At 34.6% G+C, this 230,686-nt stretch carries 165 protein-coding genes, 4 tRNA genes, 1 pseudogene and 1 riboswitch (2 of these 171 only partly in view); of the genes and pseudogenes, 86 read left to right on the top strand and 84 right to left on the bottom strand.

Annotation, left to right across the window (positions count from 1 at the left end; genetic code table 11):
- From QYS49_RS14480 to QYS49_RS14495, 4 genes are all read right to left on the bottom strand, one after another.
- Positions 1 to 51 carry the 5' end (the start) of a substrate-binding periplasmic protein gene (locus QYS49_RS14480; protein ID WP_308348269.1) on the bottom strand. 789 nt of this gene lie to the left of the window's left edge, so 51 of the gene's 840 nt are visible here — the first part of the coding sequence; it begins with the start codon at positions 49 to 51; its stop codon lies beyond the left edge, outside the window.
- 61 nt (positions 52 to 112) lie between these two features.
- A complete protein-coding gene (locus QYS49_RS14485) occupies positions 113 to 514 on the bottom strand; it encodes a hypothetical protein (protein ID WP_308348271.1) in 402 nt (133 codons plus the stop codon).
- The gene (gene lipB, locus QYS49_RS14490; RefSeq protein WP_308348273.1) at positions 511 to 1,239 is read right to left on the bottom strand and encodes a lipoyl(octanoyl) transferase LipB; all 729 of its coding nucleotides are present in this window, start codon (positions 1,237 to 1,239) and stop codon (positions 511 to 513) included. Before lipB ends, QYS49_RS14485 begins: the two co-directional genes overlap by 4 nt.
- Entirely contained in the window at positions 1,239 to 2,237 is a 999-nt protein-coding gene (locus QYS49_RS14495) for a bifunctional phosphoglucose/phosphomannose isomerase (protein WP_308348274.1), read from the bottom strand. The genes lipB and QYS49_RS14495 overlap by 1 nt, the downstream gene beginning before the upstream one ends.
- Before the next feature lie 60 nt (positions 2,238 to 2,297).
- On the opposite strand from QYS49_RS14495, the gene QYS49_RS14500 reads away from it, so the two are divergent.
- Entirely contained in the window at positions 2,298 to 2,645 is a 348-nt protein-coding gene (locus QYS49_RS14500) for a YraN family protein (RefSeq protein WP_308348276.1), read from the top strand.
- A gap of 169 nt (positions 2,646 to 2,814) precedes the next feature.
- Here the strand turns inward: QYS49_RS14500 and QYS49_RS14505 are convergent, their stop codons facing one another.
- Positions 2,815 to 3,834: a glycosyltransferase family 9 protein gene (locus QYS49_RS14505; RefSeq protein ID WP_308348277.1), complete on the bottom strand. Its 1,020-nt coding sequence runs from the start codon at positions 3,832 to 3,834 to the stop codon at positions 2,815 to 2,817.
- 2 nt (positions 3,835 to 3,836) lie between these two features.
- Complete coding sequence (polX, locus tag QYS49_RS14510; protein ID WP_308348278.1) at positions 3,837 to 5,549, bottom strand: DNA polymerase/3'-5' exonuclease PolX; 1,713 nt, start codon at positions 5,547 to 5,549, stop codon at positions 3,837 to 3,839.
- A 137-nt stretch (positions 5,550 to 5,686) separates the two neighbouring features.
- Between polX and QYS49_RS14515 the strand changes: the two genes are divergently transcribed.
- Genes QYS49_RS14515 through QYS49_RS14525 form a run of 3 tightly spaced genes read left to right on the top strand, consistent with a single transcriptional unit; the run spans position 5,687 to position 8,713 of the window.
- Complete coding sequence (locus tag QYS49_RS14515; protein WP_308348280.1) at positions 5,687 to 7,207, top strand: hypothetical protein; 1,521 nt, start codon at positions 5,687 to 5,689, stop codon at positions 7,205 to 7,207.
- Positions 7,208 to 7,238: 31 nt separating this feature from the next.
- Positions 7,239 to 7,784, top strand: coding sequence for a bifunctional pyr operon transcriptional regulator/uracil phosphoribosyltransferase PyrR (gene pyrR / locus QYS49_RS14520; RefSeq protein ID WP_308348281.1), 546 nt, complete (start codon positions 7,239 to 7,241; stop codon positions 7,782 to 7,784).
- On the top strand, positions 7,784 to 8,713 hold the full coding sequence (locus tag QYS49_RS14525; protein WP_308348283.1) for an aspartate carbamoyltransferase catalytic subunit: 930 nt from the start codon (positions 7,784 to 7,786) through the stop codon (positions 8,711 to 8,713). Before pyrR ends, QYS49_RS14525 begins: the two co-directional genes overlap by 1 nt.
- Here QYS49_RS14525 and QYS49_RS14530 read toward each other — a convergent pair.
- Both QYS49_RS14530 and QYS49_RS14535 read right to left on the bottom strand, forming a co-directional pair.
- The gene (locus QYS49_RS14530; RefSeq protein WP_308348285.1) at positions 8,710 to 9,000 is read right to left on the bottom strand and encodes a phosphoribosylpyrophosphate synthetase; all 291 of its coding nucleotides are present in this window, start codon (positions 8,998 to 9,000) and stop codon (positions 8,710 to 8,712) included. The two genes, QYS49_RS14525 and QYS49_RS14530, sit on opposite strands and share 4 nt — an antisense overlap.
- 202 nt (positions 9,001 to 9,202) lie before the next feature.
- Positions 9,203 to 9,505, bottom strand: coding sequence for a hypothetical protein (locus QYS49_RS14535; protein WP_308348286.1), 303 nt, complete (start codon positions 9,503 to 9,505; stop codon positions 9,203 to 9,205).
- A 139-nt stretch (positions 9,506 to 9,644) separates the two neighbouring features.
- On the opposite strand from QYS49_RS14535, the gene QYS49_RS14540 reads away from it, so the two are divergent.
- Positions 9,645 to 11,015, top strand: coding sequence for a cystathionine beta-synthase (locus QYS49_RS14540; protein WP_308348288.1), 1,371 nt, complete (start codon positions 9,645 to 9,647; stop codon positions 11,013 to 11,015).
- A 61-nt stretch (positions 11,016 to 11,076) separates the two neighbouring features.
- Here the strand turns inward: QYS49_RS14540 and QYS49_RS14545 are convergent.
- The 3 genes from QYS49_RS14545 to QYS49_RS14555 all read right to left on the bottom strand — a co-directional run bounded on the left by QYS49_RS14545 (position 11,077) and on the right by QYS49_RS14555 (position 11,782).
- Positions 11,077 to 11,160, bottom strand: a tRNA-Leu gene (locus tag QYS49_RS14545).
- Between the two features lie 283 nt (positions 11,161 to 11,443).
- Positions 11,444 to 11,516, bottom strand: a tRNA-Lys gene (locus QYS49_RS14550).
- Between the two features lie 193 nt (positions 11,517 to 11,709).
- Positions 11,710 to 11,782 (bottom strand) — tRNA-Lys (locus QYS49_RS14555).
- Positions 11,783 to 12,020: 238 nt separating this feature from the next.
- On the opposite strand from QYS49_RS14555, the gene QYS49_RS14560 reads away from it, so the two are divergent.
- On the top strand, positions 12,021 to 12,740 hold the full coding sequence (locus QYS49_RS14560; protein WP_308348289.1) for a tetratricopeptide repeat protein: 720 nt from the start codon (positions 12,021 to 12,023) through the stop codon (positions 12,738 to 12,740).
- A 403-nt stretch (positions 12,741 to 13,143) separates the two neighbouring features.
- Positions 13,144 to 14,544 (top strand): 23S rRNA (uracil(1939)-C(5))-methyltransferase RlmD, encoded by a 1,401-nt coding sequence (rlmD, locus tag QYS49_RS14565; protein ID WP_308348291.1) that lies wholly within the window; start codon positions 13,144 to 13,146, stop codon positions 14,542 to 14,544.
- A 63-nt stretch (positions 14,545 to 14,607) separates the two neighbouring features.
- Here rlmD and QYS49_RS14570 read toward each other — a convergent pair whose 3' ends face one another.
- Positions 14,608 to 15,288: a hypothetical protein gene (locus QYS49_RS14570; RefSeq protein WP_308348293.1), complete on the bottom strand. Its 681-nt coding sequence runs from the start codon at positions 15,286 to 15,288 to the stop codon at positions 14,608 to 14,610.
- A 334-nt stretch (positions 15,289 to 15,622) separates the two neighbouring features.
- The gene (locus tag QYS49_RS14575) at positions 15,623 to 17,494 is read right to left on the bottom strand and encodes an OmpA family protein (RefSeq protein ID WP_308348295.1); all 1,872 of its coding nucleotides are present in this window, start codon (positions 17,492 to 17,494) and stop codon (positions 15,623 to 15,625) included.
- A gap of 278 nt (positions 17,495 to 17,772) precedes the next feature.
- Here QYS49_RS14575 and lon point away from each other — a divergent pair, with 278 nt between their 5' ends.
- From lon to QYS49_RS14610, 7 genes are all read left to right on the top strand, one after another.
- Positions 17,773 to 20,268: an endopeptidase La gene (gene lon, locus QYS49_RS14580; protein ID WP_308348296.1), complete on the top strand. Its 2,496-nt coding sequence runs from the start codon at positions 17,773 to 17,775 to the stop codon at positions 20,266 to 20,268.
- Positions 20,265 to 21,314: a type IX secretion system protein PorQ gene (gene porQ, locus QYS49_RS14585; RefSeq protein ID WP_308348298.1), complete on the top strand. Its 1,050-nt coding sequence runs from the start codon at positions 20,265 to 20,267 to the stop codon at positions 21,312 to 21,314. The genes lon and porQ overlap by 4 nt, the downstream gene beginning before the upstream one ends.
- Entirely contained in the window at positions 21,311 to 22,699 is a 1,389-nt protein-coding gene (gene hslU / locus QYS49_RS14590) for an ATP-dependent protease ATPase subunit HslU (protein ID WP_308348299.1), read from the top strand. The genes porQ and hslU overlap by 4 nt, the downstream gene beginning before the upstream one ends.
- Positions 22,700 to 22,824: 125 nt before the next feature.
- Complete coding sequence (locus QYS49_RS14595; RefSeq protein WP_308348301.1) at positions 22,825 to 23,553, top strand: SDR family NAD(P)-dependent oxidoreductase; 729 nt, start codon at positions 22,825 to 22,827, stop codon at positions 23,551 to 23,553.
- 130 nt (positions 23,554 to 23,683) lie between these two features.
- Positions 23,684 to 27,781, top strand: coding sequence for a hypothetical protein (locus tag QYS49_RS14600; RefSeq protein WP_308348302.1), 4,098 nt, complete (start codon positions 23,684 to 23,686; stop codon positions 27,779 to 27,781).
- Positions 27,782 to 28,057: 276 nt separating this feature from the next.
- A complete protein-coding gene (locus QYS49_RS14605) occupies positions 28,058 to 29,821 on the top strand; it encodes a UvrD-helicase domain-containing protein (RefSeq protein ID WP_308348304.1) in 1,764 nt (587 codons plus the stop codon).
- A gap of 100 nt (positions 29,822 to 29,921) precedes the next feature.
- Positions 29,922 to 31,961, top strand: coding sequence for an OmpA family protein (locus QYS49_RS14610; RefSeq protein WP_308348306.1), 2,040 nt, complete (start codon positions 29,922 to 29,924; stop codon positions 31,959 to 31,961).
- A 97-nt stretch (positions 31,962 to 32,058) separates the two neighbouring features.
- On the opposite strand, the gene dapA is transcribed toward QYS49_RS14610, so the two are convergent.
- Genes dapA through ligA form a run of 3 tightly spaced genes read right to left on the bottom strand, consistent with a single transcriptional unit; the run spans position 32,059 to position 35,482 of the window.
- Positions 32,059 to 32,961, bottom strand: coding sequence for a 4-hydroxy-tetrahydrodipicolinate synthase (gene dapA, locus QYS49_RS14615; protein WP_308348308.1), 903 nt, complete (start codon positions 32,959 to 32,961; stop codon positions 32,059 to 32,061).
- The gene (locus QYS49_RS14620; protein WP_308348309.1) at positions 32,933 to 33,463 is read right to left on the bottom strand and encodes a DUF6913 domain-containing protein; all 531 of its coding nucleotides are present in this window, start codon (positions 33,461 to 33,463) and stop codon (positions 32,933 to 32,935) included. Before QYS49_RS14620 ends, dapA begins: the two co-directional genes overlap by 29 nt.
- Before the next feature lie 3 nt (positions 33,464 to 33,466).
- A complete protein-coding gene (gene ligA / locus QYS49_RS14625) occupies positions 33,467 to 35,482 on the bottom strand; it encodes an NAD-dependent DNA ligase LigA (protein ID WP_308348310.1) in 2,016 nt (671 codons plus the stop codon).
- Positions 35,483 to 35,990: 508 nt separating this feature from the next.
- Here ligA and QYS49_RS14630 point away from each other — a divergent pair.
- From QYS49_RS14630 to QYS49_RS14665, 8 genes are all read left to right on the top strand, one after another.
- A complete protein-coding gene (locus tag QYS49_RS14630; RefSeq protein WP_308348312.1) occupies positions 35,991 to 38,153 on the top strand; it encodes a S9 family peptidase in 2,163 nt (720 codons plus the stop codon).
- Between the two features lie 261 nt (positions 38,154 to 38,414).
- On the top strand, positions 38,415 to 39,689 hold the full coding sequence (fahA, locus tag QYS49_RS14635) for a fumarylacetoacetase (protein ID WP_308348313.1): 1,275 nt from the start codon (positions 38,415 to 38,417) through the stop codon (positions 39,687 to 39,689).
- 105 nt (positions 39,690 to 39,794) lie between these two features.
- The gene (locus QYS49_RS14640) at positions 39,795 to 40,094 is read left to right on the top strand and encodes a DUF6922 domain-containing protein (RefSeq protein ID WP_308348314.1); all 300 of its coding nucleotides are present in this window, start codon (positions 39,795 to 39,797) and stop codon (positions 40,092 to 40,094) included.
- Positions 40,049 to 40,669 (top strand): nucleotidyl transferase AbiEii/AbiGii toxin family protein, encoded by a 621-nt coding sequence (locus QYS49_RS14645; RefSeq protein WP_308348315.1) that lies wholly within the window; start codon positions 40,049 to 40,051, stop codon positions 40,667 to 40,669. The genes QYS49_RS14640 and QYS49_RS14645 overlap by 46 nt, the downstream gene beginning before the upstream one ends.
- Positions 40,670 to 40,754: 85 nt before the next feature.
- Positions 40,755 to 43,382 carry a valine--tRNA ligase gene (locus QYS49_RS14650; RefSeq protein WP_308348317.1) on the top strand — a complete coding sequence of 876 codons (2,628 nt, stop codon included), beginning with the start codon at positions 40,755 to 40,757 and terminating at the stop codon, positions 43,380 to 43,382.
- Positions 43,383 to 43,947: 565 nt separating this feature from the next.
- Positions 43,948 to 44,349, top strand: coding sequence for a hypothetical protein (locus QYS49_RS14655; RefSeq protein ID WP_308348319.1), 402 nt, complete (start codon positions 43,948 to 43,950; stop codon positions 44,347 to 44,349).
- 45 nt (positions 44,350 to 44,394) lie between these two features.
- Complete coding sequence (locus QYS49_RS14660; protein WP_308348321.1) at positions 44,395 to 48,714, top strand: CusA/CzcA family heavy metal efflux RND transporter; 4,320 nt, start codon at positions 44,395 to 44,397, stop codon at positions 48,712 to 48,714.
- Between the two features lie 121 nt (positions 48,715 to 48,835).
- Positions 48,836 to 49,933: an efflux RND transporter periplasmic adaptor subunit gene (locus QYS49_RS14665; protein WP_308348322.1), complete on the top strand. Its 1,098-nt coding sequence runs from the start codon at positions 48,836 to 48,838 to the stop codon at positions 49,931 to 49,933.
- A gap of 478 nt (positions 49,934 to 50,411) precedes the next feature.
- Here QYS49_RS14665 and rlmF read toward each other — a convergent pair whose 3' ends face one another.
- Both rlmF and QYS49_RS14675 read right to left on the bottom strand, forming a co-directional pair.
- Positions 50,412 to 51,326, bottom strand: a complete 915-nt coding sequence (rlmF, locus tag QYS49_RS14670; RefSeq protein ID WP_308348323.1) for a 23S rRNA (adenine(1618)-N(6))-methyltransferase RlmF — start codon at positions 51,324 to 51,326, stop codon at positions 50,412 to 50,414.
- Positions 51,327 to 51,633: 307 nt separating this feature from the next.
- Complete coding sequence (locus QYS49_RS14675) at positions 51,634 to 55,023, bottom strand: methylmalonyl-CoA mutase family protein (protein ID WP_308348325.1); 3,390 nt, start codon at positions 55,021 to 55,023, stop codon at positions 51,634 to 51,636.
- A gap of 627 nt (positions 55,024 to 55,650) precedes the next feature.
- Between QYS49_RS14675 and QYS49_RS14680 the strand changes: the two genes are divergently transcribed.
- Positions 55,651 to 57,879: a helix-turn-helix domain-containing protein gene (locus QYS49_RS14680; protein WP_308348327.1), complete on the top strand. Its 2,229-nt coding sequence runs from the start codon at positions 55,651 to 55,653 to the stop codon at positions 57,877 to 57,879.
- Positions 57,880 to 58,085: 206 nt separating this feature from the next.
- On the opposite strand, the gene miaA is transcribed toward QYS49_RS14680, so the two are convergent.
- Complete coding sequence (gene miaA, locus QYS49_RS14685) at positions 58,086 to 59,000, bottom strand: tRNA (adenosine(37)-N6)-dimethylallyltransferase MiaA (protein ID WP_308348329.1); 915 nt, start codon at positions 58,998 to 59,000, stop codon at positions 58,086 to 58,088.
- A gap of 54 nt (positions 59,001 to 59,054) precedes the next feature.
- Here miaA and QYS49_RS14690 point away from each other — a divergent pair, with 54 nt between their 5' ends.
- The 5 genes from QYS49_RS14690 (at position 59,055) to QYS49_RS14710 (ending at position 65,415) form a co-directional block, all read left to right on the top strand.
- The gene (locus QYS49_RS14690; protein WP_308348330.1) at positions 59,055 to 62,333 is read left to right on the top strand and encodes a PAS domain S-box protein; all 3,279 of its coding nucleotides are present in this window, start codon (positions 59,055 to 59,057) and stop codon (positions 62,331 to 62,333) included.
- Position 62,334: 1 nt separating this feature from the next.
- Complete coding sequence (locus QYS49_RS14695) at positions 62,335 to 62,712, top strand: response regulator (RefSeq protein ID WP_308348331.1); 378 nt, start codon at positions 62,335 to 62,337, stop codon at positions 62,710 to 62,712.
- A gap of 99 nt (positions 62,713 to 62,811) precedes the next feature.
- Positions 62,812 to 63,087 (top strand): hypothetical protein, encoded by a 276-nt coding sequence (locus QYS49_RS14700; RefSeq protein ID WP_308348333.1) that lies wholly within the window; start codon positions 62,812 to 62,814, stop codon positions 63,085 to 63,087.
- Positions 63,084 to 63,845 (top strand): MBL fold metallo-hydrolase, encoded by a 762-nt coding sequence (locus QYS49_RS14705; RefSeq protein WP_308348335.1) that lies wholly within the window; start codon positions 63,084 to 63,086, stop codon positions 63,843 to 63,845. The genes QYS49_RS14700 and QYS49_RS14705 overlap by 4 nt, the downstream gene beginning before the upstream one ends.
- 1 nt (position 63,846) lies before the next feature.
- On the top strand, positions 63,847 to 65,415 hold the full coding sequence (locus QYS49_RS14710; protein WP_308348336.1) for an NFACT RNA binding domain-containing protein: 1,569 nt from the start codon (positions 63,847 to 63,849) through the stop codon (positions 65,413 to 65,415).
- 167 nt (positions 65,416 to 65,582) lie between these two features.
- On the opposite strand, the gene QYS49_RS14715 is transcribed toward QYS49_RS14710, so the two are convergent.
- The 4 genes from QYS49_RS14715 to QYS49_RS14730 form a co-directional block, all read right to left on the bottom strand.
- A complete protein-coding gene (locus QYS49_RS14715) occupies positions 65,583 to 66,083 on the bottom strand; it encodes a hypothetical protein (RefSeq protein ID WP_308348337.1) in 501 nt (166 codons plus the stop codon).
- A gap of 236 nt (positions 66,084 to 66,319) precedes the next feature.
- On the bottom strand, positions 66,320 to 66,826 hold the full coding sequence (locus tag QYS49_RS14720) for a hypothetical protein (protein ID WP_308348338.1): 507 nt from the start codon (positions 66,824 to 66,826) through the stop codon (positions 66,320 to 66,322).
- A gap of 217 nt (positions 66,827 to 67,043) precedes the next feature.
- Complete coding sequence (locus QYS49_RS14725; protein WP_308348340.1) at positions 67,044 to 67,979, bottom strand: hypothetical protein; 936 nt, start codon at positions 67,977 to 67,979, stop codon at positions 67,044 to 67,046.
- 97 nt (positions 67,980 to 68,076) lie between these two features.
- Positions 68,077 to 68,628, bottom strand: coding sequence for a helix-turn-helix domain-containing protein (locus QYS49_RS14730; RefSeq protein ID WP_308348341.1), 552 nt, complete (start codon positions 68,626 to 68,628; stop codon positions 68,077 to 68,079).
- Positions 68,629 to 68,711: 83 nt separating this feature from the next.
- Between QYS49_RS14730 and QYS49_RS14735 the strand changes: the two genes are divergently transcribed.
- Positions 68,712 to 68,870, top strand: a complete 159-nt coding sequence (locus QYS49_RS14735) for a hypothetical protein (protein WP_308348343.1) — start codon at positions 68,712 to 68,714, stop codon at positions 68,868 to 68,870.
- A gap of 97 nt (positions 68,871 to 68,967) precedes the next feature.
- Here QYS49_RS14735 and QYS49_RS14740 read toward each other — a convergent pair whose 3' ends face one another.
- The 5 genes from QYS49_RS14740 to QYS49_RS14760 form a co-directional block, all read right to left on the bottom strand.
- Entirely contained in the window at positions 68,968 to 71,238 is a 2,271-nt protein-coding gene (locus tag QYS49_RS14740) for an ATP-dependent helicase (protein ID WP_308348344.1), read from the bottom strand.
- 197 nt (positions 71,239 to 71,435) lie between these two features.
- Entirely contained in the window at positions 71,436 to 72,509 is a 1,074-nt protein-coding gene (locus QYS49_RS14745) for an oxygenase MpaB family protein (RefSeq protein WP_308348346.1), read from the bottom strand.
- Between the two features lie 118 nt (positions 72,510 to 72,627).
- Positions 72,628 to 73,017: a DUF2721 domain-containing protein gene (locus QYS49_RS14750; protein WP_308348348.1), complete on the bottom strand. Its 390-nt coding sequence runs from the start codon at positions 73,015 to 73,017 to the stop codon at positions 72,628 to 72,630.
- 6 nt (positions 73,018 to 73,023) lie between these two features.
- Positions 73,024 to 74,712, bottom strand: coding sequence for a GMC oxidoreductase (locus QYS49_RS14755; RefSeq protein WP_308348349.1), 1,689 nt, complete (start codon positions 74,710 to 74,712; stop codon positions 73,024 to 73,026).
- A gap of 1 nt (position 74,713) precedes the next feature.
- A complete protein-coding gene (locus tag QYS49_RS14760) occupies positions 74,714 to 75,298 on the bottom strand; it encodes a gluconate 2-dehydrogenase subunit 3 family protein (RefSeq protein ID WP_308348351.1) in 585 nt (194 codons plus the stop codon).
- Positions 75,299 to 75,550: 252 nt separating this feature from the next.
- Between QYS49_RS14760 and QYS49_RS14765 the strand changes: the two genes are divergently transcribed.
- The 3 genes from QYS49_RS14765 (at position 75,551) to msrA (ending at position 78,036) form a co-directional block, all read left to right on the top strand.
- Entirely contained in the window at positions 75,551 to 76,675 is a 1,125-nt protein-coding gene (locus QYS49_RS14765) for a Gfo/Idh/MocA family protein (protein WP_308348352.1), read from the top strand.
- Positions 76,676 to 76,872: 197 nt separating this feature from the next.
- The gene (locus QYS49_RS14770) at positions 76,873 to 77,319 is read left to right on the top strand and encodes an acyl-CoA thioesterase (RefSeq protein WP_308348353.1); all 447 of its coding nucleotides are present in this window, start codon (positions 76,873 to 76,875) and stop codon (positions 77,317 to 77,319) included.
- Between the two features lie 78 nt (positions 77,320 to 77,397).
- Positions 77,398 to 78,036 (top strand): peptide-methionine (S)-S-oxide reductase MsrA, encoded by a 639-nt coding sequence (gene msrA, locus QYS49_RS14775; protein ID WP_308348355.1) that lies wholly within the window; start codon positions 77,398 to 77,400, stop codon positions 78,034 to 78,036.
- Between the two features lie 387 nt (positions 78,037 to 78,423).
- On the opposite strand, the gene arsC is transcribed toward msrA, so the two are convergent.
- Positions 78,424 to 78,762 (bottom strand): arsenate reductase (glutaredoxin), encoded by a 339-nt coding sequence (gene arsC, locus QYS49_RS14780; protein WP_308348356.1) that lies wholly within the window; start codon positions 78,760 to 78,762, stop codon positions 78,424 to 78,426.
- A gap of 91 nt (positions 78,763 to 78,853) precedes the next feature.
- A complete protein-coding gene (gene xerD / locus QYS49_RS14785; protein WP_308348358.1) occupies positions 78,854 to 79,753 on the bottom strand; it encodes a site-specific tyrosine recombinase XerD in 900 nt (299 codons plus the stop codon).
- A gap of 11 nt (positions 79,754 to 79,764) precedes the next feature.
- Here xerD and aroQ point away from each other — a divergent pair, with 11 nt between their 5' ends.
- The 3 genes from aroQ to QYS49_RS14800 all read left to right on the top strand — a co-directional run bounded on the left by aroQ (position 79,765) and on the right by QYS49_RS14800 (position 82,498).
- Positions 79,765 to 80,187, top strand: a complete 423-nt coding sequence (aroQ, locus tag QYS49_RS14790; protein WP_308348360.1) for a type II 3-dehydroquinate dehydratase — start codon at positions 79,765 to 79,767, stop codon at positions 80,185 to 80,187.
- A 109-nt stretch (positions 80,188 to 80,296) separates the two neighbouring features.
- Complete coding sequence (locus QYS49_RS14795) at positions 80,297 to 80,671, top strand: methylglyoxal synthase (protein WP_308348361.1); 375 nt, start codon at positions 80,297 to 80,299, stop codon at positions 80,669 to 80,671.
- Positions 80,672 to 80,779: 108 nt separating this feature from the next.
- A complete protein-coding gene (locus QYS49_RS14800; RefSeq protein WP_308348364.1) occupies positions 80,780 to 82,498 on the top strand; it encodes an FMN-binding glutamate synthase family protein in 1,719 nt (572 codons plus the stop codon).
- Positions 82,499 to 82,662: 164 nt separating this feature from the next.
- On the opposite strand, the gene QYS49_RS14805 is transcribed toward QYS49_RS14800, so the two are convergent.
- From QYS49_RS14805 to QYS49_RS14850, 10 genes are all read right to left on the bottom strand, one after another.
- Positions 82,663 to 83,274: an REP-associated tyrosine transposase gene (locus tag QYS49_RS14805; RefSeq protein ID WP_308348365.1), complete on the bottom strand. Its 612-nt coding sequence runs from the start codon at positions 83,272 to 83,274 to the stop codon at positions 82,663 to 82,665.
- A gap of 252 nt (positions 83,275 to 83,526) precedes the next feature.
- Positions 83,527 to 84,309 (bottom strand): peptidase associated/transthyretin-like domain-containing protein, encoded by a 783-nt coding sequence (locus tag QYS49_RS14810; RefSeq protein ID WP_308348367.1) that lies wholly within the window; start codon positions 84,307 to 84,309, stop codon positions 83,527 to 83,529.
- A gap of 289 nt (positions 84,310 to 84,598) precedes the next feature.
- Entirely contained in the window at positions 84,599 to 85,987 is a 1,389-nt protein-coding gene (locus QYS49_RS14815; protein WP_308348369.1) for a TlpA family protein disulfide reductase, read from the bottom strand.
- 423 nt (positions 85,988 to 86,410) lie between these two features.
- Positions 86,411 to 86,481: transfer RNA gene (locus QYS49_RS14820), tRNA-Cys, on the bottom strand.
- A gap of 479 nt (positions 86,482 to 86,960) precedes the next feature.
- Positions 86,961 to 88,946, bottom strand: a complete 1,986-nt coding sequence (gene rpsA, locus QYS49_RS14825; protein WP_308348370.1) for a 30S ribosomal protein S1 — start codon at positions 88,944 to 88,946, stop codon at positions 86,961 to 86,963.
- Positions 88,947 to 89,371: 425 nt separating this feature from the next.
- A complete protein-coding gene (locus QYS49_RS14830) occupies positions 89,372 to 90,367 on the bottom strand; it encodes an ABC transporter ATP-binding protein (RefSeq protein WP_308348372.1) in 996 nt (331 codons plus the stop codon).
- Between the two features lie 97 nt (positions 90,368 to 90,464).
- The gene (locus QYS49_RS14835; protein WP_308348374.1) at positions 90,465 to 90,842 is read right to left on the bottom strand and encodes a hypothetical protein; all 378 of its coding nucleotides are present in this window, start codon (positions 90,840 to 90,842) and stop codon (positions 90,465 to 90,467) included.
- Between the two features lie 17 nt (positions 90,843 to 90,859).
- Positions 90,860 to 91,408 (bottom strand): hypothetical protein, encoded by a 549-nt coding sequence (locus QYS49_RS14840; protein WP_308348376.1) that lies wholly within the window; start codon positions 91,406 to 91,408, stop codon positions 90,860 to 90,862.
- 136 nt (positions 91,409 to 91,544) lie between these two features.
- A complete protein-coding gene (locus tag QYS49_RS14845; RefSeq protein WP_308348378.1) occupies positions 91,545 to 93,995 on the bottom strand; it encodes a S9 family peptidase in 2,451 nt (816 codons plus the stop codon).
- Between the two features lie 219 nt (positions 93,996 to 94,214).
- Complete coding sequence (locus tag QYS49_RS14850; protein ID WP_308348379.1) at positions 94,215 to 94,934, bottom strand: hypothetical protein; 720 nt, start codon at positions 94,932 to 94,934, stop codon at positions 94,215 to 94,217.
- A 197-nt stretch (positions 94,935 to 95,131) separates the two neighbouring features.
- Between QYS49_RS14850 and QYS49_RS14855 the strand changes: the two genes are divergently transcribed.
- The 3 genes from QYS49_RS14855 (at position 95,132) to QYS49_RS14865 (ending at position 97,579) form a co-directional block, all read left to right on the top strand.
- Positions 95,132 to 95,410, top strand: coding sequence for a co-chaperone GroES (locus tag QYS49_RS14855; protein ID WP_308348381.1), 279 nt, complete (start codon positions 95,132 to 95,134; stop codon positions 95,408 to 95,410).
- A 27-nt stretch (positions 95,411 to 95,437) separates the two neighbouring features.
- Positions 95,438 to 97,084, top strand: coding sequence for a chaperonin GroEL (groL, locus tag QYS49_RS14860; RefSeq protein WP_308348382.1), 1,647 nt, complete (start codon positions 95,438 to 95,440; stop codon positions 97,082 to 97,084).
- 105 nt (positions 97,085 to 97,189) lie between these two features.
- On the top strand, positions 97,190 to 97,579 hold the full coding sequence (locus QYS49_RS14865) for a tellurite resistance TerB family protein (protein ID WP_308348383.1): 390 nt from the start codon (positions 97,190 to 97,192) through the stop codon (positions 97,577 to 97,579).
- A 1-nt stretch (position 97,580) separates the two neighbouring features.
- On the opposite strand, the gene trhA is transcribed toward QYS49_RS14865, so the two are convergent.
- Positions 97,581 to 98,210, bottom strand: coding sequence for a PAQR family membrane homeostasis protein TrhA (gene trhA / locus QYS49_RS14870; protein ID WP_308348385.1), 630 nt, complete (start codon positions 98,208 to 98,210; stop codon positions 97,581 to 97,583).
- A gap of 257 nt (positions 98,211 to 98,467) precedes the next feature.
- Between trhA and QYS49_RS14875 the strand changes: the two genes are divergently transcribed.
- The 3 genes from QYS49_RS14875 to QYS49_RS14885 all read left to right on the top strand — a co-directional run bounded on the left by QYS49_RS14875 (position 98,468) and on the right by QYS49_RS14885 (position 101,414).
- On the top strand, positions 98,468 to 98,704 hold the full coding sequence (locus QYS49_RS14875) for a cold-shock protein (protein ID WP_308348387.1): 237 nt from the start codon (positions 98,468 to 98,470) through the stop codon (positions 98,702 to 98,704).
- Positions 98,705 to 99,156: 452 nt separating this feature from the next.
- The gene (locus QYS49_RS14880) at positions 99,157 to 99,975 is read left to right on the top strand and encodes a PhzF family phenazine biosynthesis protein (RefSeq protein WP_308348388.1); all 819 of its coding nucleotides are present in this window, start codon (positions 99,157 to 99,159) and stop codon (positions 99,973 to 99,975) included.
- 41 nt (positions 99,976 to 100,016) lie between these two features.
- Entirely contained in the window at positions 100,017 to 101,414 is a 1,398-nt protein-coding gene (locus QYS49_RS14885; protein ID WP_308348390.1) for a S41 family peptidase, read from the top strand.
- 68 nt (positions 101,415 to 101,482) lie between these two features.
- Here QYS49_RS14885 and QYS49_RS14890 read toward each other — a convergent pair whose 3' ends face one another.
- Entirely contained in the window at positions 101,483 to 101,872 is a 390-nt protein-coding gene (locus tag QYS49_RS14890; RefSeq protein ID WP_308348391.1) for a DUF1987 domain-containing protein, read from the bottom strand.
- A 159-nt stretch (positions 101,873 to 102,031) separates the two neighbouring features.
- Here QYS49_RS14890 and QYS49_RS14895 point away from each other — a divergent pair, with 159 nt between their 5' ends.
- From QYS49_RS14895 to QYS49_RS14925, 7 genes are all read left to right on the top strand, one after another.
- The gene (locus QYS49_RS14895) at positions 102,032 to 104,560 is read left to right on the top strand and encodes a hypothetical protein (RefSeq protein ID WP_308348392.1); all 2,529 of its coding nucleotides are present in this window, start codon (positions 102,032 to 102,034) and stop codon (positions 104,558 to 104,560) included.
- The gene (locus QYS49_RS14900) at positions 104,557 to 107,763 is read left to right on the top strand and encodes a SpoIIE family protein phosphatase (protein WP_308348393.1); all 3,207 of its coding nucleotides are present in this window, start codon (positions 104,557 to 104,559) and stop codon (positions 107,761 to 107,763) included. The genes QYS49_RS14895 and QYS49_RS14900 overlap by 4 nt, the downstream gene beginning before the upstream one ends.
- A complete protein-coding gene (locus QYS49_RS14905) occupies positions 107,760 to 109,130 on the top strand; it encodes a hypothetical protein (protein WP_308348395.1) in 1,371 nt (456 codons plus the stop codon). The genes QYS49_RS14900 and QYS49_RS14905 overlap by 4 nt, the downstream gene beginning before the upstream one ends.
- Complete coding sequence (locus tag QYS49_RS14910) at positions 109,131 to 112,232, top strand: nSTAND1 domain-containing NTPase (protein WP_308348396.1); 3,102 nt, start codon at positions 109,131 to 109,133, stop codon at positions 112,230 to 112,232.
- The gene (locus tag QYS49_RS14915) at positions 112,229 to 113,302 is read left to right on the top strand and encodes a porin family protein (protein WP_308348398.1); all 1,074 of its coding nucleotides are present in this window, start codon (positions 112,229 to 112,231) and stop codon (positions 113,300 to 113,302) included. The genes QYS49_RS14910 and QYS49_RS14915 overlap by 4 nt, the downstream gene beginning before the upstream one ends.
- Positions 113,299 to 114,615: a hypothetical protein gene (locus QYS49_RS14920; RefSeq protein WP_308348399.1), complete on the top strand. Its 1,317-nt coding sequence runs from the start codon at positions 113,299 to 113,301 to the stop codon at positions 114,613 to 114,615. The genes QYS49_RS14915 and QYS49_RS14920 overlap by 4 nt, the downstream gene beginning before the upstream one ends.
- Positions 114,616 to 114,907: 292 nt before the next feature.
- The gene (locus QYS49_RS14925; protein WP_308348401.1) at positions 114,908 to 132,160 is read left to right on the top strand and encodes a beta strand repeat-containing protein; all 17,253 of its coding nucleotides are present in this window, start codon (positions 114,908 to 114,910) and stop codon (positions 132,158 to 132,160) included.
- 21 nt (positions 132,161 to 132,181) lie between these two features.
- Here QYS49_RS14925 and QYS49_RS14930 read toward each other — a convergent pair whose 3' ends face one another.
- On the bottom strand, positions 132,182 to 132,451 hold the full coding sequence (locus QYS49_RS14930; RefSeq protein WP_308348403.1) for a hypothetical protein: 270 nt from the start codon (positions 132,449 to 132,451) through the stop codon (positions 132,182 to 132,184).
- Positions 132,452 to 132,491: 40 nt separating this feature from the next.
- On the opposite strand from QYS49_RS14930, the gene QYS49_RS14935 reads away from it, so the two are divergent.
- The 7 genes from QYS49_RS14935 (at position 132,492) to QYS49_RS14965 (ending at position 140,814) form a co-directional block, all read left to right on the top strand.
- Entirely contained in the window at positions 132,492 to 135,308 is a 2,817-nt protein-coding gene (locus tag QYS49_RS14935; RefSeq protein ID WP_308348405.1) for a T9SS type A sorting domain-containing protein, read from the top strand.
- Positions 135,309 to 135,497: 189 nt separating this feature from the next.
- Positions 135,498 to 136,784, top strand: coding sequence for a citrate synthase (locus tag QYS49_RS14940; protein WP_308348406.1), 1,287 nt, complete (start codon positions 135,498 to 135,500; stop codon positions 136,782 to 136,784).
- Positions 136,785 to 136,881: 97 nt separating this feature from the next.
- Positions 136,882 to 137,142: an acyl-CoA-binding protein gene (locus tag QYS49_RS14945; RefSeq protein ID WP_308348408.1), complete on the top strand. Its 261-nt coding sequence runs from the start codon at positions 136,882 to 136,884 to the stop codon at positions 137,140 to 137,142.
- Positions 137,143 to 137,152: 10 nt separating this feature from the next.
- A complete protein-coding gene (locus QYS49_RS14950; RefSeq protein WP_308348409.1) occupies positions 137,153 to 138,346 on the top strand; it encodes an aspartate aminotransferase family protein in 1,194 nt (397 codons plus the stop codon).
- Between the two features lie 44 nt (positions 138,347 to 138,390).
- On the top strand, positions 138,391 to 139,062 hold the full coding sequence (locus QYS49_RS14955; protein ID WP_308348410.1) for a VLRF1 family release factor: 672 nt from the start codon (positions 138,391 to 138,393) through the stop codon (positions 139,060 to 139,062).
- Positions 139,055 to 139,633 (top strand): TlpA family protein disulfide reductase, encoded by a 579-nt coding sequence (locus tag QYS49_RS14960; protein WP_308348411.1) that lies wholly within the window; start codon positions 139,055 to 139,057, stop codon positions 139,631 to 139,633. Before QYS49_RS14955 ends, QYS49_RS14960 begins: the two co-directional genes overlap by 8 nt.
- A gap of 101 nt (positions 139,634 to 139,734) precedes the next feature.
- On the top strand, positions 139,735 to 140,814 hold the full coding sequence (locus QYS49_RS14965) for an alkane 1-monooxygenase (RefSeq protein ID WP_308348413.1): 1,080 nt from the start codon (positions 139,735 to 139,737) through the stop codon (positions 140,812 to 140,814).
- A gap of 11 nt (positions 140,815 to 140,825) precedes the next feature.
- On the opposite strand, the gene QYS49_RS14970 is transcribed toward QYS49_RS14965, so the two are convergent.
- Positions 140,826 to 141,983: an MFS transporter gene (locus QYS49_RS14970; RefSeq protein ID WP_308348414.1), complete on the bottom strand. Its 1,158-nt coding sequence runs from the start codon at positions 141,981 to 141,983 to the stop codon at positions 140,826 to 140,828.
- A 45-nt stretch (positions 141,984 to 142,028) separates the two neighbouring features.
- Positions 142,029 to 142,244, bottom strand: a complete 216-nt coding sequence (locus QYS49_RS14975) for a PspC domain-containing protein (RefSeq protein WP_308348415.1) — start codon at positions 142,242 to 142,244, stop codon at positions 142,029 to 142,031.
- A 154-nt stretch (positions 142,245 to 142,398) separates the two neighbouring features.
- On the opposite strand from QYS49_RS14975, the gene QYS49_RS14980 reads away from it, so the two are divergent.
- The 5 genes from QYS49_RS14980 to QYS49_RS15000 all read left to right on the top strand — a co-directional run bounded on the left by QYS49_RS14980 (position 142,399) and on the right by QYS49_RS15000 (position 147,717).
- Entirely contained in the window at positions 142,399 to 144,195 is a 1,797-nt protein-coding gene (locus QYS49_RS14980; protein ID WP_308348417.1) for a tetratricopeptide repeat protein, read from the top strand.
- 177 nt (positions 144,196 to 144,372) lie between these two features.
- On the top strand, positions 144,373 to 145,353 hold the full coding sequence (locus QYS49_RS14985; RefSeq protein ID WP_308348419.1) for a pyruvate dehydrogenase complex E1 component subunit beta: 981 nt from the start codon (positions 144,373 to 144,375) through the stop codon (positions 145,351 to 145,353).
- Between the two features lie 229 nt (positions 145,354 to 145,582).
- Positions 145,583 to 146,164, top strand: coding sequence for an RNA polymerase sigma factor (locus tag QYS49_RS14990; protein ID WP_308348420.1), 582 nt, complete (start codon positions 145,583 to 145,585; stop codon positions 146,162 to 146,164).
- On the top strand, positions 146,121 to 146,672 hold the full coding sequence (locus QYS49_RS14995; RefSeq protein WP_308348422.1) for a hypothetical protein: 552 nt from the start codon (positions 146,121 to 146,123) through the stop codon (positions 146,670 to 146,672). Before QYS49_RS14990 ends, QYS49_RS14995 begins: the two co-directional genes overlap by 44 nt.
- Before the next feature lie 67 nt (positions 146,673 to 146,739).
- Positions 146,740 to 147,717, top strand: coding sequence for a hypothetical protein (locus tag QYS49_RS15000; RefSeq protein ID WP_308348424.1), 978 nt, complete (start codon positions 146,740 to 146,742; stop codon positions 147,715 to 147,717).
- A 62-nt stretch (positions 147,718 to 147,779) separates the two neighbouring features.
- Here QYS49_RS15000 and QYS49_RS15005 read toward each other — a convergent pair whose 3' ends face one another.
- The 3 genes from QYS49_RS15005 to QYS49_RS15015 all read right to left on the bottom strand — a co-directional run bounded on the left by QYS49_RS15005 (position 147,780) and on the right by QYS49_RS15015 (position 150,149).
- Entirely contained in the window at positions 147,780 to 148,178 is a 399-nt protein-coding gene (locus QYS49_RS15005; RefSeq protein ID WP_308348425.1) for a DUF1573 domain-containing protein, read from the bottom strand.
- Between the two features lie 113 nt (positions 148,179 to 148,291).
- Positions 148,292 to 149,695, bottom strand: a complete 1,404-nt coding sequence (locus QYS49_RS15010; RefSeq protein WP_308348427.1) for an ATP-dependent DNA helicase — start codon at positions 149,693 to 149,695, stop codon at positions 148,292 to 148,294.
- Entirely contained in the window at positions 149,688 to 150,149 is a 462-nt protein-coding gene (locus QYS49_RS15015) for a PaaI family thioesterase (RefSeq protein WP_308348429.1), read from the bottom strand. The genes QYS49_RS15010 and QYS49_RS15015 overlap by 8 nt, the downstream gene beginning before the upstream one ends.
- A 40-nt stretch (positions 150,150 to 150,189) precedes the next feature.
- Between QYS49_RS15015 and QYS49_RS15020 the strand changes: the two genes are divergently transcribed.
- The 5 genes from QYS49_RS15020 to QYS49_RS15040 all read left to right on the top strand — a co-directional run bounded on the left by QYS49_RS15020 (position 150,190) and on the right by QYS49_RS15040 (position 153,122).
- Positions 150,190 to 150,696 carry an NUDIX domain-containing protein gene (locus QYS49_RS15020; RefSeq protein ID WP_308348431.1) on the top strand — a complete coding sequence of 169 codons (507 nt, stop codon included), beginning with the start codon at positions 150,190 to 150,192 and terminating at the stop codon, positions 150,694 to 150,696.
- Between the two features lie 40 nt (positions 150,697 to 150,736).
- Positions 150,737 to 151,309 (top strand): hypothetical protein, encoded by a 573-nt coding sequence (locus QYS49_RS15025; protein ID WP_308348433.1) that lies wholly within the window; start codon positions 150,737 to 150,739, stop codon positions 151,307 to 151,309.
- A gap of 4 nt (positions 151,310 to 151,313) precedes the next feature.
- Positions 151,314 to 152,201, top strand: a complete 888-nt coding sequence (locus QYS49_RS15030) for a DUF3822 family protein (RefSeq protein ID WP_308348435.1) — start codon at positions 151,314 to 151,316, stop codon at positions 152,199 to 152,201.
- A gap of 2 nt (positions 152,202 to 152,203) precedes the next feature.
- On the top strand, positions 152,204 to 152,668 hold the full coding sequence (gene coaD / locus QYS49_RS15035; RefSeq protein WP_308348437.1) for a pantetheine-phosphate adenylyltransferase: 465 nt from the start codon (positions 152,204 to 152,206) through the stop codon (positions 152,666 to 152,668).
- A 217-nt stretch (positions 152,669 to 152,885) separates the two neighbouring features.
- Entirely contained in the window at positions 152,886 to 153,122 is a 237-nt protein-coding gene (locus tag QYS49_RS15040) for a hypothetical protein (protein ID WP_308348439.1), read from the top strand.
- Between the two features lie 108 nt (positions 153,123 to 153,230).
- Here QYS49_RS15040 and QYS49_RS15045 read toward each other — a convergent pair whose 3' ends face one another.
- From QYS49_RS15045 to QYS49_RS15075, 7 genes are all read right to left on the bottom strand, one after another.
- The gene (locus QYS49_RS15045) at positions 153,231 to 153,986 is read right to left on the bottom strand and encodes a LytR/AlgR family response regulator transcription factor (RefSeq protein ID WP_308348440.1); all 756 of its coding nucleotides are present in this window, start codon (positions 153,984 to 153,986) and stop codon (positions 153,231 to 153,233) included.
- A complete protein-coding gene (locus tag QYS49_RS15050) occupies positions 153,983 to 154,915 on the bottom strand; it encodes a sensor histidine kinase (RefSeq protein WP_308351590.1) in 933 nt (310 codons plus the stop codon). Before QYS49_RS15050 ends, QYS49_RS15045 begins: the two co-directional genes overlap by 4 nt.
- 270 nt (positions 154,916 to 155,185) lie before the next feature.
- Positions 155,186 to 155,836, bottom strand: coding sequence for a hypothetical protein (locus QYS49_RS15055; RefSeq protein ID WP_308348441.1), 651 nt, complete (start codon positions 155,834 to 155,836; stop codon positions 155,186 to 155,188).
- A 102-nt stretch (positions 155,837 to 155,938) separates the two neighbouring features.
- Positions 155,939 to 158,089, bottom strand: coding sequence for a TonB-dependent receptor (locus QYS49_RS15060; RefSeq protein WP_308348442.1), 2,151 nt, complete (start codon positions 158,087 to 158,089; stop codon positions 155,939 to 155,941).
- A gap of 240 nt (positions 158,090 to 158,329) precedes the next feature.
- Positions 158,330 to 159,868, bottom strand: coding sequence for a S8 family peptidase (locus QYS49_RS15065; RefSeq protein ID WP_308348444.1), 1,539 nt, complete (start codon positions 159,866 to 159,868; stop codon positions 158,330 to 158,332).
- Positions 159,869 to 160,285: 417 nt separating this feature from the next.
- Positions 160,286 to 161,062 carry a hypothetical protein gene (locus QYS49_RS15070; RefSeq protein WP_308348445.1) on the bottom strand — a complete coding sequence of 259 codons (777 nt, stop codon included), beginning with the start codon at positions 161,060 to 161,062 and terminating at the stop codon, positions 160,286 to 160,288.
- Positions 161,063 to 161,080: 18 nt separating this feature from the next.
- Positions 161,081 to 162,319 (bottom strand): ABC transporter permease, encoded by a 1,239-nt coding sequence (locus QYS49_RS15075; protein ID WP_308348446.1) that lies wholly within the window; start codon positions 162,317 to 162,319, stop codon positions 161,081 to 161,083.
- 235 nt (positions 162,320 to 162,554) lie between these two features.
- Between QYS49_RS15075 and QYS49_RS15080 the strand changes: the two are divergent.
- The 3 genes and pseudogenes from QYS49_RS15080 (at position 162,555) to QYS49_RS15090 (ending at position 168,289) form a co-directional block, all read left to right on the top strand.
- A pseudogene (locus QYS49_RS15080) lies at positions 162,555 to 163,824 on the top strand (asparagine synthetase B).
- Between the two features lie 444 nt (positions 163,825 to 164,268).
- Positions 164,269 to 164,775 (top strand): UCP032817 domain-containing protein, encoded by a 507-nt coding sequence (locus QYS49_RS15085; RefSeq protein WP_308348447.1) that lies wholly within the window; start codon positions 164,269 to 164,271, stop codon positions 164,773 to 164,775.
- Between the two features lie 307 nt (positions 164,776 to 165,082).
- Positions 165,083 to 168,289 (top strand): sensor histidine kinase, encoded by a 3,207-nt coding sequence (locus tag QYS49_RS15090; protein WP_308348448.1) that lies wholly within the window; start codon positions 165,083 to 165,085, stop codon positions 168,287 to 168,289.
- A 341-nt stretch (positions 168,290 to 168,630) separates the two neighbouring features.
- Here QYS49_RS15090 and QYS49_RS15095 read toward each other — a convergent pair whose 3' ends face one another.
- The 4 genes from QYS49_RS15095 to QYS49_RS15110 all read right to left on the bottom strand — a co-directional run bounded on the left by QYS49_RS15095 (position 168,631) and on the right by QYS49_RS15110 (position 171,810).
- Positions 168,631 to 169,074, bottom strand: a complete 444-nt coding sequence (locus QYS49_RS15095) for an RrF2 family transcriptional regulator (protein ID WP_308348451.1) — start codon at positions 169,072 to 169,074, stop codon at positions 168,631 to 168,633.
- A gap of 65 nt (positions 169,075 to 169,139) precedes the next feature.
- The gene (locus QYS49_RS15100) at positions 169,140 to 170,162 is read right to left on the bottom strand and encodes a c-type cytochrome (protein WP_308348453.1); all 1,023 of its coding nucleotides are present in this window, start codon (positions 170,160 to 170,162) and stop codon (positions 169,140 to 169,142) included.
- 9 nt (positions 170,163 to 170,171) lie between these two features.
- Positions 170,172 to 171,002 (bottom strand): DUF5777 family beta-barrel protein, encoded by an 831-nt coding sequence (locus tag QYS49_RS15105; protein WP_308348454.1) that lies wholly within the window; start codon positions 171,000 to 171,002, stop codon positions 170,172 to 170,174.
- Between the two features lie 4 nt (positions 171,003 to 171,006).
- Positions 171,007 to 171,810 carry a cytochrome c gene (locus tag QYS49_RS15110; RefSeq protein ID WP_308348456.1) on the bottom strand — a complete coding sequence of 268 codons (804 nt, stop codon included), beginning with the start codon at positions 171,808 to 171,810 and terminating at the stop codon, positions 171,007 to 171,009.
- A 430-nt stretch (positions 171,811 to 172,240) separates the two neighbouring features.
- On the opposite strand from QYS49_RS15110, the gene QYS49_RS15115 reads away from it, so the two are divergent.
- Positions 172,241 to 175,078 (top strand): cupredoxin domain-containing protein, encoded by a 2,838-nt coding sequence (locus tag QYS49_RS15115; RefSeq protein WP_308348458.1) that lies wholly within the window; start codon positions 172,241 to 172,243, stop codon positions 175,076 to 175,078.
- 142 nt (positions 175,079 to 175,220) lie between these two features.
- Here QYS49_RS15115 and QYS49_RS15120 read toward each other — a convergent pair whose 3' ends face one another.
- Together QYS49_RS15120 and QYS49_RS15125 are read right to left on the bottom strand one after the other, a co-directional pair.
- The gene (locus tag QYS49_RS15120; protein WP_308348460.1) at positions 175,221 to 175,379 is read right to left on the bottom strand and encodes a DUF2892 domain-containing protein; all 159 of its coding nucleotides are present in this window, start codon (positions 175,377 to 175,379) and stop codon (positions 175,221 to 175,223) included.
- 91 nt (positions 175,380 to 175,470) lie between these two features.
- Positions 175,471 to 176,958 carry a helix-turn-helix domain-containing protein gene (locus QYS49_RS15125; protein ID WP_308348462.1) on the bottom strand — a complete coding sequence of 496 codons (1,488 nt, stop codon included), beginning with the start codon at positions 176,956 to 176,958 and terminating at the stop codon, positions 175,471 to 175,473.
- A gap of 207 nt (positions 176,959 to 177,165) precedes the next feature.
- On the opposite strand from QYS49_RS15125, the gene aceB reads away from it, so the two are divergent.
- The 4 genes from aceB (at position 177,166) to QYS49_RS15145 (ending at position 183,398) form a co-directional block, all read left to right on the top strand.
- Positions 177,166 to 178,758 carry a malate synthase A gene (gene aceB / locus QYS49_RS15130; protein WP_308348464.1) on the top strand — a complete coding sequence of 531 codons (1,593 nt, stop codon included), beginning with the start codon at positions 177,166 to 177,168 and terminating at the stop codon, positions 178,756 to 178,758.
- Positions 178,759 to 178,793: 35 nt separating this feature from the next.
- Entirely contained in the window at positions 178,794 to 180,068 is a 1,275-nt protein-coding gene (aceA, locus tag QYS49_RS15135; protein WP_308348466.1) for an isocitrate lyase, read from the top strand.
- A gap of 400 nt (positions 180,069 to 180,468) precedes the next feature.
- A complete protein-coding gene (locus QYS49_RS15140) occupies positions 180,469 to 181,422 on the top strand; it encodes an aldo/keto reductase (protein ID WP_308348468.1) in 954 nt (317 codons plus the stop codon).
- 413 nt (positions 181,423 to 181,835) lie between these two features.
- On the top strand, positions 181,836 to 183,398 hold the full coding sequence (locus QYS49_RS15145) for a S1C family serine protease (RefSeq protein ID WP_308348470.1): 1,563 nt from the start codon (positions 181,836 to 181,838) through the stop codon (positions 183,396 to 183,398).
- A gap of 117 nt (positions 183,399 to 183,515) precedes the next feature.
- Here QYS49_RS15145 and QYS49_RS15150 read toward each other — a convergent pair whose 3' ends face one another.
- From QYS49_RS15150 to QYS49_RS15160, 3 genes are all read right to left on the bottom strand, one after another.
- Entirely contained in the window at positions 183,516 to 184,457 is a 942-nt protein-coding gene (locus QYS49_RS15150; protein WP_308348472.1) for a nucleoside hydrolase, read from the bottom strand.
- A gap of 676 nt (positions 184,458 to 185,133) precedes the next feature.
- Positions 185,134 to 185,706 (bottom strand): hypothetical protein, encoded by a 573-nt coding sequence (locus tag QYS49_RS15155; RefSeq protein ID WP_308348473.1) that lies wholly within the window; start codon positions 185,704 to 185,706, stop codon positions 185,134 to 185,136.
- Between the two features lie 64 nt (positions 185,707 to 185,770).
- On the bottom strand, positions 185,771 to 187,261 hold the full coding sequence (locus tag QYS49_RS15160) for a nitrilase-related carbon-nitrogen hydrolase (protein WP_308348474.1): 1,491 nt from the start codon (positions 187,259 to 187,261) through the stop codon (positions 185,771 to 185,773).
- Between the two features lie 511 nt (positions 187,262 to 187,772).
- Between QYS49_RS15160 and QYS49_RS15165 the strand changes: the two genes are divergently transcribed.
- The gene (locus QYS49_RS15165) at positions 187,773 to 188,027 is read left to right on the top strand and encodes a hypothetical protein (protein ID WP_308348475.1); all 255 of its coding nucleotides are present in this window, start codon (positions 187,773 to 187,775) and stop codon (positions 188,025 to 188,027) included.
- 18 nt (positions 188,028 to 188,045) lie between these two features.
- Entirely contained in the window at positions 188,046 to 188,531 is a 486-nt protein-coding gene (locus QYS49_RS15170) for a helix-turn-helix transcriptional regulator (protein WP_308348477.1), read from the top strand.
- 309 nt (positions 188,532 to 188,840) lie between these two features.
- Here QYS49_RS15170 and QYS49_RS15175 read toward each other — a convergent pair whose 3' ends face one another.
- The 8 genes from QYS49_RS15175 to QYS49_RS15210 form a co-directional block, all read right to left on the bottom strand.
- Positions 188,841 to 189,593, bottom strand: a complete 753-nt coding sequence (locus QYS49_RS15175; protein WP_308348479.1) for a hypothetical protein — start codon at positions 189,591 to 189,593, stop codon at positions 188,841 to 188,843.
- A gap of 134 nt (positions 189,594 to 189,727) precedes the next feature.
- The gene (locus tag QYS49_RS15180; protein ID WP_308348481.1) at positions 189,728 to 191,269 is read right to left on the bottom strand and encodes a Helicase associated domain protein; all 1,542 of its coding nucleotides are present in this window, start codon (positions 191,267 to 191,269) and stop codon (positions 189,728 to 189,730) included.
- A 145-nt stretch (positions 191,270 to 191,414) separates the two neighbouring features.
- On the bottom strand, positions 191,415 to 193,289 hold the full coding sequence (locus QYS49_RS15185) for a P-loop NTPase fold protein (RefSeq protein WP_308348483.1): 1,875 nt from the start codon (positions 193,287 to 193,289) through the stop codon (positions 191,415 to 191,417).
- A gap of 280 nt (positions 193,290 to 193,569) precedes the next feature.
- Positions 193,570 to 193,758 (bottom strand): GNAT family N-acetyltransferase, encoded by a 189-nt coding sequence (locus QYS49_RS15190; RefSeq protein ID WP_308348484.1) that lies wholly within the window; start codon positions 193,756 to 193,758, stop codon positions 193,570 to 193,572.
- A gap of 196 nt (positions 193,759 to 193,954) precedes the next feature.
- The gene (locus QYS49_RS15195) at positions 193,955 to 194,632 is read right to left on the bottom strand and encodes a response regulator transcription factor (protein WP_308348486.1); all 678 of its coding nucleotides are present in this window, start codon (positions 194,630 to 194,632) and stop codon (positions 193,955 to 193,957) included.
- Positions 194,629 to 195,405, bottom strand: a complete 777-nt coding sequence (locus tag QYS49_RS15200) for a sensor histidine kinase (RefSeq protein WP_308348488.1) — start codon at positions 195,403 to 195,405, stop codon at positions 194,629 to 194,631. Before QYS49_RS15200 ends, QYS49_RS15195 begins: the two co-directional genes overlap by 4 nt.
- Positions 195,378 to 196,022 (bottom strand): hypothetical protein, encoded by a 645-nt coding sequence (locus tag QYS49_RS15205; protein WP_308348489.1) that lies wholly within the window; start codon positions 196,020 to 196,022, stop codon positions 195,378 to 195,380. The genes QYS49_RS15200 and QYS49_RS15205 overlap by 28 nt, the downstream gene beginning before the upstream one ends.
- A complete protein-coding gene (locus QYS49_RS15210; RefSeq protein ID WP_308348490.1) occupies positions 196,019 to 196,723 on the bottom strand; it encodes a hypothetical protein in 705 nt (234 codons plus the stop codon). The genes QYS49_RS15205 and QYS49_RS15210 overlap by 4 nt, the downstream gene beginning before the upstream one ends.
- Before the next feature lie 495 nt (positions 196,724 to 197,218).
- Here QYS49_RS15210 and QYS49_RS15215 point away from each other — a divergent pair, with 495 nt between their 5' ends.
- A complete protein-coding gene (locus QYS49_RS15215; protein ID WP_308348492.1) occupies positions 197,219 to 197,578 on the top strand; it encodes a hypothetical protein in 360 nt (119 codons plus the stop codon).
- A gap of 353 nt (positions 197,579 to 197,931) precedes the next feature.
- Here the strand turns inward: QYS49_RS15215 and QYS49_RS15220 are convergent, their stop codons facing one another.
- Positions 197,932 to 199,638: a YdbT family protein gene (locus QYS49_RS15220; RefSeq protein WP_308348493.1), complete on the bottom strand. Its 1,707-nt coding sequence runs from the start codon at positions 199,636 to 199,638 to the stop codon at positions 197,932 to 197,934.
- 263 nt (positions 199,639 to 199,901) lie between these two features.
- Here QYS49_RS15220 and QYS49_RS15225 point away from each other — a divergent pair, with 263 nt between their 5' ends.
- The 3 genes from QYS49_RS15225 (at position 199,902) to QYS49_RS15235 (ending at position 200,605) form a co-directional block, all read left to right on the top strand.
- Complete coding sequence (locus QYS49_RS15225) at positions 199,902 to 200,066, top strand: hypothetical protein (RefSeq protein WP_308348495.1); 165 nt, start codon at positions 199,902 to 199,904, stop codon at positions 200,064 to 200,066.
- Between the two features lie 63 nt (positions 200,067 to 200,129).
- On the top strand, positions 200,130 to 200,366 hold the full coding sequence (locus tag QYS49_RS15230) for a hypothetical protein (protein WP_308348497.1): 237 nt from the start codon (positions 200,130 to 200,132) through the stop codon (positions 200,364 to 200,366).
- A gap of 2 nt (positions 200,367 to 200,368) precedes the next feature.
- Positions 200,369 to 200,605, top strand: a complete 237-nt coding sequence (locus QYS49_RS15235; protein WP_308348498.1) for a F0F1 ATP synthase subunit delta — start codon at positions 200,369 to 200,371, stop codon at positions 200,603 to 200,605.
- Positions 200,606 to 200,896: 291 nt separating this feature from the next.
- Here the strand turns inward: QYS49_RS15235 and QYS49_RS15240 are convergent, their stop codons facing one another.
- The 6 genes from QYS49_RS15240 to QYS49_RS15265 all read right to left on the bottom strand — a co-directional run bounded on the left by QYS49_RS15240 (position 200,897) and on the right by QYS49_RS15265 (position 209,242).
- Positions 200,897 to 201,784, bottom strand: a complete 888-nt coding sequence (locus tag QYS49_RS15240; RefSeq protein ID WP_308348500.1) for a DUF4249 family protein — start codon at positions 201,782 to 201,784, stop codon at positions 200,897 to 200,899.
- Positions 201,781 to 204,114, bottom strand: coding sequence for a TonB-dependent receptor (locus QYS49_RS15245; RefSeq protein ID WP_308348502.1), 2,334 nt, complete (start codon positions 204,112 to 204,114; stop codon positions 201,781 to 201,783). Before QYS49_RS15245 ends, QYS49_RS15240 begins: the two co-directional genes overlap by 4 nt.
- A 113-nt stretch (positions 204,115 to 204,227) precedes the next feature.
- Positions 204,228 to 204,746 (bottom strand): hypothetical protein, encoded by a 519-nt coding sequence (locus tag QYS49_RS15250; RefSeq protein WP_308348503.1) that lies wholly within the window; start codon positions 204,744 to 204,746, stop codon positions 204,228 to 204,230.
- A 295-nt stretch (positions 204,747 to 205,041) separates the two neighbouring features.
- Complete coding sequence (locus QYS49_RS15255) at positions 205,042 to 205,617, bottom strand: PAS domain-containing protein (protein ID WP_308348504.1); 576 nt, start codon at positions 205,615 to 205,617, stop codon at positions 205,042 to 205,044.
- 252 nt (positions 205,618 to 205,869) lie between these two features.
- Positions 205,870 to 206,060, bottom strand: a riboswitch (cobalamin riboswitch).
- 286 nt (positions 206,061 to 206,346) lie between these two features.
- The gene (gene typA / locus QYS49_RS15260; protein ID WP_308348506.1) at positions 206,347 to 208,143 is read right to left on the bottom strand and encodes a translational GTPase TypA; all 1,797 of its coding nucleotides are present in this window, start codon (positions 208,141 to 208,143) and stop codon (positions 206,347 to 206,349) included.
- 226 nt (positions 208,144 to 208,369) lie between these two features.
- Complete coding sequence (locus tag QYS49_RS15265; RefSeq protein WP_308348508.1) at positions 208,370 to 209,242, bottom strand: hydroxymethylglutaryl-CoA lyase; 873 nt, start codon at positions 209,240 to 209,242, stop codon at positions 208,370 to 208,372.
- 140 nt (positions 209,243 to 209,382) lie between these two features.
- Here QYS49_RS15265 and QYS49_RS15270 point away from each other — a divergent pair, with 140 nt between their 5' ends.
- Positions 209,383 to 210,867 carry a lipopolysaccharide biosynthesis protein gene (locus QYS49_RS15270; protein WP_308348509.1) on the top strand — a complete coding sequence of 495 codons (1,485 nt, stop codon included), beginning with the start codon at positions 209,383 to 209,385 and terminating at the stop codon, positions 210,865 to 210,867.
- Here QYS49_RS15270 and QYS49_RS15275 read toward each other — a convergent pair.
- Positions 210,857 to 211,942: a DegT/DnrJ/EryC1/StrS family aminotransferase gene (locus tag QYS49_RS15275; protein ID WP_308348511.1), complete on the bottom strand. Its 1,086-nt coding sequence runs from the start codon at positions 211,940 to 211,942 to the stop codon at positions 210,857 to 210,859. The two genes, QYS49_RS15270 and QYS49_RS15275, sit on opposite strands and share 11 nt — an antisense overlap.
- A 178-nt stretch (positions 211,943 to 212,120) precedes the next feature.
- On the opposite strand from QYS49_RS15275, the gene pfkA reads away from it, so the two are divergent.
- From pfkA to priA, 4 genes are all read left to right on the top strand, one after another.
- On the top strand, positions 212,121 to 213,092 hold the full coding sequence (pfkA, locus tag QYS49_RS15280; RefSeq protein WP_308348513.1) for a 6-phosphofructokinase: 972 nt from the start codon (positions 212,121 to 212,123) through the stop codon (positions 213,090 to 213,092).
- A gap of 111 nt (positions 213,093 to 213,203) precedes the next feature.
- Positions 213,204 to 214,193 carry a GSCFA domain-containing protein gene (locus tag QYS49_RS15285; protein WP_308348515.1) on the top strand — a complete coding sequence of 330 codons (990 nt, stop codon included), beginning with the start codon at positions 213,204 to 213,206 and terminating at the stop codon, positions 214,191 to 214,193.
- Positions 214,177 to 216,204, top strand: coding sequence for a thioredoxin domain-containing protein (locus QYS49_RS15290; RefSeq protein ID WP_308348517.1), 2,028 nt, complete (start codon positions 214,177 to 214,179; stop codon positions 216,202 to 216,204). Before QYS49_RS15285 ends, QYS49_RS15290 begins: the two co-directional genes overlap by 17 nt.
- Positions 216,201 to 218,723, top strand: coding sequence for a replication restart helicase PriA (gene priA / locus QYS49_RS15295; protein ID WP_308348518.1), 2,523 nt, complete (start codon positions 216,201 to 216,203; stop codon positions 218,721 to 218,723). The genes QYS49_RS15290 and priA overlap by 4 nt, the downstream gene beginning before the upstream one ends.
- Before the next feature lie 92 nt (positions 218,724 to 218,815).
- Here priA and QYS49_RS15300 read toward each other — a convergent pair whose 3' ends face one another.
- The 4 genes from QYS49_RS15300 to QYS49_RS15315 form a co-directional block, all read right to left on the bottom strand.
- Positions 218,816 to 219,007: an Fjoh_0651 family PID-CTERM protein gene (locus QYS49_RS15300; RefSeq protein WP_308348519.1), complete on the bottom strand. Its 192-nt coding sequence runs from the start codon at positions 219,005 to 219,007 to the stop codon at positions 218,816 to 218,818.
- 839 nt (positions 219,008 to 219,846) lie between these two features.
- On the bottom strand, positions 219,847 to 220,005 hold the full coding sequence (locus QYS49_RS15305; protein WP_308348521.1) for a hypothetical protein: 159 nt from the start codon (positions 220,003 to 220,005) through the stop codon (positions 219,847 to 219,849).
- 88 nt (positions 220,006 to 220,093) lie between these two features.
- Positions 220,094 to 226,159, bottom strand: coding sequence for a T9SS type A sorting domain-containing protein (locus tag QYS49_RS15310; RefSeq protein WP_308348523.1), 6,066 nt, complete (start codon positions 226,157 to 226,159; stop codon positions 220,094 to 220,096).
- Between the two features lie 497 nt (positions 226,160 to 226,656).
- The gene (locus tag QYS49_RS15315) at positions 226,657 to 228,327 is read right to left on the bottom strand and encodes an AMP-binding protein (protein ID WP_308348525.1); all 1,671 of its coding nucleotides are present in this window, start codon (positions 228,325 to 228,327) and stop codon (positions 226,657 to 226,659) included.
- A gap of 635 nt (positions 228,328 to 228,962) precedes the next feature.
- Here QYS49_RS15315 and sufB point away from each other — a divergent pair.
- Positions 228,963 to 230,408 carry a Fe-S cluster assembly protein SufB gene (sufB, locus tag QYS49_RS15320; protein ID WP_308348527.1) on the top strand — a complete coding sequence of 482 codons (1,446 nt, stop codon included), beginning with the start codon at positions 228,963 to 228,965 and terminating at the stop codon, positions 230,406 to 230,408.
- Between the two features lie 50 nt (positions 230,409 to 230,458).
- Positions 230,459 to 230,686: the 5' end (the start) of a Fe-S cluster assembly ATPase SufC gene (gene sufC, locus QYS49_RS15325; protein WP_308348528.1), read on the top strand. It continues 528 nt past the right edge of the window; only the first 228 of its 756 coding nucleotides appear in the window; it begins with the start codon at positions 230,459 to 230,461; its stop codon lies off the right edge, out of view.

Raw genomic sequence — 230,686 nt, forward strand, 5'->3', positions numbered from 1 at the left:
TGAAACACTAAAAAAGGTGATTACCGAGAGAATTACATTAAAAAATTTCATGACACTATGATTTTAAAAAGATTAAATATAATGAAATGATATTTATATTCAACATTTTTTTTCAAGCATGCCTCACTCCCATCAAATCAAGCTCTGGAATGTATTGTAGATTTTCTTTTTGAATCGATTCTGGAACAAAGACAAATTTTTTATCAAAAACTTGGTCAACAATAAAATAGCTCACCCAGTATTCATTGTTTAATCGAAATAATTCCGGCTGAATAGGTTCTATTCTTGCAAAACTCTGTTCCTCTACCCTTCCAATATTGTGGCGCAAAACAGAAGTTTCTTTATCTTGACCTTGAATTCTACCGTAACCTTTGGAGGTAATTAAAACGGTTTCCAACTCAATTAAATTTTTATTGATGAGATAAACATCCCATAGTACTTCTCCTTCAATTTCTGAACGAGTAATTACTAACTCTACACCAGTAACAGGTGAAAAATCAATATCTTTTTTCATGCCCCTTCTATCAATTTCATTTCAAACAATTCTGCAATATGTATCTTTAATTTATTACTAACTTCCTGCATATCCTGCTTTTCTCCAAGTTCAGCTTCCATTGAAGTCACTGCTTTATCATCAATACCACATGGAATAATATTCTTAAAATAATTAAGATTTGTATTCACATTAAAAGCAAATCCATGCATAGTCACCCATCGACTCGATTTCACACCTAATGCACAAATTTTTCGTGGGTTTTCAGCATCTTCTTCATAATCTATCCAAACACCCGTCAATCCTTTTATTCTTCCTGATTCTATCCCGTATTCTTTTAAAGTCAGGATTACAGCTTCTTCCAATAACCTTAAATATTTATGAATATCGGTGAAAAAATTATCTAAATCAATGATAGGGTAGCCCACAATTTGGCCTGGCCCATGATAAGTGATATCACCACCTCTGTTAATTTTGTAATAAGTTGCTTCTTTTTCCTTTAAGCCAGTTTCGTCTAACAATAAGTTATCTTCTGAACCACTTTTGCCTAAAGTATAAACATGCGGATGTTCTAAAAAGATAAGATAATTAGGGGTGATTTGATGATCCTTCTCCTCAATCTTCCTATTTGTTGTTTTAATTTCAATGGTTTTTAAGAATAATTCTTCCTGATAATCCCAGGCTTCTTTATAATCCATCATTCCCAAAGAAAGGAACTGAGTATCTTTATTAAGCTTAAAATTCACTATAATTCTACTAATTTATTTTTCAAAAAATCTATATTCTCAACTGGAAATGGGTCAATTTGGTTTTCCTCTGCAAGATAAAAACTAATCCAGTCAATTAAATGAATGAAATAATATAATTGTTGAGTAAAGCTTTTGCCTTTGCCTTCAAGCTCAAGAACTTCTGCTTTCTCTGAAATAATTGATTTACTAATATCCATCCTTTTTTGATTTTTATCATGATCAAAATCAGACCTTAATAAAATAGCTTTGGATTTTTTAATATGTTCCTCAGGAAACCTCCAGCCAACCAATTCATTATAATTCAATTCTGGAAAAACATGAGCATGAGACAGTTGTTTACTGTTTTCTGCTAACTGTTGTTGAAATCTTAAAACAGCAGGAAAGAATTTTTGATCTGCATATAATAAGGTGAAATAACCATAAATATCCTTAGCAATAGATCTTCCTTCTATTTGTATGTCTTCTTGTTGCTCTTCTAATAGATTAATACTAGCCTTCAATTCCGCTTCAATATCTAATCCAGGACAGAAATCTAATTTATGAAGCAACATCAAAATTGCTACCGAAGGGTAAGCTAGACCTGCACGAGGACATTTCGCTTCGCCTGAAAAATTATATTGAGGATATTTCTTTCCATCTGATATTTCCTTCAGCTTTCCACCAGTTGTCACAGAAAATATATGATTGGTCTTTTCTTCTGCCAATCTTAATAAGCTTAGCGTTTCCTCAGTATTACCGCTATAAGAGCAAGCAATAAATAAAGTTTGCTTATTGACCCAATTTGGTAATACATATCCCTGAATTAAAGTAATAGGTAGATTACAGTTATTTTCAACTATGCTTTTTACAAGATGAGCACCAATTCCTGAACCCCCCATTCCACTAATTGCAATATGTTGGATTTCTTCCTTTGAAATATCAGAAGCGTTAATTTGTTTTGTTAATTCCAGTGCTTCTTTTAGTTGTTCTGGAAAAGTTTTTATTAGATTTATCACAATGAGGTTTAAGTTCGTTTTTTAATTTTACAAATATAATATCAGATTGATACCATTAGCGTGAATACAAAAAAAATAGGTGACAAGGGCGAAAATTTTGCCGTAAATATTTTAGAAAATAAAGGCTACGAAATATTAGAACGAAATTATAGGTTCAAAAGATGCGAAATTGATATTATTGCTTTGCATCAAAACTTATTAATTTTCATAGAAGTTAAAGCTTTACATTCTTTTCATCATGGTTACCCTGAAGAAAGAGTAAATCAATCGAAAATCAATAACTTAATGGAGGCTGCGGAAAACTACATATATGCTATTAATTGGCAGAAAGACATACGCTTCGACATTCTCAGCATCAACTTAAATGAGCCGGATAAATATCTTCATATTGAAGATGCATTTTATTAATTAAATATTAGACGATAGATAATTTCAAAACTTAAACATTTATCTCACACTTTATTCCCCTCTGGATGCCAATGGTGATTCCTAAATCTACACCTGCTTTTCACATCTGTAATTACTTGAAAAATTGGCTACCCAAACACCTATTTATCTCAACACTTAAATACTTAAATTAAGGCAACCAAAAGTCAAAAATTATTTTATTCATACAATTAAAATGACCTTTAGGACATTTCTGAAAACCAATTTTTGAACAAGGCCTACAATTCACTTTTGTATTCTCTAAAATTGTAAATTTTGTTTTATAAGGATACATACCAAACATAGGAATTGTATTACCCCATATACAAAAAATATTCTTTTTGAATGCCGCTGCAATATGCATTAAGCCTGTGTCATGCGTAAAAACATAAGTTGCATTTTTCACCAATGAAGCCGATTGATTCAGATTAAATTTCCCACAAGCATTGAAGATTCTTGCCTTCTTACCCATTTCGGTTAGCTTTTCCTCATAAGGCTCAGAATTTTCAGTTTGTTCAAAAAATTGCGCTACCTTCTCTCCCATTTCCACATCATCAGGTCCACCTACTAAAATTATAGGCTTGTTTATCTTATCACATAATTCAACCATCCTTTTAAAAGGAAGCTTTTTAGTATTATGTTGAGCACCTATAACGTAAGCCACATATTCCTTTTGATGAGTCTCGGGCAACCACTCATTCTCCACCTCATCCTTTTCAGGAATAAAATAATCCAGCCCAAATTGATCTTTTTTTACTCCCAATTCTGAAGCTGCCTCCATATAGCGATCTACAATATGCTGATTAGGCAATTTGTTGACTTTCATGTTCACCATCAACCATTTCTCCCAATTCAATTTATCGAAAGAATTTGACGCCACATTCAATCTTAATTTGATGATTTTAGTCCTAAGGTTATTATGAAGATCAACTATATAATCAAACTTCTCAGCTTTCAAATCGGCTATTAAATCATTTAAATTATCTTCTAATTTATGTACTTTATCCACATACGGATTATTGTCAAGTATATTTGCAAAACCTTTTTTGGTAGCATAATGCACTTCCACATCATTTAATTGTAATTTAATAGCTCTTATTACAGGAGTGGTCAAAACAATATCTCCAATAGAAGAAAATCTTAAAATGAGGACTTTTTTAACTTTTTTCAAATCTATATTTTTGAAAGTGCTGACTTTTTACGGTCTTTAAAATATTGAGATATTTCATCTAAACTCTTAGCATTGAAGGTTTCTTTAGCTGTTAAACCAGCTTTCCTACCAACACAGAGTCCATAATACATATCGTGATATCCATTTGTTTCATGCGCATCAGGGTTTATGGAAATTTGAACTCCTTTATCCAAGGCATATCGCACATAACGCCAATCCAAATCCAATCGCCAAGGATGCGCATTAATTTCAATAACCACTCCATATTCCGCACAAGCATCAATTACAGCTTTATGATTGATAGGATAACCCTTTCTTTGTAATAATAATCTTCCTGTTGGATGTCCTAAAATAGTGGTAAAAGGATTTGCAATGGCATTAATCAATCTATTAGTGGCTGTCTTTTCATCCATACTTAATGGAGAATGAATAGAAGCGACCACAAAATCAAAGCTTTCTAGCACATCATTAGCATAATCTAATGAGCCATCATTCAAAATATCAGATTCAATTCCTTTGAAGATCTTAAATGGTGCTAATTTTTCATTCAAAACATCAATTTCTTCATGCTGCTTTTTAACTCTAAATTCCTGTAAGCCGTTTGCGTAGGATGCCGTTTTACTGTGATCGCTAATTCCCAAATAATCATAGCCCAAATCCTTACAATATTGAGCCATTTCTTCCAAAGAATTTTTACCATCACTATAAGTACTGTGATTATGTAAAATCCCTTTTAAATCGTTCATTTCTACTAAATCAGGAATTGCATTTTCCTTGGCCCAATTTAATTCCCACAATCCTTCTCTTAACTCAGGGACTATAAAAGGAAATCCAGATGCTTTATATATTTCCTCTTCAGAGCTGAATTGTTTTTCCTTAAGAATATGACTAAAAGATTCACCTTTTTCCAATTCAGCATTTAAATGTTTAGGATGAGCAGTTGTTTTGAATAAATCATTCACAAACTGCTCCTTAGTAGTAAAAATGAGATGAATTTCAGCTTTTAAAGGCTTATAGATGAATTTTAGACTCAACGGCCCTGAATTTTTCTTATCAAGATCAAATTCATCATTTTTAGCTACATATTGAATGATTTTCGCCTTATTTTCAGATGCCACTAAAATTTCCAAAGGTTTTATTACCTCCATTTTTCTTCTTGTATCAGAAGTAATTGAAACTTCTTTTACTCCTTCTAGTGATTTTAGCTCCTTAATAATTTTTTCAGCTAATTGCTCTGCTTCCCTGTAGTGAATATATCCTCTCCAACTCAATTTATACTCAACTGCTTCCTGAAGTTTCACCTGAGTTTTATCACCAAATCCTTTTAGAGCAGCTATTTTATTTTCTTTGCAAGCAATTAATAAATCTTCCAGATTTTCAATTCCCAGTTTCTCCCAAATGAGTTTGATTTTCTTAGGACCAAAGCCACTTAATTGCATCATCTCAACAATTCCTTCAGGAGTTTTGGCACTTAAATCATCAAAAAGCTCAAAAGATCCCTGCTCATTGATTTGATAAATCGATTGTGCCAGGCTTTTGCCTACCCCTTCAATATTCTGAAGTTCATCTATATCCATTATAGCTAAACTTGTAGGGTGCCGTTCAAGACTACTAACAGCAGATTGGTAGCTTTTTACTTTAAAATCATTTTCGCCATGAAGCTCCATAAGCTTAGCTGTATTCTTTAAAATTTTTATTATTTGTTTATTTTCCAAAGCTTCTTGATTTTTTGTAAAATTAAAGGATATATTGAGAAGGATAATGGATAGTTTCTCTATTTTTTTGTGTTTAACAAAAGAGTTAATCTAATGTTATCATTACTGATTTTATTATCATGACTTTTTCTATGAATTTGAAAATTATATTTTGCTTTTTTTTATTGCCCGTATCCTTCAATTTAAGTGCTCAAATTTCACAACCATTAAGATTTGAAATTGAAATTGAGAATTTAGATAATGATTATTATGTAGTAAGTGCTAAAGAAGATGGGTTATTCCTATTCAAGGAATTAGATGAAAAAACCGATAACAATGAGTTTGTATGGGAAATCATTAGACTAGATACCAGCTTACTCGAAATCAACAGAAGAGAAGTAGTTATTGATCAAAAATTTTCTTTTCGGGGATACAGTTACGATAATGGCAATTTTGTAATGCTCTTTCAAGAAGGTCTTGATTATGCAAAAGATTTATTATTTCTCACTTTTTCTTTAAATGGGGACACCTTCCAATCTTACTTATATGAAAATCTAGTTCCTATAAAATTAACAGAATTCGAAATTAAAAATGATGCTGTGGTATTTGGTGGGAATGTGAATATGAGAACTGTTGTGATGATGTACAACTTCACGGCAAAAAAAGGGGTTGTTTTACCAGGCTTTTATAATGATAGAAGCAGTTTACTACAAATAGTTACTGATACAGATGATAAGTGGGTCAGGATTATTACCTCAGACCGAATGCCAAATAAGCGATATGGAATAACTGTCAGAGCTTTTAGCACTATGGGAGAACAGGTTTTTACCAATGAGCTTTTGGCTAAAGAAGATCTTAGCCTTACAGATGGCCGAATTGTCAATAGTAGTGAAGGAGGAAACTTATTAGCTGGCACCTACTCAGTAAGGAGAAGAACTGAAACTTCAAGAGGAATTTACGTGGCTGATTTTGATAAATCTGAAAAAGACCAAATCAACTATTATAATTATGGAGACTTAGAAAACTTCTTTAATTACATGCGGGAAAAAAGAAAGGAAAGAATTTTAAAAAGGATCGCTAGAAAGAAAGTTAAAGGAAGGAAATTGAGGTTTAGTTACCGACTATTTGTACAAGATATTATTAAGCAAAACAAGGAAAATATCCTAATTGGAGAGGCTTATTACCCTACCTATTCAAATCGCTCATATGGATATGGCTTTTCTCCTTACAGCTATGACCCTTTTACAAGTGGAAGATCTACCCAAGTTTTTGACGGCTATAAGTATACTCATGCTGTCATCATTGCTTTTGATGATGAAGGAAAACTTTTATGGGATAATAGTTTTGAAATCAATGATTTGAAAAGCTTTCAACTTGAGGAACATGTACAATTAGCTTTCTTGAAAAATGAAATCGTAATGCTATACCTCTATGATCAACAGTTAAAAATAAAGGTCATTAAAAACAATGAAATTGTGGAAGGCAAATACACAGAAGATTTGAAATTAATGTATGATAGTGATGAAATGAAAAGTAATGATGAAGAATTAGAAGGTTTAGAGCACTGGTATGGAAATAATTTTTATGCCTATGGAGTAAATAAAGTGAAAAATCTTAGGGATGAAAATATAAAACTGAATAGAAAAGTCTTTTTTATCAATAAAATCGTGGTCGAATAAATCATCAGTTTACTATCTTTGCCACAGCGCTATGGAAAAACGTCTGATTTTAGATACCGACCTATTACAAATCACCATTAACAGGTTAGTGGAAGAGTTGATTGAGAACCACAAAGATTTTCAAGATACGGTATTAATCGGTCTTCAACCAAGAGGAGTATTCTTAGCACAGAGAATACAAAAAAGATTAAATCAGCGATTAAATAAAGAACTTCCATTAGGATTACTCGACACTACATTCTACCGAGATGATTTTAGACGGAGAGATATTCCTATAAAAGCAAATGCTACTGATATCCCTTTCCTAATTGAAGATAAAAAGGTGATCTTAATAGATGATGTGCTCTTCACAGGAAGAACAGTTAGAGCTGCATTAGATGCAATGATCGCTTTCGGAAGACCTCGACTAGTAGAACTTTTGGCTTTTATTGATAGAAAATATACTAGAGATTTACCTATTCAACCGGACTATGTGGGGCAAAGGGTGAATACTATTAAAACTCAGCGAGTACTAGTGGAATGGACGGACCAAGGTGCTGAAAATGATAAAATCTGGTTAGTGACAAAAGAAGAATAATGACAAATTTAAGTGTAAATCATTTATTGGGTATCAAAGACTTAACAGAAGAAGATATTCAATTGATTTTTCAAACTGCCGATCATTTCAAAGAAGTTATCAATAGACCTATTAAAAAAGTCCCCTCTCTTCGAGATATTACCATTGCCAATATATTTTTTGAAAATTCCACTAGAACAAAATTGTCATTTGAATTAGCAGAAAAAAGACTTTCTGCTGATGTGGTTAACTTTTCATCATCTAATAGTTCGGTTAAAAAAGGAGAAACACTCTTAGATACGGTCAATAACATCCTTTCTATGAAGGTGGATATGGTAGTGATGAGACACTCAAGTGCAGGAGCTGCTCATTTTCTCTCCAGACACATAAATGCCAATATAGTGAATGCAGGAGATGGAACTCATGAACATCCAACTCAAGCATTATTGGATACTTATTCAATAAGGGAACAAGTTCAAGATCTTAAAGGAAAGAAAGTCGCGATCATCGGTGACATCTTACACTCAAGAGTAGCATTATCAAACATTTACGCCTTAAAAAAACTAGGTGCAGAGGTTATGGTTTGTGGTCCTGCCACACTTTTACCAAAATATATTGGAGATTTAGGAGTGAAAATAAGTTGGGATGTAAAAGAAGCTTTAGAATGGTGCGATATTGCCAATATTCTAAGAATCCAGCTAGAGCGACAACAACTGAAATATTTCCCTTCTTTAAGAGAATATTCACTTTATTATGGTGTAAATAAGAAGTTATTAGACAGCATCGGGAAAGAAATCATTGTGATGCATCCTGGACCAATTAATAGAGGTGTGGAAATAAGCAGCGATGTAGCCGACTCAAAACAATCTATAATACTGAATCAAGTAGAAAATGGAGTAGCTATTAGAATGGCTGTTCTATACTTATTAGCACAAAAAAGGCAGAATTAAGATTCTGCCTGGAGTATAAATTCTGTTAATTCTTGATTGGCACTGGGCCCGTAGCCATCAGCTATAGTTCCTTTTTTGCCAGATGAAGTTGATATTCGATATAATATTGATAAATCATCAGGATTTGATTTCCCTTCAAATCTATATTCTTCTATTTCAGTAATATCCTTTCTTTCAAAAGAGTCTTCTTCAGTTTTCAACTTTCCATCTTCAAAGAAAAAGTCTTCAGTATAACCTTGCTTTTTTAATTCCTCTATCTTTTCACCCACTGTGTTCATTGAATCCATAAACTTTGTTTTTGTTTATGGCTACTAACGGAATCAATTAAAGATTGTTAGCCAAACTGAACCCTAAAAATTCGATTGAATTTTCCGCCCGAAGGACAGACATCCCGGGATGTCGGAGTTAACCCTATTGTAATTATTTGAAAATCAGTTACTATTAATTGATTATTATCATTATCCAAATGCAGGTTATGAATAATCAGGGTTAATCTTCTAAAGCTTCAAAATAATTGATTATTGGAAATTCACCAGAAGCATCCATTGTATCGATTGCATAACCTAATTCACCATCATTTGTCATAAAAGTGATTACTGCAGAACCTTTATCTTCATACAAATATTCAGCTTCTACAGATACTTGCTCTGCCACATAATGTTTTTCTATTTGGATATCATCTTCTTCTTTTCTCAATACCAACTCTCCATTTTCAAAAAGAAAATTATTGCTATATCCATAATCAGATAACTCATTGATTTTGAATGCGATTTGTGGAATAAGGTTTTGCATAACGTTCTTTATTTAATACTATACAAAGAACGCCACTCTATTACTTACTGTTCTTCTTAAAAGAATATGAATATTACGTACGTCACATTTCAATGATGATTATAAATAACTAACTTTGCGGAAAGCAAATTGATAAAAAATGTACTACAACTCTATTATAGAGACCATTGGAAATACTCCATTGGTGAAATTAAACAAAGTCAACAAAGGAATACCAGGTACAATACTGGTAAAAGTTGAATATTTCAATCCTGGCAACTCCATGAAAGATCGAATGGCGATCAAAATGGTTGAGGATGCTGAAAAAGAAGGTAAACTTAAGCCTGGAGGAACCATCATTGAAGGGACATCCGGAAACACTGGTATGGGGCTGGCTTTAGCTGCCATTTCAAAAGGTTATAAGTGTGTATTCACCTTGGCTGATAAACAATCAAAAGAGAAAATGGACATTCTTCGTGCCATGGGTGCGGAAGTAATCGTTTGTCCTACTAATGTTAGCCCAGATGACCCTCGCTCCTATTATTCTGTAGCTAAAAAAATACATGAAGAAACTCCTAATTCTATTTATCCTAATCAGTATGATAATATGTCTAACTCAAGGGCACATTATGAAACCACAGGACCTGAGATTTGGGAACAAACAGAAGGAAAAATAACACATTGGGCTGCTGGTGTAGGAACAGGTGGATCTATGTGCGGTACTTCAAGATATTTAAAAGATCAAAATCCAGAGATCAGAAGCATCGGAATTGATTCTTATGGTTCTGTATTCAAGAAATATAAAGAGACTGGTAAATTTGATGAGAAAGAAATCTATCCTTATTTAACGGAAGGAATTGGTGAAGACATTTTACCTAAGAATGTTGATTTCGCAATGATTGACCACTTTGTAAAGGTAACCGATAAAGATGGCGCCATCATGACTAGAAGATTAGCCAGAGAAGAAGGTTTATTCTGTGGATGGTCTTGTGGTTCTGCTGTTCACGGTGCTCTTGAATATGCTGAGGAAAATATGAAAGAAGATGATGTGATGGTAATTATTCTACCAGATCATGGAACACGTTATCTAGGTAAAATTTACAATGATGATTGGATGAAAGATCATGGCTTCATTGAAAATAATGATTATGCAACTGCGAAAAATATTATAAAGAAAAGAAGTAGCAGTTACAAATTAATAAGCATTGAAAGCGATCAGAAAATTGGTGAGGTAGTAAAATTATTAGATGAGTTATCTATTTCACAATTACCGATAACCAAATCGGGTGAATTTGTTGGAAGTATTTCAGATACTCAGCTTTTAAATAAATTAGTAGAGAATCCGGAATTAAAGGCTAAGCCTATTTCGGAGATAATGGACAATCCATTCAAATTTATTGCTTTGAATACCACGGTTGATACTATTTCTTCCATGATGAATCATGGTGACAAGGCCTTGATGGTGTTAGATGATAAGAATGATGCACATATCATCACAAAACAAGATTTATTGATGGCGTTTGCAGACTAATAGCAGCACTCCATAAACCAAAAAAGGCTGTGAAAATAGATTTCACAGCCCTTTTTATTTGTGCGCACGAGAAGATTCGAACTTCCACACCAGTTAAGGCACCACCCCCTCAAGGTGGCGTGTCTACCAATTTCACCACGTGCGCTTGATTAGATAGCAAATATACATTCTAAAACTAAAAAACCTATCCATTTTTCACCAGATAGGTTTATGAAAGTGACCCGCTTGGGGTTCGAACTTAAGACTCTCCCGACTTTAAAAGTCGGAATGCTCTATCAGCTAAGCTATCGAGTTAAATTATGAGTATTAAGTAAATGCTTTTTAGTTTAGATTCGGAATCCAAAACTCTCTCAATTTTTTCCGGAATAACCAGTAAAACCCCAAAGAAAAAAAGCTCTGATTCGTTTAACCAGAGCTTTTGAAACAAGTGACCCGCTTGGGGTTCGAACCCAAGACCCCATCCTTAAAAGGGATGTGCTCTACCAGCTGAGCTAGCGAGTCATACTATTAATATTAAATATTCTTTTTTAACTTGGGTTCGGAACCCAAGTCGATCCCGATTCATTTAATCGGAATACTCTACCAGCTAAGCTAGTGAGTCCAAATCTTAAAGAAAAAAAATGCTCTGATTCTTTTTATCAGAGCTTTTAAAATAGTTTGTATCATAAAATTGTTTTCACAATTTTAAAAAAAGTGACCCGCTTGGGGTTCGAACCCAAGACCCCATCCTTAAAAGGGATGTGCTCTACCAGCTGAGCTAGCGAGTCATAATAATTGTATAAGTAATGTTATGTACCTTGGGTTTGAACCCAAGACCCTCCCGATCCATTTAATCGGGATACTCTACCAGCTGAGCTAGCGAGTCATTTACTATAAAATTTTACTCTATCTAATTCGTTTAATTAGCCAACTCAATATGATTGAGTTCCGAGTGTTTTTATTGCTTTTAAGTAGTCGTTTTCCTTAATTGCGTTGCAAAGGTAAGTACAAATAAATAAAATGCAAATGCTAAAGTTCAAATTTCTGTTTTCTTCTCTTATTCTTCTCATTGTTACTACTGCTGTTGGGTTCACGCAGTCCCTTGAAAAGGAATTAGTTAAGGCTGATTCTCTATATGAAAAAAAGCAGTATATCAGTGCAATAAAAATTTATGAGAAAATATATAATGCAGGAAATTCAAGTCCAGCTATGCTCTTAAAGTTAGCAAGAATTGAAGAAGGAATGGAAAATCCTGGTAAATCCATGTATTTTTTAGAAAAATATTATCAATCTACAAAAGATGAAAAAGTCATTGATTATTTAAAAGAAACTGCTAAGACTAAAAAAGCTATTGGTTTTGATTACGGATTAACTTATCAAGCTAATTTATTATATAAAGAGTGGAAACTCTACTTCCAATTATTCTTTTCAATTATCATCTTTTTAGGGCTTGGGTTAATGATAAAGAATAGAAATAAAATTCATAAAAAAAGAAATTATTTTGCACTTGCTTTTATACCTCTACTTTTTGTAGCCTTCCTGAATAACTATGATGGAAAATCAGAAGCCGTAATTACAAGCACTCCAAGTTATTTTTTAGAAGGACCTTCATCAGGAGCTAATTTAGTTGCGAAAGTAAATACGCCAGCAAAAATACAAGTTAAAGATCAAGTTGATGTTTGGAGTAAAGTGATTATTGAGGAGAAGGAAGCATATATTAAAACTTCTCAAATTAAAAAGCTTTGATTTTTAATAGCAAAGACTCTCGATCGGTTAAAACCATTGAATACCCTGAAAATTGTCAGTTTTCTTCCATGCAATTTAGAACCATTTGACCACACAAAACGGTCAGACGGAGTTAGAGCATGATTTAAAGAGAATTGCTTTACGGGAAATTCACCATTCTTAAAAGTTATTTCAGAACCCGTCAGACCGTGTGAACGCAAACCGTTTGCCCAGTGTCTGACGGTTCCAGCCGTCTGGCACATACCCGAAACGCATTATCTTAGTGTCTGAAATTAGCATTTAGCAAAAATAATAATCGATATTAGATAAATGTCATACATTTTCAATATCTAACATGAGTGTCTAAGATAAATTCAATGCACTAGCTTTTCCCTTCAAAAATATTAGCCTAATTTTGCAGGCTATGGGAAGAAAACCACATCCAATTATAGAGGAATTAGAGATTGAAAAGATAGCTTCAGAAGGTAAAGCTTTGGGCTATTATAAAGATAAAGTAGTATTTGTTGCAGGAACTGCTCCTGGTGACATTATTGACGTTAGAGTTCATAAGAAAAAGAAAAGTTTCCTTGAAGGAAGCGCTATCAAATTCCATAAAAAATCCGAGTTACGAATTGAACCGTTTTGTAGCCACTATGGTGTTTGTGGTGGTTGCAAATGGCAACATTTAAGCTATGATGATCAATTAGGATTCAAAAGCGAGCAAGTAAAAGATGCTTTAGAACGAATTGCTAAAGTTGAATTACCTGAAATCAACGCCATTCTAGGTTCAAAAAACACTACTTTCTATCGAAATAAAATGGAGTATACTTTCTCCAATAATAGATGGCTGACTACTGAAGAAATAGCATCAGGAGAAGAATTTGAATCAGATGCACTTGGTTTTCACATTCCTAAAAGATTTGATAAGATTGTTCAAATTGAGAAATGCTATTTGCAAGCTGATCCTTCTAATGCAATTCGTAATTCCGTTGACCGATTTGCAAAGGAAAATAACATTACCTATTTCAATTTGATTAAGCAAGTTGGCTTCTTAAGAAATTTAATTATCCGAACATCAACTACTGGTCAAACCATGGTCATTCTGCAGGTTGCAGAAGAAAATGAAGAATGGTTAAGCATGATGCTAAATCATATAAAAGAAAGCTTTCCAGAGTTAACTTCCTTGCTTTACATTCTAAATCAAAAAGGAAATGAAACTTTTCATGATTTGGATGTGAAGGTGTTTTACGGAAAAGACCATATTATAGAAGAAATGGAAGGTTTGCAATTTAAGATTGGCCCTAAATCTTTTTATCAAACCAATTCAGATCAAGCGTATGAGTTATATAAAGTAGCCAGAAACTTTGCCGATCTGAAAGGAGATGAAATCGTTTATGACCTTTATACAGGTACTGGAACAATTGCCAATTTCATTGCTAAAAGTGCTAAAAAAGTGATTGGAGTGGAGTATGTACCTGAAGCAATTGAAGATGCAAAAATAAATTCCCAACTCAATAATATTGAGAATACTGACTTCTTTGCAGGTGATATGAAAGATGTTTTCAATGATGAGTTTATAGCTCACCATGGCAAGGCAGATGTAATCATTACTGACCCTCCTAGAGCAGGAATGCATCCTGATGTGATCAATACACTTTTGAGTCTTGGTGCTAGTAAAATAGTTTATGTCAGTTGTAATCCTGCTACACAAGCCCGGGATTTAGCTTTATTAGATGAGAAATACAAAGTAACTAAAGTTCAGCCCGTGGATATGTTCCCACAAACGCATCATGTTGAAAATGTAATCTTGTTAGAACTAAAGTAGTTAAATAAAAAGGGCGATGACTAATAAGCCATCGCCCTTTTACTTTAACTTTTATTAATTGGATTACATTTCAAATTCAACATCTGTAGCAAGATCTAATCCATCTGCTGCTACTTCAAAGATATCTGAATTTATTGATTCACTTATCACAATAACACCAGCTTCATTTCTATCGGCAGCAGCAAGTTGCTCTGCAGATACGTTTGCAAACCAAACATGAGGATCAAGGGTAATCTGAGCAAGAGCATTAGTACCATCAGTTAAAACAACTGCACCTTCCATTTCTACCTCAAAAGTTTCTCCTGAATTAAATTCGAAACGAACCGGAGTTTCAACACCATCATGAGTAAATGTTCCGTTCAACACTACTCCTGGTTCATCACCTTCGTCAAAAAGCTCAATTTCTATTTCTACTTCTTCGTAAGTACCTGAAGGAATAGAAACTCCGCTAATATCAGGATTTGTAGATCCTGTTGCAAAATCAATCACAGTTTGCTGTTCTAGTTCAAATTCAATCTCTAAAGAATCTACATCTGCTTCAGCTTCAAATCTCACTTCACTTAAGGTGATAAAACCATCTGTAAACTCAAGTCCATTGGTTAAAGCCCTTTGGCTTGTGTTATCCGCAGTTGTGACCGTATTGAAGTCAAGATTTAATCTTGCTCCATTTGTTTCATCTTCGCTACAAGCAAACATTCCGAATGCTCCGAGAGCTACTATCAATAAAGATTTAATTTTAATCATTTTCATATTTATTTTTTCTATGGACTTGTATAAACTCAAAACGGTTGGAAGGTATTACAAAGATATTCGTATAAGCAATTATAAAATGATGTATGAAAATCACTTATATACAAAGAACAAAATAATGGATAAACAGAAACAGCAGTAGAATTGATGACCTTTAAAAACGGAAAAGTACCTTTTTCAAGTTAAAGATATTTTATGTCTATAATATTTTATGAACTAATTGGCAAAAGAATAATGTAATATTGAATTAATTGTTTCAGTATTTCTTATATCTTTCATTTAAAAGAAATAATCATTTCATTCCTGTATAAACTTATTATTAAAAAAATTATTCATCCTTAGGACGGTAGATTTCAAACTCTACCCTCCTATTCAATCTTCTATCATCATCAGTTTCTTCATCTTCAACCACTGGCTGACTATTCCCATATCCTTCTGCCACTACTCTATCTTTTTCAATTGGATGGAGTATTATAATATAATCTCGAATAGCATCTGCTCTTTCCTGAGATAGCGACTTATTCCTTAGCTCATCCCCAGATGAGTCTGTATGGCCTGATATTTTTAATTTAAATTCCGGATAATCAAGTAAAAAATTTACCACCTTATCCAAATCACTGTACATGTCAGGCCTTAGTTTGGCGGAATTTTCCTCAAATTCAATTGATTTGAATCTGATTTTACTTGTCAATGGATCAACATTTTTATTAATGACAGTGTCCCCATTAAGGAAAAACATCTCCTCAATTCTAAAGAGTTCGTCTGACTGAACCACCATCACATAATTGGCATTATTAATCAAATTAAATTCAAAGCTACCGTCTTCCCTTGTGAATTTTGGTGCTATCTCAATTCCATTTTCAATATCCACAATAGAAACTATTCCTCTAAACGGCTTACCTTTAACAGTATCCGTTACAACCCCAGAAACTTTGGTATTCGCCCCTGGTTGAGCTTCCATAGGCAATGGAAATGAAAATAAATCTAGATTATGACTTCTCATTGAAGAAGAGCCGGCATAGAATAAATCCTCAGATTCGGAATCTATCGTGAAATAATACTCATCTCCTTCAGTATTAATTAATGGCCCAATATTTTGTGGCTCATCCCATAAAAAAGATTTTGCATTGGCTTTATAAATATCAAATCCTCCGAAATTCAAAAGATGACCGTTGGAACTAAAATATAAGATCTTATATCGTGGGTGAATAAAAGGGCTTACTTCATTGCCTCTAGTATTTACAACGGGCCCAAGGTTTCTTGCCCTTGTCCAATTACCATCTTCATCTTTAACTGAAAAATAGATATCAGATAAACCAAATCCACCAATTCTATCAGAAGCAAAAAAGAGAGAATCTCCAGTAACTGATATTGTAGGGTGAGAATCCCAAGCTTTGGAATTTAAATTAGCCCCTAAGTTAACTACCTTGCTCCATGTACTATCTTCTTCTAGATGTGTCTCATATAAATCACAATTTCCAAATCCATCTGGAGAACCACACCTAGCAAAGATAATTTGATTCCCCTCTGAATTTAAGGTAGCAGAACCTTCATTATATCTGCTATTGATATCTCTCAGTTGAACTGCATCCTGCCACATTCCATCCTCTTGAACGGCAATATATAGGTCTTCATTGGAATTATTTGATAGAATACTGCCACTTAAACTTCGCTTTGAAGTAAAAATCATAGTTTTATTATCCAAAGTTAATGCAGGGGCATAATCAGCCATATTGGAATTGATTTGTTTCCCCATGCTCAATAATATACCTCGTGGAGGCACCAATGTATCAATTGATTTGCGGAAATCGACCAATTCATAATAATAATCAATGGGAACGTAATCATCTGTTTGTTCTAGCTGAACGGAATCCATGAAAATCTCCATTTGTCGCAAATCTATTTTGCTTTGATGGTGCTTCAGTGCCAATCTATATAAGCTTTTGGCCTTTTCAAAATCACCGTAGAGCTCTTCCATTTTAGCTAATTGCCAAATAAATCGAGTGTCTTTGTAAAAATTTTCAGTGGCAAACTTTTTTACATAGCCTTCTAATAATTCTTTAAATTTTTCCCAATTTTTATTTACCTGTGCTTTGTTAATTTTATTCAACTCATCTTCATCCTCGTAATAATTTATTTGGTTAACATTAGGGAAGTAAAATGGAAACAATTCATCAGTTTCTTTCTTAGATAAATCCACTTGAGGATTATATTGCCCTAAAAGATTAAAAGAAAAGCTAAGGAACAATATTAAAAAGCAATATTTAAAAGGGTGCTTCAAGACAATTTGATAGTTTTACGGTAAATATGTCAGTATATTAAACTTTAATATCCGAAAAATGTCGGAATTACATCGAAATTAAATATAAAATTAGACAATATTTTATTGGCATAACAATTGAATTAGGCAAGCACCCAATAATAGGGGACAAAAAAGAGGTTTCAAATGCCAAAATGGCTGAAATATTAAATATAAATATGGATTCAATATTAAAGCATCAACAAGTTTTTTCAGATATAAATGATGATGAGACAGGTGAGTTGATTCAACTCATATCTACTGATGAAGAAAATAGTATGCGAGAGGAAGAACTACCTGATGAACTTCCAATCTTACCCATTAGAAATACTGTACTTTTCCCAGGGGTTGTCATTCCCATAACGGTAGGTCGTCAAAAATCAATTAAACTTGTAAAAAAAGCTTACAAAGGCGATAGAATAATTGGCGTTGTAGCGCAATCTAACAGTAAAGTTGAGGATCCTGGAAAGGATGATATCTACAATATTGGTACAGTAGCTCGTATCTTGAAAATGATTGTTTTACCTGATGGTAATACCACTATCATCATTCAAGGAAAACAAAAATTTGAAGTAAAAGAGATAGTTCAAGAAGACCCATTCTTAGTTTCTACCTTTCAAGAATTGGATGATGAAGAGCTTGACCCCAAATTAAAATCAAATAAAGCAGTAATTCAATCACTAAAAGATGCTGCAAGCAAAATATTAAAGCTTAACCCTGAAATTCCTCAAGAAGCTCAGGTTGCTTTAGATAACATAGAGAACCCGAATTTCTTAACGCATTTCCTTTCTTCCAACATTAATTCGGAAGTAGCCGATAAACAAAAGTTATTAGAAAAAACTAATGCTAAAGAACGCGCTACTTTGCTTTTGGAATTTATGTTGAAGGATATCCAAATGCTGGAATTGAAAAATGAAATCCATAAAAAGGTTCATACGGATATTGATCAACAACAAAGAGATTATTTCCTAAGACAGCAGATTAGAGTTTTGCAAGATGAATTGGGACAAGACAGCCCCGACCAAGAATTGGATAATTTACGATTGAAAGCCAAAGATAAAAACTGGTCAGAAACTGTTCAAAAACATTTTGACAAAGAAATTGATAAACTTTCCCGTATCAATCCACAAGCAGCAGAATATCCTGTTGCGATGAATTATGTAGAATTGCTATTGGAATTGCCTTGGGGAGAACTCACTAAGGATAATTTCGATCTGAAAAGAGCCAAGAAAATATTAGATCGTGATCATTACGGGCTTGAGAAAGTTAAAGAAAGAATTATAGAATATCTTGCGGTATTGAAGCTCAAACAGGATATGAAAGCGCCAATTCTTTGCCTTTACGGACCTCCAGGAGTTGGTAAAACCTCATTGGGTAAATCCATATCAGATGCTTTAGGTAGAAAATATGTACGCATGTCATTAGGTGGTGTTCATGATGAGGCCGAGATTCGTGGTCACAGAAAAACCTATGTAGGTGCAATGCCTGGTAAAATCGTTCAAAACATGAAAAAAGCGGGAAAATCAAATCCTGTCTATATTTTGGATGAGATCGATAAAGTAAATTCTGATTTCCGAGGAGATCCTTCATCAGCTTTGCTTGAAGTATTAGACCCAGAACAAAATGAAGCTTTTCAGGACAATTACCTGGAAGTGGATTATGATCTGTCAAACGTTTTATTTATTGCGACTGCCAATTCTTTAGATACTATTCATCCAGCTCTAAGAGATAGAATGGAAATTATTGAGGTAACAGGTTACACTTTAGAAGAAAAAGTAGAAATCGCTAAAAAACACCTTATTCCTAAGCAGAAAAAGGAGCATGGCTTAAAAGCGAAAGATGTCACCATCAGCAAAAAAGCAGTTGCTAAAATCATTGAAGACTATACAAGAGAATCAGGTGTAAGAGGATTGGAAAGAACGATTGGAAAAGTCGTAAGAAATATTGCCAAATCCATTGCAATGGAAGAAGAGTTCAATAGTAAAATTGAAACGGAAGATGTTATCAGAATTTTAGGTGCTGAAGCTTATGAAAAAGAAATTTATCAAGATAATGAAACCGCTGGTTTGGTTACCGGACTTGCATGGACTTCAGTTGGAGGTGAAATCTTATTCATAGAATCGAGCCTAAGCAGAGGAAAAGGGAAATTGACACTTTCTGGTCAGTTGGGCGATGTAATGAAGGAATCTGCCATGACGGCCCTCTCCTATTTGCGTTCTCATGCCGATGAATTAGGAATACATCATAAAATATTTGATCATTACGATCTTCATATTCATGTTCCAGCTGGGGCGGTACCAAAAGACGGACCATCAGCTGGTATAGCAATGATTACCTCCTTAGCTTCTATATTCACTCAAAGAAAAGTAAAATCTAGATTAGCCATGACAGGTGAGATTACTTTGAGAGGAAAAGTATTGCCAATTGGTGGCTTGAAAGAGAAAATTCTAGCTGCAAGAAGAGCAGGAATTAAAGATGTGATTCTATGTCAGCGAAATAAAAAAGACATAGATGAAATTGATTCAAGATATATCAAAGGCTTAAATATTCATTTTGTGGATCAAGTAAGTGAGGTATTAGAAATCGCTTTACTGAATGAAAAGATCAAGAATCCGATTGATTTTGTAATTCCAGAAGATGACAACAAAAAAACTGTCTCGGCCAGTATAATATGATTTGGCAAAAGGTCATAGCAAGCCTTTTCACCATCTGTTTGACCTTTACAACAGCTTATGGTCAAATAGGTGGATTGCGTGCCTTTTCATTTATGGAAACACCTAATCATGCAAGATTAGCTGGTATGGGAACTGTAAATGTAAGTTCAAATGCAGGAGATGTCAATATGGTTTGGCAAAACCCTGCATTATTGAATTCTGATATGGCAGGACAAATTTCCTTTAGTGTAAACCCGTATTTTGCAGACATTTACAATAGTCAAATAACTTATGCCGAAGATTTTGAAAAGGTAGGCATTTTCAGTTTGGGTATAAGTTATTTTCATTACGGACAGTTTGAAGGATTTGACAATACAGGAGGAACAACTGAAAATTTCAATGCTTCAGATTATGCTATTCAAGTTAGTCACTCAAGAGAAGATGGCGTTTTTAAATATGGAGCAAGTTTAAAATTTGTTGCAAATCAAATCAGTGGTTTTAATCAATCGGCTTTATTGGCTGATTTAGGTGGTGCATTTGTACATCCAGAGGAAGAACTAAGTTTAGGATTAGTGATCAAGAATTTAGGGTTTTTCACCTCAAAATATGCAGCAGAAGAAAGAAATTTACCTTTTGATGTACAATTAGGCGGAACTTATAAACCCGAGTTTATGCCTTTCCGTTTCTCCTTAACATTGAATCGGCTCTATCAATATGATTTAAGCTACTTTGATGAAAGTTTACTTAGTGATGATGATAATGTGGTTTTTACGGATGTAAACAATAATTCACCATCTACTTTTGATAAAATTTTTCAGCATGTAACTATTGGTACTGAGATAATTTTAGGAAAAAATGTAAATCTACGAGCAGGTTATAATCATCTTATCCGTCAATCATTAAGAGCTGAACAAGTAGGCGGTGCAGGAGGGTTTACATTTGGAGTATATTTTCAAACCAAAAAATTTAATATGGCCTATTCAAGTGCCATTTACCAAGCGGGTGGTTTTGCCCATTTTATAACGCTAGGAAGTAATTTAAAAGAATTTGTAAAGAAGAAATCATGAACAATAATTTATTTTTGACACCGAAAGAAATCGTTGTAGAACTCGATAAATATATAATAGGACAGAATGACGCTAAGCGTAATGTAGCCATTGCATTGCGTAACAGATGGAGGCGTATGAATACCCCTATCGAAATCCAAGGTGAGATTGTTCCTAATAACATTTTAATGATTGGACCGACTGGTGTAGGTAAAACCGAAATTGCCCGAAGATTGGCTAAGATTGCTGATGCCCCATTTACGAAAGTGGAAGCTTCCAAATTTACGGAAGTGGGATATGTAGGGCGAGATGTAGAAAGCATGGTGCGTGATTTGGTTGAGCAATCTGTAAACCTAGTCAAAGCTTCCAAAAAAGAGGAAGTGAAAGAAAAGGCCTCACAAGCAGTGGAAGATATCATTCTGGATGCTTTAATCCCACCTATGAAGTCAACAAACCAACGCCCTGTTAGCACCACGGCAGATAATCAGGTGCCTGACAATGATTATGAGTTGAACCAAAAGACCCGTGAGCGTTTCAGAGAAAAATTACGTAATGGAGAATTGGAGGATCGTAAGATTGATATCAATGTACAAACTGCTTCCAGTAATGGCATGGGCATGGTAGGTGGAGGAATGATGGACGAAGCTTCCATGATAAATCTACAAGACATGCTCAGTAACATGATGCCAAAAAAGAACAAGAAGCGTAAAGTCACTATAGAAGAAGCTAGAAAAATCTTAATAGATGAAGAGGTTTCCAAGCTTATTGATATGGATGAAGTGAAAGAAGAAGCCATCAAAAAGGCAGAAAATACCGGAATGATCTTCATTGATGAGATTGATAAAATCGCAAAAGGCAGTGGCAATTCAAGCGGTGGCGATGTAAGCCGTGAAGGCGTACAAAGAGATTTATTACCAATAGTAGAAGGAAGTGCTGTAAACACCAAGTATGGTATTATTCATACTGATCATATTTTATTTGTAGCAGCTGGAGCTTTCCATGTGAGCAAACCTTCAGATTTAATTCCTGAATTACAAGGACGTTTTCCAATCAGAGTGGAATTAGACAGCTTGACTAAAGCAGATTTCTTAAGAATTTTGAAAGAGCCTAAAAATGCTCTTACAAAGCAGTATACTGCATTGCTGAAAGCAGAAGAAGTGGATTTACAATTTGATGATGATGCGCTTGAAGAGTTGGCTGAAATAGCTTTCCAAGTAAACTCTGAAGTTGAAAACATAGGAGCAAGAAGATTGCAGACCGTCATGAGTAAGTTGCTGAATGAATTATTATTCGATATCCCAGATAAAATTGGAGCCAATGCCAAAGTGGTGATCACTAAACAAATGGTAGGCGAAAAACTAGATGGCTTAGTGAAGGATAAAGACTTGAGTCAGTATATATTGTAAACTATAATAAAGAATAAATTTAAGCCCGCAATTCTTTTAGGATTTCGGGCTTTTGTATTTGTAACAAGTACTGAAAACCTTAAACCATCTCATTCGATTATATAAAAAACATTCAAATTTAGATCATGAAAAAATCATTATTCATCATTACAGGAGCAAGCAAGGGCATAGGAAAAGGATTGGCTGAAAAAGCCTTGGAGACAGGTGCTGATGTCTGGGGAATTAACAGAACTCATTCCATCGAGCATAAAAATTATAAGGCTTTGACTTTTGACTTAGCAGATATACACGATCTTCTAAAAGAGCTTCCTCAATTTTTCTCCGAAGCCAAAGACTATGAAAGAATTGTCCTGATTAATAATGCAGGGACTTTGGGTGATATTGGACATTTAGGAAATATTGAAAATGAGAGTATTCCGCATTTATTTGATTTAAATGTGAGTGCCCCTATCCTATTGATGAATCAGTTTATGAAGGATTTTAAGAATTTTAAAGGAAAAAAAATCATCATCAATATAAGTTCAGGAGCTGGTAAAAATGCTGTAGATGGTTGGTCAGGTTACTGTGCTTCAAAAGCGGCTTTGGATATGGCTTCAAAAGTAGCAGCTAAAGAAGCTGAAATGGATGGAAATGGCTTTATCATAAAAGCTATTGCTCCGGGCGTGGTGGATACTGAAATGCAAACACAAATCCGCAGTACAGATAAAAAATCATTCAGCGGAGTAGAGAAATTTAAAAACTTAAAGGAAGAAAATCAGCTGAGTAGTGAAGAAGAAGTGGCAGAAAAATATTTCCATTTTATTGATAATTTGGAGAAGTATCCTGATGTGATTTTAGATGTGAGGGATGTTTGAATCCTCTTACCGTTAGTTCTAAATTAATAAATCACCTGATTTATTAGTAGTTTATATTTCTTATTGAAGTTTTAATTTAAAACCTCTACTAATTCAGTCAAAAAGCTTATCTTAAGCTTTTAGATTTAAAATGAACCGAAACAGAAAAAGATTATACCGTACTATCGGCTTTGCCATTCTCATTATATCCGTTGGTTACATAGTAAATGACCAATTAAAGAAAATGGGGAATAGAATTTCGGGTGAATATTTACAAGAGTTAATCACCAAAGAAAGTAAGGGGCTTTATCAATTTAATTATGAGGAAATTGACCTAAATATTCTTAGGAAATCAATAGAAATAAGAAATATAAAATTAATTGCCACTCCCAAAAATCGTGAAGATTCCATTAACTCAAAAAACATTTATGAAGCTCAGGTCGGTGAAGTGAAAATCTCATTAGAATCTGTTTTAAGAATTTATACTGATAAAGAATTGGTGGTAGATGGAATAGAGGTTATAGACCCATTATTGTTTATGACTAAAATCAATCCTGAAAAAAAGCCGCTGAAATTCGGTCGAGAAACAGGAGAGCTTTATGATGTTATTTCTCAATATTTGGAATTACTTCAAATCAACTATCTGAAGGTCAGAAGTGGAACAGTTGATCACTCACCAAGTAATTTCAGATTAAAAGCCATTGATTTCAATATTGAAAACTTTGAAGTATCTCAGAAAACAAAAAGGAAAAAAATCTTTTACTCGGAAGCCATAAATCTTGGTGTCAACCAGCAATCCATTTTATTACCTGACAGCATACATGAATTGAGTTTTGATGGTTTTGAATTATCCACTAAAGATTCCATTCTTAATTTCAATAATTTTAAGATCAATGCAAGAGATGACATCGACCCAGAAAAAGTATTCCAAAAGGAAAACCAAAATGTATACGATATTGATATCCCAACTTTGGAATTAAAAGGGATAAACTATCTTAAAGCTTATGAAGATAACTTCTTGGTGGTGAAAGAGGTGAATATCCCCAAACCAAAAATCAAAATACAATCGGTTTTAAAATCGAAAGAAAAAAATACGGGACAGGCAGAAAACAGCATTGGCGCATCACTTTTAGCACTTTTTGATTTAATTAAAATTAATGAATTTAAAATTGAGGAAGGTGGCTTAAATCTGACTTTAAAAGGCGATAACCAACAAAGATTTTTATCAGACAATATCAGTATAGAATTGTTTAATATTGAATTAGATTCTACTCAAAGAGATATTCAAAATATCATCCATTATTTTGAGCACGCTACAGTAGAGATCAATGATTACGATTACCTATTGCCTGACAATTTACATAACATTAAATTCAAAAAACTGAACTTCAATACTATAGACTCTACTTTATTAGTCCAAAACCTCGAAATAAAACCATCAAGAAGTCTTGATGACAGTACGTTAACACAATTCAATCTTAATTTACCATTGTTAGAGATGGAAGGCATTGCCCACCGAGACATTTATGATAATGACCGAATCAATTTGAAGAACCTAGCTTTAAGTAATTCAAAAATCACTATTACTCCCCCTTATTTAAAAAATTCTGAAGACCAAAATGGTATGATTACACCTGAAAGATTATTTAAAATCTTAGGTAAATATTTTAAGGAAGTAAAACTTAAAAAGTTTTCTGTTCTTAATACTGATGTAAGTGTTGGGGAATTTCTCGTTGGTAATTCTCTAAACATACAATCGCATTCTCTCAAAATTGATTCAGGCTTTCATTCATGGCATAAAATAGCGGATAGCACTTTAATAAATGGACAGGAATTGCTTTATAAACTGGAAAATGGTCAATTTCGTGTCAGTACTTTTCAATCTGAGAATAATCTGCACTCCTTAGATTTAACCAATTTAAACTTCACTTATGAAGATATTAAAGATAAAGTTAAGGTAGATTATCTGAGTTTTAAAGGCATACAATTGGATAGCATTCTCCATAGAAGTAAAATCAGTATAGACAGTCTGACTCTTTTTAAGCCAACTATTAACTTGAGCTATAAAGATTTAAAACAAAAAACTAATGCCCGTAATGAATGGGGATTTCCAGATAAACCAATTAATGTATTATTGAGAAAAGGTGGTTTAAAATACCAGATAGATGAATATAGAAATTTATCTATAGCTGATTTTGATGTAGAATTGAATTATCAAAATGAAGTAAAACTCTTTCAAGTTTTAGCAAAAGAATTTTTGCTAAAAGATGATAAACTCAAACATCAATTTCGATTATCGAAATTGACGCTTCCAAAAAATCCGTCCAACTTATCACTTTATGATTTTCAGATTAGTCCATATCAGTTAAATGATAGCCTATCGATTTCCATTAAAATCCCTAAAATAAGCTTTATAAATTTCAATAAAAATGCTCTGATTAGTAATAAAAGCTTTGAAGCAGACAGCATGTTGAGCCTAATTACTCAATTAAATTATACTGGTTTGAGTGATTTGAAAAAGAATTTCACTTTTTCAAATGACCATAAAAGTGAGTATAGCTTTGCTGTTAAAAATAGTAAAATAGAACTAACAGGCTCAAGCATTCTTTTACTTAATGATGAAAAAAAGAAAAGTCAGATCGTGAGTTCAGATGCTAAATTAACACTCCGTAACCTAAATTTTCCTGAGAATGAAAATCAAAATTTCTTCTTTGCTGATGATTTCATCTTATCCAATGAAAGCTTTAAATTTTACTCTCCGTCAAATGACACTATTTCCGTTCGGAATCTAAACTACAACAGCCAAAGTCAAGCGGGTGAAATTAAAGAATTTATTTTTAATAGGTCTGACAATAGCACATCATTGACAATAGGTGGAATAAAAATGAAAAATGCTAATATCAATGAATATGTGCAAAAGAAGCAAATCAATATTCAAAAATTCAGCAGTACTAAGACCACACTTAATCTGAGAATAAATCAAGATAGCGAGAAGATTCCACAAAAGGTTGCGCTTCCATTCAATTCTCTAAAGATTCAAGAATTATTCTCAAGTGATATAAATATAAAAATATATCATGAAGAAAATGAAAGAGATTATTATGTAAGAAAAGCAGATTTATTGATCAATACAATCGCTTTTGATTCTACCCTTAATCCAAAAGAAATTCATCATCATATTAATTCAATGGTATTTAGTGGAAAAAATTATAGAGAAAATTTTGGCAAACATTATACGATTACCGCCAACGACTATACTTTCCGATATCCTTCATCAAATTTTGCCGCACACAACATTAAAATGCGCTCAAAATACGACCGATTTGAATATAGTGATCACATTGAATTTCAAAATGATTGGTTTAAGCTTGATGTCTCAGCTTTAAAAGTTAAGAAACTCGATATTGACAGCCTGCTAATCAGCCAAAAATTCATCGTTAATAAATTGGAATTAGAAAATGGAGACTTTACCGTTTTTCGTGATTTGAATGTGCCTCATAACGAAGATAAAAAAGTACCTATGCCCCAGAAATTGCTTTCAGAAATGGATTTTGCTTTTAGTGTAGATACTATTTTTGTTAATTCTGATATTCACATTCATATTATGCCTAAAGAAACTTCAGGAATTGGGACTATGACCCTCAATATTGATAATGGTTATCTGTATAATATGCGAACGCACCATTTCAGAAATACTAAACCTATGATCCTTCAAGCCACAGGAAAACTAAACGAAAAAGCTGATTTCTCAACTAAAGTGAATTTCCCAATGCCATCCGAGAAAAGTGAATTTCATTTTATGGGTACGGTAGGAGAATTAGATTTGACAGCTTTAAATGAAATGCTGATTCCACTGGGCGCAATTGAAGTACGATCTGGCTTTAATGAGGAAGTGAACATTAACTTTAAGGGTAGTGATGAATATGCTGAAGGTTTAATAGAATTTCGTTACAATAACTTAAAAGTTGACATTCTAGATAGAGAAACATATCAATCCAAAGGCTTTGGCAACAACCTAAAAACCATTTTTGCCAATAGTTTTGTTGTCAGCTCTAAAAATCCTAGATGGTTCAGTCTGCAAGAAGGCAATATTTTCTTTGAACGTATTAAAAGTCGTTCTATTTTTAATTTTTGGGCTAAAGCACTTTTAAGTGGAGCGGTAAGCAGCATCGGAATCAATAAAAGTAAAGAAGAAGCCAAAGCTTATTATAAAGAAAATAAGGAATCGATTGAGGAAATTGATGAGTGATATTTTTATAAACTCATTATCTTCTACCTTCATTTTGGTATTTAAAGCTAAATTAAGATGCATTTAAATAGAAAAGTGAAAACATCTGTAAAAGGTATGGAACTAAGTCGAATTCAGCCTAATGCAGCAAGATGACATATTGGTCATATTGAATTTACAGCACTCATCAGGTTTTTAGATTAGCAAATTTTTAATAATTTTAAAGTCAATACTTTATCAGAAAAAAAATCTGATAGCGCTATTTTAAAAATCAGATTAGCTTAAAACTTTCAACCAATGCAATTAACCGAAGAACAATCCGCCATTATCTTATCAGATGGCAACATCAAAATAAATGCAGTAGCAGGTTCAGGAAAAACCACCACTTTGATTGCTTATGCTGAAAGCAGACCCAAAAACAGCAGAATACTTTATCTGGCATTTAATAAATCTGTAAAATTAGAAGCTAGCAAAAAATTTAAATCTAAGAAGCTTTTCAATGTTGATGTGCAAACTGCTCATTCCTTGGCTTTTAAGCATGTGGTAATCGGAAATAACCTGGAAATCAACAGCAACGGATACAAAAATCATGAATTAGCTGATATATTAGGTATTAAAATTACTGGTGAGCCTATGGCAGAAATGATTATCGCCAATCACATTAATAAATTCACTGCCTACTTTTGCAATAGCAGTGCTTCTAAGGTGGAAGAATTGAATTATGAAGACACTATTTCAGACAAAAAAGCTTTGGCTTTTGTAAAGGGCAATTATTCCTATATCAAAAAGAAAACCCGTGAGTTTTTGGCGAAAATGAATAAAGGAGAAATTGCTATCACCCACGACTTTTACTTGAAAAAATTCCAACTTGAAAATCCTCAGCTTAATTACGATTACATCCTGTTTGATGAGGGACAAGATGCCTCCCCTGCTATGTTGGAAGTTTTTCTCAATCAAAAAGCTACTAAAGTGATTGTAGGAGATACTCACCAACAGATTTATTCTTGGAGGTATGCCGTTAATTCATTAGAAATGGTGGATTTCAAAGGATTAGAATTGTCAAGTAGTTTCAGATTTAATGACAAAATTGCATATCTGGCTCAAGCCATAGTAGAAAGAAAAAAATATCTTCAACCGATTGTGAAATTCCAAATCACAGGAAAAGGTGAACCTTCAAAAGGAGAACAAAAAGCAGTTTTAGCACGCACCAATTTAGGGCTTTTGACAAAGGCGATCGATTACATTTCTGAAAGAGAGAATTTGGATGGTATTTACTTCGAAGGCAATATTAATTCCTACACTTATGCTGATGATGGAACATCGCTTTATGATGTTTTAAACCTTTACAATGGCAAAAGAAAATTCATCAAAGACCCATTGATTAAAAAAATGAATTCTTTGGAGGACTTAGAGGAGTATATCGACAAAACCGAAGACATGCAATTGGGAATGATGGTGGAATTAGTCAGAGAATATGGAAATGAAATCCCAAAATACATCAAGCAATTAAAGGGGAAACATGTTGAAAATGAAGATAGAGAAAAAGCACACATCATTTTTTCCACCGTGCACCGATGCAAAGGAATGGAATATGACTCTGTTCAGTTGGTAAACGATTTCCTTACAGAAGAGAAATTAAAGAAATTAACACAACAAAAAGACCTCCCTGATTTGATCAAACAAAAGCTTAATGAAGAAATCAATTTATTATATGTAGCCGTAACCCGAACCCAAAACAAGCTTTTTATAGAAGAAGAATTACTTCCTGAAAATTGGGCTAAAAATGGGCAAATTGTTTTATTGAAGCATAAAGAAGAAGAAAATAATCAATCCATAAAAGACTTAAAAGTGCCTAGCTTTGAGGAGAAGGCTTATGACCTTGCGGAAGTTAGAAAGAAACACAAATCAGCTTATGCGCCATGGAATGATGAATTGGACAAAGAATTAAAATTTATGTTCGAAGAAGGTTTGAGCACCAAAGATTTAGCTAATCATTTTGGTAGAACTAAAGGAGCCATCAGGGCAAGGATTCAAAAATTGTTTTCATTTGAAGATTTGTAAAATGTAATCTCCACTCAAATATTACAGACGAATTGATATTATTTATCGGTAAATAGCTATTTTTCTTCTTTTTATTAATCTTTATGGGAAATTTGTAAAGATGAAAAAACTTTTAACACTTCTTTTCTTTATTCCTTTTTTTGCATTAAGTCAAAATGAACAGGTATTATATCAGCTAGTAAAACTGAATGATGAGGTAAATTCACGCTATCATGAGAGTGCTCCTTTAGTAACTCCAGATAATCAAAGGTTATACTTTACGATTACAAATCATCCTGAAAATAATGAAGGAAGAGATAACTCACAGGACATCTGGTATTCTGACAAACAAGCAGATGGCACTTGGGGGCCAGCAATTCATATGGAATCTCCTTTTAATAAGCGCCAGTTTAATCAGGTATTTACTATACTTGATGATGGAAATTCACTTTTCATTAGAGGGGGTAGTAATAATAGAAAAAAAGGTTTTTCAATAGTTACTAAAGATGAAAAAGGCTGGAATAGACCTGAGGAATTAGAAATTGAAGATTATGAAGATATGAGCAAAGGGATATTCTCTGGAGCTACGATCAGTCAAGATCGAAGTGCTATTATTATCTACATGAATGAAAGAGAGAAAAAGCCATATAGCGATCTCTATTTAAGCAAAAGAAAAAGTGATGGCTCTTACAGCAAACCTATAATGATTGAACCATTAAGTACTTATAAAGACGAATTTGGGCCCTATTTAGCAGAAGATGATCAAGTAATGTATTATGCTAGTAATCGTGAAGGAACAATTGGTGGTGTAGATATTTGGAAAGTAAGAAGGTTAGATGATAGCTGGTTAAAATGGAGTGAGCCAGAAAATATTGGCCCACCCATAAATACTGATGGTTTTGATTCCTACTTTTCTGTGGATGCATCGGGAAATAATGCATTCACAACCAGAACCTATGTAAGTGCAGATGGCAGTAATATGAATATTTATGGCTTGATTCCAAAAGCGAAAATCACCATTAAAGGGAATGTATTGGATGCAAACAGTAAAAAACCACTATCTCTTTTCTTAACTGCAGAGCCTAAGGAGGATAAACCCATAAATTATGAAGTAGATTCAGATGGAAATTATCAATTCATAACCTATAAAAATAAACCATTCAATTTTATAGCTGCTAAAATTGGATATGAGCAATTGAATGAATCCTTAGACTTAAGTTCCATAATAGAAGATACTATTATTTATAAAGATTTACTTTTAAGCCCAATCAAAACAAAAGTAAACTTATATGGCTTAATCACAGACTCGAAAAGTATGCAGGCTGTTAATGCAGCAGTTTATGTATCAAAAAATAACTTCAAAGATTCGACTAGAACTAGATTTCAAGATGGTGGATATGAATTGACATTAGAAGGTGGTGGAGAATATCAAATAAAAATCCTATCTCAAGATTATCAAAATATTCAAGAAACATTCATTGTAGAAATTCCTGAAGGAACTTATGAACATGAAATCAGAAAAGATTATGAAATGAAAAAGGCTTTTAAGCCTTATATAATTTCAGGAATAGTATTGGACGAAAAAACGCAAGAACCTTTAGAAGCGGAATTAACTTTTGAAATCCAAGATACAACTCTGACAAAAACAAAAAGTAATAAAGACGGTACCTTTGAAGTGTCAATACCCAAAGCAGGTGAACTTATCATAAGGGGTAAAAAAATTAACTATCTCAACCTTGAAGATGAAGTTCTTATAGCAGACAATCAGGATTTTACTCAATACAATAAGCAATTATTAATGTCCCCAATAGAAGTCGGCAAAACTGTCATTATTGATAATATCTATTTTAATTTTGACAAAACATCTCTAAAAGAAGCATCATTCCCAGAATTGGATAGATTAACTGATTTGATGACACAAAATCCTGGTATCAAAATTGAAATAATAGGTCATACAGACAGCAAAGGGAGTGATGATTATAATCTAACCTTAAGTGAAGGTAGAGCTCAAGCCGTTATGCAATATCTTTTAGACAAAGGAATTTCAGCAGAAAGAATGAAGGCAAAAGGATTAGGAGAAACCTCCCCTATCAGCAGCAATGATACCGAAGCAGGAAGAGCAGAAAACAGACGGGTAGAATTTACAATTGTGGAGAAATAATTACTGATGATTTTAACTTTATTCGTTTTGATACCAGTCAGGTCAACAAGATAGTAAATTGTAGATACAAGGGATGCTTGTATCTACAATTTATAATCTATTTCAATCCAGATTCCTTAATTTTCTCTGCTATTCTTTTAGATAAACCTTCCGTTGCTTGCATTAAAGGCATTCTTACATAATTACCGCATACACCTTGCTGGCGTAATGCTTCTTTTGCTCCTACCGGATTGCTTTCCTCATACATTAGAGAATTAACTCTCAATAATTTGAAAAGGCTTTCATTTGATTTGGCAAAATCTCCTTTCAAAGCATTCTGCACCATTTCCGCAAACACTTCAGGAAATGGATTTGCTAAAACTGAAATCACCCCTACTGCTCCTAATGTAATCATAGCATTAGTCAATAAATCATCACCGGATATCAATAAGAATTCCTTAGGCTTTCCAGCCATGATTTCCATGCACTGTCCTAAATCACCAGAAGCTTCTTTTATGCCAATAATATTTTCATGCTGTGCCAATCTCAAAGTGGTTTCAGCTTTTATATTGGAAGCAGTTCTTCCAGGAACATTATATAAAATTACAGGAACTGGTGAAGCTTCTGCGATTTTTACAAAATGCTGATAAATCCCCTCCTGAGAAGGTTTATTATAATGAGGAGATGCTGATAAGATAGCATCTACTCCAGATAAATCAATCTGACCTATAAAATCAATGACAGCTTGTGTATTATTTCCACCCGCTCCAAAAACTATAGGTAAGTTTTTAGGATTATGCGTTTTTACAAGAGCTAAAATCTCTTGCTTTTCTTTTAAAGTTGTAGTGGCTGATTCACCTGTAGTTCCTTGCACCACAAAGTAATCTGCTCCTTTGGCAGTGTGTATCAATAGCTTTTCTAAAGCTTCCCTATCTACTGTTAAATCTTCTTTAAATGGGGTGATTAACGCAGGTCCCACCCCCTTAAATTTCTTAGTTGTTTCCTGAAATTTTTCTGACATAATGAATAATCTCTTCTGTTAAAATATTGGTGTCTCCACTTTCTCTTGGCTTTATCATCAATTCAAAAAATGAGGCTTCTGTTTCAGTGGGCTGATAGGCTCCGATTCTTGCATCGGTTTTTGAATGCACTAACAAATATTGCATATACAAGTTTAGCGAATCATCTAAGCAAAATAAATATTCCAACTTTTGGTTCAAAAAGCTTTGGAAATAAGGATTGTCAATTTTCCCAAAGAAACCGAAATCACTATCTTCAAAAAAATCAAAATAGAATTCAAAATTTTGCGTGTCTTTGGGTTTGTATGCTAGAGTAATTACCTCTATCCCATCAGCTTTTAGTGTTTTGATGAATTTCTTGACTGCCTCATGCTTTTTTAAATCATCGAAGGAAAAAATAACTCCTACTTTTTTGAGCTTACTATATGGATAAGCCTGATGTAAAAATTTACTTTTCTTCTGCCCTCTTCTTACTTTATATAATAGAATTTTGTGTTTAATCACTGTTTAATTTTCTTTTATCAGGCTACGAAATTCATTTTCATCGATGATTTTCACTCCTAGTTTTTCTGCTTTTTGCCTTTTGGCAGGGCCCATATTTTCTCCAGCCACTAATATATCTACTTTTCCTGAAATAGCCGAAACTACTTTTCCACCATATTGCTTAATTACTTGCTTAATTTCATCTCTTCCGTAATGCTCAAATACTCCTGAAACCACCAAAGACTTGCCTTCCAGCGCATTACCTTTTTGCTCAACTACAGTTTCTTTGATCTCAAATTGAAGGCCCGCTGATTTCAAACGCTCAATCAATTCAATAGTATCTTTATCCTGAAAATATTCCACTACGCTTTGGGCAATTCGTTCGCCAATTTCAGGAACTTCTATCAATTCTTCAAAGGAAGCTTTCGACAAATTATCAATATTTTTAAAATGAGCTGCTAATTTCTCGGCTACCGTTTTTCCAACAAAGCGGATACCCAATCCGAATAAGATGTTTTCAAATGGGATTTGCTTTGAGTCTTCAATTCCTTTTAAAAGATTTTTACTACTTAACTCTTTAAAGCCTTCTAGCTCAAAAACCTCCTCATAAGTCAAATCATAAAGATCCGCTACATTATTTACCAATCCTTTTTCATACAACATATGAATGGTGCGCTCGCCCATGGAATCAATATCAGCGGCTTTTCGCTGAATATAATGTTCTATGGATCCTTTAATTTGTGGAGGGCATCCCTTTTTATTGGGGCAATAATGAACAGCTTCTCCTTCAGCCCTTACTAATTCTGTTCCGCATTCGGGACAGTTTTTGAGATATTCCACCTCAGAACTTCCCAAATCTCTTTTGGTCAAATCTACTCCAGTAATTTTCGGAATAATTTCGCCTCCTTTTTCCACATGAACTGTATCACCTACCCTTAAGTCCAGTCGAGCAATTTCATTGGCATTATGCAATGAAGCTCGTTTCACGGTCGTTCCAGCCAAAGAAACAGGTTCTAAATTGGCGACTGGGGTAACTGCGCCTGTTCTTCCAACCTGATAGGTAATCTCTTTTAAAACAGTAGTGGAGCTTTCTGCTTTGTATTTATAAGCAATCGCCCATCTCGGACTTTTTGCTGTAAAACCTAATTGTTCTTGCTGAGCTAGGCTATTGACTTTTATCACAATACCATCTGTATCAACCGGCAAGGAATGTCTTTTTTCCTCCCACTCATTGATGAAATCAAATACCTCATTGATGTTTTGACACTTTTTGTAATTTTGAGAAACATTAAAACCAAATTTCTCCAATTGTTTTATTCCTTCTTCATGGGAATCTATAGGCAAATCTTCACCAGCATAGGAATATAAATAGCAGTCCAATTTCCTTTTGGCAACAACTCCTGAATCCTGCATTTTCAATGTTCCAGAGGCTGCATTTCTAGGGTTTGCCAAAAGGGCTTCACCATTTTCTTCTCGCTCTCTATTAATTTCATTAAAAGCTTCTCTTGGCAAAAAGACCTCACCTCTAGCTTCAAAATATTCAGGGAATTCTGTGCCTCTCACTTTCAGAGGAATAGTACGGATGGTTTTAGCATTATTGGTAATATCATCTCCTTTAGTCCCATCTCCCCGAGTTACTCCTCTTATTAATTTACCGTTTTCATAATGCAAACTGATGGCTACACCATCAAATTTAAGCTCACAGAAATATTCATACTCTTCATCCCCCAATCCTCTTTTTACTCTACCATCAAAATCATCCAACTCTTCTTTGGAATAAGTATTGCCCAAAGAAAGCATGGGGATTTTATGCTCAACCGTTTCGAAATTTTTAGTGATATCGCCACCCACTCGCTGACTAGGGGAATCGGAAGTTTTCAAGTCAGGAAATTGCTCTTCCAACTCAATGAGCTCTTTTAGCATCATATCAAACTCATAATCAGAAATTTCAGAAACACTTTCCTGATAGTATTTATAATTATAATAATGAAGCTTTTCACTTAACTCCTGAATTTTTTGTTCGGCTGCTTTTTTATCCATTTTACTTCTGAAGGCTTAAATCACAAATCTAATGAATTGCCTATTTGTTTGGCTAAAAAGTGACTAAAATTTGATATTGGGAAGAAAGGTTCTCAGACTTGGCTCGGTGCGTCATTCCCACGAAGGTGGGAATCTATTGATTTTAACCAAAGGTTAAAATATTAACTTCGCTGGATATCAGTTTACTTATTTGAGTATTTTATATCCATTATTTCTTGGCTAAAATAATTAAAACTTCGTTTTAATAAGACAAGATTCCCACCTTCGTGGGAATGACGCACGGAACAGCTGGTATCAAAACGATTACTAAATTATAAATCAATTATCAGCATATCGAAAAATCAGTATATCAAAAAATTAGCACATCTACAACTTGTCAACAAGCCAACTTGAAAACCTGCCAACCTAATTACTACCACTCAACCTCTTCTCTTTCCTTTAAATCCATTTCAAGCTTTCACTTTAAGAAAACCTTCCTATTTTAGAGATTGAATTAATTTTATAGAATATGAAAAACCTATTATTTATACTTTGTTTTATTAGTACGAGCTTAGTTTTCGCTCAAAAAGAAATTACCGTTTCCGATATATATGAAAAAGGTACCTTCCGGCAAGAGTCCGTTTACAATGTCAATTGGATGAATGACGGAAAGTACTATTCTGCATTGGATGACAATAAAGTCCAGAAAATTGATGTGGAGAATGGAGAAGTCGTGGAAACTTTAGTTGATGGAAACGAACTGGATCCTGAACTAAATATCAATAGCTATTCCTTCAGTAAAGATGAGCAGAAATTATTGCTTGCGACTGATGTGAATTATATCTACAGACGATCATTCACAGCTCAGTATTATGTATATAATTTGGAAGATAAGAGTTTAAAGCCTTTATCTGAAAACCCTCAAATGTTTGCTACTTTCTCGCCTGATGCTAAAAAAGTGGCGTATGTATATGAAAACAATATTTACATCTTCGATTTAGCATCTGGAAATACCACTCAGGTAACCTCTGATGGTAAAATCAATGAAATCATCAATGGTGGTTCTGATTGGGTTTATGAAGAAGAATTTTACATTACTAAAACTTTTTATTGGTCACCTGACAGCAAAAAACTGGCTTTCTATACAATGGACGAAAGTCATGTGAAAGAATACACCTTACAGAAATGGAATGACGGAGAGTTGTATCCTGAAAACTATGTCTACAAATACCCAAAAGCTGGAGAGGAAAATTCTTACGTATGGATTTCAGTTTATGATTTAGCTTCTGAAGAAACTGTGAAAATGGACATTGGTGAAGAGAAAGACCAATATATCCCTAGAGTTCAGTGGACAAAAGATTCCAATCTATTGAGCATTATCAGAATGAATAGAAGACAGAACATTTTGGAAATTTTACATGCTGATGCTTCTACAGGTGAAAGCAAATTGGTTTTAAAAGAAGAATCAGACACTTATGTAGCACTGAATTATTGCGATGATTTAACTTATACCAATGATGGCAAATATTTCATTCAATCAAGTGAGCAGGACGGTTTTAAACATCTTTACCTTTATACCCTAGATGGCAAATTGGTAAGACAAATCACTAAAGGAGATTGGGAAGTAGTAAGCATAGTAGGCATTGACCAAAAAGATAGCAAAATCTATTATATCAGTACAGAGAATTCTCCTTTAGACCGCACTTTCTATTCCATAGGAAGGAATGGAAAGAAAAAGCAATTGATCGGTGAGGAAATGGGGATCACTCGTATAAATATGAGTAATGATTATCAGTATTATTTAAAATACTATAGCAACCCAACTACTCCTAATCAAGTGAGTTTGCACCAAACCAAAGGGAATGAAAAATTAAGCACTTTAAAAGACAATGCGAGTTATAAATCCATCACTGAAGAATTCGGATTTGTGAATAAAGAATATTTTCAATTTAAGACTTCAGAAGATGTAAGCCTAAACGGTTATTTCTTGAAACCTGCTGATTTTGATAAGTCAAAAGAATATCCTGTGATTGTATATCAATATAGTGGACCTGGAAGTCAACAAGTGCAAAATGGCTGGGGTGGAAGTCAATTCAACTGGCATCAAATGATGACCCAAAAAGGCTATATAGTCGCAGTAGTTGATCCAAGAGGAACTGGCGGAAGAGGAGAAGCTTTCAAGAAAATGACTTACAGACAATTAGGTAAATATGAAACCTTAGATATGATTGAAACAGGAAAGTATTTAGGCAATCTGGATTATGTGGATGCTGAAAGAATCGGTATTTGGGGATGGTCTTATGGCGGATATATGGCTGGGAATGCTATTTTAGATGGTGCAGATGTTTTCAATGCTGCAGTTTCTGTAGCAATGGTTTCCAATTGGAGATATTATGACACCATATATACGGAGCGATATATGGACTTACCACAAGATAACGCAGACGGCTATGATGATAATTCTCCATTGAGTAAAATTGATAAATTAGAGGATCCTTATTTGATTATTCATGGAACAGGAGATGACAATGTTCATGTTCAACATACCATCGTTTACTCTGATGCTTTATTAGAAGCAGGAAAACAATTTGATTTATTCTACTACCCTGACCGAACTCACGGCATAGGTGAACAAGGTGCAAGACCTCACCTATTCAGAATGATGACAAAGTGGTGGTTAGAGAATTTATAAAACATTAAAAAGCCCAGTGAGAATTGGGCTTTTTTCTTTTCTTCAAGACTAGACAGCCTATTCAAAATTTCAAATAAATCTGTTCAGCAACATATTTAAGTTGTATTTCCAGTTACTTTATTCCGGTCTGACCTGCGGTACTGACCTTAGTGTTATCTGACAATACTTCGAGCTTCCTACTCCCTCCCCCTTTTCCCTTTTCAACAAATTTTCAGATATTAGCACTTCCTAAATTTTTTAGACAAAAAAACGTAATACAAGATGTCATATAAAGCCAACAATCCAGCCCTTAAAAGCTGGGTAGAAGTAGCAAAAGATTCAGATTTCCCTATTCAAAACCTTCCTTACGGGATATTTTCAACCCAAGGAAAATCACCAAGAGCCGGAGTAGCCATAGGTGATTACATTTTAGATTTAACTGAAATACAATCAGCTCAATTGTTTAAAGAACTCAATCTACCTGAGAGAATTTTTGACCACCCAATCTTGAATGATTTCATGGAATTGGGAAAAGAAGTTACTGTACCAGTTAGAGAAAGAATTTCAGAACTCCTACAACATGACAATCAGGAGCTTCAGGGCAATGACCAATTAAAAGAACATGCTTTAATTCCACAGAAGGATGCTACTATGCATTTGCCCATACGAGTAGGCGATTACACAGACTTTTATTCATCAGAATCACATGCAACTAATGTCGGTACAATGTTCCGTGATCCTGACAATGCTTTATTACCCAACTGGAAACACATACCTGTAGGCTATCACGGAAGAGCTTCTTCCATTGTAATTTCAGGAACACCTTTACATCGACCAAAAGGACAAACCATAGCTCCAGATGCTAAAAATCCTGATTTTGGTCCAGCCAAATTGGTTGATTTTGAATTGGAAATGGCTTTTATAACTTGTGGTGGCAATGCTTTAGGAGACGCCATTCCAACTAAAGAAGCAGAAAACTATATTTTTGGATTTACACTGTTCAATGACTGGTCGGCTAGAGATATTCAGAAATGGGAATATGTTCCATTAGGTCCGTTTTTAGCTAAAAATTTTGGTTCTTCTATGTCGCCTTGGATTGTGACCATGGAAGCTTTAGAACCTTTCAGAATTCCTGGACCAAAGCAAGAACCTGAAGTATTACCATATTTAAAATTTGCGGGAGATTACCATTTTGATATTGATTTGCAAGTAGGAATCCAACCAAAGGATTCAGAGGAAAAGGTGGTGACCAATTCTAATTTCAAACATATGTACTGGAACGTGGTACAACAATTGGCACATCACACTGTAAACGGCTGTAACATCAATACAGGAGATGTTTATGCTTCAGGAACTATCAGTGGAAATGATCCTTCTGCTTATGGCTCCATGTTGGAATTAAGTTGGAAAGGCACAAAACCTATCCAAATGCCAGATGGAACCGAAAGAAAATTCATTAATGATCATGACACGGTCATAATGCGTGGGCATGGTGAAAAAGATGGGGTTAGAATTGGCTTCGGTGAAGTTAGAACTGAGCTTTTACCTACCAAGTAATTACTAATTAGTAAATTATAGCTTTTCCAAAGTTTTAGACTTTGGAAAAGCTATGATATTTAATTTACTTAAAACTCTTAATTATTTAACCTGTATATTTATTAAATGAAATCATTGGTATCAAAATTTTCAGGTCACCTATTTTGGGATGTAGAAATTGAAAAAATTAATTCCGATAAGCATGCCCCGTTCCTTATTGAAAGAGTTTTGAAAAAAGGAAATCTTGAAGATTTAAACCTATTGAGTCAAATTTTTGAAACTAAAAAAATTGTTTCCATTGTAAAGGAATTGAAAAACCTTGATCCAAAAAGTGCCAATTTCGCCCACATTTATTTTGATATTCCAAAGAATGAAATGATATGTTATACAAAGAATCCATCACAAACGAAACACTGGATTTATTAAAATCATTAACATCAGAGAATTTACTTACGGACTTCTTTTTGGTAGGAGGAACTGCATTGGCTCTTCAAATAGGCCATAGAAAATCAATTGATTTAGATTTTTTTAGTTCAACAGCTTTTGACTCGAATCAAATTCAAAATCTATTGATAAATAAATATCAATTTCAAATTGACTATCAAGCAGAAAATACAATTTTAGGTTATATTAATGATGTAAAGATTGATTTCATTTCACATCAATATCCTCAATTGGCCAAAATAGAAAATATTGAAGGCTTAAGATTAGCCAACATCAAAGATATCGGTGCAATGAAACTAAATGCGATTTGCAATCGTGGCAGCAAAAAAGATTTTGTGGATATTTTTTTACTAATGGATACTTTCAGTTTGGGGGAATTAATCCTATTCTATCAAAAAAAATATAATCAAACCAATTCTATTATGGTCTTGAAGAGTATACTTTTTTTTGATGATGCAGAACTTGAACCTGAACCAATTTATTTAAGTAAGCAGATAGTTTGGGAGGATATCAAAGAAAAAATAACTACAGAAGCAAAAAAGTTATTTAAAAATTAATTCTCTTCCATAATCAATAAGAATAAAAACATAAATACTTAATTTTGCGAGCAAATATCATTTTGAATAAATTTTAATCACATATATGTCACTGGCAACTAAATACAATCCTTCGGATATTGAAGATAAATGGTACAAACATTGGATGGAACAGAAGTTCTTCGCTTCCAAGCCTGATCCAAAAAAAGAGCCTTATACCATCGTAATTCCACCTCCCAATGTAACCGGAGTATTGCACATGGGGCATATGATGAATAATACCATTCAGGATGTATTAATACGCAGAGCCAGAATGCAAGGAAAAGAAGCTTGTTGGGTTCCGGGAATGGATCATGCCTCTATTGCTACTGAAGCCAAAGTGGTAAATATGCTGAAGGAAAAAGGCATCAATAAAAATGACTTGAGTCGTGATGAATTCATGAAGCATGCCTGGGAATGGAAAGAAAAATACGGTGGCATCATTTTACAGCAGCTTAAAAAACTAGGAGCTTCTTGCGACTGGGACAGAGAGCGCTTCACCATGGAAGAAGATATGTCCGCAGCGGTGATTGAGGTTTTTGTAGATCTATACAAAAAGGGCTATATCTACAGAGGAACCCGCATGGTGAACTGGGATCCTGAAGGAAAAACCGCCTTGGCTGATGATGAAGTGAATTTCAAAGAAGTTCAGGGGAAGATGTATCACATCAGATACAAAATTGAAGGCAGTAACGAGCATCTAGTCATTGCCACAACCCGACCGGAAACTATCATGGCGGATGCGGCTATCTGTATCAACCCTAATGATGAGCGTTTCCAGCACCTGAAAGGTAAAAAAGCCATTATTCCGTTGATTGATAAAGCCATTCCGATTATTGAGGATGATTATGTTGATATGGAATTTGGAACGGGATGCTTGAAAGTAACTCCTGCCCATGACATTAATGATCACGAAATTGGATTACGTCATAATCTGGAAGTTATTGATATCATTGACGACAATGGTAAACTGAATGATAAAGCCCAAATCTTAGTAGGCGAAGATCGATTTGTAGCCAGAAAGAAAATTGCTAAACTTCTCAAAGAAAAAGACCAATTAGAAAAGGAAGAAGATTATACCAATAAGGTTGGGCATTCCGAAAGAACAGATGCGGTAATTGAGCCAAAGCTTTCTACACAATGGTTTGTGAAAATGGAAGATTTGGTGAAGCCAGCTTATGAAAACGTGATGAACGACAACATCAAGCTGATTCCACCAAAATTCAAGAATACGTACAAACATTGGATGGAAAATGTGCGGGATTGGTGTATTTCCCGTCAGTTGTGGTGGGGACAAAGAATTCCTGCTTATTTCCTTCCAAATGGAGAATTTGTAGTGGCTCAAAATACTGAAGAGGCATTAAAATTAGCCAAAGAAAAAACTGGTAATCAAGACCTAAAAGCGGAAGATTTAAAGCAGGATGAAGATGTTTTAGACACTTGGTTTAGCTCTTGGTTGTGGCCAATTTCTGTTTTTGATGGCTTTAAAGATCCGGAAAATGAAGATTTTAATTACTACTACCCTACCAATGATTTGGTAACGGGTCCAGATATTTTATTCTTCTGGGTAGCCAGAATGATCATTGCTGGTTATGAATTTAAAGGAGAATTACCTTTCAAAAATGTATATCTGACTGGAATAGTTAGAGATGATAAGGGAAGAAAAATGTCCAAGCAATTGGGCAATTCACCTGATGCTTTAGGCTTAATTGATAAACATGGTGCCGATGGAGTGAGAGTTGGATTATTACTTTCAGCTGCTGCCGGCAATGATTTATTATTCGAAGAAAAGCTTTGCGAGCAAGGTTGGAATTTCGGTAATAAAATCTGGAATGCATACCGATTGGTAGAAGGATTGGAAGTGAAAGAAAAGGATACTCCAATTGAGGCTATGAAAGCCCGCGATTGGTTTGAAGCACGCTTTCAAGATGCTTTGAGAGAAATCAACGACCATTTCAGCAAATTCAGAATTTCTGATGCTTTGATGGCTACTTACAAATTGATATGGGATGATTTCTGTTCGTATTATCTTGAATTGGTAAAGCCTCCTTATGGAGAAGCTATTGACAAAGAAACCTATGAGGCAACTATCACTTTCTTTGAGGATATTTTAACGATTTTACATCCATTTATGCCATTCTTAACAGAAGAAATCTGGCATCAAATTACAGAAAGAGAAGAGAAAGATTGCGTAATCGTGAACCATTGGCCAATAGAAAAAGATTACGATAAAGCTATTTTACATGATGCTAAAACTGCTTTTGAACTGGTTTCACAAATCAGAAACATTAGAGCCGCTAAAGGAATTTCGCCTAAAGAATCTCTAAAACTCTATGTAAAAACCAATAGCGAAATGATTTATCAGGAATATATTTCTGTGATAGATAAATTAGCTAATATAGATGAATTAGCATTTACCAATGATAAAATAGATCAAGCAGTTAGCTTTTTCATAGGTTCAGACGAATGTTTTATTCCGATGGAAGGTGCAATAGATGTTGAGAAGGAGAAAGAAGAAATTCAGAAGGAATTGGATTATACGAAAGGCTTTCTGAAGAGCGTGAAAAAGAAATTAGAGAATGAACGCTTCGTAAGCAATGCTCCTGCTCAAGTAGTAGAAATGGAAAAGAAAAAGCAGGCGGATGCTGAAGCTAAGATTAAGACTTTAGAAGAAAGTTTGAAGAATCTTGGTTGAGATATTTTAGATTTAAGATAATAGACTTTAGATAAAATCTTGGTCTATTATCTTATTTCTAATTTTTTTATACTATTATTCGTCATAGGAAGAGATAACTTTCTTTATATTTTCATAGCTCTCTTAACTTTCTTTTTCCTTGATGAAAAAGAAACAAAAAATCAAGACAAAATAATGCTTCATTCCTCATGCCAACACTGGCCCGCTATTTTGTCCTCCTTCCCGCTCCCTTCGAGCAAAACTTATCTAGTTTAAAAATTTCAAACTAATTACCAAAATTATCTCGTAAAATGTGTCCGAGGCACAAGTAAACATATTTCAGCCCTTCGGGCCTATAATTAGTTACAAATTGTAAGGAGTTAACTTGTTACATTTAACTGGAAAAGATATTAATCTTCCATAATTTTAATCCGCAATTTATTTTCCGCTTATTTAGGTATTATTTCCTAACCTACCGACATTGTCCGCTAGCTTCTCGCTAGTGGAAATTACTTTCGTCTCAGACTAATTTCAGATGTAACACTTATCACTTTTACAATCACTTTTTCTTCCTATCTTTGTCAAAATGAAAAGGATTTTCGGCATAGCACTTATTAGTTTGTCAGTAAGTATTTTACTGCTGCATAACTTTGTGCCTCACCATCACAGTACTAATGGATTTAATTTAAAGGAAATCCTTCAAAAAGAGCCTGTTAAATCTCCCATAGACATACTCAAAGTCGGTTTTCATCTTAATTTAGGAGCAAATCACCTTGAAAATTTTCAGAAAAGTAAATCTGTAATTACAGAGAAAAAAGCTGTAGATAAAGATATAATTAAACCACTGGATTTAATCCATAGTAGTTTAAAACTTAATTTAACTTTAACTACAGCAAAACAAGACATTACTCCACCAAGAACCATTGGTTCAATTCAAATTCAATTCAATAATTCCTTTACTTACAGAGGACCTCCCCTTTTTGCTTAAGAAATCGATTAATCTATTTCAAAATCTTAAGTAAATAACATTTTCATGTTTCAAAAAATTATTTCTTTCTCCATAAAGAACAAGCTAATTGTGTTCTTTGGAGTAATCGCCTTAATTGGGGGCGGTATTTATTCAATGGGACAGCTATCCATCAATGCTGTTCCTGATATAACCAATAATCAAGTACAAGTAGTGACGGTTAGTCTATCTTTATCCGCACAGGAAGTAGAACAATTTATCACCTATCCTATAGAAATTTCCATGGCAAACATTCCCATGGTGGAAGAAATACGCTCGATTTCAAAATATGGTCTTTCGGTAGTCACCATTGTTTTTAAAGAAAGCGTTCCTGTTCTGGATACTCGGCAATATGTGCAAGAGCAAATCACTATTGTGAGTGATGAAATTCCTTCCAAATTGGGAGCTCCTGAACTAATGCCCATCACCACAGGGTTGGGTGAAATCTATCAATACACTTTAGAAGTCGATGAAGAACATCAAGGAGAATATTCTGCTATGGAACTTCGTACCATTCAGGATTGGATAGTGAAAAGGCAACTTTCAGGGATAAAAGGGATAGTGGAAGTGAGTTCGTTTGGTGGCTACCTAAAGCAATATGAGGTTGCAGTGAATCCAGCACTAATGGCTCAACATAAAGTAAGTTTTCAAGAAATTATTGGAGCCCTAAATGCCAATAATGAAAATTCCGGAGGTAGTTATATTGAAAAGAATCAGAATGCCTATTACGTAAGAACTGAAGGCATGATGGTGGATTTAGACGACATCCGAAACACATTATTAAAGTATGACGAAAAAGCGCCTGTTTTAATAAAGGATATTGGTACGGTACAATTTGGAAATGCCAAAAGATTTGGCGCTATGACCAAGGATGGAAAAGGCGAAGCTGTTGGCGGTATCACCTTAATGTTAAAAGGAGCTAATTCATCGGAAACTCTGGAATTAGTCAACGAAAGAGTGGCTGAAGTACAGAAATCCTTGCCTCAAGGCGTGAAAATTAAGCCCTATCTGGACAGATCTGATCTGGTGGGTAGAGCAATCAATACCGTAAAAACTAATTTATTGGAAGGTGGGGTAATTGTAATTTTAGTACTTATTCTCCTTTTAGGAAATTTTAGAGCAGGATTAATTGTGGCTTCTATTATTCCACTTTCATTGCTATTTGCTTTTATCATGATGAACATTTTTGATGTGTCTGCTAACCTAATGTCGCTGGGAGCCATCGATTTCGGAATAGTAGTAGATGGAGCTGTGATTATAGTAGAAAGCATTCTGCATATTCTCTTCACTGTCCATATTGGCAAGCAATTGAGTCAATCGGAAATGGATGATATAGTGATTAACGCCTCTCAAAAGATTTATAAATCCGCAGCCTTTGGGGTACTGATTATTTTGGTCGTATTTCTACCCATTTTATCACTTACTGGAATAGAAGGTAAAACTTTTAGACCTATGGCACAGACCGTCAGCTTTGCCATTTTAGGTGCTATGATTCTTTCTATGACTTATGTGCCTATGATGACGGCTCTTTTTCTCAAGAAAAACATAAAAAGCAGAGTCACTTTTGCTGATAAAGTGATGAAAAAATTAAAAGCAGCTTATAAACCCGTTTTAAATTCTTCACTACAGAATCCTAAGCTTACTATTTCATTATCAGTGATTCTGCTGGCGATTTCACTCTTTATTTTCAGTAGAATGGGATCTGAATTTATTCCACAGCTGGAAGAAGGAGATTTAGCCATGCAGATGACTTTACCTCCAGGCTCTTCATTGGAACAAAGTATAGCGACTAGTACCAAAGCCGAACGCATATTGATGGAAAATTTTCCTGAAGTTGAATCAGTGGTTTCAAAAATTGGTACTGCTGAAGTACCTACCGACCCTATGTCTATTGAATTGGCTGATATTATGATCATTCTAAAACCAAAAGACGAATGGACGACTGCAGAGGATCGTTTTGATTTAATAGAAAAAATGGAGGAGAAATTGGCTGTTATCCCAACGGCAATATTTGAATTTACTCAGCCTATTCAATTAAGATTTAATGAATTGATTACGGGAGCTAAATCCGATATAGCGGTTAAAATATATGGTGAAGATTTAGCTAAACTGGCAGATTATGGAAATCAGGCAGCAGAAATTATAAAAGAAGTGCCTGGTGCTGCTGATGTGAAGGTAGAACAGACGGAAGGTTTAGCCCAATGGGTTATTAGCTATAATAGAAAAAAAGCAGCTCAATATGGCGTATCCACAGAGGAATTAAACAGCATTGTTCGAGCAGCTTATGCCGGTGAAAATGCAGGATTCATATTTGAGGGTGAGCGTAAATTTGAACTGGTGGTCAGATTAAAAGAATCCTATAGAAATTCTATTGATTTGGATAAGCTCACCATCAAAAGTCAAGGTGGTCAAATTATTCCTTTATCAGAAGTAGCCAAATGGGAATATCAAGAAGGTCCTTTGCAGATTTCGAGAGATGACACTCGCAGAAGAGTAGTTGTCGGAACCAATGTGAGAGATAGAGATATTGCTGGACTTGTAGCAGAAATAGAATCTAATTTGGATAATAAACTAAAAATGGAGCCTGGCTATTCTATTAAATATGGTGGACAATTTGAAACCTTGGAAAAAGCAAGGAATAGACTCGCAATTGCTGTTCCTGTAGCCTTATTATTGATTTTCATCTTGCTCTATTTTGCTTTCGGAAAAGTGAAATATGCCTTATTAATCTATTCCGCTGTACCGCTTTCCGCCATTGGTGGAGTGTTGGCATTGTGGATTAGAGATATGCCATTTAGTATTTCTGCAGGAGTTGGATTTATTGCACTTTTTGGTGTGGCCGTATTGAATGGAATTGTACTTATTAGCCATTTAAATGATTTAAAGAATGAAAAAGAAATGGATTTAATTCAATTAATCAAAACAGGAAGTACCGATAGATTAAGACCTGTTGTCATGACTGCTATGGTAGCTTCTTTAGGTTTTCTTCCTATGGCACTGTCCACTTCAAGTGGTGCTGAAGTACAGAAACCTTTGGCTTCCGTAGTGATTGGTGGTTTGATCACCGCTACTTTCTTAACATTGGTTGTATTGCCTTCTTTGTATTATCTCATGAATAAAAATAAGGGTAAATCATCTTCTAAACTGATTCCAATTGTGTTGCTGATGCTTTTCAGTTTCTTAGGATTTAATCAAAATGTACATGCTCAAGAACTAAACAAAGAGCCTGATGCATTGAGTGTGATGATACAAAATGCAATGGAGCAAAATCCTCAAATCCAGAATGCTAAATTGAGAATAGAACAAGCTGAAAGTTTTAAAACGCAGTCTTTTGAAATTCCTTCTACCAATATCAATTACCAAAGAGGTCAGCTAGATGGACCTGAGATTGATTATAGCTGGAATGTGCAACAGTCATTTGGAAACATTCCTGCTAATTTCAGAAGGCAAAAAATGGCAAGTGCTCAGATTGAATTAGCTCAACAGGAATTTCATTTAGCCAAAAAGGAAATTTCAAGCGAGATTAGAAAAGCCTGGAATGAATGGACCTTCAGTTTGAAGCAAGTTGATTTCTTACAAGAACAAGCTAAACTTTTAAAGAAAAGCATGGAGCAAGCAGAGGAAATGGTTGAAAAAGGCGAAAGCGGAAAACTGGAAACCTTAAGTTTATCCGGACAATTAATGAGCATTGAAAATGAATTAATTAAAGGCCGTAAAATGCTCAATGATAACATTCAAGCACTAAAGCAATTATGCTTTTGCGATCAATTGCCTGATTCTGTTTTGGACTACAGTCGTTACGCATGGACTAATTCATTGGATTCTTTGACTTTGGACCCTGCTTTTATGCAAAGAAACGAGCAACAACTATTAACAGCAGAAACTCAAATCAAAGTAGGCAAAGCTCAGTATTTTCCAAATGCTTATATAGGCTATGTGAACCAAAGTTTACAAAATGTAACAGGTTATCAGAGCGTACAAGTAGGCATTAGCATACCTATAGTTTACAATGGAGTAAAAGGAAAGATTGAGGAATTGAAAATCGAAAAGGAGATTCAAGAATCCACTTTAGATTGGGAAAATAATGAAAGAAACCAAAGGCTGATAAGCGCTAAGAATGATTTTGAAAATTATAATGCACTCATTGACAAAAGCACTTCCATGATGGAAGAACTGGATGATTTGCAATCATCATCGGCTGAAGCACTCCAAATAGGAGAACTGAACTTTTATGAATTTGTGCAAAATTTAACAGCGCTTTACAACATTCAAAAAACCAATTTAGAGCTCCAAAAAGAGATCGCCAATATTTCAATTGAATTACAATATTTAACAGAAAGAAAATGAAATCGACATTAAAAATTCAAATTCGAATTTTATATCAACCGAAGATGAATTTTTAATCAAAGATTCCATCCCGTCCTCTGGTACGGGACAAGTAATGACTCTAAAAAACAATAATATACATATGAAACTTATAAATATAATTATCCTAACATCCGTACTAGCTTTTATGGCTTGTAGTGGAAAAGAAGAAACAGTTGTTGAAGAACAGCAAGAGAAAAAAAATGAAATATCCTTATCGGAAGATCAGGTGGAAAACACCAATTTGAAAGTAGGGAAATTAAAAAAGGCACCCTTAGATAAAAAGCTAACAACGATAGGTGAACTAGCCGTTGCTCCTAAAGATATAGCGGAATTACATCTTGTTCATCATGCTTTTATAGAAGGAACTGAGATTTTGCCTGGTGAAACGGTAAAGAAAGGGCAAGTTTTGGCCACTTTCTCCCATCCCGACATCCTTACTTTGCAAAGTAATTATCTCGCATCAATCAATAACCTAAAGAAATTGGAAGCAGATTATAATAGGAAGAAAAGCCTAGTAGAGAATCAATCTATATCATTAAAAAGCTTTCAGGAAGCTGAGGCTCAAAATTTTGAAGCTAAAGTGAATACAGACAGCAAAAAAAGCATGCTTCAAAAATTAGGGATAAATGCTGCAAGCTTGCAAAAAGGAAATTTACAAAATGTTCTAAGCCTAAGAGCACCATTCAGCGGTGTAATCACAGAAGTGAATATCAGTAAAGGCATGCTGATTGAGACTAGTCAAAGCCTTTTTGAATTAGTGAATTTGGATGAAATGCATTTGGAATTCAATGTTTTTCCAAAAGATGTAGATCAATTAAAAGAAGGCCAAAGCGTAAGCTTTAAACTTCCTGAAGGGAAAAATTGGCATGAAAGCACACTTCATTTCATCAATAAAAAAGTGAGTGATAATAGCGTCTTAGCGCATGCAGATTTACCCAAAACAGTCAATCTTCCTTTAGGCGCACAATTGGAAGTTCAGGTGCATATAAAAACCGACAGTTTATTGCTGATGCCAAAAAAGGGAATCCTGAAGCAAGGAGATCAAATTTATATTTTTGAAGAAATCTCTAAAGGCAACTATAAAAAAATGGAAGTAAAAGCTTTAGATGAAAATGAGGATTATATCGGAATTAATCCTGAAGATTTGGATCAAAGTAAAAATTATGTGACAGCAGGTGCTTATTATTTGAATGAATGATAAGCGGTCTATCAGATATATAGAATTGAGATTCAAGATTGTAATATCAATCTTGAATCTCATGTCTTTTTATAGAAAGTGCTAGTACAAATTCCTGATTAAGTCGGTACAAATGAGAACAAAAATCAATGTTTTCTGCACTGAAACATCAATTATTCTCAATATTTTTTTTTTCCGTGCGTCATCCCTTTGAAGAAAGGGATCTTGTCCTATTGAAACGAAGTTTCAATAAAGTATCAATTGGCAATTTCTTCCTAAATATGTACTCTCTACACTACCAATCTCATTCTTAATATTTTAACCTTTGGTTAAAATCAATAGATTCCTGCCTTCGCAGGAATGACGTTCTAATCTAATTTGGTGCTTTACAAAAGAAATTCATGGGCTTGAAAGAAATGCATTTAAGCTTACACCAAAATAATCGATGGCGTAAGAGCAATAATGTAAGATTTAAGACTTTGAATACCCAGTCTTGAGCCTAGGCAGTTAAAAACGTCCAAGCCACTATCCTACTAGTCTTATTGCCATGACTCATTTCAATGGTTTCAATCTCCTTTGCTCCTGCTTGTTTGATGGCATCATATATTCGTTTTAGATTGGAGGATTTCGAAACCAATGTGGTAAACCAGCGCACAGAATGAGAATGGTATTTACTCTGGACCGCCATATTGGTGATGAATTTCAATTCCCCTCCTTCAGTCCATAATTCGTTGCTTTTTCCTCCGAAGTTTAGGGTCGGCTTTTCTCCTTTTCTAAATTTTTTGAGGTTCTTTAGCTTTCTAGTCGTACCTTTTTCCGCTTCTTCAGCTGAACTGTGAAATGGCGGATTGCAAATACTCACATCATAGTATTCATGCTTTTTGACAATGCCTTTGAATATATCAGTGGATTTGTATTGTTTCCTGATTTCGATTTTATCCTGAAGTGACGGATTTTCAGAAATAATTTTTTCTGCTGCAGCAAAGGCTTTTGGGTCAATTTCTGAACCTACAAAATTCCAACCGAATTGCTGTGAACCTAAAATAGGGTAAATACAACTGGCACCAGTTCCAATATCCAGGCATCTTATTAAGTCACCTTTTACCTCCACTCCTTTTCTCTTTTTAGTCAGGAATTCATCTATATGAAATAAATAATCTGCTCTACCCGGAATTGGCGGACATAAATAACCATCCGGAATATCCCAATATTTTAAATCGTAATGTTGTAATAAAAGTGCTTTATTCAATGCCTTAACCGCTTTTGGATCAGCAAAATCAATCGTCTGACTATCATATTGATTGGTAAAAATAAAGGCTTCTAATTCAGGAAGCGTTTTTGCTAAACTTTCCAGATCATATCTTTTATTAAATGGATTATTGGGATGCAGGCTTGACTTTTGTGGAGTGGGCATTTTTAATGATTTAAAATAGTAAGGCAAAGATAGGCTTAATTATGAGGGGATTTAAATATTATGATTTAAGAAATTGATTTTAGAATTCAGTTTAAACATTTAATAAATTCTATGTTGCAAACTAATGTAGTTTAATAGATGCATCTACAATATAAAATCTTTGCTACTCAATTTATAGTCTAATGATTTTGTTCCATTTGTACCCGCATAAATGTACGGGGCAGGTTTTATTGAGACTTTGTTATTTGATATAAAAAAAAGCACGGCTCAAACCGTGCTTTTCTATTATCATATACTGGGTTATTAATTACATATTTCTTCTGTATTGGCCTCCGACCTCAAACATCGCATTCGTAATCTGACCTAAAGAACAGAACTTAGTAGCTTCCATCAATTCAGCAAAAAGGTTTTCATTTTTAATGGCTGCCTTTTGCAATCTGTCTAAACTTTCTTTTGCCTCTTTCTCAAATCGATCGTTCAGTAAATTAAGCGTTTCAATTTGATATTCTTTCTCCTCTTTAGTAGCTCTAATTACCTCACCTGGCGTTACCGTTGGCGAACCTTTAGAATTCAAGAAGGTATTTACACCAATAATCGGGAATTCACCTGTATGCTTTAAAGTTTCATAATACAAGCTTTCTTCTTGTATTTTTCCACGCTGATACATGGTTTCCATAGCACCTAAAACGCCTCCACGTTCTGTAATTCTATCGAATTCTTTTAATACTGCTTCTTCTACTAAGTCCGTCAATTCTTCAATGATGAAAGAACCTTGGATTGGGTTTTCATTTTTCGTTAAGCCTAATTCTTTATTGATGATCAACTGAATTGCCATGGCTCTTCTTACTGAATTCTCAGTAGGCGTAGTAATCGCCTCATCATAAGCATTAGTGTGCAGCGAGTTACAGTTATCATAAATCGCATACAAAGCCTGCAAGGTTGTTCTAATATCATTAAAATCAATCTCTTGAGCGTGCAATGAACGTCCTGAAGTTTGGATGTGGTATTTCAACATCTGTGCTCTGGAGTTTGCTCCGTATTTCTGCTTTAAAGCTTTCGACCATATTCTTCTGGCTACTCTTCCTATCACCGCATATTCAGGATCAACTCCATTCGAGAAGAAGAAAGATAGGTTTGGACCAAATTTATTGATGTCCATTCCTCTACTTAGGTAATATTCCACATAAGTGAAACCATTCGCTAAAGTAAATGCCAATTGTGTAATCGGATTAGCACCAGCTTCTGCAATATGATATCCTGAAATAGAAACAGAATAGAAGTTACGAACTTGATTTTTGATGAAATACTCTTGCACATCTCCCATCAATCGTAAAGCAAATTCAGTAGAGAAAATACAAGTGTTCTGTGCCTGATCTTCTTTTAGGATATCCGCTTGAACCGTACCACGAACAACCGCCATAGTCTCAAATTTTATTTTCTCGTAAACATCTTTCGGTAAAACCTGATCTCCAGTCACACCCAAAAGCATCAAACCTAAACCGTTATGATTTGCTGGTAATTCACCTCTATATTGTGGTCTATCCGAGCCTCTTTCCTTGAAAATTTTATCAATTTTCTTATTTACTTCAGCTTCTAAGCCATTCTCTTTGATGTATTTCTCACATTGCTGATCAACCGCTGCATTCATGAAAAATCCTAAAAGCATTGGAGCCGGACCATTAATAGTCATGGAAACGGAAGTCATTGCATCAGCTAGATCAAAGCCTGAATATAACTTCTTCGCGTCATCCAAACAGCAGATACTTACTCCTGAATTACCAATTTTACCGTAAATATCAGGTCTGTAATCCGGGTCGTTTCCGTAAAGCGTTACAGAATCAAATGCAGTAGACAAACGCTTAGCAGGCATATCCATACTTACATAATGGAATCGCTTATTGGTTCTTTCTGGTCCGCCTTCACCGGCAAACATACGAGTTGGGTCTTCCCCTTCTCTTTTAAAAGGATAAATCCCGGCTGTATAAGGAAATTCACCTGGGACATTTTCTCTCAAATTCCATCTCAATAAATCTCCCCAGCTTTTGTATTTTGGTAAAGAAACTTTTGGAATTTGACTGTGAGATAATGATTCCGTATGTGTCTTAATCTTGATTTCTTTATCCCTAACCTTAAATGAATAGATAGGGTCTTTATATTTCTGAACTTTATCGCCCCATTCTTCTATTATTAATTTATTTTTAGGGTCGAAATTCAGCTCTTCTTTGGCATAGGCTTCCTCCAATCCTTTGATTAATCGGTCTTTATCCTCTAATTCAGAATCTTTTAAAGTCTCTATTGATTTTCTGTAGCCATAAAGCTTATCTGCAACTTCTGCTTGTTGCTCCACCCATTCATCATAACCTCTATTGTTTTCAGAAATTTCTGACAAATAACGGGTTCTGTTTGGCGGAATAATGAATACTTTCTCCGACATTTCATCGGTAATTTCAAAAGTAGAGTTCAGATCAGCACCTGATTTTTCTACTACCTTATCCATTAAAGTTTTGTATAAAGCGTTGGTTCCAGGATCATTGAATTGAGAAGCAATGGTACCATAAACTGGCATATCGTCCACTTTAGCTTCCCATAATCCATGGTTACGCTGATATTGCTTTTTCACATCACGCAAAGCATCCAAAGCACCACGTTTGTCAAATTTATTTAGGGCAATAATGTCGGCAAAATCCAACATGTCGATTTTTTCCAACTGAGTTGCCGCTCCATATTCAGGAGTCATCACATAAAGCGAGGCATCAGAATAATCTAAAATCTGCGTATCAGACTGCCCAATACCAGAGGTTTCTAATATAATGAGATCAAATTTTGCCGCTTTTAAGATAGAAACAGCATCTTTCACATATTTGGAAATGGATAAATTACTTTGACGAGTAGCCAATGAACGCATATAAACACGTTCGTGGTTGATGGCATTCATTCGGATTCTATCCCCTAAAAGTGCTCCACCCGTTTTTCTTTTGGATGGATCAACAGATATAATTCCAATGTTTTTGTCTTTGAAGTCAAGTAAAAATCTGCGAACTAATTCATCCACTAAAGATGATTTTCCAGCTCCACCAGTACCTGTAATTCCCAAAACCGGAACAGAAAGTTCTTTTGCCTTTTCCCTGATTTTATCTAATTCCGCATTACTTTCTTCCGGGAAATTTTCAGCTGCTGAAATTAGTCGTGCAATGGCTTTTACGTCTTGCTTGTCAACACGCCCAACTTCGCCATTCAAATTCTGACCGGTTGGATAATCACTTTGCTGTACCAAATCATTGATCATACCTTGCAAGCCCATTTCCCTTCCATCATCTGGAGAATAGATTCTAGAAATGCCGTAATCATGCAATTCTTTGATTTCTTCCGGAAGGATTACTCCTCCTCCACCGCCAAAAATCTTGATATGACCAGCACCTTTTTCTTTAAGCAGGTCGTGCATGTATTTGAAGTATTCCGTATGACCACCTTGATAGGAAGTCATGGCAATGGCTTGTGCATCTTCCTGAATAGCAGTGTTTACCACTTCTTCCACGGAACGATCATGCCCAAGGTGAATTACTTCACAGCCAGTGGATTGAATGATTCTTCGCATCACATTGATAGCCGCATCATGCCCATCGAAAAGGGAAGCAGCGGTTACTATGCGGACGTTATTTTTAGGTTTATAAGGAGCTACAGTTTGATGTGCAGACATATTTTTTAGTCGTTTAATTCCAATTACGAAATTACAACAATAAAGCTAAAGAATAAAGTCATTGCCAAACATTCGTTAGGAAGGGATATTGTAAAAATTATATTTTATGATGCGGGGATTTGGGTTGTGGATTTGGATTGATTTGGATAATATTATGGTGTTTTGTTTTGTGGTGGGATTGATATAAGGTAGCAGGGAATTTTATAATACATTAGTGATAATGCTCTGAATCGTGTTATCATGTCTAACAATCTTCTTTCCGGGCGTCATCCCTGCGAAGGCAGGGATCTTGTCTTATTGAAACGAAGTTTCAATACTCTTAAACAAGAGCGATCTATGTAGATTAATTCAGGTGAATAGCTTTGATGTTTCATTCTTAATATTTTAACCTTTGGTTAAAATCAATAGATCCCTGTCTGCGCAGGGATGACGCACAAATTTTGATTAGTGCTTTAGGAAGCTATTTTTCCTGAAAATAGTTGATTTAGACCTCAAAATTATCAGTAGTAGATCGAAAATATTTCACCAAAAACAATCCTCTTTCAAAATTTCCACCCTTCCCATTTTTCTTAAAAACGCATTTTCCCTACATTTACAGTTAAACTAAAACCTTTTGAATACAAGATTATGTCACAGCACAAACTGACCGAAATCGCCAAAATTGCCGTTCGATATGTGAACACCACCAACCGATTGATATTTCTTACTGGTAAAGCAGGAAGTGGAAAAACCACGCTTTTACGCTATATCATTAACAATACTTATAAAAATGTAGCCGTTGCAGCCCCCACTGGAATTGCAGCTATAAACGCCAAAGGTGTTACTTTACACTCTTTACTTCAGCTTCCTTTTGGTACCTTCATTCCGGAAGATAATGCAGTAGATTTCTCCAGAACCAGCGAGCAAATTAACACCCCAAAAACCTTCCTTCAGCAGTTTAAAATGTATGGCAATAAGCGCCAGATTATCCGAAATTTGGAACTGTTGATTATTGATGAAGTCAGTATGCTTCGTGCAGATATTCTGGACTGCATGGATTTAATTCTACGAATGGTTCGTAAAAACCCTCAACCTTTTGGTGGCTTGCAAATCATGTTCATTGGAGATTTAAACCAGCTCCCACCAGTAATTCGTCAGCATGAGTGGCAATACTTAAATAAATATTATAAAACCGGCTATTTCTTTGAGGCATTAGCTTTACAGAAAACAGAGATGGTTTATATCGAGTTGGATAAAATATTCCGTCAATCTGATCCTGAATTTACATCCATTCTTAATCGCCTCAGAGATAATCACCTTAGTGATGCTGATATTGAAAAGCTAAATCAGCATTATGAAGAAGGCGTGGAAGAATCAAAAAAGGATGGTTATATCCACATCACGACACATAATCGAAAAGCCGATTTACTCAATGAAAAATCTTTAAAATTACTTAATACAGAAGAGCAAAGTTATAAAGCTGAAATTGAAGGTGATTTTCCAGAAAATATGTTCCCTTTGCCTGAAAAACTCAATTTTAAGATTGGTGCACAGGTGATGTTTATCAAAAATGATAGCAGCGGAGAGGCGAGATATTTTAATGGTAAAATCGGAGAAATTTCCGAGATGAATGAAGACACCATCAAAGTGAAGCTAAAAAATCCGAAAGATGAAGTTACCGTAGAAAGATATGAATGGATGAACCAGCGATACAGTCTGGATAAATCCACCAATGTGCTTCAAGAAAAATGGCTGGGGACTTTCAAGCAATTTCCTTTAAAACTAGCTTGGGCTATTACAGTTCATAAATCACAAGGCTTAACTTTTGAAAAAGCCATTTTGGATTTATCGGATAGTTTCGCCCCTGGTCAAATGTATGTAGCACTTTCAAGGCTTACCGGCTTAGAAGGATTGATTCTTTCAAAACCCATTAGCAATATTCCTTTCGAATTGGATAAAAGTCTTAGACAATTTGAGGATAACAAAAAAGCGCCTGAGCAGCTAAATCAAAAGCTTGAATCCGATAGGAAAGCATTTGTTTTTAATACAATTAGAGAAACTTTCGATTTCCAAGGCTTAGTGAAAGAATTAAATATTCATTTAGGCAGCTTTAATAAGGGAGAAAATAGATCACTTAAGCAGCAATATGCTGATTGGACTAGAGAGAAAAAGGAGCTATTAGAAGAAATCAATAAAGTTGGGCTTAAGTTTCAAAGTTCATTAGCCCATTACGAAGCTAAAGAAGAATATTTGTCTGAATTAGCTGAAAGGGTCAATAGCGCTGAAGATTTTTTCAAACCAAAAGTAAAGGATTTATATGATGCATTTAAAGCACATTTAATCGATACATCCAATCAAAGTAAAGTAAAAACCTATCTCAAAGAACTAGAGAGCATTACAGAGCAATTAAAGTCAAAGCTTTTGCTAATCAGTAAAACTGCAATGTTAGTGACAGCAGCTTCAGAAAACAGGATATTATCTAAAAAAGATTTACATAAATCCTCCACTTTTGAAGAAGCCAAAAAAGATTCTAAAGAAAAGAAAAAGAAATCCAAAAAGGACAAAACTCCTACTGCTGAAATATCCTACAATTTCTTTAAAGAGGGTTTAAGCATAGAAGAAATTGCCGCTAAAAGGGAATTTGTCCCTGGTACTATTTTAGGACACTTATCCAAATACATTGAAACTGGTGAAATTGAAGCTTCTCAACTGATGGATGCCCAAAAATTAGAGCAAATTTGCACTGTAATGGCTTTGGAAGAAGTAAAAGGAAGTGCGGATGTGAAAGCCAGGCTAGGAGATGAATTTACTTATGATGAAATCAAGATTGCTTGGGGACATTTTAGGAGAAATCATCAGAAAGAAGAAGCATCCTGAATCCCTCAAAAGGGGACTTTTGGAGTGTGCGGTATTTATAAATAGAATTGATGGATGACGGATGTAGGATGATGAATGGGCATCTTGCGTAAAGCCATGTCAGTACCGAAGGTCAGACATTGGAGCGTTAAAAAGAAATAAGTTATTGAGTAAAATATTGGCAGCTGAAATAACTTGAAAACCCGTCAACTTGAAAACCTGTAAACCTAACTATGTCTACTTTCTAAATAATCAATAACCTTATCTTTGTCCTCAGCCTTAAACCAAACAAATTCTGAATCTCTCTTGAACCAAGTCATTTGCCTTTTAGCATATCTTCGACTGTTTCTTTTTAATAATCTGACAGCCTCTTCCCTATCATATTCGCCATCCAAAAAGCCAAATATTTCTGAGTAGCCCAATGTCTGCAAAGCATTCAAATTTTTATAATGGTATAACTTTTCAGCCTCATCGAATAATCCTTCTGCAATCATCTGATCCATTCTCAAATTTATGCGATCATACAATTCTTCTCTAGGGCGCTCTAGTCCTATTTTAATGATATTAAATGGTCTTTCAATTTGCTTTTCTTGAGCCCTATAATAGCTCATGTTTTTTCCAGTGGCACGATAAAGCTCCAAAGCCCTTATCAGCCTTTGAGGATTTTGCTGATCTACTATTTCAAAATATTCTGGGTCAGATTCCATTACTTGTTTTTGCAGACATTCAATTCCATTTTGTTCAAACTCCGCATTTAAATTCTGTCTTATTTCTACTGGAATAGAAGGCATGTCATCAATGCCTTCACATAGTGCTTTTACATAAAGTCCTGAGCCGCCTACTACAAATATAATATCATGTTTTCTGAATAAATCACCGAGTAGGTTTAAAGCATCCTTCTCAAACTGGCCTACATTATAATCCTCCTGAATGCTATGGGAATTTATAAAATGATGGGGAACTCCATCCATTTCTTTTGATGTTGGCTTAGCAGTTCCTATCACCATTTCTTTATAGAACTGACGGGAATCGGCTGAAATTATTTCAGTTTTAAACCGTTTAGCCAATTGAATGGATAAGGAAGTTTTACCAACAGCAGTCGGCCCAGCCAAAATCACTATGGTTTTAGATTTTTTAGTCAAATTTGATATTTATTCAATCTTAAAAGCTTAAATTGAGCTGTAAATTTAAATATTTTGGAGTTACAAAATTACAATAAAGACCAACTTATAAAAGAGGTAGAGAAATTGAGGCTAGCACTCTACCAAAACAAATACTTGCTTAAAAATTCCAAGCATCTTGAAAATACCATGTTCCCAGAAGAGGGCATTGATTTAAGTATGGAATTTACAAAAGACGGCAGTATAATAAAAACCAATAAAAACTGGCGCCAAACCTTAGGCTACACAGTTCAAGATTTAAAACATATTTACATTAGGGACATTGTTAATCCTAACGATTGGCATAAATTCCAAGAAGTGACTGAGCTAGTGATTAAAAATAATTCCCAAGAATTATTAGAAGTTCGGTTAAGCTCAAAAAACAATGATAAAATTCATGTAACTGGAGTTTTATTCATCAGCATGAACAATAAAAATATTGTTGCAAATTTTCAGGATATAACTCACCAAATTCATGCTCAAAAAGCTCAGAATCTTTTTTATGAAATAACCAACTTGACCCTTAAAAGTACTGATTTAGATAGTTTATTTAGAGGGATCCACGAGAAATTAAAAGAAGCAATGGAAGCCAAAAACTTCTTTATTGCTCAATTCAAATTTGAAGCTCAAGAACTTTTCTTTCCTTATATTCATGATGAGTTTGTAGCAGACTCACCCAAATCCTTAACATTGGAATATAAAAGAGGATTGTGCGAATACATTTATCACCAAAGGAAATCCATGTTATTAAAAGAATCAGATATTATGGATTTAATATTGGAAGGAAAAATCAATCAATACGGCACCATTCCAAAAGCTTTTTTAGGCGTCCCATTCCAAACGGAGAAAGGAACGCCTGGCGTAATTGGGGTACAGAGCTATAAGGATGAAAACGCTTTCCAAAACAGGGATTTAAAATTGCTGAATTTTATTTCAAATCAAGTATTACTATCGGTTGAAAGAAAATTTATTGAAGAAAAAATCAGTACGCAAGCTGGTCGATTGCAGTCCATATTTAACAGCAGTAACCATATTATTTGGTCTATTGATAAAGATTTTAAGCTTACCTCATTTAATCCAAATTTTGAATATGAGTTTTTAAAATATTTTAATTTTAAACCAAAAGTAAATACAGATTTAAGGGGAAAAGTAATAACATCAATCTTTAGTTCAGGTAGTTATAAATTTTGGGGCGATAAATTTGAAAGCTGTTTAAATGGTGAGACAATAGATTTTGAGGTAGAATTTCAGAACCCTATCGACAATTCCATAGTCTGGAAAGAGATTTTTTTGAACCCAATATATACAGAAAGTGGAGAAATAACTGGGCTTTCGGGTATTGCTCATGATATTACGGAAAGGAAGATTAACGCACTAAATATTCAAAAAAGTGAGTTAAAGTTTAGGAATATATTTGAGTCATTTCAAGACATCTATTTTAATTGCCGATTTAATGGGGAAATTATCCTTATTAGTCCTTCCATTAAAGAGAACATTGGCTATGAACAAGATGAGGTGACAGGGAATAATATCACCAACTATTACCTCTATACCAAAAAAACAAAAGATCTGTTAAAAAAATTGGTTTCTAGAAGAAGGGTTCAAAACTTTGAAGCAACCCTTATAACCAGAGACGGCAGGTTGGTGAACTGTATATGTAACGTTCGTTTAGTAAGAGATAAAGATAGCCGTGAAGTTACTATAGAAGGGGTAGCCCGTGATATCACTAAATTAAAGCAAGCCAATAGGGAATTATTGCATGCAAAAAACATGGCTGAAAATTCCTTGAAAGTAAAGGAGCAGTTTTTAGCTAATATGAGCCATGAAATTCGGACTCCAATGAACGGGGTTATCGGGATGGTGGATTTACTGGCTCAAACTCAGCTCAATCCTGAGCAAATGAATTTTGTACAAACTATCAAGCGTTCATCTGAAACTTTACTGACAATACTGAATGATATTTTGGATTTAAGCAAAATAGAAGCTGGTAAGATGAAAATTCAGCCTCATGTAACAGAAGTAAAGTCAATATTTGACAAAGTATTAAATTTATTTAGTCAACAAGCCAATCAGAAATCCATTAACCTGAATTTTAAAATTGATAATGACATTCCTAAATATCTAAAGATTGATGAAACTCGCATTATTCAAATAGTTTCTAATCTCACTTCAAATGCCTTGAAGTTTACAGAGAAAAACGGCAAGGTTTTATTACATATCTCTAAAGAAATTAAAGACGACTTATACAGAATTGCAGTTGAAGACTCCGGTATTGGTATATCTGAAAATGATCAACAGCAATTATTTAAATTGTTTACACAACTTGATAATTCAAGTACCAAAGCTTTTAGCGGTACAGGGTTAGGACTTGCTATTTCAAAACAATTAAGTAGCCTAATGGGTGGGCAGATTGGTGTTAGTTCGGAGCCTGATGAAGGAAGCGTTTTTTGGTTTACACTAATTGGAGAAAAAGCTTCTGAAGCGGAAATTGAAACATATGAAAATCAAAATCAAAAGGTAACGAAAAGCCAAAAGCTGAATTTTAAAAGTGAAAATGCACCTTTCATTTTAATTGTAGATGATAACACCATTAATAGACAAGTAGCTAGTCAGATTTTAATGAAATCAGGTTTTAAAACAGATTTAGCTTTTAGTGGACCAGCAGCAATTGAAAAAGTGAAAAATATAGATTATGATTTAATTCTGATGGATATCCAAATGCCGGTTATGGATGGAGTAACTGCTACAAGAGAAATCAAAAAGCTGTCAAAGAAAATTCCTCCTATTGTAGCCATGACGGCTTACTCCATGAAAGAGGATCGTCAACGATTTTTGGATTTAGGAATGGACGATTATTTAGCTAAACCAATAGTATCTAGCATTTTATTAGAAGTTATTCAACAAAACCTACCCGATTTTGAAGCGGAAAGTCTTAACTTAGAAGAAATAATCCCAGATAAAAGCAATGGAAATGAAACCGAATTAATTGATGAGTCCACACTTCAGCAATTAAGTAAATATGCAGACAAGCCTACAATCAAATCATTCTTTGAAGAATTTGAAATAGAAGCAAAAAGTTTGATATTAGAAAGTATAAATGCTGAAAAGACTTCGGACATCGACAAAATATTAAGTAATTTGCATACTCTTAAAGGAAACGCAGGTACTCTTGGAATTCGTTCATTAGAGGAACAGGCAAAAAAAATAGAAGGCGATTTAAAAAAAGATAATACCGAAAAGCTTGTAAATGACTTAAACCATTTATTAGATAATTTTAATAAATTTACAGACAATTATCAGTCAATTTTAAAATAAGATGGCAAACACAAAAAAAGTACTTATAGCAGAAGATAGTTCGGTTATCCAAAACCTTACCAAGAAAATTTTAATGATGCAAAATTACAGCATCCATTCTGCAAAAAACGGAGAGCAAGTTTTAAAAGCTTTAGAATCCGAATCATTTGATATCATTTTAATGGATATTAATATGCCTAAAATGGATGGGATGGAATGCACTAGAGCTATCAGGGCTTTGGATGATAAAGAAAAATCAGCTATTCCAATTATTGCAATAACAGGAAATGCAAAAAATTACAGCATAGAAGATTTCAAAGAAGCTGGTATCAATGAATATTTACAAAAACCGCTCAATTTTGACCAATTGGTGGAAACTGTTAAGAAATTAACAAATTGATCAAATTCTTTTTAGCATTTAATCGAACGTAAAACCATAACTATCCGAAAATAAGTAACAATTAGAAAGTTTGTGTAGTTAATTTATAAATTCCTTAATATGCAGATAAAGTACACAAAATCATTCCTCAATAAATTAGAAGATGTATTCGCTGAATCTGATTACGTCCTTCGTTATGAAAAAGGAAATTTCAAATCAGGTTATTGTGTATTGAAAGAACAAAGTATTGTGATCATTAATAAATTCTTTGATACGGAAGGAAAAATTAATTGCTTAGTGGATATCCTCAAAAACATTGAGTTGGACAGCAAAACACTAAGTGACAAAAACAAAAATTTCTATTTAGAATTACAACAAACTGAACTCGCACTTTGAAGGTAACATTTCTAGGAACAGGAACATCGCAGGGAGTTCCCGTAATTGCATGCGATTGTGAAGTATGTCAATCACTCGATTACCGGGATAAAAGAACCAGAACCAGTATCCATATAGAAGTAGGTGGAAAAAGCATTGTGTTTGATACAGGTCCTGATTTCAGAGAACAGATGCTCAGGGAAAGAATCAATCATCTTGATGCTGTGATTTATACCCACGAACATAAAGACCATACTGCCGGATTGGATGATGTACGCTCCTACAATTTTAAACAGGAAATGGATATGCCAGTTTATGGCAGAAAGCAAGTCTTAGAACAAATACAAAGAGAATTTGCCTATATTTTCGCAGTCAATAAATATCCTGGTATCCCAAAAGTTAAGCTCCACGAAATTGAGAATAAAGCATTTCAGGTAGAAGGCATTCACATCCAGCCAATAAATGTTATGCATTACAAACTGCCTGTATTTGGCTATCGAATTAATGATTTTACCTATATCACCGATGTAAATCACATTCCAGATGAAGAGAAAGAGAAAATAAGAGGTAGTAAAGTACTGGTATTAAGTGCCTTGCAAAAGAATTCACACCTCTCTCATTTTAATCTAGAACAAGCTATTGCTATGGTGAGAGAATTGGAAATTCCGCAAGCTTATTTTATCCATATGGGACACAGAATAGGATTGCACAGAGATATAGAAGAAGAATTGCCAGAAGGCATGGAATTAGCCTATGATGGACTTCAAATAGAACTTTAAGATGCATAATAACTATTATGTATTCCGACAATTATCATCTGAATTAGAAGCAAAAATCCGCGGAAGTGAATTATTAGCTTGTTTTAGCCAAAGCCGTGATGAACTGATTTTAGGATTCAGTCAAGGACAAGAGGAATTTTACATAAAAGCTTCCTTATTACCAGAATTTTCATGCTTAAGTTTTCCTAATCAATTCGCTAGAACCAAAAGCAACAGTATAGATTTATTCACTGATTTTATTGGTAAAAGAGTAAACCGGATTCAACAATTCGAGAATGAAAGGTGCTTTGCCTTACATTTTGAAGGAGAATGGAGCTTACTTTTTAAAATGCATGGAAACCGCTCAAATATAATTAGCTACCAAGCTAATAAAGCCTATGAGTTGTTCAGGAATAGTTTCCCACAGGATATGGAGCTAGATTTGAAGGATTTAAACAGACCCATTGACCAAAGCAAAGAAGCCTTCTTTGAATATGACGGCAATTACCAGAAGCTTTTCCCTACTTTCGGCAAATTAATCAAGCAATATTTAAGTAGCATAAAATTGCAGGAAAAACCATTGGAAGAGCAATGGGAAATCATTTCACTTTTAGAATCAGATATTAAAAATCCAGATGGTTTTTACACCATTCTATGGAATGATGAGGTTCATTTTTCGCTATTGAAAATAGGTGAGATTATAAAAGAAGAGAAAAGCTGTCTTGAAGGCATTACCCAATTCTATTATACCTATTCCAAAGAGAATTTTATTCGGAAAGAGAAAAAACGACTTTCTAAGCAATTGGAAAAACAGCGAAATCAGGCTGTAAATTATATAAAGAAATCAAATCAAAAGCTACAGGATGTTTTGGATAAACCAGGCTATAATCAATTAGCCGATATTTTGATGGCGAATATGCATCAAATCCCAGCTCATGCCAAGGAAGTGGAATTGTTCAATTTTTACACGAATGAGAATATTAAAATTGCATTGAAATCTCATTTAAGTCCGCAAAAAAATGCAGAAAACCTTTACAGAAAATCTAAGAACCAGAAAATTGAATTAGAACAATTGGAAGCTTCTATCAAACAAAAAGAACAAGAATTGAAGGAAGCAGAAAGTAAACTGGCTGAAATTGAATCAGCAGAAGACATCAAATCAATTAAAAAACTGATTAAACAAAACCCAGTTAAAGAAAGAGCACAAGTAGAATTAAAAGTCCCCTATAAAAAATTTGAATATGGCGGGTTTACCATTTTAGTAGGAAAAGGCGCAAGAGAAAATGATGAGTTGACCTTAAAGTATGCCAAGAAAAATGATTTATGGTTGCATGCAAAGGATGTTACGGGTTCTCATGTGGTGTTGAAACAGCAAAGTAGCAAACCTTTTCCTCAGGAAGTTGTAGAAAAAGCAGCACAAGCCGCAGCCTTTTATTCTAAAAGAAAATCAGATAGCTTAAGTCCCGTTATTGTAACACCTAAGAAATATGTGCGAAAACCAAAAGGCTTGCCTCCAGGTATGGTGCATGTTGATAAAGAAGATACTATTCTGGTTAAGCCTGAAGCTTGGTGGATTGAAACAAAAATTTGAACACAAAGAAGATCTAAGGCTTCACAACTTGTCCCGTATTCATCCGAAAAAAACACAGAGGGAATTATCTATATAACAATGAAGTTTTTCAGAAGAATTAAAAAAGGCAATGCTTTGAGAAGCATTGCCTAAAACGACTTAAAAAAACTATCACTTTAAAACTATTCTTAATCTATATTTATCGCCATTTGACTATCCTTTGGGTCAAATCCAAAATCTCTGTATATATTTTTGATATGATGATTATAATCTAACAATGCATTAGTGTCATTACCTCCTGCTATTAATATCAAGCTTTCTGTGCTAGGCTCCTGAATGGCTAAATTCATATCAATTAGTTCGAAAACTTCTCTTATATTTTGCATTTCCCATTCAGCTCCCATATAAAAATAATAACCAGCAGCTCCATCAGTTACATAAACCATTTGGTTAAATGTAGCATCAGTCAAAGCATTTAAGTCATCGCTACTCACTTTTGGTATCATGATATCGAAATCATAATTCGATAGTTGAACTACCATTGAATTATTGATCTTATCTACATCATTTCCTAATAATGCACTTTGAGCATTTGCTTTCAAAGTTAAACCGAATAAGGTGATCAAAACGATTAGCCCTATTAGAACATATTGCTTAACTGGCTTCAGAATGTTTGGATACGTTTTCATAACTTTTGTTTATATTTATATTCAAAGGTCATAATAATGAAGCTTGTAAACATTAGGGCATTGCTGAAATTTCAAATAGGTGATTTACGTAAGCAACACCTATGCCCATTTTCTGTCAGAGGCTAATCAGCCTTTAGCTTGCAAAAGAAATTTAAATCAGAAAATATCATAATAGAAAAAGGCAATGCTTTTTAAAACATTGCCTTTTACAAACTATTGTCCTATCATTCAAAAAACTATTCTTTCTTAATATTGATTGCCATTGCCTCGTCATTTTTATCAAATCCAAAGTCTTGGTAGATATTTTTAACATGATGATTATAGTCAAGTAATGCAGTAGAATTTTCTTCACCTGCAATTATTATAAAACTTTCATTAACAGGCTTTTGAATAGCTATATTCATATCTATCAATTCGAAAACTTCTCTTACATTTTGCATTTCCCATTCAGCTCCCATATAGAAATAATAGCCTGAAGCACCATCAGTAACATAAACCATTTGGTTAAAAGCTGCATCCTCAAAAGTTTCCAACTCTTCATTGGTCACTTTAGGTATCATGATATCAAAATCATAATCTGCAAGTTGAACTACCATTGAATTATTGATCTTATCTACATCATTTTCTAATAATGTACTTTGAGCATTTGCATCAAGGATAAAACCAAATAAGGTAATCAAAACGATTAGCCCTACTAAAACATATTTCTTAACTGGCTTCAAAATGTTTGGATACGTTTTCATAACAATTGGCTTTTTATTTCTAATTATATTCAAATGTCATGATAATACTGTCTGTATACATTAGTGCAATGCGGAAATTGTGATTAGGTGATTTACTTAGAAGTCCTCTTGTTCAGCAAGAAGCTATGATCAATTAACCGCAGTGATTCACTAAGGAAATAGAGAAATAAACAGTTAAAGCTTATTATTATTGATTATTCTCAACTTTAATACAAGGTTAAAAAACAGCAAATTTCTGGTTTCTAGCATCTAAGACAAGGGTTTTATCTATAAATAGTTTGTTACCTATCATACCGCCCATTCCACTAAAATACATTAAAAGATTTTGAACAACTGAAGTCCCTTCAATGTATGTTACTTTATTTAGTGAAATTTCTTCCTTACCAAATTTGATTATAGCATTACTACTGATATTGTGTACTTCTAAGGGTTTTCCCCATGAATTGGCTTGATATGTTTGTTCCACTGCTCCCTCCAGCGATAAATTTTCCCATTGTTTTTTATCAGTAATCAATTCAAATGCACTACTCCCTGAATCGTAATAGAATTGAGTATCATCATCATTAATCTTCCCATTTAGCATCACCTTCCGTTTTTTAAATTCAAAATCCTGAATGGTTTCCTCTGCAATGTCTTTAGGAAAAGAATTACAAAACCGAATAATATGTTGTTTAAAGTCAAACACTACTACTTTATGCTCCAAAATATCAGAACCAAGTGTTCCAATTATGTTGGTTGCTGAAGGTGTCCAATTTATTGGCTTTCCATAGTTTATTCTTTTAACTTTTGGAATAAAAACCGGAATTTCACCCAATTTAAATTTAAAAGGATCATTTTCATTTTCTATCCTTGAGTTTAGAAAAGGATGCTTTTGAATAATAGATTGAAGTGCTTCTTCATGAAAAAGAGTGCTGTGTGCCCCCAAATCAAATTGCAAATAGAAAGTATCCGTAATTCCATCTAGCTTTACTGGTAAAAGTAATGCCGCATACTTACTATCTTGACTTGAAACCCATTTTATAGGAATAGTATCTTGATGATCGGATACATTCAATTGATTTTGTGGTGGGGTAAATTTTTTATCAAAATAAAAGTATCCTATTAGCCCACTTATTAGCAATACAGCAAATAAAATAAATACGAATTTCCTCATAATTAACAGATTTATATTTCCATATAAAGCTGAGAAAATCTAAACTGAAACTATGCGTCAAGTGTATGACAATAATGTGACAATAGTAGAACAGCAGTTATAAGAGCTGATAAGTTATTTTTAACCGATCTAACATTCCATTTCTGATCCATCTGGAGAATTTAAATATCATCAGAGTATTAAAGCAATATCCTAGAATTAAAACCACTATTATTAATGAAAATGATAACTGAAGTGAATTTTGAATAAAAGGACTTATTATGAGCAAAAGTGATAGCACTAAAGTCCAAATGATCTGAAAATTCAGAATACTTTTACCAGCATTATTAACTATCTGATCTTTATGGTGCTTACGCCAAAGAATAAAAGGGAAGATAATATTCCCGAAAGGAATCACAATTAAAGCTAAGGCAGAAAGATTGATAAGCCTTATTTGATCATTCTGCTCATTTGTAACTTGAGAAGAATGACTTTTAAAATCTATACGGCTAAACCCAATTACATCTGAAAGTACTTTTAAAGTATGTCCTTTGGGAATGGTTTGTCCAGATTCAATTCGTTGAATAGTTCTTAAAGACAAACCTGTTTTATCAGCTAAATCTGATTGAGTTAATCCTTTTTGCTCGCGAAAATCTTTTATCCTTTGCACTTTTCAGGAAAATCATTCTAAAAAAAAACCTAACAATCTACTTATTTGTAGTTTGACTTTTTTTAGATGCTAAAAATAAGCTAATGACAGCACCAAAAAGAAATACAAATAAACTTGAAGCAAGGCTAATAGTTATGGAAATATTATCAAACAAAGGTTCTTCTTTGTTAATTCCTAAAATTATGAATACAATAGAAGTTAATAAAAATAAAAAAAGCATACCTCCTGCTATTCCAAAATAAGTCTGTTTAGTTAAATTCATATACTATGTTTTTTTAAAAAAATTTATTTAAGCAATTATCATTACTATCTTCGTCATTAAAATGGAAGGCTGATAAATCAATCCTCCATTATCCTCAACTTAGCAAAAGTCAGTAAAAGTGTCTTCTCACCGAAATTCTCGAATTCAATAGTCGCTTTTCTATTGGCTCCTTGTACATCCATTTTCTTTACCTCTCCAAAGCCAAATTTTGGATGTTCTACTTTCATTCCTGTATCTAAAGTGCGAGTATCGCTAGGTGCAAAATCAGGAGAGGGTGTATGTAGTTTTTTGCCAGGAGGCACTGCTTTTCTTTCAGTCTTCCTTTGAGCTACCAAGTTCTTGGCATACACACTACTCCCACTTCCATTATTCAAATTGCCCATTGGTTCAGAGCGATTAAACTTTCTATCTACTTTTATATAAGCTGGATCAATCTCTTCTATAAATCGGCTAGGCTCACAGTTTTTCAATCTACCAAAACGGTAGCGGGTTAAAGCATAGCTTAAAGTGACTTTTTCCATTGCACGAGTTAAAGCTACATAAAACAACCTTCGTTCTTCTTCCAAGTCAGCTCGGCTGTTGAGCATCATCTGAGAAGGGAATAAATCCTCCTCCATCCCCACAATGAAAACATGTTTAAATTCTAATCCCTTTGCAGAGTGAATAGTCATCAAATTCACATGATCATTATTATCTTGATCTTCATTATCCGCATCGGTCAGTAAAGCCACATCAGCTATAAAAGCTTCCAGTGATTTATCTTCCTGCTGCTCGTCATCCACAAACTCCTTAATGGCATTGAGCAATTCCTGAACGTTCTCGTAGCGGTTTAATCCCTCTATGGTTTTATCGTCATATAATTCCTTAAGCAAGCCACTTTGCTTAGCGATAAAGGCTGCAGTATCATAAGCATCCGCTCGCTCTATTCTGATTTTGAAAGATTTAATCAGCGTGACAAAATTATCCACTGCATTGGCAGCTCGGTTTGGGAGCACTCTCTGGCTCTTTTGCAACACATCCCAAATTCCCAAATCATTTTCAAAAGCGGAAACCACTATTTTATCAACCGAAGAAGCCCCAATTCCTCTTTTGGGTAAATTGATGATCCTTCTGAAAGATTGCTCATCGTTATGGTTGATGGTAAATCGGAGGTAGGCCAATAAATCCTTGATTTCTTTTCTTTGGTAGAAAGATAAGCCACCGTAAATTCTATAAGGAATGCTACTTTTTCTTAAGGCCTCCTCCATAGCCCTGGACTGACTGTTAGTTCTATAAAGGATAGCAAAATCTTTATTCTCTAGCTTTTTGTTGTTTTTATCCTCAAAAATTGAAGAAGCCACTAGCCTACCCTCTTCATTATCGGAAGTGGATTTTATCAAATGGACCAACTCGCCATCATCATTTTGCGTCCAGACATTTTTTTTAAGCTGAGCTGCATTTTTTAGGATGACTGAATTAGCCGCGTTTACAATATTCTGTGTACTTCTATAATTCTGCTCTAATTTGATTACCCTCAAATCAGGATAATCTTTTTCAAAATTCAGGATGTTTTGAATGTTAGCTCCGCGGAAGGCGTAAATACTTTGCGCATCATCCCCTACTACGCAGATATTTTGATGGACAGATGAAAGTCTTTTCGTAATCAGGTACTGGGAAATATTAGTATCCTGAAACTCATCTATCATCACATATTTAAATCGTTGCTGATATTTGTTCAGTACATCGAGATGATCGCGGAATAAAACATTGGTATTAAACAATAAATCATCAAAATCCATAGCGCCAGATCGGAAACAACGTTGTACGTATTCTTTGTAGATGGCACCCATTTTAGGTTTTTGAGCTTGCTCATCCTCAGAAACATAAACTGAATTGTTCATGTAATTCTGCCAGGAAACCAGATTGTTCTTAGCTCCAGAGATTCTACTATAAACTACATTTTGCTTATAGACTTTATCATCCAATCCCATTTCCCTTACGATTGCTCTAATCAGAGATTTGGAATCTTCGGTATCATAAATGGTGAAATTGCTAGGATAGCCTAATTTATCGGCTTCTGCTCTCAAAATTCTAGCAAAGACAGAGTGGAAAGTTCCCATCCATAAATTACGGGCATCAGTTCCCACTATCTTTTCAATTCTTTCCCGCATTTCTTTAGCTGCCTTATTGGTAAAAGTTAAAGCCAAAATGCTAAAGGGATCCACATTTTTAACGGTAATCAGATGAGCAATACGGTAGGTTAACACCCGTGTTTTCCCAGAACCAGCACCAGCAATAATCATGGTGGGGCCTTCCAAATTCTCAACTCCTTCTCTCTGCGGGGGATTCAAATGACTTAAATAATCCATAAGACAAATTTATAATCTAAATGCCAAGGAGCATCGAAAAGAGAGGGGAAATATTGAAAATATTTTGGAGGGATAAGATTAAAGTTTGAAAATAGAAGTAAAAATTTAGCAAATTGGGATAATTAAGAAAACTATAAACAGCTTCAAAGTTTTGAAAATATTACCGATTTAGCTTGGCTTGAAAAGGCAATAAAATATTAGACATCCAAGCTAGTCAAAAACCTAAAAGGAACATTCTGTGAATTTCGATCACCAAACTGCTTTTTCAAATTTCTAAATTCTTTTTGATGGTTTGTTGGAAATACATTTCTGAGGGCATTAAGGTTTTTAATATTGCTTATCAAGTCCACTTTCAGGTTATCATATGGCAATCCAATCATTTCGCAAATATCCTCTCCAAGTAGATAGGCCATCATTGTTTCTGAAGGAAAGCTAAAAGGCAAAGGCTGCTTTTTAATATAGCCTTGCAAATTAATGGCTAACATCTCCCCTTCTTCTGAATTATGAAAATTGCGGTTTTTGATTTTTTGTTCTAGTATAAAAGCATCTTGATTGCTTTCTGGCAACCATTCTTTATTTACACCCAACATCTCTCCTATCATATTCCAATAGCAGATATAGTTTTGAGATTGTTCTGCTGAAATAGTATAGCCCAATTTTCTTAATCCACGAATAGCAATCAATGAAAATGAAAGGTTTGTTCCTGCCATATCTTCCTGATTAATGGGAGTCCCTAATTCATCACTCCATTTATCGCTATTGAGTAAATGATAGCGAATGGCAGCATGCATCAAACGTACTTTAGCAACACTGATATATCCTTTTCCTTGAGGAGTAAAAGCTTCAGGACTGCAAACATCAAATACGAATTCAGCCGTTTCGGTTAAGCGCTTTTCAGGTTGCTCATAAATCCTTTTGGAAAAACTCAAGACCTTGGCGCCTTCTGCAGCGGCATAGCAATAAGGCAAAGACAACATTCCCAAGCAAAGCATAATGGCAGAGGCATGTTCTACATAAAATTCAGACCCCTTTTCTGCTAGCTTTTCATCTATTTGAAAGCTTTTAATCTCTTTGAAATATTCTTTTAAGTTTTCAGGAAATTCTTCAGGAATAGGCTGATGATTAAAAATCAATTCATTGTAAGCCTCATTAGACAATGGATTAAATCCACTTTCAAATAAAACCTTGACGGTTTTATCTGCTATAGCATCTCCTGTTTTACGGGCTGAATCGAGCGTTTTATTAGAATATTTTATTTCTTGAGTTTGCACATAATGCTTAACTGAGATTTGGGTAAATTGATTTGATAATTAACAGAAACTTATACTGGAATATATTCTTTTTATAATGTCTTAGTGAAACGCTTAGAATAGGTTATCCTATAAATTCCTATTTTTCAATATCCCCCATTTGAATATTTAGGGCTTTTACGCTGATTTGAATTTCAACTATGGAAAGTAATAGAGATATCATCAATAGCACCAAAGAAAAACCGAAAATGATGCTTCCAGCCATTTGATACTCTTGATAAATGGTGAACATGCTCACTACACAGAAGAACAAAGAGGAAATCCCCAATAATTGCATATTGCGAATAAGAATCACACGCTTTTTCAAATTAGAAATCTGAGCTTTAATTTTCACATCCTTTTCAGTCATGAAGCGAGCATGCAGATTTCTAATCAAGTTTGCCAAAGCCAAAAAACGATTAGTATAAGCCAACAACAATAATGATATAGCTGGAAAAAGTAAAGCCGGTGTCGTTAAGGAGATTTCCATAAGAACTTACAAATTCATTTTCTTGAGTTCCGAAACCGCAAAATCTACTGCCCTTGCGGTTAATGCCATATAAGTTAAACTTGGATTCTGACAAGCAGAAGAAGTCATGGCAGAACCGTCTGTTACAAAAACATTAGGTACTTCATGCAATTGATTATGCTTATTCAACATGGAGGTTTTAGGATCTCTTCCCATTCTGGCAGTTCCCATTTCATGGATTCCAAAACCAGGAACAGCTGGCAAATTCACTGCTTCTATATTTTTACCACCAGCAACTTCTAACATTTCTTTACCTGTTTTCATCATGTCTTTTCGCATTTGATGTTCATTTTCTTTAAACTCACAATCAATATGCAAAGTGGGTAATCCCCACTTATCTCTCACATTTTCATTGAGGGTAACTTGATTATCCTCATATGGCAAAGTTTCGCCAAAAGGCATAAAAGACATTTCCCAAGGACCGGGTTTCATAAGAGCATCTTTAAATTCAGCTCCAAAACCAGCTAATCTGTTGCCGTAGCCCCAGCCTACCCTGTTGCCTCCACCTTGAAAACCATACCCTCTAATAAAATCAGGATGCTGTGATTTTATATTTTGAAAACGCGGGACATAAATTCCATTTGGTCTATAGCCAGTATGATATTTATCTTTAAAATCATCAAATTCTGCCTTCACATAAACCTCAAAATGATGATCCATTAAATTTCTACCCAATGATCCACTTGTATTTCCTAGTCCATCCGGAAAACGGTCACTTTTGGAATTCAACATAATCCAGGTTGAACCTAAAGTTGAAGCACAAAGGAAAATGACCTTTGCATAATATTCATGGTATTCATTGGTTTCAGCATCGATAATTCGAACCCCTTTAGCTTTATTGGTATTCTCATCTAAAATAACCGACTCTACAATTGAATTGGGTCTTAAAGTCATATTGCCTGTTGCAGATGCAGCTGGTAAAGTAGAAGCTTGACTGCTAAAATATGCTCCAAAAGGGCAACCACGGTTGCATAAATTCCTATACTGACATTTCGTTCGATTATGTTTGTTTTGGGTCAAATTTGCCGTTCTACCAATGGTCATAAATCGGTCATCCCAATTTTTTTCAATTGCCCCTTTCACTTTTTCTTCCACACAATACATATCCATGGGCGGCTGAAAATTTCCATCGGGTAATTGCGTATAGCCTTCATTTCTACCGGAAACACCTATAAATTCCTCCACTTTATCGTACCAAGGTGCTAAATCCTCATAGCGAATAGGCCAATCTACTGCAATACCATCTTTAGCATTTGCTTCAAAGTCCATTGGTGCTAATCTATAGCTTTGTCTTCCCCAGGTTAAAGAGCGGCCACCTACTTGATTCCCTCTTAACCAGCGGAATTCTTTATTTTCAGGATGAGTATAGGGGTTTTCTTTATCATTTACCCAAAAATGTTTAGACCCTTCATCAAAAGCATAAGTTTTGCTTTGGACATAATATTCTTCCTGCACTTCTTGAGATTCTTTTCCTCTATGATCAAATTCCCAAGGGGCTTTATTCATGGTAGGATAATCTTTTATATGCTCTACATTTCTGCCCTTCTCTAGTACTAAAGTTTTCAAGCCTTTTTCGCACAATTCTTTTGCTGCCCATCCGCCCGAAATTCCTGACCCTACTACGATGGCATCAAATTGGTTTTTTTCTTTACTCATTCTAAAAATAATTTCCTACTCTTAATTTTTGATTTGCTTTCATGGGTTCGCAGCCCAGAAGTTGTCCGGGCACGGGTTGATAATCTAAATGCTTGGTCATAATTTCCTCTGATGTGAAATAGCCTAAAAGTACTAGCTCTTTAAGCATTAAAAAGAAAGGTTTCTCTTTTGGATCAGAATCAAAAGACAAATGCTTTACTTCATTTTCCAAGCCATATAAAAAATCATATTGAACCTTACTTTCGAGGTCAGTAAAAATTTTACCATTTTTTGATTCACTGTTTTTTTCGATTTCTTCAAGTCCTTTTAAAAATTGCTTTTGTTCTTTTTCACTATAGACTTCTGCTACCATTTTATCAACAAAAACATCGACTCCCACATCCAAGGCTCCAGGAGTATCTGTTTTTGGTAATATTTGATTGGCTAATGCAGCTACCAACAGCGCTTGTTTCTCATCAAAAAACTGAGGTTTCCATCCTAGTGGTTTCTTACTTTCACATGATTGAATCAAATGCATCAATAGAGGTGAAGTAGCAGCAAAACCTAATGCTAATCCCGTTTTTTTAATCGCTTCTCTTCTGTTCATTCTCTAAATTTCCTTATTCAAATTTAATAATAAGTAAGTTATTGTTTAGTTTCAAGAAATAAGAAATGAATTCAATAAATGTTTATATAAAAGGAGAATGAATGCTTTCGATAATTCATAATGGTCGGTGAGCCACCGACCATGGGAAAGATTGCAATACAACACTATCCTGGTCGGTGACTCACCAACCAACCTGTTTCAAGGCATTTATTTGACAAACAACAATAAGATAAAAAAGTAAACCATTAAAATATGAGCAAAACATTAAAAATGGGAATGATAGGAGGCGGGCCTGGCTCCATGATTGGTGATATTCATAGAATAACTGCAACCGCTTCAGGAAATGCTGAATTAGTTTGTGGTGCTTTTAGCTCTTCAAAAGAGAAATCATTAGAAAAAGGAAAGGAACTAGGGCTCGATGAAAGCAGAATATATGGCAGTTACACTGAAATGATTGAGAAAGAAGCTCAATTCGATGAGGATCAAAAAATGGATTTTGTTGCCATAGTCACCCCTAATTATTTACATTTTGAACCCGTTAAATTAGCCTTAGAAGCAGGTTTTCACGTGATATGCGACAAACCGCTTGCTTTTGATTATGCTGAAGCTTTAGAATTTCAAAAAGCAGTGAGAAATGCCAAAGGACATTTCGCTATGACCTATACTTACAGAGGCTATCCACTATTGGAAAAGGCCAAGGAAATTATTGATTCAGGTCATTTAGGGAGAATTAGAAAAGTGAAAGTTGATTATTCTCAAGGTTGGTTATCTCAGTTAATTGAAGCAGAAGGTCACAAACAAGCTAGCTGGCGTACAGATCCCGAAAAATCAGGGAAAGGCGGTACTATAGCCGATATTGGTACTCATGCTTTTAATCTGCTTGAATCTGTAAGCGGATTAAAAGTGAAATCGCTGATGGCTGATGTTTCCATCTTAGTTGAAGGACGAAAGATTGATGATGACTCGAATGTTTTATTAGAGATGGAAAGCGGTGCCAAAGGTTATTTATCTGCCAGTCAGATTTGCACAGGCGAAGATCAGGATTTAAGCTTACATATTTACGGCAGTAAAGCTGGAATGGTATGGAATCACAATGAGCCAAATTTACTCACCATAAAATATCCTGATTTTAGAGAAGAATCCATTAAAGGATTAGATCATGAAATGTGGGAAAGCAGTGAAGTCAATATCCCGGGGCATTCTCCTTATTTCACTGAAGCTTTTCAAAGGATATATGAAGGCTTTTTCGACACTATTCTAAATGAAAATAGTAAAAAGGAATTTGTAAAAGCTGGAATTGAAGATGGTGTGAGGGGAATGTTGTTTATTGAGAAGGCTATACAGTCTTCTGATGAGAAGAAGTGGGTGAGTATGTGATCTTATGTAGATAACAAAGATTCCTCCGCATTCTATAATAAAAATCAAGCTTATATCATAGAATGTGATAGGGTTTCTTTTATTACACAACAGCTAATTTCTCGACCTACCTCTTAACTATAATTCCAATTTCCCATTTAATTTCAACCTCCTCTAAATTTTAAATCGTAATTTCGCTTTTAAATTAAATCATAATAATGAAACCAACTACAGACCCCAATAATTTTAAGTTTTCAGAAGATATACAAGTGCGTTGGACGGATTTAGATCCTTTAGCACATGTCAATAATTCCATTTACATCCAATATTTTGAAATTGCTCGAGGAAGATATATGCTCGAAGCATCTCCAAGCTGGGATTGGCATAAAAATATGTTTTTGTTAGCAAATATTAACTGTAGCTATCTTCAAGAACTAAAAATTGGAATGCACAATACAAAATGCTGGGTTCGCACTAAGGAAATGGGCAAAAAAAGCTTTGTATTGGAATATATGATAACCACTGATGATAAAACTGTGCATACTGTCGGGACCTCCATTCAAGTGATGTTTGATACTAAGAATAAAACTACAATTGAAATTCCTGATTGGTTAAGAAAAGAGTTGATGGCTTATGAAAAAGAAGGCAGTATTGAAATTAAATAGCATAATAGCTGACAAATCGGTTTTTAATTAAAACTAAAAAGCCTAGCTAGTCGTTCTTTCTGCAAACTTGATAATACCATGATAAGAAATACAGCAATTGTAATCCTAAGCATTCTATTTTTTGCTTGTGCAGCAGAAAATAATAAATCTGAAAATACAACAACCGAATCTCAACCCGTACAAACTACTGAAGCTATAGATACAGCCTATTTTGCGGGAGGATGTTTTTGGTGTGTAGAAGCTTCTTTCGATCAAATAAAAGGAGTTAAAGAAGCAGTTTCAGGATATTCCGGTGGGGAAGAGAAAAACCCTTCATACAAGGAAGTGAGTTATGGAAGAACTAATCATGCGGAAGCCGTAATGGTTCTATATGATTCATCTGTTTTAAATTACGAAACACTTTTGGATATATTCTTTGTAGCGCATGATCCTACTCAATTGAACAGACAAGGCCCTGATGTAGGGAAACAATATCGATCTGCCATTTTCTACCGCAATTCAACTGAAAAGAATTTAGCCTTGAAGAAAATGAATGAACTGGCTTCAAAATTTGATGATGAAATCGTAACTGAACTGACAGCTTTTACCAAATTCTGGGAAGCAGAGGATTATCATCAGGATTATGAAAAGAAAAATCCTAATGACCGCTATATAGTGAATGTATCTAAACCAAAAATAGATAAAGTAGCTAAGGAATTTAAGGATTTATTGAAGTGATTTAATATAGAGTCTAGAATCCTGATTCTAGACTCTTATACTAGGGTTCTCTTGAATAATAAAAAAGATTCTTATATTTAGCTTTAAAGAAGATTAAAGAATCTTCTTTGAAATTTAATTGCGTTAAAATCCCAAAAAGTAGTGTTTATTACGGAATATGAAATTTTGGATATTAACGATAGATTTATGTTTCATACTATAATTCTGCAGTTTCTCCCTTTCCTTTTTGCTTGATCAAAAAGAAAGAAAAAATCAAGACAAAAAGATGCTTCCACGCTTCAATGCAGCGCCCTCCCCGCCTTTTTGTCCTCCATCCCGCTCTCTTCGATCAAATATTTTTAGGTCTAGAAATTTCGAAGTATTAATAAAGAGCACCCTATAATAGACCTAAATCAATTCCAAAACTTTTTCAGGTGGTCGTCCAACAACAGCCTTGTCGCCATTCACAAAAATAGGCCTTTCAATCAGCTTAGGTTCTGCTATCATGGCTTCAATCCACTCAGAGTCTGATAGATCTTTACCTTTGTATAATTCTTTGAAAACCTTTTCATTTTTGCGCAATAAATCTTCAGCTTTCATGTCCAATTTCTGAAGTACATCTTCTAATTCAGCATGAGTGGGTATATTCTTCAAATATTCAATAATTTCAGACTCAATGCCTTTTTCTTGCAATAGTTTCAATGCCTCTCTGCTTTTCCCGCATCTTGGATTATGGTAAAATTTCATAGTATTCATTTTTAAATAAAGTTTCTCTTTCTCTTTCGGAAATTAATAACGAATGTTTTATTAAACATAAAATTATGTTGTTTTATTAGAATTAGGCCCTAGGATGAAATTCCTTTAAAGTCTGGCTTAAGTAATCTCTATCCAAATGAGTGTATATTTCAGTAGTGGTGATGGATTCATGCCCTAACATCTCTTGCACCGCTCTTAAATCAGCTCCACCTTCAATCAAATGAGTAGCAAAGGAATGACGGAATGTATGTGGACTTACGTTTTTTCGTATTCCTGCCATAACACATTGTTTCTTAATCATGGTAAATACAGAAATCCGACTGATTGCCCCTCCAAATCGATTTAAAAACACTATATCTCTAGCCTCGGGTTTTGGCTTTTGGTGAACCCGCACATCATTTATATAAATTTTCAATTGCTTGGCAGCAGATTTCCCCATCGGAACCAATCTTTCTTTACTCCCTTTTCCTATAATTCTCAAGAAGCCTAAATCAAAATAAGTATTGGAAATTTTTAGGCTAGTTAATTCGGTAACTCTGAGGCCAGAAGAATATAATACTTCCAGCATAGTCATATCTCGCTGGCCATTAGCAGTACTTCTATCGATGGAAGAAATAATTTGCTCGATTTCCTCAAAACTCAAAACATCTGGTAATTTTCTTCCCAGTTTTGGTGCTTCCAGCAGTTCGGCTGGATTATCTTTAATGATATCCTCAAAAATCAAATACTTATAAAAGCCTTTTATTCCTGAAACAACTCTAGCTTGAGTATGGACTGTCATGCCCAATTCATTTACATATTCCAGGAAATCATGCAAATCAGTAGAAGAAACTTCCAATGGCCCAACATTTCGATTGGAGATATCCAAAAACTGTTTTAGCTTTATCACATCATGAACATAAGCAGCTACGGTGTTTTCCGCTAATGAACGTTCTAATTGTAAATAATTTTTATATTCAGTTAAAAATACATCCCAAGCCATAATCGAAAGTAATGCAAAAAACGAAAATCATCATCATAAACGGACCTAATTTAAACCTTTTGGGCAAAAGAGAACCTGAAATATATGGTGGGGATTCTTTTGAGGAATTTTTCAAGAAGTTGCAAATCAAAAATTCAGAGCTGGAATTGGAATATTATCAATCCAATATTGAAGGAAAATTAGTAAGCAAAATACAACAAACGGAAGGAGAATTTGATGGAATTTTATTGAATGCGGCTGCTTATACGCACACTTCTGTAGCCATTCATGATGCAATTGGCGCCATAACAGTTCCTGTGGTGGAAATCCATATTTCTAATATTTATAAAAGAGAAGAATTCAGGCACAAAAGCATCATCTCCTCCAAATGTGTTGGCATGATTTCAGGATTGGGGTTAAAAGGATATCAGTTAGGTTTAAATTATTTTAAATAGAGCCTATTTGGCAATTACACGAGATAATTTTGTGCCTATCTGATAATCATTACCAAACAATGAATATTTGTAAAACTAATTTTCATATTCAATATATAATAACAAAAAAATGAAAATAGCAATAATAGCCCATGATGGGAAAAAACCGGAGATGGTTTCCTTTCTTAATAAAAATAAGGATAAGCTCAAGGAAATTTCTTTAGTGGCAACCGGTACAACTGGTAAATATGTAGAAAATACAGGTTTGAAAGTTGAGAAATTATTATCCGGTCCAATTGGAGGTGATGCGCAAATAGCGGCTTTATCAGCCGAAAAGAAATTGGAGATGGTACTTTTCTTCCGAGATCCATTAGGCAAACATCCACACGAACCGGATGTGCAAATGTTGATGCGGATTTGTGATGTACATAACATTCCAATTGCTACAAATCCTGCAACTGCTCAATTACTAATTGATGCTTTTTGGAGAAAACAAATGGAGTAGAATATTATTAACTGGTTTTCAGACATATAAATAAAAATATTCGACCAATGCTATTGCTAAAGCTTATAGATTGTACTATATTACCAATAACTATAAACTTTTCATGCTATGGCAGAACGCGAATTTATTCAATCAGGTACAACCGGTCCCCGTTTAAAGTACGTTTTCAAAATTTTCAATAGCTACACTAGTGCTTGGGTAATTTCTGCCCTTCTCTTAACGGCTGTGTACGGATACTTTTTTCAGTACGAATTTTTACAAGAATCCGGCCCAATACAATTAGCGCTTACTTTAGGAAGTGAATTTATCCTAGCGCTGCTAATTACTGGGCTGATTACTTTATACATTTATGATAAAAGACAAACCGATACTCCTATTCAGCGTGTTTTTCCTGTTGTCATTTGGGGTAGGAAATTCTTAGTAAAAGTTGGGCCATTGTTGCGTCAATATTTATTCTCAAACGATCAAGAAGAAACGCCTTACAATAGAATTACGAGAAATTGGATTTATGCTACTTCTGCTGGAGTGAGTAATACTATTGGTTTTGGGAGTCAAATAGATATGGATAAAGTGGGCACTACCCTGATTATGCCCGCTACCTTCACCAATACTAAAACCAAAACCGGGGACGAAACCGGACATTTTTATAAAAAAGTGATTGGCGAACATACGGGAGTTCAAACATACACTTTAAATCATTTTGTACATATAAGCGCCATGTCCTACGGAGCACTATCTTACAATGCTCATGCAGCCCTTAACAAAGGAGCGAAAATGGCAGGAATTTTACATAATACTGGTGAAGGTTCACTTGCGCCATGTCATGAATACGGTGGAGCAGATTTGGTTTTTCAAATTGGGACAGCCAAATACGGAATCAGAAATGAAGACGGTGATTTGGATGATGATTTATTAAAGGATATGGCGAATCATCCTCAAGTGAAAATGTTTGAAATCAAATTGGCTCAAGGAGCCAAACCAGGCAAAGGGGGTATGTTGCTCAAAGAAAAAATTACAGCCGAAATAGCCCAGATAAGAAAAATCCCAATGGGAAAAGATGCCTATGCACCTGCCAGGCATAAAGAATTTTCTGATGTGGCAGGTTTATTTGATTTCATTGATAAAGTAAGAAAAATCACCAATAAGCCAGTGGGTATTAAAATGGTAATTGGTCATACTGTTGAGATTGAAGACATCGCCAAGATGATGAAAGACCAGCCAGGAAGAGGCCCTGATTACATTGTGATAGATGGCGGTGATGGTGGAACTGGAGCTTCTCCACACGTCTTAAGTTCGTATGCCGGTTTACCCATGAAACAAGCATTAGCTGTAGCAGATTGGGCTTTAAGAAATAATGGTGTAAGAGATAAAGTAGTGCTTTTTGCAAGCGGAAAAATAGCTACAACTATTGACATAGCGGTTGCCATGGCTTTAGGTGCTGATGCCGTATACATTGCCAGAGGTTTTATGCTTTCATTAGGCTGTATTCAAGCTTTAGAATGCCATACCAATGCCTGTCCTACTGGCATTGCTACTCAAAACAAAAGATTGCAAAAAGCACTAGACATTGAAGCCGCAGCCAAAAGAATTGCCACATATGCAGATGCGCTTTATAAAGAAACTCAAATGCTAGCAGAATCCTGCGGTTACAATAGTCCTAATCAGATCACAGCTGATGACATCATGGTCGTTACCTCTCCTGGTCATTTAGATTATTTATCCGAATTACAAGGCATATCAGCCTTTGAAGCCAGCCAAGAAAGAAGATTGGCTAAAGAAAGAAATATGAGTGTTGGGGAAATGAAAATGAGACGGGAGCAGGTTTGATTTAAGTCTTTTTTGTAAGCCTTCTTTTTTATAAAATTTATGATCTACTATACCGTTGGCTTACTTAGACTGTCCATATGCAACCACTAACCAATAAAATCAATATCCAAAACATGCGCTGGCACACGCTTTTTCGCGTGTGTCCATCTTAAAACCTATATCAGCTATTTTACAAAATCAATCTCCAAAACACCCTTCCCTCCGCTATAATCAATTGCACTGCTATATCTCCAATGATGAGCTTCATTCACAAATCCTGCAACTACGGGATTTTGATGAATATAATTAACTTTTTGATCGATTACTGCATTACTGTACAATTCTATAGGTTTATTATTATGTTGCCACAATTGACTTCCTGTAACATTACTACTCTTAGAGCCTGCTCTCTTGAACATCCAAAGCATCCATTCCTTTCTGCTTTCTTGTATATTTTCTTTTATGGATGCTTGCAATTGCTTGGAAGTAAATTCTTTAAACCTACCTAAAACTTTTTCTGGATTATTTTCTTTAGCTCTGAAAATTAAATGTAAATGACTTGGCATTATGCAATAACAATAAATTTCCATTCCTTTATTTTTTCGACAGTAATCTAAACTTTCAATAAGGATTGAAAAATACTGTTCTCTTACCATCAAATCAATCCAATATACAGTGGCGAAGCTGACAAAATACAGGCCTTCTTTATTGTGGAATTTATACTTTCTACTCATATACAAGCTAGGATAAGGTTGATAATAAACAATCTCTATTAATGGCTGACTTTGCTTAGACACATAGACGCGCTAGCTTTATCTATCAGTTCTACATTTACTATAAATACTAAAGTAATTATACAGTAGGGGTTAGCAAATTACTTTAACTAAAAGTTTATTGAAAGAATTAAGAAAATTTTAATAATCTGTAGAATTCCCGAACTACTGGCAGAAGCTGCTGCGCTGGCGCACGCGTTTTCGCATGTGTCCATATGCAAAATCTCTTTAGGTAGTCATTATCTAACACACCTCACCCGAGCTAATTACAGCCAATCACTCCCCAAAACGCATAAATTCGTTATACTTATCTTTAATAAAAACCATGATTTCATAATCAGTAGATGATTTAATGAATTCCTCCTCAACATCCATAAAGCTTATAAAATCAGTGAGTAAATTCCCTTCTAAACCGACTATTCCTTTGACAATATTTCGGTTAAATCTCTTATTATAAATAATACGATCATCTTTTTCAGCTTTAAGCGCATAGTATTTCATTTTAGCTTTATACTTACGACTGAACATTTTAGGAATTACATATATATCAATGGTAGCGGGAGGAAGAATTCTACCATTTTCCCAAAATCTCAGACTGTTATCTTCCTGAAATAAAGGTGGAATCTCAGCCATTGGTTTAGCCTGTGGAACACCATAGATTCTAAATCCCTTATCATCTTGATTTTCCATATTTTTCAACTTCTCACTAAAAACACTTGAATTTTTAGGCCTATTGCTGACCTCCACCTCATCCAACTGAATGATTAAGGGAGTCATATAAATCACGACTGGATTGATCTCTTTTAAAATGAATTCTTTGCGATGATAATTAATATTGGAGATCAGTAAGGTATCAAAAGATTGGGCTTGAATGCTAAATTGTCCATTTTGGTTACTTATAGCAATAGTTTTTTTGCTAAGGTTTATAATATGACTTCCTTCTATGGGATCATTTGTATCCTCGTCAATTAAAAGTCCTTTTAGTTGCTTTTGAGCTTTCAAATGAGAAAAGCTTAATACCGAAAAGGCAATAATTAATATTATTTTGAGGCGGTTCATCAAGCTTGAATATTAATTTACTAAAATTAACGTAACAACTACCTTTTAAGTATATTATAAGTCATGAAGCGAATTGGACACTCTCGTGTAATAAAGGCCCAGCGAACGCTTTATCCAGTGCTATATGTATAATAATCACATAGCGCAAACATCCGCTTGTGCTAATTTATCGAAATAGCCTCAAAAGCATGCGACTCAAAAGTCGCATGCGTCCATTTGTAAAATCTACGCTAACGCATGCACGCAGCTTGCGCCTACAATCAGCAATACAAATCTCAACACCTATGCATTACAATTGCACGCCTTTAGAGAGTAAATCATCAATATCTTCAGCAATATCACCAGACGGTCTTGCAGCATTTGCATCTGCTATATTACCTTCCTGATCGATTAAAATAAAGCGAGGAATTCCGCTGATGGCATATTTTTGCATAATAGTAGCACCCCAGGCACCCTCAGCATATAAATGAATCCCTCCTAACTCTTTCTTCTTAACCATCTTTTTCCAAGGCTCAGGTGATGAATCAACACTTATCGCAATAAATGCAACATTTTCATTTTCATATTGCTTCTGTAATTCCTCCATATGAGGATGTTCTGCAATGCATGGGGCACACCAAGTTGCCCAAACATCTATATAAACTACTTTACCTTTAAAATCGGCCATAGTCATACTATCTCCTTCCAAATTAACATATTTAAAACCTGGAGCCGGATTTCCTTTTGCCAATGACGCTAAAACCTCAAGCTTATCTTCTACATTCTTTAAACGTTTCTTTGAGGAATTCAATGCTTTCCATTCCACAATCAAAGAATCTCTATCTTCCTTGTTTAATCTATTTAAATGTACATTGATTACTTGATATAATAATTCTCCCTTAATAGGATCACTTGGAATAGAATTCACTTCTTCAACTGATGCCATCACATACTCACTTACATCTTGTGGGCCTTTATCTTTAAACTTTTCACCTACTTTAAATGTAATCTGTCTTTGTAAATAAGGTATAAAAAACTCATAATCTAAATTGCTTGAATCGTAAAGATCTAATGAATCCTGAAAAGCATAAAAGTTCTCAGAAGGTTCGAATTCTTCTTTTGTCAATCTGGATTTATATCCTGAATAATTCAATAGATTAAAATAAAACTCCCAATCATTATTTTTAAGATACCAGTCTTTAAATTCTTGATCCTTAACTCCTGACTTTTCTAAAGCATTTTCTTTCAATACATAGTTTTTACGAAATGCGACTAGAAAACTATCTTCTGAAAGAGCCGCTAATTGTGCTATTCCTTTTAAAGTATCTTCCATTAAAACCGTGGACGCCAAAAAGTTATTAATGGCTGCTCCTTTACCTTCATACTTTATAGATTCATCAAATTCTCTTGGATCAATTGTAAGGCTTAATTGATCCCCTGGCCTTAGATATAGGGTAGTTATTTCATTTCCATGAGCAAAGACTACCTTCTCCGCTTTATTAATAGGTATATTAGTTTGGAAATTGCCAACTGAATCTAATGCAGCTGTTATAGTTGTATCTTGAAGTCTTAATGAAATATTGTCACCTTTTGGATTTATGACTTCTCCCTTTAAAGAAGTTACCATATTTTCTTTCTCTGGAGAACATGAAGCTAATAGTCCTAAAACGAGTAATGTAATTAGTTTGATAGTTTTCATTTGAGTTTAATTGATGGTTTGTCAAAAACTAAATTATAAGTTATATTTCAAATTTAAAAGGTTTAATTGAAATTTTAATTGGAAACATGTTTGTGTTACTTAATTAAAGAATTTCTGTAATGTGTGTATGAGCTTCGAGGGTACATTATAATCTTTTTCTCATTTTCAATGAATTAGTTTTTACCCTTCGGTTCACATCCGCTGGAAAGTTTGCGCATAAAAAAACCTCCAACAGAAAAAATAAACTGCTGGAGGTAAAAAAAGAGGTCACGAGCGGATTACTCATACGCACGGGCATGCCGCACACCCCCTCGTGAATCTTCGCCTGCGGCTTGATTTCGAACCTGCGCTTCTCATCCGCTGGAAAGTTTGCGCATAAAAAAACCTCCAACAGAAAAAATAAACTGCTGGAGGTAAAAAAAGAGGTCACGAGCGGATTCGAACCGCTGTGGATGGTTTTGCAGACCACTGCCTAGCCACTCGGCCACGTGACCTTATTCGCTTTTGAGATTGCAAAAATAGACATATTATTGCGCTTGTCAAATAGAGAACAAGAATAATTATTAAATAATTTAACTTATTCTATAACTAGATTTTTTTTATTTGACGATATCTCTTTATTACTTTAATACTACAACCACGAAATCCCCTCAATACTATTAAAGTTAAGAAGGTATTCTAAAGAGTTTTTCGCTAAAGCGAAAAACCTTTTGTTTCTTTTGTGGTTAGAAAAATGTTTGTTAATCTGTACCAACATTAGCAATTTCCCACCACAAAAGAGACAATAGAACACAAAGGGAGATAACCAAGGTTATTTTTAGGATTGCTTTGAAGCCTGATGTTTCTAAGGTTAACTTAATAACATTAAAGTCTTCTCAAGGACAGTCGCTCAAATTTAAATCCGTGAAAAACAAAAAAAAGCCATCTACTTTTCAGCAAATGGCTTTCACATATATTTAATAAGATTTAGAGATTACTCTTTATCTTCTTTTTTATCGTCAGCTTTTTTCTCTTCAGCTTTTTCCTCTTTCTCTTCTGCTTTAGCTTCTTCCTTTTTGGCTTCTGCTTTCACTTCGTCAGCTTTTGGCTCTTCTTTCTTCGCTGCTTTCTTTGCTTCCGCTTTTGGCTCTTCCTCTTTCTTAGGAGCAGCTTTTTTCTTGCTTCCGCCTTTAGCATCATCTTCCATTTGTGTTTTCAATGCAGATAATGCATCCAAATCACCTAATGTAGATGAAGAAGCTTGTTGCTTAGGAGCTGATTTCTTCTTACCACTTCCAGTAGCAGTTGGCTTCTTCTTAGGAGCTGCCTCTTCTACTTTAGAGTGTGTATGTAAGTGAGACAATACAATACGCTTGTCATCTTTAGAGAATTCTAAAACTTGGAATTCTAAAGACTCACCTACTTCTGCCATTGAGTCATCTGCTTTCTTCAAATGCTTAGTAGCAGCGAAACCTTCAATTCCGTAAGGAAGCTCAAGGATTGCACCTTTTTCGTTTTTGTTCAACACAGTACATTTGTGCTTAGAACCAACAGTAAATACTGATTCAAAAGTATCCCAAGGATTCTCTTCCAATTGTTTGTGTCCTAATGCTAATCTTCTGTTATCAACATCTAGTTCTAAAACAACTACGTTCAATTCCTCTCCTACTTTCACGAATTCAGATGGGTGCTTGATTTTCTTAGTCCAGCTTAAATCAGAAACGTGAACCAATCCGTCAATACCTTCTTCTAACTCGATGAACAATCCGAAGTTAGTCATATTTCTAACTACTCCTTTATGCTCAGTACCAACAGCATACTTTGTTAATACTTCTTTCTTGTTCCAAGGATCTTCAGTCAATTGCTTAATGCCTAATGACATCTTACGCTCTTCTTTGTCTAAAGTAAGAACTACTGCTTCTAACTCATCACCAACATTGATGAAATCTTGTGGATTTCTTAAGTGCTGTGACCAGCTCATTTCTGAAACGTGGATCAAACCTTCAACACCTGGAGCGATCTCCAAGAATGCACCGTAATCAGCAACATTAACAATTTTACCTTTCACTTTAGAACCTACATCAAGGCCTTCAGCCAATGAGTCCCAAGGGTGAGAAGTTAATTGCTTCATACCTAAAGAAATACGTTTTTTACCTTCGTCAAAGTCAAGTACTACTACTTTCACTTTTTCGTCAAGCTTCAATACCTCTTCTGGGTGATTGATTCTACCCCAAGAAATATCCGTAATGTGCAATAGACCATCAACACCACCAAGGTCAATAAATACACCAAAGTTGGTCATGTTTTTGATCACACCTTCTAGAACCTGACCTTTTTCAAGGTTGTTCAAGATTTCAGCTTTTTGCTTCTCTAGATCTTTTTCTATTAATACTTTGTGGGAAACTACTACGTTATCGTTACTGTAGTTAATTTTCACCACTTTTACTTCCATTTTCTTACCTACGAAAACATCGAAGTCGCGAATAGGCTTCACGTCAATTTGAGAACCTGGTAAGAAGGCTTCAACACCGTGTACATCCACGATTAAACCACCTTTAGTTCTTCTTTTTACTAATCCTTCTATGATTAGATCTTCGTCAAGCGCTTTTTGGATTTTGTCCCAAGCACCTACAATTTTTGCTTTTCTTCTGGATAAAACTAATTCCCCATTTTGATCTTCACGTTCTTCAACGTAAACTTCCACTTCGTCACCGATTTTTAAATCAGGAGTATCACGGAATTCATTGGTAGGAACTAAACCATCAGACTTGTACCCAACATTTAATACCACGTCACGATCGTTAATCGCTACCACAATACCTTTTACTACTTCCTGCTCAGCCAAGTCAGTAGCAACATTGTCATACATTGCAGCTAGTTCTTCTCTTCTAGCTTTTGAGTAGCCTTCACCAAAACCTTTGGTTTCAAATGCTTCCCAGTCGAACTCTTCGTTCTGTACGTTTTCTTGATTTTCTGCCATAATGTGTCAGGGCTCTTTAATTACAATGTCAATCCGAGCCAAGATTTCCATCGTTTTGGTTTACAAATACTTACCTACTCAGATAAGCCCATTCACTCGAACGGATTGCAAAGGTACGATTTATTTGGAAAGTCGCAATATGTTGGCACTCAGATAATAAAAAATCTATTGTTTTAACCACTAAGTTTCACTGAGACTTTCACGAAGGTTACTAAGGCTCCCCTTTGTGAAATAAAACTGGTCTGACCTTCGGTACTGACCTAATCGAGTACCTTAAGCTGACAAATGGGAATATTTAGGTCAGTTGATAGTCAAACTGGGAAGTTTTTAAGAGAACACAAAAGTACAATTAAAAAATCTAAGGTTCTTCTTCGTGAAACTTTGTGAAAAATCATAGTGCTCTTTGCGGTTAAATATGGTTAAAATCAATCTTCTTTTAATTCGAATAGATGGGATTCAAGGAAAACAACATTATAATTCTCTCCTACTTCAAATTCTGATTGGGTTGATTTTACAATCAATGATTGATTTTTGTTAAGTTGAAATTGATAGCGATAATAATTTCCTATGAATAGCTTTTCAGTCAACTTCAATTCCAATTGATGCTTTGTATCATTATCAGTATCGATCAAAATATTTTCACTCCATATCCCGAGTAATTTTGATTGCCCTTTCCCAAACTTGCCTTTTGGCAGAAGGTTTACTTCGCCTAAAATATTAGCAACAGAGGTGAACTCAGGGTTTTTATAAATAGCTTTTGGGTTATCGCTCTTTATAATATCCCCATTTTTTAAGATGTGAATAATATCTGCCAAATAGAATGCTTCATAGAGATTATGGCTAACTAGTATGATGCTGGTATCTAATTCATTTTTCACTTCCTTAATGGCATCAAGTAGAATTTGACGTGTAGGAAAATCAAGCTGAGTGAAAGGTTCATCTAGTAATAAGACTGATGGCTGAGTAGCCAATGCACGAGCTATTGCCAATCTTTGCTTTTCACCTCCAGATAATAATTCAATTTTATGCTCCTTTAATTCTTCCAAACGCATAAGCTGCAACAAATGATTGATTTGTTGCTCAGCAAAATCATCTTTAAAAGATAAAAGCGCATCCTTTAAATTCTCTAGGACTGTTCGATTGTGCAGTAGATTAAAATTTTGAGCCACATAAGCCAATTCCTCATTCCCTGCAACTAATACCTCCTCAGGATTTTCTAATTCTTCTCCCTCAAAAATAATCTTCCCGTTCTCAGGAGCAACAAGTCCAGCTAAAATTTTAAGTAAGGTAGATTTTCCCTCACCGCTTTTTCCCATCACCACATGCGTTTCACCTTCCTTTATTTTCAAATTAACTTCTGAAAGAATAGCCTTATCGAATGATTTGGAAATATTTATAGCTTCTAAAATAATTTTAGCCATGAGATGAAAATTAACGGAGATATAAATTAGATCTCTATAAACAAAAAAAGCGAACTGATGTTCGCTTCATTATTATATCTATTAAAAAGAAAAAGTATTAATCCTCCTTCTTATCTTCTTTTTTCTTAGTCGCCTTAGGCTTATCTTCAGTTTTTGCTTCCTCTTTTTTAGGAGCCGCCTTCTTTTTAGGAGCTGCTTTTTTTGCTTCAGTAGCTTCTTCCTTTTTTTCAGCTTTAGCAGTATCTTCCTTCTTGGCAGCAGGTTTTTTCTTATCTGCTTTTTCGAATTCTGCTTTTATAGCTTCTACATCAACATTTTTTATAACAGGTTGTTGTTGCAATTTCTGAATGCTATCCACTCTTTTCTTTGCTACTACTCTGTTTTTTCTTGCTTTTCTTTTGAGACTTGTTCCTGCCATGATTAGTTCTTTGTCAAAATTGGATTGCAAATGTATGCCTATTGTTCTTTTAATCAAAATAATTGTTCAATATTTTATTTAGACAGCCTAAAAAGGACTGAAATCATTCCCTGTCTGAAATCATTATCTCCAATTTGAAAAGTTATTGGATTTAATTTGAGCTCTAAATTTTCATAGAGGGCTACTTTAATTTCCAGCCCGAATTCTAAGCCATAAATAATTTCATTCCGAAAACCGGCATCAAAAAAAACATCTTCATTTCTGTAGCCCGTTAACCAACCAATAAAAGGAGAAGCAAATGGAGTGATAGAAATCCTGTTTCCCTCAAGTATCTTATACCCCACCGAAGGAGCAAAACTTATGGTATTTGCATAAAAAGCATTAAATTCTCTGAAAATATTAGAATTTAGCACTGTAATATGGACAGTGGGATTAAGACTGAATTTTCCACCTTCATGAGTAAATTCCTTTTGGATATCAATCCCAAAACCTGTGACATCATCCAACCCTTGTTGTGATAGCGAAGAATAAACGAAGCCTCCGCCTGCATAAATTTGAGCTGTCATTTCATAAGTAGTCATGAAAATCAGGACAGCAAAAATTAATGATTTAAATTTTTTCATATTTTCTATTGATAGTTCGTATAAAAATACAAACTAAAAAAATAATACCTATTAAATTGATGAATTTTTATTAAAAATAAAGCCTGTAAAACTTCTAATTCTACAGGCTTCAAAAATTTAATACTCTAGATTAACATCATTTAGATTTTTCATCATCTTCCGAAGTATCCTCTTGCTTATTTTTAACGTATTTCTCTAACCATTCATGCTGCTCCCAAAGCATATGCAAAATGCTTTCTTTTGCGCTATATCCATGACTTTCCTTAGGCAGCATCACTAATCGTGCTGTAGCTCCTAAGCCTTTTAAAGCATTGAAGTATCGTTCACTTTGCAAAGGATAGGTTCCTGAATTATTATCAGCTTGTCCATGAATCAACAACAATGGTGTTTTCATTTTTTCAGCGTGCATAAATGGAGACATATTATAATACGTCTCAGGAGATTCCCAGTAAGAACGTTCTTCACTTTGGAAACCAAAAGGAGTTAAGGTTCTATTATAAGCACCGCTCCTGGCAATTCCTGCTGCAAACAAATCAGAATGAGAAAGCAAATTGGCTACCATAAAAGCACCATAGGAATGCCCTCCGACTGCTACTCTTTCTCTATCAATATAACCCATTTCATCCACTGCATCAATGGCTGCTTTTGCATTATCCACTAATTGTTCTCTGAATGTATCATTGGGCTCTTCCTCCCCTTCTCCAACAATTGGGAAAGCTGCGCCATCCAATACCACATAACCTTGAGTTACCCAATAAATAGGACTTCCATAATAGGGATAAATAAATTCATTAGGATTAGAAGTATTTTGACCCGCACTGCTTTTGTCTTTATACTCACGTGGATAAGCCCACAAAATCATGGGCTTTTTCTCCTTACTTTCTTTATCATAATTTACAGGTAAATACAAAGTTCCATCTAATGAAAGGCCATCTTCTCTTTCATAGCTTATTACTTCCTTTTGCACATTTTGCATACTTTTAAAAGGATTCTCAAAGGAAGTGATTTGTTTCAAGTCATCTTTCTTCCGAATATTTCTGAAATAGTAATTAGGATAATCTGTTTGGGACTCTATTCTCACCAAAACTGTTCCTTTCTTCATATCAATAGAAGAGTATAAATTTTCGAGCTTATCGGTATATTCCGATTTATAAAGTCTGTTTTTCTTTTGTGTTTTTAAATTAATCTCATCTACAAAGGGAAATTGCCCCTCAGGTGTATAACCATCTCCCATCAAAAAGGCTTTTTCACCCTCTAATTCAAGCACATATTCATTAAATTTATTCTTTGTAGTTACAAAGCTTCCAGGGTCATTATATCGATCTTGATAATTTCTATCAAAAAGTACTTTTGGTTCTTGTTCACTATTAGATGGATTAAATGTATAGGCTTTCATATTCCGAGTATTCCACCAATAATCATGGGCAATTGCTATATTATCATTTCCCCATTGGATGTATCTGTATCGATTGATGGTTTTTAATAATGGCTTTCCTTCACCTTTAAATGGAGCTTCTAATTGATAAACTTCATCTCTAAAATCTACTTTATTTTCCGGATCACCTTCATCTAAAGCTTTTGCATAAATTAAAGTTGCTGGTTTGTCATTTCTCCAATTCATACTTCTTCGGCCTGTTCTAACTGACATAAAGCCTTTAGGCAAAACTTCCTGAAGAGGAACATCATTCACCTGATTAATTAAATTCCCTTCCATATCATAAATATTAGTTTCATTAGGAAATCTATAGTAAGGAACTATGTATGAAAAAGGTGTCTTAATCTGGCTTACCATTACATATTCTCCATTTGGAGAAACTGACATACTAGAATACATAGCAGTCGGTAGAAAATCTGTCGCGTTTCCTTTCAAATCCAAGGAGACTATTTTGGATAAAGCCAATTGCTCAAAGTTGAATTCATCATTAGTATTACTCAATAGATCCTGATAGGTCCTATTTTGAGCTTTCTCTCCATCGCTTACTGAAATAACTGGTCCACTAGGAATAGCTTCTCCTGAATTAATGAGCGCTTTTCGATCTTCGGGCAAAACATTTACTAAAAGTCCTGAATTATCCTTTTTCCACTCAATAGGATTACCCATATTTGCATTCGCAATACCTTCCATCAATCGAGTTGCTTTGCTTTCATTAATATTTAAAACCCAAATCTCAACACCAGTTGAAGTAGTATGAGAAAAAGCAATCATTTTTTGATTAGGCGACCAATTAAAGTTGGATAATCTTGGAGATTCGGGCAAGCCTTCTACTTCCTTGATATTATCCTTTAGCGCTTTCTTGGTTTTTATATCGTTGTAGTATCGGGTTCGGCTTCCAATATTGGTTTTTGGATTAATACGCAACCCTCCAAGTCTTAATTCCTCTTCTGAGAGCTCAGCTATTGGTTTATAAGGATCTCTATAAATCAAAACCACATTTTCTCCCTTCTTGTCAATTAAGACTGAGGGTGCTAATGGGGCATCAACTAATTCTAAAATCTCTTTTGGGGGTTTTTGATAATCTAAGTTTTCTTGGGCCGTTAAGTTCCAGCTGAAGAATACCAACAGGAAGAGGAAGAATATTTTTTTCATGACATTTAGTTTTTGGTTAACAATCTATTTCAAAAAGAGCTACTAGTACTTACTCATTGCTGAGTAATTAAATTCTACGTATACATGAAATTATATAAACCTAATGGTTTTTACTAATTAGTAATACGCCAAAGGAAAAACTAAATGTTTAATGGTATTTGAGGTTTCTATTTTTAGTCAGCAACCAATGCTAGTCAATGAATGAGGAATTATTTATTATCAACGATTATTATTTTCCAAATAACCTGAAAAGCTTCTTTTTACGATTGGTAAAAGCGTTTCATAATAAGGATAGGGTTGTAATGCTACTACTCTGAAAGCTGAGTAATTACTCACCAATTGAATATTCTTTAAAACTTGAATTTTGATTTGCTCTAATGTAGTGCCTAGTGATTTTTTTATTCTATCAATAAAGACAGTTTGTAGTCCTCTAACTTTTTCCTCGGCTGCTTCAAAGATTGAAATTCTATATTGATAGATATGGTAAAATGATTCATATTGAGGATCTATTAATAATAAGCCTTCATTTTCTTCCAAAGCTTTTACTCCCACTGGCTCAATGATTAGTTGTTTCTCGACCTCGTCAAAAATATCTTTCCCAACAACTATATGATTTTGTATCTTATTCATGGCAAAATCAACAATATTTTCTAGCTCTTTTAATTGATCATCTTCCGCCACTTTCGATTCAAAAAACATCCTAAAATTCTTCAAATCCAGCTTAGTTAATTCTTTAGGAAAGGACTTCCATAGTTTTTGCTTTCCCGCCTTTAAATGAGATGCATTTTTGTAGTGCATAATCAAATCAGCAAAAGAAGGATAAAGTTTATGTTGCTCAAAAGATTTACTTACTTGTTGCAAGTAGGCTAACAATATATACTTTTTATATTCAAAATCTAGTGTGCCTTTGGTGATCCAATCATCTGATAACTTTTCCATAATAATTTGATTTTAACATAAACTGTCATCAAAATATAATCATAATCTGTCAAAAGTTCACAAACGATAATACGAATAATCTTACATGACAATTTTAAAACGAAAAACCTGCAATTTTGACACGCTTTTACAAGTGGCACATTTAATGTTATCAGCATTGCGGATTAATAAAAAATCAAAATATAAATTATAATAAAATGTCAAACGTATCATTTAAACCAAATGAGGATAGGGTTCTAGTAGAGCCAGCTCCTGTAGAAGAAAAAACAGCATCTGGTATTATCATTCCTGACACTGCAAAAGAAAAGCCTCAACAAGGTAAAATCGTTGCAGTTGGGCCAGGTAAAGATGATGCTCCTGTAACCGTTAAGGTTGGTGATTCTGTATTATACGGAAAGTATTCTGGAACAGAATTTACACTTGAAGGAAAAGAGTATTTAATTATGAGAAACTCCGACATTTTCGGCACTATTTAAAAGTTAAACTAAAAATATTATAATATCATGGCAAAGAATATTTCATTTGACCTAAAAGCTAGAGATGGCTTAAGAAAAGGCGTTGATAAATTAGCTAATGCAGTAAAAGTAACTTTAGGACCAAAAGGTAGAAACGTAATCATCGATAAGAAATTCGGTGCTCCATCTGTAACAAAAGATGGTGTTTCTGTAGCTAAGGAAATCGAATTGAAAGATCCAATTGAGAACATGGGCGCTCAGCTTGTGAAAGAAGTTGCATCTAAAACTGCAGATGAGGCTGGAGACGGTACTACAACTGCCACTGTTTTAGCTCAATCTATTTTCAAGCATGGTTTGAAAAACGTGACAGCGGGTGCTAACCCAATGGACTTGAAAAGGGGTATTGAAAAAGCAGTTAAATTGGTTGTTGCAGACTTAAAGAAACAGTCTAAAGATATTTCTAACAGCAACGAAATTGAGCAAGTAGGTACTATTTCTGCTAACAACGATGCTACAATCGGTAAAATGATTGCCGAGGCAATGGACAAAGTTGGAAAAGATGGTGTAATCACTGTTGAAGAAGCTAGAGGTACTGAAACTGAAGTGAAGACTGTTGAAGGTATGCAGTTTGACAGAGGATATCAGTCTCCATATTTCGTGACTAACACGGAGAAAATGGAAGCTGAATTAGAAAATCCTTATATCTTAATTTACGATAAGAAAATCGGTAGCATGAAAGAATTGCTTCCTATCTTAGAAGCAGTTTCTCAAACTGGTAAGCCATTATTGATTATCTCTGAAGAAGTAGAAGGTGAAGCTTTAGCTACTTTAGTGGTAAACAAAATCAGAGGTTCTTTAAAAATTGCTGCAGTTAAAGCTCCTGGCTTTGGCGACAGAAGAAAAGCAATGTTAGAGGACATCGCTATCTTAACTGGTGGTACAGTAATTTCTGAAGAAAGAGGCTATAAATTAGATGGCGCTACTTTAGAGTATTTAGGTACTGCTGAGAAAATCACTATTGACAAAGACAATACTACTATTGTTAATGGTGCTGGTAAAAAAGAAGATATCCAAGCGAGAGTGAGTCAAATCAAATCTCAAATGGAGAACACTACTTCTGATTATGATAAAGAAAAATTACAAGAGCGTTTGGCTAAATTGTCTGGCGGTGTAGCTATTCTTTACATAGGAGCTGCTACAGAAGTAGAGATGAAAGAGAAAAAAGACAGAGTTGATGATGCTCTACACGCTACAAGAGCTGCAGTTCAAGAAGGAATTGTTGCAGGTGGTGGTATTGCTTTATTAAGAGCTATTAAAGCTTTAGATAAAGTAGATGTTGAAAATGAAGATCAAGAAACTGGTGTGAACATCATTAGATTAGCTCTTGAATCTCCTTTAAGAACTATTGTTGAGAATGCAGGTCAGGAAGGATCAGTAATCATCAATAAAGTATTAGAAGGAAAAGACGATTATGGATACAATGCACGTGAGAATAAATATGAAAATTTATTCAAAGCTGGTGTAATTGATCCAACTAAAGTTACTCGCTTAGCGCTAGAAAATGCGGCTTCTATCTCAGGATTATTGTTAACTACCGAATGTGTAGTGGCAGATGAAGAGGAAGAAGATGCTGGTGGCGGAATGCAAGGTGGCGGAATGCCAGGCGGCATGGGCGGAATGGGTGGAATGATGTAATCTCCCAATATTCAAAGAAGAAAATTAAGGCTTTGTCGATTGACAAGGCCTTTTTTGTTTTTTTATTTTAAAAAAGTATAGCTTTACATTAAACTTAACTAAGAAATGGACAAGCATCATATATTTAAGAATTACGAAAGCTTTATTTTATTTTTACTAATTCATGTAGGAAGTTCAGATTATAGTCTTAAAGGCTCTGAAATAGAGGTTATTCTCTCTAAAATGGAAGATTATTTCCCTGACATTGAAGATATGGATCAACTCCAATCAAAATTTGTCACTTTGAAGGATGAATATGAAGAGCTTTCTGATTCTGACATCAACCACATCATTTATCATAATTATCTCCATTATAAGAATGACAGGATTAATGCTAATAGAATCTTAAACGACTTACAAGAAGTAATTATGGCAGATGGCTTTATCCATGATATGGAAACTAAAACCATTGAAGCAATCAAGAAATTATTAAATATAAGAGAAGCTGATCTTTAATTTATAGTAAATACATAACCGCTATAAAATGCGTTATAGTGCCAATCAGAACAAAAACATGCCAAATCGCATGGGCATAATGCATTTTATGGTTTGTATAAAAAATAGTGCCGATTGTATAGCTTAATCCCCCTCCTATTAATAACAATAGCACGGTAGTTGAAAGCTCTTCATATAATGGTTTAGCAATAAATACCGCTATCCATCCCATTCCTAAATAAAGAATTAAAGAAAGTTTAGGGAATCGATGAGTGAAAAATATTTTAAAAATGGTTCCAAAAACGGCTATTCCCCAAACAATACCAAACATTAACCAACCCATGGTACCTCCTATTCCCAAAATCAAAAATGGTGAGTAAGTGCCAGCGATCAGAAAATAGATACTGATATGGTCGAAAATCCTTAGAATCGTTTTGGTTTTTTGATGCTGAATCGCATGATAAAGAGTTGAAAAGGTATACATTAGTAAAAATGCTCCACCAAAAAAGCTAGTACTGATAATATGTAGAATACTACCTTCTAAAACTGAAAATGTCATAAGAAGTGAAATGGCTACCACACTAAATAAAATACCAAATCCGTGCGTAAGGCTATTAGCTAATTCTTCTTCTATAGTCTGGGCTCTCTTCAAATTTTTTCCTTTAAAATTGAACCAAAAGTATAACTTATCGCTTAGTAATACAAGAATATAAGTTACCAGATTTTTTCAAATAATAGTTATTTTGAAAGCTTTTTGGTAGCTTTGTTGTCTTTCAAAGCAAGTTTAACCATTTGCATCTATCTATTTAGATACCTTCCCTTGGTTATTCTCCTTTGAACCCCTCACAAAAGGGATTTTTACATTCAAGTAAAATACTTGTCTTACACTATAAATTAAAACCCTACTTTATGGCAAGATCACAAAACAGCTTTATCAAGAAACAGAAAGAGAAAAAGCGCATGAAGAAAAAAGAAGAGAAGCAAGAGAAAAAAGAAATGCGTAAAGAACAATCAAAAGGCGGAGCTCTTGATGATATGATTGCTTATGTTGATGATTACGGAAATATTCTAGATAGCCCACCAGAAGAGCCCAAAAAAGATAAGAAAAAAGATAAGGAAGAAGATTCCGAAAATAAAGAAAATTAATTCTTTAAAAAGTTACTACCCCGCAAAAACCAAAAGGCGAGCTTAAACTCGCCTTTGGGGTTATAATGACGGTTATTCGTCATTAATCCTACCTCTTTATAACGTGAGGGAAAAAATAATCCCGACTCGTTAATATAAATATAGAGATTCGAATCGATAGTTACAAGCGTACTCAATAATATTTTTTCACTTTATTTAACAGATCTTTTGAGAATCAATGGAAGATGAATTAAATAGCAGTTAGTTATATTCCTTTTGCTTAAAATTGAATAAAGGCCCTATTATGAAAAAAGAATGCCCTGCATGTGCTATGATGATTGAAAAGAATGCGCAAATCTGCCCTATTTGTCAATATGAATTTCCGAAGAGGAGTTATCAAAACAAATTAAAATGGATTGCGGTTTTACTCGCAGTACTTTTCTTATTGGTAATTTTACTTTAAATAAATCAAGATGAAATCAGAATTTCAATTTGCTATCATTAACGTATTTTCAAATTCATTAATCAATGCATTAGGCAATCCATCAGCCATAATTTTACTTGATAGAGATTTATCAGATATAAAATTACAAGCCATAGCAACAGAGCTCAACCAACCTGCAACTACCTTCCTTTGGAAAACTGAAAAAGAAAATGAGTTTTTAATCCGTTGGTTTGCTCCAGATGCAGAAATAGGTTTATGCGGACATGGTGCAATGGCTGCTTCAGTTTTCTTATCAGATCATTTCTCAGATGTAGCTGCTGATAATGGGTTTAAACTCATTAAGAATGATACAATTATTGAAGCAGGGCTCAATTCAGAAAATGAGCATTTTATTATTCTTAAAAATATTCAGAGAAGTAAACAACAGCAGTCACCAGAAGGCTTAGAAAAGGCGCTAGGAAAGAAAATAGTGGAATATTACCCCACTGATAACAAGCATATTGTATTACTTGAAAATGAAGAAAGCCTAGCTAAAATGAAACCTGACTTTGAAGCATTAAGAAAAATAGATGTGTTTGGCTATTCTGTAACAGCTCCCTCTTCTCAAAAAGGTGACTTTGTCTGCAGAACACTTGTTCCCCATGTTCAGCAACTTGAAGATCATGCTACAGGTTCTACGCAGGCAGTGCTTGTTGATTTTTGGGCTAATAAATTAGAAAAATCAAAATTAGAATCAAGACAATTAAGCCCCAGAGGTGGATATTTCAATGCTATTCACAATGCAGAAAATTTTAAGCTGATTGCGCACTCCTATTATACAATTAGAGGAACTTTTTATTTAAATTAGAGATTTGTATCTCTATAATTATCAAACTTAATAATCTTTCTATGAGAAGTATTGCATCATATTTAATCCTTACTAGCATTATAATTCTATCCGCATGTAGAAAGGAAGATCCTGAACCTCCTAGCTATGAAAATGGCACCAATCAATATGTGAATAATTGGATTTATGATAATATGGATCTTTATTATTATTGGACAGAAGACTTACCTGACAAGAATATAAATGGTGAAAGTCCTGATGATTTTTTCTATAGTTTAATTTCTACTCAAGACCGATTTTCATGGATTCAGCCAAATTTTCAGGAATTATTGAATTCTTTACAAGGCATTACTCTAGAAGCTGGATATGAATTTTTGTTATACAACGATCCAGAAGTTGCCAACGGTGTAGTGGGCCAAATTGCTTATGTAAAAAAAGGTTCTCCAGCAGAAGAAGCAGGGCTTAACAGAGGAGATTTATTTACCAAAATAAATGGAACAGCATTAACAATTGATAATTACAACAATCAACTGGGAAATATTAGAGAAAACCACATTTTAACTATTGAAAGATACGATTTCGAAAATGGATCTTTTGAAGAAGTTGGGGACTTTGAATTAAGCGCTATTCAATTTGCTGAAAACCCGAACCACCTTGATACAGTCTATACTAGGAATGGAAAAAAGATAGGATATTACGTTTATAATTTATTTACAGTGGGTGCTAACAATGAAAGTACTGCCTATAATGATGAAATGGACGAGGTCTTCTCACGTTTTCAATCAGAAGGGATTGATCATTTAGTTTTAGACTTACGATATAATAGTGGTGGAGCCGAAGGAGCCACCATTAATCTTGCTAGTTTAATAGGTACTAATGTTTCCGATCAAGACATTTTCGTTAAAAGAGATTATAATGAAGGTTTAAAACAAGCTTTCATTGATGAATATGGTGAAGAATCATTAAACAGAAAGTTTGTTAATAAAACAGAAAATATTGGGAATAGCTTAAAGAGTCCGCAATTAACTGTATTAACATCTTCCATGACAGCTTCTGCATCCGAATTACTAATTAATGGATTGAACCCATTCATGGAAACCTATATAATTGGAGATACTACAGTGGGTAAAAATGTAGGTTCCACTAGTTTCTATGAAGAAGATAATGCCGAAAACAACTGGGGTATGCAGCCTATTATCACCAAATCATTCAATAGTCTTAATGAATCCGATTATGATTTAGGATTTTATCCTGATATTGCCTTAAAGGATAATTCATTAGTTAAACTTCAATTAGGAGATGTGAATGAAAAGTTATTGAGAGAAGCTTTAATCTATTTGGCTGGATCAGATGAAGCTAGTAGGATTGATACTTACAAAGAAATTCCTTCAAAAAGTATTTTAGGAAGTATGGAATTAAAAAAGAGATTTGGTGTATATGACATTAAACTAAATCCGTAATAATATTTTGAACAAAAAAAGAGGCCATAAAATATGCCCTCTTTTTTTCTATTCTATTTTAAAGTTTATTAAGCTATATCTTCCGCTAATGGTTTAATATCAAATTCCATATCTAATGAATCTCTGAAATCTTCAATCTCCTCTCCCATTTCTTCATCACCCTCAACAAAATTCCAAATAATATTTAACTTAGTACCTTTATCCTCTATATTTTTCAACTCCATTAACAAATCAAACAAACATTTTGAAGAAGATGTATTGAAATATTTTAAGTAGATATTAACATCTAATTTTTCAGGATTTTTTTCACCAAAAGCTTTTACTTTAGAGCGTAGCATAGTAAAAAGCATCACTACGTCATCATCATAAGATTTCCCCTTAAGTTGAAGTGTAGCATTCTCTTCATCAAATCTAACGTAAGGTGCAGCTTCTTTAGCCGGAATTTCTAATACACTCATTAACACGTAATTTTAGTTTCTGTAAAGCAATTATAGTCATAATACTTCTTAATTCTTTAAAAATACTTCAACATGTAACAATATTTCGATTAAGCTAACTTTTTAATCGATTATTAATAATTTGTTGTTTAAACAATTATTTAAGTTTAGATTTAATTTATGAATGCAAACCATCACATAGACAACAACTTATACAAAAGTAAACTTAAAAGAGTTTTTAGTTTACAATATGTATTAAATACTGTTAGCATTCTTTGTCTTACCTCTATTTTTCTATTTGGTACATATAAAATTTTCAATGCCGATGCCGCCTATCTAGGAGGGATTTTAACATTGGTTATTTTTAGTATAATGAGAGAAAAAGTGAAAAATGTGTCTTACTCATATTTAAGACCCAAAATAAATCAAGTTCTATTTTCGAATTTATTCAACCTATTTAACCTTGTTTTTAGTGCTTTATGCTTAGTTTTAATTTATATAAATATTCAAGATGCTAGTTTAGTTTTTGAATTTAGCATGTTGGGCTCTGCAATTTTTATGATTGGTTTACCGCTGGGATTTTTCTTTTGGATATCATTCACAAGAACCGATGAAAAAGCCAAATTAATGATCACTAAATTTGATGGCATTCAAGAAATCAAATCATATGAAATATATTTCACCATCATTATAATTGCTTGCTTTGGTATTCTTTATGATTTTTTACCTCAAACCATTAATTATTTATTATTCTTACCGCTAATTTTACTGATAATCATATCGATTATAAACTTCCCTCTTCACAAAACTCAACATAAGTTAATTGTTAAATTCACGGAGACTATCAAAAGGGATTTGAAAAAAGAGAATGAAAATTTGAGTTTATTCAATGTCTACGAAAAAAACCCTTATCAACTATCTGAATTATTAAGAGAGAAATTCTTAGAAGCTTCTTTAAAAGAGAAATACTACATTTTGTATACTATCAAAAGAATTTCAGCTATAGATGAAATTGGGAGTATAGAATTACTGATTGAAAAGACTGATTCCTCAGATGAAATATATGATACTTTAGTTGAAATAAATCAGTATTTAAAAAGAATTAAAGAAGAAATTGAGGAAATAAAGAATCCATACGAATATATTGAGCAATCAAATGATTTACCCATAATCAAAGGATTGATTAGAAATCAAATTATTTCGCCTGATCGAAATTTTATAATCAAATTATTAAATGATAATAGGTTATCAGTAAAAAAGCCAGCATGTGTAGTGGCGGGCTATCAAGATGACATTAATATTATTTCAATTCTGATTGAGCATCTTGAAAAACCTGAATTAAGTTTATGGGCTCAATTAGCATTAGAAAACATAGGTGAAAAATGCTTGAAATATATCGAAATTGAATTTTCAAAAAGAAAAGAAAACTTGCTTTTCGTAGAGTCAAGCTTTGCTTTATTATGTAGAATCAATAATGAGGCTGCCTATCAAATATTGTTTAAATCTTTAAATGAAACAAACAGTAATATCAGGAAAATAGCGGCCAAAAAAATCATTATAAATAACATTGAAGTAACAGAAAAGAATCGTAAATATTTTGCTAAACTTTTTGACGAACTTATCCTGACAATATTAAGCAATGGCTATTTAATTGAACAGATGGAGTTAAAAAATGAAAACTTCAAAATACTAAAAAATGCCATTGAAAATGAAAATAAAGAAGCACTATATATCATCATCAATATTGTTAAGCTTTATTATAATCCTGTAGCAATTGAAGAGATTTTCAGAAATTATAAAAACAATAATGTTGAAAGCAATGCTGTTGCAAATTGCTTAATTGACTTAGTGATAAATGATAATTTATCGGTTCATAATAAAATTAAAACATTATTCTCACCTCGAGAAAAAGTATTATTGGAAGTACTCCAAGAAGAATTTCCAGAAATTACTCTTCAACCAAATTATGAAACTGAAGAAAAATTAATTTGGGGTATCTTAAATAAAGAATATGATCAAATTAATAGTTGGACTAGAGCATGTACCATAAACATATTACAATATGCTTACAAAGAAGATATTCCGTTTGAACTAGCATCGGAATTTCTTAACCAGAATAAATTATTGAAAGAAACAGCAGCGGTTAATATATATAAAAACTTACCTGAATTTTATACTATATTTCTTAAGAGGCTACCAGCAAATCAGGCTACCAAATTAGATTATCTTATCAGATCTAATTTAGATGTAGTCAATCAAAAGCAAATTCATCATGACAATTTACTTTTATTTGATAAAATAAATTTCTTGATTTCAATTCCTTATTTAAATTATTTATCTGTTTCTGAAATTCTAAACTTTCATAAATACTTTCAACCAAAAGTGCTAGAAGCTGGCGAACATCAAATTTCATTGAAAGAAGAATTTAATTTAGGCTACTGGATAGTGGAACATGGAAATGCTTCATATTCAAAAAATGGGATTGATTTCAATCAATTTAAAAAACGGGATATTATTAAAGTATCAGATCATGAGAGCCCAACAGAAAATGTATTTTTTTATTTAGAGGAAGATGTAAGGTTTTTAGTGGTAGATGAAGTAATTTTACTTAATATTATTAAAAACTATGAGAGCATTATCCAAAAATATTTGGAAGAATTGCCAGATAGGAATACAAATCAGAAAAAATTAAAAAAAGAAGCTGCTTGATTTTAAAAATAAAACATATTGGCATTTTAATCATTTTGCTGTTATTGGTGAAAACTGCATTTACTCAAAAGCAACAATTTGAATCATTTTCAGCTAATGATTTTTTAGGTGAAAAAGATTTCCTTTCTGCCAGTCAAGATCAAGACTTAAATATCTATTTTAAATCAAATAAAGATATTCTAAAATTTAATGGGACAAATTTCACAAAAGTAAAATTACCCATTACTCTTAAAAGTATAGATAAGCTTTATGCTTACAAAACAAAACTTTTCATCTCCGACAATACCAAAACCTATTCTTTTGATTTAAAAAATGATAGTTTAGAAGTCATTTGGGATAGACCTGTTATTCAATTTCAAGAATATGAAGACCAGTTATGGATGCTATCCAAAACCAAATTAACCCGTTTAAATGATCAATCACATACTATTGAAGAGATTCATAGTAATCAAAATGAGGAAGTATTTTACAGCTTTAATGTCGATAATTTTAATACAATAATTGGCCATAGTAATGGATTAACGGTATTAAAAAAAGATAAAAATCCACTGCAAATAGGGACTTTTCTTTCTAATCCTTCAAAGATCATTTCAGTTGATTCAAATACTTATATTCTCAATAATGATGCAATTTTTAATTACTACAATGGAGAAATATCAAGATTAGTTAAAAATGATCTTATCATTAAAGACTTCTTTATCGATGATTTCGGGAAAACTTGGTCAGTAGATTCTAAGGGAAAACTTTGGGTTAATAATGGTATAGAAACAGAAGAAATTAATAACTTATTTCCAAATGAAAATATAAAGGTTTTTAATCTATTTAATGATAAGGAAAATAATCTATGGGTGCTAGGGAAAAATCAATTACTAAAAATTGTTCAGAATAATCCATTCTCAAGACTAAACCATTCGGAAGTAACTGATATATTTAATGGGAATAAAGGTAATCTCCTTGTTCGTTCTGAGGAATTAATACATTATAACGTTTACAATAAAAAAAATACCTTAAAAATCCCGAGAAAAGAATTGCCAATTAATACAATCAATGCATTTGAATTAGATAATACTTGGATAATATCCTTTGATAAAAATATATACGAATGGAATATTGAGGATAATAATCTATCATTGCTTGTTGAAAATAGTAGTTTTATTCCATTTAGTTTTCACTCAAATGATTCACTTTTAGCTTATAACCAAAGAGGAGAGATATTTTTTTTGAACAACAATTTTTTACCAATTCGGAGAATTGATCACCTCAATTCTTCAAAAAAACTGGAGGTCTTAGAAGAAAAAATTGTTACCGTAAACAATCAAAATACTATATCAACTTTAAATAGAACAACTCAAAATACAAGCTCTTTACAGATACCAGATTCTATAAATGCCTCAAATTTGGTGGTAGGAAAAGATGGTTTCTGGTATTTTAATGAGAAGGATATCTATTTTATTAATAAAGCTGGAAATATTCAATCATTACAAATTCAACAATATGAACTTCTTGAAAATAAAATAATTATTAAGCTTTTTGATGATCATGATGGCAACCTATGGATATCAACCAAAAGCCATTTATTAAGGGTGCCTATTACAATTAAAAGAGATAAAATAAGTAGTAGATCACCTATCGCTTATAATAAGAATGATTTTTTATATTCCACTTATTTTAAAGATGCAAAAAAAGACTTATCAGGAGTTCTATGGTTCATCAATCATAATGGAATATCATTATTTAATCCCCTAAAAGAAATCCCAAACCTGATTGAACCTGGCATTTCTATTGAAAAAGCTTTTGCTTATTCATTAGATGAATATAAAAACCCCACGGATACAATTAATTTATTAGCAGATAATGCAAGAATTAAAAAGGATGCTATTGTTGTAATTGAAGCTAGAGTGATTAATCATTTAAAAAATGAAAAGTCTCAAATATCTTATCGCAATATTAGTATTAACCAAGCAGAAAGAAAGATTGAAGCAGGTGAAAAAATAATATTAACTGACTTTGAAGACGGTAGAAATACATTAGCCATTAAAGCCATTAACAGTGATGGGGTTGAAAGTAGAAACGAGGAGATGATTAATATGACTGTTATCCCGCCAATTTGGAAAAGAAACTGGTTTTACCTTAGTGGAGCATTATCTCTACTACTACTTGGATTCATTGGTTATAAAACAGTGATAAATATTAAGAACAACCGAGCGAAAGAACTTGAAGATGAACTTCACAAAGGTTTAGAGGATTTGGAAAAGAAATCTCATCTGCAAGTATTAAAAGCAGAAAGGTTAAAGCAACTAAATGAATTAATCACTTCACAAAAAGGAGAACTTGAGAAAAAGAATACGCAAATAGAATCACAGAAATACGAACTATCCTTAACAAACCAGCAAATTAAAAAGCAGAAAGATTTATTGGAAGAAACCAGTAGTAAATTGAAATCTAGTATTAATTATGCTAAAAGGATTCAAAATGCATTAATGAGTACTGAGGTTGAAATTAAAAAAGCATTCCAAGAAAGTTTTGTGTATTTTTTACCGAGGGATGTTGTAAGTGGAGATTTCTTTTGGTTTAAAAAAGCATACAATGAAAAAAATGAGGAGTTACATATTCTGGCAGCTGTAGATTGTACAGGTCATGGCGTGCCTGGTGCAATTGTTAGTGTGGTAGGAATGAACTTGCTTAACAACATCACTAAATTAAAGAAAATATATGATCCTGGTCAAATACTGACTGAATTGAACTATGACATCATTTCAGATTTAAGACAAGATGAAACGCAAGTTAATGACGGGATGGATATGACGATCGTCACGTTTAACACGGTTACGAAACAACTCTATTTTGCGGGTGCCAAAAATCCGCTTATGTATGTTGAAGACGGTGAACTTATTAGAATCAAGGGTGATAAGCATGCAATTGGTGGTCAACAAAGAGGAGTTGAAAGAGATTTTGAAACTCATCATTTAGATTTAACGGATGGGAAAAAACGAAGCTTTTATTTATTTTCTGATGGTTACCAAGATCAATTTGGTGGAGAAAAAGGCTTTAAATATTTAACAGGAAATTTCAAAAAATTATTAGTAAAAATTCATGATAAAGAAGTATTAGAACAAAAAACAATACTACATGAAGAAATTGAAGATTGGAAAGATGGTTATGCACAAACAGATGACATTTTAGTAATAGGTTTTAGAATATGAGTAAACAAAACCACCATATCATCATTAAATTCACTCCAAATGATAATATCTCAGGAGCAGACCATGTAAAAGGCTGGGTAGATTATTTTGCTGATTTTTTAAAAACAGGAATCAATTATCAACTGAAAAATACTGTTGATATTATTTTTAAAAGTGAACTTGATTTAATTACAAAAGAGGATTTTGACCAAACTGATTTAATTTTTTACATCCTCTCTCCTGCTATGGTTTTTGCTTCTAATATTAATCAAGACTCTGCAGAACTTGAACAGGCTTTAAATTTTGATATTCCACTGATTAACTCTAAAATAAAAAAGGTATTTAAGGCTCCTGTTAATATTGAGGATCTTCCTTTATCATTATCCACCCCTACTTATTATAGATTTTATGATCATAGTTTATTAAATGAAGAAGATTACCAAACATTTGAGGGTTGGAATAAATACCAGGATAATGAAAGTTATTGGAAAGTATTTGCAGACGTACTTTTAGACACTTTAAACATTTTAGGAGGCCAAGACTCCATTATTAAAAATACTGTATTTATCTCCGATAAAAATAAAAGTTATTACCACTCACGAAACTCTATCAAAAGAGAATTAAAAGCTTTCGAGACAGAAATTTTTCCAGATGAGGATTTTTCTATTGAAGCCAATTATATGGAAGACCCAGAGCTTTTCTATATGAAAAAATGTAATATGGCTTTACATTTCCCAGATGAATTTATTGATTTAACCAATGAAGAAAAAAGAAATTCTTTTAATAAATTACCTTCCTTGAGAAGATTAATCTGGTTTAGTCCTTCAGAAGGCCTTAAACCTGAGAAAAAAGCAAAATATAATGAGTTAAAAGTACAACTTAAGCCTTATCAAAACATTGAAGCGGTTGAATCCACTATTGAAGAATTAAAAGACATTATCAAAGATAATCTTAAGAAAATCAAGCAATCAACCGAAACAAAAGAAGAATCTTTAAAGAACATAATTTATATTATTTCAGATACAAGAATCAAAGATCAAAGCTTTAAAGAAATAAACCAAGATAAATCAATTGAAGAAAATTTTGATTTAAAAATAATCGATAATGTTGAAAATGTGACTGATTACCGGCATTTACATTATGAACTTTTGAGAAAAGCAGATTACTTTTTTATACTCTATTTTAAAAATAACATACCTTGGTTAAATTCTATGTCATCTGAAATAAAGAAAGCACCTGGTTTTAGAAATGAAAAAGATATTCTTGGTAAATATGTGATATATGGAAATAAATCAAAAATAGTAAAAGAAAATTTAGACGGTTTTTCTTTAATTGAAAAGGAAAAACCCGAACAAATGATAGAAGTTATTAAGAAACTAGAGTATTAAGTGCAGGATAAAAATAATAATAGGGAAAATATTTTTAATCCATTTCCGGGCTTAAGGCCTTTCGGAATTGAAGAAAGCTATCTGTACTTTGGCCGAGAAGGTCAAAGTGATGAGGTATTGGCTATATTGGAAAAAAACCGATTTGTCAATATACTAGGATCTTCAGGTACCGGTAAATCATCCTTGATGTTCTCCGGGGTTATCCCTACCCTTCACGGTGGCTTTATATCAAAAGCAGGAAACGAGTGGGAAATAATTACTGCCAAACCTGGTCTAAACCCTATTAAGAATTTAGCTAAAGGATTTAAAAAACATATTGAAGAACATTCTTCTAATGATTCTATTGACGATTCTCAAGCACTGATAAATCAACATTTATTTGAGGCAGTTCTTAAGAAAAGTACGAAAGGCTTAAGCGATTTATATAAACTTAATAAACATCTGAAAGGAAAAAACTTATTGATCTATTTAGATCAATTTGAAGAGATTTTCAGATTTAGAAAATTAGGCGAAACTAAGCATTTGAATGAATCATTGGCTTATGTGAACCTTATTTTGCAAGCAATAGAGCAAACTGAGATTCCTATTTATATTGCCCTATCAATGCGATCTGATTTCTTAGGAGATTGCGAACAATTTCCAGAACTGACCAATAAAATAAATGATAGTCACTATCTGATCCCACAAATGACTAGGGAACAGAAAAAGTTGGTGATTACTGGTCCAGTTGCAGTAGGTGATGCCAAAATATCTAACAGACTAGTTCAAAGGTTGCTCAATGACATGGGCGATAGATATGACCAATTGCCCGTTTTGCAACATGCTTTGATGCGTACCTGGAATTATTGGGCTGAAAGTGGGAATTCTAGAGAACAATTAGATTTTATCCATTATGAGGCTATAGGTGGAGTTAATGAAGCCCTATCTAGACATGCTGATGAAGCTTTTTATGAACTTAATGAGGATGAAAAAATAATCTGTGAAAAGATATTCAAAACCATTACAGAAAAAAGAAGCGATAATGATGGAATTAGAAGACCAACTCCCTTAAAAGAAATTGCACAAATAGTAGATGAGGATGAGCATATTCTAATTAAAATAATAGATAAATTCAGAATTGAAGGCCGTGCACTTCTTACCCCACGAGAAGAAGTAGAATTAAATGGCGAGTCAGTAATTGATATTAGCCATGAGGCTTTAATGAGAGTTTGGTACAGATTACGTAACTGGGTTCAAAATGAATCAGAATCGGCCCAAATATATTTACGATTATCAGAAGCTGCCACAAAATACCAACAAGGGAGTGCCAGTTTATGGCGTCCACCAGATTTGCAATTAGCTATAGAATGGAGAAATAAATCAAAACCTACTTTAAAGTGGGCACTTCAATACGAAAATAATTTCGAGGCTGTAATTCTTTTCCTGAATAAAAGTGAAGAGTCTTATAAAAGGGAACAAGAGACAAAAGAACTTTTACAAAGAAAGAGATTGAAGCGTTCCAAAATTATAGCAACCATATTAGGAACTGCTGCAGTTTTATCCATCATTCTTTTATTTTATGCTTTTAACCAAAGTAGCATTGCAGAAAGACAAAGAGAATTAGCTGAACAAAGTTCTGATGAAGCTAAAAAGAATGCTGAATTAGCTAATGAAAAAACTTTAGAAGCTCAGAGACAAAAAATAGAAGCTAACAAATCTAGTATTAGAGCGAATAAGGAAAGAAATAGGGCTGAGTTCAATTTCTACATTGCAATGGATGCAAAAAAGACTGAAGAACTTGCACGAAAACAAGCCAATGAACAAGCGCAAATTGCCATTAGACAAAGTGAAATTGCTCAAGAAAGACAAAAGCAATTAGCCATTGCCAATGAGGATCTACAACGAGAACAGAAAAACTCAACTCAATTGAGTATGAGAGCAGTTGCACAATCTTTAGCTGTAAAATCCTTGCAAATGGAAGACGATCAGTTACAAGGTCTTTTAGCTTATTTAGGGTTTAAATTTAATATCAATAATGAAGGGTATGATAGTAATAATGATGTTTATAACGGACTGTTTTATGCAGTGAAAAATTTTGATCCTGATTATTATGATGCCTTTAAAAGTAAATCTTCAGATGTGCGGTCATTACAATTTGTTCAGGACAAATTTTTATACACCACAGGTACTTCAGGTAGAATTAATGCATGGGAAGTTGAGAATTTAACAGCAAAACGAAGCATTGTGATTTTTGAACAAGAAGGAGTATTTGTTAAAAAAATATTTGTTGATAAAAACAATCAAAAACTTGTTGCACTGACTGACGGTTCGGATTTCTATGTTATTGACGTATCTCAGAGAATTAGAACTGTGGAAAAGCATAGCTTACCTGGAAGTTATGCTTTTGATGTTACTTTCATGGAAGGATCTACTGATTTCTACCTTTCTGCTTCTGATAATATGATTTATCAATTTAAAGACAATAAATTATCCTCTTTTATTGATACTAAAAGTAGAATTTATGATATGGAAGTCATAAATGAAAATTTTATAGCTACTGGAAATAACGATGGTAAAATTGAAATTTGGGATACCAATGAAAAAGAGAGTAAAATAACTATTAGGGAAGCAAATGATAAATATATTCATTCATTAGCTATGGGAAACGGCATTCTTGCAGCTGGTGATAATTCAGGTCAAGTCACTCTTTTTTACCTAGATGAAAATTTCAACTCAAGAAACTCAATTTCACTTAGAGGAAGTGATGGTGAAATAATGACTGATATTACCTTTAATGAAGCAGAAAATCAAGTAATTGCAGCAAGTACGAAAGGGACAATTCGAATGTGGAACCTTGAAGATCCTGATGAATTCCCTATGATAATAAATGAGCCAGGATCATGGGTGAATGCTATTGCCTTAATGGATAAAGACCATATCTTTGCAGGTTGTAAAGATCAGGTTTTCAGGCTATATCCGATTAAAAGTGAAATATTAGCAGAAACTTTAAAAAACAAATTAAGGAGAGATATTACGCCTGAAGAATGGGACCGATATATCGGAGACGACTTGCCGTATAAGCCAATATTTGATAAAAGTGTCTTTAAAAATCAAAGTAGATGAATAAATATTTACTAATATTATTATTTTACCTCTTAGGCACACAATTAATAGCGCAGTCTAGTTGTGAAAGAAACTTAAATGAGGCAAGAGCTGATTATTCGAATGGTAATCTATATGCCATACCTGGTAAATTAGCCAATTGTTTAGAAGAAGGCTTTAACAAAACTGAAAAAATTGATGCATTACGTTTATTGACACTGACCTATATCAATATTAATCAGCAAGAAAAAGCAAGAAATACATTTATTAAACTACTCAATCTTAAAACTGACTTTCAAGTACAGGAAAATGTAGATCCGTCTGAATTGTATTCCTTATATAGAAAAATAGATACAGATGTTAAGTATTTTATTGGGGTTACTTTTGGATTTAATTATAATACTATATTTGTTCATAAATATCGAAATACAAACCCAAACCCCATTGAACCAGATCATACAGCTAAATATAAAACTGGTATCATTCCAAGTCCACAAGTAGGTATTCAATTCTTATATCCTTTAACAAAAAACTGGATAGTTGGAGCTGAAGCCCAATATCAAAATCAAAGATTCAATTATTCAGAAAAAAACACTTACTTAATTGGTGAAAATACTGAAAACTTCAATGATAATTATACAGATATCGAATATGATGCAACAAATAATGGATTAAATTTAATTATAAACATGAGATATATGAAGGATTTCTATGAATGGAAACCTTTTATTGAAGTTGGGACTGTAGGTCGGTATAATTTAAGTTATAATGTTATCAGATATGAAAGTGATTATTTTCCTACAGTGGAGGACGAAGTTATTGATGAAAAAATAGATATCTCATCTAAAAGAGCAAATTTCAATGTGGCAGTAAGTGCAAATTTGGGAACTATGAGAAAAGTAGGTGAAAATTATGTTGAAATTAAATTTGGGGTAAGTAATTATTTTATTAACCATCTTAATCCAGAAGGGAGAGAAACAGCATATACTGAGCCGCTCTTAAAAGGAATGTCTATATTAAACGATGATATTACCAATCTAGTCTATAAGTTAAGTTTCACATTCAATATACCTTTCTTTAATTTTCAATGATCAAGAGATCCTACATATATATTCTATTATGGATTCCCATAGTTTACGCATGTCAGTTGGATCCACTACCTGAAGATGAACTGCCAAGTTTCAATAAACTTTATGCCGTTTCGGAAAATGTTGAAGCGGTAGATTTTATATGTAAACCAGATCAAAGTGGTTATATCATTCTTGGAAACTTAAAAACCAATGAAAACTCTGATATTTTTCTAATAGATGTCTCACCTGATGGGATGCAAAGAAAATTAAATAGAATTACAACTCCATTTTTCGATGAAGCAGTTAAATTAAAAATTAATGAAGTAGATAATTCAATAATAATATTAGGCAATAGACGGACAGAAGCTACTCAAGCGAATGTATATCAAAACATTTTACTTAAAGCTAATATGGAGGGCGTTCCGGTAAAAGCTGAAAATGCTTTAGATAGCGATTCAATTGAAGCAGAAATTAAAATAATAACAGATAATCAAAATTCTCCTTACAAACTTAATGACTTCATCATAGTACCACCACATTTGATCACTGTAGGCAGTATAAGACAATCTCCTACTGGCAATTTCAGTGAAATTACTAGGATTTATGATTGGAACTCTATTAATTTTTCAGACACTTCGGATGTAGATATTTTAATGACCAGACAAAAACCTGAAATGGGCCAAATACCATATAATAACTCTAGAAATTTAAAGGTATTGAAAGGAAATCATGAGAATGCCATTTATGAAGTATTCGGTCAAAGTTTTAGAGGTAATCCTAATGATGAAAGCATTGAGTCATCAGATAATATAAGTTGGAATATTTACACCAGTATTCAGTCCAGTGCCAGTGAACCAATATTTATCGGAACAGATAAAAATGAAGCCTTTGGCAATGTTCTCTATCACTCTAACCGTAAAACGTATATAGCTGGTAATTATACCAGCGAAGACCAAAATTCATTGTTTCTAATTACCAAAGAATATAATGGACGAAATAACAATACCAATCAAAATATCTACTCCTTTGCAGAATATGGAACAAAAATAAGTAGTTTGACTGAAGATGCTGAACAAAATATAATTATAGCTACCATTGAGGAAGGAACTTTAAATAATATTTCATACTTATTAAAGTTCTCTCCTTCGGGAGCACCTATTGAAGTAATGAATGAAAACCAAGAAATGGAGATTAAAAATATTCAATTTCCAAGTACAGGATTTTACAACATTAAAAAGATAGAGAGTGAAACTAATAATACAGTGGTTATACTTTCTCAAAAGGCATTTGAAAATAATTCGACAGCAATAGGATTAATGAAGATAAAATTTTAGTAAAATTCTATTAATAGATATAAATTTGTTAATTACTCCCCAATTGATTATATTTTAAGTTACACTAGATAAAAAAGTTACGAAAAACCTTTACCACCATATCAAGTATGTAATACTTTTTGGCTCACTTTTATTTTGGGCTTCTTCTGTTTATGGTCAGGCATCAATAAGCAATAATGATCTGAACTTATGTATTGGGTCAGGTTATTCTTCTTATCCAGATATAACGATCCAAGAAACAAATGATTCGGATTTTGCAGTTTCGTCTGGAATAGTCTACGTAAGGATCGAATTGCCCTCAAATTTCGAATTTAATACCTCAGTTGGTAATATCACTTTTGCAGATCCAAATTCGGATTTTAGCGTTACCCCCGCTGCAAGCTATAATGGTACTTCAAATTCCATAGAAATAGCATGGAATGTGGACAATACTATTTCTCGTAATTCAGTTACTTTATTTAACCTTGAAATTAGAGCTGTAGCTGGTGCAGCATCAGGTGACATCAGTAGAACCAGCTCAACTACTGGTACTGACGCAACTATAAATAATGTTCCAGTTTCACCAAGTACTGTTTTTGGAACATTATACGGATATAATGATCCTGCTATAATAGGTGACCCTCTCCCTACACCTGTATGTGAAAATGGCAATACGTCATTCAGTGTAACTACCTCAGATGTTACCTCATATCAATGGCAAGTTGATGAAGGTAGTGGTTTTAGCGACATAACCACTGGAGGTGGAATATACAGTAATTACAATTCTTCCGAACTACTAATTTCAAATGCCCCTCTTGGTATTAGCGGAAACAGTTACCGTGTTGTAGTACAAGGGATTTGCTCGCCTATAGTTACCTCTAACCCTGCGACATTAACAGTAAATCCAATACCTGCTGCACCAACAGTCACTCCCCAGTATCAGGAGTATTGCATAGATGACTTTGCTACATTTGTTTTACCAGTAGCCAGTGGCAGCGGAGGAACTTTTAAGTGGTATGACGATGCTGAACTAAACAATTTAATACACACTGGTCCCGCCACGGCGGACTCAGATATTGGTTTTAATAGTAATAGCACCGGCACCTATACTGCTTATGTAACAGAAACATCTGCACAGGGTTGTGAAAGTGAAGCTACGAAAGTAGATTTATATGTTAAATTACCTCCTAATGATAGTCCAAGTCTCAATCCAACTCCTACTACAACTTCTCCTTCTGCACCTTCAGTTTGTGATGGTGGACAATTGACTTTTACAATTAACACTGCATATTCCTTCAATTCGTATCAATTGATCGATGAATCAGAAAATCCACTAAGTGCAATTGTGAACGGTAATGGGGCGAGCTTAGACATTACTAGTCTTCCCTTTAACAGAAGTACTTTAGGTTCAAGTGAATTAGTAAGAGTAAGAGTAACTCGTAATGATACTGGTTGCTCTGTTATTTTGCTCGACTCTCCTAATCGTAATACCATTACAATAAATGCCCCTCCTGTTGTTGCTCTAAATAGTGATGACTTAGATAATACCATCTGCAGTGGTAGCCCTATAGAATTCACAGCAAGTGGAGCTAATGATACTTATGAATTTTTTGTGAATGGAGCTTCTGTTCAAGGCCCTATTGCTGCAACTAAATACAGTACTTCTTCATTGGTCAATGGTGATCAGGTGACTGTCGTAGGTACAAACACCACAGGATGTTCCGATACATCTGCTCCTATTACTGTTACCGTGCAAAGTCCTCCTGGACAACCTACTATTTCGAGTGCTTCAGCCACAGAATGCTTGGGTACAAGCATTACATTAACATCTTCTGTCGCACCTGGTACAACGGAAGGAACTTACAGATGGTACCAAGATGGTACAGAAGTTATAGGTGAAACTAGCCAAGCTATTGTTCTTAATACAGTAGCTGAATCAGGCAGCTATACTGTAGAAGTAACCAATGGAGACAATACCGCTATTTGTTATAGTGCTCCTTCTATAGCCTTTGATGCTACGATCAATCCTTTACCAACAGTAACCCTAACCAGCTCTGAGGCTGACAATCGTATCTGTGCTGGTGATGCGGTCACCTTCACAGCTTCTGGAGCCACTGATTATGAGTTCTTCGTAGATGGACTGAGCGTTCAGGCCTCAAGTACTACTGCTACCTATACCACCTCTGCTTTAGCTGATGGAGAGGTCGTGACCGTAGAAGGTATTGATGGGAATAGCTGTGTGGCCACATCCTCTGGTATCACCACTTCCGTGGATCCACTACCAACAGTAGTATTAACCAGCAGCGATGCGGATAATGAAATATGTAATGGCGATGCGGTCACCTTCACCGCTTCCGGTGCCACTAATTACGAATTCTTTGTGGATGGGGGTAGTGTACAGGCCTCTAGTACGGATAATACCTATACCACCTCTGCCTTAGCTGATGGAGAGGTCATGACCGTAGAAGGTATTGACGCCAACAGTTGCAGTGCCACAAGCAGCCCTATCAATATGACAGTAAACTCGCTGCCTGTCGTTACCCTATCAGGAAGTGCTACTGAAATATGCGCTGGAGATGCCGTCACCTATACCGCTGGCGGAGCTACCAACTATGAGTTCTTTATTGACGGGATTAGCGTACAAGGACCCAACACCACCGCTACCTATACCACAAGCAGCCTATCCAATGCACAGGTCGTAAGTGTAGAAGGTACGGATGGAAATACATGTTCCGCCACCGCTACTGAAGCAGCCATCACTGTAAACTCTTTACCAACAGTAACCCTAACCAGCTCTGAAGCCGATAATCGTATCTGTGCTGGTGATGCGGTCACCTTCACGGCTTCTGGAGCCACTGATTATGAGTTCTTCGTAGATGGACTGAGCGTTCAGGCCTCAAGTACTACTGCTACCTATACCACCTCTGCTTTAGCTGATGGAGAGGTCGTGACCGTAGAAGGTATCGATGGGAATAGCTGTGTGGCTACATCCTCTGGTATCACCACTACCGTGGATCCACTACCAACAGTAGTATTAACCAGCAGCGATGCGGATAATGAAATATGTAATGGCGATGCGGTCACCTTCACCGCTTCCGGTGCCACTAATTACGAATTCTTTGTGGATGGGGGTAGTGTACAGGCCTCTAGTACGGATAATACCTATACCACCTCTGCCTTAGCTGATGGAGAGGTCGTGACCGTAGAAGGTATTGACGCCAACAGTTGCAGTGCCACAAGCAGCCCTATCAATATGACAGTAAACTCGCTGCCTGTCGTTACCCTATCAGGAAGTGCTACTGAAATATGCGCTGGAGATGCCGTCACCTATACCGCTGGCGGAGCTACCAACTATGAGTTCTTTATTGACGGGATTAGCGTACAAGGACCCAACACCACCGCTACCTATACCACAAGCAGCCTATCCAATGCACAGGTCGTAAGTGTAGAAGGTACGGATGGAAATACATGTTCCGCCACCGCTACTGAAGCGGCCATCACTGTAAACTCTTTACCAACAGTAACCCTAACCAGCTCTGAAGCCGATAATCGTATCTGTGCTGGTGATGCGGTCACCTTCACGGCTTCTGGAGCCACTGATTATGAATTCTTCGTAGATGGACTGAGCGTTCAGGCCTCAAGTACTACTGCTACCTATACCACCTCTGCTTTAGCTGATGGAGAGGTCGTGACCGTAGAAGGTATTGATGGGAATAGCTGTGTGGCCACATCCTCTGGTATCACCACTTCCGTGGATCCACTACCAACAGTAGTATTAACCAGCAGCGATGCGGATAATGAAATATGTAATGGCGATGCGGTCACCTTCACCGCTTCCGGTGCCACTAATTACGAATTCTTTGTGGATGGGGGTAGTGTACAGGCCTCTAGTACGGATAATACCTATACCACCTCTGCCTTAGCTGATGGAGAGGTCGTGACCGTAGAAGGTATTGACGCCAACAGTTGCAGTGCCACAAGCAGCCCTATCAATATGACAGTAAACTCGCTGCCTGTCGTTACCCTATCAGGAAGTGCTACTGAAATATGCGCTGGAGATGCCGTCACCTATACCGCTGGCGGAGCTACCAACTATGAGTTCTTTATTGACGGGATTAGCGTGCAGGGACCCAACACCACCGCTACCTATACCACAAGCAGCCTATCCAATGCACAGGTCGTAAGTGTAGAAGGTACGGATGGAAATACATGTTCCGCCACCGCTACTGAAGCGGCCATCACTGTAAACTCTTTACCAACAGTAACCCTAACCAGCTCTGAGGCCGATAATCGTATCTGTGCTGGTGATGCGGTCACCTTCACGGCTTCTGGAGCCACTGATTATGAGTTCTTCGTAGATGGACTGAGCGTTCAGGCCTCAAGTACTACTGCTACCTATACCACCTCTGCTTTAGCTGATGGAGAGGTCGTGACCGTAGAAGGTATTGATGGGAATAGCTGTGTGGCCACATCCTCTGGTATCACCACTTCCGTGGATCCACTACCAACAGTAGTATTAACCAGCAGCGATGCGGATAATGAAATATGTAATGGCGATGCGGTCACCTTCACCGCTTCCGGTGCCACTAATTACGAATTCTTTGTGGATGGGGGTAGTGTACAGGCCTCTAGTACGGATAATACCTATACCACCTCTGCCTTAGCTGATGGAGAGGTCGTGACCGTAGAAGGTATTGACGCCAACAGTTGCAGTGCCACAAGCAGCCCTATCAATATGACAGTAAACTCGCTGCCTGTCGTTACCCTATCAGGAAGTGCTACTGAAATATGCGCTGGAGATGCCGTCACCTATACCGCTGGCGGAGCTACCAACTATGAGTTCTTTATTGACGGGATTAGCGTGCAGGGACCCAACACCACCGCTACCTATACCACAAGCAGCCTATCCAATGCACAGGTCGTAAGTGTAGAAGGTACGGATGGAAATACATGTTCCGCCACCGCTACTGAAGCGGCCATCACTGTAAACTCTTTACCAACAGTAACCCTAACCAGCTCTGAGGCCGATAATCGTATCTGTGCTGGTGATGCGGTCACCTTCACGGCTTCTGGAGCCACTGATTATGAGTTCTTCGTAGATGGACTGAGCGTTCAGGCCTCAAGTACTACTGCTACCTATACCACCTCTGCTTTAGCTGATGGAGAGGTCGTGACCGTAGAAGGTATTGATGGGAATAGCTGTGTGGCCACATCCTCTGGTATCACCACTTCCGTGGATCCACTACCAACAGTAGTATTAACCAGCAGCGATGCGGATAATGAAATATGTAATGGCGATGCGGTCACCTTCACCGCTTCCGGTGCCACTAATTACGAATTCTTTGTGGATGGGGGCAGTGTACAGGCCTCTAGTACGGATAATACCTATACCACCTCTGCCTTAGCTGATGGAGAGGTCGTGACCGTAGAAGGTATTGACGCCAACAGTTGCAGTGCCACAAGCAGCCCTATCAATATGACAGTAAACTCGCTGCCTGTCGTTACCCTATCAGGAAGTGCTACTGAAATATGCGCTGGAGATGCCGTCACCTATACCGCTGGCGGAGCTACCAACTATGAGTTCTTTATTGACGGGATTAGCGTACAAGGACCCAACACCAACGCTACCTATACCACAAGCAGCCTATCCAATGCACAGGTCGTAAGTGTAGAAGGTACGGATGGAAATACATGTTCCGCCACCGCTACTGAAGCGGCCATCACTGTAAACTCTTTACCAACAGTAACCCTAACCAGCTCTGAGGCCGATAATCGTATCTGTGCTGGTGATGCGGTCACCTTCACGGCTTCTGGAGCCACTGATTATGAATTCTTCGTAGATGGACTGAGCGTTCAGGCCTCAAGTACTACTGCTACCTATACCACCTCTGCTTTAGCTGATGGAGAGGTCGTGACCGTAGAAGGTATTGATGGGAATAGCTGTGTGGCCACATCCTCTGGTATCACCACTTCCGTGGATCCACTACCAACAGTAGTATTAACCAGCAGCGATGCGGATAATGAAATATGTAATGGCGATGCGGTCACCTTCACCGCTTCCGGTGCCACTAATTACGAATTCTTTGTGGATGGGGGTAGTGTACAGGCTTCTAGTACGGATAATACCTATACCACCTCTGCCTTAGCTGATGGAGAGGTCGTGACCGTAGAAGGTATTGACGCCAACAGTTGCAGTGCCACAAGCAGCCCTATCAATATGACAGTAAACTCGCTGCCTGTCGTTACCCTATCAGGAAGTGCTACTGAAATATGCGCTGGAGATGCCGTCACCTATACCGCTGGCGGAGCTACCAACTATGAGTTCTTTATTGACGGGATTAGCGTACAAGGACCCAACACCACCGCTACCTATACCACAAGCAGCCTATCCAATGCACAGGTCGTAAGTGTAGAAGGTACGGATGGAAATACATGTTCCGCCACCGCTACTGAAGCGGCCATCACTGTAAACTCTTTACCAACAGTAACCCTAACCAGCTCTGAAGCCGATAATCGTATCTGTGCTGGTGATGCGGTCACCTTCACGGCTTCTGGAGCCACTGATTATGAATTCTTCGTAGATGGACTGAGCGTTCAGGCCTCAAGTACTACTGCTACCTATACCACCTCTGCTTTAGCTGATGGAGAGGTCGTGACCGTAGAAGGTATTGATGGGAATAGCTGTGTGGCCACATCCTCTGGTATCACCACTTCCGTGGATCCACTACCAACAGTAGTATTAACCAGCAGCGATGCGGATAATGAAATATGTAATGGCGATGCGGTCACCTTCACCGCTTCCGGTGCCACTAATTACGAATTCTTTGTGGATGGGGGTAGTGTACAGGCCTCTAGTACGGATAATACCTATACCACCTCTGCCTTAGCTGATGGAGAGGTCGTGACCGTAGAAGGTATTGACGCCAACAGTTGCAGTGCCACAAGCAGCCCTATCAATATGACAGTAAACTCGCTGCCTGTCGTTACCCTATCAGGAAGTGCTACTGAAATATGCGCTGGAGATGCCGTCACCTATACCGCTGGCGGAGCTACCAACTATGAGTTCTTTATTGACGGGATTAGCGTGCAGGGACCCAACACCACCGCTACCTATACCACAAGCAGCCTATCCAATGCACAGGTCGTAAGTGTAGAAGGTACGGATGGAAATACATGTTCCGCCACCGCTACTGAAGCGGCCATCACTGTAAACTCTTTACCAACAGTAACCCTAACCAGCTCTGAGGCCGATAATCGTATCTGTGCTGGTGATGCGGTCACCTTCACGGCTTCTGGAGCCACTGATTATGAGTTCTTCGTAGATGGACTGAGCGTTCAGGCCTCAAGTACTACTGCTACCTATACCACCTCTGCTTTAGCTGATGGAGAGGTCGTGACCGTAGAAGGTATTGATGGGAATAGCTGTGTGGCCACATCCTCTGGTATCACCACTTCCGTGGATCCACTACCAACAGTAGTATTAACCAGCAGCGATGCGGATAATGAAATATGTAATGGCGATGCGGTCACCTTCACCGCTTCCGGTGCCACTAATTACGAATTCTTTGTGGATGGGGGTAGTGTACAGGCCTCTAGTACGGATAATACCTATACCACCTCTGCCTTAGCTGATGGAGAGGTCGTGACCGTAGAAGGTATTGACGCCAACAGTTGCAGTGCCACAAGCAGCCCTATCAATATGACAGTAAACTCGCTGCCTGTCGTTACCCTATCAGGAAGTGCTACTGAAATATGCGCTGGAGATGCCGTCACCTATACCGCTGGCGGAGCTACCAACTATGAGTTCTTTATTGACGGGATTAGCGTACAAGGACCCAACACCAACGCTACCTATACCACAAGCAGCCTATCCAATGCACAGGTCGTAAGTGTAGAAGGTACGGATGGAAATACATGTTCCGCCACCGCTACTGAAGCGGCCATCACTGTAAACTCTTTACCAACAGTAACCCTAACCAGCTCTGAGGCCGATAATCGTATCTGTGCTGGTGATGCGGTCACCTTCACGGCTTCTGGAGCCACTGATTATGAATTCTTCGTAGATGGACTGAGCGTTCAGGCCTCAAGTACTACTGCTACCTATACCACCTCTGCTTTAGCTGATGGAGAGGTCGTGACCGTAGAAGGTATTGATGGGAATAGCTGTGTGGCCACATCCTCTGGTATCACCACTTCCGTGGATCCACTACCAACAGTAGTATTAACCAGCAGCGATGCGGATAATGAAATATGTAATGGCGATGCGGTCACCTTCACCGCTTCCGGTGCCACTAATTACGAATTCTTTGTGGATGGGGGTAGTGTACAGGCTTCTAGTACGGATAATACCTATACCACCTCTGCCTTAGCTGATGGAGAGGTCGTGACCGTAGAAGGTATTGACGCCAACAGTTGCAGTGCCACAAGCAGCCCTATCAATATGACAGTAAACTCGCTGCCTGTCGTTACCCTATCAGGAAGTGCTACTGAAATATGCGCTGGAGATGCCGTCACCTATACCGCTGGCGGAGCTACCAACTATGAGTTCTTTATTGACGGGATTAGCGTACAAGGACCCAACACCACCGCTACCTATACCACAAGCAGCCTATCCAATGCACAGGTCGTAAGTGTAGAAGGTACGGATGGAAATACATGTTCCGCCACCGCTACTGAAGCAGCCATCACTGTAAACTCTTTACCAACAGTAACCCTAACCAGCTCTGAGGCCGATAATCGTATCTGTGCTGGCGATGCGGTCACCTTCACGGCTTCTGGAGCCACTGATTATGAATTCTTCGTAGATGGACTGAGCGTTCAGGCCTCAAGTACTACTGCTACCTATACCACCTCTGCTTTAGCTGATGGAGAGGTCGTGACCGTAGAAGGTATTGATGGGAATAGCTGTGTGGCCACATCCTCTGGTATCACCACTTCCGTGGATCCACTACCAACAGTAGTATTAACCAGCAGCGATGCGGATAATGAAATATGTAATGGCGATGCGGTCACCTTCACCGCTTCCGGTGCCACTAATTACGAATTCTTTGTGGATGGGGGTAGTGTACAGGCTTCTAGTACGGATAATACCTATACCACCTCTGCCTTAGCTGATGGAGAGGTCGTGACCGTAGAAGGTATTGACGCCAACAGTTGCAGTGCCACAAGCAGCCCTATCAATATGACAGTAAACTCGCTGCCTGTCGTTACCCTATCAGGAAGTGCTACTGAAATATGCGCTGGAGATGCCGTCACCTATACCGCTGGCGGAGCTACCAACTATGAGTTCTTTATTGACGGGATTAGCGTACAAGGACCCAACACCAACGCTACCTATACCACAAGCAGCCTATCCAATGCACAGGTCGTAAGTGTAGAAGGTACGGATGGAAATACATGTTCCGCCACCGCTACTGAAGCGGCCATCACTGTAAACTCTTTACCAACAGTAACCCTAACCAGCTCTGAGGCCGATAATCGTATCTGTGCTGGTGATGCGGTCACCTTCACGGCTTCTGGAGCCACTGATTATGAATTCTTCGTAGATGGACTGAGCGTTCAGGCCTCAAGTACTACTGCTACCTATACCACCTCTGCTTTAGCTGATGGAGAGGTCGTGACCGTAGAAGGTATTGATGGGAATAGCTGTGTGGCCACATCCTCTGGTATCACCACTTCCGTGGATCCACTACCAACAGTAGTATTAACCAGCAGCGATGCGGATAATGAAATATGTAATGGCGATGCGGTCACCTTCACCGCTTCCGGTGCCACTAATTACGAATTCTTTGTGGATGGGGGTAGTGTACAGGCTTCTAGTACGGATAATACCTATACCACCTCTGCCTTAGCTGATGGAGAGGTCGTGACCGTAGAAGGTATTGACGCCAACAGTTGCAGTGCCACAAGCAGCCCTATCAATATGACAGTAAACTCGCTGCCTGTCGTTACCCTATCAGGAAGTGCTACTGAAATATGCGCTGGAGATGCCGTCACCTATACCGCTGGCGGAGCTACCAACTATGAGTTCTTTATTGACGGGATTAGCGTGCAAGGACCCAACACCACCGCTACCTATACCACAAGCAGCCTATCCAATGCACAGGTCGTAAGTGTAGAAGGTACGGATGGAAATACATGTTCCGCCACCGCTACTGAAGCAGCCATCACTGTAAACTCTTTACCAACAGTAACCCTAACCAGCTCTGAGGCCGATAATCGTATCTGTGCTGGTGATGCGGTCACCTTCACGGCTTCTGGAGCCACTGATTATGAGTTCTTCGTAGATGGACTGAGCGTTCAGGCCTCAAGTACTACTGCTACCTATACCACCTCTGCTTTAGCTGATGGAGAGGTCGTGACCGTAGAAGGTATTGATGGGAATAGCTGTGTGGCCACATCCTCTGGTATCACCACTTCCGTGGATCCGATTCCTAATTTCTCCAACCTCCCAAGTTCAACTACAATCTGTAGTGGGGACCAATTAAACTTCACTCCTACCAGTGATGTTGCTGGAACTGTATTCACTTGGACTGTAAATGCTCCTTTGACTATTACGGGAGAAACTGCCGGTACCGGTACTATTGATGATCTTCTCATTAATAGTGGAAATGCTATTGAAACTGTCACTTACACTCTTACCGCTACCGGACCAGGACCAGAAAGTTGTGCAAATACCACTACTCAAGATTATGTGGTAACTGTCAATCCTACTCCAGTCCTAACCATTACCAACAACGAGGCAATTGTATGTGAAGGAATAGGTGTAGATATTGATTACTCTACCCCTACTTCAGGCGGTGACATCAGTGTTCAAGCAAATTATCCAACTGGTGTAACAGGCAGCATAGATTACAGTACTTTAACTTCATTAGGAGTTGCAGGCACCATAACTGAAAGTTTAGACAACACCACCGATTCACCACAAACAGTTGATTATACATTTACTGTAAGTGGAAATGGCTGTCCTACAAGCAGCGAGACGGTAAGCGTACAAGTAAATCCAACTCCAACGTTTAGCAACTTGCCAACTGTCGCTACAATTTGTAGTGGTCAACAGTTAAGCTTTACTCCAACTAGTAATGTAGCAGGGACTGTATTCACGTGGACTGTAAATGCACCAGCAACAATTACAGGAGAAGCTTCAGGAACAGGTACTATTGATGATGTACTCACCAACACTGGCAACGCAATAGAGACTGTTACCTATACAGTTACCGCTACCGGACCAGGGCCAGAAAGTTGTGCTAATACCACTACTCAAGATTATGTGGTGACTGTAAATCCAAATCCAGTACAAACCATTACCAACAACGAGGCAATTGTATGTGAAGGAATAGGTGTAGATATTGATTACTCCACTCCTACTTCAGGTGGTGACATCAGTGTTCAAGCAAATTATCCAACTGGTGTAACAGGCAGCATAGATTACAGTACTTTAACTTCAATAGGAGCTACAGGCACCATCACTGAAAGTTTAGATAACACCACCGATTCACCACAAACAGTAGATTATACATTTACGGTAAGTGGAAATGGCTGTCCTACAAGCAGCGAAACGGTAAGCGTACAAGTAAATCCTACTCCAACGTTTACTAACCTGCCAGCTACTACTGATATTTGCAGTGGTGAGCAGTTAAACTTCACTCCTACCAGTGATGTTGCTGGAACTGTGTTCACTTGGACTGTAAATGCTCCAGCCACAATTACAGGAGAAGCTTCAGGAATAGGCACCATTGATGATGTACTCACCAACACTGGCAACGCAATTGAAACTGTTACCTATACAGTTACCGCTACCGGACCAGGGCCAGAAAGTTGTGCAAATACCACTACTCAAGATTATGTGGTTACAGTGAACCCTAATCCAGCTCTAACAATAACCAACGCAGCAGAAAACATATGCAGCGGAGCTAATACCGATATTACATTAAGTAGTAACACTGCTAATTATGAAGTAGAAGTAACAAACATCACCTACAATGGTGTAACAGTAAATTCAGGTGACGTTACAATAGGTACAAAATTTTCAACAACGGCTTCAATCCAAGAAGAATTAGAAAACTCAACTGATAATCCTATTGATGTGGTTTATGAGTTTACTATTAGCACTACTGATGGATGTCCTGTCTCGCCAATGCCGCAGACTTCTACAGTTACAGTAGCTCCACGCCCTAACATGTCAATTACAAATGCTTTAACCTCATTTTGTACAGGAGGAAGTACTGATATTACCTTAAATAGCACTGAATCAAATGCAATAATAAAATTAGAAAGCATAACAGGAACGACAGGTATTAGCGGTTTTACATCAGTAGGAGTTACCTTTGCTAATGGAGATAATATTTCAGATGTTTTATTCAATACTACATCAAGTCCAGTTACAATCACCTACAACTTTTCCGTAAGTATTAATGGTTGTGATGATGGCGTAGCTAACTTTTCAACAGATGTAACGGTAAATCCTTTCCCTAATGAACCTACTGCAACTACAATAAATGAATTTTGTGTAGGTGACGCAGCTGCAACTACAAGTGTAAATACAATTACTGGTGTAAATTTAAAATGGTATGAAGATGTTAATTTAAATACTCCATTAGCAACCACTTCTTCTTCACCTTCATTATCAGCATTAAATATAAGTACTTCTTCTGCTGGAAATTTCTCTAGATTTGTGACTCAAACAGACGCAAATACATGTGAGAGTGAACCATTAGAAATTTCTATAGAAATTTATGATGCTCCGGTTTTTGATCCAATTCCTGAAGTAACCAGTGGAAATATTAATGTTTGTGCAGCAGAACTTGTAGATATTGATTTCAGTACATCATCTAGTTCAGATATTATCAGCTGGACAGCTGATAATGATCTTGTAGGGAATTCTTTATCAGGCAATAATTCACTAACATTTCTAACCAAAGCCAATAATACAGCCTCAGCTATAGTAACCACAATTACAGTAGAAGCAACTAACGCTGGATGTAGTACACCTACAACTGAAACCTTCACCATAACTTTAAATCCTACACCAAAAATAAATAATATTTTCCCTCCAATTGAGGTTTGTGAAAATAGTACAATAGATCTTACTACAATAGGACTTACAGCTACGCCTAGTGATGGTACATTTACATTTGATGGTCCTGGGATAAATGGAAGTGATTTTGAAGCTACTTCAGCTGGATTAGGTATAAAAGAAATTGATGTTACTTATACAACTCTTGATAATTGTTCAAGTACTAAAAGTATTAATTTATTTAATGTTGTAGAACAACCTAGTGCTGACTTAACATCCAACACTACAACTGAAATCTGTGAAACTGAAACCCTTGACCTAGTTGCAACTATTTCCGGTGGGGCTTCTAGTGGTACTTGGACTATTACTGGTGGAAACACAATCGGTTCGATTAGCAGCACTACTAACAATAGTGGTAATTGGACGGCTGAATTCACACCTTCTGGAACTAACTTTGGACAAGTAACGGCCCAATTTGAAGCAGCTACTGCCAATAGCTGTGCTTCTGAGTTTGAAACTTTTGTTTTTGATGTATTCGAAAATCCTACAGCTACCATTCCAGCTAATTTCAATACTTGTGGAGATGCTAGTTTTAATCTTAATGCTAGTTTAGGTGGAGCTGCTAATGATGGCCAATGGACTGTCTTAACTAATGGTAATGCAGCAAATTTATCTGGTTCTAGTTCCGTATTTGGCGTCACCTCTGATACATATACTCCTGATGCCGCAGATTATTCCTCTACAATTACTTTCCAGTTTGAAGCTTTCGATCCGGCAGCAGGTCCTTGTGGAAGTACTATATATACTGTTGATGTTACAATTGATAAACCTGCTGGTATTGCGATCACAACTGCTCCTGCAAATGTTTGTCAGAATCAAACTATCACCATTTCCGGAGAATTTTCTGGATCGGCTACTAGTGCCTCTTGGTCAGAATCTGGCTTTGGATCCTTATCCAATATAAGTACTGTAGGTAATACCGTTACAGCTGATTACAATCCGACTTCTGCCGACATAGGAAACACAGTTACTTTCACCCTAAGCACTAACAATCCGAGTAATACTTGTAACAGTATAAGTGAAACAATTGATTTTGTAATCGATGCTCCTGCGCAAGCTTCAATAACCACTTCCAACACTGAAATATGTGAAACTGAAACCCTAGATCTTGTTGCTTCTATTTCAGGTGGAGCTGACAGCGGTACTTGGTCCATTGTAGGTGGTAACACTATTGGTAGTATCGGAACAATTACAAACGCGGGTAGTGATTGGACCACTACATTTACTCCTTCTGGTACTGACTTCGGACAGGTTACAGCCCAATTTGAGGCTTCTACTTCTAATAATTGCTCTTCAGTAATAAAAACCTTTGTTTTTGATGTATTTGAAAATCCTACGGCTAGTATTCCAGCTAACTTTAATACTTGTGGAAATGCTAGCTTTGATCTTGATGCTACTTTAAGTGGATCTGCTGTTGATGGACAATGGACTGTCACTAATAATGGAATTATAGATAGTCTCTCTGCCTCTACTACATCAGGTGGAATTACTTCTGCTACTTATACTCCTGCTCCTGGAGATTATAATGCTGTTATTACATTCCAATTTACTGCTATCGATCCTAACACAAGTGGCCCTTGCGGGAATACCAATTATACTGTGGATGTGACTATTGACGAGCCTGCTGAAGTTGCTATTACAACTGCTCCAGCGAATGTATGCCAAAATCAACCTATCTCACTTTCTGGCAACTACTCTGGATCTGCTTCTTCAGCTAGTTGGTCTATAACAGGTGGCGCTAACACTTTCTCCAGTACCAATATTGATAATCCTACTAAAACTGTCACTGCGGTTTATAACCCTACCAATGATGATGTAGGAAATACCATTACCTTCACACTGACTACAGATGATCCTGCTAATACTTGTGGGCCTGTATCTGAAATTGTTGAATTTATCATAGAGGAAGTTCCAAGTGCCAACATAACGACTTCAACTTCTGAAATATGTCAAACTGAAACCCTTGATCTTGTCGCTACTATTTCAGGCGGAGCTTCCAGTGGTGATTGGACAATTACCAATGGTGGTACCATTGGCACTGTATCAAGTACTATAAACAACAGTGGTAATTATACAGCTACATTTAGCCCTTCCGGTACTGACTTCGGGCAGGTAACTGCTCAATTTGAAGCTACTACTACCAATAGCTGTGCTTCCGAATTTGAAACTTTCGTCTTCGATGTATTCGAAAATCCTACGGCTAGTATTCCAGCTAACTTTAATACTTGTGGAGATGCTAGCTTTAATCTTGATGCTACTTTAGGCGGTTCTGCTAATAATGGAGAATGGACTGTTTTAACTAACGGTAATTCAGCAAATTTAACTACTTCAACAACAACTAGTGGAGTAACTACTGCCAACTATACTCCTGATGCTAGTGATAATAATAATACAATTACATTCCAATTTGAAGTATTTGACCCAGTGACTGGTCCGTGTGGTAATAACACTTACACTGTGGATGTAACTATTGATGAACCAGTTGAAGGTACTGTTACCTCAACAGCTTCAGCAGTATGTATTTCAGAACCCATTACGCTTGCTGGTACAACTAATACCAGTACATCAACTGGACAATGGGTTATTCAAACAGGTCAACCCGATCCTGACGCTGAAACTTCTGGTTCTTTATCCACTACTTCGAACAATAGTGGAAGTTATGAAGCGACTTTCACACCTGATGGCACATATTTTGGAGATGTGATTTTTGAATTTATTGCTCAATCAAATTCAAGCTGTGCAAATGATATTAAAACGAAGACTATTAAAGTTAGAAATTTACCTGCTGTTGCTGATCAAGCTTATGCATTCTGTGAAGTTGGCATCGGAAGTGGAAATATTGAGCTTGACTTGACAGCATATAATGGAGATATAAACAATGAAAATGGAGTTACTATTGAATGGTTTACTAATAGTGGCCTCACAAATGCTGTTGTTAATGAAACCTCTGAAACTGTTAATAATAATTCAACTTATTATGCGAAAGTCACTTTAAATTCAACGAATTGTTTTGATAAGGCAAGAGTAGATTTTACTGTTGACCCTCAAATCATATTAGATGCTGGCTCAAATGAAGAAATTTGTGATGGGGAATCTCTTGATTTATCTACCATATCAACTCCGCCAAGTCAAAGTAAAGCAGATAACCTAAGTTGGACTTCTAGTGGAGACGGAACATTTGATTTTCCAAACTCATTAACACCAATTTATACTCCAGGTTCGACCGACCTAGCAAATAGCCCAATAACACTAACATTAACTGGGTCAAATTCTGGGCAATGTAATGATGAATTTGATCAATTAACTTTAGAGATTAAGCCTGTGCCTGTTATCTCGGCTATCTCCAATGTTAACAAATGTTCTGAAGAATTTGTATCAATTCCTGTTACCACCGATCTGAGTGATGTGAATCTTAGTCTTTCAACAGATTCGGATGCAAGTTTTGTTTTTGATAATGGACCAGTATTAAATGGAAATAATATTGAATTCACAACAGCCATCAATACTGCCTCCGTTGATTACACCTCAACTATTACAGTAAATGCAGAGAAAAATGGATGTTCAAGCTCAATAACTTTTGATGTAACCTTAAAATTTAAACCTGTTGTTTCACCAGAATCAGATCTAGTTTTATGTTATCCAAGCACCGTTAATCCGATTAGTTTCACTGATGACACTGGAGGTTTAAGTGATTTCAGTTGGGAAATTACAAATCCAGATCTAATTGGAGATGGCACATCAACTACAGGAACTGATGATTTTCCTGGTTTTGATTTAGCTGATAACCTAACTGGAGCACCTGTTGAAGGTTATGTGAAATATTACAGCGAATATAATGGATGTTTAAGTGAAGTAGATTCATTTAAAATCACTTCAAACCCTAGGCCAGTTATTCAAAATTCAGATATAACTTTCTGTGCAGGCGAAGAAGGAGTTAATATTACATTCTTAGATAATGTTACAGCGAATACGGAATTCGATTGGGAAATAATAAATAGTAATAATACCGTAGGGATCAACGACCTTTCTGGAACTGATGATTCAACTATTACTACAAATGGATTTACGGCAATAAATAATTCTTCAACTTCTGATAATACAGCAATAATAGAGGTTACCTCTTATTTATTAGATGGGTTCGGAAATCGTATTTGTGCCGGAGACCCAAGCGTGTTTAATGTAACAGTTTTGGCTAATCCAGAGTTAACAAACCCTAGCTTTGATGAAGCCACATGTTCAAATGTAACCTATGAATTTATTCCAGAATCTAGTGTACCAACTTCGGATTTTATTTGGTCAATAGATACTGCTGCAAGCGATGATTTATCAAATATTGAAGGTTTAATTGCTAGCGGTACTGGTGATTTAGAGCTTGATTTAGTAAATATCTCTGGTGTAAATCAAGATATAGTTTATACCATTACACCATTAAATAACAATTGTGATGGAATTAGTGAGCAATTGACATTAACTGGTTGCTCCAGAAATTAAATATGACAACATTCCAACTACTTACGCAGTATGTAGTAATGAGTTTTTTGAAATACCGATAACATTAGCTAACAATCTTAATAATGTAGAATTTGACTGGTCAGTTGAAACAAATAGCTCTGGAGCGGTAAATGGAACTGGCACCGTTGTTAGTGGAACTTTAACAAACTCTATTTCTGGAGAAAATGACACTATTGAATATACTGTAAGTTCTAGATTTATTGATGGAAGTTGTAATGGTGAAACAGCAACAATTAATGTAGTTGTATTTCCTAATCCTATAGTTAACATACTTTCAGTAGAAGATATTTGCCAAGATGAAAGTATAATTGTGGAAGCCCAATTATTAAATGGGGCATCAAGTGGCTCTTGGAGTGGTGGTGATGGAAATTTCACTTCAACAAACTCTCAAGTAACTACCTATACACCTGATCCAAGTGAATATGGATCAATTGTAACCTTAACTTATACAGCTAACGATCCTGATGGATCAGGACCATGTAACACGGCATCAGATGCTATTAGCTTTACAGTTAACACCCTACCTACCGTAGGAATTACAGGTGATCCATTCCCTAATGGTTTATATTGTGTTAGAAATGGATTAGAAGAACTAACCGGAACACCTGCTGGAGGAGTTTTTACCGGTAGAGGTGTAGTCGATAATGGTGATGGTACTTTTGATTTCGACCCAAATGCAGCAACTGTTGGTGGTCCATACACTATAACATACACATATGAAAATGCAAATGGATGTTCGAATATTGCTGAAACTGTTGTGGAAGTAACGAATGGACCAATTTCAAGTTTTGATATAGAAACTGATGATAGTAATAACTACTTCTGCTCAAATGCCATTCTAGAACTTGAACCAGATGATCCAAATGGTGATTTTACTGGGAATGGAATAGAAGTTATCGGAGGTATTACATATTTCAATGCTGCCTCTGCAGAATTAGCTGGACAAGACACAGTTGAAATCACCTATTCAGTAACTGAAAGTGCTACTAGCTGCACAGCCACAACAACAAAAAGAATAATCAGAATTCCAGAACCAGAAATTACAATCGAATATCAAAACTTGTGTGATGTTGATAATGCTGTTCAAATTTTGATTAACCCTGGTTATAATAACGATCAAGATTCACTAGTTTCATACCAGTTAGAATATGAGAATGCTCCTAATAGAATATATGAGGTAGGTCAAATTGAACAGTTTAATTCACCAGGAACAAAAGAAATTACGGTAATAGGAACTACATTTCTAGGATGTACATTTGAATCAACTACTACAATTAATGTGGGTAACATCCAATCTGTAGACTTCTCTTTCAGTAATACAAAAACAAGTAGCTCAGGAGAAGAACCTACTCAGTTTAACAATGAAAGTTTTTTAGATGGAGTAAATTCAATTACTTCTTATAAATGGGATTTTGGCATAGAAGGAAGCAATACCGACACATCATCAATGGCAAACCCTACATTCAATTTTGAAGTTGCAGGTACATACAGTGTTCAATTAATTATAGAAAGTTCACTTGGTTGTACTGATTCAATCCGCAAAAATGTTGCAATCGTGCCAGCCATTAGTTCCTATCCATATTATGAAACTTTTAATAGCAATTCTGGAGGATGGACGACCAAAAATATCATCAAGGATAGCTTAAGTTCATGGACTTATGGAACATCAAATGGGGCATTTGAAGGTAAAAATGACAACCAAAATCCAGGTTATTTCTGGAAAACAGCTGCAAATGGAGAATTTGGGTATTACCAAAATGAAAATTCATTCTTAGAAGGTCCGTCATTTGACTTAACATCCTTAGAAAAACCAATGATTGCATTTGATATGTGGTTAGATGTAGACGATAGTTTTAGAGCTGGTGCAACCTTAGAATTCTCTACTGATGGCGGTAATAGTTGGAATATTTTCGGTGAGTTAGAAGATGAATTAAACTGGTACAATACTTCTAATATTTCGCCTATTGGTGGTACTAATTCTAACCCTTTAAACTATGCGTGGTACTTCATAGCTGAAGAAAGAAATTGGATCAGAGTGGCACACGTGATAGATGAATCGGAAATCAGTAATTTAGAGTCCGTCAAGTTCAGAATTAACTTTAAAGGAACTCTACTTAACAGTAATCCGTCTGGAATGGCTATAGATAATTTTTATGTTGGCGAAAGACAAAAACTAGTATTGCTTGAGAACTTTACTAATTTGAATGCAGATAATTATATAAATAATAGATCTAGTGTTCAAAATTTAATGAACACTAAAATTGCTAATGATGTGTTACCACTTAATTTCCATATCTCAATGCCATTTCCTGATTCGGTAAACTTTAGAAATTCTGTAGAATTAGACTCTAGAGCAAGCATCTACAGTATTGATGAAAGTCCTAAATTAGTTATTGATGGAGAGATTTTCAATGAAAATATATTTGAAGGCAATGTGTTAAATAATAGTTTATTGCAGAAAGTGACGAGAAGATCATTACTTGAACCAAGTGAATTAATTGATATTTCAATAGATAATGCAGCTGATAAACACACAATAAGTTTTAATGCAACTTTAAAACCAAATCAAGAAACTACTAAAAATCTAAAAGCGTATTTCTTCATTGTTGAAAAATCAACCAATAAAGGTAATGAGCTCAAAAATATTGTTAGAAAGATTTTACCAAATATAAACGGCTTTAACTTAAATGATCTATCTGAACCTTCAACTAATAATTATCAGTGGGCTGTAGAATCTATATATACTAATGAGGAACTGGCAATTATTTCTATAGTGCAGGATAGAAATACTAATAAGATTTTGGAAATAAAAGTTAATGATATTAATCAACCGAAATATCAGAATACGATAACAAATGTGAAAAACGGATTCGAATCTTTAGGAATAAATGTGTATCCTAATCCAAGCAGAGGAGAAGTCCAGATGATTTTCAATAAAGAATTAAATTCTGACTTGAAAATATTTATTCTGGATTCAAATGGTAAAATAATCCAAAATACGAAGATTAAGAAAGGTTCTTTAAAAGCAGAATTAAATTTATCTGGTCTTGCTTCTGGTGTCTATCATATCATTTCTAAAGATTCAGATGGGAAATTGAATAGACAAAAAATTGTAATTATCGATTAAGTAGATTAATTAATAAAAATCATGCGTTTTTTTTAAACCATCTTTTTATACTGGCGTTATTTCAACAAAAATATTTTATTTTGTTAATAATCACCGATAATAAAAGCTAAGTTTTATTAAAGTAATTTTTTACTTAATTTCGTGAATTATTAAACCATTGTTTCAACATTTAATATAATTAAAATATACATGTCAGATCACGCAAAATTATCATACGCAGGAAAAGATTACGACTTGCCAGTAGTTGAAGGTACGGAAAAAGAAATAGCAGTTGATATTAGTAAACTCAGAGCTGATTCTGGACTTATTACGATCGATCCAGGTTTTAAAAATACAGGATCTACTAAAAGTGCGATAACTTTTTTGAATGGTGAAGAGGGAATTTTAAGATACAGAGGTTATTCTATTGAAGAATTAGCAGAAAAATCATCTTTCATTGAAGTTTCTTATTTGTTGATTTATGGCGAATTACCAACAAAATCTCAATTAGAGAATTTTCAAAATGAAATCACTACTCATACCTTAGTTCATGAAGATATCAAAAAAATATTAGACGGTTTCCCTTCTAATGCTCACCCAATGGGCGTTTTATCTTCATTAGTGTGCTCTTTAACTGCTTTTTATCCTGAGTCACTTGACCCTAATAGATCATCTAAAGAAGTTGATTTAAGCATAATTAGAATATTAGCTAAAATGCCAACTTTTGCAGCTTGGGCTTATAAAAATCAGGTGGGTCATCCTGTTAATTATCCTGATAATGAATTGGATTATGATTCAAACTTCTTGAAAATGATGTTTGCATTGCCTGCTGAAAAATATAAAGCAAATCCAGTTGTAGCTAAAGCTTTAGATACTTTATTAATTCTGCATGCTGATCATGAACAAAACTGCTCTACTTCTACTGTAAGAGTAGTAGGAAGTTCTCAAGCAAGTTTATACGCTTCAATATCTGCAGGTATAAATGCCCTTTGGGGACCTTTACATGGTGGTGCTAACCAAGCAGTTTTAGAAATGTTGGAGCAAATCGAAAAAGCAGGTGGAGATACTGCTAAGTTTATTGCTAAAGCAAAAGATAAAAATGATCCATTCCGCTTAATGGGATTTGGTCACAGAGTTTATAAAAACTTCGATCCAAGAGCTAAAATCATCAAAAAAGCAGCTGATGATGTATTAGATCAATTAGGTGTTGATGATCCATTATTGAATATTGCTAAAGAATTAGAAGAAATAGCATTGAAAGATGAATATTTTGTTGAGAAAAAGCTTTACCCTAATGTGGATTTCTATTCTGGTATTATTTACAGAGCAATGGGAATTCCAACTGAAATGTTTACCGTGATGTTTGCTTTAGGACGTCTTCCTGGCCGGATCGCTCAATGGAAAGAAATGAGAGAAAACAATGAGCCTATCGGAAGACCAAGACAGGTTTACACTGGAGAAAACTTAAGATCATACGTTGATCTAAGCAAAAGATAATAATTAGTCATTTAAGATATTTTTAAAGTCAATCTATGATTATAGGTTGACTTTTTTAATTTTACAGGAATTTTAAAAAAATATTCAAAATACAACTATGAGTTTACAAGAAGATTTCAAAAAAGCAGCAGAACGTTCAAAAACAGACATTAAAGATAGACCTTCAAATGAAGATTTATTGAAACTATATGCTTTATATAAGCAAGGAGATGAAGGAGATGTAACTGGAGAAAAACCAGGTGGTTTTGACTTCAAAGCTATTGCTAAATTTAATGCTTGGGAAGAGTTAAAAGGGAAACCTTCTGAGGAAGCTATGAAAGAATATATTGAGTTAGTTAATAAATTAGCAAACGCATAATTAAACTATATTGCTACAATCTGAAAAAGATATTTTCCTAAACAAAATAGCACAAACATCTCCATTTCCATTTTTATTAGAAGTGGAAAGTGCGAGTGGAATATACTTACATACCACTGATGGAAAATCCTACATGGATCTTATTTCAGGTGTAGCTGTTAGCAACCTAGGACATCAACACCCAAAAGTGATGGATGCCGTGAAAAAACAATTGGAGAAACACATGCACATCATGGTTTATGGTGAGTATGTGCAATCTTCAGTTAATGAATTAGCCAAAATACTTACGGATAACCTTCCAAAAGATCTCAATAGTGTTTATTTCTGCAATAGTGGCGCTGAATCAATTGAAGGTGCATTAAAATTAGCTAAAAGAGTTACGGGAAGAACAGAATTACTTTCATTTCGAGGAGCCTATCATGGAAGTACTCATGGTGCTTTAAGTATCTCCTCCAACGAAAAGAAAAAATACAGATTCAGACCTCTCCTACCCGATGTCGGTTTCTTGAGGTTAAATAATTTCGAAGATTTAAATCTTATTACTGAAAGAACAGCATGCGTGGTGATCGAATCCATACAAGGAGATGCAGGTATCAGAATCCCACAACAGCAATTTCTACAAGCATTACGCAAAAAATGCACTGAGAAGGGTGCAATGCTAATTATGGATGAAATTCAATCAGGAATAGGTAGGACAGGAAAACTTTTTGCTTTCGAGCATTTTGGTGTTGAACCTGATATTTTATGTACTGCAAAAGCACTTGGCGGTGGATTACCTTTAGGTGCTTTTATTTCCAATAAAGACCATATGGATTTGTTTACCAAAAATCCTATGTTAGGCCACATCAACACTTTTGGTGGAAATCCTATGAGTTGTGCAGCAGCAGTGGCTACCATAAAAGTGATTTTGGAAGACAATTTCTTAAATGAAGTAGAAAGAAAGGGAGCCAAATTTGAAAAACTAATTAATCACACAGCTATAGTTGAAGTCAGAAGAAAAGGAATGATGTTTGCCTTTGAATTTGAAAATGAAGAAATTGTAAGCAAGATAGTTCAGGAATGCATAAATAATGGCGTTATCTGCTTCTGGTTTCTCTCATGCCCTGATAGCTTTAGGATAGCTCCTCCCCTTACTATAAATGATGAAGAGATTGAAAAAGCTTCTGTGATCATCAATGATGCCATAGAAAAAGCTGTTAACTGAAAAAAGCAATTCTATCAATCTTAAATAATCATTACATTTACTAAATGACCGAACAAAGTATTTTTAAGGCATATGATGATGAACAACTTGAAAAGTTATTAGAAAATCTTCATCACCAATATGGAAGTTCGGAATATGACAGTTCAAAACATCAACTCTCTTTCCCTGAGAAATCACAAATTTCAGTCCGACTACCATTTAGTTTCAACTACAGGGATAAACAAATAGATCAATCAAATTTCCTTATCATTTTAATACATTCAGGAGAAGCTGCCTTGGCATATTCTGAAGAAGATCAAATAGTGGAACATAAAAACATGAAAGCTTATATGGTCCGGCAAAAGCAAGGTAAAAGTCAAATTAAATATCTCAAAACTAGAGGTAAATCTAAGGCTGGATCAAGAGTGAGACTTGCAGGGACTGATCATTTCTTCGAAGAAATCAATGATAAAATAGCTGAGTGGGACGAGTATTTTGAAATCGATAAAATAGCTATTAGCTGCAATAAAACTTTACAACCTTATTTTTTCAATAGACCCGATGCTGCATTACAAAAAGATGACCACAGACTATTTAAAATCCCTAAACATATACAAGAAGCCAATTTTGAGAATTTAACTTCTATACACAACTATCTTATAAAAATGGAGTTAAAATTTGATGATTCTGATAAAGAATTCATCAAAAATATAATTTATGAAATAGATAATGAGTAAAAAAATAAATTGGAAAAAAGAGGCCATTAGCTGGGGAGTAATGATAGCCATATTTGGAACTTTATACTTTACTGGCTGGCATACACCTGTAATGGGTAAAATTCAATCATGGTTTTTGGCTACTCACATTTTCACTCCTTCCATTGAAGAAGAAGAAGAAAACATTATACCATTTAAATTTGATGGAGAATTAATTACTCCTGAAGGAAAAACCATCGCTTATAATGAGCTCAAAGACAAAACGATTTTCATAAATTATTGGGCTACCTGGTGTCCTCCTTGTTTGGGTGAAATGCCGCACATAGAAAAGCTTTATAAACAATTAAAGGATAATCCTGATATTATATTTTTAATGGTTTCAAAAGATAATGACTTCAATAAAGCCATAAAATTCAAAGCTAAAAAAGAATATGAATTACCCATCTTTCAAGAATTAGAGAGCCCTTCTCAATTAGAATCTCAAATATTACCCACCACTTTTGTGATTAAGAATGGTGAAATTGCTTTCCGAAAAGAAGGAATGAGTAACTTCAATACTGAAGATTTTAAAAGCTTCTTAAGAGGAAATTAGATTTTCGAAAATTTCAGAATTAATTCAATGCCAAATTGGTTTATAGGGTTAAACACCTTATTTTAGGAAGATTATTTTAAAATCTTGTAAATTTAAATGAGATGCATTGGTTAAAGAAAATCGGTTATTTTAGTGCTTTTATAATTCCATCCTTAACCATTTTAGGTTTTTATTTGGGTGGAATTGCCAATTTAGCCACTTTAATTTTTGTATATGCACTCATCCCTGCAATAGATGCCGCAGTTGGTAGAGATCACAGTAATATACCGAAGGAAGCTGTAAAATCTGTTGGGAATGATTTCTATTATAGATTTATCACCTATTGTTGGACTTACTTTCAACTAACTTTTTTAATTTGGGCAGTTTGGGTAGCTTCTACGAATACCTTAACAATTTTTGAATGGATAACATTTACTATTGCCGTTTCCCTTTCTACAGGAGGAATTGGGATCACTGTTGCGCATGAACTAGGTCATAAAAAATCCAAACTCGAAAGGTTTTACAGCAAAGTACTTTTAATGACTGTCAGTTATATGCACTTCTATATTGAGCATAATAAAGGTCATCATGTGCGTGTATCCACTCCAGAAGATCCAGCCACTAGTTGTAAAAATGAAAGCTTTTATGCATTTTGGTGGAGATCTGTCACTAAAGGATATTTAAGTGCATTGGAAATAGAAAATAAGAGTTTGGAAAGAAAAGGTAAATCAAAGTTTTCTATCCACAACCAAATGATCTGGTTTACTCTCCTACCTTTTATTTTTGCAGCTGCTTTAACTTTAGGAGTAAGTTTAGTAATTGGTCAATTTACATGGATTCCTTTCGCCTTCTTTTTTGCGCAAAGCTTTTTAGCATTTTCTCTTTTAGAGGCAGTTAATTATGTAGAGCATTACGGTTTAAGAAGAAAGAAAATTGATAAAAATAGATATGAAAGAGTAGAGCCACATCATTCATGGAATGCCAACCATATGGTAAGTAATTTCTTTCTGTTTCAACTTCAAAGGCATTCAGATCATCATTTTAATGCTATAAAACGATATCAAGTGTTAGATGATTATGAACATGCCCCGCAACTTCCAGCCGGATATCCTACCATGGTTTTATTAGCACATATTCCACCATTATGGTTTAAGATAATGAATCCAAAACTGCAACAATGGAATAATCTTAAATCTGCTTAAGAAGATTCTATTCAAGAATTAGAAGTATTTTTAATTTGAGTAGCCAAAATTGTGACACATAAAGCCATAAAGGCAATAAAAGCAAAAGAAACTTGAAGATTTAACCAAGCGGCCAAATATCCAATTAGAGGTGGTCCTAATAAAAATCCAAAAAAGCCCATAGTGGAAACAGCGGCAAGTGCCACACTAGAACTCATTGTTTTGGATTTTCCAGCCAAACTAAATATCAAGGGAATTACGGAAGAAACTCCCGCTCCTACTATAAAAAATGCAATTAGTGAAATGATTTTACCCGGAAATAGTATTAAAATTAAAAGTCCAGTAAAATTTAGCAAGCCACTAAAAAACACTACTTTTTTAACACCAAATTTACTTGTAAAGTAATCCGCTACAAACCTTGTTCCCGCCATACTGATCATAAAAAACGTATAAGCTAACCCTAATATATCTTTCGGAGCATTTACTACTTTTTTATAATAAACACCGCTCCAATCGAACATAGTGCCTTCACACATCATGGAGCAAAAGGCAATGATCCCCAAAAGCAATAAAGATTTATCAGGAATCACAAAAATCGGTTTATCTTTATCATCATCTAAATCTGATTTAATTAAGAATTGGAAGCTAATTAAAGCAGCAAGAATACTGGCACCAAAAATGATAGTGTAATGATATTGCAATAAAATATCTTTACCAATCATAAATGCCCCAATGATAGCTCCAAAAAATCCAGCTAAGCTCCACATTCCATGAAAACTAGCCATTATATTCCTTTTGTATTCTTTTTCTAAACTAACTGCTTGTGTATTAATGGCAATGTTTACCATATTCCCCATTAATCCAAAAAGAAATAATACTAAACCCAGAAGATAAATGTTTTCAGAAATGGAAATAGCTACTAAAGAAATAAGATAAAGAATTATAGAAAGACGAGTAACTAAAAAACTATTCCATTTAGCTACTAGAACCCCTGCAATAGGTAAGGAAATAAAAGAACCAATTGGCAACATTAGAAGTAGAGTACCCAATTCTGCTTCAGAAAGTGAAAATTTTTCTTGAATACTTGGGATTCGAGATGCCCAACTTGCAAAAGTTAGACCATAGCAAAAAAATATCGTACTAATTGCCCATCTAGCCTTTACTAATGGGCTTTTAATAAATTGAGTCATTAGAAATGATTAACTAAAAGATTGCGGATATTTGCTTGATATTAACTAATAATACCATTTTGACCGACCTCTTCTCAACATTTTTCGTACATCACGTATAAAGGCTAAGGCCAAGTATAATAAAATTGGGGAGCCAAAAGCTAAAAACGAGGAATAAATAAAAAATAATCTGATATGAGAAGTAGGAATATCCATCATTTCACCCAGTCGGGTGCAGACGCCAAAAGCTTGATTTTCGATGAATTGTTGAACTTTTTTCATAATATCCCTTAATTTTAAACAAATAAGGCAAAAGCCTCGTTGATATTTCGATAAATTTAGAAATCTTTTCTTAAATTTACTAAATACATTGGAATAGTTCCAATATAAATATAATTTCGCATTAACTTCCAAACATAATCAAATAATGAATCAAATGAGACAATTATTTTACGCAGCTGTTCTCTTAGGAACAATGACTTTTTCAGGTTGTGCATTAAACAAAATGATGCAGGCCGCTGAAGAGCAGACTATCGATGTAACTCCAAATCCTCTTGAGCTTCATGGCGAAGAGGTAGCATTTACAGTGGATTTTCAATTACCATCTAAAATGCTTAAAGACGGAATCACCTATACGGTAAATCCATATTATGTATATGGCGATAAAGAAATTGCATTAGATGCAGTTGACTTCGTTAAATCTGATTTTCCTAATAGTGATACAGAACCTGTGAGAAGTAGCCAAGAATTTACATTCGCTTATGAAGATGATATGAATGTAAAAGGTGAGTTAGTAATGCAAGGAACTGCCACTATTGAAAAAAATGGCAAGTCTGCTTCTACTGACAGAAAAACCTATGCTACTGGTATCATTTCTACTTCACAAATGGTTATGCCTTCATATCATGCTGCTTACGCTGATCATGGTTATAATAACAAAGAAGAGTTAATACCAACTAAAGTAAATTTCTTCTTCGATCAAGGTAGATCAGTACTTAAATCTTCTGAATTAAGAAGTGATAGAGGTCAGAAATTCAATGCATTTATTGCTGACAAAAACGTAACAAGAACTGTTACTATAACAGGTACTCACTCTCCGGAAGGTCCTGAAAGAATCAATAGCAACCTATCTAAAGATAGAGCTAAAGCTATTGAAAACTACTACACAAGACAAATGAGACGTTATGACTACAAAGGCATGGCGGATTCAATTGAGTTTATTTTAAAGCCTGTAGTTGAAGACTGGACTGATTTCAAAAAAGCATTAGCTGAATATGAAGGCATCACTGATGCTCAGAAAAGCGAATACACTAAAATCGTTAATGGATCTGGAAGCTTTGAAGAAAAAGAAGATAGATTACAAAAATTATCTACTTATAAAAAAGTATTTAAAGATGTATATCCTGACTTGAGAGCTGCTAAAACTGAAGTTCTTACAGTAAAAGAGAAAAAATCTGATGCTGAAATTTCTGTTTTAGCTAAACAAATTGCTTCAGAAGAAGCTTCTGCAGACACATTATCTTTAGAAGAATTAATGTATGCTGCTAGCATGACGCCATCTTTAGAAGAAAAAGCTAATCTTTTGAAAGCTGCTACAAAGAAAAATGACGATAGCCCAGTTGCTCATAACAATTATGGAGCTGTTCATTTAGAACTAGCTATGGATGCTGAAGGTAACGAAATGACTACTTTAGTAGAACAAGCTATTACTCAATTTGAGATCTCTAACAAGAAATCTGAAAATGCTGAAGCTTATACAAACTTAGCAACTGCTTATGCAATGCAAGGAAACTACGAAAAAGCTCATGACGCTGCTATTAAAGCAAACGAAATGACTTTAAGTAGTGAAAATGAAAGAGGTTTGATGGGCGTTAAAGGATCTTTAGAGATTATGATGGGAGATTATAGCGAAGCTTCAACTTCTTTGAAAAATACTTCTGATTCTGAAGTAAACATGTTCAATAAAGGTTTGGCTTTAGTTCTTCAAGGAAATTACGAAAATGCAGTTAGCACTTTAGAGGAAGTTGCTGGTAAAACATCTGGAAAAGGTGTTCATGCAAAAGCTCACTATTTAGCTGCTGTTGCAAGTTCAAGATTAGGAAAAGAAGGTGATGTAATCAGTCATTTAGAAAAAGCTGTTGCAGCTGATGCTGATTTAAAATCAAAAGCTTTAAATGACCTTGAGTTTTCTAACTACTCAGCTAATGAGAACTTTAGAAATGCATTGAAATAATATTCAATCAATAATATTGAAAAGCACCTGCCTACTGGCTGGTGCTTTTTTTTTGCTCAATTTTAATTTAACTATAATTAAACCTTTCATTCTTAAGAAAAGTTAAGGAACTATTAAGATTGAGTTGGTAATTGACAGTTGAATAACTATTTTTACCCTGTAAAATATTCAAGATAGATGAGAGAAATTCAATTTAGAGAAGCACTAAATGAAGCAATGTCCGAAGAAATGAGACGTGATGAAAACGTTTTCATTATGGGTGAGGAAGTAGCGGAATATAATGGTGCATATAAAGTAACCCAAGGGATGTTGGATGAATTCGGCCCAAAAAGAGTAATCGATACTCCTATTACCGAATTAGGATTCTCTGGAATTGGTGTAGGTGCCGCTATGAACGGAACACGACCAATAATCGAATTCATGACTTTTAACTTTTCATTAGTAGCCATTGATCAGGTAATTAACTCGGCTGCTAAAATGATGAACATGTCGGGTGGTCAGTTTAACGTTCCTATTGTATTTAGAGGAGCAACTGGTAATGCTGGTCAATTAGCTTCCCAACATTCTCAAAATTTTGAAAATTGGTATGCTAATACTCCTGGGCTAAAAGTAGTAGTCCCTTCTAATCCCTATGATGCAAAAGGTTTATTAAAATCTGCCATTCGAGATAATGACCCCGTTATTTTTATGGAGTCGGAATTGATGTATGGTGATAAAGGAGAGGTTCCTGAATCAGAATATTTAGAACCAATTGGAAAAGCCAAAATCACTAAAGAAGGAAGTGACGCCACTTTGATATCATTCGGTAAAATGATGAAAGTAGCTCATGCTGCTGCAGAGGAAATGGAAAAAGAGGGTCATTCAATTGAAGTAATTGACTTAAGAACAGTTAGACCCATTGATTATGCTACTATTTATGAATCTGTAAAGAAAACTAACAGATGTGTAATTGTAGAGGAAGCATGGCCGTTAGCATCAATTTCAGGAGATCTAGCATTTAATATTCAGAAAACCATTTTTGATTTCTTAGATGCTCCAATTTTAAGAGTTAACAGTTTGGATGTCCCTGTTTCTTATGCCCCTACCCTTTTAGAGGCTGTTTTACCTAATAAAGAAAGAACAGTTAAGGCATTAAGAAAAGTGATGTACTTAGATTAAAATCATTAAATAATTATTGAAAAAGGCTAATCTTTAAACGGATTAGCCTTTTTTGTTTTCATCAAAACCAAATCCTAGCTATAGCTTAGATGCTGACACCACAGTCGGTGCGACCGGGGATGCAGGATGATATTATATTTTCAATAAATGGTAAAAAATATCTAACTTATTTTAAAGTTTCATGCAACTACTCATAATTCCGTGAGTCTTTGGTATAGATTTAAGAAGATTGGAAAAGAATAGTATATACATTCATCAGGATTTGATCATCAGCTGTAAAAATGGCGACCATAAGGCATTTAAAGAACTGTATATGCTTTATGCAAAATCAATGTTCAATATTGCTTTAAGGATTTTAAAGAATAGAGATGAAGCTGAGGATACTATTCAAGAAGCATTTATTAAAGCTTATAATAAAATTGATCAGTTCGACTTTCAGGCAACATTTGGTGCTTGGTTGAAAAAAATAGTAGTCAACCAAGCATTGGACTATCTTCGAAAAGAAAGTAAATGGCTGATGAATGATATTGAAAATGAAAATATAACAGAAGAAAGTGAAGTAGACTGGGAAGATATTGATTTAAAGGTTGATATAGTTAAAAAAGCAATTCATAATCTTCCTACAGGATTTAGGGCAGTAGCTAGTTTGTATTTATTTGAAGGCTATGAACATAAAGAAATTGCAGAAATACTCTCCATTTCGGAAAACACCTCTAAATCACAATTTCACAGAGCAAAGAAGAAAATAAAAGATTTTATAAAGCATTATGAGGAAGGAAACAGACAAACTGGATCAATTTATCAAGGATAATAAAAGTGATTTTGAATCAGATTTTAATCCAGAAAATAACTGGAATAAAATAGAATCGAAAATATCGAAAAATAAGAATCAAAATAATTCTGTTTGGATGATTGCTGCATCAATTGTTCTTCTACTTTCTTTAGGATGGTTGATTTATGATAGAGCTCAATTGACTGACAAAATAAATGAACTGGAAAGTCTATCAGTTAACAATAAGCCCTATTCAGAAATTGAATCCTATTATCAGCAAAATATTGAAGAAAAAACTGCATTAGTAAATCAAATATCAACAACAAAAAATATAGAAGTTAATACGGATTTAAAATCCTTAAATAAAAAATACGAGGAACTAAAAGCTAAAGTAAAAGAACAAGGAGGGCATCCGCAAGTGGTGAACGCTATGATTCAGAATTTACAAACGCAAATAGAAATCCTTGAACAACAACTGAACATCTTGCAAGATATACAGGAATATAGTCAGAACGAAAATCAAGAAAACAATGCAATATCTATCTAAAATAATAATCGCTTTATGTATATTATTCAGCTCCATTTCATATGCTCAAAATGCACAATATGGAATTATGGACAAGTCGTATACACCTGCTAGTAAATCAACTAAGCTAGAAATTTCGAATAATTTTGGGAATATAACGCTCGCACTTTGGGACAAAAACTCAATTTCAGTAAAAATAACCTTAGAAACAGAAGGGTATGATGAAAAAGAATCCAAAAAGATCTTGGATAAAATCGAATTAAAAACGAATATAACTTCCAGTTTAATTTCGATTGAAACAAATCTAAAATCGCATAGTTCTACATCATTTCGTAAAAAAACTTTTAAAATAAATTATCAAATCAATTTACCTGATGGTCACCCATTATTATTAAGCAATGAGTTTGGTAATATTTTCATGACTGATTATTCCGGAAAAACCACCATCAAGTTAGAATATGGCAACTTAACAGCTGGTAATTTAGGTGAATTGAATTTATCGCATGAATTTGGTAAAGGAGAAATAGAATCCATTACTAATGGTATATTTAATATGGATTATGTGGATGCATTTACCTTATCGGATGCTAATGAACTAGAACTTGAAGCAGAGTTTTCGAAAATTGAAATTGGAAATATTAAGACAATCAATTTTGATATAGAATATGGGAATTTATTGTTAGGAACTGTTTCAAATTTCGTAGGAGATTCAGAATTCTCCGAAATAGCCATAGATAAGCTTTACGACAATTTCAAATTGGATGCTGAATATGCAAGTGGTACAATTGAAATAAAACACCTTAGTAAAGACATCAAATCATTTCAATTAGACACAGAATTTTCTAAGTCTGAAATAAAAATTGAAAAAGGAGCTAATTTAGGATTTGAGACAAAACACTCCTTTGGGAAACTAAAAACAGAAGGGAATAGCTTTAATTTTAGCAAAAAAATTAAAGACATGTCTGATGAAGCATATAGTGGAACCATCGGAAGTCAGCCAAACAATGTAAAAACCACTCTAAAAATTAAAACAAATTATGGCGGCTGTACCATAATTGCAGAATAACAAAAAAGGCTGTTTCAAATGATTTGAAACAGCCTTTTTTGTTATTCTTTAAGAAAATATAATTAGGAATCTGCTGGCAAAACATTTGTAGTAATTCTAACACTTCTTTCTTCACCAATATTAGATACAATTCTAATTACTTTTTTCTGTGTACCCATTTTACCTCTGCTATTGAATTTTACAGTAATCTCGCCTTTTGCACCAGGCGCAATAGCTTCTCCTTTTGGATAACTAGGTACTGTACATCCGCAAGTAGTCTTAACATTTGAAATAATCAAAGGTTCCTTACCTGTGTTTTCAAATTTAAAAACATGCTCTACAACATCACCTTGAGTAATATCACCAAAGTCATAATTCTCCTCTTCAAAAGTGATTTCTGGTCCATTCGTACTTTCAGTGCTTTGTGCTATAGCACTCCCTAAAATTAAAAATGACGCGAAAAATAATATTGCCTTTTTCATAATTGAAATATTTGATTTTTTTACAATAGATAAAGTTACGAAAATTCATTAAAAAGGATACTAAAAAGATAGATTATCAAATTGTAAAGCATTTCAAATACTACTGGCTTGTGCTAAAAAAATTTTTGATGAAAATTCACCAAAAACAATTCATCAGTTGATCGAGTGATAGCTGTATAGAGCCATCGAATATATTCTTTATTTACCATTTCATCAGTCAAATAACCTTGATCGACAAAAACAGATTTCCATTGCCCACCTTGCGACTTATGACATGTTAATGCATAAGCAAACTTTATTTGTAATGCGTTAAGATAAGGATCCTTTTTAATTGCTGCTTTTCGCTCTGCTTTCGTTTCCAAATCCATATAATCCTCCGCCACCTGATTGTACAATTCCCTATATTCTTCATTGTTTAAAGATGGTCCTGTAGAATGAAGTGTATCAAGAATAACTTTAACTTGCAAATTTGGATGATCTTCATAATCCGTCAACCTGATTTCTAAATCTGCAAAGCGCAATCCATACATCTCCTCAAAATTAATCACTTTCACTACTTCCATGAAGTCACCATTGGCTAAAAATCCCCCAGGAGTATCTTCGGTTTGATATACATAATTATTCTTAACAATCATTAAGAAATCTCCTGCCTCCAACTCTCCTTCCATAAAATGGATTTGTCTTCTTATGTATTCATTGTACTGAACCGCCATTTTGTTTGATCTACAGATAATAACTGTATTTTCTATCCCATACTTATCATAGGAATATCGCAAACCGTCTTCCAGCCTTTCACCAGTCATTCTAAAAATATCCTTAAAGGAATTAGTCGTGAAATGAATGTTAAATTCCTTTTTTGACAATTCTCCCCTGAGCACAGTTGCATTATAAAGAATTCCTGAATCTTGAGCCTGACGCATTACCTCAGTTAAAACTGTTTCAATAACTTCAGACCTGTAATTACTCTTCAAAAAATTAGCGTCCAGGCCAGCACTATTTAACTTTCCTACAGGTGGTAACTGAGCATCATCACCGATGAATAAAATCTTATTCCCCTTATTTTCAAATACATACTTAATGATGTCATCTAATAAGCTGCTGTTTCCAAAGCCTTTTTCATCAGAAAGCATACTTGCTTCATCTATAATAAAAAGTGTCTTTTCATGATAATTCTTCTGAAGGGAAAAATTAGGCTCTCCACTGCCTACTTCCGAAGTCTGACGATAAATTTTCTTATGAATTGTTAATGCTAACCTTTTTGAATAATTACTCATCACCTTGGCTGCCCTACCAGTTGGCGCCATCAGGACATACTTATAATTAAATAATGGTAAGAATTTTACCAAAGCACTCACAATCGTAGTCTTACCAGTTCCTGCATAACCCTTCAAAAGCAAAATTGGCCTATCAGTATCATCCAGATTAAAAAAGGGATCTAACGCTTTGAAAAATTGAGACTGACCAGACGTTGGCTCAAAAGGGAATTTTGACCTTATGATGCTAGAAGCACTAGGCATTCATTTTGTGATTGATATCTTGAGGAGTAATAACCGCCATTGTAGTAGTTGCTTTCGCAATTAAATTACGCTTTTCACCATCAACAGCCCAAATTTCCGCTTCACAAAAATTCAATTTCCTTCCTCTTTTTATCACAGAACCAATTGCATGTAATCTCTCACCCATACCCGCCTTAAAATAGGAAACTTTAATTTCTGCTGTTACCACATGACAATCCATAGGAACTGTAGTGTAGGCTGCAAAACCTGCTACTATATCAGCTATAGTAGCTGTTACACCACCGTGAACTAATCCTTTTTGTTGTTTATGTATTTTCTGAATATCTAGCCAACCTTCAGTTCTACCTTCTTCAATTACGGACAGATCAAAACCTATATGTTTCATGAATTCTTGCCGTTCCAAAAATTTCTCTACTCTTAACTTAAAATCGATTGTTGCTGTTTTTTCCTGCATTTTGTGTAATTTCAAATAATTCACAAATATAAGAATATTGATGATTGCAAATGCAAAGGAAAGTGTCAATCGAAAATTTGGTGGGAAAGTTAGAGTAAGAGTTGGAGGGATTTTAATTGAGAAAAATAAAATTCTACTTTTAAAACATGAAGGTGTAGGTAAAAAAGAATTTTTATGGTCACCACCTGGGGGCGGAATGGAATTTGGTGAAAATGCAGAAGAAAATTTAAAAAGAGAATTTTTTGAAGAAACGGGATTAAATATCCTTGTTCAGGAGTTATTATTTGTAAATGAATTTATGAATGATAAAATTCATGCAATTGAATTTTTTTTTAAAGTAGAAAAAACCGGAGGAATTCTTAAATTGGGCAATGATCCTGAAATGGGGAATCAACAAATTTTAAGTGATTTAGCATTTTTTGATGAAAATAAATTAATAAACACAGAAAACGACTACTTACACAACATGTTTATTGGAATAAATAAACCCCAAGAAGTTTTAAATCTTAAAGGATATTTTAAATTTGTGAATAATTCCATAAAATAGCGTTTTAAAATAATTTCTAAATAGAGAAAAAAATAAAAAGATGAGTAAAACAAAGATTTTATCAGTAGTTTTCTTCGTAATAGCGATCGTAATTGCTTACTTTTTTGTAGACAGCATTGCCTATGATATTCGACAAGAAAAAAAGATTAGACGAGAAGAAGCTCGAGTGATTAATAAATTGAAGCAAATTCGTTCCGGTATGATTGCCTATCAAAGAGTTGTAGGTCAATATACAAGTGACTGGGATAAATTAATTAACTTTATTGATACTGGCGACTTTTACTTAACTGAAAGATCAGAAACTATTATTCCAAGAGAATATGGTGGTGACAGTGTTGTGATAAACATTGACACCCTTGGAACTATCCCTGTCTATGATTCCTTATATGCAGATATTAAAAATTTCAATTTACAGAATTTGCCATACAAACCAGGTACAAAAAAGAAATTTGAAATTTTTGCTGACAAAATTGTAAAGGGTTCGGTTAAAGTTGATGTTTTTGAGGTTAAAGATCCAGATCCGATCAACCCAAAGAGAAGAGAAGACAATAACGATAAAGCACTAAGAGTAGGTTCTAGATCAGAAGTTACAACATCAGGAAACTGGGAATAATATTTTGGATATAACAAAGGAAAAAGTATACAAGCCTATTAAGAAGGTCAAAGATGATAAATTCTCTATTGATAAAATTGAGCAATACTGCTTAATTTTAGAAATCGGAGAACGAGACCTTCAGGTGTCTATTATTGATATTAAATCAAATAGGGTTTTAATCCTTGAAGATTATAGCTTAAATAAAACTACAGATGAACATCAAAAAGTGCAGGTATTAAAAGCACTTTTTGATTCTCATCATCTTTTGATGGTTGGATTTTGGAAGGAAGTAATTTTGTGTTTTAAAACACCAAAATACTGCCTATCTCCCCTATCCTACTTTTCTAAAGATAATGCTCGTGCAATTCTAAAAATGAATTGTGAGGTAGCAAAAGACGAATCAGTAGGATATTACAAAGTAAATAGCAATAATTCTGTTAATATTTTCACCTATCAAAAAGAGGTATTAAAATTTGTTCGATCTATTTATGTGAATAGTAAGATAAAAGTAACACACCAGAGTGGTATGTTAATAAATGCTATTCTATATAATCCTCCCTTTGCAAATGAGAATGAACTTTCATTATATATTGACAGATTTTATCTTCACGCAGCGGTAACCAATAATGGGAAATTACTCTATTTCAATTCTTTCAAGATTCAAAAATTTGAAGAATATACACGATATATTAATTTGATATGTCACGAATTTAAAATCCTTAAAAAAGAAGGAGTTATTAATCTTTGGGGCTTCATTAAAAAAGATTCATCACATTTTAATGCATTAAAAAAAGACTTCCCAACTTTAGAAATTGGAACCCGGACTAAAAAACTAAACTTCGGATTTAAATTTGATGAAATTGCCGAACATCAATATTTTGATGTATTTGGAAATTATTTCAATCTCTAATTATGCCAAAAAGAATAGCGATTTTTCCTGGTTCATTTGATCCTTTTACTAAAGGTCATTTTGATATAGTGGAAAGAGGACTTAAGATTTTTGATGAAATAGTGATCGCTATTGGTTATAATTCTAAAAAACAAAATCGCTATTTCAATATTGATTTAATGGTTACTAAGCTAGAAGAAACCTTTCAAAACGAGCCGAAAGTATCTGTTATAGTTTACAATAAATTAACCTCAAATCTTGCGAGAGACCTGGGGGCAGGGTTTTTATTGAGAGGCTTGAGAAACACTACTGATTTTGAGTATGAAAACAGTATTGCACAGGTTAACAAATATTTAAATGAAGGACTTGAATCAGTTTTCCTTATAACAGCTCCTGAATATGCGGCTATCAGCTCTACTATAATCCGTGAAGTTCATAAATTTCGTGGAGATGTAGATGAATTCCTTCCATACAAAATTGAAGAATAAATATCATCTGACCTTTTCAAAAAAGGGAATCATCCTATTCTAATATCTCTGCCGGCAATCACTAATACATATAAATTTTCTATATCAATAGGCTGAAATATGGAACGCAAAAACCATTTAACCAAGAAATAAAAAAATCTTAAAATTTATTTCATACTAAGTTCATACAACTTATTTAAAAATACGTTACATTTCGCTATATAAAATACACAATAAAATGGCACTTAATGAAGCATCGGATTTCGCCCAGTTTGACGAATACGATGAAAAAGACTACGATGATGATCTCGAAGATGATTATTTTGATGACGACACTGATGACATCAAATTAAATGCTGATGAGGATGACGACACTTGGCGATTTAAAATCGATGATAGTATGGAGGATGAAGATGGAGACGGAGATTTCGATTTTGATGATGACGATCTGAGAAAAGATTTAGGCGATTTTTAATAAGAAATGGGTGCGTGAAATTATTTACCACCCATTTTTTAATTTGTTTTAAATTTCCAATTTTAAAGTGTTTGAAAAACGTGTCAAAGTATAAAAGATTAATGAAATTTAATCATCCAACCATTCCTTAAACTTTGCTACTTTTTCGCGACTAATGAGGATGTCATTATCATCGCAGGATTTGAGTTTAATTTTCAAGCGGCTGTTAGAATAGCTTAAGACTTGATCTATAGATTCAAATGAGGCAATATATTTTCGATTTAATCTAAAAAACGATTTCGGATCAAGCATCTCCTCAATTTGATCAAGAGTATAATCCAAAATATATCTTTTGCCAACTTCTTTTGTTTGCATAAAAATGGTTCTTTCTGCACTAAAGAAAAAGGCTACCTCCTCAGTAGGAATACTTTGAATCTTCTCTCCTATCTTCACCATAAAACGACTTTTATAATGTGTTTCCTTGGGCTTTAGTAATTGCTGTATTTGACTCAGATCTATTTGTGACTGAAATTTTTGGTTCTTGAATTTCAAAATGGCCTTTTCCAATTCTTCGGAATCTATGGGTTTTAATAGGTAATCTATTGAGTTAAGCTTAAATGCCTTAATGGCAAATTGATCGTAAGCGGTGGTGAAAATGATAGGACTTTTGATTTCAACCTGTTCAAAAATCTCAAAGCTTTGACCATCGGCAAGTTCAATATCACAAAAGATCAAATCAGGGCTAGGTTCTTTCTGCAACCATTTTATCGCAGTTGAAATACTATCTAAATGACCATAAATATCAGCCTCAGGCAAATAGTTAGCAATTAACTGTTTCATTCTGGCTGCTGCCGGTCTTTCATCTTCAATTAACAGTACTCTCATTTATCTAAAGTTAGCAAAGGTAATTTTACACTAAATTCTGTGTCAGTCTTAATAATTACAGGATTTTTATCACTCATTAACTCATAGCGCCTCCTAATATTCTCCAAACCTATTCCATTGCTCTCTATGTCTTTGGGATTTTTTGGTTGAAAATTATTGCTCACTACTAAAATATCTTCCTTTTGATATATTTTAATAGTAAGTGGCTGCTCCATACTTGCTATATTATGTTTAATAGCATTTTCCAACAAAAGCTGCAAAGATAGGGGTGGCAGGTAAAAATGATCAATTTTTTCCGTCTTAATATCAAAAATCAAATTATCTTCAAACCTGATTTTCTGTAATCTCAAATAGTTTTGAGCAAATCCAATTTCATCAGCTAAACTTACCAACTCTTCCTGCTGAACATCCAAGACATATCGATAAATTTTAGATAGCTGCTGAATAAAGGAAGCGGATTTATCAGCATTTTCATAGACCAAATTGGTCAATACATTTAATGAATTGAATAAAAAATGTGGATTAAGTTGATTTTTGAGGGATTGATATTGTCCCGCCAACTTTTCGGTTCGGAGTTGCTCTGCCTCGATGGCTGCATTTCGCCATTCATAAAGCCATGATCTTGCTATGAAAACTGAAATTAGGACTAAGGCAATACCAACAGGGAGAATAGTGTATTCTGTCATTGCTACCCAGTCAATTGTTTTAAAAGTTGCTTCCGGATCAAAAAATAAACGACCGATCACAGAAAGAATGTAACTTACCACAAATGAATAAAACAAGTAGATAAACAAAGTTAGTAGCAATCGCTTCACAGGAAACTTCACCCAGCTCATTCCCTTATCAAAATAATCCTCCACCATAAAGCCTCCATAGCTTAAGGCAGATGACATAAAAAAAGAAAAGACAAAGTCAGGGATAAGCTGCACCAAAAGGTCTTGACTTAAAAAGCACTTTGGGCAGAAAAAAACCATAAGCGCAAACGCAATAATCAAATTAAGCAAAATAAATTTCCCCAATCTGATATATAGTGACTTTCGTTTTACGAGCTTTGTATAAGGCATTTGAGTTGGATTAATTAATCGAGGCAGAATACCAAGTCCTAAACTACTCATAAATTTAATGAGGTGCATTTTAGAACTTGGATTTCTGAAGTTATATCTTAATAATTAAAGTTAAATAACTTTAGTATTGAACAATTACTGACACTGCTGAGTCATTTTTTCAGCAATATCTTTTCCCCATTTAGGAGCTAAAGGATTTTCATTAACATAACTGGCTTCTAGTTCAAAAAGCTGTAAGCTCTGTTTCGCCATACCACAAGCTTTTTCAGGACCTGTTCCAAAAAACTTAGCTGTTCCTTGTTCCATTTGTGCCATTAAAATCATAGCTCTTGGATTTTCAGAGTCGTAAGAAAGTGCTTTCCCAAATGTACTCATAACCAAGCCTGACATATGTTGCCCACGGCCTGCAGGATCAGCTGCCAACTCCCCCATTAAAGCATAACCCTTCATAGCTACCAATTCAGAATTCTCTCCGTTTTCACTTATCGCTTTATCAATAAGATCTTGTGCCTGTTTAAAAAATGCATCTTTTTCTTTAATGCCTTCCGTTCTAAATCCAGCATTTGTTAGTGCGAAAGCAGCATAATATTTTGGCAGCCATTCATTGGAATTCATCTCCCCTATTCTAGAAAAGGCATTGGCTACCTTTTGAAATTCTTCAGGAGATTTAGCTTGATCAAATTGTTCTAATTGCGTTTTCATGGCTTCTACATAAGCTGAATCATTTGCCATTAAATTCATGAGTCCTATAAAGGAAATTGCGATTGTTAAAATGTACTTTTTCATATGATTATTATTTAGTTTTTACTTTGCCATATGGAATCTCGCATACGAAAGTCATCTTTCTATAGAACTTTTTTGAGATGCTCGATTTCATAATTTTCAGATTTATAAATTGTTTAATTGATTTGCTGTTTTGTCTTTTGAAAGGGTTAAGAAAATCCCCATAAATAAGAATCGGGGCGCTCCTTGCGTAATGGGCATTCCTGGAACTAATCCAGTCTCATTGGTTTCAGGCGCGTATTGATAGCCAAAAATATTATCTCTACCCAACACATTGCTGCATGCTAAATGAATAATAAGATTAGGCTTTGGTAAATAGCTCCAGCTTAAGCTCAAATTCTGAAAGCTTTTGGTTTTGGCGTATTGCTCTCCTGCTAAATTCGGGTTGGTATAGGCATATCCATCATTAAAACTAAAGGACATTCCTATCTGAGATTGTAAAGCAGATACATAATGCTTTGCTACTATGGATGCATTGTGCTTAGGAGCAAAACTTGGCTGCACTTTAGATTCAAATGAATCAAATCTTCTTTTAGAGTCTACAAAACTATAGGTTACCCAAAAATCGGTTTCTTTAATGGATTTTCGGTCACGATAAAAGAAATCCATCCCTTTTGCATAGCCGCTTCCGCTAAGCGAGATATCTTCAGGCGCAAGATTTGATCCATTAAAAGTAATTAAGTTGTCATAAGATTTGTGGAAAGCTTCAGCACGGAAAGTCCTACCATTTTTGGAAATGAAATAATTTAGAATGAAATGTTCTGCTTCTGTATTTCCTAAGCTATTATTGTTCACTCTGAACTTTTCAAGTGGGAGCTGACTAAAAGTACCGTAAGCAAAAGACATTTGACCTTCATGCTCAAATTTGTAGGAAACAGAAGCTCTGGGATCTACCCAGAACTCATCACTTAAAACACTATAGCCAGATCTTAATCCACCTCTGAAAATCAGTTGATTGCTCAAATAATAATCTGACTCAAGAAATAAGTTATAACGTTGATCAAGAAAATCTCTGCTTAAACCTTCATTTACTAAAGTTTCTTCATATGCTGACCAAGTGCTCTCTATTCCCATTTTTAGAGAAATGGCATCTGAAAAATCTTTGATCGCAACCCCTTTTGCATGGATCAATCTATTTTGTTGTCTAACATTTTGACTATCTAAATCAAATTGATCTATGTTTTCAGAATAAGAAATTCCACCAGTATAACTCCAATTGTTTTTCCCGATTAATTTGATGTTGCTTTGTGTGTAGGTATAATCATTTTTAATACCAATTAAATTTCCTTTCCCTATTTCCCCAGGCTGCTGTTGCCATAATTTAAATCCATTTGATTCCTTTTGGAAATATGCTTTTAAAATTCCGCCATTACCTACTTTTTGATTAGCTGCAAGCGAAACATCCCAGCCGTATGGGCTTCGTTCCCAATTGAAATCTTGTTTAATCAGTGACTGATAAGGAGCAAGATCAAAATAATTAGCAGAGGCAGTCAGACTATTATTTTTGCCCACTAGGGTTTGGGTATATCCTCCACCCAAAGACATAATGCTTATATCTCCTTGACTTCGAAGAGGAATATCTACTGTATTTAAGGCCAAGGCTGATGAAAGAGCTTGCCCATATTCTGCTGAGTAACCGCCCGTGCTAAAAAAAGAACCTTTAAAAAGATTTGGGCTAAATCTTGTGCGAGTCGGAACATTTGAAGCTGTAGTGCCAAAGGCATTTCCAACCTGAAGTCCATCAATAAAAATGGCTGTTTCAGAGGCATCCCCTCCTCTTACAAACAAACGCCCATCATTCCCAACTGTAGAAGTTCCAGGCAGAGTTTGAAAAGCACCAATAATATCTCCCATAGCGCTTGGCGTAGTCACAATATCCAATGGTTTAAGTACTACTGCTTTGTTTTCATCCGAAGCTTCCATGGCTCCTGCCGTAATGGTTACAGCGTTTAATTGATCAATAGCTTCCTTAAGTTGAATTTCGATTTCAATTGGACTAGCATTCAAATCAATAGGCAATTCCTGATTCTTATAGCCCACTGATTGAGCAACTAAGAATTGACTGCCTGTTGCTGAAGTTTTAAATGAGAAGAAGCCCTTTGCATTAGTTGAGGTTCCATCATAGGTGTTTTTAATATAGATACTCACACCTGGCAAACTGTCCCCTTTATTGGAGGTGATAAAGCCTGTGATAAGATTTTGTGCTTCTGCTCGAACACTTGAGATTAATATTAATATGATAATTATATTTTTCATGGTGCTAATGATTGCTGATCTATGCACCAAATGTGGGTTAGTTTTCTATTTTTATAAATTAAAGTTGACTGAAGTGTAGTATTAGTAGGATGAAGTGTAGAGAATGAGGGATTGAATTATACGATAGAAATAAAGCACAAGTGGACACTTACGCTATCATATATTGTAAGTTATTAAAATAAAAAAAAGCTGTCCTATATCAAATAAAACAGCTTTTTACCATACAGCATTTAAAATATTTTATTGCACCGCAGTCAGTGCATTTAAGTTTCCGTATCCGAAATCTGAATTTCTGTTTGGATAAAAATCGGATGATTCTCTAAGCTTTTGCAATACTTGATCTCTATTCCAAGAAGGATTCTTAGACCAAACCAAAGCTGCGATTCCTGCTGTAGTAGCGGTAGCTACTGAAGATCCACCTACTGTTGAAGGCTGATTTCCATTCATGGCTACTGAAAGTGGATGCGCATCGGAACCAGCTTTTTCCATCACAACAGTAAAATCAACTTTGCTTCCAGAGTGACAAGTGTTACATCTTTGATATTGCCCTTCTTTTACTCCCGTTACAGCAACCGTCTCATTCATATTAGCTGGGAAAATAACACCATACCAATTAGTCCAGCTAGTGGAAGTTCCAGCAGCAGCAAAAATCAATTTACCTCTGCCATAAGCGTAACGTATGCCATCCGCTACTTTAGAATTATTAAAAACATCTCCTATCGACATACTGATGATTTTAACATCAGAACGATTACCAAGATATACTAAAGCTTCTGTAACTCCATCTTTTTCATTACCGCCATTTACTATCACGTCACTTGTACCTCTTACACCTACTAAGTTAGCATTATAAGCGACACCAACAGCTGAACCATTATTGCTTCTTGGAGCAGTAGCAACACCAGCCATTGATGTTCCATGACCGCATTTATCATCCGGTCCGTCATATTTTTTCCACCACCAAGATCCGGTTTGGTAAGTTCCTTTTCGTTCAACTGTTCTGTTTTGAGAGTATCCAGAATTGAATTGACTTCCTAAATTATCTTGATCAGGTGATAAGCCAGTGTCAATCATACCAATTGTAATTCCAGCACCAGTACTGTAATTCCAAGCTTGGTCAATTCCCATTTGTGGATAATTCCATGACATTTTTGAGCCAGGTGCAATATCAGTATAAAGACCTGATAAATTATAGTTAGGATCATTAGAACACCCTGAATCGCTATATCTTTCGCCTTCTCCATATTTCTGGAACTCTACTTGATAGCCTAGAGGTTCAATATATCGAACATTATCTAGAGATCGCAATCTGCTAATTACTTCTAAATCATAAACCCTCATTTCTATGAAAGGCAATACTTCATGGGAGAAATTAGGTAATTCCGTATCTGTAATTTCTATTTGTCTTTTTCTTTCAAGTACTGAACGAGTCTCTTCTATAATATCTGTTCTTGAACTTATCCAATTAGGATTTTGCACATTAATTGAGGTCATTCGTTCATTGATATTTTGCTCACCTTTGGCTAAATAACCAACTGTCAGAATACTGTCAGAATGTACTAAAGCACTCCATAGTTGCACATCATTGAGTTCTGACCAGTTGAATTCACTCTTCTTTTCTAATGCGCTTTTAATAATGGCATCAATCTCTGATTTCGGGACTATATCAATCTCTTGCTCTGGTTGAATATTTTCATCAATTAGGCTTAAATCTTCATTATCTTGCCTACAAGACCATAAAAGAGCTGAAGCAATAAATACTGTTAAAATTTTTCTCATTTCCATAGTGATTAGTTTTGGTTTTAATTTATGCTGTATGCAGAGTAATTTGCAAAACTTAAATTTAACTTACAAGCGTTTGTTAGAATTATATTTGAATTTATCTAAGAAATAGAGAATTAAAATCTAGGAAAATTAGTCTTTAAAGGAGATTACGCAATATATTTTAAAATATAAATGGAGTGAGAATTAGGAAACACGAGCTGGGAAGCTCACTTCTAGCTCTAAGCACAAGCGGACGCTTTCGCTAGTGCAATTAGGTTCAATTTTGCTCTGGTCCAAGCGTCCACTTGGACCAATCTAGGCTAGGGCTAGCATTTGAACGTTCTCCGATATCTAATTCCTTTGTAATGCACTTCCTAGCTAGGAGCCTCCTAGGTCGTGCCTTTTATATGATTGTAAATAAAGAATGAATCATTACTTTTTTTCAAAATAGACTTCCTTACCATCATATTTGATTAAATATCGGCCTCTTGGTAGTTTTCGAATATCACAGGAAACACCTTTTCCTCTTTTAATTATTCTACTGTTATTATTATAGAGCAAATAACTAACCTCTTCTGTAAATTCAATAATCCAATTATCTTCATTAATAGCATGGCTTATTTCCGATTTATCTGAATGGAAATTAAAACTTTCTGAAAGTTTGACCTCCATATCAGGTTCATGGTATTGCACTCTATATAAATTATCTCCTTTAATATGATCCAGTTCAATACTGTGCTGATTAATAAAAATTCCACCTTTAGTTTTTACAGTATCAAGAGGAAACCATCCATCCTCAGTATCTTTTTCCACTATATAAAATCCATCTTTAGATTCCTTGGTGGTAATCCAAATCATCTGATTCTCATCTACATAGACTTTTAGCCAGCTAAATTTCAAATCACCTTGAATTACTTCCGGATTTATGAGCTCTGGTTGACAGTCATCATGATGAACTATTCGAATCACAACTCTCGTTTCTGGTTCGAGATTTTGTAAATCAACCTCATAAGCCGAAACAGTGGGGCTTTCAACCACTAATTTACCATTCAAATATATTTTCTCGATACAAAAACCAGAATCTTGCCCTAAATAAGGATTTCTAACAAATACATTTTCTCCTTGATAAAAACCTCTAAAATAGCTGTCTTTACCAATTAGCGAATAGGATAAGCTAATTAATAATATGAGGAATAAATGTTTTTTCATGGTTCTATTACTTATCGATCATTCATATCTTAATGATTCGATAGGATCTAGTTTTGAGGCTTTATAAGCTGGATAATAACCAGACATTAAACCTACTATTAAGCAAATTATCACACCCACAATCATCCACAACCAAGGCACTACGAATCCTCCATCACCTACTAATGCGGATATTCCATTCCCAATACTTATACCTAAAATTATGCCAGCTATTCCTCCTAATTGACAAATTACTATAGCTTCCCATAAAAATTGTAAACGGATTTTTGAAGGGGACGCACCAATAGCTTTTCTAATTCCAATTTCTCTTGTTCTCTCCGTTACGGAAACCATCATAATATTCATTAAGCCTATTGAAGCACCCAAAAGTGTGATTGCACCTATTGCAAAACCTCCAATTCTCAAGTAGCCTGCTATTTCCTCCATTCTTTCAGCTAAGGATTCACTTTTTTGGATATTGAAAGAATTTTCTTGACCGATGCCATCCCCTCTAATTCCGCGCATAACTCCTGTTGCTTCAGCTATACCTTGTTCCATAAAAATAGGATCAGGAACTGAAACCGTAATATTATATTGTAGAGTACGGTTTGCAAACAAAGTAGATAGACCAACGGGAATTAAAACAGATTGATCAGCTCCTCCTCCTCCCATTCCACCTTGCTCTTTTAAAACGCCAATAACCTTAAAACGAGAGCCAAAAAATGAAATATCTTTATTGATAGGATCGACATTTTCTTTGAATAATTTATCGACTACATTCGCACCCAAAATAACAACCCCACTATTATTCTGAATTTCTAAAGGAGCAAAATTTCGCCCCTTATCAATTTCATAAGCTTTTTGTATTAAGTAGTTTTCATCTGCAGAATAAACATCTATAGTTGGTGTAGTCTTTTCAGATTTATACTTTAACTCGGCACTGCCTGTCATTCTAGTATAAACAGAAACATCCCCTACAAAATTATACTTATCTTTAAATTGAATCGCTTCTTTGTAGCCAATCGGCTCATAGCTTTTTTCCTTTTTCCCTTCGGAAGTACTTCTTCTTCCATCCAATCCCCTAGCTTCTATATCAAAATTATTTGCACCTAAACCCGCTAAATTCCCACTTACAGAACTTTGTATTCCGTCAATAGCTGTTAGAATGCCCACCAATGCAGTGATACCAATTGCAATAATTGCAGCAGTTAAAATCGTTCTCAATCGATTGCCTTTAATCGACCTTACGCCTTCTTTAATATTTTCCAGATAATCCAAAAGCAGTTATTTTTTTTGTAAATTTTAGCAATTTAATGTGATTATGCACGATATATTACATAAAAGTAAGAAACTTTGATTTGAAACTCCATTTATATTATTTTGTTATACATTTAAGAATCAAACTTAATTAAATAGTGACTATTAGTCAACTACATATAAAAACTATGTAATATATTGATATTCAGAAACATAAATAATATTTTGTGTGACTAAATTTTAGAACCTATATAATATGACTCAAAAATTTTTCCTATTTATATTTACTATTTTCATTTCGTCTCAAAGTTTGAAAGCCAATCAAATTTTAATCCCTATGGATGAGGAACAGTCCAATCACTTGAAAGCTTATGGATTAGCCTTTTGGGTATTGGAAAAGGAAATACCTGTTGATTGGTTATTGAATTATAGAGGTGGTAGCTTTTTGATTGAAAGTAAACAATCCATCATCAATGAATTAATCATAAGAGGAGTTTCTTATGAAATAATTTCAGATGCTGTTGCCAATAATATGTTGGATGAAATTGCCAGTCCATCATTCTAATAAAGACGCTATGCGATTGGATAAAGTCCCGAAAATTGCCGTTTATTCTCCAAAATCAAAACAACCCTGGGATGATGCAGTAACACTAGTATTGACGTATGCCGAAATTCCTTATGATGTGATTTTCGATGATGAAATTATGACGGAAGGATTGACTGATTACGATTGGTTGCATTTACACCATGAAGATTTCACTGGACAATACGGAAAATTTTACAGAAGCTATGCCAACCAACCTTGGTACATACAACAACAAAAAGAATATGAAGCCATGGCCAAAAAACATGGTTTCAGAAAAGTATCGCAACTTAAACTTGCTATAACCCAGAAAATAAGAGGCTTCGTGAATAAAGGAGGTTTTCTATTTGCTATGTGTTCTGCCACGGATACTTACGATATTGCATTGGCTGCAGCAGGAGTTGATATAGCGGCCAGAATGTATGACGGAGACCCAGCAGACCCAAATGCTCAGGAAAAACTAGACTATGAGCAAACTTTAGCTTTCGAGGATTTCAAACTCGAAATGAATCCGCTAGAATACGAATATTCCAATATTGATCAAAATCAAATTGACAGACCTGGAATGAAAGAAGGGAATGATTTCTTCACACTATTTGAGTTCTCTGCAAAATGGGATCCTATTCCTACTATGCTTACCCAAAATCATGAGAAACTAGTGAAAGGATTTATGGGACAGACTACCGCATATAAAAAGAGCTTGATAAAACCTGATGTGGTGATTTTAGGTGAAAACTCTTCCGTAAGTGAGGCGCGTTACATTCACGGAATTTTCGGTAATGGCTTTTGGACATTCTATGGCGGACATGATCCAGAAGATTATCAGCATTTTGTAGGTGAACCGCCAACCGATTTAAATTTGCATCCTAATTCTCCAGGATATCGATTGATCCTAAACAATATATTATTTCCGGCTGCTAAAAAGAAAAAGAAAAAGACTTAATTAGATAAATACAATTAAAACATTTGGCTAATTCGGTTGTTATCAAATTAAACTTCTGAGAATTATGATAATTTAATAGTCATATTTTATCATAATTCTTACCTCTATTCCTTTCTTTATTTTCATAACCGTCCGAATAATTATATGTATATATTTATAATATAATTAATTATCCCATGATTTATTTAATCGGTTAAAATACAATATTACAGATAGTTATACTTTTACTTGTATTGTAATTTTGAGAATCTACCTTTGCGCTCTGAAAATTTAAAATAACCCCAAAAAGTACAAGAAATGAACACTACTACTACAAAAAACAATTCTAAAGCAAACACAGAAAAAGAACAATTTTTGAACAAAATCTTAACTAAAAAGAAATCACTTTCTCCTATTTGTTCAGCTATTTGTTCAATTAATTGATCCATTTTACTTTAGGTAAAAATGATTCAAGAAATTACAAAAACAAATAAAACACTATTGTCTGCTTTAGATTGTGATGAAGACAATATTATCATTGAAGGTTTTATGGATAGATATACCGTAAACCGAGAAGAAGCAACTGAAATTTTACAAGAAACCAAAAAATGGTTGTGGTTAGCTTCAGAAAACATCAAAGAGAAAAAAGGGTTTCGACTTTTTATAGACAATTCTCTATTGATCATTGATGAGATGTGGCATAATTTTATATTGCATACAAGGATTTACCAAAAATTCTGCAATGAAAAACTGAACTTATTCGTACACCATGAACCTACACCAGCTTCTGAGAAAATAATAGGTTTTGATAGCGAGGTCGAAAAACATAAGTTTCAGAATGAACAGGAAGAAAAATTAAGTCAGCAATTATCCTATATTTATGACAAATTGGGAGCTGAAACTGTAAGTAAATGGTACGAGGAATTTCCTGAGAAATTTAATGAAGAGAAAATTCATGATTTAAAAAGATAACTTATCCTTTTATAACTTATCTAAAAACGGTAGCAGTAATATCATTTACTTCTACCGTTTTTTTTTAACTCAATAAATTTATAGAAAATCATACTTTTAGCCCCATATATCATAAAGACTTAAAAATTTTAATTTTAATTCTATATATTTCTATTTCAGAGAAATTTTATCCAGCGTATTGCAAAAAAAATATCTACATAATGGTAAATCCTTCATAAACAGAAAGACGGCTGTCTTCCTATCAATTGTATTTTTATTGTTTTTAAATTCATCAATAGGTAAAAGTCAATCGTATTTCACCCCCCTGATGCAACATTATTCGGCTAAAGATTATAAAGCAGGGATATCAAATTGGGATATGGCTTCATCCAATGATGGTCTATTATACTTCTCCAATTTAAATGGGATACTACAATTTGATGGAAAGGAATGGCAATTTATTAAGATAAAAGGTGGAAAGATTTCGCGTGCCATACATAAAGATTATCATGGAAGAATATTTGTAGGAAGTACTGATGAATTTGGATATTTGAATATTGACAGCACAGGAACCACATATTTTCAATCGTTAAGTGACCAACTAAATCTTGACAGAATTGGATCTGTTTTTCAAATTTTAAGTATTAAAAATGATATATATTTCATCACCTTAAAATACCTTATCCGATTTAACCAAGATGGATTTAAGCATTGGAAATTAAACAGAGGATCTGGAGGATTTATATATCAAAATAATTTATACATCAAGGATGTAAATCAAGTTTTATTAAAGCTTAAAAATGATAGCTTAATCAATATAAACGGAAGCAATAAAACCCCATCATTAATAAGAAGTAATATTGTTAATGGATTTGATGCAGATGAAAAATACATTATTGGGAAAAGCCAAAACAAAGGCTATATTTTCAGAAACGATTCAATAATAGAAACTCAACAGCAGTATCCATTTGGAAATTCATTTCTTTCTCTAAGTAAAAGTAATTCAGTTAAAAATTCCATTTGGGCTTCCACATTAAATAAAGGCATTTTCAATTTTAATATAGGAGATACCGTCTTTAATAAAATCAATATTGAAAAAGGCTTACCTACCAATATTACCTTCAATATCTACTCTGATAATCATAATGGGGTTTGGGCATTGCATCAAGAAGGAATCACGAGAATTCAAGCATCAAAAAATTTAATGCTTTGGGGTAAAGATTTAGGTTTTGACGCTATAATTACGAAAATACTAAATTGTAATAATCAAATTTTCCTACCCTCATTTGATGGATTGTTCACTTTAAATAAAGATAAAAAAATACACCTAACTTATAATCCAAAAGACAGGCTTTTTAATGTTTTTAACTATAAAGATATTATAATCATCACAGGAGATAAAGGACTTTATAAGTATAAAAATTCTGAAAATATTAAGACAATCCCTATTGCTGGAGGAACTAATGAATTTCTCTCTAATAATAAGTTATTTATCACCACAGCCAGAAATGGCATAATTCAATATTCACCTGATTCTGATCAAACTCAAGAATATATATCAGAAATCAGTGGTTTTTGTAACAGTATTTTAAGTTTAGATTCCAAACATTGGCTCAGCTATAAATCGGAGGGTATTTATTTAATTGATGAAAATAATGGTAATCCTAAATGGAAGTTCTTTAACCAAAATCATGGTTTGCCTGATGTTAATGCCATCAATATTTTAAAGTCTGTTGAAGGTGAAATCCTTTTCACCACCTCAAAAGGGTTTTATACCCTAAATAAAAACCCCAAAGCTGATTCCAGCAATCTATTTATTCCCCATTCAAAAATCACGGATGAAAAGCTGAATATCAACAATATAGACCAGGATCAAAACGGTAATTATTGGTTGACCATAACCGAAGAATCTCAGAGGCAATTGGTTATAAAATTTGAAAGAAAGGATGATGGTAGTTACGAAAAAATAGAGCGGTCTCTAAAAGCTATCCCAAATCAAAATTTCACTAGCATTTATGTGGATCAATTAGAAGATAGTATAGTTTGGATAGCGGGAAATGAAGGTTTATACCGATTTGATGAGAAAGAGAATGTAGACTTAGATATCCCATTCAAGACCTTTATAAAGAAAGTGAGCCTAAATGACTCCATATTATCACAAGGATTATATAAAGAATTTAGGTCTTCGGATAGCATTCCAACCTTAATAATTGATCAACCTAATGCATCTGTTCCTAAAATTAAATTTTCGGATAATAATATAAAATTTGAATTTAGTGCGCTTTTTTATGAGCAGCCGGAAAGAAATCAATATTCCATCTACCTTCAAGGTTTTGATAAGGAATGGTCAGCTTGGTCAAGTATGAACCATAAGGAATACACCAACTTGCCAGCAGGTAAGTATCAATTTAAAGTGAAATCAAAAAATTTATACGATACAGAAGGGAAAACAGCTATTTACAAATTTGTAATTTTACCTCCTTGGTATCAGACTACTTGGGCTTACTTTTTCTTTAGCATCATAATCGTCACTATTATCTGGCTTTTGATGTTAGCCTATACTTATAGAGTTCGACAACAAAGAAAACGCCTTAAACTGATAGTGGCTGACCGTACCTACGAAGTAATGCAGCAGAAAAGGGTTATTGAAAAGCAATTGCTTAAAATGTCAAATCTGAATGAGGAAATTAGCCAACAGCGAGATGATATTTTAGAAAAAAATCAAGAGCTAGAAAGCTCACAAGAGGAGGTTTTATCTATCAATAACAAACTCCAAGAACTTAATCAGGCTTTAGAAGCAAGGGTGGAAAAAAGAACGGCAAAGATTAAAGATACCATTCAAAAACTACAGCAAACCAATAAAGATTTAGATACATTCACTTATAAAACATCGCATGATTTAAAAGGCCCTATCAGTAGAATTAAAGGAATTTTAGCTTTAGCTCGCTTTGAAAATCCGGAAGCCAAAACTGATAAGTATTTGGACTTGATTGAAAAAACGACCAAAGAGATGGATATCCTATTGAGTAAACTAACTCAAGTACATAATATCTATAACTCCAAAGTTGAATATAATGCCATTGATATTCCAACTATCTTCAAAGAGGTAATGGAAAAGATCAGTCCGTTAGTAGAGCAATCTAAATTCAAATTTCAATTTGATTTGAAGAATGAAAATGAATTGAAAACGGATGAAAAAATGCTAGAGTTGATTTTACTCAACCTGCTAGAAAATGCGCTGATCTATGCCGATGATAAAAAACCACAACAAGAGATAAAGCTTAGTACCCTTAAAAAAGAAAACATCTTTTCCCTCTCTATTGAAGATAATGGTGTGGGGATTCCTGAAAAACAGCTCCCTAGAATATTTGAAATGTTCTTCAGAGGTTCGGAAAAATCAATCGGAAACGGACTTGGATTGTATTTGGTTAAGGTTGCCGTTGAGAAGATTGGGGGTACGCTTAAAGTCGAAACTAAAGAATTTGAATTTACCAGGTTTACTATTGAGTTTCCTTTGAAGGGGTGGAAAGTTTGAAGTTAGAAGTGGGAAGTTGGATGAAACAATTCTTACCTATAAACTAATCAATTCAATCTGTGCGTCATCCCTGCGGAGGAAGGGATCTATTGATTTTAACCTTTGGTTAAAATATTAAGAAAGCAGGCTACCAATCTAACTAATTGAGTAATCAATATCCATTACAGCAAAAAAAAATATTAAAACGTAGTTTTAATAAGAAAAGATCCCTGCCTTCGCAGGGATGACGATCTGTTCTGGCTTCATTTATTAAATTATAACCGGAGTATTATTGAAGATAGAAGTATAAAGTGTTAGAATTACGAATAGTGGGAAACCAATAATCTATTAAAATTATAAACTCACCCCTTCTTCTTAGCTATTAACTTTTTTTCTCTGTCTAGTAGTCCTTTGAGGGTCTGTCCTTTAAAAATTTTAACGGTTTCATTACGAACTTTTAAAAATGCTTCTCTTATAGAGCAGGTCTCTTCATCCTTGCATTCTTCACATCTTTCATAAAATTTGAAGGTAACACAAGGAAGTAAAGCAATAGCCCCATCAAATAATCTCAAAATTTCAGCTAGATTAACCTCTTCTGGATCTTTGCGAAGGTAATAACCTCCACCTTTTCCTTTTTTACTGCCTAAAATACCGTCATTTTTTAAATCAAGGAGTATAGCTTCCAAAAATTTTTGAGGGATGTTTTCTTCCTCCGCAATGGTACTTATTAATGTGGGCCCTTCTCCGTATTTTCTGCCCAAGTGGACTAATGCATTAATGGCGTATTTTGACTTTTTGGAAATCATATTGGCAAATATACGCTTTGAAAGGGATTTTTAAGGGTAAATTCTTAAAAAGTATAGGAGGTATTTTATTTCAAATTCGATTCAATATAGGCACGCAAATCTTCCACTTGCTGATGACTCATTTTTTCCAAAGTATAATTAGGCATATATTCTTTATGGCCTAATTCAGAATAAGATCCATTTCTTATAATTTCGTAAATCGACTTTTTGCTATTCTCTGGCATATGTTTTTTAAGCCACTTAAAAGTCAGTATTGAATTATCTAAAACTAAATCACTTTCGCCATAAGCATGATGGCAATGCTGACAGCCCAGCTCATAAATAGCCTTTCCGTATTGAGGTCTACCTTCAAATGGATACCCCTTCTCTTTACTTTCAGGTAAATCCGCAAATGTTGCAGGCGATTTTGTTAAATAATGAGATTTAATAAATGCTATCGCACTATCATTATCAGATTCTGCTAAGGTATTGATATGGTCAATTTCTTTTTCACTCAAATCTAAATCCTCCACCTTCATTTGAAGGCTCCATAAATATGAGAGAATACTTTTCATCTCCCAATCTTCAAGTTCTCTTCCTTGAGAACACACAGTAGCACATAAATTGATACTTTCTTTTAAACTTCCTGAAGCTTTTTCTACCAAACTGCCATACTTCAAGACGTAGTCATCATTATACCATGACTCCTTATTAACCGCACCCCAGAAAGTAGTGCCTTGTAAATAAGGGAGCTCATTTTTCATAGCATATTCCAATCGAGCATCCTGATCAACCAAAGTCAAATCAGGATCTTCTCTTTCTACATTATGGCAGCTGGTGCAGGTATAAAACTTACTGATCGCATTTGAAGCAAATCCATCAGGTGGTGTAGTTTTACCTACATGAATTAAATCATATCCTCTTTTAATATCCATCGAATCAGGATTCTCTATATAATGCTCAGGATATTCTTGCCCTAAAGACTTCAATACCTCTACCAGATTTTGCTGAGGTTTTATTTCCTGATTACTCAAAGGAGTAAAAGAAAATATCAAAATCAACAAACTTAAAGATGATATGCCCCAATATTTATATTTCAATTTATACATCTGAAAAATTTATTTTCTTGCCCCAATTTTAAAATCCCTTGTGATATTGAATCCAAAATGAATATCTCCGTTTTCAATTCTTCCTGTCGTTTCTGCAACATATAAAGGTGCAATCATTCCTAAAGAATTCGTAAAATTCAATTGGAAAATATGCCCCTTCGTTTCTAATTCAATTCCCAAACCGGCTGAAGACTGATACTGACTAGCTAACTGATCAGGCAGATTGAAATAATACTCCAAGTTAAAAGCTAAAACTTTGGTGACTTGAATTCTACTTGCAGTTCCAATGCTATAAATATCATTATTGCTTTCTAAATCCAAGACAAAATTACGGTGGACGTAAGTCGGCATAATTTGAAAACTTATAAATTCATTAAATTTTCTCGCTACCAGCAATTGGTGTACGAAAGTTAAATTATTGGTAAAGTTTAAATCTTCAGTTTGAGGAGTTTGAATTGTTCTAACAGCGGCATTGGTATAATAAACCAAAGAGATTGGACTTCCCCCCTCCTTCTTTTGTTGTAGGAATCTATATTTTAAATAAAAATCATAATGCTTTTGCAATGAGCTTCGTCCAAATCCGACATTCATATTATCAGTAAAAGCATAATCCAAACCAATTCTAATTGTGGAATTATCCAAACCCCAGAGTTGCTGTACTCCAGAACTTATAGCACCAAATCTATGAGAAATGATAAACTTCATCATACCCTTTGGCAGAACTTCAGTAGAATGTCCGTTTACTACGCGAGTATCTCTAAATACTTTTTCTCTATCTTCTTGAGCATATAAATTGAATACCCAAAATTGTACAATTAAAATTACTAGTATTTTTTTCATAATATTAATTTTCTAAAGCCCCACCATCAACCCAACAAGCAATTGCTTGAATTTCCTCTTCTGTTAAATCTGGTCTGCCAGCTGGTGGCATGGTTCCGCTTCCTGTTCTGTTTTTAATTCTTGAAGCATTTTGAATAATATTTTCATCTATAGTGAAATTAGGTGATTGAGTTCCATTATGACATCCATTCACTGCGCAATTTGTAGCAATTATAGGTTTAACATCATCTGAAAAACTGATGTTGGTACTAATTTCTATACCTGATAATTCAGCTTCACAACCGTTAGCATCACGTGCTAAAATAGTGTATTCACCACTTGATAAGCCTGTAAACTCAGGAGTACCTTGAGGTTCAGCACCATTAATTAAATATTCTATAGGCTCAACTCCATCTTCTTGGCTTATTAAAATAGTACCTGTATTGTCACCACATTCAGATTCACTTTTTTCAATTAACGAAATTTGAATGCCATCTTCATTTTCAATGCTTACTTCAATTGGTTCGCTGACACATTGTGTGTTTTGATCAATTGCTTGAACAGTATAATTTCCAGCTCCTAATTCTGTAAACACATTATTTTCAGCAAAATCACCATCATTTAATCGATATAAGTATTGATCAGTACCATTTACACTGGCAACAATTTCACCTGAAGAAGTGGCACAAGCAGTATTTTGAACTGATTCAACTACAAGCTCGAATGATTCACACTCGATTTCAGGTTGTGCAATTCTTTCATATTCACAACCATAAATAAAGATCAGCAGTGATGAAATGATGAGTATTATATTAGATTTTTTATTCATAGAAATTTATTTCAGATTAATCATAATCTACCTACGCATTTACTTATTGAATTGGATTAATAAAATAACTAGTCATACAATATCCTTTAGTTAATCATTTTTTATGCCTCACCCTTCTTCTCATCCAAAGGCAGGCCAGCCTTTGGATGAGAAGAAGGCCTTACCTAAACGACATTGACTAGTCAATATATAAAAGAATTTGTTCTGAAAATAATTATAAACATATAAATAAAATATAACTCGAATAACAGCCTCTCCCTTATTACTAAATTTTTAAAACATTTTGATCAAACATAATATTCTAATAACCATGAACTTAAATAGCTATATTAAATGTAGTTTGATAATAATCTGAAAGAAATTCATACTTCATGAAATCTGGATTTCAATAAGGTGCGTAAATCAATTCGAAATCAAAAACATAAAAACGATGATAATTAAAAAACAAAACTTAAAAGCTTTAATGAAAAGCACACTGCTAGCAATAGCAGCATCAAGCTTGGTATTTACGGCTTGTGATCCCGAAGAAGAGATGACCCCAGAAATGCCGACTGGATCAATTTCTGTATCAGATCAAACTTTGGATGGAAATACAATAATTGTTGATAATGTAACGCTCAACAAAGCAGGTTGGGTTGTAGTACATGCATCTAATGCAGCTGGTGATGGTCCACAAGTACCAGAAATAATATCTGAGCCATTATTAGTTGAAGAGGGAATGAACAATGATGTTGAAGTTACATTGACGAACCCAGATGATATTGAAGATGGAGATCAAGTTTGGGTAATGCTACATACGGATGATGGAGAAACGGGTGTTTATGAATTTGATGGCTCAAACGGATTGGATGGTCCAATTTTGAATGATGACGAATCTATTGTTGTTAGTCCATTGACTTTAACAATTGACACACCAATGCCAATGGGAATGTTAACGGTTTCTGACCAAACACTTTCTCAAAACATGGTGAAAATAGAAAATGTAAATCTTGACCAAAATGGTTGGATTGTAGTACATGCAAGCAATGAATCAGGTGATGGGCCACAAGTGCCTGAAATCATCTCAGAGCCATTATTAGTGGAAGCTGGAGAGCAAAATAATTTAATGGTTGCATTATCTGATGGAGTAGAACTTTCTGATGGAGATCAATTGTGGATAATGCTTCATACTGACACTGGTGAGGCAGGAATTTATGAATTTGATGGGGCAAATGGATTTGACGGTCCTATTTTAGACAGTGAAGGCAATATTGTAGTAACTCCAATCACAGTTTCTGCGGCATCCATAACTGCAAGTAATCAAGTAGTTAATGAAAACTCGGTAGTAATTGATGAAATAAATGCTGCTGTTGATGGATGGATCGTAATTCATGCGGATAATGAAGGCGCGCCTGGTGCGGTTCTAGGACAATCTTTTGTAGAAGCTGGAATAAATGAAAATGTTTCTATCGATTTAGGTGATGCAGTGTTTGCAGGAGGTGAAGTGCTATTTCCAATGTTACATATTGAAAGTCCAGCGGATGGAGAATATGGATTCCCTGACAATGGTGATGGGCCAGAAGTATTTGGTGAAGATGTAGTAGTAGTAAGTATGGAAACAATTGCACCTACTGGTTCAATTACAGTTGAAGACCAAGCTGTAGACGCAAATACAATAACTGTTAGTGATTTGACAGTAGATGCAACATCTTGGGTAGTAGTACATGCAAGTAACGAAGCTGGAGATGGTCCGCAAGTTCCAGAAATTATCTCTACTCCAGTACAATTGGAAGCAGGTTCAAATAGCAATGTAGAAATAACATTAACTGAGCCAGTTGCAGGAGATGATGTTTTATATGTAATGATTCACACAGATAATGGTACTATAGGTGAATATGAATTTGACGGTGCAAATGGTTTTGACGGACCTGTTGTAACAGAATCCTTTACTGCCACCCCACCTCAAGCAAATATATTTGTTGCAGCTGAACAAGCAATTGATGCTAAAACGATTACAGCTGATGAGATTTCAGTCAATGCTACGTCATGGGTAGTTGTACATGCAGGTGATGGAAATGGTAACCCTATTGTACCAGGTATCATTTCAAATCCTGTTCAAATTGAACCAGGTACTAATGAAGATGTTATTTTAGAATTGACTGAAGAAGTTTCAGTAGGTGACAACTTATTTGTAATGGTACATACTGACAATGGTGTAATTGGAGAATATGAATTTGATGGTGCAAACGGATTAGATGGTCCTGTTAATACAGTAATGACTACAGTTCGCAATCCTTCTGTATTGATTACAGTAAATGATCAAATAATCCAAGGGAACACGATTACTGCTGAAGTATTGTCAGTTGATGTAACAAGTTGGGTTGTAGTACATGCCAGCAATGCTGCTGGAGATGGACCACAAGTCCCGGAAATTATTTCTGAACCGCTTCAATTATTGCCAGGAAATAATACTGATACTGAGATTACATTAACAGAAACAGTGGATGCAAATTCTACTATCTATGTTATGGTTCATAATGATAATGGTGTAATAGGAGAATATGAATTTGATGGTGCAAACGGATTAGATGGCCCACTTTCAACTCAATCTATAGTTACTCAAGCACCAACTGGCTCATTTACTGCAAATGATCAAACTTTAACTAATGGAAATGTAATTGTTGAAAGTATCACAGTAGGTCAGCCATCTTGGGTAGTGATTCACAGAGATAATGGAGCAGGCTCATTTGAAGCACCCGGTATCATTTCAGAACCGGTGGCTTTAGAAGCAGGAACTTCAACAGATGTTGAGATTTCTTTTGCTGATGGTGAAACTGTTGCTGACGGTGAAACTATTTGGATCATGTTGCACAATGACAATGGAGTTGTAGGTAGTTATGAGTTTGATGGTGCCAATGGCTTAGACAATCCAATCACTTTCTCATCCATTGTAGTATCAGAAGCAAACGCAATCAATTATGATGTGACTAATGATGGAGCAAGTGCTTACTTATTCTCAGGAAATGGATTAACTAATTCATCAAACCCTGATATTACGCTTGTGAGAGGTGAAACTTATACTTTCACTGTAAACGCTTCAGGACATCCATTCTACATAAATGATACACAAGGAACCGGAACAGCTAATGCTTATAATAATGGAGTAAGTAATAATGGAGCTCAATCAGGAACTGTGACTTTTACAGTTCCTAATGATGCACCTAGCACATTATTCTATAATTGTGAATTTCATGGGTCAATGACTGGCACTATAACAATTACCGATTAAGAACAATTCTAAGTTTGTTTAGGATAAAGTTAAAATGCCCTTAATGAAAGGATATTTTATCAAGTTTAGCCAAAACAAATTTAAACCTATTTTCATAGTAGTTTAACGGTTTAAAAGCGACTCAAATGAGTCGCTTTTTTTATTAAAAACTAATGATGCTTGAGAATACAATAACTAATGCCAAATTGCCTAAAATAATGGCTAATGTTTCGAGTATAATTCCAAAATAGTAGAATACTCCAACTATAATGGCTAATAAAATTATAATGGTTTTATCAGCAGTCCTCCTATTGGCTTGCATAGTGATTTATCTCAATAAATTTAATCAATCGAAGAACTAAGGGTATAACTTATGGTATTAAGGAATTATCTCCAACTTTTCCATTATTCAATTATTGGTGAGTCAAAAGTTCAACCGCTTTTTTCATAGCGTTCAGTTGTTGTTTTTGCTCATAAATATGGGCAGGTGCAGCTCTTTCCTGGCAATCATAAAGCGGGCAAGTCTCGCAAGTTTCATTGACAATTCTAATAGGGATTACAGGATCACTGTAAAATTTCACTTTGCGTTTCATAGCTGGAGTGATTAACAAACCAATAGACACACTGCTATTCTGACCAATGTTTTTATTACTTGGCTTAGCCAAACTGATAATCAAATATTCATTATCAGAATTGACATATTGACTGCGCTGTACTTTGCACTTTACTTTATCTTGCCCATCCCCTGCTTGACTTCTTAATTCTTTTAGAATTTCAATAGACGCCCATCTTCGGCAGTAGTGTTGATCTAGTGCAGTTCCATGAGGATTATGCAGACCTGAAAGGTGCATTTCCTTTGTCAGTTTGAATGTTTCTTCATTGGATGTGCTAAAACGCAGAAAGAATAATTCCTTAATGCCAAAAACTTTGGGCAATAAATTGGTCATTCTATGCATCAGCATTTCAGGTGTGCATTGATATGTTTCTAGAATATCTAGTAACAAATTGGGATTAAACTTTGGCTCAGATAAAAAATTTTTCAAGTCTTCTACTATTGCTTTTTCAGGTAAAGCCAGTGCACAAGCAAAATATGAAGCTTTATAATTATTCAATACTTCTTCAAATGAGTTTACAGATATCCAGCTAGAAGTAAAAGGTCTAGGACTTAAACTTAAATTATGATATCCGAGCTCCTTTGCCATGGTAAAAAGCTTCTGTGATTCTGTTAATTTTGGATTCATCAATAGCTGTGGAGCATCTCCAGGTATGGTCATAGAACGCAGTGGCTTTAACTCTTGCTGATGTTCCAATCCATTTGGTAAAACCTGATAATTAAATTCTGAACTCAATATTTCCTGAAATTGCTGGAATGTATAAGGATATGAAATATCATTGAAGAATTGAGTTCTGAATGTCTCAACCGCTTCTTCAATACTTTCAAAATAATTATCGTGCATTTCCTGAAAAGAACGCAACATATTGAGATACAAACTTTCGACCCTCAATCCATAATTCCTACTAATTTCTATCAGAGTGCTTAAAAAAGCTCCCAATTTTGCGGGGGCATTACTTAGTAAATCCAATAAATGAGCAGGCTCAATTCCAAATAGCTCTAAGGGCAGTTCTTTAAAAAGGTTGGATTGCAATAATTCTCCCAAAGGAGCCAGTTTTTTACTTAATTGCAGGGAAACCAAATCATCAAAACTGACTTCCAATGTTTCTGAAAGTTTATTGATTTTCTCAATTTTAGGATATTTTTTACCCTTTTCTATTTCGTTTAGGTAAGAGGCTGACAAGCCTGTTTGCTTTGATAATTGTGCAAAAGACAAGCCTTTTTCTAAGCGTAACTGCCGCACTTTTAAACCAAAGATAAGTTTTACATTTTCTTGAGATATAGCCATTATTAGTTGTATTTATTGTTATTTCTTGTTCTCCTAAAAAGCGAAGAAACTTTTTTCAATTTTTTTTCAATGCCTTAATTACTCATTACTTCTTTTAAAGTCATTCGCAAATATAGCGAATAAAATCCAATAGCGAATATTCGCTTGTTATTTAATTTTCGCTAACCTACATTTGAAACATCAATCATCTTAAAAACTGATAATCAAATGGAAACTACGTCAGCACAATTAAAAAAATCGAAAAAGAAAAATGAAGACTTTAGCTTATTGACAGATGAAGCCATTTCATTCTTAAATAAACTGCATGAAAGGTTTAATGAAAAAAGATTTGAGCTATTAGGGAGAAGAGAACAAGTTTATGATCAAATCAAACAAGGTAAGGATTTAGATTTCCCGAAAAGCACCGAAGATGTCCGCAATGATCCTGATTGGAAAATTGCTCCTTTACCTAAAGACTTACAGGATAGAAAAGTAGAAATCACGGGTCCTGTAGATAGAAAAATGATTATTAATGCGCTAAACTCTGGAGCTAGAGTTTTTATGGCAGATTTTGAAGATTCTACAAGCCCTACTTGGAAAAACATAACCGAAGGGCAGCAAAATTTATATGATGCCATCAGAAAACAAATTGATTTTACAGCTGATAATGGCAAGGACTACAAGTTAAAAGATAAAACTGCGGTTCTAAAAGTTAGACCTAGAGGATGGCATTTATCGGAAAAGAACTTTTTAGTAGATGGTGAACCTATTTCTGCTTCACTATTTGATTTCGGATTATACTTCTTTCATAATGCTCATGAATTAATAAGAAATGGAAGCGGACCTTATTTCTACTTACCAAAATTGGAGCATAGATGCGAAGCCAGATTATGGAATGAGGTATTTGTATTTGCTCAAAATGAATTGGGAATCCCAATCGGCACTATAAAATCTACTGTATTAGTAGAAACCATCACAGCTGCTTTTCAGATGGAGGAAATTATCTATGAATTGAAAGACCATATGGCTGGTCTTAATGCAGGTAGATGGGATTACATTTTCAGTTTTATCAAGAAATTCAGAGATAGACCTGATTACATCTTACCAGATAGAAATCAAGTGACTATGCAAGTTCCCTTTATGAAGGCTTATGCCAATCTTTTGGTAAAAACTTGTCATAAAAGAGGTGCTCATGCAATTGGCGGTATGTCTGCTTTTATTCCAACTAAAGATGAAGAGCAAAATCAGAAAATATTCGATAAAGTTAGAAATGATAAAACAGAAGAAGCACTAGCAGGATACGATGGAAGTTGGGTAGCACATCCGGCATTAATTCCAGCAGTTGAAGCTGTATTCGATCAAATCATTGGAGATAAGCCTCACCAAAAACATATTTTAAAAGAAGATTTTAGCACTACGCCTTCTGCTTTAACTAGCCCAAATGTGATGTATGGAGAGGTTACTGAAAAAGGGGTTCGGATGAACATCAATGTAGCTTTATTGTATATCGAATCTTGGTTACAAGGAACAGGTGCAGCAGCCATCTATAATCTTATGGAAGATGCAGCCACTGCAGAAATCAGTAGAGCGCAATTATGGCAATGGTATCATCACCAAGTATCCTTTAAAAACGGAAAGATTTTTAATAGAGCCCTTTTCTGCATGCTATTAGAAGAAGAAACTGCAAAAGTAAAAGAAATGCTAGGTCAGGTAAGAGTGGAAACTGGAAAGTTGGCAATTGCCAGAGATCTTTTGAAAAACCTGGTGAAGAGCGAAGATTTTGAAGACTTCCTTACTCTTAAAGCATACCCACACATATAAATCAATTTCAAATCATACTATAAAATATAAACGACATGGATACTCAAGAAAAAATTCACCAAATAAAAACAGATTGGGAAACTAACCCAAGATGGAAAGATGTAGAACGTACATACACTGCTGAAGAAGTAGTGAAATTAGCAGGAACTGTGAAAATTGACCATAGTTTAGCCCGATTAGGTGCTGAAAGATTATGGGATTTATTAAAAAAAGAAGAATTTGTTTCTGGCTTAGGTGCTCTAACTGGAAACCAAGCCATACAAGAAGTTCAAGCTGGTTTAAAAGCCATTTACTTAAGTGGATGGCAAGTAGCAGCTGATGCTAACCTAGCTGGCCAAATGTACCCTGATCAGAGCTTATATCCTGCCGACAGTGTACCAAATGTTGTAAAGCGTATCAACAATGCCTTACTAAGAGCAGATCAAATTCAATCCGTAAGCGGAGAAGGTGATATTCATTGGATGGCTCCTATAGTAGCAGATGCTGAAGCAGGATTTGGAGGTAATTTGAATGCTTTTGAATTAATGAAAGGTATGATTGAAGCTGGAGCAGCTGGTGTTCATTTTGAAGATCAATTATCTTCAGCTAAGAAATGTGGTCACTTAGGCGGGAAAGTTTTAGTACCCACTCAGGAGGCAATCAATAAACTAATCTCAGCAAGACTTGCAACAGATGTGATGGGAGTTCCTACTATCATCATTGCAAGAACTGATGCTGATGCTGCTAATTTATTAACCTCGGATGTAGATGAAAGAGATCGTCAATTTCTAACTGGTGAAAGATCCGATGAAGGATTCTTTGGTGTGAAAAATGGATTGGAGCAGGCCATCAATAGAGGTCTTGCATATGCACCTTATGCTGATTTGGTATGGTGTGAAACCTCACATCCTGATTTGGGTGAAGCAAGGGAATTTGCTCAAGCGATAAAAGAAAAATATCCTGATAAAATGCTTGCTTATAACTGCTCACCATCATTCAACTGGGCCGCAAAACTAACTGAAAGTGAAATGTTGGAGTACCGCGAAAAACTAGCTGAAATGGGATATAAATTCCAGTTCATCACATTAGCTGGATTCCATGCTTTAAATACTGCGATGTTTGAATTGGCTACTGCTTACAAAAACAAAGGAATGGCCGGATACTCTGAATTGCAGGAAAGAGAATTTGCTTTACAGAAACAAGGTTTCAAAGCAGTAAAACACCAAGCTTTTGTGGGAACAGGCTATTTTGATGCCGTTCAAAATGCTGTTACACAAGGAAAATCTTCTACTACTGCCCTAAAAGGCTCAACTGAAGAAGCTCAATTTTAAAATATCGTTTCCGTAGTTTACACCGAAAGGTGTTTCATGTAAAAAAGGCTTCTGAAAGGAAGTCTTTTTTCATTATAACTCTCCTATTTCAGTCTCTTTCAAACTCCATTTAACATCTTAATTTTATTAATAAACCCATCAAGTTAATTAAACTCAGGTTAATACTTGAATATCTCATTTTGTGTAATTTGTCTGTTAGGCTCTTTTAAAGTTCATTTCTTAATTCGTGAATATTTAAGGTGACAGCAATGAAAATGAGACTACTTCGCTGCTGTTTCATTTTGAATGCAGACTTGCTTACCACCTCAAACATTACTCTCAATAATGCACAAATTCACATTTTATTCAACATAATGTAGTTGAAGTAGTATAATAACATAGACTAACCATAAACATTCATATGAGAAATTTAACTTTTAGAAACGGTGATATTTTACCCGCTTTAGGACTAGGAACCTGGAAATCAGAGACTGGAGAGGTTTATAAAGCAGTATTGGAAGCCATTAAGGTAGGTTACCGCCATATTGATTGCGCCTACATATATGGAAATGAAAAAGAAATCGGGGATGCTCTTCAAAAAGCTTTTAATGATGGTTTGTGCACTCGAAAAGAAATATTCATCACTTCTAAATTGTGGAACAATGCCCACTTGCCAGAAGATGTGGAACCTGCGCTTAAGCAAACTTTAAAAGACTTACAGTTAGATTACTTAGACCTATATCTAATGCACTGGCCGGTGGCTCAAAAGCCTGAATCACAATTCCCAGAATCAGGGGATGACTTTTTAGGACAAGACAATGCCCCTATTCAAAAGACCTGGAAAGCTATGGAAAAATTGGTAGACGCTGGGCTCACCAAACATATAGGTGTAGCAAATTTCAATATCACTAATCTGGAGAAATTAAGAGAAATTGCCACCATCAAACCTGAAATGAATCAGGTAGAGTTACATCCTAGATTGGTTCAAGAAGATTTGGTTACATTCTGCAAAAAGCATGACATTTTGATGACGGCTTATTCTCCTTTAGGTTCGAAAGATAGAGCCAGTCAAATGAAAAAGGATGATGAACCGGATTTATTTGAATTGGATGTTATTAAAAATATTGCAGATAAATACAATAAAACTCCAGCACAGATTTTAATTGCTTATGCCTTAAATCGTGGTATTTCAGTTATTCCAAAATCAACAAATCCTGGAAGAATAAAGCAAAACCTAGAAGCAGATAAGATAGATTTAAGCAGAGATGAAGTAGAAGCCATCAGCAAAGAAGATGAGAATTATCGTTTTGTAGATGGTAGCTTCTGGACACAGGACGGCTCTCCTTATACTATGGAAGATTTTTGGGGAAAGTGATTAATTAATAATTAGTAATTTTTTAATTAATAATTTAACCAGCCAACGGAAGTGGATTTCGTTGGCTGTTTTAGTTTATAGAGATACTATTCATTTAAAATAAAAAATTACCCTAGGGATTAAACCTTAATAAAAATCAATTATTGATTTACTGCTCCCCTCCTACCAGCTTCTTTCTTATTCACATAATCCTCTATCAATCAATATAAATGCGTGTAAAAGAATATGAAATAATATCCTTTTAGATTCATCTGGAAAGTTATAGCCTTAATCTTATGATTAATGGCATTAAACTAAACAATAATAAAATATTCATATATGAACCATTTAAATAAACAATTTATATTAAGTTTACGAGATTAAACAAAAAATCATTTCTATTAAAACCTAATTGTTCAAATTAATTTTTTTTTATGCGTATTAAAGCAATTGCGATACTTTTTATCGCTATAATTTTCAGTTCAAGCTGTGCAAGTATTCTAAACCCAAAGTATCAAAAAATAGAGATTCAAAAAGAGAAAGGGAGTAAAGTATTGGTGAATGGTGAGGATCCTAAATTAAAAAAAGGGCAAGTAGCCCTTGAAAGAAATAAAAAACCAAAACAAATAACCATCATTAAGGAAGGGAAAAAAGATGCTAACTTTGTAGTCAATAGTTATAAAAAAAGTCCACTTTACATCCTTTCATGGATACCATTTGGTATATATGGGACATTTTTGTTAGACAATTATCCAAGATCTTATAATTATGATAAGATTCTTACTGTTGGTAAACTCGAATCAGCTTTAATACTAAAACCTGAGGGAGCAAAAGATATTAAAATCAATACTGTCAGCTTAAATATAAAACCTGAAGATTATAAATACAGATCTATTAATGGATATAAAAGTTTTAAAAAGAAACCGAATAAGGTAGAGCTAGAGCCCTTCGATACTGATGAGGAGATCAAAATAGAAGAATCTATTTTTTCTCATAGTCTTAATGAATTACTTAAGAATAACGGATATATAGATACTACTAGAAATGTTCTGAAAAACAGCTTTTCTAATAACTTATATATAAATGCCAATGTAAATAAAGTTTCTATTCATGAAATATTTACGGGTTATAAAAACTCAGTATATAATAAAGGGTCTTTCTATTATGTAGATTTAAATATTGAATGGGAAATATTAGATATCTATAAAGAAACTATCTATACCCAAACAACTGAAGTAACCTCTGGTGAATTTGCTGCATTAGGTAAATCTGATTCAAAAGAAATTGATGCCTTAAGATTAGCCGTTGATGATGGTGTTGAATTAGGCCTGATCAAATTCATAAACTCAGAAAAAGTACAAGAAGCTTTAATGGACAAATCTTTTGAAGAAGAAAGCAATTCTTTCGAAGAATTAAGTATTAAAAATAACAATAATTATGTTAGCAATCTAAATGAGGCAGTACAGTCATCTGTAACAATTAAACACGACAAAAGTCATGGAAGTGGATTTGTTATTGGTTCAGACGGGTATATTTTAACTAATTACCATGTTATAAATACGGCAAATGAAAATAGTAGAGTTGTATTCAATGATAAGTCTGAATATGAATTTGAGGTAGTTCGGTCTAGTAAGCTATATGACTTGGCATTGGTAAAAGTAGAGAAAACCAACTTGATGCCTTTTAAAATGAATATGGATAAAAACATCCCAATTGCGACAGATATCTATGCAGTGGGAACTCCTACTGCTCAAGACTTATCTCAAACAGTTTCTAAAGGAATTATTTCAGGATTAAGAGACTATGTAAATGGCTCTAAGCTAATTCAAACGGATGCCAGTATCAATGGTGGAAATAGTGGAGGTGCATTAGCAACAAAAAATGGACTTGTTTTCGGAGTTGTAAGTGCAAAATTAAAAGGGATTGGAATAGAGGGTGTTGCCTTCGGTATTCCTGCCTATGAGGTAACAGATAAATTAAAATTAAATATTAATTAAGATTTAAACTTAATAATTGGAAAAGCCAATGGAAATGGATTCCGTTGGCTATTTTTTTATATTTTTATTCACAGCAAAAGTAAAAATTGGACTTATAACCACATATACACCTAACATTTATATCGAAATTGATGGATCTAGGCTTACTTCTGATTTTAATTGATTCAAAACGTACTCATAAAACACTTCTTTATCTACATCAATTGCTATTTTTAAAGGATGACCCGTTTCACTCAATAGCGTTTGCCCCGCATTAGGAGGTCTGTCACTTACAGAAGCTTTCACTTCCTCTACTGTAAAATTCTCAGGCATCGAAATAAAGCAAGTCGCTAAAACATCCCACATAAAATATACATAGTGATAGCTAGGAATAGTGTCAATAGTTAAGGCCCATAATTGACCAGCTAAATTTGATAAAAAGTGATCTGATTGATAGGCTAACTTTGACAAAAAATCTTTAGTTACAGGAACATGGTTGGTAACATCCAAGGGAATACAAACCAATGGAAGCTCTAATTCAAATAATTCTTTTGAACTTTTGGGATCCCAATATATATTCCATTCTGCCGTTCCATTATGTTGGTAAGTCTGTACATTTCCTTGCGTTCTAAATGCCCCAGCCATCCATACTACTTGCTCAATTTTATCTTTTATATGGGGCGCTCTTTTTATTGCTTCTACTAAATTTGAGCATGGGCCTGTAATTAAAATAGTTACAAGGCTTTTCGCATTTGTCAATTGATCAATTAATAAATCGACTGCCTCTGGAAGGGAATAAGGATTTAAATCATAGCTCGCATTGATGAGAGAAGGTAAAGCATTAATCACTTCTGGCCTTGCTCTCCATTCATTAGGAAAAGCATTTATCCCATTTTTATCACTTCGCCCTATAGGAATATTTTCTTCGCCAAACAGTTGTAATACTTTGTAAGAACTCTCAATTGCTGGCTCTATAAAACAATCAGCCGGTGTTACATTTACCCCAATAACTTCTACATCTTTCATGGTAAGCAGTAGCAATTGAGAAAGTAAATCATCAATTGCGCCATCATGTTCCATGAATACTAAGTTTTTTGTCTTTCATGTGTTTAAATTTATTTCCTAAGGCCACAACTTGTCCCGTATTCATCGGAATAAAACTTATGCTCATTTCATATTAATTTCCTTTTTATTGATAATTTACCTTGAAACATTCTTGGTTAAAAGGATTTAGCTAGCCTATGATTTGATTGCTAAATATAAAAGAAATAATTATCTCACTAAAAGATTCTTCCTACCTTCTATCTTATTCACATAATCCTCTATCAAAATATATAAAACCGTGTTAAAGAATACATAAATACCAAATCCAAATAATATTACTTTCCTAACAAACATTATTTTCTCCTAAGTTATTTTAGTACTTCCTAATTCTGTACAACTCTTTCCTAAATATTTTTTGGCTTTCCTGAGTAATAATTTACACTTCCTAAAACTTAGGAAGTGATTTTTTTCATCAGGACTTATTTAAAGCAGGTTTAGCATGTTTAAAGAAATGCTTGAACTCCTAATATTTGTAGATATATTAAGGGTTTAGGCATGAGGATTTCATTTCAAACCGAAAAGTTTAGGAAGAAAAGAGTGATTACGGCATTAAGGGAAAAGTCCAAGCGGACGCTTGAACTATAGGGGGTTAGCCATAAAGAAGCTCCATAACTAAATAGATAAGTCAGAAGAGAATCTTTTCGTCACAGATTCAAGCATTGATTGGTTGTGCAATGTTTTTTGCATCTTTTCTGAATAAAAGTAAAGCAAGTCCAGTAGCAAAAACTAAACAACTGAATAACATTAAATTTCCATTATTCCAGATAAAAAAGGAAAGACCAACAAAGGGTGCGCCTATTATTACCATAGTCGCACTTATGGGATTTGTTTTTATAAAGTTTAAGGCGTGAGTTGATAGTCCTAAAAAGAGTAAAGATGGCCCAACAATAACAAATGGATACAAAATTGATGGAGTATTACTTATTTGCTCGCGTAACAGGTCTCTTCCAACATTATCCGTTCCAAAACTCCACATAATAAAGTCAATAGTGCAAAGTCCAATGTGCCCAATAACTCCTAATGCAGTTATTACTGAGGCAACGGAATTAATCCTGTTTTTTGGAAACACATCATTAAATGAAAACAGTAAAACTGCACCAATCAAATTAAACCAATGCGCTAAATCGATATGTTTTTGAGCATTCAAGGAAACTTGAGAAAAAAGCACATAACTCAAAACGAAAAAAAATAGGCCTATTGAACAAAGGGTTCTTGTTTTTGTCATAATTTAAATTTTAAAAAGTGTGTTTGATATTTTTATTAGGTTAAAGAGGGCGTTTTGCAATGAGCTAAGCATTAATTTTTTCAGCTTTTTTCTTTCTAATTACTGTTATGACCAAAATAAGTGAGAGCAAACAGAAAACAATAAAACTATCTCCAATGATAGAATATATGGTCTTCGTCCCTTTTGTGGGGAGTTGTGTAATCATTACTTTACTATTATCCGTAAAATGATTCATTTCACTCATCATCTTTCCTGTATAATCTGCTCCTATGGAATGGCCTAAGCTAGCTTGCCTTACCAAATTGAAGCCTTGTTCTAAGGCTCTAAATTTAGCCATATTAGTATGTAATTGGTCAATTTCTTTATAATCATTACTTGGTGCCAACAGAATGTCAGAACCTTTAGCCTCTTTTAAATAATTAGGAAAATCTAAATCAAAGCAAATTACTCCTGCAATCGTTCCATACTCAGTTTCAATTTTTTGGATTCCAGTAGCTTTATTATTACTAATTGGAGCCTCTACACCAGGAACTGAAATACCCTTCCAATAATCCATAACTTTGCTTCCATTCTTGTCAAATAATACAAATTTATTTTCAAGATATTTGCTGTTTGAAGGGTCTACTACGGCTATACCCAAACCTAAATATATATTTTGCTCAGAAGCTATTTGACTCGCTTGTTTATATAATTTATTTTCGTCCTCCTTTAGTATTACAGCATTCCCCTCTGCCCAAAAAACTATTTTGGCTCCAGCTTTTGCTTCTGCAATACTTCTTTCAAATAAATAGTCATTTAATTTCGATGTATTTCTTCTCGCCTTAATTTTAGCATCATTTGCAGTTTCCTTGTCATTAATTCCCTGAATATCAATCCCAGCATTAAGGCTATCTAATGCAGAAATAGACGCTATTCGGATAGTTTCAGAATTGGGTTTTTGAAATTGCACACGATAACCACCATAGCATAAGGTGAAGACCAAAACAAGACTATAAATAAGCACTCCCTTTTTTACAGTTCTCCATTCATTTCTTTGCTCATAAATCCAATTGCTAACAGAGGCAAACCAGGTAATTAAAAAAGTGATATACCCCATCCCAAAAACAGAAATAGACTGCAATAAAATATGCTGTGATTGCTGTGTATAGGCAAAATGACCCCATGTACCGTATTGATTCAATTGATGATAGGCATATTCCATTAAAACAGCAGCAGTTGGAAAGATAAGTGTGGTGAGAAATGAATTATTCTTCTTTGAAAAAAATGAATCTATTAAATAAGGAAGTGAGGCAAACAAACTAAATATTGCAGCAATAAGTAAGGAAATACTTATAGGTATAAAAGGAACTACATCAAACCCTATATAATAGCCTATGCCAATAACCAAAAAAGCCATTAAAAATCCCTTCCACCTAGGTAATTTCCGAACTGCATAAAGCAACATGGCTGTAAAAACCCAAATAGCAAAAAAGACAGCGTATTGTCCATTTGAAAATATAGAAAGAATTAATAAAGTAAGGGCAAACAGAATTTTTTTGATGATATTAGCTGTCATGATAAGATTTTTGTTTTGTCTGTTTCAAAACTATTATCATAAAATCATTATAATGCTACACCAGAGTGTAGTTCTATACTATTATTTTAAATCTCTCTAGCAACACCCCTATCCAGCCAGAGGCTGACCAGCCGCTGGCTGGAATCGCCTCAAGGGGATAGCCCTCACAGATTTAAATTATCAGGAAATTTTAAGCTTTATATCTCTTTTTCAATTATTAAGCAAAAAAAAATAACAAAGAGATATGTTAATTCAAATCAAAGAATCAAGTGTGATTCCGTGCTGCTCCCCCCTTGAGGGGGGCTACGGAGGGTGTCGCAATCTGCTTTAGTAAACTTCAAGTTATCTCTTTCGAGGTTCAGTTCTCGGCCAAAGGCTGACCAACCTCGAGTTGGAAAAACTGCTAGGACTTGAAACAAAAGAAACAATTCCGTAGGCATCCCTATGATAAATAGTAGAATTACCATTAAATTCGTGGTAGAGCCTTTAAATAAAGTATCACCAAGGATTAATGGATAATAAGGATTCCTTTTTCTCGAATAGAAATACCGTAAGAGACTTGACAGCTGCAGATGTGCAAAATGCAAGCGATTATCTCGAAGTGGTGAAAGCTATCTCAAGAGCTACGAACCAAAGTATTTATATTATAGATTACCAAACAAAGGGATTTGAATACGTTAGCGATAATCCGCTTTTTTTAAGTGGCCATACTGCCGAAGAAGTTTGTGAAATGGGCTATGCCTTTTATTTCAAATATGTGCCATAAGATGATTTAGAATTGCTATTGAAAATAAATACGGTTGGTTTTGATTTTTATGAAACCCTTCCTTTAGAAGACAGAAAAGACTACTCTATATCTTATGATTTCCATTTGACTAATAATGAAGGGAAATTGATTCTGATCAATCAAAAGTTAACGCCCATATTTTTAACGGAAGAAGGTAAAATATGGAAAGCAATTTGTTTAGTCTCCTTGTCAACGCAACAGCACGCTGGCAATATTATAATACAGCGGAATAGATATAATGAAACGTATAAATATGATTTAAGTAGCTGTTGCTGGAAGCGAATAGAAAAAATAGCCTTATCAGATAGAGAAAAGGAAATACTACGATATTCAATTAGAGGATATAGTATAAATGAGATTTCCGAAAAACTATTTATTTCTTCCGATACCGTTAAGTTTCATAGAAGAAAATTATTCGAAAAATTAGAGGTGAGTAACATAAGTGAAGCTATTTCATATGCCTCTCAAAATGAGCTTATTTGATGGTTTAATAGAGTTTTTAAAGCAGATTTAAGTTTATTGGGTAGTGGTCATAAAAATATCGAAAATGCTTGTCCAGGGTGCTGGGATTGGGAGGAGGAGTTTGTGGGAGTTTTTCATGGGGTGGTTTTATGATTTACCTATAAAACCTGCTATGATGAGCGGGGATTAAAAAGCTCTAACCTTTTGTCTCGCATATAGCCACGCCTTGTTTTAAATTTATCACTTGTGGCGGACTTTACAAGTGCCACCAAAGTATCCTGACCGATTAAACCCCATTCATAGTCCCTATGTTGTGAGGAGTTTAATATATTAGAATCTCACCTCTAATATTTGTAATTCCTTGTCAAGAAATTGATTCAACTCATTGTTTTCGAGCATTTCCTTAATTTTCTTTAATCCATCAATATACTCAGATTCAGCTTCGGCATTGGTTATAATATCTTTTTCAAAGTTTAATTCGGTTTCTATTATGTAATGACAGAAACCAAGTAAGGAAATATAATCCTTAGTGTCCTTAAGCAATTGTTGATCTTGGAGCTTAGATGTATCAGTGTTTAGGTTTTGAATTAATTTCTTGTAATTGGCTGAGTTATGAAAGCAAAAATTTAGTTGATCATAAAGTCTACTAGGTAAATGTTTTGGATAAATGTCAGATTTTAAAATCGTCTCTAGTGTTACTGGGAAGGGAATTTCAGAACTACGTAAAATCCCAACGTTCAAAACACTATCATGCTTGATAATATGCTTTCCATAATACTTACCAAGTTCATCTTTGTACCCATCAAACATCATTCCTTGTACAGTTTCTACATCGCTTAGGGCAACTTCCAAATATTTGAAAGTGCTAGCCCTATTTTGACGTTCAACTTCAATTTCATTAAAGTAGAGTCCAAGTGTGATACCCAGAAACGTACTTGATAAGCCAATAATAGATGTAAAAAATGTGTTGTAACGTTCTTTTCTTTCCTTTGAACCTAGAATTAAGTTAAAGATTATACTAATAATTAATATCCCTAAACTGATTATAGCAATTAGTTTCATAGCCTGCTTGATATTCCTCACAACGTTAAGTATAAGCCTGGTGCAGGATTTCGGAGCAATTCACTATACGGTTACTGCTAAGTTTATTAGGAGTAAAAATGCTCAATTTTAACGATTCGACCCACATTATGCTTATACAATATTGTACAGCGATTTTACATTATTTTTTCGTCCTTTAGTCTTTTTTGTTTCCATTCTGGTAATTTGTCAAACTTATGTCTCCATTGAGCCAAATTATCTCTTTCTTTTTTAAAAGTCCCTGCTGGTGGATTTAATACTGGATATTGATATCTGAAACTTAAAAATTCTTGTAATTGTTTTTCAAAAGAATCAATATGTTTATTTGTCTCATGGTCAAAATCAACTCCAAGTTCTAGTAATAAATCAACCCTTTCTCCATCTAGGTATCTAATAGTTCCATTTGACTTTTTTCTTCCTTTTCTCTTTAAATGTCTTTGATCATTTAACCATCTACCAAGTTTATTTTGAGTACCATCAGGGTTAGTTTGGGGGACATGGGCATCTCCGTGCATTACTGTCCATTCTTTTAGTTCCTGATACCTATCCATCCATTGATTATTTCTTGGATTAAACTCTGGTAAGTCTTTTGACCATATAAAATCCAAATCATTCAACTTTTCAATTTTATAGTCACTCAAAACTTCTTGATTGTTATAGGTTCTTTGCATTGCGACCCAATTACCTAAAGAATAAAATGTATCATTCTTATCTCTAGTGTGTGGAACATCAGAGTTTCCGTAATCATCAAAATATGCTTTTAAAAGTTCATAATTTTCTTCCCATATTCTAGCCCATCTTATTTCGTGGCCATCACCAAAATAAAAACCAACCTTTTCTAACTTTTTCTTATGGTCGAGAGGGATAGTTCCATTAGTATTAAAAATTTTTTGTTTCCTGTACCATGTATAAAGAGAACGGTTTTCATAATCACGAGGAACAGTTACTTCGTTATTTTTCTTTTTGAATTCTACGAATTCATTAAAGAAATTTTGCCATGTTTCAAGGTATTGTTTAGTTATTTTATATTCGTAAGTTCGATATGAACCGCCACCGCCATTAGATTCACTTTTCTTTTTTTCAGCCCCTTCTGTTTCTAAGTATTCTGTTAAATCAAGGTCAATATCATCATCATCTGGTTCACCATTGGCATTAATAAATGAATTCAAATGATTTAGTAATCGAAGGATACTTTTGTGTGATAGAATTTCAAATTTTGGCTCAATGGTATTTTTTATTGAGTTTTCAAGTTCATTTAATCCATCTTCTTCAGTTACAGTAACACCCCATTCATGGTTTATGTAAAGTCCACTGTCCGTGAAATTTGCAGAACTAATTAAACCTCCAACATAGTTACTTGAATTCTTGAAAATGTAAATTTTACCATGCAATTTATTATTAAGGGATATCTTACACTCAATTTCACCTGATTTAATTTTAGGTATTTCAATTAGTGATTTAAGAGAATAGACCTTCTTTATTTGGTCAATAGAGTTAGGCTGTAAAGTGGTGATAAGATTGATTTTTTTTAATCCACTTAAAACTTCATTGTTAAATAGAATATTAAAGTCTCTCATTAAATATGGACTTGCAATAAACAACTCATCTGACTTTCTAATCATGTCAAGTATATATTTCTTGTGATTACTGTTTTCAGATAGATTGTCAATTATTTTCATGTTCGTTTAAATGCTGTCCAACGTCCAACTAAAATGAGTATGCGCCCAAAGTGCTAGAAGCACGTGAGTTGCTATTTTGAATTATCCCTGCAAAGTACTCAGATCGCATATTCATTTTAGTGTTTGTTAGCAATATTTTTATATTCTATTTTGTTGGAAAGTTAGCCAATGATTGATCTATATACTTGATAAGAAATTTCCAAGTAGAATTTCTTAAATTATTGGTTTTCATGCTTTTCCTCGACTCAAGTCGTTTTTTTAATTTCTCTAGGAAGTCCTTTTCTGGAAACAACTTTTCGTAAATGTGTTGTCTATACCTTTCCTGAAAAAGAAAAGCTATTTCAATGATTTCCTTGTTTGATAAATTCAAAATGGCAGAATAAACTTTAGTAAATGAGAGTTTTGTCCAGAAGGGTTGAAATCTGAACATGTTTTCTCTACTTCTCGCCTCTTCAACAAACTTGTTAAAGTCTGTCTTCATAATTTGAAAAAGCTCTTCCGTTTTATCAGTATTACGGTTTGTCTCAATTTGGTTATTTACTTCAAGGCAGTATTTCATTATCTCGATCACATCATCTTTAAATTCTGTATCCTCACTAATTGAAAGTTGAAACCTTAAATGAGACACATGTTTGAAATTCTCTTTTCCTTTTGAGATCCCCTTTTTTATTCTACTTTTTAAGCGATCTAGGTCATATCCAAGGACATTGTTAAACCTTGAAGAAAAATGGAAAACAGTAGCATAATCCTTCAAAGGGTATTTCCCTTGTTCTGCAAATTCTATCATTTGGTTAGTTAACTTTCTATATGACTTATCAGAAAGATCAAGACAATCAAAATAACAAAGTTGATTATAAACTTTTTGATAATCTGGAACACTCCCATCCTCAACGATGAAATAACCTTTTAGCTCCTCCTTTAAACTTGCCTCAATAAAGGCATTTTGACCAGTTAGGTACGTAAGTATTGAATGAAAATAATAGTACCTTTTGCTTCCAAAGTATACTTCCTTAAAGGTTTGTGAATAGCTTTTTTGCTTCTCACCATCTTCATTGCCTGAATCATTTCTTAGGAATTCATTAAAATTAGGTACATTCCTTTGGTTTTCCATTATTTCATTGAAATTGGTGGAATTAAGTTTGCCTAACTTGTACTCAAATGATGCAGCCAATGAGAAATTCAGTACAGCTTTCTGTTTCTCCCTCTCATTGATCTTAAAATCTTTATCGGATTGAAAGAGATTGGTTAATCCATAAAATATGATCTTAAAATGCTCTAAGAAAAAAATAAGGTTTCTTAGGTTGTCCTCATTCTTCTTAATTACTTCGACAATCAAAGATTTGTTCTCGGTGAGGAACTTATGATAAAGTTTGAATGGGCTTTTATAACGTTGGTCAATTATCTCGTCAAATGCACTCTTGCTTTTTGGTTTAAATTCAACAGAAACCCCAATAACTTTTTCCTGAAGTTCGCTTTGATAGTCGTCATCTTCAAGAAGTTTCTGAATATTGGCGATTAAAATGATCTTAGCTCCTTGGTTTTCAACAAGGGTATTAATAAAGCCAAATACTTCTTTGATATTAAGGTTGTCGCTTTTTCTATCAATGTCATCAAAACAAAGGACAAGTTGATCATAATTGATCCAATCCTTCTTTGTGACATTGACATCTGCAATGTACTTATCAATGTCACCTAATTGATTTATCTGGGCAATACCTCTTATGATGGATTTACCTACTCCAGCCGCCAACTTAACTGCGCCATTTTTCAGAAAAGGGTGTATTGAAAGAAATATCTCTGTTTGAATATCTTCCAAACTTCTAATACCAAAAAGAGAAATATGAACAGGAATTAGCTTTTTACGATCATCCTGTAGTGAACCCAATTTAGAAATCATTGGAGCCAGATGCTCCTTAAAAAAATGGGTTTTGCCAATTCCATACTGACCGTTAATTATCACTGCATAGTTTGACTCAATCTTGAGGTATTGTTCGATGACTACTTTCAAATTATCATTCATGCAGGTAAATTATTGCTAACATTTGAACACGTACCAATCGATTTACATGAATTCGCTAATATATAGGAATAAATACACCTTGGTATATGTATTTCGCTTATGTTTTTCAGAGTCTTAAAAACCTCAGGTGTACTGTCAAAGTGAAAAGTACAATGTCGGTTTTGGGCATCAATGAACTAATAGCCTAAATATAAAAGAATTAATTTTACTTCCATCCCATGAATTATACTTTTAGTCGAAAATTTTGTACTGAATTCGATAATGAATGCTAAGTAAGCTCTCAACTCTTTACATCTTGAATTTCTTTAGTGGTGTCAAATACTTTTTTGGCAAAAGGGCAAAGGGGTATGATTTTCACATTGTTTTCTCGGGCATATTCAACTGATTTCATTACTAACTTCTTGCCTAGTCCTTTTCCGGCAAATTTTTCGGATACCCCAGTATGCATGTGCATTTCTCTGGTTTCCATAAACATGGGATAATGACATTTAAACTATCATTATTTAGCTTTTACCACTCACCTTTTTCATTAAGGCTTGAGTGGCTGATGGACTGCACTTGAGACTTTTTAAGCATTCCCTATATATAGAGAATTATACTTTTAGCCAAAAAGTGGCGGTTACTTTCTGAATTGCTATTCCGGACAACTTCACTCCCCATACCATTTATGAAAACAATGGAAACTCATCTACTGAAATCAAATGGTGTTGGGCGGCATATATCACTAAGCCGGCTGTATTTTTTGCTTCTGTTTTCAAGAGCAAATTATTCCGGTGCCCTTCCACCGTTCGCTTAGAGATGAATAAGAGTTCACTTATTTCCTGTGCTGTTTTTTGTTGACATATTAATTTCAATACCTCGAGTTCTCGACTGCTTAAAGCGCTTTCTGAATTGAGGATTGGTGCAGGTGAATTTGATGTTACTTGATTTCTGATAAATTCAACTTGTTCTGACAAAAAGTAGAAGCCTTTTTCATGGACTTCAGTAATAATTTCCACCAAGCTTTCTTTGCTAACTCCTTTCGGAATAAAAGCCGAAACGCCTAACTTAAGCATGAAACCAGTATAGGCTGGTTTATAATGTGAAGACAATATAATGACATTAATTTCTGGATAGTTTTTTTTCAATTCATCGGCTGTTTCAACGCCATTCTTACCTTCCATCTTTAAATCTAGAAGTACAATTTCGGGAAGCACTTCAAGCTCTTTTAATGTTGAAAGAAAATTGGTTCCACTTCCATAAGTCCCCATGACTTCAATAGTATTTTGCTCTTTCAGATAATTTGAAATCAATTCTAACAAAAGAATATCATCTTCAACAATTGCTAATTTTATCGTATTCATTCTAATTGATTTTGCTTGAAATGATGGAATAAAAACATGGAACAACTTCCTCTATTGATTCGGGAGTTTATTCTATAGTCCCCCTTCAGGTATTGAACTCTTGTTTCAATATTTTTCAATCCCAATCCTCTTTTATGCAATTTTGAATCAAAACCTATCCCATTATCTTTAATCCTAAGAATAAGATGGTTGTCTGATTGCCTTAAATGCAAAAAAATGCATGTTGCCTGAGCATGTTTAATGATATTCGTTAAGGTTTCTTGAATAATTCTGATAAACTGAATCTTAAAATCCACTGTATATTCAAACTGCTTACGGATATCCAATTTGGTTTTAAATTCAAATTTTGCTTGAAGTGGCGCTATGGTTTCTTGAATAAGTTCTTGCAGGGTAGAAAGCTCCATTAAAGGTGGGCTTAAATCATGGGAAATTCTTCTTGCCAAACTTATAGAATCCTCCATCAAGACTGCAATGCTGTGGTTATCCTTAAACTCCTGCTCTGCTTTAATTTGAACGGCCAATAGTTTACCTATTAATGCATCATGAATTTCTGTAGCAATCCTTTTCCGTTCTTTTTCTTGTGTGGTGATGGTCGATTGTAAAAGATCCTTTTGATGTGCGGTTTTTGCCTTGGCTTCTGCAATTTTTGTAGCAGCAATTTTGCGATAAATAAAGCGCACCAAAAGCACAATAAAGAGGATTAAAAATGATAAAAAGAAAAGGACAATTAAGATCCATTTACTAATCATTTCAGGATTTTGCCATTTTTCCATATCAAAGAGGTTAAAATGCTATAAAAAGTAAATAGAAATATGATTCGCAATACCCAGATAAAATACACCGCCATTAAATCTTCATTGATTAGAAAATTCAAGGGCAATAAAAAGATAAGCTGAAAGGCAAAAAAGACTAAACAAGCCATATTCAAAAAGGAAAAATATTGGGGCATGGGCTTGGCATGTGTAAGAGATTCAGTTAATAATAGTATACTCATGGAGACGATGGAAAATGACACCACCACACTAGAATACTCTTGAAATGCCTGCACATCATCAACATTTGTTTGGATCAGTTCTACCGCAATAAAAATGACTCCTATAATTCCGATCAGTAAGACGATGAGTTTCCTTTTAGTGACCTTATAATAGATGTAAGTAAAGATCAGGAGATCCAGCAGCCCTACCACAAAGAATAAAACAAGATTATTATTATCTAATTGACTTAAAATCCTGGAGCTTAAATCGATTATTAGGCATCCAATTAAGTACGCCCATAGCACTCGATGTATTTTATCTAATTTATTGAAGTATAAAGCACCTATAATAATGCCAAAGCATAAAATTATAGGTGAAATATAGGTGAGGTATTCAGCGTATTGTTGAAAACTCATTTAATATCGAGCTCAACCAGAACCCCATAGTCATTATAATCACCACCAAAGGGAGGTACAGGTCTTGCCAAATCTTCATAACTGGAATCCGCAGTGTCGATTGTATTTTGTGAATTCAATATTTTAAAATTGTCTGTATTGTAGACTACGATATCAGCAACATATTTTGAATTAACTTTCTTCAGAGCTAAAAAACACTCATGCTTTGTTCCTACAACGAAATCTGAGGAATCAATTCCAAAAGCCAGCATTATGGTATTATTTTCTGACTTACTACTGAAATGAGCCTCTATCCACTCTCCTCTTATTTTATCATCATTCCAATTCTCTACCCATTTAGCCACTTTTTCATATGGAAGTTTAGCAGCGTGATCTATGCTGTTTTCCAACAAATTAGAGGGTAATGGTTCTTTATGAGGTGATATTGCAGTTTTTGACAACCAGTCATTCTTTTTTTGCTTATCATCATTTTCTTCGATAAAATAGAAATTAAGCTCTCCCTCATCGGTCATTGCCAAATAAATATGCAAATAATCTGAAATTTCCCTATTCGGTTTAAAAGAGAACCTATTGCCAGCCTTCGTAAAGTAAGATTCTAAGAATGATTTGTCTTTTCTTTTATCATTCCAATTCTTAATATTTTTTTTGGGATTGCCTTTTTCAGCTGATAGGTCTAATGATGATTTGGGTTGATTTTCCATTTGGTTAAAATATTTAGGTTAAGATTGAAATAAGTATTAATTCTTACATGCGAATATAGAAGTTATAGTTCACTTTTTTAAAGCAACGAATGATTTTTTTATTGAGGCTGCGAGATCTTAACTACATTACTAGCATGCCAGCTCATCAGAATTAAATTCACAATAGTGTAAACCAATTCAATTCTCTCAAAAATTGATGGGCTACTTACAACATCTGACAGATAATCTAGAAAACTACTATTCAACAATTAGAGGGTGGAAAACCGTCAAATCTCACCACACAAATACCGCCCTTAAATCGTGGGTATTTTTACTTGTTTTTAAAAATTGGGTATTTCTACGCTCAAAAATACAGACTCAGACAAAGAACTTTGATTCATAATCAAAGCAAAATATTCGATTGAGTAGCTACTATCATTGCTATTGGTTGCAAAGGCGGAACCCGAAAAGCCTTTTCAAATAGAGTAGGAAATTAAAATCAAAAACTTAAAAATCATGTCAAAATATTATTCATTTAGTGACGAAGCAGTAAAAAATGCAATTGAAGCGGCTCAAAACACACATAAAGAAACTCAACTTAATGCAACTCAGTCAGATTTTAACGTGCATCGCGGTGGATGCATGTTGGTAGCTGCTGAATGTGTTAAAGTAACTACCGAGGGACATAGTGTTTGTGTAGAATTACCTTTAGGCTTTGGAAAACACTGTTTTTCTTTACCAGTAAGCATTCCAAGTGGATCAGTTGGTCAGGCTTGCTTAAGTATATGTACAACTTGGGGAATTCCTACTGGAGTTAAAGTAAGTGTTGTAATTGCTGGAATTACAGTAGTAAGCCAATCATTTGGTAAATGTTAATTCAATAATTTTGATAAGGGGATTTATTCTCCTTATCAATTTATCTTCTCAACTGGGTTATGGATTAGAAAAAGAGGTTCTTGTGTCCTAAAGTTAAATACTGAAGGGAGGCACAGGTGTTGTTTTCATTTTCAATGAAAGAAATATCTATTGCTGTCGATGCAGATGGTAAGCATACCGATGAGAAGAAGTCAATGAATTTGAGATGATTGAGACTTCCTTTCAATAAGCCATCATAATCGAGAATTCTTAGAGAAATCTTAAACAAACAGTAAATAAAAAACAGCATAACGAAGTATTGAGCACAAAAAAACCGGTATTAACCGGCTTTCCATTTTAATTAAAATATTTTATCACGCTTCATTCTGATTCATTTTATAATATTTATCAAAGAAGTCCTTCATCTGTTCAGCTGTTGTTCTGTTTTTTAGCCTGATAGCAACATTCGTTTTCTCATCATTTCCAAAGACTAAAGAAATTTTATGATAAGAATTAGGACTGCTACTACTTCCGCCTGATTGAAGAAAATCACCAATTTTAAAACCCTTAATTTCTTCTTTGAGAATAGATCTTATTTTGTAAGGAATCCCCATCCATTTATGTTGAACTTCCATTTTTTCTGGGGTCAAGCTGACTTTCAAGGTATAAAAGCTCTCAAAAATCGTCAAGCCAAATGTAATCAGACCGAAAAAGCCTAGAACAATTGTTAGAGCCAAAGGCCATTCCTCTTCTGTCATGCTGTAGCCTGCAAGCGCTAACATGCCACCTCCCAATAGAAACCCAAATATCAGTAAGGTTTTAAGGATCCTGAAATTTGGGAACCTTATTGTGTATTCTTCTCCATTCTCAGTGAATTCAGTTACATCATTAATCAATTGAAAAGCAAATTTCTTAGTATCTGGATGCTCTTTAGAATCTAATTCTATAGTCGATAATTCAGATGTGTTGTAAACCGGAATTTCAAATTGCCTGCTGAAGTGATCATTATCATAAGACACAGTACTTACTACATTCCAGTGGATTCCCGCTTTTGAAAGGCTTGATTCACTTTTATCCGATGGAATATCAAATCTAAATTGTGCGCTATGAGAATCATTATTTAAATATGCAAAGCCTGTGGTTTGCCAAATGAGATTTTCGTGTCTTTTCCTATCGTTCCCCGATCTACTATATCTCACGCTCATACAATTTACTTTTAACTCAACTGTACTATTTTTTGGAATGGCTTTCTTAAAATTAATAACTCCACCAAGATGACCACCAATAGAAGCAGGAAAAGGATCCAAAACCATAGTGCCGGTTCCATTTTTTACGATATCAAAAAACTTAGATAAAACACTAAAAATTAAAATCACACCTATTAAAGGAAACAATCCTACTAGCCAAATCGCAGGATCATCAGTCCCCTCTTCTTTTAGGAATAATACCAAAATCGGAAATGAAATTAAATTCCAAAGTATTGTAAAGAAAACCATACCTCGATTACTTGCTGCTGTATTGCAAGAAATTTGATTTCTTTTCCATTTACTTTTCTCAAGCCAAGGCTTTGCGATAGTTCCTGTTTCCGACTTTTTATTCCTGATTGCTTTTATAACCATAAAAAGACCTATAAAAACAAATAAACTAGGCAATAAAATGGTCATTATCAATACTGGAATTTCCATATTTTGCATCTCCTGCTGTAATTCAGGTGATGCAGGATCTATGTAAAAAACTTTCTCAGGCTCACTCTTCCATTCCTCAAGGATTGTTTCTTTATTCCTTTTGGTCATCTCATGTTGGCTGGAATCCCGAACATCGGTTTCTTCTATTTGAAGGGTGTAATCTTTTCCATTATATTGATACTCGTAATCGGCAGTAAGGGTGTAAACAAATTGTCCATCATTATTTGTTGTCCAATCTAAATTGGTCTCCTTAATTGTACCCTTTACTTCCACATAGGATTTTTGATCAAACCACTTTGCGACAAGAGGATAGCTTACTTGACTTAAAAAAAATAATCCCATGCCTAAAAAAAGCATAGGAAAAATGATGGCAATTATTTTCTTCGGATTCATCATCCAAAAATAGATTAAATATCATAAATCCAAAATAAAATATGTTTTTATTTAGATAATATGTTCGTTTAAATATAGGACTCAAAGGTAAGCTTGAGAGAAGAAAAAAGGATATTATCGATTAAATATGCACTTTTCTTACTCAAATAGCGTTATAAGAACATTCATTTAAATACAATTAAGTGTCTAATTGACTATTTTGTGACTTTTTATTATCCACATTCATTAAATATTTTATAAATTCACTTTATCAAAAAAAGTATAAAATGGAATCTAGATCAAATAAATCAGAAATTATTGATACATTCTCAAATGTTAGATATTTTTCTTTTGAGGAAAAGAAGGCTCCATTATTAGATACTGAAGGAGTTAATAGACTTTTAGATGCTATTATTGATTTTAAAAGCGTTTTGAATGAAAAGACTCATTAAATAAACTCATTAAATGATAGAATTGAAAAAATAACTTGGTTCAATGATTTAGATGAAGAAAGTTTGATACTTTTAAATGATATCATTTCTTCTGCCAAGGATTTACGCACTTCTCTGATAAGACAATATATTTCATTGAATTTCTTAATAAGCAACGGAATTGCAAAAGATGAAATTAAAGAATTTAAGAATTCAATCGATGAATTAAAAGAGTCTTATGAGGATTTAGAGTCTGTGTTTTTCTTTCTCCCCGAAATGCCAGACTTTGTTGAAACCACAAAAAAGCTCTCCCTTATTTAAAGATGGATTTATATTGTTTAGAGGACTTTAAGGTAGAATTCGATAAACTAAAATCTAAAAAATCCTATAAAACATTAGAGCAAAATGTAATTGATTACTTCTTTGGAAAAACCAGTCAAGAGCTTTGTTCGGGCGTTAGACTAAATAATAGTAGTGACACTCCTTATATCAAAAAACGTCTGGACGGTAGAGGTGGCTTCAGAGTTTATTTTCTTTTAATAATAAAAGGAGATTCTTAATATTTGATGTTTGTTCACCCTAAAACTGGTACTCATGGTTCTGACAATATAACTGATGAGTCAAAAGCTTACCTATACAAGAAGGTGCTAAATTGTATTAAGTCAAATAAGTTGTATAAAATGACTTTGGATGAATCAAAGGCAACCATAAAGTTTGACAAACTATCTTAAAGATATTTACCTAAACCAAATAATACAGCAAAGTTTAATTTTTACTAGTACTAGATAAAGTAACAAAACTAATTATCGGCAGTAAAATACTTTCACTGCCGATAATTTGATATCAAATATTTAATCTTCAACCATCACCGTATTCCGCGTGATGTTAATGGCCTCTACTACTCCATACCCTCCATTTACATTGGAGTAATGAGGAGCAGGCTCGCTAAAAACAAGATCAATAAATTCATATTCAAAATTGTAAAAACCAGCTTCATAACCCGATTCGTTTATGGAAATCATTTCTACTATGTAGCCTTCATAAATATTTTCAGCTTCTATCGGGAAATTAGATGTATACTTCGCTACTCTAAGAGGATAGTCAACACTTTGGTTCTTATAACATTCATTAGTAAATTGATATGCAAGCGTACAAGGGCCATCTGTTTCATCCGACTGTATACTCCAGGCGCTACTTAGCTCTTCAGTTGGCTCACCGTCTATAATACCTTTGACTCTGAAGCTGTAATAAGGTATTTCTTCATCAATAAAGAGATTTAGATTAAGCAACCAAGCATCATTAGATTGAGGAGGATCAGATTTTGTATAATTAGAGAGTGTAATACTATTAACCTGAGGCGCTTTATAAAAATAAACCAAATCGCTTTCCACTTCACCATAAGGAGTGTTAACCTTTATAAGGTAGCTATTTGAAATTTCAAAATCATATTCTAAACTATAATTCCCTTCCCCTTCTTCTATAAAAGAAGTAAGATGACCATCTGTATCATGCAATTGTATATCTGCATCCTCAATTGCTCTATTGGTTTTAAACTCTCCTTTTATGAGAGCACTATAAGTCAATCTTGCGTAAGATACCCCATTATTATTGAGAGAAACAAACAGCACTGGCTTAATTTCCTCCACTTCAAAATCATAGTCCAAAGGTCTCTCACATGCAAAGAACAGCAGTGGAATGGCGATACATAAAAAGCCAGTTAATTTATTCAAATTAATCATTTGTTCTTAAATAAGTTCATGCCAAAAGAAACATAGGGAAGTACAGGGATAAAGCCTATACCTCTATAATTCGTATAACTATTCTCTTCATCTAGATATAGTAGCTCTGGAGCAAATACATTCGGGTTTATATGATTATAAGCATTTATCACCCCAAAAGACCAAGTACGATCTCTGCCCTTTTTTTCAAAACTATAGGTAGCTCCTAAATCCAATCGATGAAAAGCAGGCAATCGGGCGTTATTGCGATCTCCATAAATCATATAATCACCCCATTCTCCGTCTATAATGGCAATTGGAGCTGTAAAAGGTCTCCCTGTTTGAAAATTCCATACAGCATTAAACTTCCAGCTTGCATTTAGGTCATAGTTCACCATCACACTTAAGTCATGCGTTTTGTCGAAGCTTGAAGGATACCAATCCCCTTCATTAATCTCCAGAAATTTACGTTCAGAACGAGCCCAAGTATAACTGACCCAGGCATCCCAATTTTTATAATCTAAAGTAATCATGTTTTCAAAACCATAAGCAAATCCCATTCCGTTAGTAGCCAATTCATTTTCCCAGTCTAAAGATGGGGACAATTGAAGCAATGAGCTTCTTGAATAATCAATTAGGCTCGTCATGTTTCGAATATAGGCTTCGGAAGAGAAAGTAATCGATCTATTCTTTGAAGACTTACTAAAGCCCAAACTGGTTTGACTTGCCCTTGATGGTGGGATTAATTGAGTAGATGGTAGCCATACATCATTTGGTAAACCTACAGAATTAGCGTTCAATAAATGTAAAAATTGGCTGGTTTTAGCATAGGCCAACGACCAATTCCAACCTTTTAACCCTTCCCTATTGATGTTGAACCGGTACTCTGGGCTTTGATAATTTGCACCCTCCACGAAAAAGTTTACATATCTAAAACCTGTACTCATACTCCAATATTTACCCCATTCAAAGTTTGTCTGCATGTAAGCAGCTACTTCCTGTCCGCCTAATACTTGTCTATTAATTGAGGTTTGATCGGTTGAACTGTTCTTTACTTCGGAAACAAAAGGTTTGAAGCCCAGGTAGGCCGCTTCCAGTCCTGCACTGATATCGATCCATTTATAAATAGGAATAAATAGTTCTGTTTTTAAACGGCTATCTGACACTGAGCTGCCTACTTCATTGGAATTTTCTTCCGTAGCTTCCTGCCCTGGCTCAGGGTCTTCTATGCTTATAATATTACTTATATCAGATTGATATCTATAGGTAGAGTAGGATAATGTATTCTTCCAGAAAAGTCCCTTTCTTAGTTTTTTATTGTGTCGTAGGCTAGCCACTGTATTGCCCCAATTCAGATTAAATGCCGTAGTTAAACGGTCTGATCTTTCTCCAACCTGCCAAGTATCATTGCTGTTATATAAACTCAAGTAGATATGGTCGGTGTCAGAAAACTTATAATTAATTTTCGCATTGATGTCGTATAACCAATAATTAAATCGATAATCACCTGTGCCCAAACGATAAGCAATATTGAAAGGCAATGTAAGTAGATTCAAATAAGAACTTCTTGCGGACAGAAAGTAAGATCCGCAACCATCATCAACAGGCCCTTCAATTTGTCCTTTAGAGCTAATAATTCCAACATCTAATTTACCTTCCGTTTCATTACGATTCCCTTCCCGCATGGTCATATCAATTACAGATGACAAGCGACCACCATAACGGGCAGGGAAATTGCCTTTATAGATATCAACGTTTTTTATAGCATCACCATTAAAGGTAGAAACCAAACCGAACAAGTGAAAGGGGTTAAATATGACAGCATCATCGAGCAGAAAAAGGTTTTGATCAGGGCTTCCTCCGCGCACATATAGGGCAGCTGTACCTTCTTGACCACCCGTTATACCAGGTAGTAAGGCCATCGATTTAATGATATCTTTCTCACCCATAATGGCCGGAGCTTCTTGTAATTTAGCTACATGAGGGCTCAACTTACCTAATTGCTGGCCGTGTTGAGGTCGACTTGCTTTTACCTCCACCTCTTGCAAAGTGATGGGGCTTAATGATATCACGAGACTACTGTCATTTTGACCACTAAAATCTATTTGTTGAGGTTCAAATCCTGTATATGAAATGAGTAAGCTTGTTTTTTCATTACTTTTAACCTTAACAGAAAAGTAACCAAAATTATTAGTGATGACACCTTGGGTAGTTCCCAATAATTGAACAGTTGCACTCACCAATCGCTCAGCTGAGGATTTATCTTCAACAAAACCGCTAAGCGTAATTTGCTGAGCACTTAAGCTTCCTAGAATAAAGAAAGCAATTAAAAAGGCAATGTTTTTTTTCATTTTATACTACTAGGGAAAATAGTTGGCTTATTATATATTTTTATAAATTAAGGATTCAATCTAAAGTACTGATTTCATTTATATTATATCGGTATGAATTCGAATTCACTTTGCTATAAATTTTCTGCAACCACTGGGCTTTTCAATTTCTCAAGTATAGCTTTTCCTTCTTCCTTCAAGATTTGAGATAAAGTTGGAGTCGCTCTAAGCACACCTTCAAAAATGTTAAATCCATGACGAACATAATATGTTTCTCCTGGTTTCAAATAAAGATGAAGCTCGGAAGAGGGTCCTGCTTCACTGAGCAAATTAATCGATTTCTGATTAGTTGACCATGTGAGGTAACTTCTAGACTTCAGTTTGCCGATCTGTTGCTCATTCGAATAAATATTAGCTGTAACTAGATTAGCACACCTGCTATCACGAATCACATAAATTGTTGAGTTTTCTGCATTATCCGAATCTGAGGGTAAATTCACCAATTGTTTTGATGGTGCACAACTTATCAAGCTAATTAAGGCAGATACAATAATTAAAAATTTCATTAATGGATGATCTATTATGTGTGGTTCTAAAATTAATATCGAATTGAAATGCCCCTCTAAATCTAAAACATTGGAAACTTTATTCAAGCGTCAATGGGGTTTTGGTCGAGTGGAATTATTTCAAAAATATATACTAAAAATTACATGTAGTATACATTTGTTATTAAATATTTTAAAAAATTTTTAGTCTCTTAAACTGCAGTTATAGTAAGAAAACACTCAGTTTAGATTTAATGCTTTAACCATTTTAATATATGTACTATTACTTCGGAATTATTTTATATAATAGAGCTAAACAACTAATTAGAATTATAGAATCTTGTTTATAAGCTGATTCGTTCAAGGAAATCATTTCTACTATGTAACTATCCTACTTATACAATCATCGGATTTCTTGTTCCAAAGCTAAAAAATGTGAAATCCGATTTTCGGAATCATGAAGAGGAAATATATCTACCTTACAGTCATATTCCTCTCCATTTTTGCGATAGTTTTTGATACTGATACTAAAATTCCGATCTTCTTGAAGCTTTTGCCTAAAAATTGACCGAGTGTTTGAGTCAGTATTTTTCCCTTGCAAAAAAGTAGGTGTTAATCCAACAGCTTCTTGCGCTTTGAAACCTGTCATTGCTTCAAATCCGCTATTTACCCAGAGAATTTCTTTTTCTAGATTGGTTAAGACAAGCGCCTCAAAAGGGTTTTTCAGTATCTTTTGGATATTCTCTTGCCACCTATTTCGCTGAGCATATTTTTCCAGACAAGATAAGTCTATTTTAATTTTGGAGAGAACATTGGCATTACTCATTGCGGCAATATCATGACAATGTAATACATTTTTGAAATCCTTAGGAGTGTCCAGTATTTTGGTATGCATTTTATGATATTCTTGAGGACTTAAGTCCATCAAATAAATATCTAAACACATCATATTACTCAAGTTATTCTGGTACTTAATCATTGATAATTTTTATTAAAAATATGCTTGCATGCTTTATTACTTTCTATCGTAAGATAGTTAAAGTCGTGATTTTGCATTGCAATAAATATTTGAAGTTCTAAACACACTGTCTCAAAACTTCCTAATGCACTAATGATACAGATTGGAAATAAGAAAAGAGCTAACAAGTAGAGATCCACTTAACCTATAAAAAGCAAGTTTATAATAATAACTACTCATCAGACCTGAAGCTTACCCCAATCCACGAGGGCAACTATCAATACTTTACAGGCAAGTCTCCTGACTTGTAACAATTTTTGCTAACCTTCTCAACCTGAATGCTCAGGAAAATGGTATCTGAGGCAAAAACCTATGTGTTACATACAGTTGCGGGACAGTTCGTGATTCTCACACGATTCCTTATTAATTAGCATCTCTGCCAAACCTGCTAGGTGTCGATGAAATTATGAAACATAATAATTCTCTATAAAAGTATCTTATTAATCATTAATCGCAAAACATTGAATAATAAATCTTTAATGGCATTATTCTGTTAGCAGCAGCAATTTAAGCAAATGGCTGCTGTGTCTCCAACCAATGTTAATCCTTGGGATAAATGAAACTTGATTTCAAATAAACAAGATCTATTTCTTCATAAGGATGACCTCTCAATCGGGCATTAAGCATAAAAAAAGCCGGCATCAACCGGCTTTTCATTTTTAATAATATGTTTTTAATCAAGACTTGTCTTTATTTCGACATTCTTTTACGCTCGTTTTCGTCAAGATAGATTTTACGCATTCTGATGCTTTTTGGCGTTACTTCCAAATACTCATCTTTCTGAATAAATTCCATAGCCTCCTCTAATGAGAAATTGATTTTCGGAGCAATTCTCATTGCGTCATCAGTACCTGATTTACGCATATTGGTTAACTGCTTTCCTTTATTGATATTCACATCCAAATCATTATCTCTTGAGTGCTGACCAATAACCTGACCTTTGTAGATCACATCACCCGGATCAACGAAGAACACACCTCTGTCTTGCAATCTATTGATCGCAAATGCTGTAGAAGCTCCCTCCTCCATGGAAATTAGTGATCCTTTGTTCCTTTCAGGAATATGTCCTTTATATGGAGCATATTCTTTATATCTATGATTCATTACAGCTTCTCCAGCTGTAGCAGTCATCATGTTATTTCTTAGGCCTATAATACCTCGTGCTGGGATTTCAAATTCCAAATGCTGAACATCACCTTTTGGCTCCATCACTAACAATTCACCTTTTCTTTGGGTCACTAACTCAATAGCTTTACCTGAAACATCATCTGGCACATCAATAACCATATGCTCAATTGGCTCACAACGAACACCATCAATTTCTTTATATAATACTTGTGGCTGACCTACTTGCAATTCATAGCCTTCTCTTCTCATGGTTTCAATCAAGACAGACAAGTGCAAAATACCTCTACCGTAAACCAAGAATCGATCTTCAGAATCTGTAGATTCTACACGCAAGGCCAGGTTTTTCTCAGTCTCTTTCATCAAACGATCACGCAAATGACGAGAAGTAACGAATTTACCTTCTTTACCAAAGAATGGAGAGTTGTTGATAGTGAAAAGCATACTCATGGTAGGCTCATCAATAGAAATTCTTGGTAATGGCTCTGGATTTTCAGGATCAGTTACCGTATCTCCAATATCAAAACCCTCTAAACCAATGATTGCACAAAGATCTCCTGAATGTACTTCCTCCACTCTCTTTCTTGCTAAGCCTTCGAAAGTATGCAATTCTTTGATTCTCATTTTCTTAACAGAACCGTCCTTTTTACATAGACCTATTTGCATGCCTTCTTTCAAGGTACCTTGGTATAACCTTCCAATAGCAATTCGCCCTACGAAAGATGAATAATCCAAAGATACAATCTGTAATTTAGGGATACCTTCTTTAACAGGTGCTGCAGGGATTGTTTTAATGATTTCATCCAAAAGAGGGAAAACATTATCAGTCTGCTCTTTCCAATCAGTGCTCATCCAACCGTTTTTACTTGAACCGTAAATGGTTTGGAAGTCTAGCTGATCTTCAGTAGCATCTAAGTTGAACATTAAATCGAAAACTTGCTCGTGCACTTCATCAGGACGACAGTTTTCTTTATCCACTTTATTGACTACAACAATTGGCTTCAAGCCTAAGTCTAATGCTTTTCCTAATACAAAACGAGTTTGTGGCATTGGTCCTTCAAAGGCATCCACTAAAAGCAAAACACCATCGGCCATTTTCAAAACTCGCTCTACTTCTCCTCCAAAGTCAGAGTGACCAGGAGTGTCAATAATATTAATCTTAACCCCGTTATAAGTAACGGAAACGTTTTTACTCAAAATGGTAATTCCACGCTCTCTTTCTAGATCATTATTATCTAAAATTAATTCGTCTGATTCCGTTCCTTCACGAAATTCCTGACAAGCATAGATAATTTTGTCAACCAAAGTAGTTTTACCGTGGTCAACGTGGGCAATAATCGCCACATTTCTAATTTCTGACATCTAAATAATATAAATAAATTAACTGATATTCAATTAGTTAATACTATTATTAAAAAGTTTCAACTAATCAAGTTGCAAAGGTAAGTAAAATAGTTTGCGGGATAATGCTTTTAGAAAAATATTAATGATTCCGTAATCTAATATCTTACCTAAACAGTCCTGCAATTACTAACGTAATGAAATCTTAATTACAACCATTGCAACTCTTGCTAAACTACAAAATTGATTACTTACCCGGAAATATTTCTAAAGCCAACCTCTGAGCCTCAGAAAATGCTTCTTGATTTATCCCTAAATCAATATTATTTTGGTTGAAATAAGCTACCATATCTTCAGTTACCATATTGCCTACCAAATCATCCTTTGCCATAGGACAGCCACCAAATCCTTTTATGGCTCCATCAAATCTTCTGCAACCAGCTTTATAAGCCGCTTCTACCTTCTCCCAAATCGTAGCAGGATTACTGTGTAGATGCGCTCCGAACTCTATATGCGAATATTCAGGAATCAACTGCTCAAAAATCCATGAAATATTATCTGGATTGGAGACTCCAATTGTATCAGAAAGCGAAATTACTTTCACATCAATTTTATCTAATTTCTCTACAAATTCCTGTACAAATCCTGCGTCATACGGATCTCCATAAGGATTCCCAAAACCCATAGAAAGGTAAACCACCAAGGTTTTCCCGTTTGCAATTGTGAGTCCTTGAATTTCAGATAAATCTTCCATGGCGGTAGCAATTGAGCGTTTGGTATTGCGCTGCTGAAATGTTTCCGATAATGAAAGAGGATACCCCAAATAAGAAATCTGCTCGAACTTCACTGCATCAGAAGCTCCCCTTTGATTTGCAATGATGGCTAATAATTTTGAACTAGATTTTTGCCAGTCAATTTTATCAAACACTTCAGCGCTATCCCTCATTTGTGGAATGGCCTTAGGTGAAACAAAACTCCCTGCATCAATTGTATCAAACCCCACTGTGAGCAATTGATTTATATAATTTATTTTTTGCTCGGTAGGAATAAAATCATGCAATCCTTGCATGGCATCTCTTGGGCATTCTATAAGTTTAATGTTTTCATTTTTCGTTTCCATATTCCAAAGCTAAGCAATAGGATTTTTAGCTAAAAGAATTATTTATTAGGATTGAATTTTCATTAAAGATAAATCATAAGTATAATAGCAGTTTATTAAATGCATCTTCTTAATTTTCAGCTTCGAATTAAAAAATATCCGTGGGAGTTATCATCAAACAAAGTGCTTATGCCTCTATCATCAACTACATTGGAGTTGCAATAGGTGCTGTCAATATGATATTTCTTTTCCCTGAATTCTTGAGCAAAGAAGAATTAGGCCTTACCAAAGCAATGATTTCTATGGCTGTTATATTATCTCCATTTGCTCAAGTAGGACTTGCTAGAAGCACTCTAAGATATTTCCCAAGGTTTAATAAAGGACCCAATTCATCAGGCAGGTTTTTTACTTTCGTGTTGATCATGGCTTTCTTCACTATTACCCTCTTTATTGGCTTTTTTCAATTAATTGACCAATGGATTTTTGAGTTTTTTGAAAAGAATGCGCCTGAGTTAATCCATCAATATTGGTTGATTATCATTTTGGCTGCTATTATGGTTTATATCTCCATATTTGAAGCCTATTTCAAAGCGCAGTTAAATGTGGTGATCCCAACCTTTATAAGGGAATTTCTATTGCGGATATTAAGCAGTTTATTAGCTTTTATTTATTTCTTAGATGTCATTTCCTTTGAATGGTTTTTAAGATTCTCAATCGCTACATATGCGTTTAGTCTTTTATTGATGATATTAATATTATTATTCAAAGGGCAATTACGATTCGATTTTTCAATCTTCCATCTCAAAAAATCTTTCATTAAAGAAATGATGAAATATATGGTTTTTATTATGGCGGGTGCTGTGGGTTCAGTTATTGTTTTACAAATTGATCAACTAATGGTAACAGGATTTCTTGGGTTAAAAGAAAATGCCGTTTATGTTATTGCTTTTTTTATGGGAACCGTAATTGAGATTCCTAGGCGGAGTATTTCACAAATGTCTGATGCTATTATTGCCAATGCCTTTGAAAATGAAAGACTAGATGAGATCAAAAAGATCTATAAGCAAAGCAGTATCAATCAGCTAATTTTAGGGAGCTTTGTGTTTATATTGGTAGTAATCAACTTAGATAATATCTATGCCATTATGCCATCCGGGGATGATTATTCAAGTGGGAAACTAATTGTTATTATTATTGGACTGAGTAAGCTTATTAATATGGGATTTGGGGTTAATTCAGAAATCATTATTTCTTCAAAACACTATAAAAGTAATATCTATTTTGTATTGATTTTAGCGACATTAACTATTGGGCTTAACGTTATATTAATTCCGAAATATGGATTAACAGGTGCTGCACTAGCGACTTTTGCATCCGTATTTTTATTTAATTTAATCAAGATGATTTATATCTATTACAAATTACAATTTCATCCGTTTTCTATTCATACTTTAAGTGCCGTGCTGCTGTCTGGATTATGTTTTTTTATAGTGAGTATAGTCCCCCAATTCTCTAACCCAATTTTAAATGGAGCTTATTTGTCAATCCTCACGGTTATGATTTTTGGTTTATTGATGCTGTTTTTTAAACCTTCAAAAGAAATCACTAAAATAATTCAGCCGATTAGAGATAAGTTTAACCTTTAAAAAAAGCTTTCACATTTTCAGCTACATATTCTATTTCTTCTTCGGAGTGATTAGGGTGAATAGGAAGAGATAAAACCATTTTAGAAGCTTTGGAGGCGTTATAGAAATTCTCTTTTATTTCAAATACTTTCATATCCGAAAGTGCAGCTGGATAATGAATATCAGTTTCAATTCCTTTTTCTAATAGAAACTTCTGAAGTTCATCTCTCCTATCTGTTCTTATTACAAACTGATGATAAACATGACCATCTGTTTTAGGGGGTAGAATACAATCGGTATCAGCCAATATATTATAATAAATAGCTGCTAACTTTTGTCTTTTTTCATTATCAGAATCAAGGAAAGGGAGATTAGCACATAAAACAGCGGCTTGAACTTCATCCATTCTGCTATTTCTTCCTAATTGTAGATGCTCATTACGAGTTTGCTGACCATGATTAGCCCACAGAAGGCACTTTTTAGCTAGTTTTTCATCATTTGTAGCAATAGCACCTGCATCACCCAAAGCAGCTAAATTTTTGGTGGGATAAAAACTGAAAGCTGTAACGTCTCCAAATGTCCCAGCCAGTTTTCCATTTAATGTTGCCCCGTGAGCTTGTGCACAATCTTCTATCAATACAACATTATACTTGGCGCAGATAGAAACTATCTTTTCAATTTCAGGATGAACCAACCCAAATAAGTGAGGTAGAATTAATGCTTTGGTGTTATCATTAATCTTTTTCTCTAAATCAGAAAATTGGATTCCGAAATGGATGATATCAATATCGCAAAACACCACTTTTGCCCCCACTAATTGGATGACTGAAGAATCAGAAAACCAACTAAAAGCTGTAGTTATCACTTCATCGTCTTGCTTTATTCCCAAACTTCTCAATATTATTTCCAAAGCATCGGTACAATTTGCAGTAGGTATGATATGTTGAAGCTTTAAATATTTCGAGAATTCTTCCTTAAATCTGACCAAATAATCGCCATTCATCATGACTCCCTTATCTAATACATCATCTATTACCGCTTTTACTTCTTGACGGATAGGCGTTAACTTTAAAAAAGGAACTGATTCAATCATCATATCGTAATTTATGATTAGTATTTATTTCAAATATATAGTGATTTTTATTTGCATTAACAGCATCGCTTTTCCAATTTTAAATTTGATTTAGAAGTGATTGAGCAATAAAAATCATTAAATTGAACTTATATTATTAATATTTCAAAGATTGAAATTTTTACTTAAAAATAAGCCATAAATGAAGAAAGTAGCAATAATGACCTCTGGTGGTGATGCACCTGGCATGAATGCATGCCTAAGGGCAGCTGTAAGAGGCGCGGTATATCATGGAGTAGAAATGTATGGAATATATAGAGGTTATGACGGAATGATTGAAGGTGACATCATTAAAATGAATTCTCATTCTGTAAGTAATATAATTCAAAAAGGAGGGACAATTCTGAAGTCTGCTAGAAGTGAAGAATTTAAGACCAAAGAAGGAAGAAAAAAAGCTTTTGAGAATTTACAAAAACACGGTATTGAAGGTTTAATCACAATTGGTGGAGATGGAACTTTCACTGGAGCCAAAATTTTCTACGAGGAATATGGAATTCCTACGGTTGGTGCTCCTGGCACTATTGATAATGATCTATACGGAACTGATTATACCATAGGATTTGATACAGCAGTCAATACAGCTTTAGGTGCGATAGACAAAATACGAGATACGGCAGATTCTCACAACCGCCTCTTCTTTATTGAAGTAATGGGAAGAGATTCTGGTTATATAGCTATTCGTTCAGGTATTGGTGGGGGCGCTGAATTAGTAATGGTTCCGGAGACTTCAACTAGCATCAATGAAGTAATTAGCACTTTGAGAGATGGATGGGCTCGTGACAAAACCTCCTCAATCGTAGTGGTTGCAGAAGGAGACGAAGAAGGAAATGCCATGGAAATAGCTGCAAAGGTAAAAAAGGAACTCAGTCAGAAGGATATTAAGGTTTCCATTTTAGGACATATACAACGAGGTGGCTCACCTAGTGCTCAAGATAGAATTCTTGCCAGCAGATTAGGATTGGGAGCATTAGAAGGCTTAATGAAAGGTGAAAAAAATGTAATGGCTGGAATTATCAATGATAAATTGGTTTATACTTCTTTTGAGGACAGTATCACCAAAAACAAGCCTCTAAACCAGGAATTAATTCATATGGTTAAGGTGTTGAGCGTCTAATTTCCTTGAAAAAAACATAGAATTGACTATTCAAGAAACTATTATAATTATTTAACGCTCATACAAGCTTAAAGGAAACCAAAATTAAGAATCCATATAACTGGGGGAAAAATGGAATTAAAAACTACACTTGAAATAAAGCCAACTGAAGAAAAAATCCATCCGCACGATAGGATTACTTCTATTGGGAGTTGCTTTGCAGATCACATTGGCAGTCGCTTTGAAGAAATGAAAATGGATATATTAAGTAATCCTTATGGGATTATTTACAACCCGATTTCTCAGATGCGATTGATTAAAGCTGCATTAAATGAAGAAGATCTCAATGAAGAACACATCATTGAAAACCGGGATATTTACAACCATTTAGATGCACATTCAATTTTTGGAAAGAAAAATCTGATTGAACTTAAAGATGGAATTAGGGAAGCTTCTACAAAGCTAAAAGAGTATTTGGAAAGCTCTAAAGTTCTGATTTTAACTTTTGGCACCGCTTGGGTATATCGCTATGAAAAAACTCAACAAATCATAGCAAACTGCCACAAACTGCCCTCTCAAAATTTCCAAAAGGAATTACTTGAATTGGATGACATAGTGAATGAAGTTACTTCAACTTTAAAATTCCTCAAAGAAAGAAATCCTGCACTTAGAATAATATTGACTGTGAGTCCAGTTCGTCATATTAAAGATGGGATACCCGAAAACAGTTTAAGTAAGGCTATTTTGCGATTAGCTACTAATAAAATTAAGAAAGCCATCGACAAAACTTATTATTTCCCTGCATTCGAATTAATGATGGATGATTTAAGGGATTATCGTTTCTATGCTGAAGATATGATTCACCCGAATAATATGGCAAGAAATTTTATTTGGCAACGTTTTAGAGAAACCTTCTTTTCAGAACCGCTTTTTGCCTATTGCGATAAATGGCAATCTATTAAAAATGATTTAAATCACAGGGTTATGAATCCAGGTTCGGAAGAACATGTCCAGTTTTTAGAAGCCTTACAGAAAAAGTTAAACCGATTTTCGGTTATGGGCAATGTAGAAGAGGAAATAAAACATGTTGAAAAAGAATTAGAAAATGCCAAAAGCCAATAAACTCATTCACGAAAGCAGTCCTTATTTATTACAACATGCTAACAACCCAGTTGATTGGCAGCCTTGGGGAGAGGAAGCATTAAATCAAGCCAAAAAAGAGGACAAACTTATTTTATTAAGCATTGGCTATGCAGCTTGCCATTGGTGTCATGTGATGGAACATGAGAGCTTTGAAGATGAGGAAGTAGCCAATGTGATGAATGAGAATTATGTCTGTATTAAATTAGATCGTGAAGAAAGGCCTGATATCGACCAAATTTATATGGATGCCATTCAAAATATGGGCTTAAACGGAGGCTGGCCATTGAATATATTTTTGATGCCTAATCAGAAACCATTTTATGGTGGCACTTATTTCCCAAAGAATAAATGGCTAGAAATTCTAGACAAAGTTGCAATGGCTTTTCAGAGTAGCAGAAGCCAACTAGAAGAATCAGCTGACAAGTTCGCTCAAGCACTAAACGTAACAGATGGAGAAAGACTAAATTTAGGTGCTCTGGAAGCAGAAAAATTTGAACCCAGAATATTATCTGAAGCCTATCAAAAACTGAGTTCATTCTTCGATTGGGATAATGGCGGAACTTTGGGAGCTCCTAAATTCCCTATGCCTGTCATTTGGCAATTCCTCATGAAATACGCCTTCCACAGCCAAAATCCGGAAGCTAAAAAAGCATTAGAATTTACCTTAACTTCAATGGCTGATGGTGGAATCTATGATCAAGTTGGCGGAGGATTTGCTCGTTATTCTGTAGATGCGGAATGGTTTGCCCCTCACTTTGAAAAAATGCTTTACGATAATGGACAATTGATAAGCCTTTATGCAGATGCCTTTCGATTCACGAAAAATCCTTATTTCAAAGAGATATTTGAGGATAGCATAAGATTTAGCGTAAGGGAAATTATGGATTCATATTGTAGATTCTATTCTGCTTTAGATGCTGATTCAGAAGGTGAAGAAGGGAAATTCTATACATGGACTTATGATCAACTAATCAAAATATTAGGAGATGATGCCACATCAGTATTAAAATTCTACAATGTTAGTGAGACTGGAAATTGGGAAAATGGAAGAAATATATTATTCCGCCACAGCACTATTGAAGATTTTTGTAAGGCTGAGAAACTAGATGCTGAGAAATTTGAAGAACAACTTCAGTCTGCAAAAGATGAAATACTGAATGCCAGAGAAGAACGAATTAGACCAGCTATGGATGATAAAATTCTCACTGGATGGAATGCTTTACAAATGCATGGAATATGTGATGCCTATAAAGCACATCAAGATGAAAAGTACAAAGCCATAGCCCAAGACAATTTCGTTTTCTTGAGTGATTTTGTTTGGGATGGAAATCACTTATTCCGAAGTTTTAAAAATGATCAGGTAAAAATTAAAGCCTATTTAGAGGATTATGCACTCACAATCCAAGCTTCATTAGCTTTATTTGAGATTACGGCTGATTCAAAGGCTTTAGACTTTGCTGAAACTTTAGCAAATTATACTATCCAGAACTTCTATGATGAAAAGGAAAAACTGTTTTTCTATACAGATAGATTGAGTGAGGAGCTAATTGCAAGGAAAAAAGAGATCTTTGATAATGTAATTCCTTCTTCTAATTCTGTGATGATTGAAAATCTGCATTGGTTGGGAATCTTAAAAGGAAATTCTAGTTATACCGAAATATCAGAGCAGATGTTGAAACAAATTCAGCATTTATTGCCAAGAGAACCTAAGTTTATGGCAAATTATTCTTCAGCTTATGCTTTAAAAGCTTACAGAAGTTATGATATTGTGATTGTCGGAAAGAAAGCAAAAGAACTTCAAAAGGAATTGTGGAGTCATTATTTGCCCAATACTTTTGTAATGGCTATACCTGAAGAAAGTGACAAACAATTGGTTTGGAAAGGAAAGGAAATCATCAATACCAAAACTACCATATATGTTTGCGAGAATAATGCTTGTCAAAAACCTGTTTATTCTGTGGAGGATGCCTTAGATCAAATCAGAAAATGAGCCAACTCAACTTGAATACAATTGAGGAAGAAAGTTTGAGAAAAACCTTTTTTGTGCAGGTTTTATTACCTGTTCCCATTCCAAAAACTTTCACCTACCGTGTTCCACAGAAATATGAGGAACATATTCAAGTGGGTATTCGAGCCATTGTTCCTTTTGGTAAAAAGAAAATTATCACTGGTGTCATTAGTGCAATTCATCAAGATGCACCAAATGATTATGAAGCCAAGTATTTATTAGAATTGCTTGATGAATATCCAGTCGTCAGCAGACAACAATTTCAGCTTTTTGAGTGGATGTCGCAATATTATATGGCTACTGAAGGGGAAGTGCTAAATGTTGGACTTCCTTCGGGATTGAAATTAAGTAGCGAATCAAAAATCCAGTTAAACCCTGCCTTTCAATTAGAGCAATCGCCTTACATTTTTAGCCAAATTGAAGAAGTGGTTATAAACCTACTGAAAAAAGAAGGACTCCTCTCCTATGAGCAATTTGCCGAAATTACAAATACAAAACAGACCAGTGTTTTAATAAAAGATTTACTCAAGAAGCAAGTGATAATGCTTATTGAGCAAGTTCAAGAACGCTATAAACCTAAAACAGAGAAAAGATTAAGATTACAAAAAGATTGGCTTGATAAAGCTCAATTGAACAATTTAATGCAGCAGCTTGACAAAAAGCCCAAGCAGTTGGATGTGCTGTTGAAATATTTACAAGTAGTTCCCGTATTTAATGATAGCAGCAAAAATGAAATAGGTGTTGCTAAAAGCATTTTTAAAGAAGAGCAATTTTCAACCTCTTCAATTAATACGCTAATTAAAAATAAGATTTTTGAGGAATATGAAGTTATTACTTCTCGCTTAGACTACCTCAACAGACAAGAAAACCTTGACCATGAAATAACTTTAAGTCCAGCTCAAGAAGCTTGTAGAGATGAAATCAATACTATTTTTGCAGAAAAAGATGTAGCTCTTTTGCATGGAATCACTGGAAGTGGTAAAACAGAAATTTACCTTTCCCTCATTCGAGAAGTGATAGAAAGCGGATCGCAAGCATTGTTTCTACTTCCCGAAATTGCCATTACCACTCAAATGATTCAGCGTGTTCGTAAAATATTTGGTGATCAAGTGGGCATTTACCATTCCAAATTTTCTGATGCAGAACGAGTAGAAGTTTGGCAAGGTGTTGCAGAAGGTACTATCAATTTTGTGATAGGCGTTCGCTCTTCCATTTTATTGCCTTTTAATAATCTTTCCCTTATTGTTGTGGATGAGGAACATGAAAGCAGTTATAAGCAATATGATCCTGCTCCGCGCTACAATGCCAGAGATACAGCAGTTGTTTTAGCTAATATCCATAAAGCTAAATTGATTTTGGGATCTGCCACTCCTTCATATGAGAGTTATTATAATGCCAAAACTGGTAAATATGGCCTTTCAGTTTTAACAGAAAGATATGGAGAAGGCACTATGCCTGAAATTGAAGTGATTGATATGCGCAGGCAAAAAGCTAAAAAGCTGGTAAAAGATGATTATAGTCACAGCTTGCTAGCAGCTTTAGAATCAGAAATGAATAAAGGCAATCAAGCCATTATTTTTCAAAACAGAAGAGGTTATGCCCCTTATCTACAATGTGAGACTTGTGGATGGATTTCCGAATGTGAGAACTGCTCGGTTAGCCTAACTTATCACATGCATCAGCATGAGTTAAAATGCCATTACTGTGGCTATCGTCAAAAAAGTCCTAGTGCCTGCTTAAGTTGTGAATCTACTGCTTTGGTTATGAAAGGCTTTGGAACAGAGAAAATAGAGGATGATTTAAAACTTCATTTCCCGGATGTTAAAATCCAAAGAATGGATAGAGATACAACCAGGAAGAAATATTCCTATCAGCAGATAATAGAATCTTTTGAAAGTGGGGAAACTCAAATTCTAATCGGTACTCAAATGGTCACCAAAGGTTTGGATTTTGAAAATGTGAGTCTAGTAGGAATCGTAGATGCAGACAGAATGATGTATTACCCTGATTTTAGAGCACATGAACGTGCTTTTCAGATGATGCTTCAGGTTAGCGGAAGAGCCGGTAGAAGCCATAAAAAAGGCAAAGTTTGGATACAGAGTTTTCAAGAAAATCATCCCTTATTTAACTATCTTTTGAAATATGATTATGAAGGATTTTATGAACTGCAGCTTCAAGAAAGACATTCTTTCTTCTATCCTCCATTTTGCAGATTAATCAAGATTGTCTTAAAAGGTGCTCAAGCTGATTCAGTGCGAAATGGAGCGAGATTATTGTATGAATCACTAATTGGTAAATTGAGCAGTCAAAGAGTATTAGCACCGCATGAGCCTATGATTGCCAAAATCAGAAACATCTATCATATGGAGATTTGGATAAAATTAGAAAAGGGTTATCCACTGGAAAGCACCAAAAGCCAAATCAAAGCATCTGTGAATAAATTGCAGGAAAACAGTCAATTCAGGAAATTAAGGGTTGTTTTTGATGTGGATCCGCAGTAAAGGTTCTTTATTTACTTCAAACAGTTGTAAAATTTAAGCGTCAGACGGTTCCAACTGTCAGACACTATGCAAGTGGTGTGTGATTATCTGGTCTACTTCTTCTTATCATAAATCTTCTTCACTCCAAATAAAGCTCCAGCCGCTACCAAATACCCAATACCTGAGATAGGTACTGGGTTACTTTCGCCATCTGGATTTGGTGGATCTCCAGGTTGAGCACTTACAGAAAATGAGCCTATAAATAATAGGCATAATACTAAGGTTGATTTGATAGTTTTTTTCATCTTATAGTTCTTATTGATGAAAGCAACAGCGGTTCAAACTGCTGCTTATTAATTCAAATTCTATACTTCACCTTCCTGATCTCAAATGAATTCAATAAGTCCCTTCTAAAAAAAACGGATTGTTCACTATTCAATTTGCCTTATTATTGAATTTCCCAGACAATGTGTAAATCACAACTTCTACTTCATCGGAAATCCCAATTAATCTACCTTAGGACAAGGGGTAGTTTTAAGTATGCTGCAACCGGTATTAAGAAATTCTAGAATAAATGGATAAAAATCAGTTTCACTTAATTTAAAACGTAATTTTTTTACTTTTTTTCAACCGAAATTATCAAAATAAATTATTATTCATTTGACTTTACAAATAATACTAATACAAGCTATATCGTTCAACGGAACTATCAATACATAGTTCGATATTAAAATACCAAGAGAATAAAAATGACTTAATTGAATTAAAAAGCCTATTTCATATATTAAATTGTTAAATTATAAGTGTACCATTTTACAATATTTTTAAATATTAATATTTATATGAGAATATTCTAATTATGGATTTTAAATCGCAGGGGAATTATTGAAGAATTGCACCAGCCTTAGTGTATTTCATCTTGTACTATATGGATTAAACTTTCGTCTGACTGCTGGAATCGTCTGACTGATAAATGGTTTCCATCTTTGAGATTGGTGATAAGAGGATTCCAACATCTAAAGCCGATACTATATGAATGGTAAAAATACAAGGCATTAAAAAACCTTTCCCGAAGCTTTAAACTCCAAAAAAGGTCTTTCAAAATAATTTAAGAATTACTAGAGATTAAAAACCTCTGGTCGGTTCACTTTTTCTTATTATCGTATATCTTTTTTGCACCAAATGCAGCGCCAGCCGCTATCAGGTATTCAATACCTGTAATGGGCACAGGGTTGTCTGGTTCAGTAGGTGTACCTCCATCTCCCCCACCGCCTGGTTGAGCGCGTAAAGAAAAATACCCCATAAATAAAAAGCTTAATATTAAAGTCGATTTTATAATTTGTTTCATCTTGTAACCCCTATTCGTTTAAGCAACAGCTAGTTATTTAACACTATTGCTTGATAATTCTTTTAGTTATAGTTCCTTTTCCTGATTTCAATTGCAATAAATATGTTCCTTTGGAAAATTTAGACATATCAATTGATTGTTCTTTCTCGGAATTCAAATTCATTTTATCCATGAATTTTCCAGATAATGTAAAAATAGTAACTTCTATTTCTTTAATATTTTCCATATCAATTTTTAATACATCTTTAACAGGATTAGGATACAAATGAACAGCATTTGCTAAAGCTTTATTAGCATTCAATACCTCTTCACTAAATGTATAAGCATCACTTATTTTAGTACAATTAGCTTTGCTAACTTCAACGCTATATTCACCAGACTCTTGTGCTACTAATACTTTACCTCTTTCACCTTCTAAGATCTCTCCATTCAAATACCATTGATAACTGTCTCCTTCAACTGAACTCTCTAGTACATTGTTTGAAACCAAAATTCCTGGAGTTGCTAAATCAGTTACTTCAATTGTGAAATTAATAGTATTTACACCGCATCCATTTTCAGGAATTCCAGTCAGGGTATAAGTTGTGGTTTCTGAAGGAGTTAAGCTCAATGTTGAAGTGGATGATTCTGTAATCAAATCCTCACCTACATAAAGTTGATAACTATTCATAGCTACATTTGCTGATAAGTCGATAACAATACTCTCGTCCTTGCATACATTTTGATTTTCAACTTCCGAAATCACACCAGCTTCAAACAATTCAAATTCAACTATTTGATTAGCAGTGAGCGTTCCACATTTATCATCAAGAATATTGATAGTCATTGCATGATACCCCATTCCAAAAAGATCAGATGGCAAATTAAAGCTTAAAACATCTTCATTAGTTGCTTTTTCAGTTGCTATCATCGTTCCAGCATCCATCAATCTGTAAGTTTTTCCAGCTTGCGGATTAGTGATTTCTATATTTACCTGATCACCTGTACAAACATTAGGAGATTGAATTTCTAAATCAGGATTAATAGGTTCATAAATAGTAAGTACTGCCTGATTTGCAGATAATACAGCACCACAAGCTTCACCCTCTATTTGAATATCCAATTCATTTAATCCAACACTTAATTGAGATGGATTAAGATTAAATACTAATTCTCCTTTAGTTTCAGCAGTCAAACTGCTTATCTTTTGACCAGCTGACTGTAAGGTATAAATTTTTCCTGCTTGTGCATTCTCAATAACTACTGATGTATTAGCATCTCCACAGGTATTTTCAGTGATCAAGTTAAGATTGGTATTAATATTCTCCTCCACTTCAATTTGAATTGTTTGAGGAAATTCAAATTCTGCACATTCTCCATATTGAGCAATTACAGTAAATTTATTATTTCCTAAACTTAAATCAGAAGGAGGAATTGTCACAATCTGCTCACTTCCATCTCCGTTTATACTTTTTAATAATTTAGTACCCTTAAATATTTGATACTCTACTCCTGCTTGGCTGCTAAAGCTTAAATCAGAAGAAGATTTCAAACAAGTGTTATTTGCTGAAAAAGTAATGCTTTCATCAATAACAAGATCCTGTACTTCAATCTCCAAGTTTTGATTTAAAGTACCACTTTGACAACCATCTTTACTCGCTGCAATTGTGAATTGGTTCAAACCTTCTACTAGTTCAGTAGAATTTATAAATCCTTGATAAATATTGCCATTTCCTACAAATGATTGAATAGTATCCGCATCATTTAATACATCATAAGATGCATTAACCTGAGTAGCTACACTAAAGCTTGCTTGATTTGCTTCTTTACAGATAGTAGAACCTTCTACTGCATTATTTAAAGTTAAAGACTCAGAAACTTGCACAGAAGCATTTCCAACTTTAACTGTATCACATCCAGCAGCAAAAGCTTTAATCTCAAAATCATTATTAGCTTCACCTAAAAATTCATTTAAAATTTCTATGCTTAATTCAGTACCTGTTCCTTCTGCTGAAGCAACTATTTCTTCCCCACTATAAACTAAGTAATTAGCAAAGACATCTGATTGAAGTAAATTAATCACTGCATTTTCTGAAGGACAAATATCTTCTGATTCTACAGCCACTTGACTTAGGCTTTCATTGCTGTTGATTATTATTTCAAATCTGGTAGAGCCCTTAGAAGCAGCATCCGAGTTAACAGTAAATTGCAAAGAGTTAGAAGAACTCAATTCTAAGGTTTGATCTAAATAATGATCATACAACTCAATGCTTTTAGAACTTAAATTTTGCACGCCTTCGAACCTCAATGTATATTGCTTAGAATTTACCATCTGTTCAAGATTAATGAAAATGCTGTTTCCACAGGTACCAACATTTTCAAATGGTACTCTATTTACTTTCACTACTTTCCCATCAGCAGTCATAGTAGAAATAGTTTCGTAATTATTAAATAACCTACTAGCATCCTCTACGCCATTATAATCAAAAGTTGCACCTTCTTTTAAACCTATATAAGTATAATCTACATAGCTACCATTATCTAAGCCCACCTTAAAAATTTGATCAGGCTCAGTAGTTCGGTAAAAACTTTTAAAAGTAGAAACCTTATCCTCCTCGTCAAAAGTTATGGAACCACCAGCTCCACCATTTGGTAAAGAACGAAGAAAAAATGCCTGTCCTTGAGGAATGGTTGCATTTGATCCACTAGTCAAAGCTTCCCAAGCTCCGGCACCAGGATTCCAAAGCCAACCATCAATTTCCGTATTGTCAGTAAAAACCAAATCCCAATTAATGGCAGAAGGATACGGGTTACCTATTAAATGCCAGCCTTCATCTTCGACTGGGATATTGCCATTAGCTGTATAAGGTAATGGCTTTGTTACTGAACCTGTAAAAACAGTACCAGTAGTGGTAATAGTACCAGGGACATCACCTGCATAGGTAAACATAAAATATCCAGTACCATTCACAAATTCACTTGAACTGCTGCCAGAAGAACCAGGGAAAGCTGTATAACCATTTGAAAAGTCACCTGCTGCTGATTGATCATATGATAAAATCGATGCATTACCATCCCCTTTTCCCCCTGTGGTAGAAGCCCCCGTAAAACCACCTGTAACTGCAAAACCTGAAGCTTGAACTTCACCCACAGTTGCTCCAGTAACAGGAAAACCAATCATATGAAAACCTTTTCCGTCACCACTTCTTACATTATATACAGCTCTTTCAACATTCAAAATACCTGATAAGGTTGCATCACTAGGAACTGCGGCAATATAAGCGTCTTTTGTTTGTGTTGACTTTAAGGTCATTTCCCCTGATCCAGCAGCACCATCAAAATCTATAGTTGTACCTGCTCCCACGGTCAATGCATCTGCTATCGTTACACCTGCAGCGTTTTCATTTGCAATTGCTACTCCACCGCTAACATTAAGCGTGTATAATTCAAAAGCACCGGTACCTGCTATGTCCCCTGTACCTGTCATATTGACTATACCTGAATTATTATTGAATGTACCGCCACTATTTACCGTCAAACCACCAGATAAGTTAAGCGTAGAAGGGGCATTAAAAATGCCATCCACCTGTATGCTAGCAAAAGTTGGAACAGTACCGGAAATAGTAGTATTCCCACCAAAAATAACAGTACCACTATTGGCATTAAATGAACCATTATTGGTTAAGTTACCATCTATCTCTAAAGCCTGAGTAGCTGAAGCCGTTACAACACCACTTGTGCCTATGGTAAAATCATTAACTGTAATTGGATTAGACCCACCAAGTTGAGAAGTGGCATTAATAGTTAGAGTTCCAGCTGAACTGTTTAATACACCATTATTTGTGATATCACCATTTACAGTTAAACTAGAAGCGGGGTTAAATGTCCCATTAACTGTTATACTTCCGAAAGTAGGATTATTAGACCCTGTAAGATTAGTAGTGCCATCAAAAGTAATAGTAGAGTTATCTAAAGTTGATCCTGCATTAGCAATCAAATCACCATTCAAAGAAATAGTATTAGCTCCAGCATTGAATTCACCATTTGTAAAAGTCAAACTACCATTAGCAGTAAAATCATTTAGAACTGTTAAAACACCTGTACCTCTTTTTTCAATATTATTTATAGCAGTTGCAGAATTAGGCAATTCAGCACCAGTGCTAATAGCTGAACTGTGATTATAAATCAAGTTATAACTACCTACAGGAGTTAATGCATTTGTAAGCGAACCATTTGTTCTTCTTTCTACAGTACCTCCATCAGCAATACTAATGGCTGTACCATCTAATGTTCCAGAAAACAAATTAAGGTTAGTTGCAGTAAAGTTGGATGATGCTGTATTTAAAGTAGTTGAAGCTCTGTCCATAGTAATGGTATTAATATCACCTGAAACAGAGAGCCCAGCTGGAAGAGCACCTGCGCCATTAATGATTAAAGATGAAGTAGCATTTGAAACTAAAGTACCTCCTGTTTGTTCAATATTACCGCTAAGCGTTAAAGTATTTCCATTGAGTAATAAATCGCCTGCTGTTTGTGTGAAGCCATCTGTTGCTTGTGTAGCTCCACTTACGGTTAAATTTCCATCTAATGTAACTGAACCAGTAGATGTTCGATTAAGAGTAAAATTTTGCAACTCTGACGTGCCTACAAAACCTAAAGTACCAAAAGCACCAGTGCCGCCAATTGCTAAATTAGATAAGGAAGTAACAGATAGACCTCCACTGGTAGTTAAAACTGTACCATTTAATGTTAATGTACTTGAACCTATATTAAGTGTACCCGCTGTAAAAGTCAATGTTCTACCCGAACTTATTGTAAGATCAGAATTCATATCTACCCCTCCCCCTGAATTATTAATGATTAAATTCACACCAGAAGGAGGAAAACCATTACCTAGGGATTGTGTTGCTGTTCCATTGTATTCTATGGTAGAACCTGTATTGAATGTTCTTGTTCCTGCTACCTGAATGACTCCTGAAGAAGAAATACCAGCTACGTTTGAGGTAATCAATTTTGAGCCAGCACCCAAATTAAAATCACCATCTCCTACAAATTCAGAACTACCTGCATCGACAACTGTAGAACCAGTTATTGAGTAATTTAAAACTCCATTTAAAGTCCCACCCGTTCTTGAAAAAATGGACGTTGCACCAGATTGAAAATGCAGGGTTTTTGTTCCGGTTCCTGAATTTTGAATCGTACCTGAACTTTGACTAAAATTCCCACCTACGTATATATTAGTATTCCCAGACCCACCAAGCTCACCACCAAAATCATATGTTCCAGACCCGTTAACAATAAAATTATTTACTATATTGAAATCAATAGGAGCGTCCTCTGCAAAATAAGTACTACTTGAAGAACTTAAAATAAAATCATTTCCGATATTGTAGGTAACTGCAAGGTCTAAATTAAAGTATACAAATGAGTTCCCATCTACTTGAAAATTTCCATCAATGTTAATAGTGGAGGATGCAAAATCAGAAATTGACAAAGAACCAGTCCCTGTAGAAGATATATTTAAATCTCCATCCACATTATTTAAATTTCCACCTAAATTTAAGAATGCAGTGGTCATATTAGGACAGTTCCATGTGAAGTTGAAAAATGGTTGCGTTAAATTAGTTGGAGGTCCATTACTTGAAGTAAATCCAACTATATTAACATTACTATCAGTGCTCCAAGTTGCAATTGGAATTGCACCTTCAGTAGTTGTAAAATTATGATTATAAGCAGAATTTGCTAAAAAGGTCATTTTACTAGTTGTTGCGCCAGATATTATTGAACCTTGATTTGCTTGAAAAATGCCTGAAACATTTAACTTCCCTGTACTTCTGCCATCTGTTTCTAATATAAACGTACCATTATTTATCAAGGTAGTTGATGAGGAAATATTAATTGTATTTCCTGCTGCTATTGTAACGGAGAAACCGCTTTGAAGCTCTATCAAATTTTCAGTACCATCAGGAAAATTAGCATTGTTGACCCACGTACCGCTAACGAACTCCTCCCAAGTACTACCAACATTCCAGTTCCCATCTGCTCTACTTCTAAAATCACCTTCAGATTGACCTGATGTAAAATTAACAACCCCAACAAAAAACAATATCGAAAGTAAAAATCTTTTCATATACATTAACATTTAAATACTTAGGTAGCTAAGTTACTCACCCTCAGTATCTGACATTTCAGTTTTCAAAATTACAAACATATTTACATAAAAGGTAAGCAACCGACTACAAAAACTTACATTTAATCGAAAAATACTTAAAATTAAGTATTTCACTGTTGTTTATCATTTAAAAGACATACGAAACAGGAAAAGGGTTGGATTGGTTCACGTGTTGAAGTGAGGATGTTTTTAAGTGATTAAGTTATTAGGTTTTTAAGTTTAGATGTTATCAAGTTTACATGTTGGAAAGTTCATGAATTAAACTCTAATGGCATTACAACTTATATTTCTCTTTATTTCAACCTTACTTCTTCTTTCGATAAACTGGAAATCTCTATCCTAGGATACAAAAATAGCTAATTGCAGTAACACCCGACACCCTATACCCTACAAAATGAAAAAGCTCCCCATCTCTGAGAAGCTCTTTCAATTATTAATTACTCAATTACTAATTACTAATTCTTTTCACGTAGATGTCTCCTAATAATCTTCCCAACATTCGATTTAGGTAATTCTTTCTCAAAAGAAACTGATTTAGGGCATTTATAAGCCGTTAAATTTTCCTTACAGAATTCTATCACTTCCTCTTCAGTCAAGCTTTCATCTTTCTTCACCACAAAAGCTTTCACTACCTCAGTGGATTTTTCGTCTGGAACACCAATAACGGCTACTTCTAGCACTTTTTCCATTCCAGCAATCACATCTTCAATCTCATTAGGATAAACATTAAAGCCAGACACGTTGATCATATCTTTTATCCTATCTACTATTTTAAAGAAACCGTCTGCATCTTGTACTCCAACATCTCCTGTACGGAACCACTCCTTATTAAAGAAAGTAGTTTCGTTTAGTTCTGGTTTATTCCAATATCCTGACATCACTTGAGGGCCTTTACCACAGATTTCACCCGGCTCTCCTAATGGCACCTCTTTTCCTTCTTCATCCATGATCTTCATATCAGTACTTGGAGTAGGCATTCCTATAGTGCCAATTCTTTCGGTTCCATCCAAAGGATTTACGCTTAATACTGGGGAAGTTTCGCTTAATCCATAACCTTCTACCAAAGGACCTCCAGTTAATTTTTTCCATTTCTCAGCTACAGATCTTTGCACTGCCATTCCACCACCAATTGAACCTTTCAAATGCGAAAAATCTACCTCTTTAATATTAGGTTGATTTAATAGTCCATTAAATAAGGTATTCACACCTGTCATCAAAGTAAATGGATGCTTTTTCAACTCTTTTATAAATGCAGGCATATCTCTCGGATTGGTAATCAAAATACTTTTAGCACCAATGCTAAACATTAAGATTCCATTTACCGCAAGGGCAAAAATATGATAGAGTGGAAGAGCGGTAATCATTTGCTCTTGAAGCCCATCCGTAAACAATGGCTTAAACCATTCTTTAGTTTGCATGGTGTGGGCCACTAAGTTTCGGTGAGATAATTGCGCTCCTTTACTTACACCTGTTGTTCCTCCAGTATATTGCAAAAACGCTAGGTCAGAAGGTTCAATTTCAGGTTTTTTGAAAGCATGATTCTTGCCTTTCTTTAAAACTTCTTTCCATTTAATAGCGGTAGGCAAATTGTAACTTGGCACCATCTTTTTGATGTTTTTCACAACAAAATTGACAATTCCCCCTTTTAATCCGCCTAACATATCTCCTAGCTGGGTGACAATCACAGTTTTAATTTCTGTCTCGTCCAAAACCTTCTCAAGATTGCTTGCAAAATTAGCTACAATCACGATAGCTTTAGCTCCAGAATCTTTAAACTGATGCGCCATTTCACGTGCGGTATAAAGTGGATTGGTTCCCACTACAATTACACCAGCTTTCAATGCACCTATCATAGCAATAGGATATTGTAAACAGTTTGGCATTTGAATGGCCATTCTATCACCCTTTTTCAAACCAGCCTCATTCTGCAAATAGGCAGCGAAATTATTTGATAATTCATCTACCTCAGCATAAGTCAATACCTTACCCATATTTTCATAGGCCTCGCTGCTCCCATGCTTTTGGAAGATTTCTTCAAATAATTCTGGGAGGTTTTTATATTGGTCAGGGTTTATCTCTCTCGGCACTCCTTTCGGATAATGATTGTACCACGGAAAATCGCTCATAGTCGTATATTTTGTTTCAATTAAATCGTTTCGGGTCGGAAATTACTAAAAAATATTATTCTTCCATAGAGCTATTTCAAACAACATTCATACACTTGTGATTAATTTAGCGAAATTATCTGTATATCAGAGGCTTATACTGTATAAGTTTTAAGTAGTAAGTTTTAGATATTAAGTATTTCAGCGATTTGAGAACAATGCACACTAAAATATGAATATCTGCCGCTTGTGTCTCGCGAATGGTAATTACTTGTTCCTCTTGAACTTTTACAAAAAGTTGTAAGAACAAGACTTAAAAAGAGTTTATTTTTATTTAATAGTTGATTCAAATTTTCCTAAAGTTTAAATTTAATATTGCCAATCAGCCTGAAATAAGGTCATTCCTCTGGAACTAAAGCAAATTCTCCAGTTATTAACTGAAAAATGGCGATGCTATTTAGGAAAGGACAATCTTCCTACTTCGAGCTTCCTACTTCCAACTTTCCACCTCAACACTCCCCCACCTCAAAACGTACATACTTTCAATAGCAAACATCTATACTTCTATCACTAAAAAATATAGGATTTTGGTAACATAAGCACACAAATTATGTTAGCTTTGTACCTTAATTGAAATTAGTCTAAATAATTCATATATGAGTAAAGACGATCAAATACTGGAAGAATTCGCCTCTAAGGAATATGAGCATGGTTGGACAGTAGATTTTGAAGCAGACTCAGCGCCTCCGGGCCTAAACGAAGATATAGTACGTTTTATTTCTGCAAAAAAAGAAGAGCCAGAATGGCTTCTAGAGTGGAGATTGAAAGCATATAGAAATTGGAGAAAAATGGCAGAGCCTAAATGGGCTAATGTTCATTACCCAAAACCCGATTTCGAAAATATAATATACTACTCTGCACCTAAAGCAAAGGATAAACCTAAAAGCTTAGATGAAGTAGATCCTGAAATGAGAAAAACCTTCGAAAGATTGGGGATTTCTCTAACGGAGCAAAAAAGATTAACTGGTGTTGCGGTAGATGCCGTAATGGATTCAGTTTCTGTTGGAACTACATTCAAAAAGCAATTAGGAGAATTAGGAATCATATTTTGTTCATTCAGTGAGGCAGTAAAAGAGCATCCTGAATTGGTAAAAAAATACATTGGTTCGGTTGTTCCTTCTAATGACAACTTTTACGCAGCTTTAAACTCAGCTGTATTCTCAGATGGTTCATTTTGTTATATTCCAAAAGGAGTGAGATGTCCAGTTGAGCTTTCAACTTATTTTAGAATTAATGCTGCCAATACAGGTCAGTTCGAGAGAACTTTGATCGTGGCAGAGGATGATTCTTATGTGAGTTACCTAGAAGGTTGTACAGCCCCTATGCGTGATGAAAATCAATTACATGCGGCAGTAGTGGAGATTTACGCAGCTAAAAATGCTGAGGTAAAATATTCTACTGTACAGAACTGGTATCCTGGTGACAAAAATGGTAAAGGTGGTATTTATAACTTCGTAACCAAAAGAGGAATTTGCGCTGGTGATTACGCGAAAATTGCATGGACTCAAGTTGAGACTGGTTCTGCCGTTACATGGAAATATCCTAGCTGTATCTTAAAAGGAGATTATTCTCAAGGTGAATTTTACTCTGTTGCAGTTACTAACAACATGCAACAAGCCGATACAGGAACTAAAATGATTCATATCGGGAAAAATACCAAAAGTAGAATCGTTTCCAAAGGGGTTTCTGGAGGTAAAAGCCAAAACTCATACAGAGGATTGGTTGAAATTCATAAAAGAGCTGAGAATTCAAGAAACTTCTCTCAATGTGACTCTTTATTAATGGGTGACAAATGTGGAGCGCATACATTCCCATATATAGAAATCAAAAACAAATCTGCGCAAGTAGAACATGAGGCAACCACCTCAAAAATTGGTGAAGACCAGATTTTCTACTGTCAGCAAAGAGGAATTGATGAGGAAAGTGCTGTTGCATTGATTGTGAATGGTTACTGTAAAGAAGTATTGAATAATCTACCAATGGAGTTCGCAGTTGAGGCACAGAAATTATTAGCCTTAACTTTGGAAGGTTCTGTTGGGTAAACAATACAAGGAAATAGAAGAATAATTTTTTGAAATAAGCATATATCATAATGTTATCAATTAAAAATTTACATGCCTCAATTGAAGGCAAAGAAATATTAAAAGGCATCAACTTGGAAGTGAAGCCAGGTGAAGTTCATGCTATCATGGGACCAAATGGTTCTGGAAAAAGTACTTTAGCTTCTGTTTTAGCAGGTAGAGAAGATTATACAGTGGATTCAGGTGAAATCACCTTCAAAGGAAACGATTTATTGGAATTAGAGGCAGACGAAAGAGCT

This window comes from Marivirga salinae, from assembly GCF_030503855.1.
GTDB classification, from domain to species: Bacteria; Bacteroidota; Bacteroidia; order Cytophagales; family Cyclobacteriaceae; genus Marivirga; species Marivirga salinarum.

Excerpts from the sequence above, each read along its gene's own strand:
- QYS49_RS14485 (WP_308348271.1), bottom strand. The coding sequence starts at position 514 with ATGAAAAAAGATATTGATTTTTCACCTGTTACTGGTGTAGAGTTAGTA.
- pyrR (WP_308348281.1), top strand. The coding sequence starts at position 7,239 with ATGGAAAAACGTCTGATTTTAGATACCGACCTATTACAAATCACCATT.
- QYS49_RS14525 (WP_308348283.1), top strand. The coding sequence starts at position 7,784 with ATGACAAATTTAAGTGTAAATCATTTATTGGGTATCAAAGACTTAACA.
- QYS49_RS14530 (WP_308348285.1), bottom strand. The coding sequence starts at position 9,000 with ATGGATTCAATGAACACAGTGGGTGAAAAGATAGAGGAATTAAAAAAG.
- QYS49_RS14535 (WP_308348286.1), bottom strand. The coding sequence starts at position 9,505 with ATGCAAAACCTTATTCCACAAATCGCATTCAAAATCAATGAGTTATCT.
- QYS49_RS14540 (WP_308348288.1), top strand. The coding sequence starts at position 9,645 with ATGTACTACAACTCTATTATAGAGACCATTGGAAATACTCCATTGGTG.
- QYS49_RS14560 (WP_308348289.1), top strand. The coding sequence starts at position 12,021 with ATGCTAAAGTTCAAATTTCTGTTTTCTTCTCTTATTCTTCTCATTGTT.
- rlmD (WP_308348291.1), top strand. The coding sequence starts at position 13,144 with ATGGGAAGAAAACCACATCCAATTATAGAGGAATTAGAGATTGAAAAG.
- QYS49_RS14570 (WP_308348293.1), bottom strand. The coding sequence starts at position 15,288 with ATGATTAAAATTAAATCTTTATTGATAGTAGCTCTCGGAGCATTCGGA.
- lon (WP_308348296.1), top strand. The coding sequence starts at position 17,773 with ATGGATTCAATATTAAAGCATCAACAAGTTTTTTCAGATATAAATGAT.
- porQ (WP_308348298.1), top strand. The coding sequence starts at position 20,265 with ATGATTTGGCAAAAGGTCATAGCAAGCCTTTTCACCATCTGTTTGACC.
- hslU (WP_308348299.1), top strand. The coding sequence starts at position 21,311 with ATGAACAATAATTTATTTTTGACACCGAAAGAAATCGTTGTAGAACTC.
- QYS49_RS14595 (WP_308348301.1), top strand. The coding sequence starts at position 22,825 with ATGAAAAAATCATTATTCATCATTACAGGAGCAAGCAAGGGCATAGGA.
- QYS49_RS14600 (WP_308348302.1), top strand. The coding sequence starts at position 23,684 with ATGAACCGAAACAGAAAAAGATTATACCGTACTATCGGCTTTGCCATT.
- QYS49_RS14605 (WP_308348304.1), top strand. The coding sequence starts at position 28,058 with ATGCAATTAACCGAAGAACAATCCGCCATTATCTTATCAGATGGCAAC.
- QYS49_RS14610 (WP_308348306.1), top strand. The coding sequence starts at position 29,922 with ATGAAAAAACTTTTAACACTTCTTTTCTTTATTCCTTTTTTTGCATTA.
- dapA (WP_308348308.1), bottom strand. The coding sequence starts at position 32,961 with ATGTCAGAAAAATTTCAGGAAACAACTAAGAAATTTAAGGGGGTGGGA.
- ligA (WP_308348310.1), bottom strand. The coding sequence starts at position 35,482 with ATGGATAAAAAAGCAGCCGAACAAAAAATTCAGGAGTTAAGTGAAAAG.
- QYS49_RS14630 (WP_308348312.1), top strand. The coding sequence starts at position 35,991 with ATGAAAAACCTATTATTTATACTTTGTTTTATTAGTACGAGCTTAGTT.
- fahA (WP_308348313.1), top strand. The coding sequence starts at position 38,415 with ATGTCATATAAAGCCAACAATCCAGCCCTTAAAAGCTGGGTAGAAGTA.
- QYS49_RS14640 (WP_308348314.1), top strand. The coding sequence starts at position 39,795 with ATGAAATCATTGGTATCAAAATTTTCAGGTCACCTATTTTGGGATGTA.
- QYS49_RS14645 (WP_308348315.1), top strand. The coding sequence starts at position 40,049 with ATGTTATACAAAGAATCCATCACAAACGAAACACTGGATTTATTAAAA.
- QYS49_RS14650 (WP_308348317.1), top strand. The coding sequence starts at position 40,755 with ATGTCACTGGCAACTAAATACAATCCTTCGGATATTGAAGATAAATGG.
- QYS49_RS14655 (WP_308348319.1), top strand. The coding sequence starts at position 43,948 with ATGAAAAGGATTTTCGGCATAGCACTTATTAGTTTGTCAGTAAGTATT.
- QYS49_RS14660 (WP_308348321.1), top strand. The coding sequence starts at position 44,395 with ATGTTTCAAAAAATTATTTCTTTCTCCATAAAGAACAAGCTAATTGTG.
- QYS49_RS14665 (WP_308348322.1), top strand. The coding sequence starts at position 48,836 with ATGAAACTTATAAATATAATTATCCTAACATCCGTACTAGCTTTTATG.
- rlmF (WP_308348323.1), bottom strand. The coding sequence starts at position 51,326 with ATGCCCACTCCACAAAAGTCAAGCCTGCATCCCAATAATCCATTTAAT.
- QYS49_RS14675 (WP_308348325.1), bottom strand. The coding sequence starts at position 55,023 with ATGTCTGCACATCAAACTGTAGCTCCTTATAAACCTAAAAATAACGTC.
- QYS49_RS14680 (WP_308348327.1), top strand. The coding sequence starts at position 55,651 with ATGTCACAGCACAAACTGACCGAAATCGCCAAAATTGCCGTTCGATAT.
- QYS49_RS14695 (WP_308348331.1), top strand. The coding sequence starts at position 62,335 with ATGGCAAACACAAAAAAAGTACTTATAGCAGAAGATAGTTCGGTTATC.
- QYS49_RS14700 (WP_308348333.1), top strand. The coding sequence starts at position 62,812 with ATGCAGATAAAGTACACAAAATCATTCCTCAATAAATTAGAAGATGTA.
- QYS49_RS14710 (WP_308348336.1), top strand. The coding sequence starts at position 63,847 with ATGCATAATAACTATTATGTATTCCGACAATTATCATCTGAATTAGAA.
- QYS49_RS14715 (WP_308348337.1), bottom strand. The coding sequence starts at position 66,083 with ATGAAAACGTATCCAAACATTCTGAAGCCAGTTAAGCAATATGTTCTA.
- QYS49_RS14720 (WP_308348338.1), bottom strand. The coding sequence starts at position 66,826 with ATGAAAACGTATCCAAACATTTTGAAGCCAGTTAAGAAATATGTTTTA.
- QYS49_RS14725 (WP_308348340.1), bottom strand. The coding sequence starts at position 67,979 with ATGAGGAAATTCGTATTTATTTTATTTGCTGTATTGCTAATAAGTGGG.
- QYS49_RS14735 (WP_308348343.1), top strand. The coding sequence starts at position 68,712 with ATGACAGCACCAAAAAGAAATACAAATAAACTTGAAGCAAGGCTAATA.
- QYS49_RS14740 (WP_308348344.1), bottom strand. The coding sequence starts at position 71,238 with ATGGATTATTTAAGTCATTTGAATCCCCCGCAGAGAGAAGGAGTTGAG.
- QYS49_RS14750 (WP_308348348.1), bottom strand. The coding sequence starts at position 73,017 with ATGGAAATCTCCTTAACGACACCGGCTTTACTTTTTCCAGCTATATCA.
- QYS49_RS14755 (WP_308348349.1), bottom strand. The coding sequence starts at position 74,712 with ATGAGTAAAGAAAAAAACCAATTTGATGCCATCGTAGTAGGGTCAGGA.
- QYS49_RS14760 (WP_308348351.1), bottom strand. The coding sequence starts at position 75,298 with ATGAACAGAAGAGAAGCGATTAAAAAAACGGGATTAGCATTAGGTTTT.
- QYS49_RS14765 (WP_308348352.1), top strand. The coding sequence starts at position 75,551 with ATGAGCAAAACATTAAAAATGGGAATGATAGGAGGCGGGCCTGGCTCC.
- QYS49_RS14770 (WP_308348353.1), top strand. The coding sequence starts at position 76,873 with ATGAAACCAACTACAGACCCCAATAATTTTAAGTTTTCAGAAGATATA.
- msrA (WP_308348355.1), top strand. The coding sequence starts at position 77,398 with ATGATAAGAAATACAGCAATTGTAATCCTAAGCATTCTATTTTTTGCT.
- arsC (WP_308348356.1), bottom strand. The coding sequence starts at position 78,762 with ATGAAATTTTACCATAATCCAAGATGCGGGAAAAGCAGAGAGGCATTG.
- xerD (WP_308348358.1), bottom strand. The coding sequence starts at position 79,753 with ATGGCTTGGGATGTATTTTTAACTGAATATAAAAATTATTTACAATTA.
- aroQ (WP_308348360.1), top strand. The coding sequence starts at position 79,765 with ATGCAAAAAACGAAAATCATCATCATAAACGGACCTAATTTAAACCTT.
- QYS49_RS14795 (WP_308348361.1), top strand. The coding sequence starts at position 80,297 with ATGAAAATAGCAATAATAGCCCATGATGGGAAAAAACCGGAGATGGTT.
- QYS49_RS14800 (WP_308348364.1), top strand. The coding sequence starts at position 80,780 with ATGGCAGAACGCGAATTTATTCAATCAGGTACAACCGGTCCCCGTTTA.
- QYS49_RS14810 (WP_308348367.1), bottom strand. The coding sequence starts at position 84,309 with ATGAACCGCCTCAAAATAATATTAATTATTGCCTTTTCGGTATTAAGC.
- QYS49_RS14815 (WP_308348369.1), bottom strand. The coding sequence starts at position 85,987 with ATGAAAACTATCAAACTAATTACATTACTCGTTTTAGGACTATTAGCT.
- rpsA (WP_308348370.1), bottom strand. The coding sequence starts at position 88,946 with ATGGCAGAAAATCAAGAAAACGTACAGAACGAAGAGTTCGACTGGGAA.
- QYS49_RS14830 (WP_308348372.1), bottom strand. The coding sequence starts at position 90,367 with ATGGCTAAAATTATTTTAGAAGCTATAAATATTTCCAAATCATTCGAT.
- QYS49_RS14840 (WP_308348376.1), bottom strand. The coding sequence starts at position 91,408 with ATGAAAAAATTTAAATCATTAATTTTTGCTGTCCTGATTTTCATGACT.
- QYS49_RS14845 (WP_308348378.1), bottom strand. The coding sequence starts at position 93,995 with ATGAAAAAAATATTCTTCCTCTTCCTGTTGGTATTCTTCAGCTGGAAC.
- QYS49_RS14850 (WP_308348379.1), bottom strand. The coding sequence starts at position 94,934 with ATGGAAAAGTTATCAGATGATTGGATCACCAAAGGCACACTAGATTTT.
- QYS49_RS14855 (WP_308348381.1), top strand. The coding sequence starts at position 95,132 with ATGTCAAACGTATCATTTAAACCAAATGAGGATAGGGTTCTAGTAGAG.
- groL (WP_308348382.1), top strand. The coding sequence starts at position 95,438 with ATGGCAAAGAATATTTCATTTGACCTAAAAGCTAGAGATGGCTTAAGA.
- QYS49_RS14865 (WP_308348383.1), top strand. The coding sequence starts at position 97,190 with ATGGACAAGCATCATATATTTAAGAATTACGAAAGCTTTATTTTATTT.
- QYS49_RS14875 (WP_308348387.1), top strand. The coding sequence starts at position 98,468 with ATGGCAAGATCACAAAACAGCTTTATCAAGAAACAGAAAGAGAAAAAG.
- QYS49_RS14880 (WP_308348388.1), top strand. The coding sequence starts at position 99,157 with ATGAAATCAGAATTTCAATTTGCTATCATTAACGTATTTTCAAATTCA.
- QYS49_RS14885 (WP_308348390.1), top strand. The coding sequence starts at position 100,017 with ATGAGAAGTATTGCATCATATTTAATCCTTACTAGCATTATAATTCTA.
- QYS49_RS14890 (WP_308348391.1), bottom strand. The coding sequence starts at position 101,872 with ATGAGTGTATTAGAAATTCCGGCTAAAGAAGCTGCACCTTACGTTAGA.
- QYS49_RS14895 (WP_308348392.1), top strand. The coding sequence starts at position 102,032 with ATGAATGCAAACCATCACATAGACAACAACTTATACAAAAGTAAACTT.
- QYS49_RS14905 (WP_308348395.1), top strand. The coding sequence starts at position 107,760 with ATGAGTAAACAAAACCACCATATCATCATTAAATTCACTCCAAATGAT.
- QYS49_RS14915 (WP_308348398.1), top strand. The coding sequence starts at position 112,229 with ATGAATAAATATTTACTAATATTATTATTTTACCTCTTAGGCACACAA.
- QYS49_RS14920 (WP_308348399.1), top strand. The coding sequence starts at position 113,299 with ATGATCAAGAGATCCTACATATATATTCTATTATGGATTCCCATAGTT.
- QYS49_RS14930 (WP_308348403.1), bottom strand. The coding sequence starts at position 132,451 with ATGTTAACTATAGGATTAGGAAATACAACTACATTAATTGTTGCTGTT.
- QYS49_RS14940 (WP_308348406.1), top strand. The coding sequence starts at position 135,498 with ATGTCAGATCACGCAAAATTATCATACGCAGGAAAAGATTACGACTTG.
- QYS49_RS14945 (WP_308348408.1), top strand. The coding sequence starts at position 136,882 with ATGAGTTTACAAGAAGATTTCAAAAAAGCAGCAGAACGTTCAAAAACA.
- QYS49_RS14955 (WP_308348410.1), top strand. The coding sequence starts at position 138,391 with ATGACCGAACAAAGTATTTTTAAGGCATATGATGATGAACAACTTGAA.
- QYS49_RS14960 (WP_308348411.1), top strand. The coding sequence starts at position 139,055 with ATGAGTAAAAAAATAAATTGGAAAAAAGAGGCCATTAGCTGGGGAGTA.
- QYS49_RS14965 (WP_308348413.1), top strand. The coding sequence starts at position 139,735 with ATGCATTGGTTAAAGAAAATCGGTTATTTTAGTGCTTTTATAATTCCA.
- QYS49_RS14970 (WP_308348414.1), bottom strand. The coding sequence starts at position 141,983 with ATGACTCAATTTATTAAAAGCCCATTAGTAAAGGCTAGATGGGCAATT.
- QYS49_RS14975 (WP_308348415.1), bottom strand. The coding sequence starts at position 142,244 with ATGAAAAAAGTTCAACAATTCATCGAAAATCAAGCTTTTGGCGTCTGC.
- QYS49_RS14980 (WP_308348417.1), top strand. The coding sequence starts at position 142,399 with ATGAGACAATTATTTTACGCAGCTGTTCTCTTAGGAACAATGACTTTT.
- QYS49_RS14985 (WP_308348419.1), top strand. The coding sequence starts at position 144,373 with ATGAGAGAAATTCAATTTAGAGAAGCACTAAATGAAGCAATGTCCGAA.
- QYS49_RS14995 (WP_308348422.1), top strand. The coding sequence starts at position 146,121 with ATGAGGAAGGAAACAGACAAACTGGATCAATTTATCAAGGATAATAAA.
- QYS49_RS15000 (WP_308348424.1), top strand. The coding sequence starts at position 146,740 with ATGGACAAGTCGTATACACCTGCTAGTAAATCAACTAAGCTAGAAATT.
- QYS49_RS15005 (WP_308348425.1), bottom strand. The coding sequence starts at position 148,178 with ATGAAAAAGGCAATATTATTTTTCGCGTCATTTTTAATTTTAGGGAGT.
- QYS49_RS15010 (WP_308348427.1), bottom strand. The coding sequence starts at position 149,695 with ATGCCTAGTGCTTCTAGCATCATAAGGTCAAAATTCCCTTTTGAGCCA.
- QYS49_RS15015 (WP_308348429.1), bottom strand. The coding sequence starts at position 150,149 with ATGCAGGAAAAAACAGCAACAATCGATTTTAAGTTAAGAGTAGAGAAA.
- QYS49_RS15020 (WP_308348431.1), top strand. The coding sequence starts at position 150,190 with ATGATTGCAAATGCAAAGGAAAGTGTCAATCGAAAATTTGGTGGGAAA.
- QYS49_RS15025 (WP_308348433.1), top strand. The coding sequence starts at position 150,737 with ATGAGTAAAACAAAGATTTTATCAGTAGTTTTCTTCGTAATAGCGATC.
- coaD (WP_308348437.1), top strand. The coding sequence starts at position 152,204 with ATGCCAAAAAGAATAGCGATTTTTCCTGGTTCATTTGATCCTTTTACT.
- QYS49_RS15040 (WP_308348439.1), top strand. The coding sequence starts at position 152,886 with ATGGCACTTAATGAAGCATCGGATTTCGCCCAGTTTGACGAATACGAT.
- QYS49_RS15045 (WP_308348440.1), bottom strand. The coding sequence starts at position 153,986 with ATGAGAGTACTGTTAATTGAAGATGAAAGACCGGCAGCAGCCAGAATG.
- QYS49_RS15055 (WP_308348441.1), bottom strand. The coding sequence starts at position 155,836 with ATGAAAAAGTACATTTTAACAATCGCAATTTCCTTTATAGGACTCATG.
- QYS49_RS15060 (WP_308348442.1), bottom strand. The coding sequence starts at position 158,089 with ATGAAAAATATAATTATCATATTAATATTAATCTCAAGTGTTCGAGCA.
- QYS49_RS15065 (WP_308348444.1), bottom strand. The coding sequence starts at position 159,868 with ATGAGAAAAATTTTAACAGTATTTATTGCTTCAGCTCTTTTATGGTCT.
- QYS49_RS15070 (WP_308348445.1), bottom strand. The coding sequence starts at position 161,062 with ATGAAAAAACATTTATTCCTCATATTATTAATTAGCTTATCCTATTCG.
- QYS49_RS15085 (WP_308348447.1), top strand. The coding sequence starts at position 164,269 with ATGATTCAAGAAATTACAAAAACAAATAAAACACTATTGTCTGCTTTA.
- QYS49_RS15090 (WP_308348448.1), top strand. The coding sequence starts at position 165,083 with ATGCAACATTATTCGGCTAAAGATTATAAAGCAGGGATATCAAATTGG.
- QYS49_RS15095 (WP_308348451.1), bottom strand. The coding sequence starts at position 169,074 with ATGATTTCCAAAAAGTCAAAATACGCCATTAATGCATTAGTCCACTTG.
- QYS49_RS15100 (WP_308348453.1), bottom strand. The coding sequence starts at position 170,162 with ATGTATAAATTGAAATATAAATATTGGGGCATATCATCTTTAAGTTTG.
- QYS49_RS15105 (WP_308348454.1), bottom strand. The coding sequence starts at position 171,002 with ATGAAAAAAATACTAGTAATTTTAATTGTACAATTTTGGGTATTCAAT.
- QYS49_RS15110 (WP_308348456.1), bottom strand. The coding sequence starts at position 171,810 with ATGAATAAAAAATCTAATATAATACTCATCATTTCATCACTGCTGATC.
- QYS49_RS15115 (WP_308348458.1), top strand. The coding sequence starts at position 172,241 with ATGATAATTAAAAAACAAAACTTAAAAGCTTTAATGAAAAGCACACTG.
- QYS49_RS15120 (WP_308348460.1), bottom strand. The coding sequence starts at position 175,379 with ATGCAAGCCAATAGGAGGACTGCTGATAAAACCATTATAATTTTATTA.
- QYS49_RS15125 (WP_308348462.1), bottom strand. The coding sequence starts at position 176,958 with ATGGCTATATCTCAAGAAAATGTAAAACTTATCTTTGGTTTAAAAGTG.
- aceB (WP_308348464.1), top strand. The coding sequence starts at position 177,166 with ATGGAAACTACGTCAGCACAATTAAAAAAATCGAAAAAGAAAAATGAA.
- aceA (WP_308348466.1), top strand. The coding sequence starts at position 178,794 with ATGGATACTCAAGAAAAAATTCACCAAATAAAAACAGATTGGGAAACT.
- QYS49_RS15140 (WP_308348468.1), top strand. The coding sequence starts at position 180,469 with ATGAGAAATTTAACTTTTAGAAACGGTGATATTTTACCCGCTTTAGGA.
- QYS49_RS15145 (WP_308348470.1), top strand. The coding sequence starts at position 181,836 with ATGCGTATTAAAGCAATTGCGATACTTTTTATCGCTATAATTTTCAGT.
- QYS49_RS15150 (WP_308348472.1), bottom strand. The coding sequence starts at position 184,457 with ATGGAACATGATGGCGCAATTGATGATTTACTTTCTCAATTGCTACTG.
- QYS49_RS15155 (WP_308348473.1), bottom strand. The coding sequence starts at position 185,706 with ATGACAAAAACAAGAACCCTTTGTTCAATAGGCCTATTTTTTTTCGTT.
- QYS49_RS15160 (WP_308348474.1), bottom strand. The coding sequence starts at position 187,261 with ATGACAGCTAATATCATCAAAAAAATTCTGTTTGCCCTTACTTTATTA.
- QYS49_RS15165 (WP_308348475.1), top strand. The coding sequence starts at position 187,773 with ATGGATAATAAGGATTCCTTTTTCTCGAATAGAAATACCGTAAGAGAC.
- QYS49_RS15180 (WP_308348481.1), bottom strand. The coding sequence starts at position 191,269 with ATGAAAATAATTGACAATCTATCTGAAAACAGTAATCACAAGAAATAT.
- QYS49_RS15185 (WP_308348483.1), bottom strand. The coding sequence starts at position 193,289 with ATGAATGATAATTTGAAAGTAGTCATCGAACAATACCTCAAGATTGAG.
- QYS49_RS15190 (WP_308348484.1), bottom strand. The coding sequence starts at position 193,758 with ATGGAAACCAGAGAAATGCACATGCATACTGGGGTATCCGAAAAATTT.
- QYS49_RS15195 (WP_308348486.1), bottom strand. The coding sequence starts at position 194,632 with ATGAATACGATAAAATTAGCAATTGTTGAAGATGATATTCTTTTGTTA.
- QYS49_RS15200 (WP_308348488.1), bottom strand. The coding sequence starts at position 195,405 with ATGGAAAAATGGCAAAATCCTGAAATGATTAGTAAATGGATCTTAATT.
- QYS49_RS15205 (WP_308348489.1), bottom strand. The coding sequence starts at position 196,022 with ATGAGTTTTCAACAATACGCTGAATACCTCACCTATATTTCACCTATA.
- QYS49_RS15210 (WP_308348490.1), bottom strand. The coding sequence starts at position 196,723 with ATGGAAAATCAACCCAAATCATCATTAGACCTATCAGCTGAAAAAGGC.
- QYS49_RS15215 (WP_308348492.1), top strand. The coding sequence starts at position 197,219 with ATGTCAAAATATTATTCATTTAGTGACGAAGCAGTAAAAAATGCAATT.
- QYS49_RS15220 (WP_308348493.1), bottom strand. The coding sequence starts at position 199,638 with ATGATGAATCCGAAGAAAATAATTGCCATCATTTTTCCTATGCTTTTT.
- QYS49_RS15225 (WP_308348495.1), top strand. The coding sequence starts at position 199,902 with ATGGAATCTAGATCAAATAAATCAGAAATTATTGATACATTCTCAAAT.
- QYS49_RS15235 (WP_308348498.1), top strand. The coding sequence starts at position 200,369 with ATGGATTTATATTGTTTAGAGGACTTTAAGGTAGAATTCGATAAACTA.
- QYS49_RS15240 (WP_308348500.1), bottom strand. The coding sequence starts at position 201,784 with ATGATTAATTTGAATAAATTAACTGGCTTTTTATGTATCGCCATTCCA.
- QYS49_RS15245 (WP_308348502.1), bottom strand. The coding sequence starts at position 204,114 with ATGAAAAAAAACATTGCCTTTTTAATTGCTTTCTTTATTCTAGGAAGC.
- QYS49_RS15255 (WP_308348504.1), bottom strand. The coding sequence starts at position 205,617 with ATGATTAAGTACCAGAATAACTTGAGTAATATGATGTGTTTAGATATT.
- typA (WP_308348506.1), bottom strand. The coding sequence starts at position 208,143 with ATGTCAGAAATTAGAAATGTGGCGATTATTGCCCACGTTGACCACGGT.
- QYS49_RS15265 (WP_308348508.1), bottom strand. The coding sequence starts at position 209,242 with ATGGAAACGAAAAATGAAAACATTAAACTTATAGAATGCCCAAGAGAT.
- QYS49_RS15275 (WP_308348511.1), bottom strand. The coding sequence starts at position 211,942 with ATGATGATTGAATCAGTTCCTTTTTTAAAGTTAACGCCTATCCGTCAA.
- pfkA (WP_308348513.1), top strand. The coding sequence starts at position 212,121 with ATGAAGAAAGTAGCAATAATGACCTCTGGTGGTGATGCACCTGGCATG.
- QYS49_RS15285 (WP_308348515.1), top strand. The coding sequence starts at position 213,204 with ATGGAATTAAAAACTACACTTGAAATAAAGCCAACTGAAGAAAAAATC.
- QYS49_RS15290 (WP_308348517.1), top strand. The coding sequence starts at position 214,177 with ATGCCAAAAGCCAATAAACTCATTCACGAAAGCAGTCCTTATTTATTA.
- priA (WP_308348518.1), top strand. The coding sequence starts at position 216,201 with ATGAGCCAACTCAACTTGAATACAATTGAGGAAGAAAGTTTGAGAAAA.
- QYS49_RS15300 (WP_308348519.1), bottom strand. The coding sequence starts at position 219,007 with ATGAAAAAAACTATCAAATCAACCTTAGTATTATGCCTATTATTTATA.
- QYS49_RS15305 (WP_308348521.1), bottom strand. The coding sequence starts at position 220,005 with ATGGGGTATTTTTCTTTACGCGCTCAACCAGGCGGTGGGGGAGATGGA.
- QYS49_RS15310 (WP_308348523.1), bottom strand. The coding sequence starts at position 226,159 with ATGAAAAGATTTTTACTTTCGATATTGTTTTTTGTTGGGGTTGTTAAT.
- QYS49_RS15315 (WP_308348525.1), bottom strand. The coding sequence starts at position 228,327 with ATGAGCGATTTTCCGTGGTACAATCATTATCCGAAAGGAGTGCCGAGA.
- sufB (WP_308348527.1), top strand. The coding sequence starts at position 228,963 with ATGAGTAAAGACGATCAAATACTGGAAGAATTCGCCTCTAAGGAATAT.